The sequence below is a fragment of the Centipeda artemidis DSM 19719 genome, from assembly GCF_000426665.1.
GTDB classification, from domain to species: domain Bacteria; phylum Bacillota; class Negativicutes; order Selenomonadales; family Selenomonadaceae; genus Centipeda; species Centipeda artemidis.
The window spans coordinates 1-183,436 of sequence record NZ_AUFU01000003.1 but is presented as its reverse complement, the minus strand read 5'-3'; the positions used below and the strand labels follow the sequence as shown (position 1 = coordinate 183,436).

Annotated in this window: 188 protein-coding genes, 8 tRNA genes, 1 rRNA gene and 1 riboswitch; of the genes, 169 read left to right on the top strand and 28 right to left on the bottom strand. The window is 56.5% G+C overall.

Features of this window, described 5'->3' with window-relative positions; all coding sequences use genetic code 11:
- A partial coding sequence (locus K341_RS0104500; protein WP_026761994.1) for a transposase occupies positions 1 to 264 on the top strand: 264 nt, incomplete at its 5' end.
- Positions 265 to 583: 319 nt separating this feature from the next.
- On the opposite strand, the gene K341_RS13050 is transcribed toward K341_RS0104500, so the two are convergent.
- From K341_RS13050 to K341_RS12080, 3 genes are all read right to left on the bottom strand, one after another.
- Positions 584 to 1,006, bottom strand: a complete 423-nt coding sequence (locus K341_RS13050; RefSeq protein WP_081657280.1) for a type II toxin-antitoxin system PemK/MazF family toxin — start codon at positions 1,004 to 1,006, stop codon at positions 584 to 586.
- Positions 960 to 1,184 carry a hypothetical protein gene (locus K341_RS12600; protein ID WP_009438637.1) on the bottom strand — a complete coding sequence of 75 codons (225 nt, stop codon included), beginning with the start codon at positions 1,182 to 1,184 and terminating at the stop codon, positions 960 to 962. The genes K341_RS13050 and K341_RS12600 overlap by 47 nt, the downstream gene beginning before the upstream one ends.
- Positions 1,185 to 1,250: 66 nt before the next feature.
- A complete protein-coding gene (locus K341_RS12080) occupies positions 1,251 to 3,266 on the bottom strand; it encodes a MobA/MobL family protein (protein ID WP_009438910.1) in 2,016 nt (671 codons plus the stop codon).
- Positions 3,267 to 3,673: 407 nt separating this feature from the next.
- Here K341_RS12080 and K341_RS0104480 point away from each other — a divergent pair, with 407 nt between their 5' ends.
- The 14 genes from K341_RS0104480 (at position 3,674) to K341_RS0104415 (ending at position 18,527) form a co-directional block, all read left to right on the top strand.
- Positions 3,674 to 4,378 (top strand): VirB8 family type IV secretion system protein, encoded by a 705-nt coding sequence (locus K341_RS0104480; protein ID WP_026761993.1) that lies wholly within the window; start codon positions 3,674 to 3,676, stop codon positions 4,376 to 4,378.
- Between the two features lie 14 nt (positions 4,379 to 4,392).
- A complete protein-coding gene (locus tag K341_RS11600) occupies positions 4,393 to 5,178 on the top strand; it encodes a TrbG/VirB9 family P-type conjugative transfer protein (protein ID WP_009438794.1) in 786 nt (261 codons plus the stop codon).
- Positions 5,178 to 6,458 (top strand): TraB/TrbI/VirB10 family type IV secretion system protein, encoded by a 1,281-nt coding sequence (locus tag K341_RS12075; protein ID WP_051217774.1) that lies wholly within the window; start codon positions 5,178 to 5,180, stop codon positions 6,456 to 6,458. The genes K341_RS11600 and K341_RS12075 overlap by 1 nt, the downstream gene beginning before the upstream one ends.
- Positions 6,451 to 8,832 carry a type IV secretory system conjugative DNA transfer family protein gene (locus K341_RS0104465; protein ID WP_037349422.1) on the top strand — a complete coding sequence of 794 codons (2,382 nt, stop codon included), beginning with the start codon at positions 6,451 to 6,453 and terminating at the stop codon, positions 8,830 to 8,832. Before K341_RS12075 ends, K341_RS0104465 begins: the two co-directional genes overlap by 8 nt.
- Before the next feature lie 4 nt (positions 8,833 to 8,836).
- Positions 8,837 to 9,217: a hypothetical protein gene (locus K341_RS0104460; protein WP_009438821.1), complete on the top strand. Its 381-nt coding sequence runs from the start codon at positions 8,837 to 8,839 to the stop codon at positions 9,215 to 9,217.
- A complete protein-coding gene (locus K341_RS0104455; protein ID WP_009438776.1) occupies positions 9,201 to 10,166 on the top strand; it encodes an ATPase, T2SS/T4P/T4SS family in 966 nt (321 codons plus the stop codon). The genes K341_RS0104460 and K341_RS0104455 overlap by 17 nt, the downstream gene beginning before the upstream one ends.
- A gap of 85 nt (positions 10,167 to 10,251) precedes the next feature.
- A complete protein-coding gene (locus K341_RS12255; RefSeq protein WP_009438939.1) occupies positions 10,252 to 10,644 on the top strand; it encodes a TrbC/VirB2 family type IV secretion system protein in 393 nt (130 codons plus the stop codon).
- Between the two features lie 2 nt (positions 10,645 to 10,646).
- Positions 10,647 to 10,913 carry a VirB3 family type IV secretion system protein gene (locus K341_RS0104445; RefSeq protein WP_009438734.1) on the top strand — a complete coding sequence of 89 codons (267 nt, stop codon included), beginning with the start codon at positions 10,647 to 10,649 and terminating at the stop codon, positions 10,911 to 10,913.
- A gap of 14 nt (positions 10,914 to 10,927) precedes the next feature.
- Positions 10,928 to 13,420, top strand: a complete 2,493-nt coding sequence (locus K341_RS0104440) for a VirB4 family type IV secretion/conjugal transfer ATPase (RefSeq protein ID WP_009438820.1) — start codon at positions 10,928 to 10,930, stop codon at positions 13,418 to 13,420.
- 106 nt (positions 13,421 to 13,526) lie between these two features.
- Positions 13,527 to 14,318 carry a putative P-type conjugative transfer protein TrbJ gene (locus K341_RS0104435; protein WP_009438935.1) on the top strand — a complete coding sequence of 264 codons (792 nt, stop codon included), beginning with the start codon at positions 13,527 to 13,529 and terminating at the stop codon, positions 14,316 to 14,318.
- 4 nt (positions 14,319 to 14,322) lie between these two features.
- Entirely contained in the window at positions 14,323 to 15,450 is a 1,128-nt protein-coding gene (locus K341_RS0104430) for a type IV secretion system protein (RefSeq protein ID WP_026761991.1), read from the top strand.
- Positions 15,451 to 15,500: 50 nt separating this feature from the next.
- The gene (locus tag K341_RS0104425; protein ID WP_248676868.1) at positions 15,501 to 17,264 is read left to right on the top strand and encodes a transglycosylase SLT domain-containing protein; all 1,764 of its coding nucleotides are present in this window, start codon (positions 15,501 to 15,503) and stop codon (positions 17,262 to 17,264) included.
- Complete coding sequence (locus K341_RS0104420) at positions 17,254 to 17,781, top strand: S26 family signal peptidase (RefSeq protein ID WP_009438781.1); 528 nt, start codon at positions 17,254 to 17,256, stop codon at positions 17,779 to 17,781. Before K341_RS0104425 ends, K341_RS0104420 begins: the two co-directional genes overlap by 11 nt.
- Positions 17,778 to 18,527: a hypothetical protein gene (locus tag K341_RS0104415; RefSeq protein ID WP_009438660.1), complete on the top strand. Its 750-nt coding sequence runs from the start codon at positions 17,778 to 17,780 to the stop codon at positions 18,525 to 18,527. Before K341_RS0104420 ends, K341_RS0104415 begins: the two co-directional genes overlap by 4 nt.
- 52 nt (positions 18,528 to 18,579) lie before the next feature.
- On the opposite strand, the gene K341_RS0104410 is transcribed toward K341_RS0104415, so the two are convergent.
- A complete protein-coding gene (locus K341_RS0104410) occupies positions 18,580 to 19,056 on the bottom strand; it encodes a hypothetical protein (RefSeq protein ID WP_026761990.1) in 477 nt (158 codons plus the stop codon).
- Positions 19,044 to 19,631, bottom strand: a complete 588-nt coding sequence (locus K341_RS11585; RefSeq protein ID WP_009438696.1) for a helix-turn-helix transcriptional regulator — start codon at positions 19,629 to 19,631, stop codon at positions 19,044 to 19,046. Before K341_RS11585 ends, K341_RS0104410 begins: the two co-directional genes overlap by 13 nt.
- 60 nt (positions 19,632 to 19,691) lie before the next feature.
- On the opposite strand from K341_RS11585, the gene K341_RS0104400 reads away from it, so the two are divergent.
- The 26 genes from K341_RS0104400 (at position 19,692) to K341_RS0104275 (ending at position 46,849) form a co-directional block, all read left to right on the top strand.
- On the top strand, positions 19,692 to 21,830 hold the full coding sequence (locus K341_RS0104400) for a DNA topoisomerase 3 (RefSeq protein WP_037349427.1): 2,139 nt from the start codon (positions 19,692 to 19,694) through the stop codon (positions 21,828 to 21,830).
- Between the two features lie 24 nt (positions 21,831 to 21,854).
- Positions 21,855 to 22,364 (top strand): hypothetical protein, encoded by a 510-nt coding sequence (locus K341_RS0104395; protein ID WP_009438875.1) that lies wholly within the window; start codon positions 21,855 to 21,857, stop codon positions 22,362 to 22,364.
- Positions 22,365 to 22,410: 46 nt separating this feature from the next.
- On the top strand, positions 22,411 to 23,253 hold the full coding sequence (locus K341_RS0104390) for a Fic family protein (protein WP_009438802.1): 843 nt from the start codon (positions 22,411 to 22,413) through the stop codon (positions 23,251 to 23,253).
- A 152-nt stretch (positions 23,254 to 23,405) separates the two neighbouring features.
- Positions 23,406 to 23,891, top strand: coding sequence for a Cys-tRNA(Pro) deacylase (gene ybaK, locus K341_RS0104385; RefSeq protein ID WP_009350464.1), 486 nt, complete (start codon positions 23,406 to 23,408; stop codon positions 23,889 to 23,891).
- A gap of 71 nt (positions 23,892 to 23,962) precedes the next feature.
- The gene (gene thrC, locus K341_RS0104380) at positions 23,963 to 25,447 is read left to right on the top strand and encodes a threonine synthase (RefSeq protein ID WP_037349415.1); all 1,485 of its coding nucleotides are present in this window, start codon (positions 23,963 to 23,965) and stop codon (positions 25,445 to 25,447) included.
- 123 nt (positions 25,448 to 25,570) lie between these two features.
- The gene (gene pckA / locus K341_RS0104375; protein WP_026761987.1) at positions 25,571 to 27,190 is read left to right on the top strand and encodes a phosphoenolpyruvate carboxykinase (ATP); all 1,620 of its coding nucleotides are present in this window, start codon (positions 25,571 to 25,573) and stop codon (positions 27,188 to 27,190) included.
- Positions 27,147 to 29,351, top strand: coding sequence for an ATP-dependent DNA helicase RecG (recG, locus tag K341_RS0104370; RefSeq protein WP_428829697.1), 2,205 nt, complete (start codon positions 27,147 to 27,149; stop codon positions 29,349 to 29,351). The genes pckA and recG overlap by 44 nt, the downstream gene beginning before the upstream one ends.
- 62 nt (positions 29,352 to 29,413) lie before the next feature.
- The gene (locus K341_RS0104365) at positions 29,414 to 29,764 is read left to right on the top strand and encodes a hypothetical protein (protein WP_026761985.1); all 351 of its coding nucleotides are present in this window, start codon (positions 29,414 to 29,416) and stop codon (positions 29,762 to 29,764) included.
- Positions 29,765 to 29,915: 151 nt separating this feature from the next.
- Positions 29,916 to 29,992, top strand: a tRNA-Val gene (locus K341_RS0104360).
- A gap of 43 nt (positions 29,993 to 30,035) precedes the next feature.
- Positions 30,036 to 30,111, top strand: a tRNA-Val gene (locus K341_RS0104355).
- 161 nt (positions 30,112 to 30,272) lie between these two features.
- Positions 30,273 to 31,199: a phosphatidylglycerol lysyltransferase domain-containing protein gene (locus K341_RS0104350; protein ID WP_026761984.1), complete on the top strand. Its 927-nt coding sequence runs from the start codon at positions 30,273 to 30,275 to the stop codon at positions 31,197 to 31,199.
- Between the two features lie 123 nt (positions 31,200 to 31,322).
- Positions 31,323 to 32,990 carry a 2-isopropylmalate synthase gene (locus K341_RS0104345; RefSeq protein WP_006695422.1) on the top strand — a complete coding sequence of 556 codons (1,668 nt, stop codon included), beginning with the start codon at positions 31,323 to 31,325 and terminating at the stop codon, positions 32,988 to 32,990.
- A 3-nt stretch (positions 32,991 to 32,993) separates the two neighbouring features.
- Positions 32,994 to 34,820 (top strand): excinuclease ABC subunit UvrC, encoded by a 1,827-nt coding sequence (gene uvrC / locus K341_RS0104340; protein WP_026761983.1) that lies wholly within the window; start codon positions 32,994 to 32,996, stop codon positions 34,818 to 34,820.
- Positions 34,821 to 34,950: 130 nt separating this feature from the next.
- Entirely contained in the window at positions 34,951 to 35,955 is a 1,005-nt protein-coding gene (locus K341_RS0104335; protein WP_026761982.1) for an ABC transporter substrate-binding protein, read from the top strand.
- 187 nt (positions 35,956 to 36,142) lie between these two features.
- The gene (locus K341_RS0104330) at positions 36,143 to 37,846 is read left to right on the top strand and encodes a cache domain-containing sensor histidine kinase (RefSeq protein WP_026761981.1); all 1,704 of its coding nucleotides are present in this window, start codon (positions 36,143 to 36,145) and stop codon (positions 37,844 to 37,846) included.
- A complete protein-coding gene (locus K341_RS0104325; protein ID WP_026761980.1) occupies positions 37,839 to 38,606 on the top strand; it encodes a response regulator transcription factor in 768 nt (255 codons plus the stop codon). The genes K341_RS0104330 and K341_RS0104325 overlap by 8 nt, the downstream gene beginning before the upstream one ends.
- A 139-nt stretch (positions 38,607 to 38,745) precedes the next feature.
- Positions 38,746 to 38,907, top strand: a complete 162-nt coding sequence (locus K341_RS0104320; protein WP_009350476.1) for a rubredoxin — start codon at positions 38,746 to 38,748, stop codon at positions 38,905 to 38,907.
- Between the two features lie 202 nt (positions 38,908 to 39,109).
- A complete protein-coding gene (locus tag K341_RS0104315; protein WP_026761979.1) occupies positions 39,110 to 39,916 on the top strand; it encodes a Cof-type HAD-IIB family hydrolase in 807 nt (268 codons plus the stop codon).
- An 8-nt stretch (positions 39,917 to 39,924) separates the two neighbouring features.
- Positions 39,925 to 40,776, top strand: a complete 852-nt coding sequence (locus K341_RS0104310; protein ID WP_026761978.1) for a histidinol-phosphatase — start codon at positions 39,925 to 39,927, stop codon at positions 40,774 to 40,776.
- A gap of 29 nt (positions 40,777 to 40,805) precedes the next feature.
- On the top strand, positions 40,806 to 41,690 hold the full coding sequence (locus tag K341_RS0104305; protein WP_081657278.1) for a hypothetical protein: 885 nt from the start codon (positions 40,806 to 40,808) through the stop codon (positions 41,688 to 41,690).
- 38 nt (positions 41,691 to 41,728) lie between these two features.
- Positions 41,729 to 42,667 (top strand): homoserine O-acetyltransferase MetA, encoded by a 939-nt coding sequence (metA, locus tag K341_RS0104300; RefSeq protein WP_026761976.1) that lies wholly within the window; start codon positions 41,729 to 41,731, stop codon positions 42,665 to 42,667.
- Between the two features lie 92 nt (positions 42,668 to 42,759).
- Positions 42,760 to 43,404: a hypothetical protein gene (locus K341_RS0104295; RefSeq protein ID WP_026761975.1), complete on the top strand. Its 645-nt coding sequence runs from the start codon at positions 42,760 to 42,762 to the stop codon at positions 43,402 to 43,404.
- A 112-nt stretch (positions 43,405 to 43,516) separates the two neighbouring features.
- Entirely contained in the window at positions 43,517 to 44,434 is a 918-nt protein-coding gene (locus K341_RS0104290) for a hypothetical protein (protein WP_026761974.1), read from the top strand.
- A gap of 25 nt (positions 44,435 to 44,459) precedes the next feature.
- Positions 44,460 to 45,743: an NlpC/P60 family protein gene (locus K341_RS0104285; protein ID WP_248676867.1), complete on the top strand. Its 1,284-nt coding sequence runs from the start codon at positions 44,460 to 44,462 to the stop codon at positions 45,741 to 45,743.
- A 61-nt stretch (positions 45,744 to 45,804) separates the two neighbouring features.
- Positions 45,805 to 46,332: a YbjN domain-containing protein gene (locus K341_RS0104280; protein WP_081657277.1), complete on the top strand. Its 528-nt coding sequence runs from the start codon at positions 45,805 to 45,807 to the stop codon at positions 46,330 to 46,332.
- Positions 46,333 to 46,363: 31 nt separating this feature from the next.
- A complete protein-coding gene (locus K341_RS0104275; protein ID WP_009350485.1) occupies positions 46,364 to 46,849 on the top strand; it encodes a YbjN domain-containing protein in 486 nt (161 codons plus the stop codon).
- A 105-nt stretch (positions 46,850 to 46,954) separates the two neighbouring features.
- Here the strand turns inward: K341_RS0104275 and K341_RS0104270 are convergent, their stop codons facing one another.
- Positions 46,955 to 47,683 (bottom strand): flagellar brake protein, encoded by a 729-nt coding sequence (locus K341_RS0104270; RefSeq protein ID WP_026761971.1) that lies wholly within the window; start codon positions 47,681 to 47,683, stop codon positions 46,955 to 46,957.
- Between the two features lie 181 nt (positions 47,684 to 47,864).
- Here K341_RS0104270 and K341_RS0104265 point away from each other — a divergent pair, with 181 nt between their 5' ends.
- The 13 genes from K341_RS0104265 (at position 47,865) to K341_RS0104205 (ending at position 60,508) form a co-directional block, all read left to right on the top strand.
- Entirely contained in the window at positions 47,865 to 48,320 is a 456-nt protein-coding gene (locus K341_RS0104265) for a YaaR family protein (RefSeq protein ID WP_026761970.1), read from the top strand.
- On the top strand, positions 48,320 to 49,375 hold the full coding sequence (holB, locus tag K341_RS0104260; protein WP_026761969.1) for a DNA polymerase III subunit delta': 1,056 nt from the start codon (positions 48,320 to 48,322) through the stop codon (positions 49,373 to 49,375). Before K341_RS0104265 ends, holB begins: the two co-directional genes overlap by 1 nt.
- 32 nt (positions 49,376 to 49,407) lie before the next feature.
- A complete protein-coding gene (locus K341_RS0104255; RefSeq protein ID WP_026761968.1) occupies positions 49,408 to 50,472 on the top strand; it encodes a PSP1 domain-containing protein in 1,065 nt (354 codons plus the stop codon).
- 10 nt (positions 50,473 to 50,482) lie between these two features.
- Positions 50,483 to 51,208 carry a tRNA1(Val) (adenine(37)-N6)-methyltransferase gene (locus K341_RS0104250; RefSeq protein WP_081657276.1) on the top strand — a complete coding sequence of 242 codons (726 nt, stop codon included), beginning with the start codon at positions 50,483 to 50,485 and terminating at the stop codon, positions 51,206 to 51,208.
- Positions 51,209 to 51,436: 228 nt separating this feature from the next.
- Positions 51,437 to 52,123 carry a cell division ATP-binding protein FtsE gene (gene ftsE, locus K341_RS0104245; protein ID WP_009350492.1) on the top strand — a complete coding sequence of 229 codons (687 nt, stop codon included), beginning with the start codon at positions 51,437 to 51,439 and terminating at the stop codon, positions 52,121 to 52,123.
- Positions 52,113 to 53,000 (top strand): permease-like cell division protein FtsX, encoded by an 888-nt coding sequence (gene ftsX, locus K341_RS0104240; protein ID WP_009350493.1) that lies wholly within the window; start codon positions 52,113 to 52,115, stop codon positions 52,998 to 53,000. The genes ftsE and ftsX overlap by 11 nt, the downstream gene beginning before the upstream one ends.
- Positions 53,001 to 53,004: 4 nt before the next feature.
- A complete protein-coding gene (locus K341_RS0104235; RefSeq protein ID WP_026761966.1) occupies positions 53,005 to 54,117 on the top strand; it encodes a murein hydrolase activator EnvC family protein in 1,113 nt (370 codons plus the stop codon).
- 16 nt (positions 54,118 to 54,133) lie between these two features.
- Positions 54,134 to 55,279 (top strand): S41 family peptidase, encoded by a 1,146-nt coding sequence (locus K341_RS0104230; protein WP_026761965.1) that lies wholly within the window; start codon positions 54,134 to 54,136, stop codon positions 55,277 to 55,279.
- A gap of 91 nt (positions 55,280 to 55,370) precedes the next feature.
- Positions 55,371 to 56,777, top strand: coding sequence for a TolC family protein (locus K341_RS0104225; protein WP_026761964.1), 1,407 nt, complete (start codon positions 55,371 to 55,373; stop codon positions 56,775 to 56,777).
- Positions 56,774 to 57,886: an efflux RND transporter periplasmic adaptor subunit gene (locus K341_RS0104220; protein ID WP_026761963.1), complete on the top strand. Its 1,113-nt coding sequence runs from the start codon at positions 56,774 to 56,776 to the stop codon at positions 57,884 to 57,886. Before K341_RS0104225 ends, K341_RS0104220 begins: the two co-directional genes overlap by 4 nt.
- Positions 57,887 to 57,900: 14 nt before the next feature.
- On the top strand, positions 57,901 to 58,623 hold the full coding sequence (locus tag K341_RS0104215; protein WP_026761962.1) for an ABC transporter ATP-binding protein: 723 nt from the start codon (positions 57,901 to 57,903) through the stop codon (positions 58,621 to 58,623).
- The gene (locus K341_RS0104210; protein WP_026761961.1) at positions 58,613 to 59,830 is read left to right on the top strand and encodes an ABC transporter permease; all 1,218 of its coding nucleotides are present in this window, start codon (positions 58,613 to 58,615) and stop codon (positions 59,828 to 59,830) included. The genes K341_RS0104215 and K341_RS0104210 overlap by 11 nt, the downstream gene beginning before the upstream one ends.
- Positions 59,831 to 59,896: 66 nt before the next feature.
- Positions 59,897 to 60,508 (top strand): hypothetical protein, encoded by a 612-nt coding sequence (locus K341_RS0104205; RefSeq protein WP_026761960.1) that lies wholly within the window; start codon positions 59,897 to 59,899, stop codon positions 60,506 to 60,508.
- Between the two features lie 144 nt (positions 60,509 to 60,652).
- Here K341_RS0104205 and K341_RS0104200 read toward each other — a convergent pair whose 3' ends face one another.
- On the bottom strand, positions 60,653 to 60,997 hold the full coding sequence (locus tag K341_RS0104200) for a cupin domain-containing protein (protein ID WP_009438907.1): 345 nt from the start codon (positions 60,995 to 60,997) through the stop codon (positions 60,653 to 60,655).
- 121 nt (positions 60,998 to 61,118) lie between these two features.
- Here K341_RS0104200 and K341_RS0104195 point away from each other — a divergent pair, with 121 nt between their 5' ends.
- Both K341_RS0104195 and K341_RS0104190 read left to right on the top strand, forming a co-directional pair.
- Positions 61,119 to 61,874, top strand: a complete 756-nt coding sequence (locus K341_RS0104195; protein ID WP_026761959.1) for a YdcF family protein — start codon at positions 61,119 to 61,121, stop codon at positions 61,872 to 61,874.
- A complete protein-coding gene (locus tag K341_RS0104190; RefSeq protein WP_026761958.1) occupies positions 61,871 to 63,211 on the top strand; it encodes an MATE family efflux transporter in 1,341 nt (446 codons plus the stop codon). Before K341_RS0104195 ends, K341_RS0104190 begins: the two co-directional genes overlap by 4 nt.
- A 91-nt stretch (positions 63,212 to 63,302) precedes the next feature.
- Here K341_RS0104190 and K341_RS0104185 read toward each other — a convergent pair whose 3' ends face one another.
- From K341_RS0104185 to K341_RS0104175, 3 genes are read right to left on the bottom strand one after another with little or no spacing between them, the layout of a single operon-like run.
- Positions 63,303 to 64,088, bottom strand: a complete 786-nt coding sequence (locus tag K341_RS0104185) for an amino acid ABC transporter ATP-binding protein (protein ID WP_026761957.1) — start codon at positions 64,086 to 64,088, stop codon at positions 63,303 to 63,305.
- The gene (locus K341_RS0104180; protein ID WP_026761956.1) at positions 64,069 to 64,713 is read right to left on the bottom strand and encodes an amino acid ABC transporter permease; all 645 of its coding nucleotides are present in this window, start codon (positions 64,711 to 64,713) and stop codon (positions 64,069 to 64,071) included. Before K341_RS0104180 ends, K341_RS0104185 begins: the two co-directional genes overlap by 20 nt.
- A 59-nt stretch (positions 64,714 to 64,772) precedes the next feature.
- Positions 64,773 to 65,579, bottom strand: coding sequence for an amino acid ABC transporter substrate-binding protein (locus tag K341_RS0104175; protein ID WP_009438769.1), 807 nt, complete (start codon positions 65,577 to 65,579; stop codon positions 64,773 to 64,775).
- A 223-nt stretch (positions 65,580 to 65,802) separates the two neighbouring features.
- Between K341_RS0104175 and K341_RS0104170 the strand changes: the two genes are divergently transcribed.
- Positions 65,803 to 66,822, top strand: coding sequence for an HD-GYP domain-containing protein (locus tag K341_RS0104170; RefSeq protein WP_009350507.1), 1,020 nt, complete (start codon positions 65,803 to 65,805; stop codon positions 66,820 to 66,822).
- Positions 66,823 to 66,966: 144 nt separating this feature from the next.
- Here the strand turns inward: K341_RS0104170 and K341_RS0104160 are convergent, their stop codons facing one another.
- Positions 66,967 to 68,190, bottom strand: coding sequence for an EAL and HDOD domain-containing protein (locus K341_RS0104160; protein ID WP_026761955.1), 1,224 nt, complete (start codon positions 68,188 to 68,190; stop codon positions 66,967 to 66,969).
- Between the two features lie 242 nt (positions 68,191 to 68,432).
- Between K341_RS0104160 and ileS the strand changes: the two genes are divergently transcribed.
- The 30 genes from ileS (at position 68,433) to upp (ending at position 95,260) form a co-directional block, all read left to right on the top strand.
- Positions 68,433 to 71,552, top strand: a complete 3,120-nt coding sequence (ileS, locus tag K341_RS0104155; protein ID WP_026761954.1) for an isoleucine--tRNA ligase — start codon at positions 68,433 to 68,435, stop codon at positions 71,550 to 71,552.
- Between the two features lie 127 nt (positions 71,553 to 71,679).
- A complete protein-coding gene (locus tag K341_RS0104150) occupies positions 71,680 to 72,357 on the top strand; it encodes a metal-dependent hydrolase (RefSeq protein WP_026761953.1) in 678 nt (225 codons plus the stop codon).
- On the top strand, positions 72,354 to 73,322 hold the full coding sequence (gene miaA / locus K341_RS0104145) for a tRNA (adenosine(37)-N6)-dimethylallyltransferase MiaA (RefSeq protein ID WP_009350512.1): 969 nt from the start codon (positions 72,354 to 72,356) through the stop codon (positions 73,320 to 73,322). The genes K341_RS0104150 and miaA overlap by 4 nt, the downstream gene beginning before the upstream one ends.
- On the top strand, positions 73,319 to 73,546 hold the full coding sequence (hfq, locus tag K341_RS0104140) for an RNA chaperone Hfq (protein ID WP_009350513.1): 228 nt from the start codon (positions 73,319 to 73,321) through the stop codon (positions 73,544 to 73,546). Before miaA ends, hfq begins: the two co-directional genes overlap by 4 nt.
- 78 nt (positions 73,547 to 73,624) lie before the next feature.
- Positions 73,625 to 74,077: a dCTP deaminase/dUTPase family protein gene (locus K341_RS0104135; protein WP_026761952.1), complete on the top strand. Its 453-nt coding sequence runs from the start codon at positions 73,625 to 73,627 to the stop codon at positions 74,075 to 74,077.
- 99 nt (positions 74,078 to 74,176) lie between these two features.
- Positions 74,177 to 74,620: an RrF2 family transcriptional regulator gene (locus K341_RS0104130; RefSeq protein WP_009350515.1), complete on the top strand. Its 444-nt coding sequence runs from the start codon at positions 74,177 to 74,179 to the stop codon at positions 74,618 to 74,620.
- Complete coding sequence (locus tag K341_RS0104125) at positions 74,617 to 75,762, top strand: cysteine desulfurase family protein (protein ID WP_026761951.1); 1,146 nt, start codon at positions 74,617 to 74,619, stop codon at positions 75,760 to 75,762. Before K341_RS0104130 ends, K341_RS0104125 begins: the two co-directional genes overlap by 4 nt.
- A gap of 87 nt (positions 75,763 to 75,849) precedes the next feature.
- Positions 75,850 to 76,740, top strand: coding sequence for a helix-turn-helix domain-containing protein (locus tag K341_RS0104120; protein ID WP_026761950.1), 891 nt, complete (start codon positions 75,850 to 75,852; stop codon positions 76,738 to 76,740).
- A 27-nt stretch (positions 76,741 to 76,767) separates the two neighbouring features.
- Positions 76,768 to 77,238 carry a transcriptional regulator NrdR gene (nrdR, locus tag K341_RS0104115; protein WP_009350518.1) on the top strand — a complete coding sequence of 157 codons (471 nt, stop codon included), beginning with the start codon at positions 76,768 to 76,770 and terminating at the stop codon, positions 77,236 to 77,238.
- 24 nt (positions 77,239 to 77,262) lie between these two features.
- Entirely contained in the window at positions 77,263 to 79,011 is a 1,749-nt protein-coding gene (locus K341_RS0104110; protein ID WP_026761949.1) for a radical SAM protein, read from the top strand.
- Positions 79,008 to 79,823 (top strand): peptidoglycan editing factor PgeF, encoded by an 816-nt coding sequence (gene pgeF / locus K341_RS0104105; protein ID WP_009350520.1) that lies wholly within the window; start codon positions 79,008 to 79,010, stop codon positions 79,821 to 79,823. Before K341_RS0104110 ends, pgeF begins: the two co-directional genes overlap by 4 nt.
- Positions 79,820 to 80,533 (top strand): YggS family pyridoxal phosphate-dependent enzyme, encoded by a 714-nt coding sequence (locus K341_RS0104100; protein WP_026761948.1) that lies wholly within the window; start codon positions 79,820 to 79,822, stop codon positions 80,531 to 80,533. Before pgeF ends, K341_RS0104100 begins: the two co-directional genes overlap by 4 nt.
- A gap of 15 nt (positions 80,534 to 80,548) precedes the next feature.
- Positions 80,549 to 81,064, top strand: coding sequence for a cell division protein SepF (locus tag K341_RS0104095; protein ID WP_009658253.1), 516 nt, complete (start codon positions 80,549 to 80,551; stop codon positions 81,062 to 81,064).
- A gap of 5 nt (positions 81,065 to 81,069) precedes the next feature.
- Positions 81,070 to 81,882: a pyrroline-5-carboxylate reductase gene (gene proC / locus K341_RS0104090; RefSeq protein WP_026761947.1), complete on the top strand. Its 813-nt coding sequence runs from the start codon at positions 81,070 to 81,072 to the stop codon at positions 81,880 to 81,882.
- Entirely contained in the window at positions 81,882 to 82,676 is a 795-nt protein-coding gene (locus tag K341_RS0104085) for a YlmH family RNA-binding protein (protein WP_026761946.1), read from the top strand. The genes proC and K341_RS0104085 overlap by 1 nt, the downstream gene beginning before the upstream one ends.
- A gap of 20 nt (positions 82,677 to 82,696) precedes the next feature.
- Positions 82,697 to 83,236: a DivIVA domain-containing protein gene (locus K341_RS0104080; RefSeq protein WP_026761945.1), complete on the top strand. Its 540-nt coding sequence runs from the start codon at positions 82,697 to 82,699 to the stop codon at positions 83,234 to 83,236.
- A 17-nt stretch (positions 83,237 to 83,253) separates the two neighbouring features.
- Positions 83,254 to 83,712, top strand: coding sequence for a signal peptidase II (lspA, locus tag K341_RS0104075; protein ID WP_009658230.1), 459 nt, complete (start codon positions 83,254 to 83,256; stop codon positions 83,710 to 83,712).
- A complete protein-coding gene (locus tag K341_RS0104070) occupies positions 83,709 to 84,614 on the top strand; it encodes an RluA family pseudouridine synthase (protein WP_026761944.1) in 906 nt (301 codons plus the stop codon). Before lspA ends, K341_RS0104070 begins: the two co-directional genes overlap by 4 nt.
- A 10-nt stretch (positions 84,615 to 84,624) precedes the next feature.
- Positions 84,625 to 85,173 carry a bifunctional pyr operon transcriptional regulator/uracil phosphoribosyltransferase PyrR gene (pyrR, locus tag K341_RS0104065; protein WP_009350528.1) on the top strand — a complete coding sequence of 183 codons (549 nt, stop codon included), beginning with the start codon at positions 84,625 to 84,627 and terminating at the stop codon, positions 85,171 to 85,173.
- A gap of 252 nt (positions 85,174 to 85,425) precedes the next feature.
- The gene (gene sigH / locus K341_RS0104060; protein ID WP_009350529.1) at positions 85,426 to 86,226 is read left to right on the top strand and encodes an RNA polymerase sporulation sigma factor SigH; all 801 of its coding nucleotides are present in this window, start codon (positions 85,426 to 85,428) and stop codon (positions 86,224 to 86,226) included.
- A gap of 12 nt (positions 86,227 to 86,238) precedes the next feature.
- Positions 86,239 to 86,970: a vWA domain-containing protein gene (locus K341_RS0104055; protein ID WP_026761943.1), complete on the top strand. Its 732-nt coding sequence runs from the start codon at positions 86,239 to 86,241 to the stop codon at positions 86,968 to 86,970.
- A gap of 65 nt (positions 86,971 to 87,035) precedes the next feature.
- A riboswitch (cobalamin riboswitch) is annotated at positions 87,036 to 87,227 on the top strand.
- A gap of 123 nt (positions 87,228 to 87,350) precedes the next feature.
- Entirely contained in the window at positions 87,351 to 88,343 is a 993-nt protein-coding gene (locus tag K341_RS0104050) for a sirohydrochlorin cobaltochelatase (protein WP_026761942.1), read from the top strand.
- Positions 88,344 to 88,479: 136 nt separating this feature from the next.
- Positions 88,480 to 89,466 carry a Gfo/Idh/MocA family protein gene (locus K341_RS0104045; RefSeq protein WP_026761941.1) on the top strand — a complete coding sequence of 329 codons (987 nt, stop codon included), beginning with the start codon at positions 88,480 to 88,482 and terminating at the stop codon, positions 89,464 to 89,466.
- 6 nt (positions 89,467 to 89,472) lie between these two features.
- Positions 89,473 to 90,360, top strand: a complete 888-nt coding sequence (locus K341_RS0104040; protein WP_026761940.1) for an ABC transporter ATP-binding protein — start codon at positions 89,473 to 89,475, stop codon at positions 90,358 to 90,360.
- Entirely contained in the window at positions 90,360 to 91,097 is a 738-nt protein-coding gene (locus tag K341_RS0104035) for an ABC transporter permease (RefSeq protein WP_026761939.1), read from the top strand. Before K341_RS0104040 ends, K341_RS0104035 begins: the two co-directional genes overlap by 1 nt.
- Positions 91,098 to 91,116: 19 nt before the next feature.
- A complete protein-coding gene (locus K341_RS0104030) occupies positions 91,117 to 91,923 on the top strand; it encodes a metal ABC transporter ATP-binding protein (protein WP_026761938.1) in 807 nt (268 codons plus the stop codon).
- Entirely contained in the window at positions 91,914 to 92,756 is an 843-nt protein-coding gene (locus K341_RS0104025; RefSeq protein WP_026761937.1) for a metal ABC transporter permease, read from the top strand. The genes K341_RS0104030 and K341_RS0104025 overlap by 10 nt, the downstream gene beginning before the upstream one ends.
- A gap of 80 nt (positions 92,757 to 92,836) precedes the next feature.
- Complete coding sequence (rpiB, locus tag K341_RS0104020) at positions 92,837 to 93,286, top strand: ribose 5-phosphate isomerase B (protein WP_026761936.1); 450 nt, start codon at positions 92,837 to 92,839, stop codon at positions 93,284 to 93,286.
- A 12-nt stretch (positions 93,287 to 93,298) separates the two neighbouring features.
- On the top strand, positions 93,299 to 94,546 hold the full coding sequence (gene glyA, locus K341_RS0104015) for a serine hydroxymethyltransferase (protein WP_026761935.1): 1,248 nt from the start codon (positions 93,299 to 93,301) through the stop codon (positions 94,544 to 94,546).
- A gap of 57 nt (positions 94,547 to 94,603) precedes the next feature.
- Complete coding sequence (upp, locus tag K341_RS0104010) at positions 94,604 to 95,260, top strand: uracil phosphoribosyltransferase (RefSeq protein WP_009350540.1); 657 nt, start codon at positions 94,604 to 94,606, stop codon at positions 95,258 to 95,260.
- Positions 95,261 to 95,333: 73 nt separating this feature from the next.
- Here the strand turns inward: upp and K341_RS0104005 are convergent.
- Positions 95,334 to 95,422 (bottom strand) — tRNA-Ser (locus K341_RS0104005).
- Between the two features lie 66 nt (positions 95,423 to 95,488).
- Positions 95,489 to 96,847 carry a branched-chain amino acid transport system II carrier protein gene (gene brnQ, locus K341_RS0104000; protein ID WP_026761934.1) on the bottom strand — a complete coding sequence of 453 codons (1,359 nt, stop codon included), beginning with the start codon at positions 96,845 to 96,847 and terminating at the stop codon, positions 95,489 to 95,491.
- A 389-nt stretch (positions 96,848 to 97,236) separates the two neighbouring features.
- On the opposite strand from brnQ, the gene murI reads away from it, so the two are divergent.
- From murI to sdhB, 12 genes are all read left to right on the top strand, one after another.
- Entirely contained in the window at positions 97,237 to 98,025 is a 789-nt protein-coding gene (gene murI, locus K341_RS0103995) for a glutamate racemase (protein ID WP_026761933.1), read from the top strand.
- A gap of 15 nt (positions 98,026 to 98,040) precedes the next feature.
- Complete coding sequence (locus tag K341_RS0103990; protein WP_009438750.1) at positions 98,041 to 98,475, top strand: acyl-CoA thioesterase; 435 nt, start codon at positions 98,041 to 98,043, stop codon at positions 98,473 to 98,475.
- Positions 98,468 to 99,037: a hypothetical protein gene (locus K341_RS0103985; protein WP_026761932.1), complete on the top strand. Its 570-nt coding sequence runs from the start codon at positions 98,468 to 98,470 to the stop codon at positions 99,035 to 99,037. Before K341_RS0103990 ends, K341_RS0103985 begins: the two co-directional genes overlap by 8 nt.
- On the top strand, positions 99,030 to 99,692 hold the full coding sequence (locus tag K341_RS0103980) for a hypothetical protein (RefSeq protein ID WP_026761931.1): 663 nt from the start codon (positions 99,030 to 99,032) through the stop codon (positions 99,690 to 99,692). The genes K341_RS0103985 and K341_RS0103980 overlap by 8 nt, the downstream gene beginning before the upstream one ends.
- Before the next feature lie 116 nt (positions 99,693 to 99,808).
- Complete coding sequence (rph, locus tag K341_RS0103975; protein ID WP_026761930.1) at positions 99,809 to 100,555, top strand: ribonuclease PH; 747 nt, start codon at positions 99,809 to 99,811, stop codon at positions 100,553 to 100,555.
- Between the two features lie 2 nt (positions 100,556 to 100,557).
- Entirely contained in the window at positions 100,558 to 101,169 is a 612-nt protein-coding gene (rdgB, locus tag K341_RS0103970; RefSeq protein WP_026761929.1) for an RdgB/HAM1 family non-canonical purine NTP pyrophosphatase, read from the top strand.
- A 48-nt stretch (positions 101,170 to 101,217) separates the two neighbouring features.
- On the top strand, positions 101,218 to 101,700 hold the full coding sequence (locus K341_RS0103965; protein ID WP_026761928.1) for a metallophosphoesterase family protein: 483 nt from the start codon (positions 101,218 to 101,220) through the stop codon (positions 101,698 to 101,700).
- A gap of 305 nt (positions 101,701 to 102,005) precedes the next feature.
- On the top strand, positions 102,006 to 102,848 hold the full coding sequence (locus K341_RS0103960) for a fumarate hydratase (protein ID WP_009658211.1): 843 nt from the start codon (positions 102,006 to 102,008) through the stop codon (positions 102,846 to 102,848).
- A gap of 39 nt (positions 102,849 to 102,887) precedes the next feature.
- Positions 102,888 to 103,445 (top strand): Fe-S-containing hydro-lyase, encoded by a 558-nt coding sequence (locus K341_RS0103955; RefSeq protein WP_026761927.1) that lies wholly within the window; start codon positions 102,888 to 102,890, stop codon positions 103,443 to 103,445.
- 86 nt (positions 103,446 to 103,531) lie between these two features.
- Positions 103,532 to 104,164: a succinate dehydrogenase/fumarate reductase transmembrane subunit gene (locus K341_RS0103950; protein ID WP_026761926.1), complete on the top strand. Its 633-nt coding sequence runs from the start codon at positions 103,532 to 103,534 to the stop codon at positions 104,162 to 104,164.
- Positions 104,165 to 104,188: 24 nt separating this feature from the next.
- Positions 104,189 to 106,000, top strand: coding sequence for a succinate dehydrogenase flavoprotein subunit (gene sdhA / locus K341_RS0103945; protein ID WP_026761925.1), 1,812 nt, complete (start codon positions 104,189 to 104,191; stop codon positions 105,998 to 106,000).
- 15 nt (positions 106,001 to 106,015) lie between these two features.
- Positions 106,016 to 106,768: a succinate dehydrogenase iron-sulfur subunit gene (gene sdhB / locus K341_RS0103940; RefSeq protein WP_026761924.1), complete on the top strand. Its 753-nt coding sequence runs from the start codon at positions 106,016 to 106,018 to the stop codon at positions 106,766 to 106,768.
- Between the two features lie 143 nt (positions 106,769 to 106,911).
- On the opposite strand, the gene K341_RS0103935 is transcribed toward sdhB, so the two are convergent.
- Both K341_RS0103935 and trpD read right to left on the bottom strand, forming a co-directional pair.
- Positions 106,912 to 107,859, bottom strand: a complete 948-nt coding sequence (locus K341_RS0103935) for a bile acid:sodium symporter family protein (RefSeq protein WP_026761923.1) — start codon at positions 107,857 to 107,859, stop codon at positions 106,912 to 106,914.
- A 14-nt stretch (positions 107,860 to 107,873) separates the two neighbouring features.
- Complete coding sequence (trpD, locus tag K341_RS0103930) at positions 107,874 to 108,896, bottom strand: anthranilate phosphoribosyltransferase (protein ID WP_026761922.1); 1,023 nt, start codon at positions 108,894 to 108,896, stop codon at positions 107,874 to 107,876.
- Positions 108,897 to 109,116: 220 nt separating this feature from the next.
- Between trpD and K341_RS0103925 the strand changes: the two genes are divergently transcribed.
- The 17 genes from K341_RS0103925 to K341_RS0103845 all read left to right on the top strand — a co-directional run bounded on the left by K341_RS0103925 (position 109,117) and on the right by K341_RS0103845 (position 124,505).
- Complete coding sequence (locus tag K341_RS0103925; protein ID WP_026761921.1) at positions 109,117 to 109,806, top strand: MotA/TolQ/ExbB proton channel family protein; 690 nt, start codon at positions 109,117 to 109,119, stop codon at positions 109,804 to 109,806.
- Complete coding sequence (locus tag K341_RS0103920; protein WP_009350558.1) at positions 109,803 to 110,201, top strand: ExbD/TolR family protein; 399 nt, start codon at positions 109,803 to 109,805, stop codon at positions 110,199 to 110,201. The genes K341_RS0103925 and K341_RS0103920 overlap by 4 nt, the downstream gene beginning before the upstream one ends.
- 227 nt (positions 110,202 to 110,428) lie before the next feature.
- Positions 110,429 to 111,874: a DUF438 domain-containing protein gene (locus K341_RS0103915; protein WP_009752783.1), complete on the top strand. Its 1,446-nt coding sequence runs from the start codon at positions 110,429 to 110,431 to the stop codon at positions 111,872 to 111,874.
- 98 nt (positions 111,875 to 111,972) lie between these two features.
- Positions 111,973 to 112,353: a sigma factor-like helix-turn-helix DNA-binding protein gene (locus tag K341_RS0103910; protein WP_009350560.1), complete on the top strand. Its 381-nt coding sequence runs from the start codon at positions 111,973 to 111,975 to the stop codon at positions 112,351 to 112,353.
- Complete coding sequence (ffh, locus tag K341_RS0103905) at positions 112,350 to 113,726, top strand: signal recognition particle protein (RefSeq protein ID WP_026761920.1); 1,377 nt, start codon at positions 112,350 to 112,352, stop codon at positions 113,724 to 113,726. The genes K341_RS0103910 and ffh overlap by 4 nt, the downstream gene beginning before the upstream one ends.
- A gap of 22 nt (positions 113,727 to 113,748) precedes the next feature.
- Positions 113,749 to 114,024: a 30S ribosomal protein S16 gene (rpsP, locus tag K341_RS0103900; RefSeq protein WP_009350562.1), complete on the top strand. Its 276-nt coding sequence runs from the start codon at positions 113,749 to 113,751 to the stop codon at positions 114,022 to 114,024.
- 82 nt (positions 114,025 to 114,106) lie between these two features.
- A complete protein-coding gene (locus tag K341_RS0103895) occupies positions 114,107 to 114,334 on the top strand; it encodes a KH domain-containing protein (protein ID WP_026761919.1) in 228 nt (75 codons plus the stop codon).
- A 59-nt stretch (positions 114,335 to 114,393) separates the two neighbouring features.
- A complete protein-coding gene (locus tag K341_RS0103890; protein WP_009350564.1) occupies positions 114,394 to 114,804 on the top strand; it encodes a YlqD family protein in 411 nt (136 codons plus the stop codon).
- Positions 114,776 to 115,303 carry a ribosome maturation factor RimM gene (rimM, locus tag K341_RS0103885; RefSeq protein WP_026761918.1) on the top strand — a complete coding sequence of 176 codons (528 nt, stop codon included), beginning with the start codon at positions 114,776 to 114,778 and terminating at the stop codon, positions 115,301 to 115,303. Before K341_RS0103890 ends, rimM begins: the two co-directional genes overlap by 29 nt.
- A gap of 168 nt (positions 115,304 to 115,471) precedes the next feature.
- Complete coding sequence (locus K341_RS0103880; RefSeq protein WP_026761917.1) at positions 115,472 to 116,713, top strand: glycerate kinase type-2 family protein; 1,242 nt, start codon at positions 115,472 to 115,474, stop codon at positions 116,711 to 116,713.
- Between the two features lie 98 nt (positions 116,714 to 116,811).
- A complete protein-coding gene (gene tsaE / locus K341_RS0103875; protein WP_026761916.1) occupies positions 116,812 to 117,288 on the top strand; it encodes a tRNA (adenosine(37)-N6)-threonylcarbamoyltransferase complex ATPase subunit type 1 TsaE in 477 nt (158 codons plus the stop codon).
- Entirely contained in the window at positions 117,269 to 117,988 is a 720-nt protein-coding gene (gene tsaB, locus K341_RS0103870; RefSeq protein ID WP_026761915.1) for a tRNA (adenosine(37)-N6)-threonylcarbamoyltransferase complex dimerization subunit type 1 TsaB, read from the top strand. Before tsaE ends, tsaB begins: the two co-directional genes overlap by 20 nt.
- Positions 117,985 to 118,485, top strand: a complete 501-nt coding sequence (gene rimI / locus K341_RS0103865) for a ribosomal protein S18-alanine N-acetyltransferase (protein ID WP_009350570.1) — start codon at positions 117,985 to 117,987, stop codon at positions 118,483 to 118,485. The genes tsaB and rimI overlap by 4 nt, the downstream gene beginning before the upstream one ends.
- Entirely contained in the window at positions 118,485 to 120,149 is a 1,665-nt protein-coding gene (locus K341_RS0103860; RefSeq protein ID WP_009658251.1) for a WG repeat-containing protein, read from the top strand. The genes rimI and K341_RS0103860 overlap by 1 nt, the downstream gene beginning before the upstream one ends.
- A gap of 33 nt (positions 120,150 to 120,182) precedes the next feature.
- Positions 120,183 to 121,199 (top strand): tRNA (adenosine(37)-N6)-threonylcarbamoyltransferase complex transferase subunit TsaD, encoded by a 1,017-nt coding sequence (gene tsaD, locus K341_RS0103855; RefSeq protein WP_026761914.1) that lies wholly within the window; start codon positions 120,183 to 120,185, stop codon positions 121,197 to 121,199.
- A 253-nt stretch (positions 121,200 to 121,452) separates the two neighbouring features.
- Positions 121,453 to 123,351, top strand: a complete 1,899-nt coding sequence (locus K341_RS0103850; RefSeq protein ID WP_026761913.1) for a PTS mannitol transporter subunit IICBA — start codon at positions 121,453 to 121,455, stop codon at positions 123,349 to 123,351.
- 2 nt (positions 123,352 to 123,353) lie between these two features.
- Positions 123,354 to 124,505 carry a mannitol-1-phosphate 5-dehydrogenase gene (locus K341_RS0103845; protein ID WP_026761912.1) on the top strand — a complete coding sequence of 384 codons (1,152 nt, stop codon included), beginning with the start codon at positions 123,354 to 123,356 and terminating at the stop codon, positions 124,503 to 124,505.
- Positions 124,506 to 124,628: 123 nt separating this feature from the next.
- Here K341_RS0103845 and K341_RS0103840 read toward each other — a convergent pair whose 3' ends face one another.
- A complete protein-coding gene (locus K341_RS0103840; protein ID WP_009658235.1) occupies positions 124,629 to 124,973 on the bottom strand; it encodes a cupin domain-containing protein in 345 nt (114 codons plus the stop codon).
- 219 nt (positions 124,974 to 125,192) lie between these two features.
- Between K341_RS0103840 and K341_RS0103835 the strand changes: the two genes are divergently transcribed.
- The 24 genes from K341_RS0103835 to K341_RS0103720 all read left to right on the top strand — a co-directional run bounded on the left by K341_RS0103835 (position 125,193) and on the right by K341_RS0103720 (position 150,656).
- Positions 125,193 to 125,549: a hypothetical protein gene (locus tag K341_RS0103835; protein ID WP_009752875.1), complete on the top strand. Its 357-nt coding sequence runs from the start codon at positions 125,193 to 125,195 to the stop codon at positions 125,547 to 125,549.
- A 77-nt stretch (positions 125,550 to 125,626) separates the two neighbouring features.
- Positions 125,627 to 128,044: a replication restart helicase PriA gene (priA, locus tag K341_RS0103830; protein ID WP_026761911.1), complete on the top strand. Its 2,418-nt coding sequence runs from the start codon at positions 125,627 to 125,629 to the stop codon at positions 128,042 to 128,044.
- A gap of 67 nt (positions 128,045 to 128,111) precedes the next feature.
- Positions 128,112 to 128,981 (top strand): 4-(cytidine 5'-diphospho)-2-C-methyl-D-erythritol kinase, encoded by an 870-nt coding sequence (gene ispE / locus K341_RS0103825; RefSeq protein ID WP_009752805.1) that lies wholly within the window; start codon positions 128,112 to 128,114, stop codon positions 128,979 to 128,981.
- Between the two features lie 24 nt (positions 128,982 to 129,005).
- Complete coding sequence (locus tag K341_RS0103820; RefSeq protein WP_026761910.1) at positions 129,006 to 129,743, top strand: GntR family transcriptional regulator; 738 nt, start codon at positions 129,006 to 129,008, stop codon at positions 129,741 to 129,743.
- Positions 129,744 to 129,768: 25 nt separating this feature from the next.
- The gene (glmU, locus tag K341_RS0103815) at positions 129,769 to 131,133 is read left to right on the top strand and encodes a bifunctional UDP-N-acetylglucosamine diphosphorylase/glucosamine-1-phosphate N-acetyltransferase GlmU (RefSeq protein ID WP_026761909.1); all 1,365 of its coding nucleotides are present in this window, start codon (positions 129,769 to 129,771) and stop codon (positions 131,131 to 131,133) included.
- Positions 131,134 to 131,264: 131 nt separating this feature from the next.
- Positions 131,265 to 132,218 carry a ribose-phosphate diphosphokinase gene (locus K341_RS0103810; RefSeq protein WP_009350086.1) on the top strand — a complete coding sequence of 318 codons (954 nt, stop codon included), beginning with the start codon at positions 131,265 to 131,267 and terminating at the stop codon, positions 132,216 to 132,218.
- Positions 132,219 to 132,302: 84 nt separating this feature from the next.
- Positions 132,303 to 133,163, top strand: coding sequence for an NAD(P)/FAD-dependent oxidoreductase (locus K341_RS0103805; RefSeq protein WP_026761908.1), 861 nt, complete (start codon positions 132,303 to 132,305; stop codon positions 133,161 to 133,163).
- A 40-nt stretch (positions 133,164 to 133,203) separates the two neighbouring features.
- Positions 133,204 to 133,896, top strand: coding sequence for a Crp/Fnr family transcriptional regulator (locus K341_RS0103800; protein ID WP_026761907.1), 693 nt, complete (start codon positions 133,204 to 133,206; stop codon positions 133,894 to 133,896).
- 32 nt (positions 133,897 to 133,928) lie between these two features.
- Positions 133,929 to 134,624 (top strand): hypothetical protein, encoded by a 696-nt coding sequence (locus tag K341_RS0103795; RefSeq protein WP_026761906.1) that lies wholly within the window; start codon positions 133,929 to 133,931, stop codon positions 134,622 to 134,624.
- 60 nt (positions 134,625 to 134,684) lie between these two features.
- Positions 134,685 to 134,759 (top strand) — tRNA-Arg (locus K341_RS0103790).
- Between the two features lie 119 nt (positions 134,760 to 134,878).
- Positions 134,879 to 137,539, top strand: coding sequence for an acetate and sugar kinases/Hsc70/actin family protein (locus K341_RS0103785; protein WP_009658208.1), 2,661 nt, complete (start codon positions 134,879 to 134,881; stop codon positions 137,537 to 137,539).
- A 29-nt stretch (positions 137,540 to 137,568) separates the two neighbouring features.
- The gene (locus tag K341_RS0103780) at positions 137,569 to 137,862 is read left to right on the top strand and encodes a late competence development ComFB family protein (RefSeq protein WP_009658228.1); all 294 of its coding nucleotides are present in this window, start codon (positions 137,569 to 137,571) and stop codon (positions 137,860 to 137,862) included.
- 161 nt (positions 137,863 to 138,023) lie between these two features.
- Positions 138,024 to 138,746 carry a serine O-acetyltransferase gene (cysE, locus tag K341_RS0103775; protein WP_009658224.1) on the top strand — a complete coding sequence of 241 codons (723 nt, stop codon included), beginning with the start codon at positions 138,024 to 138,026 and terminating at the stop codon, positions 138,744 to 138,746.
- A 12-nt stretch (positions 138,747 to 138,758) separates the two neighbouring features.
- Positions 138,759 to 140,186: a cysteine--tRNA ligase gene (gene cysS / locus K341_RS0103770; protein ID WP_009658234.1), complete on the top strand. Its 1,428-nt coding sequence runs from the start codon at positions 138,759 to 138,761 to the stop codon at positions 140,184 to 140,186.
- A 7-nt stretch (positions 140,187 to 140,193) separates the two neighbouring features.
- Positions 140,194 to 140,691: a Mini-ribonuclease 3 gene (locus K341_RS0103765; RefSeq protein ID WP_009658220.1), complete on the top strand. Its 498-nt coding sequence runs from the start codon at positions 140,194 to 140,196 to the stop codon at positions 140,689 to 140,691.
- Entirely contained in the window at positions 140,681 to 141,319 is a 639-nt protein-coding gene (gene thyX / locus K341_RS0103760; RefSeq protein WP_009658275.1) for an FAD-dependent thymidylate synthase, read from the top strand. Before K341_RS0103765 ends, thyX begins: the two co-directional genes overlap by 11 nt.
- 49 nt (positions 141,320 to 141,368) lie before the next feature.
- Entirely contained in the window at positions 141,369 to 142,169 is an 801-nt protein-coding gene (gene rlmB, locus K341_RS0103755; RefSeq protein ID WP_026761905.1) for a 23S rRNA (guanosine(2251)-2'-O)-methyltransferase RlmB, read from the top strand.
- Positions 142,162 to 142,695 (top strand): NYN domain-containing protein, encoded by a 534-nt coding sequence (locus tag K341_RS0103750; RefSeq protein ID WP_009658226.1) that lies wholly within the window; start codon positions 142,162 to 142,164, stop codon positions 142,693 to 142,695. Before rlmB ends, K341_RS0103750 begins: the two co-directional genes overlap by 8 nt.
- Before the next feature lie 112 nt (positions 142,696 to 142,807).
- Positions 142,808 to 143,707 carry a LysR family transcriptional regulator gene (locus K341_RS0103745; protein WP_026761904.1) on the top strand — a complete coding sequence of 300 codons (900 nt, stop codon included), beginning with the start codon at positions 142,808 to 142,810 and terminating at the stop codon, positions 143,705 to 143,707.
- A 65-nt stretch (positions 143,708 to 143,772) separates the two neighbouring features.
- A complete protein-coding gene (locus K341_RS0103740; protein ID WP_071604396.1) occupies positions 143,773 to 145,404 on the top strand; it encodes a hypothetical protein in 1,632 nt (543 codons plus the stop codon).
- Positions 145,405 to 145,492: 88 nt separating this feature from the next.
- The gene (locus tag K341_RS0103735) at positions 145,493 to 147,706 is read left to right on the top strand and encodes a TonB-dependent receptor (RefSeq protein WP_026761902.1); all 2,214 of its coding nucleotides are present in this window, start codon (positions 145,493 to 145,495) and stop codon (positions 147,704 to 147,706) included.
- Between the two features lie 99 nt (positions 147,707 to 147,805).
- Complete coding sequence (locus tag K341_RS0103730; protein ID WP_026761901.1) at positions 147,806 to 148,870, top strand: ABC transporter substrate-binding protein; 1,065 nt, start codon at positions 147,806 to 147,808, stop codon at positions 148,868 to 148,870.
- 8 nt (positions 148,871 to 148,878) lie between these two features.
- Positions 148,879 to 149,892, top strand: a complete 1,014-nt coding sequence (locus tag K341_RS0103725; RefSeq protein WP_026761900.1) for a FecCD family ABC transporter permease — start codon at positions 148,879 to 148,881, stop codon at positions 149,890 to 149,892.
- Positions 149,889 to 150,656, top strand: a complete 768-nt coding sequence (locus tag K341_RS0103720; RefSeq protein WP_026761899.1) for an ABC transporter ATP-binding protein — start codon at positions 149,889 to 149,891, stop codon at positions 150,654 to 150,656. Before K341_RS0103725 ends, K341_RS0103720 begins: the two co-directional genes overlap by 4 nt.
- A gap of 41 nt (positions 150,657 to 150,697) precedes the next feature.
- Here K341_RS0103720 and K341_RS0103715 read toward each other — a convergent pair whose 3' ends face one another.
- Positions 150,698 to 152,380 (bottom strand): DUF4127 family protein, encoded by a 1,683-nt coding sequence (locus K341_RS0103715; protein WP_026761898.1) that lies wholly within the window; start codon positions 152,378 to 152,380, stop codon positions 150,698 to 150,700.
- A gap of 176 nt (positions 152,381 to 152,556) precedes the next feature.
- Here K341_RS0103715 and rsmD point away from each other — a divergent pair, with 176 nt between their 5' ends.
- From rsmD to K341_RS0103635, 18 genes are all read left to right on the top strand, one after another.
- Positions 152,557 to 153,114 carry a 16S rRNA (guanine(966)-N(2))-methyltransferase RsmD gene (rsmD, locus tag K341_RS0103710; RefSeq protein WP_026761897.1) on the top strand — a complete coding sequence of 186 codons (558 nt, stop codon included), beginning with the start codon at positions 152,557 to 152,559 and terminating at the stop codon, positions 153,112 to 153,114.
- A complete protein-coding gene (coaD, locus tag K341_RS0103705) occupies positions 153,111 to 153,593 on the top strand; it encodes a pantetheine-phosphate adenylyltransferase (RefSeq protein ID WP_026761896.1) in 483 nt (160 codons plus the stop codon). Before rsmD ends, coaD begins: the two co-directional genes overlap by 4 nt.
- A gap of 44 nt (positions 153,594 to 153,637) precedes the next feature.
- Positions 153,638 to 154,171: a hypothetical protein gene (locus K341_RS0103700; RefSeq protein ID WP_009372016.1), complete on the top strand. Its 534-nt coding sequence runs from the start codon at positions 153,638 to 153,640 to the stop codon at positions 154,169 to 154,171.
- 84 nt (positions 154,172 to 154,255) lie between these two features.
- A complete protein-coding gene (locus K341_RS0103695) occupies positions 154,256 to 154,756 on the top strand; it encodes a YceD family protein (protein ID WP_026761895.1) in 501 nt (166 codons plus the stop codon).
- A gap of 15 nt (positions 154,757 to 154,771) precedes the next feature.
- The gene (gene rpmF / locus K341_RS12250) at positions 154,772 to 154,951 is read left to right on the top strand and encodes a 50S ribosomal protein L32 (RefSeq protein ID WP_009658221.1); all 180 of its coding nucleotides are present in this window, start codon (positions 154,772 to 154,774) and stop codon (positions 154,949 to 154,951) included.
- 155 nt (positions 154,952 to 155,106) lie between these two features.
- Positions 155,107 to 155,661 (top strand): transcription factor FapR, encoded by a 555-nt coding sequence (gene fapR, locus K341_RS0103690; RefSeq protein WP_009372013.1) that lies wholly within the window; start codon positions 155,107 to 155,109, stop codon positions 155,659 to 155,661.
- Positions 155,662 to 155,693: 32 nt separating this feature from the next.
- Positions 155,694 to 156,704: a phosphate acyltransferase PlsX gene (plsX, locus tag K341_RS0103685; protein ID WP_026761894.1), complete on the top strand. Its 1,011-nt coding sequence runs from the start codon at positions 155,694 to 155,696 to the stop codon at positions 156,702 to 156,704.
- Positions 156,697 to 157,701 carry a beta-ketoacyl-ACP synthase III gene (locus K341_RS0103680; RefSeq protein WP_009372011.1) on the top strand — a complete coding sequence of 335 codons (1,005 nt, stop codon included), beginning with the start codon at positions 156,697 to 156,699 and terminating at the stop codon, positions 157,699 to 157,701. Before plsX ends, K341_RS0103680 begins: the two co-directional genes overlap by 8 nt.
- On the top strand, positions 157,701 to 158,648 hold the full coding sequence (fabK, locus tag K341_RS0103675; RefSeq protein ID WP_009372010.1) for an enoyl-[acyl-carrier-protein] reductase FabK: 948 nt from the start codon (positions 157,701 to 157,703) through the stop codon (positions 158,646 to 158,648). Before K341_RS0103680 ends, fabK begins: the two co-directional genes overlap by 1 nt.
- 10 nt (positions 158,649 to 158,658) lie before the next feature.
- The gene (fabD, locus tag K341_RS0103670; RefSeq protein ID WP_026761893.1) at positions 158,659 to 159,594 is read left to right on the top strand and encodes an ACP S-malonyltransferase; all 936 of its coding nucleotides are present in this window, start codon (positions 158,659 to 158,661) and stop codon (positions 159,592 to 159,594) included.
- Between the two features lie 45 nt (positions 159,595 to 159,639).
- Positions 159,640 to 160,383: a 3-oxoacyl-[acyl-carrier-protein] reductase gene (gene fabG / locus K341_RS0103665; RefSeq protein ID WP_009438964.1), complete on the top strand. Its 744-nt coding sequence runs from the start codon at positions 159,640 to 159,642 to the stop codon at positions 160,381 to 160,383.
- 37 nt (positions 160,384 to 160,420) lie between these two features.
- A complete protein-coding gene (locus K341_RS0103660; RefSeq protein WP_006689543.1) occupies positions 160,421 to 160,651 on the top strand; it encodes an acyl carrier protein in 231 nt (76 codons plus the stop codon).
- Positions 160,652 to 160,747: 96 nt separating this feature from the next.
- Complete coding sequence (locus tag K341_RS12710) at positions 160,748 to 160,924, top strand: hypothetical protein (RefSeq protein WP_162141743.1); 177 nt, start codon at positions 160,748 to 160,750, stop codon at positions 160,922 to 160,924.
- Positions 160,921 to 161,868, top strand: coding sequence for an NAD(P)H-dependent flavin oxidoreductase (locus tag K341_RS0103655; RefSeq protein WP_026761892.1), 948 nt, complete (start codon positions 160,921 to 160,923; stop codon positions 161,866 to 161,868). The genes K341_RS12710 and K341_RS0103655 overlap by 4 nt, the downstream gene beginning before the upstream one ends.
- 37 nt (positions 161,869 to 161,905) lie before the next feature.
- Positions 161,906 to 163,150: a beta-ketoacyl-ACP synthase II gene (gene fabF, locus K341_RS0103650; protein ID WP_009752838.1), complete on the top strand. Its 1,245-nt coding sequence runs from the start codon at positions 161,906 to 161,908 to the stop codon at positions 163,148 to 163,150.
- A gap of 4 nt (positions 163,151 to 163,154) precedes the next feature.
- Entirely contained in the window at positions 163,155 to 163,871 is a 717-nt protein-coding gene (gene rnc / locus K341_RS0103645) for a ribonuclease III (protein WP_026761891.1), read from the top strand.
- A gap of 182 nt (positions 163,872 to 164,053) precedes the next feature.
- On the top strand, positions 164,054 to 165,241 hold the full coding sequence (locus tag K341_RS0103640) for an efflux RND transporter periplasmic adaptor subunit (RefSeq protein ID WP_026761890.1): 1,188 nt from the start codon (positions 164,054 to 164,056) through the stop codon (positions 165,239 to 165,241).
- A 12-nt stretch (positions 165,242 to 165,253) separates the two neighbouring features.
- Entirely contained in the window at positions 165,254 to 168,445 is a 3,192-nt protein-coding gene (locus K341_RS0103635) for an efflux RND transporter permease subunit (protein ID WP_026761889.1), read from the top strand.
- 85 nt (positions 168,446 to 168,530) lie between these two features.
- Here K341_RS0103635 and K341_RS0103630 read toward each other — a convergent pair whose 3' ends face one another.
- Genes K341_RS0103630 through K341_RS0103620 form a run of 3 tightly spaced genes read right to left on the bottom strand, consistent with a single transcriptional unit; the run spans position 168,531 to position 170,124 of the window.
- Positions 168,531 to 168,863 (bottom strand): branched-chain amino acid transporter permease, encoded by a 333-nt coding sequence (locus K341_RS0103630; RefSeq protein ID WP_009372001.1) that lies wholly within the window; start codon positions 168,861 to 168,863, stop codon positions 168,531 to 168,533.
- On the bottom strand, positions 168,860 to 169,585 hold the full coding sequence (locus tag K341_RS0103625; protein WP_211221203.1) for an AzlC family ABC transporter permease: 726 nt from the start codon (positions 169,583 to 169,585) through the stop codon (positions 168,860 to 168,862). Before K341_RS0103625 ends, K341_RS0103630 begins: the two co-directional genes overlap by 4 nt.
- Positions 169,564 to 170,124, bottom strand: a complete 561-nt coding sequence (locus K341_RS0103620) for a DNA-3-methyladenine glycosylase I (RefSeq protein ID WP_026761887.1) — start codon at positions 170,122 to 170,124, stop codon at positions 169,564 to 169,566. Before K341_RS0103620 ends, K341_RS0103625 begins: the two co-directional genes overlap by 22 nt.
- A gap of 91 nt (positions 170,125 to 170,215) precedes the next feature.
- Here K341_RS0103620 and K341_RS12705 point away from each other — a divergent pair, with 91 nt between their 5' ends.
- Positions 170,216 to 170,371 (top strand): hypothetical protein, encoded by a 156-nt coding sequence (locus K341_RS12705; RefSeq protein ID WP_162141742.1) that lies wholly within the window; start codon positions 170,216 to 170,218, stop codon positions 170,369 to 170,371.
- Positions 170,372 to 170,456: 85 nt separating this feature from the next.
- Here K341_RS12705 and K341_RS0103615 read toward each other — a convergent pair whose 3' ends face one another.
- Positions 170,457 to 171,971: a Y-family DNA polymerase gene (locus K341_RS0103615; protein ID WP_026761886.1), complete on the bottom strand. Its 1,515-nt coding sequence runs from the start codon at positions 171,969 to 171,971 to the stop codon at positions 170,457 to 170,459.
- Between the two features lie 138 nt (positions 171,972 to 172,109).
- On the opposite strand from K341_RS0103615, the gene rfbB reads away from it, so the two are divergent.
- Together rfbB and K341_RS0103605 are read left to right on the top strand one after the other, a co-directional pair.
- Positions 172,110 to 173,120, top strand: a complete 1,011-nt coding sequence (rfbB, locus tag K341_RS0103610; RefSeq protein ID WP_026761885.1) for a dTDP-glucose 4,6-dehydratase — start codon at positions 172,110 to 172,112, stop codon at positions 173,118 to 173,120.
- Between the two features lie 82 nt (positions 173,121 to 173,202).
- A tRNA-Ala gene (locus K341_RS0103605) sits at positions 173,203 to 173,278 on the top strand.
- A gap of 103 nt (positions 173,279 to 173,381) precedes the next feature.
- Here the strand turns inward: K341_RS0103605 and K341_RS0103600 are convergent.
- The 5 genes from K341_RS0103600 to ilvA form a co-directional block, all read right to left on the bottom strand.
- Positions 173,382 to 173,458, bottom strand: a tRNA-Arg gene (locus K341_RS0103600).
- A gap of 2 nt (positions 173,459 to 173,460) precedes the next feature.
- Positions 173,461 to 173,537, bottom strand: a tRNA-Pro gene (locus K341_RS0103595).
- 66 nt (positions 173,538 to 173,603) lie between these two features.
- The gene (locus K341_RS0103590; protein ID WP_009349123.1) at positions 173,604 to 174,344 is read right to left on the bottom strand and encodes a C40 family peptidase; all 741 of its coding nucleotides are present in this window, start codon (positions 174,342 to 174,344) and stop codon (positions 173,604 to 173,606) included.
- 36 nt (positions 174,345 to 174,380) lie between these two features.
- The gene (locus tag K341_RS0103585; protein ID WP_009349122.1) at positions 174,381 to 174,695 is read right to left on the bottom strand and encodes an ArsR/SmtB family transcription factor; all 315 of its coding nucleotides are present in this window, start codon (positions 174,693 to 174,695) and stop codon (positions 174,381 to 174,383) included.
- Positions 174,696 to 174,715: 20 nt separating this feature from the next.
- A complete protein-coding gene (gene ilvA, locus K341_RS0103580) occupies positions 174,716 to 175,969 on the bottom strand; it encodes a threonine ammonia-lyase (RefSeq protein WP_037349392.1) in 1,254 nt (417 codons plus the stop codon).
- A gap of 147 nt (positions 175,970 to 176,116) precedes the next feature.
- On the opposite strand from ilvA, the gene K341_RS0103575 reads away from it, so the two are divergent.
- From K341_RS0103575 to K341_RS0103545, 7 genes are all read left to right on the top strand, one after another.
- Positions 176,117 to 176,563 (top strand): universal stress protein, encoded by a 447-nt coding sequence (locus tag K341_RS0103575; RefSeq protein ID WP_009658214.1) that lies wholly within the window; start codon positions 176,117 to 176,119, stop codon positions 176,561 to 176,563.
- A 49-nt stretch (positions 176,564 to 176,612) separates the two neighbouring features.
- Entirely contained in the window at positions 176,613 to 177,029 is a 417-nt protein-coding gene (locus K341_RS0103570; RefSeq protein WP_009349119.1) for a universal stress protein, read from the top strand.
- Positions 177,030 to 177,124: 95 nt separating this feature from the next.
- A complete protein-coding gene (locus tag K341_RS0103565) occupies positions 177,125 to 177,862 on the top strand; it encodes a tRNA threonylcarbamoyladenosine dehydratase (protein WP_026761883.1) in 738 nt (245 codons plus the stop codon).
- Complete coding sequence (locus K341_RS0103560) at positions 177,859 to 178,839, top strand: NAD(P)H-dependent glycerol-3-phosphate dehydrogenase (RefSeq protein WP_026761882.1); 981 nt, start codon at positions 177,859 to 177,861, stop codon at positions 178,837 to 178,839. Before K341_RS0103565 ends, K341_RS0103560 begins: the two co-directional genes overlap by 4 nt.
- 3 nt (positions 178,840 to 178,842) lie before the next feature.
- Entirely contained in the window at positions 178,843 to 179,244 is a 402-nt protein-coding gene (locus tag K341_RS0103555; protein WP_026761881.1) for a (deoxy)nucleoside triphosphate pyrophosphohydrolase, read from the top strand.
- 52 nt (positions 179,245 to 179,296) lie between these two features.
- Positions 179,297 to 179,383, top strand: a tRNA-Leu gene (locus K341_RS0103550).
- A 194-nt stretch (positions 179,384 to 179,577) separates the two neighbouring features.
- Positions 179,578 to 181,083, top strand: a complete 1,506-nt coding sequence (locus tag K341_RS0103545; RefSeq protein ID WP_026761880.1) for an IMP dehydrogenase — start codon at positions 179,578 to 179,580, stop codon at positions 181,081 to 181,083.
- A gap of 366 nt (positions 181,084 to 181,449) precedes the next feature.
- Here the strand turns inward: K341_RS0103545 and K341_RS0103540 are convergent, their stop codons facing one another.
- Positions 181,450 to 182,232: a tRNA 2-thiocytidine biosynthesis TtcA family protein gene (locus tag K341_RS0103540; protein WP_026761879.1), complete on the bottom strand. Its 783-nt coding sequence runs from the start codon at positions 182,230 to 182,232 to the stop codon at positions 181,450 to 181,452.
- Positions 182,233 to 182,250: 18 nt separating this feature from the next.
- Positions 182,251 to 182,976, bottom strand: a complete 726-nt coding sequence (locus K341_RS0103535) for a thiamine diphosphokinase (RefSeq protein WP_009438962.1) — start codon at positions 182,974 to 182,976, stop codon at positions 182,251 to 182,253.
- Between the two features lie 290 nt (positions 182,977 to 183,266).
- Here K341_RS0103535 and K341_RS0103530 point away from each other — a divergent pair.
- Positions 183,267 to 183,436: ribosomal RNA gene (locus tag K341_RS0103530) — 16S ribosomal RNA — on the top strand; the annotation flags it as partial.

The following is a 183,436-nucleotide window of genomic DNA, read 5'->3' as shown; positions in this document are numbered from 1 at the left end:
CAACTTTACCAATATGGCAGTGATGTCCGTCGTGTCATGTACACAACAAATGCGATAGAGAGCGTCAATGCAAGTTTTCGCAAAGTAACGAAACAGGGGGCATTTCAAAGCGAGACGGCTGTGTTCAAGGTGTTTTACTTACGGATCAAGGAGCTGTACAAGAAATGGAAGGGACACTCCATTCAGAACTGGGCGATTGTGATGAATCAACTCTGTATTGATGAGCGGGTCGGACAGATGATCCGAAAATATTCCGCTCTATAAGAAACTTACACACTTTACTTGACATACCCGGTATAATCGCTTTTGAGGTGCTACCACAGCGGTAGGCGGTCAATCTTGCCCCTAGAAAGGGGCAGTCTTTATGGAGCTATACGATTTTTTGTCGTTGGTTTTCCTTGTTACAATCTCGATTGTGGCGATAAAGAAATAAGAAGCCCCGCCTCCAGCTTCCGACGCTAGGCGGGGTTCTACTCTAACGGTGATCGGGGCTGACCGTCTGCCGGTAGTGCCTCTTTCTATGAACATTATACGACATTCACGAAAACCTGTCAAACGAAGGTGTCCATTATGGGCACCTTGTTTAACGGCTATTCCCTCGATCCTCTCGAGTGGAGTTCTTTTGCATTGTGATTTTTCTTTTATGTGGGATCGTCGGAGTGTTTTCTTTGCACTGTGATTGGTAAAAGCGGCTTACGGTTTGGGAAACGGCATTCCAGTCACGTTCGCTTAGCACACCGATCTTTTTAAGGCAATTATGTGCCGATAGATCAGTGAGTTTTGAAACACGAGCGACTGATGGACGTTGCAGATTTGCAGCTTTCCAGTCAAGTAGATCAATATCAAAGCTATCCGATAACCGGCATGCGTGGGAAGTCACTTTAATTCCTACGACAATGAAATTTGTGTTGTCGACTGCATAGATAATTATGGGACGATTTTTTGATTGCGCCGGATCGTCATCGAATGGAAACTTTGCGATCCACACTTCGCGTGGCAATGGCATCTTTCTTTTCTAGCTCCTCATATAATTTATCCCAGCAATCTTCCTCCGGATTACACCACTCATCGTCTCGAGAAATGACGGCATCTCCATTTTTGTTGTGTTTTGTGTTTCTTTTGGCCAACTCAAAGAGACTGGCACCGTGTTCTTTCATAAAGTTTTCGTACACCGCATCTTGCATGATGTTCTCCTCCTTGCTCTGATTCACTCAAGAATAGTATAGCGGAGCGCAATTAAAAAATCAACATTAGCGTCCCCAGTCTTGATACATTCTCTCCTCCGCACGGATCGCTTTATCCTTTAGTTCCTCCTCATTCCAACGCAGGACAATCTTGCCGTTCTTTTCGCGTTCATGGAGCATTTTCTTTGCAAGTGCAGATACTTTTTCATTGATATTTTTTGCCCGCTGTTTATGCGCGTCGTTTGTCTGCTTTGAACTCCCCGTGTTACGTCTGTTTTTTGTGCGATAGAGACGTACGCGTTCCGGTTTTCCGGCGGTGTCATATGCCGGTGTTGATGAAATAATGCGCTTTTTGTCTCTGTCATACATGACAAGATGTTTCTGCACGCTACCGCGCCGGATGTCATCGCCTATTTTGACTGCTTCCAGCGTCACAATGCGCCCCTCTTTCGGCATCCGGGAGAGGATCGCATAGGTGTCACCGTCAAATGCTTTCATCGGCAGTTTTCCGACCGGTGTTTCTCCATCAATACGAGAATGTCTTGTCAGGGCTTTTGGCAGCTTGTCTGCAAAGAGAACCCTGTCGCGTTCGATTGGGGCAAGCGCTTCTCGCATCGCGGCATAGCGTTCCGCTTCTTTGTGTGCGGCAGTATGTTTCCTGTGTAGCTGTGCAATGACGTTCTCAGGCGGCAGTGTGTCTTTGATTTTTTGGATATGTGCCTCCAGCTTTTGAGCAAATTCCGGTGTCTGCATCTCCTTCTTAAATGCCGCGATCTGCTTGCCAAGCACACCGCGCTGCATATTTAATTGATTGACATCACGCATCGTAGCAAGAGCCGCCGCATGATCCTTTCTTTCCTGTGCGGCACGTACCTTTTTATTGGCGGTCTCAAGCGCTTTTGTCGCAGCGGCATAATCACGCATGGCTTTCCGATAAGTGCCGTTAAATATTCGGTCAATCGCAGCGGCACGTATCTGCCCTTCATCCGCTGCTTTCCTGAGGCGGTTATACCGTGCAAGCTCTCGATCCGCGAGCTTCCGGTATACCGCTTCTTTTTTTGCACAGTAATTGGCAATATCCTCAACCGTGACCGCGTACGGTTCATCGAGGATATTTGCCGCTTCCTGTGCATCGCGTTCTTCCTTGTATTCGTTTTGGAGACGTGCGCGTTCGCTTTGTATCTCGCGCGCGATTTTACGCAGCATAACATCGTTGGCAAAAATCGCTATTTTTAACTCTTCTTCGGTCTCTTTGCTTCGATCCGAAACATCCCCCGAATCATCCGCGTTTGGAGCATCCGATATGCGATCCTCTTTCTCAATCGCCATCATAATCTTTTCCATCGTTTTTGGATTCTTGTACGCCTTGCCGAGATGCGGTGCGGGCGTGCGGTCGAGGAGTTGTGCTTCCTCTAGCTTTCCTTGTGCGATGAGATCTTCGCGCTGGACGTCAAGCGTGCGGTGGTCGATACGGCAATCAAGCCCTTTTTCCGCAAACTTTTCATTGACCAATGCCGCCCATTTTTCGCGCAGTTCAAGTGTCGTCTCTTTCTTTGCCCAGTAAGGATCTGTGAGATAGCCTTGTGTAGGTTCACCGTGCTCGTTTTCCGCATAATTCTTGAAGAATTTCTCAGGCGGCAGTGGACGATCTTTCTCAAATACCTTTTCACTGAACATCAAATGACAATGAATGTTTCTATGCGAAGTGTCAAATGCCGCCGCTTTATCGTGGATCGCATAGGAATAGACGTGCCGATCGGCAATCCCTGTTTGTTTTAGAAAACGCTCGATAAGTTCTTTGTTTTCCTCAAGTGTTAGCTCTTCTTGCAGTCCGATCTTAAATTCTCTGTAAGAACGACCGTTTTTGCGCCGGTGATTTTCAGCCTCCTGCCAAAAGTCCGCGCCGGTTTCTGCCCATTCCGGGAGATTCCCGGAGGATAGGTGGACAAGATCCTCGCGTCCGGACTTCTCTTTCTCGTATTTTCCCTCACGGGCGATGTAATCATAATGCAGTTTTGTGTTCAGTTTACTTCCGTCGGCGCGTTTGCCATGCGGGGCATTATCGAAATAGTAGATTGACATTTCCTGTATCCCTTAATTGCGGTGTTCCTCATCGGCGGGAGCGCCGATCTTACACACTTGCCGTTCGGTAAGTGTGTTTTCATCCGGTATATGTGGCGGCGAATGTACGCCATATATCGGATGAAACACGGCGGAGCCGTGTACGCCGTAGGCGTCCGATCCAACCGGAGGTTGGCGCATGGAAATCTCGTAGAGATTTCTGTAGATGCGCATTCCTGTTTTTGGTTTCCTTGATAGTATCATATTACCTGAAAAATGGCAATATAACCGTTTATATTTTTTGTAAAAAAACATTTATAACAAAAGAGAATATAATGGATATAGGAAAATAATATATCTAATTACGGGTAAATATATTTACATAAAACCTTGATTATGCTAAAATCTAAAAGGAGGTGATTATGTAAATGGAACAACAGGAAAGATTCATGCCGAAGGGGAAGGCAACCGATGTGTTTGACCGGGATGCGGCAAAACGTTTTCAAACGGACTTATATAACCTTGCGCTAGATAAGGACGTCGCAAAGAAGCGGAACCTGCTCTATCTCGTACTGCTTGCAATTTGTGTCCTCGTCACTCTGTTTGTAATAACGACAGCAAGCTATAAGACGTACGTTGTGCGTGTGGATAATGCGACCGGACAAATTGAAGCCGGCGGGGAACTCAAGGCGACGAACTATGAACCGCAGGAAGCGGAGATTAGAGCGTTTCTTGTGCAGTTTATCAAGGACACACGGACGATTCCGCTTGACCCTGTCCAGTATCGGGAAAATTGGGTACACGCGCAGCACTATCTCACAAAAGAAGCAGCGGAAAAATTCAACGCAATTTTGCAGCATGACGATCCAGCGGCGAAGTTCGGACACGTGACCATACAGCCGACGATCAAATCAATCCAAATGCAACCGGGATCTGCCGCCGTATACCAAGTGCGTTGGACGGAGGACGAATATTCCATCAGCGGTAATGCAAGCGGCGTAAAGTCGTCGTATACTGCACTGTTATCCGTTATGCTTGATCCGCCGACGAAGGAAGAAGAGCTGCTAATCAATCCGCTGGGACTGAAGATTAAAGATCTCAGCATTACCAAAGAGATGGAAGAACGGCGATGAACGGAGGCACACTGATGAACGTAAAGCGCATACTTTCGGCGGCACTCTTCATGACGTTTTTTAGCTGTGCCGGGGCGCCTGTTGTTGTTTCCGCTATGCATACAACGAATGAAGCATGGCAGGCAGAATCGCGCCTTGAATACATCTATAACTATGACGGCGTATATGAAGTATTCGCACGAAAAGGTTATGTTGTGGACGTTACACTAAAATCCGGCGAGACGGTCAGCGGCGTAGTTGCCGGAGATACCGCGCGTTGGATGGTCGAAACAGCGACGATTGGAACGACGCCGCATGTTTTTATCAAGCCGACGGAGGACGGGATAAAAACAAACTTCCTCATATACACAAACAGCCGAGTCTATCATTTGTCCGTCACGGAGCAAAATCAATATACGCCGATCATCCGATGGAGCTATCCGGAAGACGTGTATAAGCCAAAAGAGATTACTCCTGCCGAAGCGGCACATAACGAGATCTTTGCGGATACCGTTGACGGACAGCTTGTCTATAAGACACTGAACAGAGATTATCGGTTTAAGGGCAGCAAACGTGTGAACGAAGCGCTGTATCCGCTCGAAGTTTTCGACGACGGCGTACGGACGTATATTCGTCTCGGTGAAAATAACAAATACGATCTTCCCGTGCTGTACCGCGTTGAGGGCAAAAAGAAACTCACACTGATAAACTATCGGATTCGGCACGGGTACATCATTGCCGATCGCGTGTTTGACCACGCACGGCTCAAGTATTCCGCGAGCGAATACGTTGATATATTCCCAAAAGAGGCGGTGCAGTAATGCTAGATACAATCAAAAAGAAACTATTTCCGAAAAAATATGCCGATCCTATTGATGATACACAGCTAGAGCAGGATGAAGGCTATGAGTCGGGCGGGGTATCTTATGACGATTACGACCCCGCAGACGAGGCAAAAACCGTTAAGAAGCCGCTCATCCTTGCGGGCGCAGGTGCAGTCGCTCTTGCGGGTGTCATGGCAGTAGCAAGCAACGCTCTATTTAGTGGCGACCCACCGGAGCAGCAGGATACGCAGCAGGGAACGTCAAGTGTCGGTACCTCAGCACGGACACCGGCAGACGCGTTCCCGGCAAGATATACCGAAATTGGGCAAAAGGATCATGACCATTCGCACACGCACGGGACGGATGTGCGAGATGTCGATCCGAACCAAAACATGAATCCCAATATGAACCCAAATGTAGCGGCGCCGGTCTATGTGCCGACGACACCGCCCGGCGGCAGCAGTGGCGGTACACAAACGGGGGCAAACGGTGATAGCGCAGCATATGAACGCGCCGAAAAAGCGGCGGAAGAAGCGGCAAAACGACGCGCCCTTATCGACGGCAGCGCGCTTGCGTTTCAGATCGCAAAAGCTATGGCAGACAATGCACCGCCGCAGACGCAGCCGCTCGGCAATGCGCCCGCACCGGGAGCAAATACCGCAGCTAGAAATATCAGCTATGCACCGCAAGTACAGGATGCGCTCGGCGGGCATATCCTTAGTGCAGGATCGGTCATACAGGCGACCCTTCTCACAGGTGTTACAAGTAACGTGCCGAACGGAGACGTTGTAGCGCAAGTACGACAGAACATCTATGACAGCCTTACAGGACGCTTCCTGCTTATTCCGCAGGGCAGCAGACTCATCGGCAAAACGGCGGAGGCGGGAGGAAAAAGGATCGGCGTCATATTTCAGCGGATCATCCTTCCCTCGGGTGCCTCCCTTGAACTCCCCGATCAGCAGGCGATTGACGGCGTAGGGTATCCCGGACTTAGCGATAAATATGACGATCATCGCGGGTCGATTTATCGTGCGGGATTCATGTCCGCGCTGCTCGGTGCCGGACTGCAAAGTCTCACGGGGAACACATCGGGCAAAGACGAACGCAGCCCGGGGCAGGAAGCCGTATCGGGAGCGGTCGCCTCTATCTTGCAGACGATGCAGCAGCTCATCTCAAAAGACATCAATGCAGAGGCAACAATAGACATATCGCCGGGCTATCAGTTCAGCGTATTTATCAATCAAGACTTGTCGATTGGTGCATACAGCGATGAATAACTTCTTGCGTGTCTATGTTTTCCTCATGGCGATCGTCACCGGCATGTGGTTTGCGACACAAAAACTCGCCGCAATGCTCGAGTACAATCCGCGCCTTGGGCAGCCGTTCATGATGAACGGGCAGCCTTACTATATGCCGTGGAAATATCTCACATGGTATATAGAGTTCCGGGCAGAAATACCGCTCGCCTTTAAGGAGACGAACCTATACATCCTTGCGGCATTTCTCATCGGGCTTGTACTCATCGCGCTTACGCTGCCGAAGAAGAAAGACGATTCCCATGGATCGGCGCACTGGGGCGAATATGCTGATCTTGCAAAGATGGAACTCATCAGCGCCGGGGGCGTTGTCGTAGGACAACGGGACAGTTTACTTGCGCGTGCGTTGACAGCCCTCATGCGCGGCGTGGATACACTGCAAAAGGAAAAAGTCGCCTATGCGGAAATGGCGTTTGAACGGGAAAAAGAGCGCCGACGAGACGAACTTACGCAGCAAATCGTGCGGATCACGGAAACGCTGGACAAAAACATACCGCCGACAATACGAGCACGGCTTGAAAAACAGCGTGCAGATCTGCAAAAACAGATTGAAAAAACGGCGGTGAAGTACGATCCGGCAAACGATCCTATCAGTGTCTATCCCTTTGTGAAGCTCTATGAGAGGCTTGTAAAACTTCACGCAGGAATTTCTCATTTCTATCTCAGAGACAATTCCAACAAGCACCTCGCTGTCATCGCCCCGACGCGCAGCGGCAAGGGCGTCGGACTTATCATTCCGACGCTCCTAGGCGAATGGAAGGAAAGCGCCATTGTCAATGACATTAAATCTGAGAACTGGGGCGTCACGGCGGGATATAGGAAGCGTATGGGGCATGTCACAATTAAGCTCGAACCGACCGCGACGGACGGCAGTACGGCGCGCTGGAATCCGCTGGACGAGATCCCGATCGGCACACCGGAAGAGGTTTCCGCCGCACAAAACCTTGCCTATACACTTGCGGACTATGAGGGGAAAGGAAAGCTCGACCATTGGGGCAGTAATGCCGCCGTTGTCATCACAACGGTCATCCTGCATCTCAAATACGCGCACTTTGCCGACCCGGAGCATTATCCGCATCCGCCGACGCTCTATGATGTGGCAGCCTTCATGAAATCCAATACGGTCGGTGTTCTCGATGAAGAGGGGAATCCCGTCTATGAATGGGTAGACAGCGAAGGAAACGCCTATGACGAAGAGGTTGAGGGCGCGGAAAAGGTACAGAAACTCGAGGTAAAGGGCTTTGTCGATTCGCTTGAGAATATGATGGAATTTGAGCATGTGCCGCAGGGTGGCATCGTGATCCAAGAATGGGATCCCCGTACAAGCAGCTATACGGAGCGATCGTTTACCAAGGAGGATATGAGGAATCTCTATCCCATGGCATCCACACTTGATGAACAGCCGCATATCCACCCGATCATCTGTCAAAATTTCCGTGAGATCGCGGCAAAGCCGGACAATGAATGCGGCAGCATCATATCTACGGCGAACACCGCACTCAAGGAATACCTCGACCCGACGCTTGCAAAGAACACCTCTGTCAGCGACTTCTGTGTGGACGACCTCATGAATTACCGGAAGCCGGTATCCCTTTATCTTGTCACACCGCCGTCCGACCTCTTGCGTCTTGCCCCGATCTTCCGCTTATTCTTTGAAATGATGGTCAAGCATCATGCAAAGAAGATCGGAACCTATGAGGGCGGCAAGGCAAAGGCTCTCTATAAACACAAATGTCTCTTCTTGATGGATGAGTTCTCATCACTTGGCAATCTCAAATCCTTTGCCGCGACGCTTTCCTATATCGCCGGGTACGGGATGAAAGTATTTCTCATCAATCAAGGCTTGCCGCAGATTAACGACATCTACGGCAAAGACAATCAGATCCTTATGAACTGCCATTTGCAGATCTTCTACGCACCAAATGACAACGACACCGCAAAATATGCCGAATCCCTGCTTGGCAATAAGACGATCACCGTTGAGAGTGTTTCAGACAGCGGTATCTTTACGAGAAGGAGCTATTCAAAGTCACAGACCGGGCGCGCACTTATGACAGCCGATGAGATCAAACGCCTTGGCGATAAGGAGATCATTGTCGCCAGCGGCAGCCCGCCGATCCTCACTGATAAGGTGAAGTATTACGAGAGCGGGTACTATCTCAGCCGTCTCTATGACGCACCGGTTGCAAGCGATCTATTGAGATCACATCCATATCCGGAGCGGGACGCGCTTATTGCACGCAGCGCAGCGGAAAAAGCCGCAGCAAAAAGACCGCCGAGATTTCGCCCGCAGTGGCGTGAGCCGAAAAAGAAACAACAACCTCAAAAGGAGTGATGAGATGGCAACATTAAAGCAAATGCAGAAAAAATTTGCAACCCTCAGAAAGCGGCAGGAAGCCCTGCAAGCCGAAATGAAGCGGATGAAGCGCGGCATGGAGGCACAGCGTACCATAGACATTGGGCGCATCATCAAGCAGACAGGATTCCCCGTCGAGAATATGGCAATCCTCATAGGTGCGCTCCTCCATGCGAAAGAGCATATCGACGAGGGGGATCAAACGGCGATAGATAATTACATCGCCGCATATGCACGCTTTTCGGAAGCACATCCGGACGCCGGTTTTGAAGATCTTGTCGAGCCGTCAGCGGAAGAGCCGGAGGCACAGGTATCGGACGGCGAAGAACCCATCGTAGAGGAAACCGATGAACACCAACTTTGACGTCATGATCGGTACGGAGATCGTCGTGCTTATGCAACGGGACGACATCACGGAGATCTACATCAATGACGACGGCATGATTCGTTACATCTCTCACGACGAGGGCAAGGTCAAGACAGACATCTATCTGCCGCCGGTCAAGGCACAGGCAATCATCGAACTCGCCGCCGGTCAAGCGGGAAAAGTCGTGAATGAGGAAATTCCGTCTATTTCCGTTGAGATACAAGGTTATGGCGCACGTTTTCAAGGAGAGTTGCCGCCGATCGTTCGGCATCCGCAGTTCAATATCCGAAAAAAGGCAGTGAAGATATTCTCCCTGCAAGACTATGTAAACACAGGCTTCATGACGGAGAAATATAAAACCTACCTAGAAGAGAGCATCAAAGAACGTAAAAACATCTTGATTGCAGGAGGAACAGGTACCGGGAAGACCACCTTCCTGAACGCCATTCTCGCAGCGATTGCAGAGATCTCGCCGTTCCATCGCCTGATCTCTCTTGAGGATCTGCCGGAACTGCAATGCCCCGCAGACGACTATTCACCGATGTTTACGATGCAGGATACGGGCGAAAGCAAAGTGCGCTATAACATGACCCGTCTCCTTGCAGACTGTATGCGCCGATCCCCCGATCGCATAGTCGTCGGTGAGGTTCGGGACGGCGCCGCATATACCATGCTTAAGGCATGGAATACCGGACACCCGGGCGGAGCCTGCACCGTACATGCCGACGGCACGGAAGAAGGACTCACCCGTATCCTATCCCTCGCGCAGGAGGATCCGGACGCTGCCGGGGAGGTCAAAGAACTCATCGGTGAAGCCATCGATGTTGTTGTTGCGATTCAGCATGTTGAACTGCCGGACGGCAGAAAAACACGTATCGTCAGCGACATCATCGAGGTCGCATCCTACGATTCCGCAGCGCATCGGTATAGCATCAACCATGTTTGACAAGGTGTCCATAATGGACACCTTTCAGAAATAAGGGAAGGGTCCATACCGGACACCCGGGCAAATTAAGGGAGGAACTACCACAATGAAAACAATATGCAAGTCCATCATGAAGTATATTATGGTTGCTGCCGTCTTTATGCAGGTACAAGTGATGATGCACCCTGTATTTGCACAGTCTGTCTCTTCGTCCTTGAAGCACTCAGGACAAAAAGGGAGCGTTTCTATCGATTTTCCGTGGATGAAATTTTTTAATGCATTGGTAGATCAGCTTACAGGACCAATCCCTATGGCTCTTGGTGCTATGGGGATTGTCGGTGCGGCGATTGCCCTCATTGGTGGTCATGGCGGCGCAGGCACGCAGAAATTTATCGTTATCGTCTTTGCCATTTCCATTTGCCTATTTGCACCGGGATTTGTCAATGCTATTTATGATTCAGCCGGCGGTCTTACGATTATGGCGCTGGGGACGAGGTAATTATGGACGTAGAGAAAATGCCGGAAGGATATGAAATTCCAATTCATCGGTCGCTTGTCGCACCTTTGTATTGGATGGGCGTCCCGCGCAATCTGTTTATCGCGGAAATATTTTTAGCGATTCTCGGCGGCGTCATCTTTAAGACGTTCAGCGTGATGATCATCGCCGGGATCGCACATTATATCTTTCACATGTTAGGGCAGCAGGACGCGCAGTTCCACGAAGTCTTTTGGCAGTCGCGGCTGCACAAAGTTTTTTACTACCGATAGGAGAGGGGAAACGAATGCTTTTTCAAAAGAAAAGCAAGCCGTTCTCACAAGAGATCGGCGTCTTTCAGGAAAAACCACGGCTGCAATACCTGCTGCCGTGGGCATATATTGATCAAGACACCGGGATCGTACATGGCAAGGATCATTCCATGCTTGCCGTGTATGAATTTCGTGGTCCCGATATGGAGAGTGCTACACCGCTGGATCTCATACAGTACAACGCCGCGCTCAACAACGTGATCAAGAATTTGCCGACCGGTTATGTTCTATACTTCGAATCACAGCGCAGCCGGTCAAGGGATTATGACCAATCTGAGATTGACATCCCTATCATCCAAAAGATGGAAAATGACCGCAAAGAGTATTATGCGGGACAGAAACACTTTGAGACGCGCTACTATTTCACTGTGTTCGCGGAGCCGCCACAGCTTATCAAATCGCGTATCACAGACGCGTTCATCGCGGACGCGAAGAACAAAGGAAAGGGCGCGGAGATGCGCCTGTACGTGGAATGCGTCGAAAAATTCATTAGCAACGCCAACCTCATTGGCGATATGCTGAGAGCTTGGCTTCCGGATATCAAACCGCTCGGGGCAGAAGAGACAATCACTTATCTTCATTCGACCGTCTCGGATAAATATCATCCGGTGAAAATAAACCCGTCTTATTATGTCACGGACTACATCTGTGACGCCGACATCCTCGGCGGTCGTGAAATGCGGATCGGCGAAAAGCATATGAAGATCGTCACGATCCTCAACTTCCCGCCCATGTCTGAACCGGGCGTATTTGACGTATTTGACCGTATGGATCTCGAATATCGCTGGGTATCTCGATTCATTTGCATGAGTAAGCCGGATGCGGAAGAAGAGCTGAGGGGGTATCGTAAACGCTGGAATCAACAAATAAAGGGCTTTTGGACGCAAGTCCTCGAGGCGATCAACAAACAGAAAATACAGCAGACAAGCGAAGAAGCCGCCGCGCATGACCTTGATGAAACGGCAGCATACAACCGTGACGATGCCGGTGCGGCGCTGCAAGAACTCGGTCAAGACTATGTAAGCTACGGTTACTATACCATGACCATGATGGTACTTGACCGTGACGCGCAGCGATGCAGCGAGAAAGCCAACCGTGTCCTTGAGGGAATCAACTCTCTTGGATATACCGGTTACATCGAGACGGATAACGCGATGGAAGCATGGTGGGGATCGATCCCGGGCTGTTATCGCGCCAATATACGGCGTCCGATTGTCAGCAGCCTAAATTTTTGTCATATGGCCCCGGTCACGGCGACGTGGCCCGGAGACAAAAAGAATGACTTCCTCAAGGGGCCTGTACTGCTCTATACCGATACGGCAGGATATACGCCGTTCCGTTTGTCGCTCCATGTGGGTGACGTAGGGCATACGATGATATGCGGACCGTCAGGGTCGGGGAAATCCGTGCTGCTCAACACGATTGAGGCGCACTTTCTCAAATACAGAGACGCCAACGTCTTTGTATTTGACAAAGCAATGTCAAGCCGTGCCTTGACACTTGCCGTCGAAGGGAATTTCTACAATATCGCAAGCGAAGGAGAAGGAGAACTATCCTTTCAACCGTTGGCAGAAATTCATAATGAGGACGAAATCAAATGGGCGAAAGAATGGATCATCGCCTATTTGCAGCAGCGCAACGTCACAATCACCCCTGCAAAGGACAATTTTGTATGGAAAGCCCTTGTCTCACTCAAAGAGTTTCCCGTATCGCAGCGTACCATCTCGACCTTTTGCGAGCTAGTGCAGGATAAAGAGATCCGGCAAGCCCTCAAATCTCTCACGCAGGAGGGAAGTTATGGCAAACTGTTTGACAATAACAAAGACGTATCCGGCACGGGGCGTTGGCAAGTCTATGAAATGGAAACACTTATGGCGACACCTGCTATCGTCCCCGCAACCCTCGACTATCTCTTTCATCGCATCGAGGGCAAACTAAAGCATGCAAAAGGACCTTCTATTATCGTTCTTGACGAATGCTGGCTCTTCTTTGACAATCCCATATTCAAAGAAAAGCTCAGAGAATACTTCAAGGACATGAGAAAAAAGAATACCTCAATCATTTTCGCCACGCAGAACCTATCCGACCTTGCAAATAAGCCGGAACTCCTGCATGTCGTCATGGAGAATTGTCCGAACAGAATCTATCTGCCAAACAAACAAGCGGCAACAGTGCAGAGCAAAGAGCTGTATAAGTTGTTTAACTGCAACGAGCGGCAGGTAGAACTCATCGCCAATATGACGCCGAAGCAGGACTATTACTATTCGAGTGAAAAAGGCAACCGCATTTTTCGCCTTGCCTTGCGTCCCATTGAAATCCCGTTCGTTACGGCGACTTCCAAAACCGACCAACAGGCGATCAATGACATCCTCAACGCCGGTGATCGAGATCGCTTCATCGAGAAGTGGCTTGCCTATAAGAATGCAGTAGATGAATGGGAAGACTATAGGCGCAACTATATCGCGTGACCATAAAAAGGTGTCCATTATGAACACCTGAAGAAAGTTCAATAATATTCATAAATATCCTTGCGTTTCGGTGTCCATTATGGACACCTTGAGAGGAGAGGGAACCATGAAAAAAATAGCAGCAGCACTTCTCATTGCGGGCAGCATCGCCGCTGCCCCGCTCCCGGCATCCGCCGCGATCCCCGTCATCGATACGCAAAACATACAGCAACAGCTCAAAACCTACCTTGAGAGCATCAAGGTGGTCACAAACACCGCACAGCAGATCGCCCTGCAACTGCAAGAACTCAAAAGCCTACCGGGAAAACTGCTTGAAAAATATAAAGCGGAATTTCTCGCAAGCATTCAAAAGGCAAAAGAGCACGCACAGCCGACCGGCATTCTCTCAGAAGAAGGTATGTGGCAAAAAGTATGGGATGAAAAATTCCCTGTGATCAATGCCGACAGCGGACTCTCTCATACCTCAATGAGTGAACGCAACGTTGAAGTAACCATGCAGGCGCTGCAATCCTTGCAGAACAAAAAGGACATCGCAGCATACCATAATCTCATGAAAGATTTGCAGGACGCACAAAAGCGTCTGCAAGAACTGATCGATCTCAACCGCAGCCCTGAAGGAGCAAAGCAAGCGGCGCAGATCGCCAATGAAATTGCCCTCGAACAGGCAAATATTGATAGCATCAAACTTACAATACAGGCGATCTCATCACAAAATCAAATCATGGAAGCGCAGCGGAAAATCGTCAAAGAGCAAAATGAGCGCGCGCTAGGCGAAGCAATGGCAAAGGCAACCACGCAAACGATAGAGAGAATGCATCGGGAGGCAGCCAATATAAACCGCCCAACAATAAGAGAGTCTGATCCATTCAAACGCAATGGATTAGGTATGAATTGGTGACGATATGGAATTTGGAAATACAACGTTTCTCAATGACCTTTTAGTATTTTTTGAAGATCACTGCATGACAGGATATAAGGCACTCGCTCCTCATGCCATGGAGTTGGTTATGGTTTTTGCCGTAATCGACATATGTATTACGTGGACGCTGTATAGTGGAAAACTAAGCCTTGCTGAGATCACGGCGAAGGTCATGAAAATCGGGTTCTTCATGTTCTTTATATTGAACATGGACAAGATCAATCAGGCAATACTAGTATCCTTTCAATATGCAGGGATTATCGCTTCCGGAGGAACGATAGACACGGCTCCAATAACCCCATCAGAGATTATGGATAAAGGATTTGATGCTTGCAGTGCAATATTATCGTATATGATGGATCATAAGCTCAGTCTTTTAGGACCGGGACTATTGATGTATCTACTATATATTATAGTTACATTGGCAGCGTTCTTCTTTATGGCATTTCAAATTCTTATCACAAAGATCGAGTTCAACGTTTTTGCAACCTTGGCGGTCATTCTTCTGCCGTTCGGATCGCTCAAATATACACAGTTCCTCTTTCAGCGGGTCATATCCGCTGTGTTTTCCTATGGCGTAAAACTCATGGTCATGATCTTTATTCTTGGGTTGTTTAATACTCTTCTTGAAAGTGCCGGTGGCGGTATTCCCGGGTGGACACCGGAGGATGAACCGTCCTTTGGAGATACGTTGCGCTATGCGCTTTCCTACGCAACTATGGCGTTTCTTATGTGGCAGCTCCCAAATCTCGCGGCGGGATTTATGAATGGACAGCCCTCTCTTGAGGGGGGACAAGCCCTCGGGGGGCTAAAAGCAGGTGCGGCAATGGCAGCAAGTGTCGCTTCGGCACCCATGACGGCGGGGGCATCCGTTGCCGCAGCAGCCGGAGCAATCGGTGCGACGGCGCACATGGCGAAAGCCGCATCTGCAACGAGCGGGAAAAGCTTTGCACGAGAGTTCGTATCATCTGCCGCACGTCAATCCTTTGCAAACAGCAAGATAGGGCAAGCTCTCATCAAGGGGGCGACGAGATCAATGAATGCCGCAGAAGATGCAAAAAATATAGCATCCGGTGAAGTCTTTAGAACGCCACAAGGGAATCGGAATTAAAGATGAGATAGCCTATGAGAGAGAGAATATGCAGCATACTCCTTATCGTAATGGCACTCCTGATGCCGACCTCCCTTGCGGCGGCAATGCCGCCCTTTCCGGGCGGTGCGGTTACATCCCCTTTTGGACCGCGTGACACCGGCGGCGGAGCAAGCAAGTACCACAAAGGCATAGACATCGGCACAAACTCTAGGACACCGATACATGCACCATTTAACGGTTTTGTCGAGCACGGTGCCGGCAGCGGATATATCTATTGGGTGGAGATTCGCACACCGGAGGGAGGAACGCTTCTCTTTGGGGATTGTGCCGAAGAGACGCTGCACTGTGCGACCGGAAACGTGCAGGAAGGAACGATCATCGGATATACCGGCGGCGACGCCTATGACGGTCCGCTCGGCTATTCGAGCGGACCGCACTGCCATGTGGAGCATCGCGTGCATGGCGTGAACGGCTCTCAGATTGATCCCGTCCCGTATCTATTGGCGCTTGGCGTTGATCTGTCCGGCAATATCGTAGGTGCAGGCGGCGCCGATCATGTGGATATCCCTTGGGGCATAGAATCGATGCAAAAGCTCGGCGAGGGAATCAACGACGTCATGCAGGTATTCGTGAATGCCATTGGCGGCGCTTACAAAGGATTGCAGCAAGCAGGGCTTGCGCTCCTTTTCGTCCTATGCATTATTGACCTTACGCTGCCGATCATGACATCGGGATTGGAGTTTTCCCTGCCGCAGCTCACAGCAAAGTTTTTCAAATACGGATTCCTGTATTTCCTCCTGATCAACTGGTCAACCATCGTCAACGACTTCTTTTTGTCCATCGTATCGAGTATATCGGGAACATACATCGGTGATCCGTCCGTCATAGAGCAGAACATATCACAGCCGCAGCTTCTCCTCCAAAAGGCGATCTCACTGATGAATCCCGCGCTCAATAAAATTGCCTCATTCGGCACATTTGAGTTCACCTACAACATAGGCAGCATCGCCATCATATGGATCTCGTCCTTTCTCGTGATCGGCGTGTTCTTCATCCTTGCCTGTCACGTCATGCTCACCTACATTGAGTTTTATCTCGCCGCATTGCTCGCCGTGTTCACCGTGCCGTTTGCCTCGTTCGGATTTACAAAATTCATTGCAGAAGGCTCTCTTGGAGGGCTTGTATCAAGCACGATCAAACTCTCGCTCATGTCCATCATGATAGGACTCTGCTTTTTCTGCATCAAAGACGCCGAAGTCCCGAAAGATCTCTTTCAAACGGAACTAGAGGGACAGACAATCACCGGTACCGGGGGCATCCATGGACCGCCCGAATACGTCGCTATGGCAACGGCAGCGGCGCAGAAATACGGCGTCCCTGTGAATCTTTTTCTCGCTCAGATACAGCTCGAATCGAACTGGAATCCGAACGCCGTCAGCAGTGCCGGCGCACAGGGAATCGCACAGTTCATGCCGGGCACGGCGGCGGGGTGGGGGATCGATCCCTTTGATCCCGCACAGGCACTCGATGCAAGCGCGCATTATATGCGGAACATGTATGAAATGTTTGGGGACTGGAACAAAGCGCTTGCCGGTTACAACGGCGGACCATACAGCTTTGATCCTAATAAGCCGCTTCCGGCATGGGCAAACGAGTATATCAATCTCGTGTATCAAAATATGTCCGGCTCATACATCGCAAAGGCATCGATCACGGCGGAACAGGCGGCAACACATTTGCTTATGTGCATTGGTGTCGCGATACTTGCATGTCTCACCTTAAAGATACCAAAGGCGATTATGCAGTCGCTGGGAGGTCGGTATGAACTTTAAGGAACGCAGAAAAACAAAGCTCCTTGTCGCCGGCATCCTCAGCGTATTCGGCATCGTCGGAGCGCTGCACATCGCATTTGGTAAACTGTTTTACAGCAACGTATCGCCGTCCGCACCGCAGGGGCTTTATATCGCGACGCCGATACAAAGCCTCACGCGCGGAGATTATGTTGTTGTAAGGCTTCCGGAAGCCGTGGAAAGTCTGCACGTTAAAAAGGATTATCTACTGCTCAAGCGCGTGCAGGGATTCCCCGGGGAATCCTACACAATAGACGCGTCAGCGCTCAGAACGGCGCAGCGCAGCTATCCGATCTGCCGCAGCGATCTATTGCCACAGCAGGAGCAAGGCACCTATATAGTGCCGGAAGGAGAACTGCTTTTGCTCAACGATCCCGATGATTCCTTTGATTCGCGGTATCTCGGCAGTATCAAGCAAACACAGATCGACAAGAAAGTATTGCTGCTTCTGTCCTATGATAATCCTGTAGTCAATTCACTCAAGGAGGTGTTCAAATGACAAAAAAGATCGTTATTGCAGCGATCGTTGCCGGCATGGCGCTCAGCAGCCCAACGGCGCAGGCGTGGGGCGCGGTTATCCATCCCGGCTCCCATGTATTTGACGCAAAGCGCTTCTTTGACAGCGTAAAAGAAACGGCACAGATGGTCGAAACAGTCAAGAACGAAGTGCAGAAACTCAAGAATCAAATCATAGCAATGATGAGGATTGACCTCTATCCGCGTGAAATGGAAGATGCCGTAAAGAGTGCACTGAAATTCCCGGAAATCCGGACAATATTCAATCCAAAAGCGGATGATCCTCTGCACCGTCTCTACATCGATGCAATCACAGATTATGAACACGGCGGCGATCCGTTGAGTCTTATACGCAAGCGGGATATGGACGATAATTTAACCTATCGAAACATCGCAGCCGATACCGTACAGCGGCAGGAAGAGCGGCGCCGTCTTGCCGCTCAAATCGCATCCGCGTCGGACGACAGCCTATTAAGCGAACGGCAAAAGGCAAACCAACTTGCAGCGCTTAAAGCCATTGGCAGCATCGATGAAGCACAGCTCATCGGCACTGCCTATACAAACGCCGTCAAGGAACAAGAAACAGCATATATCAAGGAGAACATACAACGTGAAGACGCGCAGCGTATGACCGTTTATCCATACGATCCGTTTCATCCAACGGATTTTGATAAGCGCAACAACAAAAGCGAGAGCAAGGCGTTTGGATTTTTGAAATTCGGGCAATAGAAAAGCAGGGCGTATGCCCTGCTTTTTGGGGATGGAGCGGATATGTAAGCTGTTATTGCCCCATACCTAAACCGTTTCTTGTGTAAGGATCAGACCATACACGTTGCCGCTCTTTTAGCATATTTTTTGCTTTTTCTACCTCATTCTCTGCTTCCTTAACCCGTGACTTCCATTGATTTTTATATTGCTGATGATTTTCCTTAATGAGCTGAAAATCATTGTTCATCTCAACCTTTGCAGTCGCGTATTTCTCCATTTCGGCAATTTTATCATCCATCTTTTGGACGTATTCATCATGCTTCTTGAGTGTATCTTCATTGATCGCAAGCGTGGACTCTGTATATTTCCCATTCACTAATTTAGGGCGTTCACCTGTCAGCAGTTGGAGTGATGTGCATTCCTTATAGAGCGCTTGATATTCGTTTTTCGCCGTATTGTACTTTTCCTCTTCGTTGCAGCCCGCGACCAACAGACAGAGCAGAACGAGGAGCAGCAAGAACCCCTTTGATTTCATAATCATTCCCTCCATAAGAGCAGTTCCATCGCTTTTCGAACGGCGGTCAGCCGCTCGATCGGCAGGGGTGAGAGCAATTTATTGATTTTTTGCATCTCATGACTGCCGGCGACATGATCCAATACGGCGCGTGGAGAAAGGTCGTCTGCATCCCCATAGAGGATCCAGTTTAGATTAAAACCCATGCGCCCCAGTGCACAGAGCACCTCATAAGGCGGTGAAGTAAGATCCTGTTCCATCGAGGACATCGCAGACTGGCTAATACCGAGTTCTTTTGCAAAGCTCTCTTGAGACTGCTTAAAATACGTCCGCATGACGCGAATTCGACGCCCGACCGTATCATCGGCAGCTTTTGAGGCGTCGGCATCCTTTTTTGCACGTTCAAGAGCGGCGTGCCAGTCATCGTCGTTCTCGAGGTTACATACCTGCCGCAGGAGCGTCACCGTCTCCGGACGCGGCATATCTTTACCAGATTCAAAGCGGGATATTTGCCGCTGAGATAAACTCATCATACCCGCAAGTTGTGTTTGCGTCAAGCCTCGTTCTTTACGCAGCATTCGCAAGGCAAAGGGGAATACATCGATTTCCACATGTTCACCTCCTATACAACATATTATCATAATACAGGTAAAAAGAAAAGAGGAAACATCATGAAAACACTCTACATTGCAGAAAAACCGGACATCGGCAGAACGCTCGCCGCGTATTTATGGCATGGAGAGGGGAAGAAAGAGACGGGGTACATCCACAATGGAGACACTACCGTCACATGGGCAATAGGACATATTCTTGCGCCCGCAATGCCCGAAGCATACGGCGAAGAATATAAGGCATGGTCGAGCTATCCCATCATCCCCAAAAAGTGGATCGTCAAACCGCCCGCCGCCACGGCAAAGCAATTTGCAGTGGTCGAAAAACTCCTCAAAGAAGCGGACATCGTAATCCATGCGGGCGATCCAGACCGCGAGGGGCACCTCCTCATCGATGAGATCCTTGATTATTGCAAGTTTCAGGGGCAAGTCCGTCGTCTCCTCATCAACGCAAAAGATGACGAGAGTCTAAAGCGCTCCTGTGCCGACATACGCGATAACAAGGAATTTGAAGGACTATACCACGCCGGACTCGCGCGCGCCCGCGCCGACTGGCTGATCGGTATGAACCTCTCCCGTGCCTATACCGTGTGTGCGCGAAAATACGGCTATACGGGGATATTCCGCGTCGGACGCGTCAAGATACCGACACTTGCACTTGTCGTCAACCGCGAAAAAGAGATACAAGGCTTTAAGTCCAAGAAATACTATGAACTCATCGGCACATTCCGGAAAGACGGGATAGATTTTCGCGCGAAATATATGCCGTCCGACCTACTGCCCGCCGATCCGGAGGGGCGCATCCTCGACAAGAAACTCCTGCAAGCAATCAAACTCAAAATAGAGCACGGCGATGTTGTTGTTTCCGAAATCAAAACAAAAAAAATAACGCAGCATCCGCCGCTGCCGTACTCCCTTGACACACTGCAAATCACCGCAAACAAAACCTATGGACTCTCCCCAAAAGAAACCCTCGATACCGTACAATCCCTCTATGAAAAGAAATATGTGACGTATCCTCGATCCGACTGCAACTATATTCCCGTCTCCCAGCATGAAGATGGAGCGAAAATCATTGCAGCCTTGCAAAAACTCTCTCACCTTTCAAAAGCCGCGAATGCAGTGGAACCCAGAATCCGGAGCAAAGCCTTTAACGACGCAAAAATCACGGCGCATCACGCCATCATTCCGACCGGCGTACCGGCGGAAAATCTTGACGAAAAAGAGCAACAGATCTACGACCTCATCGCGCAGCGCTACCTTGTGCAGTTCGCCACCCCCTTTGTTTACGAACAGACAAACTTCACACTTAAAGCCGGCGATGAAAAACTTACCGGCAGCGGGCGAAAAATTATCGATGAGGGCTTTCGCGCTATCGAGAAAGACGAGGAAGAAAAGCCGGACGCAGAATCTAATATGAGCCTCCCGGCGCTCTCTGAGGGCGACAAGCCGGAACGGCGTGAACTTTCTATCCCAGAGAAGAAAACAACCCCGCCAAAACGTTTCACAGAGGGAACGCTGATCGCCGCAATGACCAACATTTGGCGATTCGTTGCAGCGGATAACCCGAATCGTGAAAAACTCAAAGAAACAAAAGGCATCGGAACCCCCGCGACACGGGACACCATCATCGCAGAACTCCTTGCCACGGAGATCAAAGGAAAGCCCATGATCCCATGTCTTGAGAAAAAGAAAAAAGAGCTTGTGCCAACAGAATTTGGCATCAAACTCATCGAGAACGTCGATCAGACGCTGACCGTCCCGGACACAACCGCAGAAATGGAATACGCACTCACAGAGATCGCCCAGAAGAAAAAGACCTTGGGCGCCTACATCGATGAAGTCATCGATGTTGTCAATGCCAATATCAAGTTTGCAGAAAGCCGGAAATTCCCTCTGTACGTCACAGAAGACGCACCTCTGTGTCCCATCTGCAAAAAAGGAGCACTCCTCAAGAAATATTCGCCGAAACTTGAAAAACACTTCTACATTTGCAGTGATGAAGCCTGCATAGCGGCAGACGGGCGGAAAATGTTCTACGAAGCCGATCAAAAAGGAAATCCGATCATCGAGCGGTGCCCCGAATGTGAAACCGTATTACGCCGTTTGAACGGCAAGAACGGCGCGTTTTGGCTGTGCGTGAAATGCAGCAAAACATACAACGACAAGGACGGACGTCCGGCGCTAAAGCGTGACTAGAGAATAAAGGAAAGAGATGATATAATGGACGATATTGAAGAATACGAAGCATCCTACGAAGCCGCAGAAGAGCCGGCGGAGGACGAAGCGACCGCGCCGGAGGAAAATGCCGCCGACGTATCCGGAGAATCATCCCCGGAGAACGACAAAGTGCTCGCAGAACTTCACGACATGCTGCATTATGCAACAACCGTTATCGAGACCATCAAAACGGAATCGGAAACGGCATATCGAGAGCGCACGCAGCTAGAAGCATGTCGCGCCGAACTAAAGACCGTCACCGCAGCGCTTGCGGAAGAGACCGCTGCCTTACAGCAGGTGAGAGCAGAACTTTGTCACAACATGGAGACAGACTGCAAAGCGCTCTTTGCAATCGCAGCGAAAAACTATGAACGGATGGGACTTGACGCGCAACAGTGGCAGAAAAAATACCTCAAAACACAAGTACCGCAGCTGAACGCAATCCAAATATCCGCATACCTCATACAAATACTGTTTATCATAGATATGTTTCTGCATTTTTACTATCGATAAACAGACAGCGTATAAATAGAATAAATAGCCCTGAAAGGTGAAAGATATGGAAACAACACTGGATCTTGATACGCTCGAAAAGAAAGCGGCAGAGTATCGTGCGATCGTCCCTCGTCTGAGTACCTTTGAGAGAGAAGATCACGAAGAGAACTTCATGGTAGAGTTTACCCATGATTCCACATCAATTGAAGGCAACACCTTGACACTAATCCAGACCAAAATGATTTTAACGGATCGGATCACTCCTGCCGAAATCTCCTTAAAAGAATTGGATGAAGTCCGTGGTCATGCGAGCGCATGGGAATTTGTCAAGGAATGCGTAAAAAACGGAACACCCCTTTCGGAGAATATCATTCGTGACATTCATGAGCACGTCGTACCCGTGCGCGGCGTTGGCGGGATGTATCGCAGTATCCCTGTGTATATCCGTGGCGCGCAGCATGTACCGCCGAACCCGGTGAAAATACGTGATGAGATGGGAAATTACGCATACAACATGGAGCAACGTGTGTTTCCGGATGAGATTGAAAAAGCGGCATGGCTGCACGCCGACCTTGTACGGATTCACCCGTTTCAAGATGGGAACGGACGGACGGCACGCCTTGTGATGAACTATCATCTCATGGCGAATGGCTACCCGCCGACCTCTATCAAGCTAAAAAACAGAGAGCGATATTTCGCAGCATTGGAAGAATATTCGCTGCACAGAGAACTAAAGCCGTTCAAAACATTGCTGTATCAAAACATGGATAAAGAACTAGACGCGTTCCTGTCCATGTATTCGATGCACAAACGCGAAAGAGATTTATCGAATACGCCGTCGGAGCGTCGTAAAAGAAGCCCCAATATGGTACGCCATATCTCGAAAAATGAAGACCGTGGACGTTAAATATGACCCCAAATTGACCCCCAAAAAACGAAAAAAGACGTAGAATAGGGAGAATGAGGAGAATGGAAAGAATAAACAGCCTTGAAATATAAGGGGAGAAATGTAATGATAAAAAAATACGATTGTGCTATAATTTAACGCGGTGAATAATCGTGGCAAAAAAGAAAATTCAAAAGACGAATGCCGCGCGCATCCTCGACCGGTGCGGCATCTCCTATGAACTGCTGACGTATCCGGTGGACGAGAGCGATCTCTCGGCGGTGCATGTGGCTGAGGTGACGGGCATCCCGCTCGAGCGGCTCTACAAGACGCTCGTTGTACGCGGAGATCGGACGGGGATCTTCATGGCGGTGGTTCCGGGCAGCGGCGAACTCGACCTCAAGGCGGCTGCCGCCGCCTCGGGCAATAAGCGCGCCGAGATGGTGCATCTCAAAGAGGTGTTTGACCTGACCGGCTATGTGCGCGGCGGATGTTCTCCGCTCGGCGCGAAAAAAGCCTATCCCGTCTATCTCGACGAGAGCGCGCTCGCGCACGAACGCATCTGCATCAGCGCGGGGCGGCGCGGCGAGCAGATCGAGCTCGCACCCGGCGATCTCGTCCGCGCAGCGGATGCTGTGACCGTCAAAATCGCGCGCTAGCGATATGCCTTTACGCATTACACTATTATAGCACAGATGAATGCCAACGCCTGAGCGAAAGGATGTATACAATGGATTATTTCAGCACACGCGGCGCGGCGGAGCGCGTTTCCTCTGCCGCGGCGATTCTCAGGGGGCTCGCCGCAGACGGCGGACTCTTTGTCCCCGCAGCGTTCCCACAGGTCAGTCTCGCGGACATCGAAGCGCTCGTGCCGCTCTCCTATGAGGAGCGCGCAGTTCGCATCCTGCGCCCCTTTCTCACGGATTATACGGAGGAAGAGCTGGCAGAATGTGTGCGGCGCGCCTATGGGCACACGTTTGACGATGCGCGCCGGACGCCCGTGCGTGCGGTCGGCGGTCTCTCGGTGCTCGAGCTTTGGCACGGACCGACGAGCGCGTTCAAGGATATGGCGCTCCAACTCCTGCCGCAGCTCATGAGCGCGGCGCGTGAGAAAATGGGCGCGCGCGATACGATCCTCATCCTCGTCGCGACCTCCGGCGATACAGGGAAGGCGGCACTCGAAGGATTTGTGGATGCACCCGGCATTCGGATGATGGTATTCTATCCGGACGGCGGCGTCAGCCCCGTGCAGCGTCTCCAAATGGTGACGCAGGAAGGAGGGAATGTTAAGGTGGTCGCCGTGCGCGGCAACTTTGACGATGCGCAGCGCGGCGTAAAGGAGATCTTCGGCGACGCCGCGGCGCAGAAGGAGCTGGCGGTGTCGCATACGCGCCTCTCCTCGGCGAACTCGATCAACTGGGGACGCCTTGTGCCGCAGATCGTCTACTACTTCAGCTCGTATGCCGATCTCCTTGCCGAGGGGCACATCCGTCTCGGCGAGGCGGTAAACTATACCGTGCCGACGGGAAATTTCGGCGACATTCTCGCCGGCTTTTACGCAAAGCGCATGGGGCTGCCCGTCGGGCGGCTCGTCTGCGCGTCGAACGCTAACAACGTGCTCACGGACTTTTTGCAGAGCGGCATCTACGATCGTCGGCGCGCATTTTATCAGACCATCTCGCCGTCGATGGATATTCTCGTCTCGAGCAATCTGGAGCGGCTGCTCTATCATCTGACGGAGGATACGGCGCAGGTTGCCGCGTGGATGCGGGAACTGACGGAGACGGGCAGTTACGACGCGAGCGTCCTCCTGCCCCAGCTGCGCAAACATTTTTGGGCGGCGTTTGCGGACGACACGGCGACGCGGGCGGAGATCCGCACTGTCTATGAGCAGACAAAGTACACGCTTGATCCGCATACTGCGGTCGCCTACCGTGCGGCACAGGACTATCGGCGCGAGACCGGGGATGAGCGCCCCATGGTCGTGCTCTCGACGGCGAGCCCGTATAAATTCGGCGTGAGCGTCCTCGCAGCGCTCGGGGCAGAGCCGGAAGACGATCCATTCAAGCAGATGGAACATCTGCATCAGCTCAGCGGCATGACGATCCCCCCAGGATTGGCAGGGCTGCGCGAGAAGCCCGTGCGTCATGCGGATGCGTGCGCGCGGGATGGAATGCGCGCGGTGGTGCTCGCATTCGCGAAAGAGACACACTGAAAACCGTTCTATCAATAAAAACTTTGTCTGCCAAAGAAGGATTTTTCGTGTATATGAAGAATTTTCTAACATGTACGAGTCATTATCTATTCCAATCTTTTTTGGAGAAAGAGGTAGAGTGTCATGGCAACGATTGATCTCACACAATATGGCATTACAGGCACGACCGAGGTTGTTCACAACGCGAGCTACGATCAGCTGTTCCGCGAGGAGCTGCGTCCCGATCTGGAGGGATATGAGCGCGGGCAGGTCACAGAGATGGGCGACGCGGTCAACGTGATGACGGGCATCTATACGGGGCGCTCTCCGAAGGATAAATACATTGTGGACGACGAAACGTCGCATGACACGGTTTGGTGGACGTCGCCCGAGTACAAGAACGACAACCACCGCGCGACGCAAAAGGCGTGGAACGCCGTACGTGAGATCGCGATCCGCGAGCTGTGCAACAAGCGTCTCTTCGTGGTCGATGCGTTCTGCGGCGCGAACAAGAATACGCGCATGGCGGTGCGCTTTATTATGGAAGTGCCTTGGCAGGCGCATTTCGTGACGAATATGTTCATCCGCCCGACGAAGGAGGAGCTGAAGGATTTCAAGCCGGACTTTGTGGTCTATAACGCGGCAAAGGCGCGCGTGATGCATTTCGGCGATCTCGGGCTGAACTCCGAGACGGCGGTCATGTTCAACCTGACGAGCCGGGAGCAGATCATTGTCAATACATGGTACGGCGGCGAGATGAAAAAGGGTATGTTCTCGATGATGAACTACTACCTCCCCTTGAAGGGCATCGCATCCATGCACTGCTCGGCGAACACGGATAAACAGGGCGAGAACACAACGCTGTTCTTCGGTCTCTCCGGCACGGGCAAGACGACGCTCTCGACCGACCACGAGCGTCTGCTCATCGGCGACGATGAGCACGGCTGGGACGACGAGGGCGTGTTCAACTACGAGGGCGGCTGCTACGCGAAGGTCATCAACCTCGATCCCGAGGCGGAGCCGGACATCTACGGCGCGATCAAGCGCAACGCGCTGCTCGAGAACGTCACGGTCGATCTCGCGGGGCATGTGGACTTTGCGGATAAATCCGTGACGGAGAACACGCGCGTTTCCTATCCCATCGAGCACATCGAGCACATCGTCAAGGGACATGTCGGCGATAAGTCCGCGGGGCCGCACGCAAAGCATGTCATCTTCCTCTCGGCGGATGCGTTCGGCGTGCTGCCGCCGGTCTCGATCCTGACGCCGGAGCAGACGAAGTATTACTTCCTCTCGGGCTTTACGTCAAAACTCGCGGGCACGGAACGCGGCATCACGGAGCCGACACCGACGTTCTCCGCGTGCTTTGGTCAGGCGTTCCTCGAACTGCATCCGACGAAATACGCGGGTGAGCTCGTCCGCAAGATGGAGGAGCATGGCTCGAAGGCGTTCCTCGTCAATACGGGGTGGAACGGCACGGGCAAGCGCATCTCGATTCAGGATACGCGCGGCATCATTCACGCGATCCAGAGCGGTGCGATCGACAGTGCGCCGACGAAGAAGATCCCGTATTTCGACTTCGAGGTGCCGACGGAGTTGCCGGGCGTCGACCCGAAGATCCTAGATCCGCGCGACACCTACGCGAGCCGCGTCGAGTGGGAGGAGAAGGCAAAGGATCTCGCCGAGCGCTTCATCAAGAATTTTAAGAAATACGAGGGCAATGAAGAGGGGAAAAGTCTCGTTGCGGCGGGGCCGAAACTCTAATTATCGCCGGTATCGGCAAAGGGGCTGCTGCACAGGCATACAACGCTTTTGTGCGGCAGTCCCTTTTTCGTCACACGATCGGAGGGGGGCGCGCATGAATTTAGAGGACAATGTAAATAAAGTGCGCGGCGTGGGCGTCCAAAAGGCGGCGGCGCTGCGGCGGCTCGGCATCGAGACGGTCTCCGACCTCCTGACCTACTATCCGCGCGCCTATGAGGATCAAAGCCGGATCACGCGCATCGCTGATCTGCGCCCCGGGACGCGCGCGACGGTCGTGGGCGTCATCCGGACGGTTGTGGAGCGTCCGACGCGGCGGCGGGGGTTTACGGTGCTGACAGCACTCATCGGCGACGGGACGGGCTATGCACAGGCAGTGTGGTTCAACCAACGCTTTCTAAAGAGCAAGCTGCGCGAAGGGCGACGCATTTTTCTCACGGGCAAGGCGGACTATGCCTATGGGGGCGGCGGGCAGCTCGCCCTCACGCAGATCACCGCGCTCGAATTTCTCGGCGCGGAGGAGTCTCCGGCGTCTAGGCTCGGCATCCTGCCGATCTACGCGGCGACCGAAGGACTCACGCAGAAACAGCTGCGGCAAATGATGGCATACGCGCTGCGCGAGACGGCGGAGAATCTGACGGAGACGCTGCCGGACGTCGTGCGCACGGAATACGGCCTCGTCGGGCGGGCGGACGCCTTTCGCCGGATTCATTTTCCAAAGCGCGCGGAGGAGCTGAGCGACGCACGCCGCCGTCTTGCCTTTGAAGAACTCTACCTCATCCAGTGCGGACTGCTCGCACTCAAAAAGCGCAGCGTGGAGTCGCAGCGCGGGATCGCCCACGGGGAAAACGGTGTGCGTGTTGCCGCAGTGCTGGAGGCTCTGCCGTTTACGCTGACGGAGGATCAGCAGACGGTGTGGACGGAGGTCGCACGCGATATGGAGTCGCCGCTGCCGATGCGCCGCCTTGTGCAGGGGGATGTGGGTTCTGGCAAGACGGCGATCGCCCTGCTCGCGCTCGTCAAGACGGTGGAGAGCGGCCGGCAGGGGGCGTTCATGGCGCCGACCGAGATCCTTGCGCGGCAGCATTATGATTACCTCCAAGAACTCTTGACGCCGCTCGGCATCCGCGTTGCGTTCCTCTCGGGGCGGCTCGCGAAGAAGGCGCGGACGGAGACGGACGCGGCCCTTGCGGCACATGAGGTCGATATTGTCGTCGGCACGCACGCGCTGATTGAGGATCATGTCGCCTTTGCCGCGCTCGGACTCGTCGTTACGGACGAGCAGCACCGCTTTGGCGTCGCGCAGCGATCCGCGCTTGAAAAAAAGAGCGAGGTGACGCCGGACGTCCTCGTCATGACGGCGACGCCGATCCCGCGCACGATGACGCTCACGGTCTACGGCGATCTCGACGTCTCGCGCATCGAGCATCTGCCGCCCGGACGCCGCGCAATCCGCACGTTCCTGCGCACGGACGCGGCGCGGGCAAAGATCTATGCGTTTGTGCGTAAGGAGATTGAGAGCGGGCGGCAGGCATACGTCGTCTGTCCGCGCATCGAAGCGAGCGAGGAGAGCGATCTGCCGTCGGCGGAGGAAGTTTACGACGAGCTTTCGCGCGGCGTGTTCCGCGGGATTCGCTGCGGGCTTCTGCACGGGCGGATGAAGGCGGCGGACAAGGACGCGGTCATGCGGGATTTTTACGAAGATCGGATCAAGCTCCTCGTATCGACGACCGTCATTGAGGTCGGCGTCAACGTGCCGAACGCGAGCATCCTCGTCGTCGAGCACGCGGAGCGGTTCGGGCTGGCACAGCTCCATCAGCTGCGCGGGCGCGTGGGGCGCGGCGCATACGCGTCGTACTGCATCCTCATCGCGGGGGAGAGCGCGGCGCAGGCGGAGCGGCTGAAAGTCATTGAGCAGACGAGCGACGGATTCCGTCTCGCCGAGGAGGATCTGCGCCTGCGCGGCCCCGGGCAGTTCTTTGGGGCGATGCAGCACGGACTCGGGGATCTGAAGATCGCCGACGTCCTCGCCGACATGGATCTCCTGCTGCTCGCGCGCAAGGCGGCGCTCCGCACACTCGACGATCCCGCCGCACTCGCCTTTGTCCTGCCCGCTATCCGCCGGCAGTACCGCGGACAATTCGATCATATTTGGCAAATATAGGCATTGTATTAGTGCGTTCAGATGGTGTAAGATAGAAATATCATCAAGGGGAGGAAAGCATCATGAGCAACAAGGAACAGGCTCCGGGCTGGCTGCAGGCAGAGGAAGCCATTCGTGCGGCGCTGCAAAGTCGGAAAAACGAATTGTTTGCGGCGTTCGAGCAGGGCTATATCGCGGATATGAAACACGCGTGGACCGACGGCTATGCGGCGGGCAGCGCCGCAGGAAAAGCGGAGGCCAAGCAGGAGGGGGTCTCCGAAGGTGAGTTCCGCGGGCGTAAGCAAGGCATCATTTATGCCGCACTCAATCTCCTGCGCGATGGGATGCCGCCCGACAAGGTTGCAAAGATTGCGGAGCTGCCGGAGCTCATCATCCGCAAGCTCGCATCCGACAATGGCATAGATGTTTCGTAGAAAAAGAAGACGCTGACGTGCGGAGGCAGACCTCTAGTATATGGTTATCGTAATCCGATACCAAAGGTGGAATTTTTCGCCGATTTGGGCTTGACAGGCTAATATACCATCTGTTATAATTCATCTCGTCGTTTGGCAATAAACGATACTCGGGGTTATAGCTCAGTTGGTTAGAGTGTCTCGTTGACATCGAGGAGGTCACAAGTTCGAATCTTGTTAACCCCACCATTTTGTTACATCTGTCCGCAAATTTGCGGATTTTTTATTCGTTGCTCACTTAGCTCAGTTGGTAGAGCATCTCCGTCACATGGAGGGGGTCGGGGGTTCGAATCCCTCAGTGAGCACCATCTAGGATATTCTAAGAAGGTTTTCTGCGGATGTGGGAGACCTTTTTTTGTTGCTGTGATGATAAAACTATGAGCCTGTCCTTCTGAAAAAATATACGGGACTTGACGGCTTTGCTATAATGGTAATCGTTAGGAGAACTTTTTCGAATGCCTGCGGGAGGGTGAGGGAAATCGAATTTCATGCGTTGACAAAGGAAGACAAGCCGCTGCTGGATCGATATTTTCGTGCGAATTACTATGAGAACTCGCATTTTAACTTTACAAATCTCTATATGTGGCGCGAACCGTTCCATGTTCATGTGGCGGAGGAGGATGATGTCCTCTATGTTGTGAGCGAGTGGAAAGCGCGCGTATCGGCGCTGCAGCCGTTCTGTGATCCCACACGCTACCCGGAGGCGACGAAGAAGCTGCTCGCGTACTTCGAGGAGATCGGGCAGCCATTTCACATCTACGATATGGAGCGCGGCTACGCGGACTTTCTCCGCAGCTGTGACTGCGCGAGCTTCGAAGTCGTCGCTGACCGCGACAACTATGACTATGTGTATCTGTCTGAAAAGCTCATCAGTCTCTCGGGGCGCAAGCTGCACTCGAAGAAGAATCATCTGAACGCGTTCCGCAAGGAACATCCCGAGGCGGAGTTCCGCCCCATCACGAACGAGATCGTGACGCAGTGCAAGCTGGAGCTGAACAGCTGGTACAAGCAGCATCGCCAGGAGGACGGTACAGTCGATCTGTTCATTGACTATGAGCGCACGGCGATTCTCGAGGTGCTGAATAATTTCGCAGATTTCGGCCTGAAAGGCGGAGCGATCCTCTTGGATGGACGCGTGGTTGCCTTTACGTTCGGCGAGCAGCTGAATACGGATACGGCAGTGATCCATGTGGAGAAGGCGGATCCAGAGGTGCGCGGCGCATATCCCGCGATCAATCAGGGATTCGTGGAGCACGCGTGGAGCCATCTTACCTATATCAACCGCGAGGAGGATATGGGGATCGAGGGACTGCGCAAGGCAAAGGAGTCTTATAAGCCCGAGAAGCTGATTGAGAAATTCAACGCAACCCTTGTGGGATTTGCAAACTGTTCGTGAATATGGTAAGATAGCACAACGCTAGGATAAGGTAGGCTCGTCCTTCGCCCCACATAAGCGGCGGAGGACTTTCTTGTTTACATTTATTCAGATGATGCAATGTTGTAATACGGGGGAACGATCATGAACCACACGAAATATGCCAAGGGATACTATATGCCGCCCGAGATCCGTCTGGACTGGCTGCGCAAAGATGCGCCGGAGAAGGCGCCGATATGGTGCTCGGTCGATCTGCGCGACGGCAATCAGGCGCTCATCATTCCAATGAGCCTCGATGAGAAGCTGGCGTTTTTCGATCTCCTCGTACGAGTGGGGTTCAAAGAAATCGAGGTCGGTTTTCCTGCCGCATCGGAAACGGAGTATGAATTCCTGCGCCGCCTCGTGGAGGATAATCTCATTCCAGACGATGTAACGGTGCAGGTGCTGACGCAGGCACGCGAGCATATCATTCGCAGGACATTCGATGCGCTGCGCGGTGTGAAGAATGCCATCGTACACGTCTATAACCCGACCTCTGCGGCGCAGCGTGAGCAGGTATTCGGCCGCTCCAAGGAGGAGATCCTGCAGATCGCCGTGGACGGCGCGCAGCTGCTCAAGCGGCTGACGGAGGAGGCAGGGGCAGACTACCGCTTCGAGTATTCGCCCGAGAGCTTCACGGGGACGGAGCCGGAGTATGCGCTTGAGGTCTGCAATGCCGTGCTCGATGTGTGGCAGCCGACGCCCGACCGCAAGGCCATCATTAATCTGCCCTCGACAGTGCAGATGTCAATGTCGCACGTCTACGGCATGCAGATTTCGTACGTCAACGAGCGCTTGAAGTATCGTGACAGCGTTGTCCTCTCCCTACACCCGCACAACGACCGCGGCTGTGGTGTAGCGGATGCGGAGCTGGGGCTGCTCGCCGGCGCGGACCGCGTCGAGGGTACGCTCTTCGGCAATGGAGAGCGTACAGGCAATGTCGACATCATCACGGTGGCTATGAATATGTTCGCCCTCGGCGTCGATCCGAACCTTGATTTTTCTGATCTGCCGCATCTCGTAGAGGTATATGAGAAGGTGACGCGCATGCAGGTCAATCCGCGCCAGCCGTATGCCGGCTCGCTCGTCTTTGCCGCATTCTCAGGCTCGCATCAGGATGCCATCGCCAAGGGGATGAAGCATTGGGACGAGAACAAGCCGAAGCATTGGTCGTTGCCGTATCTCTACATCGACCCGAAGGATGTTGGGCGCACCTACGATGGTGACGTGATCCGCATCAACAGCCAGTCGGGCAGGGGCGGCGTCAGCTATATCATGGAGCAGCAGTACGGCATCAGTATGCCGAAGAAGATGCGCGAGGATTTCAGTTACCGTGTGAAGTCCGTCTCCGACAACGGACACAGGGAACTCCTGCCGGATGAGATCTACAAGGTGTTCACAGATACCTATGTCAATGTCGGCTTTCCATTCGAACTTTCGGATTTCCATCTGAAAAAGCAGCCGGACGGCACGCGTACGGGCGATGTCCATCTCAAAGTGGACGGCGAGGAGCGTACCTATGAGGCGCGCGGCAACGGACGTCTTGATGCAATCTCAAATGCTCTGCAGGAAAACCTTGGCCTCCGCTATACGAACCTGACATACAGCGAACATGCATTGGAGATCGGACAGACCTCGCGCGCCATCTCGTACATCAGCATCACGGGCGAGGACGGCAAGGTCTACTGGGGCGCAGGTACGGACACGGACATCATCACCTCGTCTATCCTGGCCCTGTTCAGCGCAATCAACCGGATGAAAGCAGGACACTAACTTGTGACGGATACAATTGCAGAAAAACTGAAGCTGCTCCCGGACTCTCCGGGTGTCTATATTATGAAAGACGCCCGCGGGAAGATCATCTATGTGGGCAAAGCCATTGTTCTCAAGAACCGTGTGCGGCAGTATTTTCAGAGCAGCCGGAACCAGGCGCCGAAAGTGCGCGCGATGGTCTCGCACATTGCTGACTTTGAGACGATTATGACAGCGAATGAAGTCGAGTCATTGATTCTTGAGGCAAATCTGATCAAAAAACATCGGCCGCGCTATAATATCCGGCTGAAGGACGACAAGAGTTACCCCTATGTAAAAGTGACGGTGCAGGAGGAATTCCCGCGCGTTTTCATCACGCGGCGCGTTCTGCGCGATGGTGCGCGCTACTTCGGCCCCTATACAAATGTAACGGCGCTGCGGGACAGCTTGAAGCTCCTGAAGCGCCTTTTTCCTCTGCGTACGTGCCGTACGATGCCCGACCGGCCCTGTCTGGAGTACCACATCAAGCGCTGTCTCGCGCCCTGCGTGGGGAAGGTAACGGCGGAGGACTACCGTGCGATGATCCGCGCCGTCCTGCTCTTTCTCGAAGGGCGGACGGACGATGTGGAGCGCGAGCTGGAGCACCGCATGAACCTTGCAGCAGAAGCCTATCACTTCGAGACGGCGGCACGGCTGCGCGATCAGCTTGCTGCGGTGCGCAAGGCGGCGGAGCGGCAGAACATCGTGACGGGCGCGGGCGATCAAGATGCGATCGGCATGGCGCGCTCGGCAGCGGGTGTCTGCGTGCAGATCTTTTTCATCCGCGGCGGCAAGATGATCGGGCGCGAGCACTTCCTCCTGCGCGGGAGCGACGAGGAGCGCGACGAGGACGTTCTGCGCGCCTTTCTCGAGCAGTATTACAACGCCGCGACGTTCGTGCCGCGCGAGGTTCTCCTGCCGCTTGACATCGGCGCGGCGGAGCGCGCGGTCATCGAGCGCTGGCTCGCGGACAAAAAGGGCGGCGGCAGGGTCGCACTCCTCACGCCGCAGCGCGGCACAAAGCGTGACATCGTCGTCATGGCGACGGGGAACGCCCAGAAGTTCCTCGCCGACGAGGAGACGCGCCGCGCGCTTGCGGATGAGCAGAATATGGGGGCGGTTGAAGAACTCGGGCGCTATCTCGGGCTGAAAAAAGCTCCGTACCGCATGGAGTGCTTTGACATCTCGCACAACCAAGGGCAGGAGACCGTCGCCTCGATGGTCGTCTTTGAGGGCGGTATGCCGAAGAAATCGGATTATCGCCGCTTTAAGATCCGCAGCGCGGAAGGAAAGCCCGACGACTTCCTCTCCATGCGCGAGGTGACGACGCGCCGCTATGTCGGTCTGCCCGCCGAGGAACTGCCCGACCTCATCATCATCGACGGCGGCAAGGGGCAGCTCTCCTCCGCGCTCGAGATCATCCGCGGCGCGGCGGGGCACAGCGCCGTTCCCGTGGTCGGACTCGCGAAGCAGTTCGAGCTGATTTTTGTGGAAGGCGAATCGGAACCGGTCGAACTCCCGCGCCGCAGCGACGCGCTCTATCTCGTCCAGCGCATTCGAGACGAAGCACACCGATTTGCGATCACCTATCACCGCAGTCTGCGCGGCAAACGCAACCTCGTCTCCGTATTGGATCATATCGTCGGCGTCGGACCGAAGCGGAGGCAGGCGCTGCGCGAGCACTTTGGAACGATTGAAAAGATGAAGGCAGCAAGCGTGGACGAGCTCGTTTCCGTGCGCGGAATGAATCGTCCTGCGGCCGAAGCGGTCTATCATTTCTTCGAAGTACAGCGGAATCTGCGCGGAAAATGATAGAACGATAAATGATAGGATTCTCCCACTAAAATGACGATCTGAACCATTGTGAAGCAGTTCAGATTATTATAGAATAATCAAAAAGATTTGAATTGACGACACTCTTACATAAAGGAGGTGTCGTACGGTGAACATCTTTTCTCGCGTTTTGACTGCATGTGTCCTAATCATATTGGCAACAACACTGACAGATTGCGGCAGTTCCAAGCAGCAATTCGAGACGGATGATAATACCGTCGTTGTCTATAATTGTAATACGGAGGACTGGACGGCACCCATCGCAAAAGAATTTCAGGAAGAAACCGGAATCCGAGTGAAACTCGTCGCCGGCGGCTCGGGAGAGCTGATGGCGCGCGTACGCACAGAGAAGGAAGACCCGCGCGGCGACGTCCTATGGGGCGGGGCGGAGGATGCCTATGTGGCGCTCACGCCTTATTTAGAGCCGTATGACGCACCTGAAAAAACGGCAATCGACCCGCATTTTGTGCAGGCGGACAATATTTTTTACAGCGTGACGATGGATCCCTTCGTACTGGCATACAATACGGATCTGGTCAGCGAAGCGGACGCGCCGCAGGGCTGGCGGGATCTCCTCGATCCCAAATTTCGCGGACGCATCGCGCTCGCGGATCCGGTGAAAACGAGTTCCACCTATGCGCTGCTGTTTACCATGACCGACGTGCTCGGCGATGCGTCCGTAATCGGTCGGCTTGCCGAACACTTGGACGGCAAAGTTGCCGCAGGTTCCGCCGCACAGATGAAAGCGGTCGCCGACGGCGAATATGCCGTCACCGCGACCTTTGAAGCCGCGGTCATGCGCTACATTGACGCGGGCGCCCATGTGAAGATTGTCTATCCGCAAGAGGGGACACAGATCTCCTCGGGCGGCATTGCCGTCCTTCGGAACGCAAAACACATGGAAAATGCAAAAAAATTCCTTAATTTCGTCATGAGCAAAGAGGTTCATGAGCGCTTTGCGCAGTATGACCGCCGCTCGACGCGCGCCGATATACCGGCGCCCTCACATCTCCGCCCTCTCGCGGAGATCTCATTTACACGATTTGATACGCAGCGTGCCGTTTCCTTTCGGGACGAGTTCCTAAGCAAGTGGCGCGCGGCGATTATCAAATAAATCCCCATTTCCCCCATCCCCCCATTCCCATATTTTCCCCTTCCAAGACCGTCACATTTTGTGGCGGTTTTTCCAATTTCACGGCAATTTACACTTGACATTATCCTAGTTTATCTTTATTCTGTATGTTAAGACATTGAATGCGATTCTTTTCGTATTCGTTGCCCGTGTGCAGAAGGATAGAACTATGCGTGTTATAAAATCGCCCCGGTTCAGTTACCGGAAACAACTGCTCGTCTATCTGATGCTCGGCGGACTCCTGCCGCTCCTTCTTGCCTCGGCGATGATCCTCTACGCGGCGGGCGAGGTATATGAGAATATGCAGGCGAAGAGCGGACGCGCGGAGGTGCAGCGCATCTCGCGCGAGATCGATACGCTCGTGAGCAATTACGAACGCCTGATGAATCCGCTGCTCGTGGGTGGCGAGACCGTCGCCTTCCTGCGCGGGTCGCGGGAGAATGTGGAGGAGATCTACGGCAGTCTCTATGCGATCCTCGCTGGTCATGCGGGGGAAGCCGCCCTCTATCTGCTTTCCGCCGACGGACGGCAGGTCATTGCGACGGACGATGTGCCGCGTGCCTACGCTCTGCCGGAAAATCTCGGCTGGGGGCTTCTCGGTCAGGCGGCGCGGTCGCACGATTGGGTGGAATCGGCGGCGGATAAATATGCCGCCGACCGCAGCGAGGTGGTTTTTTCGCTCGCGCGTGCGATTCGCCGGGGAGACGAACTGCTCGGCTTTGCCGTCATCGACATCAAGCGGGAAGCACTCGTGCCGCTCATCCAGCGCGTACAGGAGGGGCGCGAAGGGCATATCATTTTAACGGATCGCTACCAATATGTCATGCTGAATATGCAGGACTACCGCAGCGAGGGCTTTTCGCCGCTGCGCTCCTTAAGCGAGGCGCAGGAGACGGCGAACTCCTCCGTGCGCGACTATATGCATACGTCGCAGGAGACCTCGTTTCAGATCTACCTGCGACAGTACAATGATCCTGCACCGCTCGACTATTTGCTCCGTCTCATCGTCATCGTGGACGCCGTTGCCCTCTGTATCACGGCGTATCTGTCCTACCGCCTGAGCCGCAGACTCTGGCAGCCGCTGCATACGCTCGCAACCGCAATGCGCCGCGTGCGGCATGAGGACGATTTCTCCGTGCAGGTCGACATCCGGCGCGGCGACGAGATCGGCGAGCTCGCGCTCACCTTTAACGGGCTCATCGAACATGTGCGGACGCTCCTTGCGGAGAACCGCGCGCGCGAGCGCACGCTGCGCATCGCGCAGGTCAAATCGCTGACGGAGATGATGCGTCCGCATTTTATCTACAATACTCTCAATCTCATTAAGTGGAGCGCAAAGCTCGGCGACAGCGAGGGAGCCGCCGACACCGCAGTGCAGCTTGGGAAACTCCTGCGCGCTTCCGTCAGTATGAAGGAGTTCGTCACGGTGGCGGACGAGCTCATGTTTCTGCGCACCTATCTAAAGATTCAGCAGCGGCGCTTTGAGGGACGTCTGAACGTCACGGTGCGCGTGGATTCCGAGATCTATAAATGCTATGTGCCGAAGCTCATTTTGCAGCCGCTCGTTGAGAACGCGATCCGGCACGGACTCGAAGGGCTTGAGCGCGGCGGCAGCATTACGATTGTCGGGGGGAGGACAGGAGGTTATTTGGTCTTTCGCGTCGCGGATAACGGGCAGGGAATCTCGCCCGATCGGTGCCGGGAGATCATGCGGCACAGGGATGACAATCATTTCGGCCTCTACAATGTGCACATGCGTGCCGCGCTCAACGGCGATGCGCACTGCGGCATTGAACTTCACAGCGAGGAAGGAGAGGGCACCGAAGTCGTGTTGACCTTGAAAGCATGGGAGGAGGCTCCCCATTATGATTAAGGTACTCATCATTGACGACGAGCCGCTGCAGCGGCAGGGCATTGTGCGCATGACGCCGTGGACGGACTTTGACGCAGAGGTCGTCGGCGATACCGGCAGCGGCATGGAGGGGATTCTCCTCGCGCGCCGCCTGCGCCCCGACGTCCTCATTGTGGATATCAAAATGCCGGGGATCTCGGGACTTGAGGTCATCGAGCAGCTGCGGGGGGAGATCGACGCGGAGTACATCATTCTCTCGGGCTATGGAGAGTTCGAGTTTGCGCAGCAGGCGATCGCGCTCGGCGTTTGCGCCTATCTGCTCAAACCGCTTGACGACGAGGAACTTGCCGCCGCCATGAAAGAGGGGGCGGAGCGCATCTATCGGCGCCGCGCCCGTGCGGAGGAGACGCAGGAGGAGAGGGACGGCCGGCCGACCATCCGTATCCCGCAGGAGGAACCCGTGCGTGGTTATCTGCTCCATGCCGTCCGTTACATGGAGGAGCATATGGAGCACTCCATCACGGTGCGCGAGGTCGCCGAGGAGCTCGGCATCAGCGTCAGCTATCTGCACAAACTCTTTGCGCGCTGCGGCACGTCCTTCAGCGCGTATCTCACGGAGTGCCGCCTGCACCGCGCGGGGGAAATGCTGCGCGAGAGCGACGAGAAGATCTACGTTATCGCCGCGGCGTGCGGCTATCAGGACACGCGTTATTTCAGCAAGATCTTTCAAAAACATACAGGTCTCAAACCGACGGAATACCGCAGCGAAAAAATTTCGTAAAAAATCTTCTTACCCTCTAGTCAAAACCGGAAAAATGTTGTAATATAATAATTGTTATTGGATAATAACTCTATATGAGTTTTATATCCCGTATCACATATTTACGACTGTGTATTATATTTATATAGGAGGGTTTTCAATGAAGACATGGGTTTGTACGGTTTGCGGCTGGATCTATGACGAGGCTGCCGGAGATCCCGACTACGATCTCGCCGCAGGTGTGGCGTTTGAAGATTTGCCTGAGGATTTTGTCTGCCCGCTCTGCGGCGTGGATAAGACACTGTTTGAGCAGCAGGAGTGAATTTCGGACGGTACACACAAAACGAGTCCCGCGTTTGCGGGGCTTTTTTATTGTGAGAGAATGGGTCGCTTTTGTATACCTCCTTGGTCTCACATCTATTGTTACACAACAAAACTCCTATGACTCTTAACACCTCTTAATTGATTGCAATCTAAATGTTTGTTATAATAGGCACATTGTATACAAGAAAAGGGGCGAGGCGATGATACGGCTGATCTTTTCGGATATGGACGGGACGCTGCTGGACGAGAACGGGCGGCTGCCGGAGGAGTTCGGCGATCTGTACCTGCGGCTGCGGGAGCGCGGCATCATCTTTGCGCCCGCCTCGGGGCGGCAGTATGCGTCGCTGCGCCGGACGTTTGCACCGTGGCAGGAGGAGATGATCTTCGTCGCGGAGAACGGGACGATGGTCGTTGACCGCGGCGGTCGGGAGCTCTTTGCGAGCTCCGTGGAGCGCACGCTTGCACTCAGCGTTTTGCAGACAGGGGTGGAAAACCCTGCGGCGTACTCTGTGTTATGCGGGAAAAAACATGGTTATGTGCTGAGAAAAGAAGCGGTGCCGTCCTTTTGTACGCATCTCAATCAATTCGTCACAAAGGCAGAGTTCGTCGAGTCTTTTGCAGCAGTGGATGATGAGCCCATCAAAATGTCCTTTTGCGACCTCACGGGAAACGCTGAGACGACGATCCTCCCACAGATGCTTGCCTACGAAGGGAGACTTCAAGTCTCGCTTTCGAGCCGTGAGTGGGTCGATCTCTACAATCGCGGCGTCAGTAAGGGCGCGGCGGCGCGGCACATCCAAGAGGCGCTCGGCATTGCTCCCGAAGAGTGCGCGGCGTTCGGCGACTATGAGAATGATCTCGAGCTGATGGACGCTGTGACGCACAGCTTTGCGATGGAGAACGCGCTGCCCTCTGTGAAAGAGCGTGCTCGTTATACCGCACCGAGCAACAGCGCGCACGGTGTGACGGCGATCTGTGAGCGCATTCTCGCGGGCGACTACGACTGAGGTGTGCCATGCGATTTGACTACCATATGCATCTCGAATACGGCTCCTACGACGAGGACTATGCGGAGGGATTCTTCCAAGCAGCGGCGGAGCGCAGCATCGCAGAGATCGGGTTCTCCGAGCACTCACATACCTTTCCCGAGTTCGAGCAGCTTTACTACGACGACCTTATCTTAGATGACAGCTTCGTCGGCAGCTTTCAGAAAAAATGGCTGCGGACGAATAAGTTCAAATATACACTTGACGAATATTTTTCCTTCATCGAGAAATTAAAGAAGAAACACAGGGTGCTCGCGGGCATCGAGGTCTGCAATTTTCAAAATCAAGAAGTGGTCGCAAAGATCCTTCGCGCCTATCCGTTCGATTATATCATCGGATCGGTGCATTTCCTTGGCGGGTGGGCGTATGATACGGGGGCTCTTGTCGAGGAGTGGCCGCGTCACGACCTTCGGGACATTTACGAACAGTATACGGTCGAAGTGGAGCATCTCGCGGCGGCGGGGCTCTACGATGCACTCGGGCATCCGTTCAACATCAGGCTTTACAAACATTTTCCGGACTTCGACGTGACGCCGTACCTCATGCGCGCAGCGGAGGCAATGCGCAGGGCTGATATGATTGTCGACCTGAACACGGGGACGTACTATCGTTATCCGGTGCAGGAATTTTCCCCGTATCCGGATTTTATGCGCGCGGCGCGGGCATATGATCTGCCCGTCATCACGACGTCGGATGCGCATCAGCCCGCCGACTGCGGGCGTTACAACGAGGAGGCCGTGCAGTATGCACGCTCCTTTGGCTATACCGATCAGATTCGTTTTACAGGCGCGCGCGGGAGGGAGCTTGTGCCGCTCGTATAGATTTTTCTGTGCAGAGAGGAGTTATGAACATGAGGACAAACTATTTGCTCGGGTTGCTCGCGGCAGTTTTCGTTCTTTTCATGCAGAGTCCCGCCGCGCTTGCCGCGGACAAAGATCCGTGGATATGGCTCAGTTCGAACGATAAATATTCGAAGTTTTACGCACCCGCCTCGGTACGCACCGTCGCGAGTGTGACGAAGAAACGCTCCAAGACTGCGGTCGCAACCGAGATCGAGGCGGAGATCAAGACCTCGTTCAGCTACGCGGGGGCAGAGGAGACGATCCGCAACTACAATATCGCGCATGTGATCAAGGATCCGGGTAAACTCTCTTACGCCGTCGCACGCGTGCGTGTCTACCCGCAGAACCGCATCCTGCAGTACATCAGCGAGACGTTCTACGATGCCGCGGGCAACGTCCTGTGGTCGAAAGGTGAGGGCAGGGAAAAGGAGATGAACTCCCAGCAGTTTGACGAGGAGTTCTACGCCGCCATCATCGACACCGTGTTCCGGCAGGGCGAGCTTGACCGGATGCGTGCGGACGACCGCTGGATCACACTCTGGTCGGACGAAAATGCTGCGGGGATCAAGACCCACGTGACGGCGGACATGTCGACCATGCGCCGCGAGAAGGACAACCTTATCTTTTGGGCATGGACAGAGGTGGAGGACAAACAGGGGAATATCATCGAGATCAAATTTGACAAGCGTGCGGTGAATCTGCCGCAGGGAACGGAGCGTATCATCAGCGGTCGTTTCTGGTCGCCCGGCGAAGGGTGGCAGGAGCTCGACGACGCCTATGAGGGAGCCTACCGCATGATTGCAAAGAGCACGCCCGAGGAGCGTGGACTCATGCGCCTGCGTGCATTTGCCGACGGGTACAGCACGTGGGTGAACCGCTATCGTATTGATTAACGCGCGCCCACAACACGGGAAAGGGAAACGATTGCAGTATGCCGATTAAGATACCGAATAATTTACCTGCGACAAACGTGCTTGAGGGCGAGAATATCTTCGTCATGAACGCCGCGCGTGCATACAGTCAGGACATCCGCCCTCTGCGGATCCTCATTCTGAACCTCATGCCCATCAAGGACGTGACGGAGACACAGCTTCTGCGGCTCCTTGGCAATACACCGCTGCAGGTTGAGGTCGACTTCATCTATACGGAGTCCTATATCCCTTCACACACCTCGCGCGACTATCTTACAGAGTTCTACGGCACATTCGCCGAGGTGCGGCATAAAAAATACGACGGGTTCATCATTACGGGGGCACCCGTCGAGCAGATGGAGTTCGAGCGCATCGCGTACTGGGACGAGGTAGCAGAAATCATGCAGTGGAGTCGCAAACATGCCTACTCCACCTTTCACATCTGCTGGGGAGCACAGGCGGGGCTGTACTATCATTATGGCATCCCGAAATACTGGATGGATAAAAAGATCTTCGGTGTCTACGAGCACCGGATCTGCGTGCAGCATGAGAGCCTCCTGCGCGGATTCGATGACGCCTTTTATGTGCCGCACTCGCGGCACACCGAGACGCGCAGAGAGGACATTGAACGCATCCCGGAGCTGACAATCCTCTCGGAGGGCGATGCGGGCGTCTACATCATCGCGAATCTGCGCCGCCGCCAGTTCTTCATCACCGGGCATGCCGAGTATGATCCGCTGACGCTGAAGGCAGAGTATGACCGCGATCTCGCAGCGGGTATGACTCCGGATATTCCGCTGAACTACTATCCGGACGATGACCCGAACCGGTTGCCCGTTGTGCGCTGGCGAAGCGTCGCGCATCTGCTCTTTGCGAACTGGCTGAACTACTACGTCTATCAGGGGACACCGTACGAACTCGACAGTCTCGACAACGCCGCGGACGACTGGAGCATTTGACTTTTTGCGGCGCAGTCGCGTGTGTTCAGTAAAAATTCAGCTTTTTCCCATATCATATAGAAAATGATAATGATTCGATAGGAGCGATTTGCGTGCAAAAAATATGGGGTGCGGCACTCGTTGCGGGCGCCGTTTTTCTCATGGGTGTCCGCCCCGCAGCAGCGGAGGAAATCCCCAAGAACATCTATCAGTGGGTGCAGTCCACCGCAAGGCAGGGATATTATTTCAACAAGGAGCAGATCCAGTACGCTGCGGACGCGCACGGCTATATTGATCTCACAAAGCTCGTCGTACCGACCCTGCGCATCTACGACAACATCCAGATACAGGATGTCGTCTCGAAGCGCCGCTGGCGGATGCTCCCGCTCTCAGGCTACGGCGACCTCACGGGTGCGGCGGAATACCTCCTCATCGACCTGCGTGCAGGCGTCGTTCATGTCACTGCACACGAGGATCTCGACAGCAATTGGGGGACGCTCTCCCGCGAGGAGAATACGAAGGAGTTCAAGCTCTCCTCTCTCTCGGATAAAGACGTCGAAAAAAAATTCTTTGATGTCATCATCGCGTATGCGGCAGAGCATCAGGAAGAGCTGATTCACCGCTCGCACGGGATTTTATCCGACGCAGATCGCGCGGCGCTCGCATCGAAAAAAGAAAAATCCGTTGCGAGTGACGAAAAGACCCGAGAAAAGCACGTGAAGAAGGAGAAAAAAGCCAAGAAAAATAAGAAAAAATAGCGGATAGAACGCTGCTCCGGGCTTTTTGGAGCGGCGTCTTTTTTTATAGCTTTTTCTGCAGAAACAAGGTATAATAACCGGAGGAAGAATACTGCGAAGGAAGGTAGACCGCATGACAGACAAGGAATGGATGCAGCTGGAACTGAGCCGAAAGGTGAAGGCGGAAGGCGGTAATATCAGTGTGGAACGCATGACGGAGATCGTCTCCGAGCTCAGTCGGCGTCTGCGCGAGAATCCAAATCTGCCACGCGAGGTGAACAGCATCACTGCCGACGAATTGATTGCCCGGGCGCGGAAAAAGACAGGCGAGGAACGCTACCGCATCGTCAAGCGCGTCCTGCGCATGGAGCCGAACAACATCACGGCGGCGTGCATGGAGGTCGAATACCTCGCCAAGAACGCGGACGACCGCGTGCATCTTTACGAGGATCTCGCGCGTGCAGCGACGGCACGGCTGAGGGCGGAGGGGCTCTTTGCTGAGAAAAATATCGGTAAATTCTGGTCTCTGACCGCGACTAAGCCCTATATGTTCCTCCGTCTCTCCTATCTCGATGCCCTGTGCGAGGCACGCAAGCTGCGCCTTGCGGCGAAGGAATGCGAAGAGATGATGCGGCTTTCGGAGCATGATGATCTGGGACGGCGCTATCGTCTCATGTTTATCTATGCAACGATTGAGGATGGAGACCCCGCGATTGAGCTCTATCAGCGCTATGAAGAGGGAGTCGCAATGATGTACCTCCCGCTCGCCATGCTCTTCTACCGTCTCGGTAAAATGAAGATGGCGCGCAGCTTCCTGAAGGAGCTCAGCGCAACAAATATTGATACCGCCGCATTCTTTGAACGCGGGCTCGCCGGCGACCTGCCGCGTCGTGCGCCGGGGCGTCATGCCGGATCCTTTGCTATCGGTACGATGGAGGAGTTTGGCGAGGCGGTTTCGGACAACGAATTCGCATTTGTCGGCATGAAGGCATTCTTCGCATGGGGGCTGAGTGAGCTGCGGCAGGAATCTCCTGAAGTGTCACATACGTAGAGGGCTTTTCCCGCGGCAATATGCGGTGCGACTGCTCATCGGTATGGGGATTGCGGGGATTTTGGTGTTTGGAGACACGGGATCAGCAAATGCTGCCCTGCCGATTGGGGGCGCCGCAGCAGATCCACTCTATTGGGAGCGTGCAGACGGCGATACGCCGCTGCTCTCCGCTGTGGAGATCGCTGCGCTGAATCAGCGCATTGCCGCATCGACGGACAGTCTGCACGATCTAACGGCAGTTCCGGAGACCCTCTCCGGCGCGCAGGTTCGCGCGTACATCGACGCCGCGGCACAGAATATTGGGGGTCCTGCACTGCCGGAGCTCTATGCGGGCAAGGAAATGCTTGATGCAGAGGAGTGGCGTGCCGTACGGGAAAATCGTTCCTATGATGCTGTTCCCGCTGTTGTACAGGTACGCTATGCCGTGGCGGCACAGCGTACCGGCGTCCGCCTCCTGCCAACCGCGGAAGGGTGGTACGGCGAACCCGGCGATGTGAATTATGATGCGCTGCAGGGAACGGTACTCGACCCCGGAGAGGCGGTGCTGATCCTACATACCTCGGCGGACGGCTCGCATGGATTCGTCATGACGCGGGACTATCTTGGCTGGGTGCGGATGGATCATCTCGCGCGCACCGATCGGCGTTCATGGCTCCGATTTGCCGACCCGGAGGAATATTTTACCGTCACGGCGGCGTCACTAGCCCTTCCCGCAGAGGACGGCACGCTGATCTATCAGCTTGGCGCGCGGATTCCCGCAGGACGCGGGACGGAGCGGGGACTGATTCCCGTGCGGGATACCGCGGGGCATCTCATCGTGCGGGATATACCTCTGCCGCATCAGGGGCTTTATCGCGGAGCACTTCCACCGACGCGCAATCACCTCATACAGCTCGCCTTTGCACCACTCGGCACCAAGTACGGCTGGGGCGGCCTGCAGGGGGGGATGGACTGCTCCTCCTATGTGCAGAACATCTACCGTGCGATGGGGATCTTCCTCCCACGCGACGCCGACGTGCAGGAGCACGCGCTCGGGCAGATCGCTATGACGGGGGGCGCGGAGCAGCGCCGGGCGCACCTGGGGGAGATGCCGCCGGGGACGCTGCTCTTTCGCCCGGGGCATGTCATGTTCTACCTTGGCATGGATCGTGCGGGCGAACCTCTGGTCATCCACGACATCAGCAGCTATTACGAAGACGGTACAAAGCGCTATATCAGGCGTGTTGTCGTCTCCGATCTGAACTTTTTGAACGCACACGGGACAGCGGCGCTCGATACGCTCACGCATATCGGGCAGGTACTGCCCTAAGTCACCGCTGCATATAGAACAGAACATAACTTCATCAGTTCCGCAGACTGGCGGGACAGATATGGAGGGGAAAATGGGACTCTTTGACGGATTTCGTGGGGGCGAGGAATCGCAGCTGATGAGCATTCATAATGCCATCAAGGCGGAACTCGACAGACACGAATGGAATTACGAGGAGAGCGAGGCGTCTGAAGAGGGGCAGACAGAAACCTACTTCTACATGCGCAACGAGCTTGAAAACGACGAGCCGGTGACCGTCGTGATTGCTATTCGCGAACACGCAGATGCCGACGGCTTTATCAAAATCAAAATCTACGACATAGGCTATTTGGCAGATGAGAGTGACCGTGCGGAACTTCTCAATAAGATCAACCAGTGGAATGCGGGCTATCGCTATGTGAAATTCTGTCTTGACCGTGACGAAGACGTCGTTGCCGATATCGATCTGCCGCTCGATCTTCATAAGGGACAATTTCGTCCCGAAAACGTCATGTCCATGATGGCACTCGGTATGCACATTGTGGAAAATATTTTTGATGATTTGATGGAACTTTGTGTGCGAGGGCACCGTCCCCGCACCCAGGAATAAAGCTGCGGAAGTTGAACGGAGGAAACAAAAGATGGATCTTTTTGACGGATTCAGCGGCACCGAGGACGGGCTGAAAAACAGCGCGTTCGAGGCGATCAAAGCGGAACTCGACAAACAGGAGATGAAATACGGCGAGGACGTTTCGGAAGACGGTGAAGATCACATCATCCGTATGCGTCAGCAGCTCGATAACGGCAGCGTCGTGAGCATCGCGATCGTTGTTACCGAAAACGGTGACACGAACGACTTCATCAAGATTAAATACTTTGGTCTCGTTCGCCTTGAGGAGAACTCCGACCGCACCGCATTTATCGAGAAACTCAACGAATGGAACAGTGCGTACCGCTATGTCAAATTTGCTGTCGACGACGAGCAGGATGTCGTCGTCGATATCGACCTGCCGCTCGATCTCCATACGGGTGTATTCCAAGCCGAGAACTTCATGGCAATGGTAGGCGTGGGGTTACAGGTGTTGGAGGAGGTTTATCCTGCACTCATGAAACTTCGCTGGGCTTAGGCGTGACGCGGGATTTTCGCGTTGCCGCGTGAATCATAAAAACAAATAGTAAAACAGGACGTCCGCACGAATTCAATCGTGCGGACGTCCTGTTTTATAACGTATTCAACTTTTTTTTGTATGGTCAATTTGAGGGACTTTGAGTCCCTTTTTGAGGTAGCTCTGTTGGAGCTGGTAGATGCTCTGCACGAGGCGTTCCTGTTCCCTGTTTGAGAGCGCGCCGTCAAACGACACACCTATGTGATACGTCATGCCGAGCGTGGTGTCGATCGGGGTAGCGCGGCGGATGCGCGCCTCTGTCTCGAGTGTGCCGATGTGCGGGAGATCCGGGACACGGACGGCGAGCATTTCGCCCTCCATGACGGGCTCGTCATTGACGAAGCAGAGCCCGCCGCCGCTGATGTCGATGAGATCGGCTTCGCGATAGTTCTTGAGGCTGGCGTGGTCGCCGGGGAGTTTGACCGCGATCTCCATCGGAATGGGGACGCGGACGAAATCACGAAGTTGAATGCGCTCGGCGCTCTCAGGGATATCGAGATACCAAATCGTATCCGGCAGCGGGGATGAAGAGCGGTAGCGGACGGCGAAGTGATAGACGCAGCCCGCACCCGTGAGGTGGCATGCGAATACGTATCCGGGGGTGGGGGCGTTGGCAAATTTCTCCGGTGTGATGTCGAGCCGGACGGTGAGTGCGCCTGCCGGATGTCCCGCCGCCTGTTCCTCCTCGCTCAGCTCGAGAGTGCCATAGTAGTCGATGCCGAGATCGGCGTCCACAATATGAATGGACGTGCCGTGTTTTAGAAGTGCGGCGAGCTTTTCGCCCTCGATTGCCATAGATTCAGTCCTTTCCATCTGCATGACGCAGTATCCGTTTTTACTGTAGTATAAGAATAGCAAAGTATATCCGTAAAGTCAATTTAGCGCTTTGACTTTGTGAGGCGTTCAGGATATAATAAAAATCGGTGAAATATATCATCACCTCAAATTTTCAGGAAAAAGGGATCGGGTGAACGCGATGGCGATGAAGATAGACAGCGGCATGTCCCGCAATGCGGCGCTCACGATGACACGTTCGGATACGGAGATGGGCGTGCGCGGCGCGGATACGGATTTTAGCATGGAGCTGGCGGATCAGGAGCAGTCGATGTCGCGTGAGGCGATGGATCGTCTGCTCGAGCAGATCGATGAACAGGGGGCGCGTCTATCGAAGACCCCGACGTTCGACGAGCTGCGCTCTTATCGCGCGCTTATTCAGAGTTTTATCGGTGAGGCGGTCGGCTCAATGTACGAGCTGCGGACACAGGCGGGGTGGGATCGTTTAGGGCGCCAAAAAGTCTATACGTCGGTGCGTAAAATCGATAAGAAGCTGGAGGAACTGACGGAAAAAATTCGCCTGGGACAGGCGAATCAGCTCGATATCATTGCGAGTCACGATGCGATCCGCGGAATGCTCGTGGATCTCTATATGTGATGGCGGCAAAATCGCGCAGGAAAGAGACGCCTGCGGAAGAACCGCCCGCACGGGAAATCTTCCCGCATGGCTGGGAGGATGTGCGCGGGCATACGGAGATAATCCGCCGTCTGCGCCGGCTCGTATCCGGGGGGAGGCTGCCCCACGCGCTGGTCTTTTCTGGGGCGGCGGGGGTCGGTAAGCGGCGCACGGCGCGCGTGCTCGCGCGGACACTGCTCTGCGCAGTGGGCGGTGATGCCCCCTGTGGTCACTGCGAAGCTTGTCGGACAATGGCGGCAGGGGTGCATCCCGATTATTTCGAGACCGTGCCGGAAGTGCGCGGCAAGAGTGCGGCGATGATCCGCACGGATGCGGTACGGGATATTCTCGTGGAGGCATCCGCCGCGCCGGTGTTGGCGGCGCGGCGCGTCATCCTCGTCGACGGGGCGGAGTGTATGAACGATCAGGCGGCGAACCGTTTGCTCAAGACACTCGAGGAACCGCTCGGAGAGATCCTGTTCATCCTTGTGACTAGTGCCTATGATGCGCTCCTGCCAACGATCCGCTCGCGTGCGGTGCGCGTTGCGTTTGGCACGCTCCCCGCGGCGGACATTGAGGCGGCGCTGGCAGAGCATGGCATGGGCACCGATGCCGCAGTGATCGCCGCACTCGCGGACGGTAGTCTTGGACGTGCCTATGACCTTGCCGCTGCAGGGCTCGGAGGGCGCGATGATGCGCTTGCGCTGCTCACGGCGCTGCCAACGCTCTGCGCAGAGGATATTTGGAAACATGCGGAAGCGTTTGGCGCACTCTCAGGAGAGGAGCGTGCGGCGCGGCTGGACTTTTTCCGCATGGGGCTGCGCGATCTGCTCGTACTCACGGAGGATGGGGCAGCACCGATCTTTCATGCGGATCGGCGCGACCGGCTCGCAGCTCTCCTGCCGCAGATGACGCGGCCGCGTCTCTTTGCGCTCCTGCACGCGGAGAGCGTTTTCAGCAGGCGGCTCGGGGCGAACGTGAATCCGTCCTTACAGGCGGAGGCTTTTTTACTACGGGCAAGAAATCAATTCATATGAATTGTTTCATATAGATCATCGAGGAGGAAGTTTTGCAAACGATTGTAGGTGTCCGCTTTAAGTCGGCGGGCAAGATATATTCTTTTGGACAGGGTGAACTTACCCTTGCGGAGGGGGATCACGTAGTCGTCGAGACATCGCGCGGAATGGAGTGCGGGCGTGTGGTGAGCGCCCCGCGTACGATGCCGGACACAGCGGTGCCGCCGAATCTGCGTACAGTGCACCGGCTGGCGGACGCATCTGATCTCGAGCGCGTCGAGGAGAATCATGCGAAAGAGCGTGAGGCACGTACGGTCTGCGAGGAGAAAATTCGCGAACTCGGCCTCAAGATGAAGCTTGTGGATGTCGAGCTGACCTTTGATCTGTCGAAGATGCTCTTTTACTTTACGGCGGACGGGCGTGTGGATTTTCGCCAGCTCGTGCGCGAGCTGGCGGGTGTGTTCCGCACACGCATTGAACTGCGCCAGATCGGCGTACGAGATGAGGCGAAGATGATGGGCGGGATGGGCTGCTGCGGGCGTCCGCTCTGCTGCTCGACCTTCCTGGGGGATTTCGTCCCGGTCTCGATTCGCATGGCAAAGGAGCAGAACCTGTCGCTCAATCCGGCGAAGATTTCGGGCATCTGTGGGCGTCTCATGTGCTGTCTGAAATACGAGAGCGAGGGCTATGGATGCGGCGGCTGTATGAAGGAAAAGAAGAAGGTGGAATACGTTCCCGCACAGAACGATCGTGTGGCTGCGGACGACGGCGAGGGGCGCGTGGTCGCGCTGAATGAGCAGCGACGTACGGCGACGATTCTCATGGATGATGGGAAAACGGTTGTTGCACCGTGGGATGATATCGAACCTGCAGATGTTCCGCAGTGCGGCTGTCCGCATCGGCAGGGACATGCGGGGTGTGCGCCGCGCGAACAGAGAGAGACGCGGGAACGCGGAACTGCACCGCGCAGTCGGGGCGAACGCAGTGAGCGCGCGGAGCGGGGAGAACGTTCTGCACAGGGCGATGCGCGGCGTGCGCGTTCCAACGGGAAACGTCCGCCGCGGCGGAAGGAGCGCGAGAACCATGCACCGCGGGTGCAGGAAAACGGCGGTGAATGACCCAGTATTAGTGCCGGGGGAACGCCTCGACGATCTTGCCTGCGGTGGGCGGCGCATCATTCAGCGAACGGATGAATTTTGTTTTTCGATGGATGCGGTGCTCCTCGCGCATTTCCCGCGCCTTACGGGGCGTGAGCGTGTCCTCGATCTCGGGACGGGGGCGGGCGTCATTCCGCTGCTTATCGTGGATGAGGTGCGGGAGATTCTCGCCGTTGAGCTGAATTCGGCGCAGGCGGCGCTCGCTGTACGGAATGCAGCGCTCAATGGTGTATCGGAGAAAATCACGGTGCGGGAGGGGGACTATCGCGATCCACCCGCACTTTTTGTGTTCGAATCGTTTGATCTGGTCTTCGCGAATCCGCCGTACTATCCTGTGGGCTGCGGTGCTGTGAGTACATGCGCGGGGCGTGCGGCGGCACGGCATGAGATCACGGCGACACTTGCGGATACAGTACGGGCGTCGGCATATGCGCTGCGGTTTGGCGGGCGGCTCGCGATGGTGCATATTCCTGAGCGGCTCGGCGAGATTATATGTGCGCTGCATAGGGAATGCTTTGCCGTCAAGCGGATGCGGCTCGTTCAGCCGCGCCCGGATAAAGCGCCGAATCTCGTCCTGCTCGAGGCGGTGAAGGGGGCGTCTCTCACGGGAATGCGGCATCTGCCGCCGCTCATCGTCCGCACTGCGGACGGCCGATATACGGATGAGATACGGCATATTTACGGCGGCAGCGTTTGAAAAACGCGTGCTGTTGGGTGATGTGCATAATTTGCGGGGGATGGCGCATCATGCCGGCGTAACTTGTGCGCAATGTTTTTGTGGGGATTCGTCCCCTCTTTTCTTTTGCTGTCAAATATGGCGTTTGAGGTTTTATCCTCCGCCCATTTGTGCTATAATGAGAGACGTTTTTAAGGAACCGGCGTCTCATCTGAAGATTTCCGATTGAGATAGGAGTAAGCTGTATTCATGATTCGAATGAAAAATGTCTCAAAGACATATGATAACGGCGTCGTTGCGCTCGATCATATCAATATCGAAATTGGCAAGGGCGAATTTATCTTCGTTGTCGGTGTCAGCGGTGCGGGCAAGTCGACATTCATCAAAATGCTGTTTCGCGAAGAGCTGCCGACGGAAGGTGAGCTCTTTGTCAACGGGCATGATGTTGTCCGGATGGATATGAAGGATGTGCCGTACCTTCGGCGAGGGCTCGGTGTCATCTTCCAAGACTACCGTCTGCTGTCGGATAAGACAGTCTATGAGAATGTGGCGTTCGCGATGCGCGTCATTGAGGCGCCGCGTCAGATGGTGCAGCGGCGTGTGAACGCGGTATTGGACGTGGTCGGTTTGCGCGATAAATATAAGAATTTCCCCTCGCAGCTCTCGGGCGGCGAGCAGCAGCGTGTCGCGATTGCGCGCGCGATCGTCAACGATCCTGCGATCCTCATTGCGGACGAGCCGACGGGCAATCTTGATCCCGAGACAAGCTGGGACATCATGGATATTTTCAAACGCATCAATGCGGCGGGGACGACGATCGTCATGGCGACACATGACAAGGGCATTGTCGATACGATGCAGCGGCGCGTGATCGCCATTGAAGGCGGTCATATCGTGCGTGACGAGATGCACGGGGGGTACGGCTATGAAGATTAGAACAGCCGAATACTATGTGCAGGAGGTGTTCCGCTCGCTGCGCCGCAACAACTGGATGACATTTGCGGCGGTCGGTACAGTTGCGGTTTCGCTCTTCATCCTCGGAGTGTTTCTCATCCTTGCCCTCAATATGAACCGTGCGGCGTCTCTGCTCGAGTCACAGGTGCAGATCAGCGTCTATATGACGGATGATCTGACCGAGGGCGAGGAAGTCGCACTTGGCGATCAAATCAAGGCGCTGCAGGGCATCGAGAGCGTGAAATATATCGGCCGCGAGGAAGCACGGGAGCGTCTCTCCGAGCGTCTCGGCGAGCAAAAATATCTGCTGGATGCCCTCGGCGACAAGAACCCTTTGCCGAACGCCTACGAGGTGACGGTGCGTCAGCCTGACATGGTGGAGACAGCGGCAAAGCAGATCGAGCGGATGGACGGTGTGGAGTCGGCAAAGTATGGACAAGATGTTGTGGAGCACCTCTTTGACATCACACGGCTCGTACGGCTCTTCGGCGTCATGCTCATCCTGCTGCTCGGCGGTGCGACGGTGTTCATTATCGCGAATACGATTCGTTTGACGGTTTTTGCACGGCGGCGCGAGATCGCTATCATGAAATACGTGGGCGCGACGGACGAGTTCATCCGCTGGCCGTTTGTCCTTGAGGGGATCGTGCTCGGGTGTATTGGCGGCATCATCTCCGCATTTGTTCTGCGCAGTTTCTACGCGGGCGTGACGAATAAGGTATATGATACGCTTGCGTTCTTCCCGCTCATTCCGCAGTCGCCGTTCATGACATATGTAAGTATCGTTATCGTGCTGCTCGGTATGGCGATCGGCGCGGCGGGCGCGTGGGTCTCGCTGAAACGCTTCCTGAAGGTGTGACGGCATGAACGATATGAGAAAAAGGCTCTGCGTCGCTGTTCTCGTCCTCGCTCTCGCATCCGGTACGGCTGCGGCAGAGACGCTTGAAGAACAGCGTGACAGCTACGACGCCCAGGTCGAAGATCTTGGGAAACAGAGCGAGGTGCTCGCGGGCAAACTCGACTCGCTCTCGGAGCAAAAACGCCTCCTCGACGAGGCAGCGGACGAGGCGATCGCGGAGCACAAGGCACGCAGAGCAGAGCTGAACGAGACGCTGGCGCGGCTCGAGGAGAACGAGGAAAAGCTCGCGGCAGCGGAGATCGAGTACGAGCGCAAGAGCACGGCGCTCGGAAAGCGCGTGCGCGATATCTACATCAACGGGCAGATCTCCTATGTGGATGTGCTCTTTGGCGCAAAGGACTTTGCCGATCTCTTGACGCGCATGGATCTCCTCAAGCGCGTCATCAAGCAGGACTACGACCTCGTCCACGAAGTACTCGAGCAGCGTGATGCGATGGTTGCGCTTAAGGAAGCTCTCGAAAAGGACAAGGCGGCGCAGGAGCCGCTCGAGAAAAAGGCACGCGAGGCGCGCCTTGCAATGGAAGATAAGGTCGCAGCGCAGCAGGCGCTCATCGACCAAATGAAATACGATAAGGAGACCATCGACCGCAAGCAGGACGAGGCGCGTGCGGCATCCGAGCGCATCACGCGGATGCTCCAGCGCAGCGGTCTGCGTAATCTTCCCGTGCAGGGAACGGGCGCGATGATATGGCCGCTCGTGGGCCCCATCACTTCGCCGTTTGGTTGGCGTACGCATCCCATCACAGGGGCACAGCGGTTCCACAGCGGTATCGACATCGGCGGCGACTATGGCGACCCGATCTATGCGGCGCAGGCGGGGACGGTCGAATACGCCGGGTGGATCTCCGGCTACGGCTACGCAGTCATCATCAATCACGGCGGCGGCATCTCGACGCTGTACGGGCATTGCCAGTCGCTCGAAGTGAGTACGGGGCAGAGTGTCGCGCAGGGCGAGCTGATCGCCGAGTGCGGCTCGACCGGAAACTCGACGGGACCGCACTGCCACTTTGAGGTGCGTGTCAGCGGTGAGCCAGTCAATCCCTTAGAATATCTTTGATTGAGCGAAAGAGTATATGAGCAGAAAGAAATTAGCCGGATTTGCCGTCGTATCGGCACTCGTTGGCAGCCTGCTGACCATCCTGGCGGCAGGCGGTCTCCTGCGTGCAGCGGGACTTTACAGTGACGATGTTCTGCGCCTTTTCGGCGTCATGGAGTTCATACGGGCGCGTTCCGTGAATGCACCCGATACGACCCATCTCATCGACGGTGCCATTAACGGCATGGTCGCTTCCCTTGATGATCCGCACTCGATCTACCTTCCGCCCGGTATGTTTAGGGCGCTGCGCGAGCAGACGGAGGGATCGTTCGGCGGCATTGGCGTGACGATGGGGTTTAAGGATAAACATGTCAGGATCATCTCCGTACTTGAGGGGACGCCCGGCGAAGCGGCAGGCCTGCGGACGGGTGATGAAATCCTCGCAGTGAACGGCACGCCGACAAGTGAGATGCAGAGCGAAGAGGTCGCTATGAACATCCGCGGCGAAGTCGGGACGACGGTCGTTTTGCGCATCCTGCGCGATGGTGTGGAGCAGGACTATACACTCACGCGCGCAACCATACAAGTGCCGTCCGTACGCGGAACGATGGTGGATGGGACAAGTATCGGCTACATCCGCATTGCCTCCTTCGCTGAGCATACGGGGAATGAGTTTGCCTCCGAGATGAATCGTCTCGCGGGGCTGGGCATGACATCGCTCATCCTCGATCTGCGCGAGAACCCGGGCGGACTGATTACGAGCTGCGTCGCCGTCGCTGAACAGATCGTGCCGGCAGGGACGATCGTCTCCGTCGTGGATCGCGACGGAAACGAGGAGGTCTACCGCTCGCATCTGACTGAGCGGAAATATCCGATCGTCGTTCTCATTGATGAGAACAGTGCGAGCGCATCCGAAATCCTTGCGGGTGCCCTCCAAGATGCGGGAGCGGCAACCATTGTGGGAACACAGTCTTATGGCAAAGGTTCTGTGCAGACGGTATTGCCCTTGATGCATGAAGACGGACTGAAACTTACGATTGCGAAATATGCAACTCCGAGCGGACGATTCATCGACGGCATCGGCATCACGCCGGACATTGTGGTGGAGCGCAGTCCACAGGATACGTCTGACGTACAGTTCGATGCCGCAAAACAGTGGCTTATTGAACATCCTGCCCTCTAATGAAAACATAACTCCACTCAAAGAAAAGGTTAGCGCCCCTGCGGTAGCATGGGCGCAATTATTTTACGTTGATTGACCGAGGAGGTTATTTATGTACGGTCAAAAGCGACGCATCCTTTGTCTGCCTTTACTTACCGCCTGCTTGTTTGCGGTACAGTCGGGGGCACAGGCACGCGATCTTTCGCTGGCGGATGCCGTCGATATGGCACTCGCCGCGAATACGGGACTGCGCATTACGCGACAGGGAGAGCATACGGCGGATGCCGCCTTGAAACAGGCGCGCGGCAGGAACGGTGTTTCCGTATCGGCGAGTGACAGTGTGCGCTGGAGCAAGACGAACGGCGAAACACAACAGTCCTCAAACGGTCTGAATCTCTCGGCAAGTCTCCCTCTTTACACCGGCGGCGCGAATCAGGCGAGTATTCAATCCGGAGAGATCGGCGCCGCAGCTGCACGGCTCACGACGGAGCGCGCACGGGAAGATCTGAAATACGAAGTCATCGCCGCATATTACAACGCCGTTGAGGCTCTCAAAAAGACCGAAGTACAGCGTGAAGCAGTTGGCAATTACGATGCACATCTGGGCAATGTCACGGCGCTCTACGAGGCAGGAGCACAGGCACGCATTGATGTCCTGCGTTCTTCGGTCGAGCTGTCGAATGCGCGGCAGGAGCTCATCAGCGCGGAAAATGCCTATGAGGTGAATCTTGCGACGCTTCGCAATCTCCTCAATATGGATCGCGGCGAGGAGCTGCGTCTTACGACAGACGTTTCCTACGTACCATTTGAGAAGACCGTGCAGGACTGTATTTCCTATGCCTACGGCAACCGGCGCGATCTGCAGGTGCAAAAGGATACCCTTGCGCAGCGGGAACTTGCCGTTGATATCGCAAAGGCAGGGAAGAAACCCACCGTGAACCTGACCGTTGGCTCCGGCATCACAACGCAGTTCCGACCGCACAATGATACGAACCGCGATGTTTCCGCATCCGTCGGGGTGAACTGGAATATCTTTGACAGCGGTGTGACGCGGGCACAGATCGATGCGGCAGAAGCGGAGCGGGATACGGCGTTGCTGAATGTCCGGCAGGCGGAGGAGACGATTGATCTGAACCTGCGGAAGGCATACCTGAACCTCCGTGAAGCGGAGAAGCGGTTTACGGCGACAGGGGATGCCGTGAAGCAGGCGGAGGAAGATTATTTCATCGCAAGCCGGCGTTACAGTGCAGGAGAAGGGATCCTCCTCGACGTGCTGGATGCGCAGCTTGCGCTGTCGAAGGCCAAGCAGAACGATATCAACGCACGCTATGACTATGCGCGCTATCGGGCGCAGGTGGAGAATCTGATGGGCGAACCGCTCACCGCGGCGGAACGCGCCGCGGCCGACGGGCTGCCCGAGGTCACACAGGCCGAGCGCGACAGTGCGGACGCCGCAAACCTTGCGACGAGCGCGGCGGTACAGATGACGGTTGCGAAGAATGAGGTGCCCGGCAAATGAAACGGAAGAAAATCATCGGTATCGGTGTGTTGATCGCGGCGGTCGTCGCTTTCGGCGGCTATTACTACTATTCGGCGGGCGAAGCGGAAAAATCCGCGCAGGCCGTTGAGACCGTTGCCGTCCGGCGCATGGATATCAAGTCGACCGTCGAGGCGACGGGGACGATACAGCCCGTCGATTCCGTTGAGGTCAGCTCCAAGATCACCGCGCGCATCAGCTCGGTGCTCGTGAAGGAGAACGATACAGTGACGGTGGGACAGACAGTCGCCACACTCGACGGCAAGGACTACGAGGCGAAGCGGGATCAGGCGCAGTATCGTGTGACGAATACGCGTGCAAAGTACAATCGTATGAACTATCTCGCGGGCATCGGGGCAAAATCCCAGCAGGATCTTGAAGACGCGCAGTACAACTACGAGACGGCGCAGTCGACTCTCGAAGAAGCGGTCTCCGATGCGAATGAAACGATTATCACCGCACCGATCTCGGGCGTTGTGGTCGGCGAGCCCAAGACGGCGGGGACTATGGCGGTGCAGGGCTCGGATAATCCTACCGTCATCATGCGTATTGCCGATCTTTCGCGCAAGCAAATCAAGGCAAAGGTTGATGAAACCGATATCGGCAATATCCGTGTTGGGCAGGATGCGACGTTTACGGTCGATGCGTTTACGGATCAAAAATTTACGGCACGTGTCTCGAAGATCTCCCAGACCGACGTTTCGAACAGCTGGGATACAAGCTCCTCGAGTTCATCGAGCTCCTCGTCATCGAGCGCGAGCGTTATCTATTACTATGTCACGCTCGACGTGGACGATCCGGACAGCATGCTTTTGCCGGCGATGACCGCACGTGTCGTGATCAATACGGCGGACAAAGCGGACGCGCTCGTCGTTCCGCTCGCCGCACTCAAGACGGATTCAAACGGTTCTTATGTCATGGTGATGAAGGATGACGGGACGCAGGAGCAGCGCTACGTCGAGACGGGCATCTACAGTGACGAGTACGTCGAGATCCTTTCGGGATTGGACGAAGGGGAACGCGTCGTCAATACCTACACGGCTAAGGCGACAAGCAGCGCGAAGCAGGACGGCGGGCCGCCGCCATTCTGATGCGGAGGGAGATCATGCAGACCAAAGAAACACACCCCGCGGCTATTCGTCTGCGCGGTATCCGTAAGGTCTACCGTATCGGCGGGGAGGAGCTCGCGGCGCTCGACGGCATCGACCTCGATATTCAGCGCGGTGAGTTTGCCGCGCTGATGGGACCCTCCGGCTCAGGGAAATCTACGCTCATGAATATTCTCGGCTGTCTTGACCGTCCGACTGAAGGATCTTACCGGCTCGACGGCGATGAGGTCGCGGGGCTCGACGACGATGCGCTCGCCGTTACGCGCAACAAAAAGATCGGCTTTGTTTTCCAAAACTTCAACTTGTTGCCGCGCATTACGGCGCTCGAGAATGTTGCGCTTCCGCTCGTCTACGCGGGGGTCGGGAAAAAGGAACGGCTTGCCCGCGCGCAGGAAGTGCTCGCATCCGTCGGCCTGGCCGACCGCGGCGGGCATCTGCCGAACGAACTCTCAGGCGGGCAGCGGCAGCGCGTCGCGATTGCGCGCGCCCTCGTCAACGAACCGCATATTATCATGGCGGACGAGCCGACGGGCAACCTTGATACCAAGTCCACGAAGGAGATCATGGACATTTTCGAAACAATGCATGAGAAGGGGCATACGATTATCCTCGTCACGCACGAGCCGGAAATCGCCGTGCGCGCGAGCCGCCAGCTCCTTGTCCGCGATGGGAAAATCACGCGCGATGAGGGAAAGGGGGTCGTGATGGATGTTGTTTAAGGAATGCTTTGCCATGGCGCTGAATGCGCTCCTTGCGAACAAGCTCCGCTCCCTCCTCACGATGCTCGGTATCATCATCGGTGTCGGCGCGGTCATTGCGATGGTCTCTATCGGCATGGGCGTCCGAACGAGCGTGACGAACTCCTTTGCCAGTCTCGGTACGAATATGCTCATCGTTATGCCGGGCTCCACCAATAAGGGCGGCATCCGCGGTGCAGCAGGCTCGCGCAAATCCCTCAAATACGACGACGCTAAGGCGATTGCAGCCAAAATCAAGGGCATTGACTATGTTTCGCCGACGGTAAACACCTCCTATCAAGTCATCAACGGCAACCTCAACTGGAATACGGAGGTGATGGGAGTCACGCCGGAGCTGATGCAAATTCGCTCGCTCAAGGTGGAAAACGGCTCTTTCATCACGGCGAGCGATCTCAGCAAACGCAGCCGCGTCGCCGTGATCGGCGCGACCGTCGCCGCGAATCTGTTCGGCGCGGAGAATCCGGTCGGTCAAAATATCCGCATCAATAATCAGCCGTTTAAGGTCATTGGCCTCATCGCTTCGAAGGGACAGTCGTCCATGGGGCAGGATCAGGACGATGTGATCTATATTCCGCTGACCACAGCGCAGGAGCGCATGCTTGCGATCACCCATGTGCAGTCGATCAATATTCAGGTGTCCGACCCGGCGCGCATGGATCAGGTACAGAGCGAGATCGAGACCTTGCTGCGGTCGCGGCATCATATACGTACCGGTACGGAGGACGACTTCACTGTGCGCAATATGACGAGCCTTATGGAGTCCTTTACAGAGAGCACAAATATGATCACGCTGCTGCTCGGCTCGATTGCGGGGATCTCTCTGCTCGTCGGCGGCATCGGCATCATGAACATCATGATGGTTTCTGTTACCGAGCGCACACGCGAGATCGGCATCCGCAAGGCGCTAGGGGCGACCTCGTCGAATGTCCTTATGCAGTTCATGATCGAGTCCATGGTCATCGGCATCGTGGGCGGCATGATCGGTATCGCCATGGGCGTATCACTTTCAGAGATCATCGGTAAATTCGGCGGATTTGAGACGACCTTAGCAGTGTTGCCGATCGTCGTTTCGTTTAGCTTTGCCGTCGGCATCGGGCTCTTTTTCGGCATCTACCCTGCACGCAAGGCGGCGCGGCTCGATCCCATCGATGCTCTGCGCTACGAGTAAGCGGGAGGATATAGTTTTCGTTTTGTGATGTGTCCCGTGCGGACATGCAAGAGAGGAGAATATCTTATGCGAAAAAAACGTTCTTTCAAGATTCTTTCCGGGATGCTCGTGGCAGCGGCAGTGCTCGTCGCCGTTCCCCTGAACGTCCCTGCAGCACAGGCGCGCTCCTATACGTCTGCGCAGGAGATGGACGGTATGCCCAACCCGATGGTCGAATATCCGTCCGTTGCAGAGGCGGCGCAGGCGGCGGGCTATTATCCCCTGTCACTGTCGGAACTCACGGGCTATCAGGCGGAGCATATCTACGTCATTGCGGGCGACCTCATCGATATCCGTTATGCACGCATCCGGAACGACAACGCAAAGTTGCTCGTGCGCACGGCGCCCGCCAATCTGATGCAGGATGACGATATCAGCGGCATCTATGGCGCAACGTGGAAGAAGGTGACCATGCGCGGTGTCCCCGTGTCGATTGCGGAGGTCAAAGATGAGAACGGGATGACGACCAACTACGCCGCACATTGGGCAGTTGGCGACTATCTCTTTGCGGTACAGTCCGAAGGGATTTCCTACACGGCGTTCATGCGCGCCTTGCTGGACGGGCCGGTCGATCTGTCGGTGAACTATTTTACGAAGATAGAGCATCGCTCCATGGATGACGATACGATTCCGTATTGAAAAACAGCGATGCAGTATACCGCCGTTCGTTGTTACAGGGAACAGCAGCACGACGCCGCTGCGAAGGCAGCGTCATTACGTTCAATTACAAATAAAAGAGCCGCATCTTTATCGGGTGCGGCTTCTTCGTTTGTGTACAAATATTTACTTATTGATGATCAGCGCCATAAAAACGAGATCCTCAGTATCCGATATGTTCTCGATAGCGTGTACCTCGCCGTCGCCGCAGAACGTCGTCGTCCCCGGGCCGATCTCGATTTCCTTTCCGTTGTCGTTATAGCGGGCACGTCCTGAGAGGATGTGGTACGTTTCCGTATTACCCTCATGCCGGTGGACGCCCATTGATGCATGCGGCGGGATGGTGACGCGCGCATACATTGCACATTTGCCGTCCAGCTCGGCAGGGGAGAGGATCTTTTCGATATGGATGGTGCCGCTCCCGCCAAAACGGTTCTCGGCATCGATGTGTTCATGCTGTGTAATCGCCATGTGCAGGTCTCTCCTTTTCTTTTTCCACAGAGTTTGATAAAATGGAAGAGGCATATTTACAAAAAGAATATACGCTCCCTATATCTTCTAAATATTCGCGATGGAGGTGCGTTTTCCTTTTATGATTTACGTTTTGAAATTTGGTGCGGCGTGGATTCTGCCGCCGGGCATCTTCATCCTTGCGCTCGCCGCGATTGTCGTGTATCTATGGCGGCGGCAGGTGAAAGCAGCCGCGGGGATTCTCGCCGCGATTGCCGCCGTATTTTATCTCCTCACGACGGGGGCGGTCGCCGATCTCTTCATGGGGAGTCTCGAGCGGACGTATCCGGTGCCGGAGCACCCGCAGGGCGACGTCATCATCATGCTTGGCGGCGGGGCGATCGGCGGCGTGCAGGATGTGGATGGGGAGGGGATGCTTGCGCCGAGTCCTGCGTCGCGTCTGCTCACCGCCGTGCGTCTGCATCGGCTTTATGGATTGCCGATTCTTCTCTCGGGCGGTCAAGTATTCAAGGACACAGGTACGGAGGCGGAGATCGCACGGCGCGTGCTCATCTCGCTCGGTGTGCCGGAGGAACAAATATACACGGAGTCCGAGAGCCTGACGACGGGACAGAACGCGCGGTATTCGGCTGAGATCCTGCACAGAGAAGGCTTTACGCACCCGATCCTCGTGACCTCGGCGTTTCATCTGCCGCGCGCCGTACTGAACTTTGAAAAATTGGGCATCGAGGTAACGCCATATCCGTCAGATTTTTGGGTGCCTGCACATCCGCACCTCAATCCGCTGAAATTTGTGCCGAGTGTCTCACCGTTCCAGACCAACATCACGTTCCTGCGGGAAGAACTGCGTACTTTTGTCACGAGGTATTTGGAATGACGAAGAATTTGACGAGCGGCGATCCGATGCGGCTGATTTTTTTCTTTTCGCTGCCGCTGGTTGCAGGGAATATGATGCAGCAGCTCTATTCGTTTGTCGACACGCTCATTGTTGGGCGATTCCTCGGCGTTTCCGCGCTCGCTGCGGTGGGATGCACAGGCAGCCTCATGTTCCTCGCGCTCGGATTCATCATGGGCTTTTGCGTCGGCATTACCATCTGCACGGGACAGCGGTTCGGTGCGGAGGATATGGACGGTGTCCGGCGCAGTACGGCGGCATGTATTATCCTTGGCATGGTGGCAACACTTCTCCTTACGGCGATTGTTTTGCCGCTTACGCGTCCGATGCTTGTGCTCATGGAGACGCCTGCGGAGATCATTGATGGGGCTCAGGATTTCATCACTGTCATCTTTGCGGGGCTTATCATCTTCCTTTTCCTCTATCTGCAAAACTGTCTCGTGCGTGCACTTGGGGACAGTAAAATCCCGACCGTGATGCTCGGTATCGCGCTGTTCCTCAATATCGTCCTTGAGCCGATCGCGATTCTCGTGTTGGGGTGGGGGATTCCCGGCGCGGCACTCGCGACTGTCATTTCACAGGGGCTTGGCGCACTGATTTTTTTCGCCTATATTCGGCGGCGCATCCCTGTGCTCCACGTGCGGCGGTCAGACTTTTGCCTTGACCGCGCGCTCCTGTGGGAGCATCTGCGTGTAGGACTACCGATGGGATTTCAGGGCACGGTCATTGCAATCGGTGCGGTGATTCTCCAAATTGCGCTGAATAATCTCGGCGCAGTTGCCGTTGCCGCGTATGCAGCGTCGCAGAAGATTGATGCCGTCGCCGTCATGCCGATGCTGTCTTTTGGCTATGCGATGGCGGCGTACACCGCACAAAACTACGGCGCGCAGAAGTATGACCGCATCCGTGCAGGCGTGCGCGCTTGTCTGAAATTATCAATGGGCTTTGCCGTACTCATTGGTGCATTGCTGATTGCGTTCGGCACACATATCCTTGCCCTCTTCATCGAAGGGGATGCGGCGGCATCAGATGTCATCGCCTACGGGCATATGTTCCTCATTGTCAACGGTTCTTGTTACCTGATACTTGCGCTTCTCCTCGTTTACCGCAATGTTCTGCAAGGGCTCGGGCAGAGCGTGATGCCGACCGTTGCCGGGGCAATGGAACTCCTCATGCGCGCAGGCGCTGCGATTTTCCTCTGCGCACAGTTCGGCTTCCTCGGCGCGTGCTTCGCAAATCCTCTCGCATGGATCGGCGCAGGGGTACCGGTTGTGATTGCGTATTATTGGACGCAGAAGACACTGCAGACGGCTGTATAAATTTAGTCTCACGAACAAGGACGGACACGGAAGAAATGCATCTTCGTATCCGTCCTTGTTGTATTTTTGTATATTGTCCAAATCCCGGGGGTTACAGCATATTTCGCAGAAACTCTTTCGTCCGCTCTTCTCTCGGGGCGGAGAAAAAGGCGTCCGGCGTGCCCTCTTCGATGACGCGGCCATGCTCCATGAAGATGACGTTCGTTGCGGCTTCGCGTGCAAATGCCATCTCGTGCGTGACGACGATCATCGTCATGCGTTCGGCGGCAAGTGCGCGCATGGTGCGGAGCACCTCGCCCGTCAGCTCCGGATCGAGCGCGGAGGTCGGCTCGTCAAAGAGCATGATGTCCGGCTGCATCGCGAGCGCGCGCGCGATGGCGACACGCTGCTGCTGTCCGCCCGAGAGCTGGCTCGGGTAGGCGTCCTCACGGTCAGAGAGACCGACTTTTTGGAGGAGTTCGCGCGCATAGGGAAGGATCTCGCTCTTTGCCATACCCTTGACGTGGCATGGGGCTTCGATGAGATTTTCGATGACGGTCATATGCGGAAAGAGATTGAACTGCTGGAACACCATACCCGTTGAAGAGAGAATACGGCGCGCTTCCTGCGGCTCTGCGTAGACCGCCTGCGCCGCGCCCTCTTTCGTCTCGCAGAGGATGCGCCCGCGGATGACGATATCGCCGCTGTCGACGGTCTCGAGCTTGTTGATGCAGCGGAGCAGGGTGGATTTCCCGGACCCCGAGGGGCCGATGATCGCGAGGACTTCGCCGCGCACGAGCGAGAGATCAATGCCGCGCAGCACCTCCGTTCCGCCGAATGTCTTTCGGATGCCGCGCATCGTGAGCATCGTTTCCGTATCAGCGGTCATATCTTCCATAGTGCGCCTCCAATTTTTTGAATCCCCAGGTGAGCGCGGCGGTCATCGCAAGGTAGAATGCCCCCGCAATGACGAGCGGCGTCATGTCGAACTCGCGCTGAACGATCGTGCGCGCAACGCGCAGCAGGTCGTTCATGGCAAGGATGTAGACCAGCGACGTGTCCTTGACGAGATTGATCGTCTCGTTGCTGACCGGCGGCAGCGTAATGCGCAGCACCTGCGGCAGAATGATCCGGCGCAGGGCGAGCGGATAGCTCATGCCAAGCACGCGCGCGGCTTCGTACTGTCCGCGCGGCACAGCCTGAATGCCCGCGCGGAAGATCTCCGCGAAGTATGCCGCGTAGTTCAGCACAAAGGCCAGAAATGCGGCGGAGAGATCCGACAGCTTGATGCCGATCATTGGCAGGGCAAAATAGACGAAGAGCAGCTGGAGCATCAGCGGCGTGCCGCGCATGACCCAGATGTAGAAGTCGATCAGTCGGCCGAGAATCCGGCTGCGCGAAAGACGCCCCAGGGCAACGAAGAAACCGAGCGGCAGCGAAAGCGCGAGCGTAACGCAGAAAATCTCGAGCGTGACCGTCGATCCCTCGAGCATGAGGAAGGCGGTATCCAGTATTTTATCCATCATATCTCCCGGCGTGAAAAAGGCTGCCGCAGGGAGCACGGCAGCCTCGTTCCGTACAGTTACTTAACCAAATTTGTTTGGAACCACTCTTCGGAGATCTTTGCGGCCGTGCCGTCCGCCTTCATCTCGTTCATGACCTTCTGCACTTCGTCGCGCAGCGCCGTATTGTCTTTTGCAAAGGCGATGCCGAGCTCGCCCTTGGGACCGATCGGAATGTTGCGCTCTTCGATTTTATCGGGGTGTTTGCTCATGTAGTAGCGCCCGACGATCCGGTCGCCGACCACCGCGTCCAGGCGACCGTTCTCAAGATCCATAAAGGTCGCGACGAAATCGGGATATTTCTTTACCTCTTTGACGTCCTTTTTATAGAAGTCGGTCGCGTCGATGTATTCCTCCGCCGTACTTGCGCTCTGCGTGCCGATTACCTTGCCGGCGAGGCTTTGCTCGTCGGTAATCGCAGTATCGCCTTTGCGGACGAAGATGACCTGTTGGCTGTCCATGTACGGATCGGAGAAGAGCATGTTTTCTTTACGCTTTTCTGTGATATCGAGTCCGTTCCATAGGATTTGGACGCGGCCGCTCTTGAGCTCGGCTTCCTTGCTCGACCAATCGATCGCCTTGAACTCAACCTCGCGCCCGAGCCGCTTTGCCGCCTCTTTTGCGAGGTCGACGTCGAAACCGACGATCTCGTTCTTCTCATCCTTAAAGCCCATCGGCGGGAAATTGTCGTCGAGACCCACAACAATTTTCCCCTTGTCCCCGTCCTTTGCAGGCGCGGCAGCTTTATCCCCGCCGCCGCAGCCCGTGAGCAGCAGTGCGGACATCATAGCCGCAGCTACGCCGGTTAAAATGTTTTTCCGGTTCATCTTTTCCACTCTCCTTTTGATTCTTTAACAAGATAAAGAGATAACGTAGTGCTATTATAAGCGAAACAGTAAAATTATGTCAAGTATTTATTTTGTACAGGCAGGTTTTTTTTAAGAAAGGTAGAAATAGTTTATAGATATCATATTTCGTATAAAATTGATCGCGTAAACCGGGGGAGGGCTTACCTTGCGTGCAATATCCGTGGACGATCTTGAAAATGGGATGATACTTGCGCGAACGATCGTCAATGCCAAGCGTGTGGTCGTCGTGTCGGAGAACACCGAACTCACGCAGGCGCATATCACGCGTCTCAAGTTTTTGAAAATTCCTGTCGTCTACATCAAGGACGAAAACGAGCTGAAAGAGGGGATCTCACCGATCTTTTCGCGCAGCAATCTGTTCGTTAAGCAATATGAAAATGTCGTCGGCACGGCAAAATCTATCTTTGAGCAGACAAAGAAGACGGGGGAGGTGCCGGTTGAGCAGACCAATGAGATGGTGCAGGAGGATCTTCTGCCGCTCTCGCGCCGCAGCGGAACGATCGACTATCTCAATCAGCTCAATCATCTTGCGAGCGACATCTACAACCACTCGCTGCGCGTGTCGATTCTCGCGGGTGTCTTTGCCAAGTGGATGCATCTTGACCGCGAGATGTCGAAGGACATCGTGATGGCAGGATTCCTGCACGATGTAGGCAAGTCGAAGTTCGATCAACGGCTGCTCGAGAAGAACATCGATACGCTCAAGGGCGAGGACTACGAGAGATACATTCAGCACACGGTGGACGGCGCGCAGATCCTCAACAAGATCGCAGGACTCACCGAGGGCGTGCGTCTGACGGCGCTCCAACATCATGAACGCATGGATGGCAGCGGATTTCCGTTCAATATCAAGGGGGACGATATCCACCTCTACGCGCGTATTGTTGCCGTTGCGGATCTTTACGATAATATCACAACCGAGCGCGAGGGATATCGGCGGCAGACACCGTTTGACGCGGTAGCAGTCATCGCGAGCCAGATGTATACGACACTCGATCCCGAGGTCTGCATGGCAGTGCTGACGAATATCAAGAACGCATTCCTCGGTTCGCGCGTACTCCTCAACAATCATCGTGAGGGAAAGATTGTCTCCTATCCACACGGCGTTGTGCCGAAACCGATCGTGGCAATCGGCGACGACGAGCTGATCGATCTCAATGAGAACCCGCGGATCGCGATTCTCGAGTACAATCCCAAATAAGACAGATCCTTTTTACAGAGCTTTCGGCGTGAAACGGCTCGTATACGCCGCAGGCTCTGTTTTTATTTTCCATTTTACGCGATCGTTTGATTCCATCAAAAAACGCCGCATGATGCGTTCATACGGCGTTTTGTTTTCGTTCGTTTAGCCTACCGACTGGAGCAGATTGTACCACTCGAGGGCGGAGTTATAATTCTGTTTGAGGCGTCCCAGTGAGAGATTTTCCTCTTTGCAGAGTGCAATGACCTGATCCCAGTCGCCTTGTTCATAGGCAACTGCGATATCCAGAATCTTGCGCAGATCGCTCTTTTCGCCGAGGAGCGCGGAAGTCAGCTCCTCACTGAGTGCAACCTCCTCAAGTACTTCTTCCATCGGCTGATTGAGCAGCGCGTCGATGAGCGAGAACATACCAAGCAGGAAGCCTGTGTCCGGCGTGACGTTCGGGTGTTTGAGCTCGCTTGCGATCAGTTCGCAGAACTTGGCGCGCAGCAGAGATATGGTAAAGAGTTCGGGCGGCTTGTCTTCGGAGAACGTTTGGAGGCTCACGAGTGTTACCCAGCGGCGAATGCCCTCTAGTCCGAGCAGGACGGTTGCCTGCCTGAGGTTTGAGACGTTGTGCGTGAGTCCCATGCCGACTGAGTTGATGTAGGTCAGCAGTTTATGTACGAGGTTTGTGTCCGAGGAGATGGCGTCCGTAATTGCCCCAAAGTCGAACTCACGGCGGTTGACCTCCTTGAGGAGCCGCATCTGTGAAAGCGCATTGCTTGAGAGCTTCTTTTGACGCAGGACAGTCGGCTTGCAGAAGAAATAGCCCTGAAAGAGCACATAGCCGAACTCAAGCGCCTGACGGAACTCGTCCTCCGTTTCGATCTTCTCGGCGAGCAGACGGACATGACCGGGGAGAATTTCGCGCAGCTTTTTCCGCTCCTCGGGATCCTCGGTGATGCGAAAGTCCACCTTAATGATATCCGCCATCTCGATAAGCGGCTCATAGCCGGGGAGCAGGACAAAATCGTCGAGGGCGATCTTGTAGCCTGCTGCCTTGAGTTCCTGTACCGCTTCAAGAATCTCCGCGCGGGGCTGTACCGTTTCGAGAATCTCCACCACGATGGTATCGGCGGGGAGGAGCTTCGGCGCCCGGTCGAGCAGATTTTTCTCCGTAAAATTGATGAAGCCCTTTTTTTCAGAGACGAGTTTTTTCATGCCGAATTCGAGCATCGCGTTCACCATCACGCTCTGCGTCGCGACATTGCCGTCGAGATTGGGGTCAAAGGCGTTTTTCAGACCGCTGCGGAATAAGATTTCATAGGCGTATACGCCCTTTTTCTTGTCTAAAATTGCCTGCCGCCCGATAAATAATTCATCCATAGATAGCCTCTTTCCTGTTGGAGACGAATCTACAACGTGATATGTCTCTATTGTGTCTCTATTACGGGATATTTGATGATCATTATAGCATAGTTTATACGAAAAACAAATCAAAAAAAGTTGACGGCATTAAAGATACTGTTTGCGTCGTTGTATGAAGGACAAGGATCGAAGCGCGGTATTCTTGAAAAATCCGGTCTCGTGTGCTAGAATGACGTGACTACGGTACGGGAGGGATTTTTTTGTATGATAAAGTAGATACAAATTTGGATTTTGCCGCGCGCGAGAAAGCCGTTGTGGATTTTTGGCGCGAAAATCATATTGCACAGCAGGCGGTGGATCAGCGCGAGGGTGCGGAGACGTTCACGTTTTACGACGGCCCGCCGACGGCGAACGGCCGCCCGCACATCGGGCATGTGCTGACGCGCGTAATCAAGGACATGCTGCCGCGCTATCAGTCGATGAAGGGCAAGAAGGTTCTGCGCAAGGCAGGCTGGGACACGCACGGGCTGCCCGTGGAGCTCGAGGTCGAGAAGGCGATCGGCATCAACGGCAAGGAACAGATCGAAGAATACGGCATCGAGCCGTTCGTCAAGAAATGCCGCGAATCTGTCTGGACGTATAAGGCGATGTGGGAGGAGTTCTCCGACGTCGTCGGTTTTTGGGCGGATATGGAGCACCCCTACATCACCTACGAGAACAATTACATCGAGTCTGTGTGGTGGGCGCTCAGCGAAATCTATAAAAAAGGACTTCTTTATCAGGGACACAAGATCGTTCCGTACTGCCCGCGCTGCGGCACGCCGCTCTCCTCGCACGAGGTGGCACAGGGATACAAAGATGTCACGGAGCGTTCGGCAATCGTCAAGTTCAAGGCTGCCGATGAGGATGCGTATTTCCTCGCATGGACGACGACACCGTGGACGCTGCCGTCGAATCTCGGGCTCTGCGTGAACCCCGAGGTGACCTATGTGAAGGTGCGTGTCTACGGCAAGGTCTACTACCTCGCCGAGGCGCTGATGGACAGCGTATTTGAAGGCTCGTGGGGCGACCGTGAGATCCTCGCGACGATGAAGGGCAAGGAGCTCGAGTACCGCAAGTACGTGCCGCTCTACGATTTTGTCTCCGCGGATGTACGCGATAAGGCATTCTTCGTCATCTGCGACGACTATGTGACGACCGAGGACGGCACGGGCATCGTCCATACGGCACCGGCATTCGGTGAGGACGATAACCGCGTGTGCAGCAAATACGGGATGCCGTTCGTGCAGTTCGTCAACGACAAGGGCGAGATGACGGCGGAGACAAAATGGGCGGGCGTCTTTGTGAAGGACGCCGATCCGCTGATCCTTGCCGATCTCGAGGAGAGCGGCAAGCTCTTTAAGGCGCCCGAGTTCACGCACAACTATCCGCATTGCTGGCGCTGTGGCACGCCGCTGCTCTATTACGCGCGCGCTTCGTGGTTCATCAAGATGACGGCGGTGCGCGATGCACTCGTGAAGAACAACAACACGGTCAACTGGATTCCGAAGTCGATCGGCGAGGGGCGCTTCGGCAACTGGATCGAGCATGTGCAGGACTGGGGCATCAGCCGCAACCGCTACTGGGGCACGCCGCTGAACATTTGGAAATGTGACTGCGGGTGCGAGCGCTCGGTCGGTTCGATCGCGGAACTCCGGAAACTTCAGCCGAACTGCCCGGAGGACATCGAGCTGCACCGTCCGTACATCGACGAGATCACCTTCCCGTGCGAAAAATGCGGCGCTGCGATGCACCGCGTCCCCGAGGTCATCGACTGTTGGTTCGATTCCGGCGCGATGCCCTTTGCACAGTGGCACTACCCGTTCGAGAACAAAGAAATCTTCGAGAAATATTTCCCCGCGGACTTTATCTCCGAGGCGGTCGATCAGACACGCGGGTGGTTCTACTCGCTGATCGCGATCGGGACGCTGCTCTTTGACGAGAGCCCGTATCGGAACGTCATCGTGCTCGGGCATGTGCAGGACGAGAACGGACAGAAGATGTCGAAATCCAAGGGCAACGCCGTGGAGCCGATGGATGCGCTGCGCCGTCACGGCGCGGACGCGATCCGCTGGTATTTCTACGAGAACAGTGCGCCGTGGCTGCCGAATCGGTTCTCCCACGAGGCGGTGCAGGAGGGCGCGCGCAAGTTCATGGGGACGCTGTGGAACACCTACGCGTTCTATGTGCTCTATGCGAACATCGACGAATTTGACCCGACACAGCATACGATCTCCTACGAAAAGCTCTGCGTGATGGATCGTTGGCTGCTCTCGCGCCTGAACACGATGGTGCGCGCGGTGGACGAATACCTCGGGAGCTATCGTGTGACCGAGGCGGCAAAGGCGCTCCAGTCCTTTGTCGAAGAGCTGTCGAACTGGTATGTCCGCCGCAGCCGCAGCCGCTTCTGGGCGAAGGGCATGGAGCAGGACAAGATCGACGCGTATATGACGCTCTACACGGCGCTCGTGACGACGGTGAAGGCGGCGGCGCCGATGATCCCGTTCCTCACGGAGAGCATCTACCGCAATCTCGTCTGCTCCGTGGACAAGACGGCGCCGATCTCCGTGCATCTGACGGATTTCCCACAGGTGAACGAGTCGTACATCGACACGGAGCTCGAGGACAATATGGAGATCGTGCTCGAGGTCGTCACACTCGGACGTGCGGCGCGCAATGCGGCGAACATCAAGAACCGTCAGCCCGTCGGCAATATGTTCGTGAAGGCGGAACACCGCCTGCCGGAGTTCTTCGTCGAGATCATCGAGGACGAGCTGAACGTAAAGGCGGTGACATTCCGCGACGATATGTCGGACTTCCTCGCGTACCATGTAAAGCCGAATTTCCACGTCCTAGGACCCAAGGTCGGCAAGCAGATGGGCGCGGTCAAGAAAGCGCTCGAGGAGAGTGACGGTGCGGCGGTCAAGGAAGCTCTCGCGGGCGGCGGCTCCTATACGCTCACGCTCGCGGACGGCGATGTGACGGTGACGAGCGAGGACGTCGAGGTGACGGTCGCACAGCAGGAGGGCTACAACTGCCAGAGCTATGGCGGCGTCACCGTCGCGCTCGAGACGACGCTCACGCCCGCGCTCATCGAAGAGGGCTTTGTGCGCGAGATCATCAGCAAGGTGCAGACGATGCGCAAGGAATGCGGGCTTGAGGTGACGGATCACATCAGACTCGATCTTTCGGGCAATGCGAATCTCGAAGAGACCGCACGGAAGGACGAGGCGTTTATCCGCGAGATTACGCTCGCAGATTCCATTTCCTACGATGCGCCCGCAGGCACGAGCAAAGAGTGGAACATCAATGGAGAGAAATTGACGCTTTCCATCAAATAAGGAAAAAGACATTGGGAAAGTCGCCTGAATGAAGGACATCACTTCATTCAGGCGGCTTTTTCATATTGACATTATACGGGCATATCGTATAATGATAAAAAAGTCTATGAAGAGGAGGATGAACGCGATGGTTTGTTTTCATTACTTTGGGCACGCGGCGTTTCTGTTGGATGACGGCACGCATAGGATCCTTGTTGACCCATTCCTGACCGGGAACCCGACGGCAAGCGTTTCGGCGAACGACGTGGACTGCGATTATATCCTGCTCACTCACGCGCACGGGGATCATCTCGGCGATGCGCCGTCGATCGCGGCGCGCACGGGCGCGGCGATCGTTGCGATCCCGGAGGTCATTGACGTCTGTCAGGCGCAGGCACTCGCCGAGCTGAAATCGTTCCCAATGAATCTTGGAGGCTCGATCACACTGCCGTTCGGCAAGGTGCGCATGACGGTCGCGCATCACAGCGCGGGTGTGCCCGGCGGCGTTGCGTGCGGCTTTGTTATCTACATCGGGGATAAGGTCGTTTACTACGCCGGCGATACGGCGCTGTTCAGCGACATGCAGCTCATCGGGCGCAAGGATACGATCGACTATGCGGTGCTGCCCATCGGCGACAACTATACGATGGGACTCGAGGACGCGGCACAGGCGGCGCAGTGGGTCAACGCGAGCCATGTGATCCCCATTCACTATAATACATGGCTGGTCATCGAGCAGGAAGTCCACCGCTACAAGGAGGTCACGGAGGCGATGACGCGCGCAGCAGTCTGCATCGTTGCCCCGGGCGAAACACTCGAGCTTTGAGCGCGGGAAAAAAGTCACCGCTCCTCGTTCTTCTAGGGCCTACGGCGGTGGGCAAGACGGAGCTCTCACTACATCTGGCAGAGCACCTCCGGACGGACATCATCTCGGGCGATTCGATGCTGCTCTACCGCGGCTTTGACATCGGCAGCGCAAAGCCGACGGCGGAGGAGCGCGCCTCTGTGGTGCATCATCTCGTCGATATACTGGAGGCGGAGGAATCGTTCAGTGTGACGGATTTCGTCGCGCATGCCCGGCGACTGATTCCCCTGCATGAGGCAGCAGGGAAAATACCCTTCATCGTTGGTGGGACAGGACTTTATATCAAGGCGCTGATCGAGGGCTACGATTTCAACGCGACGCCGGGGAGTCAGCGGTTTCGTGCACGAATGCATCGTCTCGCTGCGTGCAGGGGGAATGTGTTCGTCCACGCGCTGCTCGCGCGGCGCGACCCGGAGACTGCCGCGCGTCTGCATCCAAACAATGTGCGGCGCGTGATCCGTGCGCTCGAGACATTTTATTGCGGTGGTGAGCGCATCTCGCAGGACAGCGCGCACCGCAAAGGCGAAACGGTTTACGATGCCTTTGTTATTGGACTCGTACGGGAACGTGCACATCTTTATGAGCGTATCAACGCACGCGTCGACGCGATGTTCGCGGCGGGACTCGTCGACGAGGTGCGGCGGCTTCTTGCAAGCGGTGTGGGGCGAGATGCCCCCGCGATGAAGGGCATCGGCTACAAGGAGACGGCGGCGTATCTCGCGGGCGAGATGCGTCTGGAAGAGACGATCGAACAGATCAAGACGGCAACGCGGCACTTTGCAAAGCGCCAAATGACATGGTACCGCAAAATGTCTTATATCCGCCGATATGATGCGGATACGCATACGGCGGCGGAACTCACGTGTCAGATTCTCGCCGATATAGAGACATGGCGGGAGAGCAAAGAAAGGGGATTTTTAGCATGACGGCAAAAATCATCAATTTACAGGACGGCTTCCTCAATCAAGTGCGAAAGGACAGCGTCCCCGTTATCATCCATTTGGTCAACGGCTTTCAGATCAAGGGCGTAGTCAAGGGGTTTGACAACTTTATCGTCATGGTTGACAGCATGGGGAAACAGCAGATGATTTATAAACATGCAATCTCCACCATCACGCCGTCCGCAACTGTCAAGGTGCCGATCGAGTAGCCGAAAGAAGAAAGCACGATGCTGCCGCACCGAATGAGGCGATTCGGCGCGGCGGTTTTTCTTTAGAGAGGAAGCACAATGAGAACGCGAGGGTTTGAAGTTGTTACGCTCTATGAGAGCAGCGGCGTTCATCTTCCGGAGCGCAAGACGGGCGCGAGCACGGGCTATGACTTTGCCGCAGCGGAGTCGGTCGAGATTGCGCCGGGCGAGGGGAAGCTCGTGCCGACAGGAGTGAAGGCGTATATGCAGGAAAATGAGGTGCTGTTGGTCTATATCCGTTCGAGTGCGGCGTTTAAGAAGCACCTCATGCTGATGAACGGCGTCGGCGTGATTGATGCGGACTACTATGGAAACGCGGAGAACGAAGGACATATCCTCATTCCAATCTTTAACTACGGTGCGGAGGCGGTGCGTATCGCGGCGGGCGAGCGCATCGCGCAGGGGATTTTCACCACCTACCTGACGGTGGACGGGGATGCGGCGGGACACGGCGCAGCGCGGACGGGCGGTTTTGGCTCGACGGGCGCATAGAGTTTTGACAGGCGGCATCATCTCATTTATAATAGAAAAGATAAAATCACATAAATCGGTGGGGGGTGAACCGTGCGGTGAGCACCTCGGGAGTATTATATGAAACTATCGACAAAGGGGCGGTACAGCGTTACGGCGCTCTATGAACTTGCCCTGCATTATGGGGAGGGCGTTGTACCGATTAAGACAATTGCAAAATCGCAGGGGATATCGGAGAACTATCTCGAACAGCTTATGCTGCCGCTACGGCGTGCGGGACTTGTAGAGAGCGTACGCGGTGCGCAGGGCGGCTATACGCTCTCCCGTCCGCCCGCAGAGGTGACCATTGGAGAGATCATCACGGCGGTGGAGGGGCCTATCGCGCTCGTTGACTGCCTGCTCACCGATGTGGATGCAGGGGATCAGAGCTGCGTTCATGCGGGCGCATGCGCGACGCGCCAAATTTGGGAAGAAGTATGCGCAGCAATCAATTCCGTGCTGAATAATATTTCCCTTGCGCATCTCCTGCGCGGCGATCACGCGCATGTTGGGTGCAATCAATGAGTGAGCGGATCGTCTATCTTGACCATGCGGCAACGACGCCGATTGATCCGCGTGTTTACGAGGCGATGCAGCCCTATCTCTCAGGCGTTTACGGGAACCCGTCGAGCCTGCATACGTTTGGTCAGCTTGCGCGGCGTGGTATCGATCGTGCACGGGAAAAGACAGCGGCGCTCATTGGGGCTCTGCCCGAAGAGATTTTCTTCACGAGCGGCGGCACGGAGAGCGACAACTGGGCGATTCGGGGGCTCGCGGAGGCGGGGCGCACTGCGGGGAAGGGGGCGCACATCGTTACCTCGTCCATTGAACATCATGCGGTGCTCGAGAGTTGCCGTGCGATGGAGCACCGCGGGTTTTCCGTTACCTATCTGCCGGTAGACACGGCGGGGCGCATCGATCCTGCGGATGTCTCGGCGGCGCTCCGGCAGGATACGGTACTCGTTTCGATCATGACGGCGAATAACGAGGTTGGGAGCATTCAGCCCATTGCAGAGATCGGGACACTGCTCCGTACACACGGCATCCCGTTCCATACGGATGCAGTGCAGGCGGTCGGTCATATCCCTCTCGACGTGAATGTGCTCGGCGTTGATGCGCTCTCTCTCTCCGCGCATAAATTTTATGGCGCAAAAGGGGTCGGCGCACTGTATGTGCGGCGCGGCACGGCCATCGCACCGTTTTTCTACGGCGGCGCCCAGGAGCGCGACATGCGCGCGGGGACAGAAAACACGGCGGGGATTGTCGCCTGCGGCAGAGCGGCGGAGATCGCATGTACCGAGCAGACCGCGGAGGAGGAACGCCTGCACGCCTATACGGAGCTCCTGCGCGAACGCATCGGAAGGATTCGGTCCATCTCGTTTCATGGAGATCGGGACAATCGGCTTGCCGGCGTCCTGAACTTCGGCATTGCGGGGATCGCACAGGACACGCTGCTCATTCGTCTTGATCTTGCAGGATTTGCCGTCTCGGCGGGGAGCGCGTGCAGCGCGGGTGCAGCGCAGGTATCGCATGTGCTGCGCGCAATGGGGTGTTCGGAGGATGTGGCACGCACCTGTATCCGCGTGAGCCTTGGACGCCACACTACGCGCGAGGATGTCCTTAGTTTTGCAGAGACGCTTGCGGCGATTGCAGAAGAACTGCAGTGAAATATTTGTCTTTATAGGGTACTTCATGTATAATTAGTATCAACGACACGATAAACAGAGAGCAACATTGTTCCGGGAGGAGATCTCATGGTTGGCGACGTCCTGCGAAAAGAGCGCGAGAAACAAGGGATGACGATTGCGGACATCGAAAAGGGAACGAGTATCCGTGCGCTATACATCGAGTGTATCGAGCGGGGCAATATTGAAGGATTGCCCGGAATGGTCTATGCCAAGGGGTTTGTCCGCAACTATGCGAGTTTTCTGCGGCTCGATGCGGAGAAACTTATGCAGCAGTTTGCCGAGGAGCAGGGAACACCGATCGCACCGCCCCCACCCGCAGAGGAAAAGCCGCACCGCGTTACGCTCAGCAGTGTAGGCGACGAATCGCTTTCCAAAATATCGATCGGCGGCAACGGTTCGTCGTCCTATGCAGGGATCTTTGGGAAACTCGCTGTGGGAATCATCGTCCTCGCCGCCCTCGTCGGCGGAGGGGCGGCACTCGTCTCCTATATCAATACACCGGCGCGTGAGACGGCGCAGGTACCGTCCGAAAAAACTACTGTCGCCGCACCCGCGGCAGAGGCGGACGCGGCGGATGAGGCGCGCAGTGCCGCCGCACAGGACGTTCGTGTCAGCATACACCTCAGCGAGCGCTGCTGGACAGAGGTGCAGGTGGACGGAGAAACCGTCTATGAAGGGATCCTCGAAGAAGGAGTGACTGAGAACTGGCAGGGCAAGGACAGTATTGTCGTGCGTGCGGGGAATGCGGGGGCAGTCGAGGTAACGGCGAACGGAAAGAAGCTTGGCAAGTTCGGCGCTGTCGGCGAGGTTGTCGAACGCCGCTTCACAAAGACGACAAAGGATCTGAAAGATACCGTAAGTATGCCCGCACCGCGCCCGTCCGCCGAGGCGGAGAAAACTCCGCAGCCCGTACGTTCGCCGAAGGACGCATCCAAGGACACAAAGAATATGCGGTAATATCGTGCATGAGGAAAGGTGGATCCGATGAAATGTCCTTTTTGCAAGCAGCCGGACAGCAGGGTCGTTGACTCCCGCGCCGCCGATGACGGGACGACGATTCGCCGCCGTCGCGAATGCCCTGAATGCGGGCGGCGATTTACCACCTACGAGGCAGTCGAAAAAATGCCGCTCATGGTGGTAAAGCGAGACAATCGCCGCGAGCCGTTCAGCCGTGACAAGCTGATGACGGGCATCATTCGTTCCTGTGATAAGCGGGACATCTCGATGGAGCAGATTACGAATTTTGTTGCCGAGATCGAACGTGACATCCGCAATCGTACGGAGCCGGAAGTTCCGTCCGAGAAGCTCGGCGAGATTGTGATGGAGCGGCTGAAGGATTTTGACGAGGTGGCATATATCCGCTTTGCCTCCGTCTATCGTAAATTTGACGATATTACAAATTTTATTGAGGAACTTGAAACACTGCGCGCGCACAAGGGGAAGGAGAAAGAGTAACGACGTGAAAGGAAGAGGCAGGGCGTGGATCAGCGATTGAAAAACGGCATTATCGCACGGCTCGCGCAGGAGCACGGGTATGTGAGAAGGCCGCCGGGCGGACGCACGCGCTTTGCTCTTGTCTATCCGAACACCTATTTTGTCGGCATGTCGAACCTCGGGCTGCATATCATCTATGATCTCCTCAATCGCCGCGGCGATACCGCGTGCGAGCGCGTCTTCCTGCCTGACCGCACGGAACTCCCGCGTTATGAGCGCACGCAGACGCCGATGATGAGCGTGGAGACGCAGACACCGCTTTCCTGTTTCGCCGTCATCGGCTTTGCCGTTTCCTTTGAGCCGGACTATTTTCACGTCGTCAAAATGCTTTCGCTCAGCCGTGTCCAAATACGTGCGGCGGAACGCGGTGACCGGGATCCTCTCGTTATTGCGGGCGGCCCCTGTGCGACATTCAACCCCGAGCCCCTTGCCGCCGTGGTCGACGCCTTCATCATCGGCGAGGGGGAGGAGACCGTCGGCGCTCTGATGGACGCCTATCATGAGGGGATGTGCGCGAGAGAGGATCGGGCGGCGCTGCTGCGGCGGCTCGCACACGTTCCCGGTGTGTATGTGCCCGCGCTCTATACGCCGTCCTTTGCACCTGGCGGGCGGATGACGGCACTTCTTCCCGCGGACGGCGCGCCGCCGCGTATTCGGCGGCAGTGGGTACGCGATCTCGACGCTTATCCGGCGCATACGATCATCGTCACCGACGATACGGAGTTCAATTTTTACCTCATTGAAACAGCCCGCGGCTGCGGGCGGCATTGCCGTTTTTGCATGGCGGGGTATTGTTTCCGCCGTCCGCGCAGCCGATCGCTCCCCGTGATCGAGGCGCAGGTGCGGGACGCCCTTTCCTATGGGAAAAAAATCGGTCTCATGGGCGCGGCGATTTCGGACTACCCGGAGATCGACGCGCTCTGCCGTTCCATCCTCGGGACGGGGCTGTCGATGTCTGTCGCCTCATTCCGTGCGGATTCGGTGACGCGTGAGCTCGTGGAATCCCTTGCTGCGAGTGGTCTGCGGACGCTCACGCTGGCTCCTGAGGCGGGCAGTGCGCGGATGCGCGCGGTCATCAACAAGGGGATCGAGGAACATCACCTCTTTACGGCGATCGATCTCGGTGCAGCGGCGCACATCCCGAATTTCAAGCTCTACATCATGGTCGGGCTTCCCTTTGAAGAGGATGCCGACATTGAGGCAATCATCGACCTCGCCGCGCGCCTGCGCGACTATATGGACGAGAAGGGCTGTAGGGGGACGCTGACGCTCAGTGTGAACCCCTTCGTGCCGAAGCCGTTCACGCCGTTCCAGTGGATGCCGATGGCGGATAAGAAGCGTCTCGACGCCGTTATGAAGCGGATCGTCACGGCGCTGCGCCGCCGCCCCCGCATCATCGTGCATTTCGAGTCGCCCAAGGAAGCGCTCGTACAGGCGATCCTTGCGCGCGGAGACCGCCGGCTCTCGGAGCCGCTGATCCGTGCCGCCGAGGGGCGCGGCGCAAAGGATCTCGTGCCGGAGATGAAAGTGGAGGGGCTTTCGCCGGACTTTTATCTGAATCCTGCATGGGCGGAGGACGACATCCTCCCGTGGGAACATCTCGATATGGGGTTTACGAAACATTATCTCAGACAGGAATATGTGCGGGCGCAGACGCTGAAATCGACGCCCTGTTGTACCGACGGGTGTACGCGGTGCGGTGTCTGCACGGGTGTGGAAAGGAAAATATCATGAGTTTTGTATTGCAGCGGATCGGCGATAATTTATGGAACGGGCGGCTGGACATCTTTCCCGAGGACAAAGTGGTACACGGCTTTTCGGCACGGCAGGGCGGGGTGAGCGCGGCGCCGTATGATACTCTGAACATGGCACTGCATGTCGGTGACGATCCTGCGGCCGTGTGGGAGAACCGCGTACGCTATATGCGGGCGATGGGACTTGATGCGGAGCGCATCTGCTCGGTGCGGCAGGTGCACGGAACGGAGATTGTGCGCGTCATGCGCCGTGATGCGGGGCGCGGGGCGCATGACTATGCGGACGCGATGGCGGACGCCGACGCGCTTATCACGAATGACTGCGGCGTGCCGCTCATGCTCTGCTTTGCCGACTGTGTGCCCGTTCTGCTCTATGATCCTGTGCGGCATGCGGGTGCGGTGATCCATGCGGGGCGTGACGGCACACTGCATCATATTGCGGCAAAGACCGCTCATCGCATGACTGAGGAGTTCGGGACGAAGCCCCGGGATCTCCTCGCAGGGATTGGACCCTCGATCAGCGCCGCGTGCTATCCTGTCGGTGCGGCGGAGGCAGCAGAGTTTCGCGCATCGATGCCCGGTCATGAAGCGGAAATCCTCGCGGAGAAAGACGGCGAGATACACCTCGATCTGTGGGCGGCAAACCGGATCCAGCTTATCGGGGCGGGCATTCCGGAGGAACAGATCGACTGTGCCAATATATGTACGGCGTGTGAAGGAACTTGGTATTATTCCTACCGTGCTTCGGGCGGGACAACGGGAAGACTGGCGGCGGTGATGGAGCTGAAATGAGCGACGATATCATGATATGCGAGCGCCTGCGAGCCGTTCGCGCGGAGATCGCACAGGCGCGGGCACGGCGTACCCATGTGCCAGTCGAGGCTCCCGTAGAGCTGATTGCCGTCACGAAGAATCACCCTGTGGAAGCGATGCGTACCGCGATCGACAGTGGTGTGATGAACATCGGGGAGAATCGCATCCAAGAAGCGCTTGATAAGGCGGAGACACTTGAGCGTGAAGCGAAATGGCACCTCATCGGACATTTACAGACCAATAAGGCAAAACACGCCGTACGACAGTTTGATCTCATTCATTCGGTTGATTCCGAGCATCTCGCCTCAGAAATCGATAAGGCGGCGGAAAAATTCGGCAAGGTGCAGAACATTCTCGTACAGGTCAATCTTGCACGCGAGGCGTCGAAGTCCGGCGTCTACCGTGAGGATTTAGATCCGCTGCTTCGGGCAGTCTCAGGGCTTCCTCATCTGCGCTTGCAGGGATTTATGTGCATTGCGCCGAATTATGACAATGAGGAGAAGTGCCGTCCTCTGTTCAGGGAGATGTACGAACTGTTTCAAGAAGCAAAGGAAAAGGAACCCCCCAAGGCGGATATTCGCTACCTCTCGATGGGCATGACGCACGATTACACCGTTGCGGTCGAAGAGGGCGCGAATCTTGTGCGCGTCGGTACGGCGATCTTTGGCGCACGCCAATACAATACTTAGGAGTGTGACACAGCAGTGAGCATTATCAAGAAAATATCAAAAACCATAGGTATTACCGCCGAAGACGAGGCGGAGGAAACCGAGGGACAGGAAAAAGAGACGGAGAGGAAATCCTCCGGCGTGACGGACATCGGATCGCGTGCGCGGCGCCCGGAGACCGGTGCCAATCTTTCGGGCTTTCCCGATTTTTCATCATCGACGGGCGGTACGTCATCCGCCGCATCGATTGATAATGTGGTTGCGGCGTACCGTATGAACGTTGTCGTCATTGAGCCGCAGACGTTTGACGATGCACAGCAGGTAGCTGCAAACCTGCAAAAGAAAAAGCCTGTCGTGCTGAACTTCGAAAAGACGGAGAAGAGCGTTGCAAACCGCATCATCGATTTTATCAGCGGGACAACCTATGCACTCAACGGCGATATTAAGAAAATCAGCAACAATGTCATCCTCTGTGCGCCGAGCAACGTCAATGTCAGCTACTCTGAGGAAGAGCATCGGCTGACCGACGACATGTCGTGGCTGAATCGGTAAATATCATGTGTGACAACCTGCGCATTGGAATCATCGGCGGCGGGGCGATGGCGGAGGCAATCATCGCGGGAGTGACATCCTCCGGTGCGGTTGCCGCACCGCATATATTCGTTTCGGAGCATAAGGCGGTGCGCTGCGACATGCTTGCGCACACCTACGGCGTTCATGCAGAAGTCGGGGCAGAACATTTTCTGTCCCGTATTGACATGCTTATTCTCGCAGTGAAACCTGCGGCGGCAGCCGCTGCTGTGCGAGAGACTGCAGAGCATCTGCGCGTTGGGGCATGTGTGCTCTCCATTGTTGCAGGTCTGAAAATCGCTGTGCTTGAGGAAGCATACCCGGGACATCCCGTTGTGCGTGCGATGCCGAATACGCCGCTCGCAGCGGGTGCGGGGATGTCGGCATATGCGTGTGGATCTCTCGCAGGGGATCGTGCGCGCGAGCTTACCGCGCTGATTCTTGGTGCTGCGGGGCGGACAACGGAGGTGCATGAGGCGGATATGGATGCCGTGACCGGACTCTCCGGCAGCGGTCCCGCCTATGCGTTCCTCATGATGGAGGCTCTGATCGAGGGCGGGGTCGCCGCAGGGCTGCGCCGTGATACGGCGACGCTGCTGACGGCACAGACCGTTCTCGGGGCAGCGGAGATGGTTCTGCGCGGAAAAATGTCACCTGCCGACCTGCGCGCAGCGGTGACAAGTCCCGCGGGAACAACTGCGGCGGGGCTTCGGGAATTGGAGTGTGGGAGTGTGCGCGCTGCATTCATGGAAGCTGTTCTTGCCGCAGCGCAGCGCGCAAGAGAATTGGGGAGGAATTAATGGCTTCGGAACAGAGGGAACGCATTCTGCGCTTTTATCGCGGGGGTGAGGGGGAAGAAACGGCAATGCGCCTGCTTGACCTTGCGGAAAACGTGATGAAAACGCAAAAATTTCGCATCACTCCCTTTCTCGATCCCTACGGGCAGGAGATCGCAGAGACCGTTCGCGCGAGCTATGACGGACTGCGGCTCGATTTTGACGGCGGATACGCGGGAGCGGAGCGGCAGCGCGCGATGCTCCTGCACGAGGATTTTGCAGGGACACCGGGCGGCTATGAGATCGTCTGCGTCACTGCGGCGTGGAACGGGCAGTTCGCGCATTTAATGCATCGCGATGTGCTCGGCGCGCTGATGGGGCTCGGCATCGACCGCGGCGGCGTGGGGGATATTCTTCTCGCCGGGGATACGGCGAAGATCCTCTGCGATACGAAAATGGCGCAGTTTATCATGGAAGAGCTCACGATGATCGGCGCCGTGCGCGTCACGACCACCCTCGGCGACCTCGCGGATATCGCACCGCGCGAAGAGCGGACGAAGGAGATCCGCGCGACTGTCGCGTCCCTGCGTCTCGACGCCATCGCTGCGGCGGGCTTTGGCATCTCGCGCAGCCGTGCGGCGGATGACATCGCGGCGGACAAGGTGAAACTCAACTGGCAGAGCGCAGGCAGCGCCTCGAAGAACATCAAACAGGGCGATGTGCTCTCCATGCGCGGACGCGGCAGACTAGAGGTCACGGAGGTGCGCGGGCAGACCAAGAAGGGACGCATCTCCGTCGTTCTGCATCGTTATTTCTAAGGGAAGGGCAGGGACGCATCGTGCTGACACCGAAGGACATTCAGGCGAAAGAATTTGGGAAGAGCTTCCGCGGCTTTGATGAGGCGGAGGTCAACGACTTCCTCAATGAGATCATCAAGGACTATACGGCGCTGCTCGAGGATAACGAAACGCTCCGGGCGGAGCTTGCGCGCGCGCAGAAGAGCAACGAAGAGTTTCACCGCATCGAACGGGGGATGCGCGATACGCTTATGGCGGCGCAAAAGACGGCGGAGGAAGTGACTGCGAACGCGAAGGAAACTGCAGATCAAATCCTTGAGAGTGCCGCGAAGAAAGCGCAGAACCTCTGTCGGGAGGCGGAAATCCGTTCCAAGGCACAGCTTGAGGAAGCCGCCGATAAGGTACGAGGCATCGTCGGCGAATACGAACGTCTTGTGCAGGAAAAGCATGCCTTTCTGCGTCGTATGAAGAGCAGCGTGCAGGAAGAATTGAAGCGGATTGACGAGGAGATTGCCGGCATGCCGGATATGACGGATTCCACAGGAACGCCGCAGCCTGTGGAAGCTCCCTCCAAAGAATAGGAAGGAAAACAAAACGAATGAGCGGACGATCGAAAGCCGCATTTCTTTTTTTTATCATTATGCTTGCCGACCAACTTGTAAAATTCTATGTGGAGACAGCGATGCTGCCGGGAGAAAGCATCCCCGTTGCGGCGGGAATCTTTCACATTACCTACGTGCTGAACCCGGGGGCTGCGTTCGGCATCTTCGCGCACAGCCGATCGCTCTTCCTCGGCGTTGCGGCGGCATTTTTCGTCGTGTTTCTGGGGTTCTATCCACGGCTGCGGCGCAGTGGTACGCTCATTCACTATGGGAGTGTTGCTCTCGCGGCGGGGGCGGTGAGCAATATGATCGACCGTGTGCGTACTGGGCATGTCGTGGATTTCTTTGACTTCCGTGTGTGGCCTGTGTTCAACATTGCCGACATTGCCATTGTGATCGGTACCGCTGCCGTGCTGTGGGCATTATTTGTGCAGAATAAGGAGCTGCCGCGATGAACCGATATATTGCGGACTGCGCGGGAGAACGTCTGGATGTCTTTCTTGCGCGCCAAATGGAGAATTGCTCGCGCAGCTATGTGCAGCGCCTCATCACGGACGGCAATGTCCGTGTGGATGGCGCGCCGGTCAAACCGAATTATAAGCTGCGCAGCGGGGAGGAAATCTGCTGCACCGTGCCGCCCGCCGAGGAGGTTGTGATCGCAGCGGAGGATATCCCGCTCGATGTTCTCTATGAGGACGAGGACATTATCGTAATCAATAAGGAGCGCGGGATGGTCGTTCATCCCGCCGCGGGCAATCTCACGGGGACGCTTGTCAACGCGCTTCTCTTCCGCTGCCGCGATCTCTCCGGCATCAACGGAGAGCTGCGCCCCGGCATCGTGCACCGGCTCGACAAGGATACCTCCGGCGTCATGGTTGCCGCGAAGAACGATATGGCACATCATTTTCTCGCGCAGCAGATACGGAGCAAAGCCGCGCGGCGCGAATACCGCGCCCTCCTGCACGGAAACATCGCCGAACGCGCGGGCGTTATCACGGGCGATATCGGGCGGCACCCGACCGACCGCAAGCGCATGGCAATCGTCCGCAGCGGCGGTAAATCCGCGACCACGCATTTCGAAGTGCTCGAACGATTCGGTGACTATACGTTCGTCAGCTGCGTACTCGAGACGGGGCGGACGCATCAGATTCGCGTTCATATGACGAGCATCGGACATCCGCTCGTCGGCGATGCGAAGTACACGGCGATGAAAAATCCCTTTGGAATACATGGACAGGCGCTGCACTCACATATCCTCACCCTGGCGCATCCGCGCACGGGTGCGCAGATGAGGTTCACCGCGCCGCTTCCCGCCGATATGGAGGATATCCTGCACCGTCTGCGCGCAGGCAGATAAGGAGAGAAGCATGACCGCATTCAAAGAAAAAGCCGTTCTCATGGATGCTGACGGCATTCGTCGCGCCCTCCTGCGCATCTCTCATGAGATCGTCGAGAAGAACAAGGGGACGGAGCATCTTGTGCTCGTCGGCATCCGCACGCGCGGCGTCTTTATCGCGGAGCGTATCGCGACTGAGATTGCACGCATCGAGGGCATCGCTCCCCCGCGCGGCGTACTTGACATCACGCTCTACCGCGATGACCTTAACGAGCTTTCCTATCAGCCGCTTGTGCGCCCGACGGAGATGCCGCAGGGCATCACGGGCAAGACGGTTGTGCTCGTCGACGATGTACTCTATACCGGGCGCACAATCCGCGCCGCGATGAATGCACTCCTCGACATCGGACGTCCGAAGAGCATTCAACTCGCCGTCCTCATCGACCGGGGGCACCGCGAGCTGCCCATCCGTGCCGACTATGTCGGAAAAAATGTGCCGACGGCGGCGCACGAGGATGTTTCCGTTCAATTATATGACACCGATGCGGAGGAAAAAGTCGTCATTCGCGAATGCATATGAAGAACATCCGCATCACGGTATCTATATCATCCTGCAGCGTGTGGCGCAGCATGCCGGCGGGAGCGGCATCCATCCGCCGGATACGCTCAGAACAGGACATTTGCACCGAGGTTAATATCCTAGTGCAAGTGTCCTTTCTTTTTATCCCTTGACGGCAGTTTTACAATAGGGTTATAATCGAAATGGAAAGACGAATGAAATCTCATCGGCAACTTCCCAAGCAGACGGTATTGGGAGATACGGAGCAATCGTATGATTTTTTTTGGCGACCCACAAAAGTCAATGCTGGATGATGAACAGTCTGCACCGGACGAACTTGAGGCAGGCGAAATCGAAGAGGCGGACGAGCCGGAAAGCGAGATGCCCGAAAACAGCATCTACGAAGGCTATACGGATGAGGAATTACTTGTCCATATCCGTACGCACGAGGGCAACGAGGCACTTGATTACCTCGTCAATAAGTACCGGAACTTCGTGCGCTCAAAAGCACGTTCCTACTTCCTCATCGGTGCAGATCGTGAGGATATCGTGCAGGAGGGCATGATCGGCTTCTTTAAGGCGATTCGTGATTTCCGCGAGGATAAGCTCTCTTCGTTCCGCGCATTCGCCGAGCTGTGCGTCACGCGGCAGATCATTACGGCGATCAAGACGGCGACGCGGCAAAAACACATCCCGCTGAACTCCTATGTCTCGCTCAATAAGCCCATCTATGACGAGGACTCCGACCGCACGCTGCTCGACGTCCTTTCGGGCGCGCGCATCAGCGACCCGGAGGAGCTGGTCATCAGCCGCGAGGAGTTCGTCGATATTGAGAAAAAGATGGAGGAGATTCTGAGCGACCTCGAATGGCGCGTCCTCATGAGCTATCTCGACGGCAAATCCTATCAGGAGATCGCCGTCGATCTCCATCGTCAGGTGAAGTCCATCGATAACGCGCTTCAGCGCGTCAAGAGAAAACTCGAGAAGTATATGGAGTCGCGCGGCGAGGAACTGGACATCGGCACCGTTTACCGCGGACTGACGACGATCAACCGTACGGTGGGAGTACCCTGAGGAGGTCTTGTTATGTGGAAGAAAGCTCTGTTCGGCGTATGCGCCGTCCTTCTATGCGCACTGTTCATCACTGTGCCGCACGCATATGCTGCGGATCAGATTACCAGTGCGGAGAAGCCGAAGCGCATTGAGCTCGTGCTCGTCATTGATAAGAGCGGCTCCATGGGCGGACTCGAGTCCGATACCATCGGCGGCTTTAACAGTATGGTCGAAAAACAACGTGCACTCCACATTCCCGTCCGTGTGACGGCAGTCCTCTTCAACGACGAGGTGCAGACACTCTATGATCGAAAGGCGATTTGGCGTGTTCCGCCGCTGACCGACCATGACTATGTGACAGGCGGGACAACGGCGCTGCTCGACGCCGTTGGCACGACGATCCGACGCATGGAGCGGGCGGACGGCATCACTGCGCCGGGGACAAAGGTTGTCTTCGTCATCATCACCGACGGACTTGAGAATGCAAGCACAGAGTTCACCCGGGCAGCGGTCAAACGTATGATTTCCGATAAACAGGAAATGGACGGCTGGTCGTTCATCTATCTCGGCGCGAACATCGACGCCGCAGAGGAGGCGGGCGCCATCGGCGTCGATCGGGAGAATGCCGTGACGTACAGCAATACGCACACGGGTGTCCGTGCCAACTATGACGCCGTCAGCGCCTACGTCAAGGAAGCCGCCGAAGAATCCGGTGCAGAGCGAGGCGCATGGAAGCGGCATGTCGAGCAGGATGCGGCGAAATAAGGGCATATCCGATTGACAATAAGTAAAAAACAGTGTATTCTATCAAGTATAGTTATGAATCCATAATTAAATATCAAGAGACAGGTGCGGCGCCTGCGGGCGCACGCTTAATAGGGAAGCCGGAAGAGCCGGCGCGGTCCCGCCGCCGTGAGGGGAGCGAATCTGCATAATGTCACTGAGAGATGCCAAGATCTCTTGGGAAGGCGCAGAGGAGCGATGAACCGAGCCGGAAGAACTGCCTGTCTGACAGTCACCGTGTGCTTTGGCACAGACCCGCGAGCGATGGGAAGGGGACTCTCACGGATTCTTTGTATGGAATCGGAGGGCTTTCTCGTTATGGCGGGGGAAGCCTTTTTATATTTCTGTTGGGAGGAATTATGATGAAGAGTTGGAAGAAAATGCTGGTCGCTTCGCTTGCATGCTCCGCGATGTTTGGGGTTGCTTATACTCCGGCTGAGGCGGCGTATGAGCTGAACCCGGAGGTCAAGACAGCGACGCCTGCACTGATGGAGGCTGCGCAGATCGGCGTTCTGAAGTATGAAAACCCGCAGATGATGAATTACACGAACAAGGATGCCATCGTTGTGGCGAGCTTTGGTACGACGTTCAAAGACACGCGGGAGAAGACCATCGAGGCAACGGTGGACGCTATTCGGGCGGCTCATCCGGGCGTAAAGGTCGTCACGGCATTCACCTCCCATATCATCATTGACCGCATCGCGAAGAACGAGGGCAAGAAGTATCCGACCCCCGAAGAGGCGCTCGCACAGCTCAAAGCAGACGGCTACTCCCGTGTAGCTCTTGTCTCGCTCGACGTCATTCCGGGTATGGAGTATTCTTATCTGACGGCCGTATTCCATAACTACAAGGAACAGTTCAAGAAGATGACCTGCGGTACATCTCTCATGTACTGGCAGGGACAGGAAGACCAGTCTGATGACGTAACCGAAGCGATTAAGGCGCTCGCCACGCAGTTCCCTGACCGCGGCAAGCACGATGCACTGCTCATCATGGCACACGGAACGCCGCAGCCGTCGAATGCGTATTACTCCGTCATTCAGGCAAAGATTGATGAGATGCAGTATAATAACGTGTTTGTTTACACGGTAGAGGGCTGGCCCAGCCTTGAAACGGTTATTCCAAAGCTCAAGAAAGCCGGCATCAAGAACGTCACGCTCATGCCGATGATGATGGTTGCAGGCGATCATGCCAACAACGATATGGCGGGCGACGATAAGGATTCGCATAAGTCTGTTTTGGAAGCCGCAGGGTTTAAGGTATCCACCTATCTGCATGGTATTGGTGAGAACGCAGCGATCCGCGATCTCTATGTCCATCGTGCAAATGATGCGTGGGATGCGCTTGAAAAATAAGATAAGTATCTAAGTATATAGAGATAAAATCGGGCTGCTGCACAGTGCGTGCGGCGGCTCTTTTTTGCTGCGCTCTTCATTTTTCGCGCCCACCCTGCTATAATAAAGTATCTATCGTATACAAAGGAGTTTACGGATGAAACTTTCAATCGTCGGCACAGGGATGATCGCGCGCGAGGCTCTCGTCGCGCTGCGTGCCGTGCAGGGCATCGAGGTCGTGTGCATCTGCGCGCGTCCGCACAGCAGAGAAAAAGCTGCGGAGCTCGCGCGTGAGTTTGGTATCGCGCAGGTCATGACGGACTATGAAGAAATGCTCCGGTCACATATAGCGAATTTTGTCTATCTCGGCATCGTCAACAGCGCGCATTTTGACTATGCGCGGCGCGCCGTCGAGTCGGGCTGGCATGTGATCGTCGAGAAACCGTTCACGTCGACGCTCGCTGAGGCGGAAGAGCTGATCGCGCGCGCGCGTGCCGGGCGCCGCTTCGTTTTCGAGGCGGTTACGCCGCTGTTCCTGCCGAACTACGAGGGGCTCCTCAAGGCGCTGCCGCATCTCGGGCTTGTCCGTGCAGTACAGGCAAATTTCTCCCAGTATTCGAGCCGCTATGACCGCTATCTCGCGCGGGACGTCGCGCCCGCGTTCGATCCTGCATGTTCGGGCGGCGCACTCTATGATCTCAATGTATATAATTTGGAACTCATTATCTCTATGTTTGGTCGTCCGCAGAGCGCTGCCTATACTGCAAATATCGGCTTTAACGGCATCGATACCTCGGGGGTTATGACGCTGCGATATGACGGGTTTTTCGCGACGCTCACGGCGGCGAAGGACAGCGCGAGTCCGTCCTTTTTCATGGTACAGGGTGAGGCGGGGTGGCTGCGTGCCGACGGGACGCCGAACGAACTCGCCTCCTATACGGTATGCCTGCGCGGCGCCGCGCCTGAGACGCATACGCTGAACCGACACGCACACCGCATGACGCACGAGTTCGAGGCATTCCGCAGTATCTACGCGCGGGACGAATATGCACGCGTGGAGGAGGGACTGCGCACAACGCGCGAGGTCATGGCAGTGATGGAGAAGGCACGCCATTTGGCGGGCATCCAGTTCCGCGCGGACTAGTGCGTCATGAGCGATATGATGATCGAGATGGAGGATCTCGTTAAAAAATTTCCCCATACGAACGAAGCACAGGAAAAATCGTGGAAGACTGCCGTCGCAGGCGTCTCTCTCTCGGTCGGCGCGGGCGAGGTGTTCGGACTGCTAGGGCCAAACGGCGCGGGCAAGACGACCATCATCCGGATGCTCACGATGCAGACGCGCCCGACGAGCGGGCGCATTCGTATCGGCGGGCGAAATCCGGAGACGGACGCGCAGGCGATCAAGGAGCGCATCGGCGTTGTGCCGCAGCATGTGAATTTTGACCAGGAGCTGAGCGTCTGGCAGAACATGGAGCTGCACGCGCGTCTCCATCATATTGGGGCGGCGGAGCGGACAGCGCGCATCGAGCGTCTGCTTGCCGAGATGTCTCTGACGGAGGTACGCAACGACGGTGTGCGCCGTCTCTCGGGCGGCATGAGCCGCCGCCTGCTCATTGCGCGCGCGCTGATCCACGAGCCGCAGGTGCTCTTCCTCGACGAGCCGACGGTCGCGCTTGACCCGCAGATTCGCCGCCGCATTTGGGACTTTGTGCGCGAGCTCGCGCGGCGCGGGGTGACGGTATTCCTGACGACGCATTATATCGAGGAGGCGGAAGCGCTCTGCGACCGTGTCGCCATCATCAATAAGGGGCTGCTCGTCGACTTGCGGACGCCGCGCGATTTCTGCGCGCATCTCGGCGACTTTGCCGTGGAGTGGGACGAAGAGGGCGGGCGTGCCTATCGGTTCTTCCACACGCGCGAGGAGGCACGCGCGCATGTGCGTCTCCTCGAAGAGCGGATGCGGCGCGTGCTCCTGCGCCCGACAAATCTCGAGGACGTGTTCATCGAGCTGACGGGGCGAAAGGAGGGACTCTGATGTGCGGCGATATTTGGACTGTGTTCTGGCGGGACTGGATTGTCCTGCGGCGCCGCCTTGTGAAATATGTGCTGAGCCGGATGGTTTCGCCGTTCATGTTCCTCATCGCGTTCGGCTGGGGGCTGGGGCGAAGCATCGACGTCGGGAGCGGGTCGTACCTCGACTTCCTCGTGCCGGGGCTGCTCGCGATGAACTCCATGAACGTCAGTTTTAACGGCATCATCTCGGTGCACGCGGAGCGCATGTACCACCGGAGTCTTGAAGAATATTTAATTGCGCCGATTCGCCCCGATGCGTTTGTCATCGGCAAGGTTGCGGGGGCGGTGCTGCGCGGGATGATCTCCTCGGTTATCATCATCGCGCTCAGCTGTCTCTTCGGCGCACATTTTGCGATCACGCCGCTCTTTGTGCTCGTCCTCATCATGAACTGCATGATCTTCGCCGAGGTCGGCTTCCTCGCGGCGATGTATATCACGACCTATGAGGAAATGGGGCAGGTCAACCTCTACATCCTCATGCCGATGTCCTTTCTCTGCGGGACGTTCTTCTCGACGGGCGCGCTGCCGGACATCGTGCGGTGGCTTGTCGAGATCCTGCCGCTGACGCATACGAGTCATCTCCTGCGCTCGCTCGGCGGGACGGGCGAGTTCTCCGCGCTGTCGCTTGCGGTGGTCGCGGCATATGCGCTCTTTGGGCTGTGGCTCGGCACATGGAAATTTCGGCGTCTCACGGACTAAACTCTAGTAAGGAATACCCATGCAACGCTTTTTTCATCAGAGAGGTGCGGCGGCGGGCTGCGCGAATTTTTGCTGCACCAAAATCGAAGACTTCGGCGTCTCGTTCGGGATGTTTGAAGTCTTTTCGCATGTCAATCTGCACATCCACTGCGGCGAGCTGACGGCAGTCATCGGTCCCAACGGTGCGGGCAAGAGCACGCTCCTGCGCGCCGTCCTCGGCGAGGTGCCGCACACGGGGACGCTGCGTTTCGTCGACGCGGACGATCGGCGGGCGGGGAAACCCGTCATCGGCTATGTGCCGCAGTACCTGCGGTTCGACGTCAGCGCGCCGACGAGCGTCATGGATCTCTTCATGGCGTGCCTGACGCGGCGTCCCGTCTGGCTGTGCGGCGCGGGACGCTGCCGCGTGCGCGCGGAGAAGAGTCTCGCCCGCGTCCGGGCGGCGCACCTCATCGACCGGCGGCTCGGCGCGCTCTCGGGCGGAGAACTCCAGCGCGTGCTCCTCGCGCTCGCGCTCGATCCCATGCCGAACCTGCTCCTGCTCGACGAGCCGGTCTCGGGCGTCGATCGGAGCGGGCTGACACTCTTTTACGACATCGTTGCAGAGCTGCGCGCGCAGGAGGATCTTGCCATCCTCCTCATCTCGCATGATCTCGGCATGGTCGCGCGCCATGCTGACCGCGTCGTGCTGATGAACCGCGGGATTGCGGCGGCAGGGACGCCCGCGGAGGTCTTTGCCGACCCGCAGATGGAGCAGATCTTCGGCATTCTGCCGGATGTGCGGCATCTCTGCGCCGCGCGGGAGGAGGGAGCGGCATGGAACTGATCTATCATGCGATGGAGACGGCGCTCCCGTTCTCGTGGATTTCCTATACGTTCATGAAAAATGCGCTGCTCGCGGTGCTCCTCATGACGCCGCTCTTTGGGCTGCTCAGCACGATGGTCGTCTCGAGCCGCATGGCGTTCTTCTCGGACTCGCTCGGACATGGAGCGTTCACGGGCATCGCCGTCGGCACGATCGTCGGGCTCGTCTCGCCGCTCGCCGCGCTCGTGATTTTTTCCGCGGCGTTTGCGCTTCTCATCACCTACATCAAGCGGCGGACGGCGGCGTCGGCGGACACCGTCATCGGCGTCTTTTCCTCGAGTGCGATTGCGATCGGGCTGATGCTGATGAGCAGGGGCGGGGGATTTTCGAAATACTCGCCGTTTCTCATCGGGGATATATTGAGCATCACGCCCGCCGATCTCGCGGGGCTGCTCGTCGTGGATGTGCTCGTCGTCTGCGGCTGGGCGCTGCTCTTTAACCGACTGCTGCTCCTCTCGGTGAATCCGTCCTTTGCGCGCAGCAGGGGCGTCTCGGTCTTTACCGTCGAGGCAGCGTTCGCCGTCCTGCTCGCCGTCGTCGTTGCCGTCAGCATCCAGTGGGTCGGCATCCTCATCATCAACGCGCTCCTTGTTCTGCCGGGCGCGGCGGCGCGCAACCTCGCCCGAAACGTGAAGGAGTACCATATCCTCTCCGTCGCCGCCGCGCTCGTCTCGGGGCTCGCGGGATTGTTCTTTGCCTACACGCTCGGCATCGCGGCGGGCGCGTCCATCGTGGCGACGGCGTCGATCCTCTTTTTCCTCTCGCTCACCGTGCGTGCGCGGTATCGGCGGTGACGGGCGGCAAAACTCTGTTTTTTTTAAGAATTTTGTGCTAAAATACCAAGAAATAAGAGATCGAAAAGGAGGAAGTTCCTATGAACATCACGATCGGCAGCGATCATGGCGCAGTGGAGCTCAAAGACGAGGTTAAGATGGTGCTCCGTGAGTTCGACGGCGTACACGTAAAGGATGTAGGGACGTTCGGCAGGGACGCGGTGGACTACCCGGACATCGCGCTCGAGGTCTGCGCAGACGTTACGAGCGGGCGCGCCGACCGCGGCATCCTGCTCTGCGGCACGGGCGTCGGCATCTCGATCGCGGCGAATAAGATCGACGGCATCCGCGCCGCGCTCTGCGGCGATGTCTACACGGCGATGATGTCGCGGCGGCACAACGATGCGAACGTGCTCGTCCTCGGCGGGCGCGTGCTCGGCTTTGGCCCGGCGGGCGAGATTGTGCGCGCGTGGATGCGCACGGAGTTCGAGGGCGGGCGCCACATGCGGCGCATCGAGAAGATAATGGCACTGGAGAATAAGGAAGCGTAAGGAGAATTTTGCATGAGCATGATGGACAGTCTCGCACAGGCGGACGCGCAGGCATTTGAGGCAATCGAAAAGGAGCTGAACCGTCAGCGGACGAAGCTCGAGCTGATCGCCTCGGAGAACATCGTCAGCCGCGCGGTCATGGAGGCGCAGGGGAGCGTTCTCACGAACAAATATGCCGAGGGCTACCCCGGCAAGCGCTACTATGGCGGCTGCGAATACGTTGATATCGTGGAACAGCTTGCGATCGACCGCGCGAAGGAGCTGTTCGGCGCCGCGTGGGCGAACGTCCAGCCGCATTCTGGGGCACAGGCGAACATGGCGGTGTTCTTTGCACTTCTCTCGCCGGGCGATACGATTCTCGGCATGAACCTCACGGACGGTGGGCATCTGACACATGGCAGCCCCGTCAACATCTCCGGCTCGTATTTCAAGGTCATCCCCTACGGCGTCGATAAGGAAACCGAGCGCATCGACTATACGGCGCTCGAACGTCTCGCCGAAGAGCACCGTCCGAAGATGATCATCGCGGGCGCGTCCGCCTACGCGCGCATCATCGACTTTGAGCGCATCGGTGCGATTGCAAAGAAGGTCGGCGCGTATTTCATGGTCGACATGGCGCACATCGCGGGACTTGTTGCCGCAGGAGAGCATCCGAGCCCTGTCCCCCATGCGGACATCGTGACCACGACCACACACAAGACGCTGCGCGGACCTCGCGGCGGCATGATCCTCGGGCGCGATGAGGCGCTCGGCGCGAAGATCAATAAGGCGGTATTCCCCGGCATTCAGGGAGGTCCCCTGATGCACGTCATCGCGGCAAAGGCAGTCGCGCTCGGCGAAGCTCTGCAGCCCTCGTTCAAGGAATACGGCGCACAGGTCGTAAAGAACGCCGCCGCACTCGCGGACGAACTCATGCAGCGTAGTTACCGCATCGTCTCGGGCGGCACGGATACACACGTCATGCTCGTCGATCTTACGAGCAAGGACATCACGGGCAAGGAAGCGCAGAATCTCCTCGATGAGGTCAATATCACGGCGAACCGCAATACCATTCCGTTTGAGCCGCGCAGTCCGTTCGTCACGAGCGGCATCCGTCTCGGCTCGCCCGCGCTCACCACGCGCGGATTCAAAGAGGAAGATATGCGCGAAGTGGCGCGCATCATTGCACATGTGCTGGATGCGCCGGCAGACGAGAGCCGCCGCACCGAAGCGCGCGCGCGCGTCGACGTCCTTTGCAAAAAATACCCGCTGTATGAATAAAATGCCGGTTTTGACGTATGAATTTTGACGCACAAGAGAAGAAAGGAAGTCCCACCTATGGCTGAATCGTTCCGCCCGTCTGAGATACCAAGTCTGCACATTGTCGATCATCCGCTGATTCGGCACAAGCTGACCATCATGCGGATGAAGGAGACGGGGACGAAGGAGTTCCGCGAACTCCTCTCCGAGATCGCGATGCTCATGGCGTATGAGATCACGCGCGACTTCCCGCTGCGTGACGTCGAGATCGAGACGCCCGTCGCGCCCTGCCGGGCGCAGGTGCTTGAGGGGAAGAAGCTCGGTGTTGTTCCCATTCTGCGCGCAGGTCTTGGGATGCTCGACGGCATTCTCTCGCTCGTGCCCGCCGCGCGCGTTGGGCATATCGGGCTCTATCGCGACCCTGAGACTCTTGCGCCTGTCGAATACTATGCAAAACTCCCGACCGGCATCGAGGATCGCACGCTCATCGTTCCCGACCCCATGCTCGCCACGGGCGGCAGCGCCTCAGCGGCACTGACACTGCTCAAGGAAAAAGGCGCGAAGAACATCATCCTCATGTGTCTTGTCTCCGCCCCCGAGGGTATTCGCCGCGTCGCCGCCGACCATCCCGATGTCCCCATCTATGTCGCTGCCGTCGACGACCGGCTCAACGACCACGGCTACATTGTTCCCGGACTCGGTGACGCCGGTGACCGTATTTTTGGTACTCTGTAAAGTGTTCATATAACAAAAACGGGGCTGATGTACGATGTCCATTCGTACATCAGCCCCGTTTTTCGTCTTCATATGGCGGAGAGGGTGGGATTCGAACCCACGGTGCGTTGCCGCATCACCGGTTTTCAAGACCGGCTCCTTAAACCGCTCGGACACCTCTCCGGGGGAAACGGTCTTTATTTTAGCAAAGAGGGGCGATTCCTGTCAATAGGCGCGCACCGGGGAAAATTATTTCGCAGGCGGCAATCCGCTTTTGCGCAATGAGAGAAGGTAACCGAACAATGTACCGACGACGGCGGGGAGCGCCCATCCCATGCCGAGCGCGGCAAAGGGGAGCATGTCGCCCGTAGCGCGGAGCGCGGCACAGGCAGGTATGATTTCCTGCACGCCCGGAGGCAGCGCACGCAGGAGGTCAAACACGGCGGCGATGCCCGTGCCGATCATGCCGCAGACGAATACGCTGCGCCGGTAGCCGATTTGTGATTCGAGCAGGCACAGGACGATGAGCATCATCGAGATCGGATAGAGGAAGTAAAGCGCGGGCAGCGAGTAGCCGATGATGCGGCTGAGCCCCACATTTGCGACGGCGCAGGAGAACAGGCAGAATAAGATTACATAGACGCGGTAGGAGCATGCACGTGGGAAGAGCTGTGCGAACGCGGTACTGCACGCGGTGATGAGTCCGATGGAGGTCTTGAGGCAGGCGAATGTGATCGTGATGCCGAGTAGGATGCTGCCGAACGAGCCAAAATAATGGAGTGCGATGTGATGGAGCACGTCGCCGCCGTTCGCATCGATGCCGTAAACGCTGCGGCTCTGCGCGCCGACGTAGGTGAGCGCGGCATAGATGACGACCATGAGGAGCGCGGCAAGCGAGCCGGAAACGATTGTCCCGTAGGAAATATCGCGCGGTTCAGAAAGTCCGAGCAGGCGAATCGAGCGGATGAGGATGTTGCCGTAGGCGAGGACGCCGAGCACGTCCATCGTGTTGTAGCCCTCAAGCAGTCCCTTGAAGAAGCTGTGCGATTCGTAAGCAACGGTCGGCATGAGCGCCGTCGCATCGCCCATTGGAGCGAGCACGGCGGCGCAGATGAGGATGCCGAGGAAAAATAAAAAGAGCGGTGTGAGCACCTTGCCCACCCATGTCAGAATGCCGGACGGGCGGAAGGAGAAGTAGAGCGTAACGGCGAAAAAGCTCAGGGAAAAGATGAGGAGTGCGGCACTTTGCTCCTCCGGGGAGACGAAGGGGACGATGCCCACCTGAAAGGAGACGGTAGCAGTACGCGGGATCGCAAAGAGAGGCCCAATCGCGAGGTAGAGCGCGCAGGTAAAGAAGTAGGCGAAGCCATTACCGACCTTCCTGCCCATGGCAAAGAGGTCTTCGCTCTCCGATAGTCCCATCGCGGCGACGGCGAGGAGCGGCAGACCGACGCCCGTGATGCAGAACCCGACGAGTGCGGGGAGCATCTCGCGCGCCGCCGCCTGTCCCATCGCGGCGGGGAAGATCAGATTGCCTGCGCCGAAGAGCAGCCCGAACAGCATAGAGGCGACAAACATATACTCTTTTTTGCGCAGACGGTGTTTCATAAAACTCCTGCTTCATGACGGTGAAAGACTTGACGAATCCGAATGAAAAGCCTATAATAAACATAGAAAAGGCACTGTCGGCAGACGGCTTTGCCCCATACGAAGTGGATTTAACCGCCTATAGTTGGAAGCTGAGGGCGGTTACTTTCTTGTTAAGAGCAGCACAAGCACGATAAAAAGCAACAGTGTTACATTTGTCTCGTTCATGGCGCTCACCCCCCTTCTTGGTTCATGGGGGCAAGAGTAAACCGCCTGCCGCTGTGACAGTATTTTGCGAGTATTATATCAGTTAGAAGACACGTTTGCAATGTGTCTTTTTTATTGACTGAATGCGCGGACTTGCTATAATATACTCTGTATCATGCGGTGCAGGAAGGAGTTGTGAGCGTATGCGAATCGCCCTGTTCGACTCGGGGCTGGGAGGACTGACGGTACTCGGACACGCGCGCCGGGCACTGCCGGACGAGGAGTTCCTGTTCTTTGCAGACCGCGACCATGTGCCCTATGGGACAAAGACGGTCGACGAGGTGCGCGGCTTCGTGCGTGACGCCTTCCGCTTCCTCGTGGAGGAGGAGCGCGTGGAGGCGGTCGTCATCGCGTGCAACACGGCGACGTCTGTCTCTGCGGACGAAATGCGCCGCCGCTACGACATTCCCATCATCGGGATGGAGCCCGCCGTGAAAAAGGCGCTCGATGCCGACCGAACGCGCCGCGTGCTCGTGACGGGAACGCCCATCACCGTGCGCGGGGAAAAGCTGCATCGCCTGATCGATACCTACGATGCAAATCATCTCGTCGATCTGCTCCCACTCCCGCGTCTCGTGGAGTTCGCGGAACATCAGGAGTTCGTCTCGCCGCGTGTGGAAGAATATCTGCGCACGGCGTTTGCCCCGTTCGACCTTGCGCAGTACTCGGCGATCGTACTCGGTTGTACGCATTTTAATTTTTTTAAGGATACAATGCGGTCGCTCATGCCGGAGACGATGACCTTTGCCGACGGCAACGACGGCACGGTGGAGGAACTGGCGCGCCGCGCGGGACTCACAACGCAGCCGGAGGGGGAGCGCACGGCGCACTGCACGTTCTTTCGCTCCGGACGGCGCGTTGCGGGGGCACAGGAGCTTGCGCGCATCGAGAGCTTTATCAGCCGTGCCGAGCGCATGGAACTGATCAACTGACGGAAAGGAGCATTCATGCCGATCACGGTAGAACATCGGGTGAATTTTTACGATACGGACGCGATGGAGGTCGTGCATCACGCGAACTATATCCGCTGGTTCGAGATTGGGCGGGTCGCGTACCTGCGGCGCATCGGCATCACGCTCGGCGCACTGATGGACGCGGGCTATGTCTTTCCCATCATCAAGGTGGGGGCAGAGTTTCACGCGCCCGGGCATTTTGACGACACGCTCCGCATTGAGACGACGGCGACCGCGCTGACCAAGGCGAAGATGGCGTTCACCTACCGCATCCTCAATGAAGCGGGGGAGCTCCTCGTCACAGGCATGTCGGAGAACGTCTTTACGAAACGGGATACGGGGCATATCACGCGCCTGCCGAAGGAGTTTTACGAGCCGCTCGAGGCGGCGATGCGCGCGGAGAAAGAAGGGCGGAATATCGATGCCTGAACTAAATCTTATATTAGACTGTATTGTTCTCGTTATATTGCTTCCTCTGCTGCTGAGAGAGAGCGTATTTGCCTATTTCGGCAGGGAAGAAATCGTTCTGCAACTTGACGAAATGACGGACTTTTCCGTTGCGGAGCGAACGCCGGAGCGACTTGTCATTGCGGCGACGCTTCCCGTTGTCAATGAGGGGAAACAATGCGGAACGATCATGGACGCGATCCTGCGCGTACAGCTCCCCTATGAGCAGTATGACGGCGCGCTCGTGCGCGGCAAGGTGGAGCTCGAGGGCGCGCCGCGCGCGGATGATTATTTCGAAGCCGTGCTGATTCAGAAGAAGGAGCGCATCAATCTCGTACTGAAGCTTTCCATCGAGCCGCGCGGCGGGCGTACGCTTGAAGATGCGATTGCGCACCTCGTCGATTTTCGCGCCGATCTCATCTATCAGGAGACGGGGCGGATGCCCGTGCATTACGAGAAAGCGATCATCATGATGGGGGCGGACGAGATCGCCGCACTTGCGGGTGTGGAGCTTCAGCAGGAAGGAGGTGCGCAGCATGGCTGAGTTAAATATTATCCCTGTGCCGACGCGCATCCTGACCGAGGAGGACGACATCGCCGAGGCGATCGCATTCTACGCCGGGGCAGAGGTCACGGGAGACGATCTCGTCTGCTGCGCCGAGAGTGTCGTCGCCATTACGCAGGATCGCTATGTATTCCCGGAGGAACTTGAAATTTCCGGTATGGCGGAGTTCTGCTGCCGCTTCATTCCCGACTATGGGAGTCTGGCGAGTCCGCACGGGATGCAGGCGCTCATGGACGTCGAGGGAAAATGGCGTGTGACGGCGGCGCTCTTTGCAGGATTCCTCGCAAAGCTCGTCGGGGAAAACGGCATGTTCTACAAATGGGGCGGCAAAGAAGCCGCGATGATCGACGACGTGACGGGGACGATGCCGCCGTTCGACAAGGCGATTGTCTACGGTCCCGCCGAACCCGACCGCGTGGCGCAGGAGATCACGGAGCGCGTCGGCGCGTTCGGAGCGATGGTCGCTGACGTCAACGATCTGAAGCGCTCGCGCGTCGTGGGCGTCTCGGCGGGCATCGACGGTGCACTTGCGGCGCAGCTTCTGCTCGATAATCCGTTCGGCAACGCTTCGCAAAAGACGCCGATCTGCATCATAAAGAACTACAGACAGTATCAGGAGGGAGAAAGGGCGTAAACGCCGCGCCCGTCCCCATGGCAGCGGAACGCAGGGAGTATGTGCGGCGGCGCAGACTTCGGCGTTTCGCTTTTTTGATGAACGAACGATATGAATGACGAGAGGGGATTTATTTCATGCCGAGAAGAGATCTGAGACGCCACGATCAGCTGCGTCCCGTACGCATCGAGCGCGGCTATCAGCGGTATCCGGCCGGCTCTGCGCTCATCGAGATGGGGCATACCCGCGTCGTCTGCTCCGCGAGTGTGGAGGAGCGCGTGCCGTTCTTTTTGAAAGGCAGCGGGACGGGCTGGGTCACGGCGGAGTATGCGATGCTCCCGGGCGCGGGAACGGAGCGCACGGCGCGCGAAGCGATGCGCGGACGTCAGACGGGGCGCACGCAGGAGATTCAGAGGCTCATCGGGCGCGCGCTGCGCGCGGTGGTGGATACGCGCGCGCTCGGCGAGCGGACGATTCACATCGACTGCGACGTCGTGCAGGCGGATGGCGGCACGCGTACGGCGTCGATTACAGGCGCGTTTGTTGCGCTCGTCGAGGCGTGTGCGACGTTCTATACGAAGCGCGGCGTTTTCCCTGTGCGCGACTACACGGCGGCGGTCAGTGTCGGCATCGGCGCGGAGAATACGCCGCTGCTTGATATTTGCTACGAAGAGGATGCTCAGGCGATGGTTGATATGAATCTCGTGATGACGGGCGCGGGCAGCTTCATCGAGGTGCAGGGGACGGGCGAAGGGCGCGCGTTCTCGCGCGCGGAGATGAACGCGCTCTTCGATCTCGGCGAGCGCGGCATACGAGAGCTCATCGACGTGCAGAAAAGGGCGCTCGGCGAGACGCTTTCATGGCTGCCGGGGCGGGAGGGTTGAGGATGGAAACGATCCTGATTGCAACGTCGAATGCGGGGAAAGTCCGTGAGATGGAGAAGGCGTTCGAAGGGCTCCCCGTGCGGCTCGTGCCGCTCTCTCGGCTGCACGAGGTGCTGCCGGACGCGCCGGAGGTTGGAGAACCGGTCGAAGACGGCGCGACATTCCTAGAGAACGCGCGCATCAAGGCGCGTTACTATCGTGAAAAGACGGGGCTCTCCGCGCTCGCGGACGACTCGGGGCTCGCCGTGGATGCGCTCGACGGCGCGCCGGGCGTCTATTCGGCACGCTATGCGGGCGTGCATGGCGACGACGCGGCGAACAATGCGAAACTCGTCTCGGAGCTCGCTGCGCGCGGCAATGAAAATGCGGCGGCGTCCTATCGTTGCGCGCTCGTGCTGGCTCTTGCGGACGGACGGGAGCTGACGGCGGAGGGCGTTTGCCGCGGCTTTATCCGTCCCGTGCCGCGCGGGACGGGCGGATTTGGCTATGATCCGCATTTTTATCTCCCGGACGGTAAGGCGATGGCGGAGCTAAGCCTTGCGGAAAAACACGCGGTGAGTCATCGCGGGGCGGCGCTGCGTGAGATGAAGGAGCTGGTTGCCGGGATTTTGTGATGTGCTTGTGAATATCATGTGTGAGGATGTGGAAAGGGGCGGAGGAATATGAGGATCGGACTGGTCAGCGACAGTCACGGGAATGTGCGCGTCTTTGAGGATATGCTTGCCGTGCCGGGCGCGGCGGAAGCGGAGCTTTGGCTGCACGCGGGGGATCATGCGGCGGACGCGGAGACGCTGCGGTTGCTGACGGAAAAACCCGTCGTATGTGTTCTTGGCAACTGCGACTATGATGAGGACGGCGCGTATCATGAGACCTCCGTCGATGTTGCGGGACACCGCGTCTTTCTCGCACACGGGCACCTGTTCCGCGTGGAGTACGGGACGGAGCGCCTTGCCGCCGCGGCGCGCGAGGCGGGCGCGGATATTGCTGTCTACGGGCATACGCACATTGCGTATATGGAGCGCGGCGACGTCACCGTGCTCAATCCCGGCAGCATTGCGCGCCCGCGCGACGAACGGCGCGGTTCCTTCATGCTGATGGATTTGAAAGAAGGCGCTGCGCCCCGGGTGAATCTCATTCGCATCTGATAAAAATTTTTTTAGTGCTTTTTCATATGAAACACATATCACAAAATATAAAACTTCAATATATAATATAAAATGCATAGCAATCAATAAAAATATTTTTATTGATTGCTATTTTTATGGCAAATAACACTAAAAATGAATAGTGAAATTCATGATTGCTTTCGCGTGCGCGGCCTTGGGAGAAAATGAATGAGATTCAGTATTTTCAAGGCTTGGCGCGGATTTTCAAAGTCTTGAAAGCCTGAAAAAAATATGTTATAGTCTAACTAACCTGTGTATAAGTTATATTTATAGGAGGGATTATTTTGCGAGAGCTAAACGCAAAAGCAATCACGGAGAACGTCGCCGAGATGTGTATGGAAGCGGCGTATTACCTCCCAAATGATGTGTACGAGGGGCTTAAGAAAGGAAGAGAGACGGAGGAGTCGCCCGTCGGCAAGGTCGTTCTCGACCAGATCATCAGCAACGCGGAGATCGCGCGCGCAGAGGATCGTCCGTACTGTCAGGATACGGGCATGACCATCGTGTTTGCAGAGGTCGGGCAGGATCTCCACATCACGGACGGCCTCTTGGAAGACGCGATCAACGAGGGGATCGCGAAGGGCTACACCGACGGATACCTGCGCAAATCCGTTGTTGCCGAACCGCTGTTCAACCGAAAGAATACGCAGAACAATACGCCGGGCATCATCTATACGAAGATCGTCCCGGGGGACAAGATCGACATCACGATCGCGCCGAAGGGCTTTGGATCGGAGAATAAGTCCGGCGTGAAGATGCTCGTGCCCGCAGACGGCGTCGAGGGCGTCAAGAAGGCTGTCATGGACATCATCCGCCACGCGGGACCGAACCCCTGCCCGCCGATGGTCGTCGGCATCGGCATCGGCGGCACGATGGATCAGGCGGCACTGCTCTCGAAGAAGGCGCTGACGCGCTCCATCGACGAGCGTCACCCGATGCCCGAGTATGCGCGGCTCGAGAACGAGCTGCTCGAGGAGATCAACAAGACGGGCATCGGACCCCAGCTTGGCGGGACGACGACGGCGCTTGCCGTCAATATCGAATGGGGCGCAACGCACATCGCGGGTCTCCCCGTTGCGGTCACGATCTGCTGCCATGCCCTGCGCCATGCGCATCGCGTGTTGTAATCGCCTTTTGTCTGTGTATTTTTGAGGGAGGAACGCGCTATGTCGGAAAGTATTCGCATTACCACGCCGTTTACCGAGGAGATGTCGCGCAAACTGAAGGCGGGCGACAGCGTGCTCATCACGGGCACGATCATCAGCGCCCGCGACGCGGCGCACAAGGCGATGACCGAAGCGCTCGCGAAGGGCGAGCCGCTGCCGGTCGACTGGCACGATCAGATCGTCTACTATCTGGGACCCACGCCCGCAAAGCCCGGCGATCCGATCGGCTCGTGCGGCCCAACGACCTCCGGGCGCATGGACGCCTACACGCCGACGATGCTCGAGCAGGGCATCAAGGGCATGGTGGGCAAAGGCTCCCGTTCGAAGGAAGTCGTCGAATCGATGAAGAAGAACGGCGTCACCTACTTTGCCGCCGTCGGCGGCGCGGCGGCGTTGATTGCAAAATCCGTGAAGAAGTACGAGGTGGTCGGCTACCCCGAACTCGGCCCCGAGGCGGTGGCAAAGCTGACGGTCGAGGATTTCCCCTGCATCGTTGTCATTGACTCCGAGGGCAACGATTTCTACGAGATCGGGCAGAAACCCTACCGCAAGGAATAGGGGCTGCAAGATCCGCATCATGTTGACGGTGATGGTTTGGCGCATGACAAATCATTTGGGTCTATATTATATTTAGGAGGTATGAAATGTTCCACACAACCTTTTACATGCGGCGGCTGCATTCATTGGTCGGTCTCGTCGTCGTCGGCGTGTTCCTCTTCGAGCACGTCTTTACGAATTCGACGGTGCTCGGCGGCGCAAAGGCGTTCAATGATTCGCTGGCGATGATGGAGCTGATTCCAAAGCCGATTTTCTACGGACTCGAGATCTTTGCCATCGCCGTACCGCTTCTGTTCCATGCAATCTACGGTATTTACATTGCGGCACAGGCGAAGAACAACCCGAGCAACTACGGCTATGTCCGCAACTGGCAGTTTGCTCTGCAGCGCTATACCGCGTGGATTCTCATCCCATTCCTCATTTGGCATGTCGGCTACATGCGCATCTGGGAGAAGGGCATGATGGGGACGCACATCAATTATGACCTCCTCTACACCTACTTCGTGACGGGCGACTACGCCATCCTCCACACAGTGCTCTACACGCTCGGCATGATCGCCGCGATCTTCCATTTCTGCAACGGCATCTCGACGTTCTGCATGACGTGGGGCATCGCCAAAGGTCCGCGCGCGCAGGCGGTCATCAACACGATGGCGATGGGGCTCTGCACGCTGATGAGCCTTGTCACGCTCGCCTTCATGGGCAGCTATTTCATGTAAAAACCGCAGCAAAGGAGAGTAATAATGGCTAAAGTACCTGAAAATAAGGTTATTATCGTCGGCGGCGGCCTTGCGGGATTGCTGGCGGCGATGAAGGTCTGCGAAGGCGGCGGCACGGTCGATCTCTTTTCCTACTGCCCGGTGAAGCGTTCGCACTCGCTCTGCGCGCAGGGCGGCATGAATGCCTGCATGGATACGAAGGGCGAGCACGACAGCATCTATGAACACTTCGACGATACGGTCTACGGCGGCGATTTCCTCGCGGATCAGCTCGCCGTCAAGGGCATGGTCGAAGCGGCGCCGCGTCTCGTGAAGATGTTCGACCGCATGGGCGTCCCCTTTACACGTACCTCCGAGGGCGTGCTCGATCTTCGCAATTTCGGCGGACAGAAGAACAAGCGCACCGTGTTTGCCGGCTCGACGACCGGTCAGCAGCTCCTCTACGCACTCGACGAGCAGGTGCGGCACTGGGAGGTCAAGGGCAAGGTCAAAAAATACGAGTTCTGGGAATACATCCGCGCAATTAAGAACAAGGACGGCATCGTCCGCGGCATCGTCGCGCAGAATATGAACTCGAACGAGATTCGTTCGTTCCCGGCGGACGTCGTCATGCTCGCAACGGGCGGCCCCGGTCAGGTGTTCGGCCGCTGCACGGCGTCTACGATCTGCAACGGTTCTGCGGTTTCCTCCGCGTATCAGCAGGGCGCGCACATCGGCAATCCCGAGTTCATTCAGATCCATCCGACGGCGATTCCGGGCTCGGACAAGAACCGTCTCATGTCCGAGGCGTGCCGCGGTGAGGGCGGGCGCATTTGGACGTATAAGGACGGCAAACCGTGGTACTTCCTCGAGGAGATGTACCCCGCATACGGCAACCTCGTGCCGCGCGACGTCGCTTCGCGCGCGATCTTCAAGGTCTGCGTCCATATGGGACTCGGCGTCAACAACGACCGCCGCGTCTACCTCGACCTCTCGCATATCCCCGCAGACTACCTTGAACACAAGCTCGGCGGCATTCTCGAGATGTACTCCGAGTTCGTCGGGCAGGATCCGCGCAAAGTGCCGATGGAGATTTTCCCGTCCGTGCACTATTCCATGGGCGGAATCTGGGTCGACCGCAACCACCACACAAACATCCCCGGGCTTATGGCGGCGGGCGAGTGCGATCATCAGTACCACGGTGCGAACCGTCTCGGCGCGAACTCTCTTCTCTCCGCGACGTATTCGGGACATATTGCGGGCCCTGAGGCGCTGCGCTGGGCGCGCAGCGGTGCGGGCGGAGCGCCTCTGACCGAGGAGGAGATGGAGGCGGCGCGCCTGGAAGCCGTCGCCGAGTTTGACAAGATCCGTGCGATGGACGGTCCCGAGAACGCACACAAACTCCATCAGGAGATGGGCGAGATCATGTACGACTATGTGTCCATCGAGCGCGACAACAAGGGACTTGACATCTGTCTTGAAAAGCTCAAGGGCATCCTCAAGCGCTGGGACGACATCGGCGTGACGGATCGCGGCACATGGGCGAATCAGGAAGTCATGTTCGTCCGCCAGCTCCGCAACATGATCCTGTACGCGATGGCGGTCACAAAGGCGGCGCGCTGCCGCGATGAGAGCCGCGGCGCACACGCGAAGATCCTCCTCGACGACAAGGGCGAGCGCATGACGGACGCCGACGGCGAGCTGATGTTCTACGGACGTGACGACGAGCGTTTCATGAAGACCACGATCGTGGACTACGATCCGCAGACCGAAGAGCCGATCGTCAGCTATATGGATTTCGAGCATTCGCTCATCAAGGCGCGCGCCCGCAACTATGCCGTTGCGAAGAAGGAGTAAGGGAGGACGGAAGCCATGGCAGAACAGAGAAAAGTACGTTTTATTGTCGAGCGGCAGGACGGTCCTACCGAAAAGCCTTATACACAGGAATTTGAAGTCGCGTACCGCGTCGGTCTCAACGTCGTTGCGGCGCTGATGGAGATTCAGAAGAATCCCGTGACGGTTGACGGCAAGCGTGTGCCGCCCCCCGTATGGGAGTGCAACTGTCTCGAAAAGGTCTGCGGCGCGTGCATGATGGTCATCAACGGCAAGGCACAGCAGGCGTGCTGTGCGCTCGTGGACAATCTTACGGAGCCGATTCGTCTCCAGCCCGCGCGCACGTTCCCGGTCATCCGCGATCTGCTCATCGACCGCACGGTCATGTTCGAGAGTCTCAAGCGCATCCACGGATGGATCGAGGTGGACGGCTCGTGGGACAACCGCGAGGCGCCGATTCAGAACCCGTACACGGCGGAGACCTGCTACGAGCTGTCGCACTGCATGACCTGCGGCTGCTGTCTCGAAGCGTGCCCGAACGTCGGCCCGCAGTCCGACTTTATCGGCCCCGCACCGACAGCACAGACGCTGCTCTTTAATATGCACCCGCTCGGGAAGTTCGACGCGCCGAAGCGTCTGAACGTCCTTATGGAGAAGGGCGGCATCACGAGCTGCGGCAACAGCCAGAATTGTGAGCGCGTCTGCCCGAAGGGCATCAAGCTCACACAGCATCTCGCACAGCTCAACCGCGAGGTCAACAAGCAGGCGCTGCGCAACATGTTCAACCATTAAAACAAAGCCGGTTCAGACAACAAGAGACTGCCGCGTGGAGGAAATAACCTTCACGCAGCAGTCTCTTTTTTGTATCAAGAAAAGGACTGTAACGAAAGTACGAAAAACGCTGTTTCGTTACAGCCCTATATTTATTTTAGCAATTATATTTTTTCGCGTGGAGATTTCTTCATTCTTGAGGAAAGATAATTCGCGGCGAGTGAGCCGGAGATGTTGTGCCATACGCTGAAGAGCGCGCCGGGGATCGCGGCTGCCGCGCCGAAGTGCAGGAGGGCGAGGGAGGCGGCGAGTCCGGAGTTCTGCATACCGACCTCAATGGAGACCGCCTTGACCTTTGCCATGTCCATATGCAGGAGCTTTGCAACGCTAAAGCCAAGCGCATAGCCGAGCAGGTTGTGGCACATGACGACGACCATGATAAGCGCGCCCGTCTCCATGATGCGCGCCGCATTTGCCGAGACGACAGCTCCGACGATGAGGACGATGGCGACGACGGAGATGAGCGGGAGCACCTTGATCGCCTTTTGTACCGGACGCTCAAAGAAGTGATTGATGAGAAGTCCGAGAACGATCGGGGCGATGACGACTTGCGCAATGGAGATCATCATTTTCCCGGCGGGAATGTCAATCCATTGCCCGGCGAGCCAAAGTGTGAGGAGCGGTGTCATGATCGGCGCGAGAACCGTCGATGCCATCGTCATGGAGACGGAGAGTGCGACGTCTCCGCGTGCGAGATATGTCATGACGTTGGACGAGGTGCCGCCGGGACAGGTGCCGACGAGGATCACGCCTGCGGCGAGCTCAGGCGGCAGGGAAAAAGCATGTGCGAGTATCCACGCCAAGAGAGGCATGATGCCGAACTGAGCGACAGTGCCGATAAGCACGTCTTTTGGACGCTCCAATACGAGCCGAAAATCCTCGAAACGGAGCGTCATGCCCATGCCGAACATAACAATGCCCAGGAGAATGGTGATATACGGCACCGTCCATAGGAATGTCCACGGCTGAAAAAGGGCAACGGCGGCGATGGCGATGACAAATACCGCCATAAAACGGGAAACAAAATTGCTGATTTGCTCCAAAAGCTGCATAGATGAAAGACCCCTTATGAATTAGAAAGGCGGATAAAGTCCTCGAGTTTGCACACGGCACTGCCGTTTTCAATCGTTTGCCGCGCGGCTGCGATTCCCTCAGCGATCGAGGGCGCGGCGCCGTAGATGTAGACGGCTGCCCCCGCGTTGAGCAGGCAGACGTTCGCACGTGCGTCCGTGATCTCTCCTGCGAGAATGCCGCGCGTCACGGCGGCGTTATCCTCAGGAGAGCCGCCGCGGATGGCGGATTTATCCGCAAGGGGAATGCCAAAGTCTTCGGGGGTGATCTCGTAGGCACTTTCACGACCGTTCACAATCTCGCGGATCTTCGTCGGTGCGCCGATGGAGATCTCGTCCATGCCGTCCGTGCCGTGCACGATGAGTGCACGCTTCACACCGAGTGTCGGCAGGACGCGGGCGAGCGGGCGGAGCAGGTGCTCGCCGTAGACGCCGAGGAGCATACACTCAGGATGCGACGGGTTCGTCAGGGGACCTAGGATGTTGAACACTGTGCGGATGCCGAGCTCGCGGCGGATCGCACCGACGTATTTCATTGACTGATGATAGCGTTGGGCAAAGAGAAATGCCATGCCGACGGTATCAAGCTCCTCACGCACCTTTTCAGGAGACTGATCGAGGGCGACGCCGAGCGCCTCAAGACAGTCTGCCGTCCCGCATTTCGACGAGGCGGCGCGGTTGCCGTGCTTGCAGACCTTTAGTCCCGCCGCTGCTGCGATGAAGGAGGCGGTCGTCGAGACATTAATGCTGCCCGAGTGATCGCCGCCTGTTCCCACGATGTCGATGACTTCCATGCCGTCATGTGGCACGCGTTCCGCATGGCTGCGCATCGCCGCAGCTGAGCCTGCGATCTCGTCGATCGTCTCCATGCCGCTGCTTTTGGTCGAGAGTGCAGCGAGATATGCGGCGTTCTCCACAGCGGACGTTTCTCCCGACATGATCTCGTTCATTACGGCATAGGCTTCGTCGTAGTAAAGATCCTTCTTATCCACGATCTTTTGAATGGCTTCTTTTATCATTGCGGTGTGCCCCCCTTGAAAGTATCATCATTAAATACAGGTCAGTATTATAGCATAAAATGTCCGGAGTTTCCATTTTGTTGTGAAATGCATTGGATGTATATATGCAATGAAATCCGTTTTCATTGACGGAAATGCAAAATTATAGTAAGATAGTGACGCAATCGGGGGTGGCACAGATGCCATCATGGAGGAACGGCGGAAAGGAAAAGTGGCATTTATGGATTATATTTCACAGGGGATACATTTTTTTCATCAGGGAGGTACGGTCATGTACTTCCTGCTGGCGGCGTCGATCTTTGTCGTATTTATCGCCATTGAGCGCGCGCTTTATTTCGCCGGGGCGGATGCGGGGCGGAGCTTTGCCCACGCGTTTATGCTCCATATTGCGAATGGGCAGTTCAAAGAAGCCGTGCAGCTGACAGAGGTAAAGCGCGGCTCTATTTCGGATATTCTGTTCAGCGCAATTTCAAAGAACAGCAAGAATTCGCGCAAGATGAATTCCTACATGGAGGTGCAGTCCGGCATTGCGCTGTCCAAATTCCGCAATCGTCTCTATTATCTGAGCGTCGTCGTTACCATGGCGCCGCTGCTCGGTCTGCTGGGCACGATCAGCGGGATGATCTCGACGTTCAGCGTGTTCAACCTCGACGCGGGTGACCCGACCGCCATCACAGGCGGCGTCGGTGAGGCTCTGATCGCCACGGCAATGGGGTTGTGCGTTGCCATCATCGCACTGGCTGTGCATGCATACTTCTCACAGCGCATTGAGAACATCGTTACGGACATGGAGATGTGTTTCTCCGTTGCCGAGAACAACCGCATTGAGCTTGCACGCGCCGCGGGAGTAAAGGGCGTTCTCGAGACCTCCATTCACGCGGACGGACAGGCGGAAGGTGATGAGGCATGAGACTGCGCGACAGAAGGGCATTTAATAAGCCCGAGGTCATGATCATCCCCATGATCGACATCATGTTTTTCCTGCTCGTGTTCTTCATCATGAGCACGCTCTACATGGTGAACCTCAAGACCGTGGACGTCAACCTGCCGAAGGCGCAGACCGCGCAGACGCAGCTGAACGTCACCTATCTTGTCACCGTGCGCAAGGACGGCACGCTCTGGCTCGAGGATAAACAGATCGATGAGGCGACGCTCCTGCGCCGCGCGCATACGGAGAGCCAAAAGAATCCAAAGTTCGCCGTTGTCGTGCGTGCGGACGGGGATATGAATTACAGCGGTGTCATGGAGCTGCTGGATAAATTCCGCAAGGAAGGCATCACGCGCTTCGGGCTTGCGGCAGAATAACGAAACCGACAATAAGGCTGCGGCATCCGCATTTTGTGCAGATGCCGCGGCTATTTTATATTTAGCGCCTAAAATGTAGGGGGGAGATTATGGCAAGCAAATCCCCGTGAATTTCATTTTATTGAACTAATTTCCTGTAGCAAAGGTTACAGTCTTTTTCGGAACGCTGCGCTATAATGTGCACATAGTTTAGATTCATAACAAGAGATAATATAAGGAGTTTGACGATGGAAAAGGTCTTGGATCTGAAAAAGACGGTCGCCGATTTGGTCGGAGAGTATCCCGAGGTTCGGCAGATCATGGCGGATGTTGGGTTCCGCGAGATTACGAGCGATGTGGCGCTCAATGTGATGGGGCGCATCATGACGATCCCGCGCGGTGCGGCGGTCAAGGGCGTCGACCTCAATAAGGTCATTGCGACGTTTGAGGAACACGGTTTTACGGTGATCGGCGACGATCGGCAGACACGGCAGGGACGCCTGCGCGGATTCATCGAGCGGCTCTCGGGCGGCGAGGACTTGGAATCCGTACGTAAGGATTTCGTCGAGGAGTTCAGCCATGTCGAGGCACACGAGATCATGGATGCGGAGCAGACGCTTATCAAGGAGGGGATGCCGATCACCGAAGTGCAGCGTCTCTGCGATGTGCATTCCGCGCTGTTCCACGGAACGCCGTCCGCACCGCCTCCGGGGGCGCTCTCGCACGATGAGATTCATGCGCAGGCGGCTTCCGTCGACCCCCACGACATTGATGCGCTGCCCGAAGGGCATCCGCTCTCGATCCTGCGTGAGGAGAACACGGCGCTCGGCGCATTGCTCGATGCGATCGAGGCGGAGCTGGACAGCGCGAAGCGCACCGACGTGATGCTCGAGCATGTACTTGCCCTCGGCGATGTGCGGATGCACTATATCAAGAAGGAAGAGCTCCTGATGCCGATCCTCTACGACTACGGCGTCACGGGTCCCTCGCAGGTCATGTGGGGCATCGACGACGAGATGAAGCGCGAGCTCAGCATGATCACAAAGGCGCTCAAGGAGGATTCGGAGAATTTGCCGATGTATGAGGCACGCCTGCGCGCCCTCACGCAGCGAATCCGCGAGATGATTTTCAAGGAGGAGAAGATTCTTTTCCCACTCAGCCTCCGTTATTTTACGGAGATTGAGTGGTATCGGATGTACCATGACCTGCCGGATATGGGCGTCTCGTTCGGCGTCGCCATCCCCCCATGGCAGCAGGCGCAGCCGTGGCTCGATCAGGAGGCGGCGCGGCTTGCGGATGGCGCAGCCGACGGCAAGCTCCAGTTCCCGACGGGCGAGCTGTCGATGGAACAGCTCAATGCAATTTTCAAAATGCTGCCCGTGGACATCACATTCATCGACGCGAACGATACGGTACGCTTCTTTACCAACGAGGGACAGGTATTTACGCGTCCCATGTCGGCGCTCGGGCGCGATGTGATGAACTGCCATCCGCCCGAGATCATCCCCGTGGTGCGCAACCTCATCGCGGACTTCAAGGCGAAGAAGCGCACGCAGATGATCGTGCACCGATATATCCGCGAGCGTCCCATCCGCGTCCACTATCAGGCGCTCTACGACGCGGCAGGAGACTACATGGGGACAGTGGAGTTCGTGACGGATCACGCTGAGCCGCTGGAGAAATTCCGCCGCTAAGCAAAAAATAAACCCTGTCAAGAAAAATGCTTGACAGGGTTTTTGTTTGCCGTTATACTGCGAAGAGTGTTTTAGGAAACGTATGGCGTTTCGTCGGAATGGGGGATGACTTGGAGCGGCTTTACGATCTCGCGCAGCTGTACGATCTATACGGCGCACTGCTGACGGGGAAACAGCGGGAATGTCTGCACCTGCACATCGCCGAGGACTTCTCACTCGCGGAGATCGGCGAGACGCTCGGCATCACGCGGCAGGCGGCACATGAGAGCATCCGCCGCGCTGAGCATGCGCTTGCCGAGATGGAGGAGCGGCTCGGACTGCGCGCGCGCCGCGCAGCAGAGGAGCGCGAACTCGCGGGCATCTACGAGGAGTTGTGTGCGCTCAAGGAGCCGATCGCAACTGCGGATGTGCAGCATATCATAGCGCCGCTGCGGCGCTATGTAGAGACTAGTGCGGAACAGGAGGAGGTGAGTTTATGATATTTGAGAATCTATCCGACCGCCTGCAGGGCATCTTTAAGAAAATGCGCGGACACGGCAAACTGACCGAGGACGACGTGAACGATGCGATGCGCGAGGTGCGCATGGCGCTGCTCGAAGCGGACGTCAATTTCAAGGTCGTTAAGGATTTTGTGAAGCGCGTCAAGGAACGCGCCGTTGGGCAGGAAGTGCTCGACACGCTCACGGCAGCGCAGGCGGTCATCAAGATCGTCGACGAGGAGCTCACGGAGCTCATGGGCGGGACGGAGAGCCGGCTCAATATCAGCCCAAACCCGCCGACGGTCATCATGCTCGTCGGTCTCCAAGGCTCGGGTAAGACGACCTCGGCGGGCAAGCTCGCCCTCATGCTGAAAAAACAGGGCAAACGTCCGCTCCTCGTGGCGGACGATATCTATCGCCCCGCCGCCATCAAGCAGCTCGAGGTCATCGGCGAGAAGGTCGGTGCTCCCGTGTTTTCGCAGGGGCAAGAGGATGCCGTTGCCATCGCGCGCGCTTCGATCGCGTACTCGGCAGCGCACGCAAATGACGTAGTCATCATTGATACGGCGGGACGTCTGCAGATCGACGAGACACTGATGCAGGAGCTGCGCGACATCAAGGCGGCCGTGCAGCCGCATGAAATCCTGCTCGTCGTTGACGCGATGACAGGGCAGGAGGCAGTGAACGTCGCGGAGGCGTTTGACGCTTCGCTCGGGCTCGACGGCATCGTCATGACGAAGCTCGACGGCGATGCGCGCGGCGGTGCAGCGCTTTCCATCAAGGCGGTAACCGGGTGTCCCGTTAAATTCGTCGGTATGGGCGAAAAGCTCGACCCGCTTGAGGTGTTTCACCCTGACCGCATGGCGTCGCGCATTCTCGGCATGGGCGATGTGCTCTCCCTCGTGGAGAAGGCGCAGGAAAATTTCGACCTCGAGAACGCGAAGAAGATGGAGGAGAAGCTCCGCAAGAACGACTTCACACTCGATGACTTCCTTGAGCAGATGCAGCAGATCAAAAAGCTCGGTTCGCTGAATAACATCCTCGGCATGATTCCGGGGATGGGCGGTCTGAAGAAAAAGCTCGGCGATCAAGAGCTCGATCTTGACGGCAAGGAAATGCGCCGTCTCGAGGCAATCATCCGCGCGATGACCCCGAAGGAACGCGCGGACATTACGATCATCAACGGCAGCCGCCGCAAGCGCATCGCTGCGGGCAGCGGTACGCGCGTGCAGGACGTCAATAAGCTCCTCAAGCAGTTCGGCGAAATGCGCAAGATGATGAAGAAGATGAACCAAATGAAGGGCAAGGGGAAAATGCCAAAGATGCCGTCACTCGGCGGCATGGGGCTTCCCAAAATGCCGTTCTTTAGGTAACACAACGAAAGGTGGTGAGAATATGGCAGTCAAGATTCGTTTGAACCGCATGGGTGCGAAGAAGAATCCCTTCTACCGCATCGTTGTCGCCGACTCGCGCGCACCGCGCGACGGTCGATTCATCGAAATCCTTGGGAATTACGATCCGTCGAAACAGCCCGCCGTCGTCAACATTGACGAGGAGAAGGCGATCGACTGGATGCAGAAGGGCGCACAGCCGACCGATACGGTCAGGAACATCCTGAGCAAGAACGGTACAATGGCAAAATTTGCCGAGGCAAAGCGCAAGAAGGACTAAGGAGCGCAGCGTCCGGGGAACGGGGTTCTTTCATATCGAAGGAATCCCTCAGTCCGGCGCGCGGTGAGGAGAGACGACCGGCGTGAAAGAGATAGTCGAGGTTATTGCCAAATCCTTGGTGGATCATTCGGAAGCTGTCGTCGTTGACGAGACGCAGGATGATCAAGAGATCATATTGAAACTTCATGTGGCGGAGGATGACATGGGTAAGGTCATCGGTAAGCAGGGGCGCATCGCAAAGGCGCTGCGCAGCGTTGTCAAAGCCGCCGCAACGAAGGAGAATAAACGGGCGACGGTCGAGATCGGCTGAACCCATTGAAACGGCGTGCGTCTTAGACGGTCGCCGTTTTTGTATAAGGAGAGATCAACATGGATTCTATTTCGCTGAAAGTGCCTGTCACGGTCAAGGCAAAACTGACGGAGAAGCTGCGCACGAAGATGCGAAAGGAGATGGAGGAAGGCGTCAGCCGTGCAGAACTCGAACTCCAGCAGATCGGCATTCAGGAAAAACGTGTCATGCAGGAGGCGGAGCAGGGGGAGCTGACACCGCAGGCGATCGACCACATCAACATGATCCGACAGGAACGCCAGTCCCGCATGGAGTATGTGGAACAGACGCGCGCGCATCTTGAGGAGCTCGAGAAATTCGCCGAGGGCGCGGAGATCATTCAGGGCACGCTTGAGCATCAGGTCGAGGTGCATATCGGCGACGATATGCGCGAGATCATGAACGTTGAGATTTTGGTCGAAGATGACAAAATTATCGCCATCCGCTCCTGAGGGGCGCATTGTCATCGGGCGCGTCGGTGCGCCGCACGGCATCGCCGGCGATGTGCGCGTCATCCCGCTGACGGACTTCCCCGAACGATTCGCCCGACTGCGCGAGGTCGTGGTGGGGGACGAGCTCCTGCACATCGTGCGCATGAAAGAGCAGGGGAAGAACTTCCTCATGCAGTTCCGCGAGTATCCCGTCCGCGAGGAGGCACAGCGGCTCACGGGACGGCTGCTCACCGTCGCGCGCACGGATGCCGCACCGCTCGAGGAGGGGGAGTATTACGTCTTTGATATCGTGGGGCTGTCCGTCTATGATGAAGCGGGTACGCTCCTCGGCAGCGTCGAGAACGTCATCCGCACGGGCAGCAACGACGTCTATGCCGTGCGTGCGGAGGACGGACGCGAGCTCCTGATCCCTGCGCTGCACAGCGTCGTGCGCAATATCGACATCGCGGGCGGGCGCATGGATGTGTGCCTGCCGGACGAGGCGGACGACCGGCGCTGATCTTCTCGTGTCTTGCGGCATGAGCCGCTGCAAAATTTACATCGGAAGAGATGCGAGAAAGACGCGTCGAAGAACCGCCTTGCTGCAGGGATGTTTTATGGGCTGCCTGAGGTCACGGCGGTTTTTTATGAGGAATTGATGTGAGAATTTTCTGGAAAGGAGTTTCACATGACGCTTGAACACAGTGCGCTCCGGCGCGATGCGGATGCGATTGTTGCGGCGTCTCTGCGCGCCGTGCTCCCGGATGCCGCCGTTCGAAAGGCGCTCGCGGGACATGAGTTTGCAAAGGGGAAGCTCGTTCTCGTCGCGGTTGGCAAAGCCGCGTGGCAGATGGCAAAGACGGCGGCGGAGATGTTGGGGGATCGTATTCATGACGGCATCGTAATTACGAAGTACGACCATGTACGCGCGCCGATTCCCGGACTTGTCTGCTTTGAGGCGGGACATCCCGTTCCCGATGCGAACTCCTTTGCCGCGACGGCGCAGGCACTGGAGATGACGACAGATCTCTGCGCAGACGATACGGTGCTCTTCCTCCTCTCGGGCGGGGGGAGCGCGCTCTTTGAGCAGCCGATCATTCCCGACGCGGAGCTTGCGGCGATGACGGAAAAATTGCTTGCCTCGGGCGCGGACATCGTGGAGATCAATACGATCCGCAAGCGCATGAGTGCGGTCAAGGGCGGGCGATTTGGCGCACACTGCGCGCCGGCGCAGGTTCTGAGCATCGTGCTGAGCGACATCATCGGCGATCCGCTCGATATGATCGCATCGGGCCCCGCATATCCCGACAGCACGAGCACGGAGCAGGCGAAGGCGATTGTCAAAAAATACCGATTGGAACTATCGGATGCCGCCATGGCGCTCTTGGATGAGCCGTTGCCGCAGAAACTGCCAAATGTGGAAACGCACATTACGGGCAGCGTGCGCGAGCTCTGCGCGGCGGCGGCGGCGGAGTGCCGGAGACTCGGATATGATCCGCATATCCTCACGGATGAACTCGCTATCGAAGCGCGCGAAGCGGGACGGTTCCTCAGCGCCATCGCAAAGACGCATCGGGGAGACGGCGCGCGCGCCTATATCGCGGGCGGGGAGACGGTCGTGCACCTTACGGGACACGGCAAGGGGGGGCGTAATCAGGAGCTGACGCTTGCCGCCGCCGCAGGGTTCGCCGGGATGGAGAATGTCGCGCTCTTTAGCTTTGGCAGCGACGGGACGGACGGACCGACGGATGCGGCGGGCGGCTATGTCGACGGGCATACGTCGAAGGCGCTCGCGGCACGCGGTATCAGCATCGATGAGATCCTTGCGGACAACGACGCATACCGCGCGCTGCAAGCCGTCGACGGGCTGATTATGACGGGGCCCACGGGGACGAATGTGAACGATGTTGCGGTACTCCTCATCCGCTAGAGTCTGTGTGCTTTTTCTTTTGCGCAAATTCCGCGCGCGTGTTATAATATATCAGAACTTTATTTCGGTTTTCACATGTATTCATGAGGGGTTGAACTATGCTCACCTGTATCACGCAATCTCCAGAGGAGACTGCGCATTTAGCGGGAACGATCGGTAAAATTATCCGTGAGGGGACGGTGATCTGCCTCGACGGGGAACTTGGCGTCGGCAAGACTCTCTTCGTACGCGCACTTGCGCGCACGCTAGGCGTGGAGAGCGACGTCACGAGTCCGACGTTCAACCTGATGAATATTTACGAAGCGGCATGTCCCATCGTGCATTTTGACCTCTATCGGCTGAATACTGAAGAGGAGCTTGAGGACATTGGGTTTTACGAGTACGCGGAGGTACAGGAGGGCATCGTGCTCATCGAGTGGGCGGAGAAATTCCCGGATGCGATGCCCGCCGACCGCCTGACGGTACGGATCGATGCCGTCTCGGCGGAGGGGCGGCAATTCACATTCGACGCTGTGGGGGAAAAGAGCACGGCGCTCTTAAAGGAGCTGGACGGACTTGTCAATCATAGCCGTTGATACCGCTTCGCAGGTCTCGAGCGTCGCAGTGATCTCAGAGGAGCTCGTCGCCGCGGAGATCAGTATGCAGGGGGCGCTGACCCACTCAGATACTCTGATGCCGCACATCGAGACGGCACTGCGGATGGCGCGCGTGAAAAAAGATGAGCTCGCGGGCGTTGCCGTCAGCATCGGTCCCGGCTCTTTCACCGGGCTGCGCATCGGGCTTGCCGCCGCGAAGATGATGTCCTATGCACTTCGGATTCCCATGGTCGGCGTGCCGACGCTCGAGGCGCTCGCTTATCACTGCATGTGGGAGGGCGTGCGCCTCGTTCCTATGATGGATGCGCAAAAGGGTAACGTCTACACAGAGGAATTTGCGTGGACATGGGAGAGCGGCAAACCTGTTCTCCATAGCGTGTGTCCCCTGCGCATCCTGCCGCGCGACGCGCTCGTCGCGTCTCTTGCGGGGACGGAGAAGACCGTGCTCCTGATGGGGGACGCGATGCAAAAGGCAGCGGATGAGCCGCTCCCCGCGGGCGTGCGGCTTGCGCCGATACACATGCGGATGCCGCGCGCCGCCTGTGTGGGGCTCGCAGGCCTCGCACGCCTTGCGCGCGATGCGGCGGACGATGCGATGACGCTCGAGCCGCTCTATCTGCGTCGGAGCGAAGCGGAGGTGCTCTGGGAGAAACGTCACGGTGCGGAGCAGGCGGTATGATCACGTTTCGTGCGCTCACAGCGGAGGATGCCAAGGGCGTCGCACGCGTGGAGCGGGAGAGCTTCCCCACGCCGTGGTCGCGCGAGGATTTTTGGCGTGAGGCGTCGAATAAATTTGCCTGCTATATCGTGGCGTGCGAGGACGATCACATCATCGGCTTTGCAGGCTGCTGGATCTCCTTCGAGGAGGCACAGGTGACCAATATCGCGCTCACGGAGACGCGGCGCGGGCGCGGGCTCGGATGCCGCCTGATGGAAGCGATGATGCGTGCCGCCGCAGCGCGCGGAGCGGAGCGCATGACGCTCGAGGTGCGCCCCTCGAATGCCGCCGCCCTGCATCTCTATGAACGCCTTGGATTTTCCGCTGTCGGCGTGCGAAAGAAATACTACCAAGATAATGATGAGGACGCGATCCTCATGTGGCATACAAAGTTAAAGGAAATGTGCGGCGGCGCCGCGTCCGGCGCGCCGGAATCCGTCGCTCAAGGAGAAGAATGATGAAGCAATGGGGAAGACGGCTTTTTGTCGGCGCTCTCTTATCGACGATGTTTTTGCTGCCGGGGAACGACGCCGAGGCCGGTATTTTTGGGAATATCATCCACGCCATGATAGTCGCGGGCGAGGAGGAGGAAAAATCCGAGATCATAGACGGTCTGGTCATCGTCCATACGGGAAAGAAGCGCGCCGTCCTCGATACGGCGGGGAACGTTGTCGTGCCGCCGATTTACGATAAGATTCGCTTTGACAGCGCGGGCTTTATCCATGTGACGGATAAAAAACAATGCGGCGTTCTGCGCGCGGACGGTACGGTCGCGGTTCCGGTCGCGTACGAGCGGGTCGGCGACGCGAAGGAAGGGCGCTTTATCGTCTATGATAAGAAGAACGATCGCTACGGCGCCTACGACGCGGACGGGCATATCGTCGTTCCCATTGAGCAGCGCGAACTGTACTCCTATTGCGAAGGCCTTGCGAGCGTGTGTCGGTCGGATAAAACGTGGACGTTTGTTGATCTCGACGGACGTTTTCTGCCCGGGCATTATCGGGCGACGGGGCATTTTTCGGAGGGGCTGGCGGCGGTAAAGGACGATACGAACCGCTACGGCTATATCAATCGGGAGGGAACGACGGTCATTCCCTGCGTCTATGCGGAGGCGCGTCCGTTCTCGGACGGCACGGCCGTCGTTCGGGACGATACGAGACGTTACGGTTATATCGATAAGACGGGTGCACAGGTCGTTCCCTGCGCGTATGCGGATGCGAGAGATTTTTCCGGCGGCTACGCGGCTGTGCTGAAGAACCACGGCGCCATTGTGCGTCCCGATTGGGGATTCGTCGACCGGACGGGCGCGGAGGTTATCAAGCCGCATTTTTACTATGTGGATCACGATTTTACGGAGGACGGACGGGCGATTGTGAGCGACGATCGCTTCGCGTACTTTATCGATGCGACGGGAACGATTCTGTGGCCGTCGACCTATGACCGCATGGAACCTTATAAGGACGGGCTGGCCGCGGTATATAACCGCGTCGGAACTTATAGCTTCAACGCGATTTCGACCATGTTGGTCGGCAGCAAGTGGGATAAGATCTACGACGATAAAATCTATACGAGCATCGGCAACGATGTCTTAAAGCGAGGCTATGTCGATGCCGCGGGAAAAGAAATCATTTCGACGAAGAACGACTATGTGAGTCCTTTTGATAAGAACGGCCTTTCCTATGTCATGACAAAGGGAAAGTGGGGCGTCATGGACAGGACGGGTGCCTATGTGATCGAACCGCGGTATGAAAGAATCTATCCGCTGACCGAAGGGCTTTTCGCGGTGCGCCTCAACGATCGATGGGGCTTTATCGACCGCGCGGGTGCCGCTATTATTCCGCCGGCATACGATCAGGTCGTGAGCTTCGGCGAGGGTGCGGCGAGTGTATGCAAGGATGGAACGTGGCATGTGATCGACAAAGACGGCAAAGATATTTTGACACTGCCCGACGGCGTGACGGATCTCGGCCCCTTTGCCGCGGGACTGATGCCGGTGCGGGTCGGAAAACTGTGGGGCTATATGGATCATGCCGGCGCGTTTGTCGTCGCGCCCGCGTACGACGCCGCGGATATTTTCCGAACGAAAGAGAGAGAGCTGCTTCCGGCGGATGAGGATGAATAAAAGAAAAACGGACGCGGGGAAGGGAGGGCGGTCATGCGCGAAAAAATTACCCTCGGCATCGAGACAAGCTGCGACGAGACCTCGGCGGCGGTGCTGCGCGGGACGCGGGAGCTGCTCTCCTGCGTGACTGCGACGCAGATACCGATTCATCGGAAATACGGCGGCGTTGTGCCGGAGATTGCCTCGCGCAACCACATCCTGAGCATCCTGCCCGTCGTGGATCGAGCGGTCAAAGAGGCGGGCATAGAACTTTCGGATATCAATCAAGTCGCCGTCACCTATGGTCCCGGGCTCGTCGGCGCGCTTCTCGTCGGCGTATCAGCGGCGAAATCGCTTGCATTTTCCCTCGGTGTGCCGCTCATCGGGGTCAATCATCTTGAGGGGCATATCTTTGCAAATTTCCTTGAGACGAAGGATCTCACGCCGCCCTTTATGGCGCTCGTCGTCTCGGGCGGGCATACGGCGCTCGTCGACGTTGCGGACTACGATAGCTTCCGTCAGATGGGAAAGACGCGTGACGATGCGGCGGGCGAGGCGTTTGACAAGGTCGCGCGCGTGATGGGGTTGCCGTATCCCGGGGGGCCTGAGATCGATAAACTCGCTCGGGAAGGAAATGCCGCCGCGATCGATTTTCCGCGCGCCCTCGCACAGGAGGGGAACTATGAGTTCAGCTTCAGCGGACTGAAATCCGCCGTCCTGAACTATATCAACAGCGAGAAAATGAAAGGGCATGAGCTGCATCGGGCGGACATCGCCGCGTCGTTCCAGTCCGCCGTCGTGGAGGTGCTCGTGCACAAGGCGTTCGAGGCGATCCGGGAAGCGGGGCGCGATACGCTCGTCCTCGCAGGCGGCGTCGCGGCGAACGCCGCGCTCGAGAACCGTCTGCGCGAGACCGCGGTGGAGCGCGGCATTCGCTACCTCTATCCCTCGCCGCGTCTCTGTACGGACAACGCCGCGATGATCGCCTGCCGCGGCGCCTATCAAGCGGCGGCGGTGCATTACGATAACCTATATTTGAATGCCGTGCCGGGACTGGATTTTGGGGTATAATAAAAATGAATCATGTCGATGTGCAATATATGTTGCGCATTGACTTTTTTCTTTTATATATAGAATTATTTTATACTTGAATGAGGGATCTCTATATTGTGCGAATGAAAAAGATTCGCTATAATGAGATTTATAGTATATCGTGCACTATGTGGGAATGGGGCGCATATGTACCGTTTGGTTTGGGGGAGTTCTTCCTAGAAAGTTTTGGGACGGCTCTTACCATATTTTTATTATATAGAGGGGGATTTTTATGAGTCAACAGGGCGGAGGGGCGCAGGAGGCCATGCAGAAATTTGGCCGCTTCCTGTCCGGAATGGTGATGCCGAATATCGGCGCATTTATCGCGTGGGGCTTCCTCACCGCATTATTTATTCCAACCGGGTGGATGCCGAACGAGACGCTCGCACAGGTCGGCGGCCCCATGAGCAAATGGCTGATACCGCTGCTCATCGGATTCACGGGCGGATTCGCCGTTAACGGACACCGCGGCGGCGTGATGGGGGCGATTGCGACCTCGGGCGTGATCGCAGGTTCCGACATCCCGATGTTCCTCGGGGCGATGATCATGGGTCCTTTGGGCGGCGCAGTCATCAAGAAATTTGACAACGCCATCCGCGACAGCATCCCGGGCGGCTTTGAGATGCTCGTCAATAACTTCTCACTCGGCATCCTCGGCGGCATTCTCGCGATCCTCGCGTTTGAGGTCGTGGGGCCGATCGTCAGTGCGGCGAACGATGTCCTGCGCTCCGGCGTTGAAGGTATCGTTGCGGCGGGCTTATTGCCGCTGGCATCCATCATCATCGAGCCGGCAAAGGTACTCTTCCTCAATAATGCGTTGAACCACGGTGTCCTAAGCCCGCTTGGTATTCAGCAGGCGCAGGAGTTCGGCAAGTCCACATTCTTCCTGCTTGAGGCAAATCCGGGACCGGGTTTAGGGATTCTGCTTGCTTACTGGCTCTTCGGTAAGGGCATGGCAAAGTCGTCGGCGCCGGGTGCGATGATCATCCACTTCCTCGGCGGTATTCACGAAATCTATTTCCCGTACATACTCATGAAGCCGATCCTCATCATCGCGGCGATCGCGGGCGGAATGTCCGGTGTCTTTACGCTTGTGATGCTGAACGGTGGGCTTATTGCGCCCTCGTCACCCGGTTCGATCTTTGCGATTATTGCCATGACGCCGAACAGTACGGCGCTGTTTGCAAACATGTCGGCGGTTGCCGTTGCGACGGCAGTATCGTGCGCGGTGGCTTCCGTCTTTATCAAGATGTCCAAGGATGTGGACGACGACTCTCTTGAGAATGCGCGTGAGAGCATGACGGATATGAAGAACCGCGGCAAAGATCTCCCGGCTGAGAAGAAAGTCTCGGGCAAGGATCTGAAGGTCATCGTCTACGCCTGCGACGCGGGTATGGGCTCCTCGGCACTCGGCGCGGCGGCGCTGCGCAAGAAGCTCAAGAAGGACGGATACACTGACATTTCGGTGACAAACTGTGCGATCGGTGCGATTCCGCAGGAAGCGCAGCTCGTTATCTCACATGAAAAACTCGCCGAGCGCGCACTTGCGGATTCGCCGCAGGCGGAGCACATCTGGGTACGCGACTTCACGCAGAACAACGTCTACGACATCGTCACCGAGCGGCTGAAGGCCGCTGCGGTCGATACCTCCGCGCCGACGAGCGAAGCCGACGCGTCCGCAGAGCCGAAAATCGGCGTGGGCGTCCTGCTGAAAGAGAACGTCAAGGTCGGTCTCCCCTCGGTCAGCCGAGAAGAGGCGGTCACCGCGGCGGGAAAACTGCTTGTGGCGGGCGGCTACGTTGACGAGGGGTATGTGCAGGGGATGCTCAACCGCGAGAAGGAGCTTTCGACCTTCATCGGCAAGGGGATTGCAATCCCGCACGGGGAGAACGCCGTCAAGGATACCATTAAAAAGACGGGCATCGTCGTCCTCCAGTACCCCGAAGGGGTGAAGTTCGGCGATGAGACCGCGCATCTCGTCATCGGCATCGCAGGCATGGGCAACGATCATCTCGCGATCCTCGCGAACATCGCGACCATGGTCGGCGACTACAGCGACGAGCAGCTTGCGGCGCTATTTGCGACCAAGAGCGCGGATGAACTCTATGCCGTTTTTATGCAGGAGGACTGAGGATGAAACAGGCCATTCATTTCGGCGGCGGCAATATCGGCCGCGGCTTCATCGGCGAGCTCCTCGTCCGCTCGGGCTACGAGGTCACGTTCGTCGATGTGGCGGAGGCGCTCGTCGACGAGATCAACGCGCGCCGCGCTTACGACATTGAGATTGTCGGCGATACGCCGAAAAAAATCCATGTGGAGCATGTGCGGGCGATCAACAGCAATACGAACCTTGAGGAGCTGCTCGATGCGTTTGTCACGGCAGATATCGTGACGACGGCGATCGGGCCGAACATCCTCAAATTCATCGCGCCGAACATTGCAAAGGGGCTTGCGCGCCGTCTCGCGAAGAACGATGCACCGCTCAACATCATCGCGTGTGAGAACATGGTCGGCGGCTCGACCGTGCTCAAAAATTTTGTATATGAACATCTCCCGGACGATGTGAAGGAGAAAGCAAGTCGCTGCATCGGATTCCCCGATGCGGCGGTTGACCGCATCGTTCCGATCCAGCACAACGAGGATCCGCTCCTCGTCAAGGTCGAGCCCTTTGCCGAGTGGGATGTCGACCGCAAGGGGGCGGTCGGCACGCCGCCTGGCATCGAGGGGCTGATGTGGGTGGACAACCTCACCGCTTACATCGAGCGCAAGCTCTTCTCGGTCAACACGGGGCACGCTTCCATCGCCTACATGGCGTATCTCAAGGGGATCGAGGACATCGCCGCCGCGATGCGCGACGAGGAGATCGTCTCCTTTGTTCGACGCGTGTGGGGGGAGACGAGCGAACTACTTATCGAGAAATACGGCTTTGACCGTGAAAAACACGCCGCATATATCAGAACGGCAGAGGAACGGTTCAAAAATCCGCATCTCTCCGATGCCGTGACGCGCGTCGCCCGCGGCCCGAAGCGCAAGCTCGGCGTAGCGGATCGACTTGTCTCTCCCGCCGTGCAGCTGATGGGACTGGGGAAGAAACCCGAAGCACTCGCGACGGTGATTGCCGCCGCGCTTCACTTCGACTACGCGGACGACCCGGAAGCGGTCGAGGTGCAGAACTATGTGAAAGAACACGGCTTTGACGCCGCGCTCACGCATTTCACAGAGATTCCTGCGGACACGGAGCTGTTTAAGCTCATCGTTGAGAAAAATGCGGAGTTGAATCGTTAGCACCGATTTATACTCCATCCACAACATAATAAAAGACGACCGAAGAATATTCCTGCGGTCGTCTTTTATTATGGACAAAGCAATCCAATGTAGTATTTTATACAGCAGATGGCTTATATATCATCAGGCTTCGGGGAAAGCTACGACAAGAAGCATCTTGAAGCCGCTGTCCTTTGATGCGTAGACGGAGTGCGGATGCCGTGCGGGCATAACGATACTTTCTCCCTCTTTAATGTTGTAGACGGTGTCGTCGATCGTGATGACGCCCTCGCCCTCAAGAGCTGTGACGAGTGCGTCACCCTTCGATTCGTGTGTGCTGACGCCTTCGCCCTTGGCAAAAGCGAAGAGTGTGATTCCGAGCCCTTTATTCTGAACAAGTGTCTTGCTGATAACCTGTCCGTCCGCGTAGGCGACCTGTTCCTTGAGCAAGAGCGTCTGTGTATGCGCAATGTTGTTTAGAATTGCCATGATTGTTCCTCCTCTGTAAATCGTCTTGTAAATTGTGACTTTAGCATACACCGCATGGGAACGTGTGACTGTGATTCAAACCACAATTCCGAGAAAATTACTCGGAATTACGGATGTGCAAATCTTTTTTCTTATTGTCAAACGGCGTACATTGCCCTATAATACGGATAGATTATTTTTATAACTCAGACATATTACTTGGAGAAGGAGGTCGACGATATGGCTTTGGATCGCGACGGCGTCATCAAGCAGGTGGAGAAACTCAGCGAAGCGCCCTCTGTCTATGAGGGGCTGAAGGAAAAGGCGCAAGCCTTTCTAAGGGCTGTGGATACGCCGGGGGAGAAGCCCGCGTATGCAGCTTTGATTGATGAAATCAAGAGCGACGTTCTCACGATCGATCAGCTCATCGGATTCACGGATTCCCCGGAGGGAATTGCCGCGTTCGGCGAGAAAAAAGCGAGCGGGCTGACGATTGCGGCAAAAAAGGCAAAGTCGCAAGGCGAGACGACTTGTATTTGTCCCGCGTGTCAGGCGGGGAAAGTCATTCTCGAGAATAGGACGGCAATTGCCTCATAAAGAAAAACGACGTTAGGGAAAGGAGCTGCTGCACGAATGATTCGTGTAACAGCTTTTTTATGTGAGAAGAGGAATGCATGACGGTAGCTGATGTCTATATCAATATCCCTGTGAAAAGCATCGCCCGTGCGTTCACCTATCTCCTTCCGCCGGAGCTTTCGCAGGTCGGCGCTGGTTGGCGCGTATTCGTACCGTTCGGCAAGGTGCGTGTGGAGGGCTTCGTCGTTGCGGTGCGCCCTTACGACGCGGCGCGGGACGCTGCGCACCGGCTGCGTGCCGTGCTCGCGGCGGTGGATGAGGAGGCGTGGTTTTCACCCGCTCTTCTTGCGGCAGCGAGGGAACTGGCGGATTTTTATCTCTGCTCTCTAGCGGAGATGATGCGGCTTTTCATGCCCGGGAAGAGCGGACTGCGGATTTTTCCCGTCTACGAGGCGGAGGCGGCGAACGAAGGGCATCCGGTGCTTGCCGACTCCTGTGCGCGCACCGTCTATGACTTCCTCCTGCGGAAGGGCGGGCGGCGCATCGCGGAGCTCCGCCGTGCACTGCCGGATGTTCCGGCGGAGGAAACGGTAGAAAAACTCCTCCGCTATCGGATTATAAGCAAGGAATACCATGCGGATCGCCGAGATCGGGCGCGCTATGAAAAATACTATAGTGCCGCCGAAGCACTCACAGAAGAACATTTCGCTGCGCTTACGCGCAAACCGGCACAGGCGCGCGCGCTGCGCCTCTTTGCGGATACGGCAGAGCCTTCGGCGGCGGTGCTGAAGGAGGCGGGCGTTACACGCGCGACTATCAAACACCTGCTCGCGGCAAATCTCATCGTGGAGCATCGGCGGCGTAAGGCACGCGACAGCTACGGTACGCAGGCGGAGACGGCGCAGAGAGAGGTGCCGCTGACGGCGGCGCAGGCGCATGCGGCAGATGCCCTGCGGGAGGGCGTCGCAGCAGGCATCTACCGCGGCTATCTGCTGCACGGAGTTACAGGCAGCGGTAAGACGCGTGTCTACATTGAAATGGCGCGTGCCATACGCGCACGCGGGCGGCAGGTCGTCGTCCTCGTGCCGGAGATCGCGCTCACAGGGCAGCTCATCACGGCATTTCAAGAGATATTCGCCGGCGACATCGTTGTCATGCACAGCCGACTGTCACTCGCGGAGCGCAACGATGCGATCTTTCGTGTGCGGTGCGGCGAGGCGGGCATCATCATCGGTGCGCGATCGGCGCTCTTCGTACCTGCCGACAATATCGGCTGTATTATCCTCGACGAGGAGCAGGATATGTCGTATAAGCAGGACGAGTCGCCGCGCTATCATGCACGTACGGTCGCGGAGATCCTTGCACGGCGCTTTGAAGCAATCCTTCTGCTTGGCAGTGCGACGCCCGCACTTGAGACTTATGCCCGCGCGCACACGGGCGAGCTGACCCTGCTCACGATGCCGGAGCGCATCGGAAGGCAACCGCTGCCGCGCGTGCGTACCGTCGATATGCGCGAGGAACTGCGGCGCGGGCGGCGCACGATCATTTCGGAGACGCTGCGCGCGCTCCTCACAGAGACCCTCGCGCGCGGCGAGCAGGCGATCATCATGCTCAACCGCCGCGGCTATTCGACCTTTGTTATGTGCCGCGCGTGTGGAAAGGTCATCACCTGTAAGGACTGCGGACTGCCGCTTGTCTACCATCGGAACGGCGTCTTGCTTTGCCATCACTGTGACGAACGTGCCGCCGTTCCGGAGACATGCCCTTCTTGTGGCAGCCGCTATATCAAATACTTTGGATCAGGCACGGAAAAACTCGAGGAGGAACTTCGGCAGCTTCTGCCGACGGCGCGTGTCCTGCGCATGGATCGCGATACGACGGGGCGAAAGTTTGCACACGATGAAATCCTGGAGCAGTTCCGCAACAGGGGATATGATATTCTTCTCGGCACGCAGATGGTGGCGAAGGGACATGATCTGCCCGGCGTTCAATCCGTCGGTATCATCAGCGCAGATGCGAGTCTCAATTTACCGGATTTCCGTGCATCGGAACGGTGTTTCATGCTCATTACGCAGACGGCGGGGCGCGCAGGGCGTCACGGCACGCAGGGCGAAGTCGTTGTGCAGACGTACAACCCGGAGCACTATGCGGTACAGTGTGCCATGCGGCAGGATTATATCTCTTTTTATGAGAAGGAGATTGAACTGCGGCGCGAACTCTTTTATCCTCCGTTCAGCAGCATCGTGAAGCTGCTTTTTCATGCCGTACGGCGCGAGGAGGCGTGGAGGATGGCGGAGTCGTTTGTCGCCGCCTATAGAAACTATTTTTGTGACGGACAGGGGCGTGCCGTTATAGGACCGTCGCCTGCGCTCATCGAAAAAGAACGGAATGAGTATCGGTTTGTCGTATTGATAAAGACGGACGCGCTCGCGCCTGTACGGGAATTTTTATATGAACAAGATGTTCATTTGAATAATAATATCGCGATTGATATTGACCCTGCCGTAATTTTTTGAAAAAGCCATTGTAAATAATTATAAATCATGGTAATCTTGAAACAGATAGGACAATGGGGGAAGCCGAATGGTGACGATTTTCGGATATGCGAAGATCAATTTGACGCTCGACATCTTGGGACTCCGGGATGACGGCTATCATGAGATTGCGACAGTCATGCAGTCATTGGCACTCAAGGATACACTGACATTGCGGCGCAGAGAGGAGGGCATCGGTCTTAGTGTAGATGTGCCGGGACTAGAGTCGGACGAGCGCAACCTAGCGTATCGTGCCGCAGCGCTTCTCATAGAGGCGTGCGGTGTGCGCGGCGGAGTGGACATCGATATTGTAAAGCGTATTCCCGTGGCGGCAGGGCTCGCCGGCGGGAGTGCGGATGCGGCTGCCACACTGCGCGGGATGAACGCATTGTATGATCTCGGACTTACGGATGAGGAACTTTGCGGTTTTGGCGCACGGATCGGATCGGATATCCCCTTTTCCATCATGGGCGGCACTGTGTTTGCCACAGGGCGGGGAGAGGTGATGCGGCGGCTCGCGGATTTTCCGGAAACGACAGTTTTGCTCGCAAAACCTCCGGTTGCGGTTTCGACGCCGTGGGCGTACCGTTCTTATGACGCACATCCGCCGGAACAGCATCCTGATAATGCAGCTTTTTTAGAGGCGCTTGCACGCGGCGATGCGGCATCCTGCGCCAAACTTGCCGTCAACGTGCTCGAGCCGGTGACGGAAGCGGCACATCCCGTGATCGCGGCGTACCGTGCGCGGATGCGCCGAGGAGGCGCCGTCTGCGCGATGATGTCGGGCAGCGGACCTACAGTATTCGGGCTCTTTGCCGATGCGGATGCCGCTGTGCGTACCTTTGAGACGTTCCGCGCTGAGACGGACGCCGAGGTACATTTGACACGGACGGCAGGACGCCGGAACGAAATGGTATGAGCAATCTGCATTGAAGGGATCTTTATGAACGGAAAACTATCACCTGTTGTCGTCAACAGCTACCAGCCGCTGCGCGATATTGTCTGCGAGGTGCTGCGGGATGCCATTCGCAGCGGAGTCTTGAAACCCGGCGAATGGCTGAAGGAAAATGATCTCGCAAACGAACTTCTGGTCAGCCGCACCCCCGTGCGCGAGGCGATTCGCAAGCTTGAGCAGGAGGGGTATGTCGTCACTGTTCCGCGGCGCGGTGCCTATGTAGCAAGCGTATCTATCCGCGACATCAACGAGATTTTTGAGATTCGCGCGGCGCTTGAGGCGTTGGCGTGCGAGCTTGCAGCAGAGCGCATCACCGAGGAGGAGCAGGAGCGTCTGGAGCGTCTGCTGGTCGCTATCGGACGCGCCATCGAAGAGCATGACATGGATCGGATCGTACAGACGGATATCGAGTTTCACGAACTCCTCTATCAAGCTGCGCGCAATCAGCGTCTCCTGCTCATCATCGGCAATCTGCGCGAACAGCTCACGCGGTTTCGTACGATTTCCATGTCGTACCCCGGACGCCTCAAGGCGACGCTTGAAGAGCATCGTGCCATTGTGGATGCTATCGGTTCCGGAGATGCCCGGCTTGCCCGTAAAGTTGGGGCAAAGCATATGGAGCATTCGGAACAGACGCTTCTCTATGCAATCGAAGAGCAGGAAAAAAAGACGGGTACATCGCTGATTAAGCGCAAAAGCAAGAAAAGCAAAGGGGATCCCGAATAGGTATCCTTCAAGATTGGAGGCATATATGTTGGACTTTATTACGGTCATACTGGCGGCGGGCAAGGGCACGCGCATGAAGTCAAAGCTGCCGAAGGTACTGCATCGTGCGGCGGGAAAATCCATGCTTCAGCATGTCATTGATGCGGCATATGCAGCCGGTGCGCGGCGCAATATTGTCATCACAGGATTTGGCGGCGAGACCGTGCGAAAGGCCATTGGCGACAGCGTTGAGTATGTGGAGCAGCAGCAGCAGCTCGGGACGGGACACGCCGTCTTGCAGGCGAAGGATCTCCTGGCGGGCGAACATGGGACGATCATGGTGCTCTGTGGTGACACACCGCTGCTCACAGCAGAGCTGCTTGCACGCTTCCATGAAGAACACGTGCAGGCGGGGGCAAAGGCGACGGTGCTTACGGCAATCATGCCGAATGCCAAGGGATACGGGCGCATCGTCCGCCGCGAAAACGGCGAGGTGCTGAAAATCGTCGAGCACAAGGACGCTGCGCCCGAAGAGCTTGAGATCCACGAGGTCAACGCAGGCATTTACTGCTTTGATGCCGACGCGCTCTTTTCTGCGCTTGCCAAGGTGACGAACAACAACGCGCAGGGCGAATACTATCTGCCGGATGTGCTCAGCATCCTCCGTGATGCGGGAGAAAAGATCTGGGCGGTCGTTGCCGATAACTACGAGTGCACGCTCGGGATCAATTCTCGCAGCCAGCTTGCCGTGGCGGAGCGGATTCTGCGCAAGCGCAAGGTTGAGGAGTTGATGGCGGACGGGGTGACGATCATTGATCCCAAGACAACCTTTGTCGATGCGGATGTACGCGTCGGCATGGATACAATTATTTATCCCTTCACGCTTCTTGAGGGGGATACGGTGATCGGCGAGGACTGCTGCATCGGACCGCATGTGCGCTTCCAAAACGTCGTCGTTGGGGACGGAGTGAAGGCGCATTATGCTTATGCGCATGATGCGGAGATCGACAGCCGGGCGGATCTTGGGCAATTCACTCATATTCGCCCCAATACGCATATCGGCGAGAATGTCAAGATCGGGAACTTTGTCGAGGTTAAAAACTCTGAAATCGGTGCAGGGGCGAAACTTCCACATCTTTCCTACATCGGTGACTGCGACATGGGGACAGACGTTAATATGGGATGCGGGACGATCACGGTCAACTATGACGGTAAGTCGAAATTCCGCACGGTGATCGGCGACCGCGCCTTCGTCGGCTGCAATTCCAACCTTGTCGCGCCCGTGACGCTTGGAAACGACGCCTATGTTGCAGCCGGCTCCACCATCACGCGCGACGTACCTGCAGGGACGCTTGCAGTGGCGCGTGCACGTCAGAAAGAGATCGAGGGCTGGAAAGACAAGAGAAAATAAGAGCCTCGATCAGTTTTGTGATTCCCGTGAAAAAGCAAGATGAATACACTTCCAAAAGTATTCGGTGCGTGTTATACTGTATGCGGTGTATATAAGAGAGTGCGCATGCAGATTTTAGGAGGAACAGAAAGATGAGTTTTGAAACCGACAACGTTTGCATCCTGACGGGAAATGCGAATCCGAAACTGGCGGCAGATATTGCCGAACGGATTGGCGTTCCGCTCTGTGAGGCTTTCGTCGGGCATTTCAATAATGGCGAGACACAGGTGATGATCGAAGAGAGCATCAGGGGCAAGGATATTTTCATTATTCAGTCCACGAGCTTTCCGGTCAACGACAACCTGATGGAACTCCTCATCTTAACCGACGCGTGCAAGCGCGCTTCCGCACACAGCATCACGGCGGTCGTTCCGTATTACGCATATGCGCGTCAAGATCGCAAGACGCGCGGACGCGAACCTATCTCGGCAAAACTCGTCGCGAACCTCATGACAACTGCGGGCGTGACTCGCGTTGTGACGGTTGATCTCCATGCGGGGCAGATCCAGGGATTTTTCGATATCCCGGTGGATCATTTGGCGGCGGCACCCGTCCTTGCGGGTTATTTCCGCGAGCAGGACTATGAAGACCTGATCGTCGTCTCGCCGGATCTCGGCGGGGTGACGCGTGCGCGCATCATGGCGGATTTTCTTCATGCGCCGATTGCCATCATCGAGAAGCGGCGCCCCGAGCCGGGACGCGCGGAGGTTATGAATCTCATCGGTGCGGTGGAGGGAAAGACGGCACTCCTCATCGACGATATCGTGGACACAGCAGGGTCTCTCTGCGAGGGGGCAAAGGCGCTCAAGGAGCGCGGAGCAAAGCGCGTGCTTGCCGCCTGTTCCCATGCGATTCTCAGCGATCCCGCGGTCGAACGCATCGAAGCGTCTCCGCTGGAAAAACTCGTTATTACGGACTCCATTCCGGTACCGCCGGAGAAGCAGTCCGAAAAACTCGTCACGCTTTCCCTCGCACAGTCGCTTGCAGACGTTATCGTGCGCGTTCAAAGTCATCGATCGGTGAGCCTGCTGTTTAATCATCATTGACCGAGCAAGTTCCCCGTGGAGAGAAAAAGAGGTGTCGTCTCAGGGGACGCCTCTTTTTCATCTAGGTTTTTGTAGGAGAAAACGATGCATGTGCTCATCATAGGAGCGGGACCCGCGGGCGTCTCGGCAGCTCTCTATGCGCGCCGCGGCGGTGCCGATGTCACCGTCATTGCAAAGGAGGTCGGTGCGCTGGGGACGGCGGAGACGATCGAGAACTACTATGGGATCGAGGAACCCGTCTCCGGGCGAGAGCTTGCACGGCGCGGCATCGAGGGAGCTCGCCGTCTCGGAGTCACGTTCGTGACGGACGAAGTGCTGGGGATCACGGGAGACGGTACGTCATTCGCCGTCGAGGGGAAAAGCGAACTCTACACGGGCGATGCCGTTGTCCTTGCAACGGGCGCGACACGCAAGACGCTCTCGATTCCCGGCATCCGCGAGTTTACAGGGCGAGGCGTCAGTTCCTGCGCCGTCTGCGACGCATTCTTCTATCGTGGAAAGACGACCTCTGTCATTGGTGCCGGGGAATACGCGCTGCACGAGGTACAAGTCCTTTTACCTCACGCGGCGCAGGTGCAGCTCCTCACAAACGGGGGAGAGCCGCCCGCCGGTATTCCGCCGGAGGTTACGGTCTATACGGAGCGCATTGCCCGCATTGAGGGAGATCGGCGTGTTGCGCGCGTTGTATTTGCGGACGGGACGGCGGCGGATACCGTGGGCGTATTCCTTGCGATCGGTACAGCGGGGACGGCGGAGCTTGCACGTAAGCTCGGAGTGCTCGTGGAAGACGGCAAAATTGTCGTCAATGCGCAGATGGAGACGAACGTCCCCGGGGTGTATGCGGCAGGCGACTGTACGGGCGGGTTGCTGCAGATTGTCAAAGCCGCTTACGAGGGAGCGCAGGCGGGACTTTCCACCGTACGCTGTATGCACAAGAAGAAATAAGCCGGGATTTGCAGAGATATGGAAAAAGGGGAGGATGGATATGTCGGCGCGAGTAAGGGATGGCTGCCAATTTAGAGAATACATCCAAGCGTTTCCTCTGTGGAATACGCTGACAGAAGAGGAGAAGGAACTCCTTGCCGCACATACGCAGTACGTTCACTATCCAAAAGGAGCGATGGTACATCGCGGCGGATTGGCACGGGTGGCGACCATGCACATTATGTCCGGCAGTCTGCGTGTCTATCTCCTTTCAGAGGAGGGGCGCGAACTCACCCTGTATTTTGTCCGAAAAGGTGATATTACCATTGTCTCCAGTACCTGCGTACTTGAAACGCTGACGGGAGACGTCTATATTGATGCCAATGAGGATACGGAAGTGTTTGTGTCCGATACGGCAGTGGTGCGCCGTATTTTTGAGGCGAATACCGTTGCGCATCTCAGAGCCTATGAGACGGCAGTAACACGGCTTTCCGAGACGCTGTGGAAATTTCAGCAGATGCTCTTTACCTCAGCGGATCGGCGTCTCGCCAAGTTCCTGATCGAAGAATCAGAACGTACGGAGCGCGATGAGGTAAACTTTACCCATGAACAGACGGCGCACTATCTGGGCACTGCGCGTGAGGTCGTCAGCCGACTTATTCGGGAATACGGGCATGAGGGATTGGTTCAGGCGTCGCGCGGGCGGATTCGGATCCTCGACCGAGCTGCGCTCCAAAAGCGTGCGGGCGCTTAAAAATTCCCGTCATTGATTTTGCGGAGGTCTCTATGCTGCATTATGTTCCGGCAGTCATTGCCTTGTTGCTGCTTGTCATTCTGTTTCGCTACCTGCCGGGACGTGTCTTTTTCATCTTTGCTTTCTTAACCGCCATTATGGGAGGCGTGCTGTTTCACACCCAGACGGAAAAGCGTGAAGAGCCGCCGCTTACACAGGAACGTCTTGCCGCGATGAACCGCGATCAGGAGCTCTTCGTGCCGTGGTGGAACGATTATCAGAAGGGAATCGGGGAGCTGGATCGCTGCTGGACGCGCTACCATCAGATCCTTGCTGATGCAAAGAATGGGGAGAGCGACATCAGGGCGACCTATGCGCGTCTCTCCGAGCTTGAACGCGATATGCAGGATCTGCGCGCGCGTATGGACAAGAATGTGCCGCCCGTGACACTTTCGGACGAGATCTATAATCCTGTCGCGAGCATCGTTGTCAAGACGGACGCGTATGTGGCAGCGGAGCAGAAAGCGGTCACGCTGACACGCGCTGCAGTCGATCCTGCGGCAATGCAGGAGAAAAAGCCTGCGGAGCAGGCACGACTGCTCGAACTCGTCATGCTGCGCGAGTCGCCTGTCGCGCTCTTTATTGAGGATGAGATCGGTGCGGTGCGTAAGTATCTTGCGCCTGTTTCTGCCGCGCATCGCGATGAGCGTGTGGAACCGGATGAAACCACGAAAAAGACAAACGATTAGAAAAATATCTCGACAAGCTCCTTTTTTTACGTTATAATACGGCTTGTGCCATACGGCAGCGCGCTCGTAGTCCAGTGGATAGGACGTTAGCCTCCGGAGCTGAAAGCGTGGGTTCGACTCCCGCCGAGCGCACCACTTTTGAATTATTGCCCTGCAAATTTGACGCAGGGCTTTTTTTGTCTGAAAAAGGATTTTAACAGAATGCGAAGAATATTACAGCAAGGGATTTTTTATTTTCGCTAGGAGATGAATGAATGACGCGGAGAGAGGTGCAGGGAGCAACGCTGCGGCCAATGCTCATGCGGACGCTGTATTTGAAAAAGAATACCTTTCGGCAGTTTTTCTACGAGAGTTCGCTCCGCTTCGGTGCGCAGATCGGACGTGATATTGCTGCGCTTAAAGACGAGACGGCATCTATTGTCAATAAGAAGTATATGTTTTCATTCGGAACGGACAGGAGCGGCGCGCAAAGCTTCCTCAAATGGATTGCGGATGAGTTCAACGCAGAGGACGTGTCCCATGAGCAGGAAGAGCGCCTGCGCCGGCTTGTGGCGGAGTATCCGAAGATCCGTGCATACATCCGTGTCGATGCAGATCAGCTCGTTTTTGATCATGAACGATTTGCCGAGGATGTGGTCGCCGGACGCTTCAAAGAGACGATCTTCGGACTGACCTTTGATATTCAAAGTATTATTGAGACGGCGATCAACACCGGATCCGTGGCGCTTGATTTTTCCATTGAGCCATTCAAGAAAGAACTCCTGCTGTGCGACCATGTGCGGGCGAACATCCAGCCCTATCCGGAACGCCTTCTCACCGATATGAGTCTTGGACATTGGGAGCTGTATGAGGAACTGACGGACGACGGACGTGAGGACAGCGTATGTCTGCGCCTGCCGCCGACGGATTTCCTCGTGGCGCGTCCGCCGCAGCTCGACGTGATCATGAACGGAACGTGCGCCATTGACTTCGGCACACGCAGTACGGTTGTCGTCTGCCGCGACCGCGATGCGCGTCTCCTGCGCATCGGCAAGGGAGATTATTCCCATGAGCCGACCATTCAAGACTATGAAAATCCGACGGCAATCGAGTTGATTGATATCGAGAAGTTCAAGATGCTCTACCGTGCGCGCGAAGGGCGTCCCTATACGGAGTGGGCGCAGGTTACTGCGTCGCATCAGGCGGCGGATGCGATCTTCGAGCGTCAGTCTACAGAGGGGATCTCGGTCTACTACTCCGTATTCAGCGAGTTGAAACGCTGGACGCGCGATACGGCGAACTCACCGATCCTCAAAGACCGGCACGGTTACATCCAAGAGGTAAAGCCCTATGCCGAGACACTGCCGCTCGATGCGGGCGGATTTGACCCCATTGAGATCTATGCATATTACCTTGGACTTTACATCAATAATATGCACCGCAGCATCTATCTCGACTATATTCTCTCGTTCCCGGTAGGCTATGAGAAGGACGTGCGCGAGCATATCCGCATGAGTTTTGAGCGTGGACTGAAGAAGACGCTGCCCAAAGCGCTGCTCGACGATACGGAGATGATGCGCCGCTTCCGTGTCTACGACGGGGCAAGCGAACCTGCCGCCTACGCTGTCAGCGCACTCGAGGCGTACGGGCTCGAGCCGAAGAATCCGGGCGAAGAAGTTGCCTACGGTGTTTTTGATTTCGGCGGCGGCACGACAGATTTTGACTTTGGGGTGGAGTATGTGCCGGAGAACCGGCGGCGCAAGTTCATCATCGAGCAGTTCGGCTTTGGCAGCGATATGTATCTCGGCGGCGAGAATATTCTCGAACTGCTTGCCTACGAGGTGTTCAAGGATAACCTTGCAGAGATGCGCAAGCACAAGATTACGTTTGCGCTGCCGCCCGAATGCGAGACGTTCGCAGGGGCGGAGGCGCTCGTACGCGAGACGCGAGACGCGGCATCACATCTCAACAACAAGATCCTCGCCGAGCGGCTGCGTCCGTTCTGGGAGCGCGGCGCCGGCTATGACGAATTTGCGACAGGCGACGGCTTCAAGACGACGCTCACGCTCTTTTCCTCGGAAAAGACCGGGAACGCGGGCAACCGTGCGCAGGTGCATATCGACATCGACGTGCGCAAGCTCGAGCGCACGCTTGAGGATCGGATTCGGCGCGGGGTGGAAAACTTTTTCCAAGCGATGGCAACGGCGTTCAAGGGGCGCACTGTGCGGCAGGTGCACATTTTCCTCGCAGGCAATTCCTGCAAGGCGCCGATGGTACGCAAGCTTTTCGAGGAGTACATTACGAGCCGGATGGAGAGTACCATGCGCGTACCGCAGACGGGCAAGAGCGATGCGAAAGGAAAACAGAGCGCGGATGCGGGAAAATCCGCCGTGCCGCGCAAGGACGATCCGTTCCTGCTCTATCTCCCGCTCGGTATGGAGGATGAGGAGGCCGGAAAAGGAAAGAAGCTGAACGGTGATTTCGACCGCATGCGCACGGGCAAGACCGGCGTTGCGTTCGGGCTCCTGCGCTGCCGCAAAGGCGGTAAGGATATCAAGATCATCAATAAGAATGTGGACGCGCACGACGAGCTTCTGTTTCCGTATTTCCTCGGGAGCCTCAGCGAGCGCGGCTGCTTCCGCGTGGATATCGACGCACGTGTCGACTACGGTACATGGTCGTACTTTACTTATGCAGATGAGGACGAGTTCGAGCTTTACTACACACAGGAACCCCGCGCGCTGCAGGGACATATGAAGGCATCCGAGGTGCGCATGGTGCGATGTATCATCGACGACGACGATGTGAGCGACGACGATGAGGTCGGTGTCTATATCCGTAAAAAATCACCGAATACCATTGAGTACACAGTCGCCTCGGAGAAAGCGCTCGGGGTAAAGAATTATAAAGGGAAAATATACACGGTCCGACTTTAATTGCTTTATGTGCCGGGAGGAGCAGCGTGATGCATCATTTGCCGTTCAAAAACTATATGGAGGACGCCGTCAATCATATGCTGAATCGGCTGGCGCCGCAATATCCGCACATTTGTATGTGCGAGCGCTGCCGTACGGATATGATGATGATCGCGCTGAACAATCTCCCGCCGCGGTATGTCTCGACGCATAAGGCGGACGTTCTGCGGCGCGTTGAGAGCATGGAGATGTCGTACGATGTGGAGGTGCTGACGGAGACCGTGCGCGCGATGCAGATCGTACACGGACAGCCGCATCATAACCGCAACGAGGAAGGGATCTGACCTTATCATAGGAATAGGAACACCCGCTGATAAAAATTTGTCAAGCGGGTGTTTTTTTGGTAGAATAAGAACGACTGCAAAGAAAATCTGTGCGTCGGCGTCCAAGCGGGTGCGGACGCATTTCTTTTGCGGGCTGTTTGTTACCGGGAGAGGATGCTGCTATGTTCGCGAGGATTCGCCGCGATATTCGCGTTATCTTTGAGCGCGACCCTGCCGCGCAGAGTACGCTTGAGGTCGTACTCTGCTATTCGGGGCTGCACGCGATCTGGGCACATCGCCTTGCGCACGCGCTCTATCTGCGCGGCTGGGTGCTCGTACCGCGTTTGATTTCAAATGTCGCTCGCTTTTTGACGGGGATCGAGATTCATCCCGGTGCGACGATCGGCGAGGGTCTTTTCATCGACCACGGCACAGGCATCGTCATCGGCGAGACGGCGGAGATCGGCAGGAACGTCACGCTCTATCAGGGCGTAACGCTAGGCGGCACGGGCAAAGAAAAGGGAAAGCGCCACCCGACGATCGGCAACAATGTCGTCGTCGCCTCAGGCGCTAAGGTGCTGGGCTCGTTTACCGTCGGAGACCATGCGAAGATCGGTGCGGGTTCGGTCGTACTCAGACCCGTGCCCGCCCATGCGACGGTCGTCGGCATCCCGGGACGCATCGTCATGATGAAGGGGCACCGTGTCCGTACGGAGGAAGAGCTCCTTCGCGCACGTGCGCTGTCGGCGGAAGAAGGGGAGAGTGTCGAGGAGATCGCCGCAGAGCTGGACGTCGACCTCGACCACGATATCCTACCCGATCCGATCGCAGAGGGCATCGAGCTGATGCGGCAGGAAATCGAGATCCTCAAAGAACGCCTACATGCCCTTGAGGAAAGATCATAGAGGAGTCCTATCATGCTTACTGTGTATAATACAATGACGCGAAAGAAAGAGGAATTTCATCCGCTGAAGGAGGGCGAAGTCAGCATCTACTGCTGCGGTGTGACGCCGTACAATGATCCGCACATCGGCAATGCGCGCCCCTTTGTCACGTGGGACGTCATTCGCCGCTATCTCGCGCGCAAGGGCTATCGCGTGCGCTACATTCAAAACTTCACCGATGTGGACGATAAGATCATCAATGCTGCGAATCGCGAGGGCGTGACGTGGAAGGAGATCTCGGATCGCTATATCGCAGCGTATTTCACGGCGATGGATGCACTGAACGTGCATCGTGCCGACGTGTTCCCGCGCGTTTCAGAGACGATGGAGGACATCATTCGCATGGTTGGGACTCTGATCGCACGCGGCTATGCCTACGCGACGAGCGAGGGCGACGTTTACTACAGCGTGGAGAAATTCGCGCATTACGGAAGACTGAGCGGGCGCAGCCTCGACGATATGGAGGCGGGCGCGCGGGTCGAGATCAACGAGACGAAGCGTCACCCGATGGACTTTGCCCTGTGGAAAGCGGCAAAGCCGGGCGAACCCGCATGGGACAGCCCGTGGGGGAAGGGACGCCCCGGATGGCACATCGAATGCTCCGCGATGTCGGTGAAGTACCTCGGCGAGGCATTTGACTTTCACGGGGGCGGCAGCGACCTCATCTTCCCGCATCATGAGAACGAGATCGCGCAGGCGGAGCCGTGCATCGACGGACATGAGAAATTTGCACGCTATTGGCTGCACAATGGGTTCATTACGATTGACAACGAAAAGATGTCGAAGTCAAAGAACAACTTCTTTACAGTGAAGGACATCCTCAAGGAGTTCCCGGGAGAAGTGATTCGCTTCTTCATCCTCCAGACACATTACCGCAGCCCGCTTGATTTCAGCGACGAGCGCCTGCGCGAGGCACAGGCGGCGCTCGCGCGCCTTGCCCATACGAAAGAGGTGGTCGACGAGCTCTCGGGACGCGAGGGAACGGCGGATACAGCCGCCGCGCTTGCGGCGCAGGCAAAAGATTTCCTCGAGGCATTCGACGCGGCGATGGACGACGACTTTAACACGGCACTCGCCCTCAGTCAGATGTTCGGGTTGTCCAAGGAAATTAACCGATACCGACAGGAGCTCGAGCACGGCACGGCGTTCGATGCGGCACATTTCGCGGAGGCGGCGGACGCCTACCGTACGATGGCGGAGATCATCGGCATCTTTGAGCAGGAGCCGGCTGCGGCAACCGACGGTCTTGCGGACGGTCTCATGGAGATCATCATCGCTCTCAGGCAAGACGCGCGTGTACAGAAGAACTGGGCGCTTGCCGACCGCATCCGCGACGAACTCAAAGAGCGTGGCGTTGTTCTCGAGGACACCCCGACCGGTGTGCGCTGGAAGAGAGCATGACCGCAGTATGAAATTTGAACGCTTTCAAGAGCTTGTGCATATGATGTTCGCGCCGGATGCTGAGGGGAATATCATCACACGCTACGAGACGGTTGATGCGCGGGAGGTGCATCCGCTCGTGCTCGCCTACGTGGGGGACGCGTATTTTCATCTCTATGTGCGGATGCGGCTGCTTGCCTACGAGCAGGCAAAGGTGCAGATCCTCGATACGTTTAGCGCGCAGATCGTCTCGGCAGTCTGGCAGGCGAAGGCATACCGCGGCATCGAGTCGATGCTCTCGGAGGAGGAGCGGACAATTTACCGCCGGGCGCGCAATACGAAGAGCCATGCGCCGCGCAGCGCGACGGTTGCAGAGTACCACACGAGCACCGGTTTTGAGGCGCTGCTCGGATCGTTCTATATGCGCGGAGAGACGGCACGGCTCGAAGAGATCGCGGAAGCAGCGTTTCAAATCATCGCTAAAGAGATGATGGAACAGATAAGGAACAATCACAATGGAAATTAAACTCATTTCAAAGACGCCAAACTACCTCAGAACCTGCTGGACAGCAGCGCGCACCTGCTACAGTGCGGACTCCCCTATCGAGCTCATCGTACAGGAAAAGACGGACGAAGAGATGCTGCGCCTCATCGACCGCATTATGAAGAGCAAGCACCTGAGCGTCATCGAGCACTGCGCCATGACATTTGCAGTGAAGAACGTCTCGCGCACACTCCTCGCGCAGTACAGCCGCCACCGCATCGGGGTGTCGCTGAGCGTGCAGAGCCAACGCTATGTTTCCGAGCAGTCCGAGAAGCAGCCGGGCGGTCTCTTTGGTCATGTCGTTCCACATACCGTGATGGAAAACGGGGAAGCGCATACACGTTATATGGAGTGCATGAAGGCGATCCAATCGGCGTATGACGATCTGCTCTCGCTCGGCGTTGCTAAACAGGATGCGCGGTTTGTTCTGCCGGGCGGCGCGTGCACGAATTTCGTTACGACGCTCAATCTGCGCTCCTTCATGGACGTCTATGAAAAACGTGTCACGACGCCGGGGGCGCAGTGGGAGATCAAAGAAATGATGCTCCGTATGCGCGATCTCATCGTCGCAGAGGAACCATGGCTCGAAACATATATCCCGCGTGCATAAGCGCCGTGCGGCTGAGAATACATATAGGAACGCTGAGAGGAGCGCGGGCATGAAACAGGAAAACCGGCACATTGAGGAGCATTCGGTCGATCCTCCTGCGGGAATCCTCGCGGGGCGTCATGCGATCACCGAGGCGATCAAGGCGGGGCGCGGAATCAACCGCATTCTCATCGCGGACGGACTGCATGGCAGCGGCGTGCGGGAGCTGCGCGATCTTGCCCGCGCGCATGACATTACGGTCGACATCGTATCGCGCGCAAAGCTTGATGCGGCGGCGCAGGGGGCACGGCACGGTGGGATGCTTGCCTACGCCGCACCCGTCTCCTATGTGCCGGTCGAAGAGATCATCTCTGCGGTACGGGCGCGTGGAGAAGAGCCGTTGCTGCTGCTCCTCGACGGCATCGAAGATCCGCACAACCTCGGCGCCTTGCTGCGGACGGCGGACGCGGCGGGGGTACATGGTATTCTCCTCCCGCGCCGGCACAGTGTCCCGCTCACCGAGACGGTGGCACGCGTCTCCGCAGGTGCGCTCGAATACGTCCCCGTCGCGCACATCGGCAACGTCGCGCAGACCATGCGCGCACTGAAGGAAGAGGGCTTTTGGATCGCGGGGGCGGATATGGCGGGAAGCGATACCTATGACAAGGCGAACCTGACGGGTGCGCTCGTTCTCGTCATCGGCAGCGAGGGACGCGGTATGAGCCGCCTCACGCGCGAGCTCTGCGACTTTACCGTGCGCCTGCCCATGCGCGGGAAGATCAACTCGCTTAATGCGTCCGTCGCAGGGGCGATCCTCATGTACGAGGCGATGCGCCAGCGCACAGCGAAAGACGCGGTGCCGCATGGCTAGGATAAGGGAATGCGAATACTATATCGTCGACGGCTACAATGTCATCAACGCGTGGCCGGAGCTGATCCGGCTGCGCGGCAACCTCGACGAGGCGCGCGACGTGCTCGTTCGCATTCTCGCCGAATACGGTGCATTTGAAAACTACGAAATGACGATTGTCTTTGATGCACTCTTTACTGAAGATGAAGAGCGCGTCATCGAGCTCGGACGACGCCTGCGCGTGATTTACACCGGCGCGGGCGAGACGGCGGACAGCTGCATCGAGCGCCTCGCCTATCGTGCGGTACGCGATGGGCGTGAAGTTCACGTCGTCACCTCCGACGGCGCCGAGCAGAGCGTTATCCTCGGCGCGGGCGCTTACCGCATCCCCTCGCCCGAACTGCGCCGCGCCGTCAAAAAAGCAAAGAAACTGATGAAGGCGGAATACATCGGCACGCATACGCAGCCCGCAGGACGCATCGAGGTGCATGAGCGGCTGGACACCGATACCGTCGCGCGTCTCGAGGAACTGCGCAGAAAGAAATAAACCCGCAGGGAAAGCCGTCACGCTAGAGATAGAAAATACATATGAAAAGATGAGTTGCAGCCTTTTCCATCCGAATCTGCCGTATATTGCGCGTATATTATGAGGAAAACGCATGGAACTCAAAATCCTGACGACATTTAAGACCATTATCCGCACGGGCAGTTTTTCAAAGGCAGCTCGGCGGCTCAACTATACCCCGTCCACGATCACCTTTCACGTTGCGCAGCTCGAGGAGGCTGCGGGCGTGCGGATCTTTGAAAAGAGCGGCCGCCGCATGATTTTAACGCAGGCGGGGGAGGCTCTTGTTCCGTATGTGGACGAGGTGCTCGAAGCCGCGCACAAGATCCAAAATTTTCAATACGACATTTCGGATTATCGCGGGGCGCTTACCATCGGCGCGCCCGAATCCATGCTCTGTTTTCGCCTGCCCGCACTCCTCAAGCGCCTGCACAGACAGGCGCCCCACGTGGATCTGCGCCTGCGTTCGCTGACGAGCCGCGATGTCGTGACGGCGCTGCACGAGGATACCGTCGACATCGGGTTTGTCTACAGCGTGCATGAGAAAGACCGGGAACAACTCGATTTTCGGGCATTTGAGAGCAGCACGGCGCATTTTTACGCGTCGCCGTCGGTTGCCATGCGCTGCCCCGATATGAAGACGAGCGGACAAACCGTCGCGGACATCACGCGCGTTTCGACGCCGATGCCGGGAGAGATTCGCGCCCTGCTCGACGATTATCTGAGCAAAAAAGAGATCACATTTGACAATACCATCGAGCTGCGCAGCACGCAGACCATCATCAACCTTATCGAAAACGACATGGGCGTCGCGCTCCTGCCGGATTTCGTCGTGCAGGATCGCGTAACGCGCAAGGCGCTTGCCGTCGTTCCGTCGGAAAAGATACACGTCCGATCCTTTTGCGGCACACGAAAAAATAAATGGCACAGCCCCGCGATGACACTCTTTTTCGACGTTTTGTCGGAGTATAAGGACACGGCGGACAGTTGCTAGCGGTTGACCGGAGGTCTCGGCGCAGCGATGCGCCGGGGTGCTTTTTTTATTGAGGAGAGATGCGTATGGAACAGATAGCTGCCGAGGAAATCACGTCGTTTGATACGAGTATGGATCTTCTGTGCCGGCGCCGCGATCTCGTTCTCGTCATCCCGGGAGCGCTGATCTGTCTGCGCAGCCTCTATCAAAGAGCCGCGCTGCGCGGCGTGCTTTCGCAGCTGCGTTATGTTATCCTGCGCGAGGAGGACTATGTCGTCGGTACGATGGAGGAAAAGCTGCGGGATGTGGTGCGCGCGGCGGGAAATCTCCCCGGTGTGCGTGTGATCGTCATCTATCTCTCCTGCCTCGATATCCTCGTGCGGCTTGACTTCGCGGATATAGAGGCGCGCCTTTCGGCGGAGACGGGATGCGTCGTGCGCTGTTTTTTCCGCGGACCTCTTGCCAAGGCGGACGCCATGCCGCACGAGACGGCGGAGGATATACTGCGCAGCCTGCCGCCGGAGGAGACGTGCATCGAGGCGGATATATCTCTGCCGCCGCCCATGAGCGATATTGCGGGCGCAGCGGATTTCCTGCGCGCAGCGGATACGGCGAATGTGCTTGTCACACCGTCGGGCTGCCGCAGCCCCATCGCGCGTATGGATATGACGCGGGAACGGCGGGACGTCTATGCCGCGCTTCCCGCGGCGGAGGACTATATCTTCGGCATGGAAGAGACGATACGCACGCAGGTGGAAGAACTTGCGGAGGGCGCCGCATTCCAAAAGCTGAACCTTCTCGGCTCACCCGTGCCTGCATTCATGGGGATGCAGGAGGAATTTATCTTAGAAAATTTGTCGTCCTGCGGCTGCAAGGGGAAGTTTTTCCCGACGAGCGGCTTTCAGGATGCCGTCACGGGGATTGCGGCGGCGTCTCTGTCCTTGGTATGGGAGGCTGCGGCAGATTGGGGGACGACATCATCCTGTGTGTATGTGCTCGGTTGGAGCGAGATGCTTGTCGGTGCGTGCGCACAGTTTGCAGCGGCGGAAGATTTTTTTGCAAAGCGCGGATATAGGATGCATATAGCGGGGCGAGATGTTCTTTCGGAACGCCCCGTGCTTGCTTGGTGCGTATCAGCTGCGGGACTGCCTGCGGCAGACTGGCTGCATGACACTTACGATATTCCTGTGCTGCAAACGCTGCCGCTCGGTGCGCAGGGCAAAGCGGCATGGGAGCGGACGGCGGCAAAGATGCTCGGCAGGACGTACCGGGCGAATGCGGCGCAGGAGACCGCAGGGAGTAAATCATATGGGCGGAACAGCGAACGTATTCTCCTCATCGGCGATCCGATTGCCTCGCGTGCCATCGTGTGCGTCCTGCGCGCTTACGGGTATTGTGACATTCGGTGCGCGGCGTACGCGTGGACGGATGAGACGGCGGAACTCTATCGCCGTGCGGCAGGGCGTGAGGAAATATTGTGCTTTCAAACCCGTGAAGAATTAGAGCCGCTGTGGAATGCGGCTGATATCGTGGTCGCTGATCCTGCATTCTGTATCGTGTTCGGCGAGAAACGCCTGTTGCCGCTACCGACCGGGTACCTCTCCGGCAGAGATGCTGTGTGCGCGGACGGGGGCGTCTTGGGTGCGGCGTTCCGGAGGGCGCTCGCCGCATTTCTTGGCATACAGGGAGGGGGGGATACTTCAAAAAAACTGAAATAATGATTTTAATCTTTTCGATTGTTCTAATCAAGTGATTATGATAAAGTATGAAACAATTCTAGTTGACGACATCAAAGGGGATTAGAACATGACAAAGAAAAAAATTGCATCTCTTCTTACGCTATGGCTTGCGGGCAGCGGAATCGCAAGTGCGGAACAGCCTGAGATACAGAGCGATAGGATGCAGGCGGAAGTCGATACCTATGAACTGCCCGCAGTTACGGTGACGGGGACGCGTGCACTTGCCGATACGGACGGACGGCTCGTTTTGCCGGGCGGATTTCAGGCGCAGGAGACACATTTCGGACTCCTCGGCGACCGGGATGTGATGCAGGTGCCCTATACGGCGCAGAGCCTCACGACGAAGAATTTTGACACGTTTGTTGCGCCTGCGGGCGACATCAATCAGGCACTCGCCAATGTGCCGTCGCTGCGCGTGGGTACTTCGCTCATTAAGACGGATTTTTCCGCGCGCGGGATGCTTGCAAACGGTTCGGCGATGTACCTCAACAATGTGCCCGGCTTCTTCATCATGGCAGCGGGTCCCGTGACGAATACGATTGGACGTGCCGATGTGATGGTCGGGCCTGCAGCGACGCTGTCCGGCTCGGTGCAGTCGTACAATGGTCCGGACGGGGGTCAGCCGGTCTCCGTGTATCTCTATACGAAACGCCCGGAGAAGGGCGACTTCACGCGCTACCGGCAGACGATGGGCGGCTACGGCCACTACGGCAGCTATATCGATGTGAACCGCAGCGGTCTCGGTGACGGTACGTTCGGCGTGCGTGTCTACGGCGAGCACAGCGAGGGGAACTTCTCCGTCAGCGGTGCGGGACGGAGAAAGAGCAACCTCTTTGTCGATGTGAGCCGCGAGACACCGAAGACCACGACGAATCTTTTCGGCGGCTATTACAAGGATCATCTGCGCGGGACGGAGCGGCGCTTCCAGATTCAGCGCACGGCGCGGCAGGTGCCGAATGCGCCCGATGCGAGCCGCAGCTACGATGATCCGAACCTCATGCACAGCGACTGGGACGGCTATCAGATCACGCTCAACCACGAGCAGAAGATCAATCCGCATACGAAGTGGTTCCTGAACGCGGGTACGAACGACATGACGAACCGCCGCTTCATCTACTGGACTCAGGTTACGATCGATGGGGACGGCAACCTGCGCGACAACCGCGTCTGGTCGCAGTATTTCTATCTCAAGAGCCGCTACGGACAGATCGGGGTAAACCATAAATTCCGCACGGGCGCAGCGGAGCATGACGTGACGCTCGCCGTGGACCGCTCGTGGCGCGTCCAGTACAACAATACGCGGCGCGATGGGGCGGGGGCGCAGGTGTCGGGCAATATCTACTCCGGCATCATCTATCGGCCCTCGATCTACAGCTACGACATCTCCGACAGCCTTGGCCAGAAGTTCCAGTATCAGGAGATGGATACGAGCATCAACCTGATGGACAATGTAAAGATCGGGAAGTGGAATCTGCTCGCGGCCGTCACGCGCCGCCACGGAAACTACCGCGGCGCAGCTGCAGGCAGCGAGACAAAGGATACGCAGTATGCGCCCACGTTCGGCGTGACCTATGCGCCGACGGACCGCCTCTCGGTCTACGGCGCGTATGCAAAAGCCACGACACGCGGGCAGGTGGTCGGCAGCGGCTATGTCAACGAGGGGGCGATTCTCCCCGCAGTAAAGGTCACGCAGAAGGAAGTCGGCGTAAAGTACAAGTTCGGCAGCATGTATGCCGCGCTCGCCTATTTCGACGTGAACCAGCCGAACTATGTCGATGTCGCGAATCCTGCCGTTCCGGGGACGAAGTTCCGCCGCCTCAACGGCGAGAACCGCTACCGCGGCGTCGATCTCAGCGTCACGGGCGCAGCCGCGCCGAAGTGGAACGTATTCGGCGGGATTCAGTACCTCCATGCGCGCCAGCAGCGGACGCAGGGCGGCGTAAACGACGGCCTGCCGACGGACAGCTCGGCGCCGTGGAGCGCCGTTGCGGGGGTTGAGTATATGCCGAATGCGGACTGGACCATCACGGGGCGTCTGAACTACGTCTCGCGCGGCACGATCATCGGCACCGGCCGCCGCGAACTCTCTGTGCCGTCCTCGGCGGTATTTGATCTCTTTGCAAACTACCGGACGAAGATCGGGACGACGCCGGTCTCCGTGCAGGCATCCGTCTACAACGTATTCAACCGCAGCTACTGGATTCTGCAGCCGGGACAGGGGAGCAAGCTGCTGCTCTCGATGCCGCGGACGTTTATGCTCTCCGCGACGTTTGATCTCTGACGGCGCAGCACAGAAGATACAGACGGGACCGTTTCTGAGGCGAATATGCCTGCGGGGTGCGGTCCCGTATTCTAATTTATTCGGATTCGGAGGATGATCATGAAACATCGTTTGCCAATTGGTTTTCTTGCAGCGCTGATGCTCCTCTGCGCTGTGCTCGCGGGATGCGGGCAGCAGCAGACACCCGCGCCCAAGGCGGAGCGGGTCGTGACGGATACGACCGGGCGTGAGGTACATTTGCCGGGAGAGGTCAAGAGCCTGGCCGTCGTACCGATCCCGTGGGCATCCGTTGTCTTTGCGGTGGACGGCTCGGGGGATCGCATTGCGGGCATGCACCCGTCGGCGAAGGCGTCGTATGAGAAGTCCATGCTCAAGGTGCTTGCGCCGGGGATGGCGAATGCCGCAACAGACTTCGTCGGGCAGGATTTCTCCCTCCACATGGAGGAGCTTGGCAAGCTGAACCCGAGCGCCATCATCGTCTGGAACTATCAGGAGGATGAGATCGCGCAGCTCGAGAAGCTGAAGGTTCCAACGATTGCGCTGAAATACGGCACAATGGAGGACGTCCAGCAGGGCATCCGCGTCCTCGGGCAGGTGCTCGGCAAGGAGCAGCGCGCCGAGGATCTGGTGGGGTTTCAGCAGGACACGATGGCGTATTTCGACGGGAAAAAAGCGGCGCTTGCAGGCAAGGCGAAGCCGAAGGTGCTCTACCTGCGCGATCGTGATCTGAAGGTTGCAGCGGGCGGAAGCGTCAACACGATGATGATCGAGACGGCGGGCGGCACGAACCCTGCAAAGGACGTGCAGGTGCAGTGGACGCCCGTCACGATGGAGCAGATTGCCGCGTGGGATCCTGATGTCATCATCCTCAGCAATTTTGATCCGATTCAGCCAGCCGATCTCTTCGAGGATAAACTGGAGGGGCAGAACTGGAAGAACATCAAGGCGGTGCGCGAGGGACGTGTCTACAAGGCGCCGAATGGCCTCTATCGCTGGGATGCGCCCTGCGTCGAGACGCCGCTGATGATCAAGTGGGTCGCGCAGAAACTGCATCCGGATGTGTTCGGCGACTACCGTCTGACGGACGATCTGCGCAGCTTCTATGAGAAATTCTTCTCATACACGCTGACGGATGCCGACCTCAAGATGATTCTGCACGAGTGAGCTGCCCTATGAAACAAAGCAATGCAGCTCTCTGGACGATCATGACGGTACTGCTCATCGCCGTATTCTTTCTTTCGCTTGCGGCGGGGCGCTTTGCGATCGAGCCGGGGGCCGTCTTTGACATTCTCGTGCGTGCGGCCGGAGGCAATGCAGGGACGGATATGGCATCGACCGTTGTACTGGAACTGCGCCTGCCGCGTACGCTCCTCGCCATGCTCGTCGGTGCGGGGCTTTCGCTCTCGGGTGCGGTATATCAGGGGATCTTCCGCAATCCGCTCGTCAGTCCCGATGTGCTCGGCGTCAGCAGCGGCGCGGGTTTCGGTGCGGTGCTCGGCATCCTGCTCTGGGGGACGGGCATGGGGACGTCGGTCATCGCCTTCGCCTGCGGCATGGCGAGTGTCGGGCTTGCGTACTACTTCTCGCGCAGCCGCGGGGCTGTCTCGATGATGTCGCTCGTGCTTTCGGGCATCATCATCTCGTCGATTTTCTCTGCGCTCATCTCGCTGGTGAAATACTCGGCCGACCCCTACGACAAGCTGCCCGCCATCACCTACTGGCTCATGGGCAGTCTTGGGAAGGCGGACTTTGATAAACTCCAGATCATCGGACTGCCCATGATTGCCGCAGGCGCGCTCCTGATCGCGATCCGCTGGCGCATCAACATCCTCTCGCTCGGCGAGGAGGAGGCACGCAGCCTCGGGGTGAATCCCGCGCGCATCCGCAACATTGCCATCGTCGCGGCGACGGTTCTCACGGCGCTCTCCGTGACCAGCTGCGGCATCGTCGGCTGGGTCGGACTCGTCATTCCGCATATGTGCCGCCGGATGGTCGGCGTCGATCATCAGCGGCTGCTGCCGGCAACCTGCTTCGTGGGCGCGATCTTTCTTGCACTCGTCGACATCTGTGCGCGCAGCCTGCTCGCAGCGGAGCTGCCGATCGGCATCCTCACCGCACTGCTCGGCGCACCCTTCTTTGCCGTACTCCTCAAGCGTACGCGGGAAAAAATGGGGGATTGGTCATGATCGAGGTGAAGGACGCCGCATTTTCTTACGACGGCAAAACAGAACTCTTTTCCGGGCTGAACTTCTCCCTCGCCGCAGGCGAGATACTGACGATTCTCGGACGCAACGGCATCGGCAAGACCACATTCCTCCGCTGTCTGCTCGGCATCCTGCCGTGGACGCGCGGCGGCTGTTTGGTGGCCGGGGAACCTCCCGTACCCGACGCCGTCAGCGACAAGATCGGGTATGTGCCGCAGAGTCATGCCCCCGCGTTTCCCTATACCGTCTTTGAGATGGTCATGATGGGGCGGGCGCGGCGCATCGGACTCTTTCGGACGCCGAGCGAGGAGGATCGCCGCCGCGTGACGGAACTGCTTGCGCTGGTCGGCGCCTCGGCACTCGCGGATCGGCGTGCGACCGAACTCAGCGGCGGCCAGCTGCAGATGGTCTACATCGGGCGCGCGCTTGCGACCGAACCGAAGATCATGATCCTTGATGAGCCGGAAGCGCATCTCGACTTCCACAATCAGCTCATCGTACTGCGCCTGCTCAAAAAACTGGCAAGCGAGCGGAACATGACGATTGTTATGAATACGCACTCCCCCGAGAATGCGCTGAAAATATCAGATAAAAGCCTCATGATGCGCCGCGGCGCATATGTATTCGGCGAGACGCAGACCATCCTCACGGAGGAAAATCTGCGCCGCTTTTTTGACATCGACTGCCGTGTGCTTGAGGCGCAGGTCGACGGTGAGACGCAGCGCGGGCTGCTGACATTACTGTAGTAGAAAAGTGGAGCTGCTGCGTTCGTGCAGCGGCTCCACTTTTATCTCGCGATCGTCATCTCCGGTGCGGTATGCATTCGGATCTCGAAGGTGCGCGGCCACGGGAAGTACGCCGCGGCATTTGAGCGGTGTAATTGGAACGTCGTATTTCCGACGCGGAACGGGGCGCGGAATGCGGCGGTCGATTCGTAAGCGGCGATGCGGCGCGTGAGATCACGGGCGAGCAGATCGTTCGCCCAGCGCGCATTTTTCTCTAGGTCGAGATCGGCGGTGTTCGTAAAACCTGCAGTATGCAGTGTCCCATTGATGCGGTCGATGCCCTCCTTGAGATAAAATTCGTCCTCCGCGATGCGCCCTGTGAGGAAGGTGACGTTGGCATAGGTTGCCGCTTCACGTTCTTCCTGCATCTGTGCCTGTGCGAGCGCGCAGTGATAGAGTACTGCCTCCGAGAGCGCCGTACCGATGGCATTGCTCGCCGTGTTCCAGCCCGCATAGGCGCTGAGAGCGTTTACGGGGACATTATGCTCAACGAGAATGGGGAGCAGTGTCTCCTCAGCGCTGAACCTGCGGGAGAGGTCGACAAGCGCGATATGCTTTCTTGCTGCAAGCTGCCCTTTGATGTATGCGGCGGCGGGAGCTCGCGTGCCGAGCGTATCCGCGCTGCGGTCGCCCGCGGAGATGAAGAGCGTGATGTCCGCAGCGCCTGAGTCGTCCGCCGCGCATCCGAGCAGGGCGATCTTTTCGCGCGCCGTTTCGTCATTGGAGACTGCCATGAAGGGGAATACGGCATTCGCCATGGGCGGCGCAGCATAGCGGAGGGCGATGCGCGGCGCATCCGTACCACGCTCGCGCATCTCGTCGACGGCGAGCCGCGCGAGCATGGTGAGTGCGATTTCGTCGGCACCATGCACAATGACGGCACGGTCGGCGGGAATATGTTTCGCAGAAAGCAGGGCGCTCAGTTTCTGCTTTTTTAGATTGCCCACGGAATACGGTTCGCCGTCATCCTGACCGAGCACGAGCCGCGCGAGCACCCCCTCCTCCGTAAGCTCAATGAGCATGGCGGCAAGCGCCGTGCTCTCTTCGAAGTGGGCGAGATATTTTTCTAATTCGTCGTTGGTAAAGTCCTCATGCAGACGCGATAATTCGTCGGCATCTACGGGAACTCCTTCGCCCATGCGCCCGAGGAGGCGCGCGTAGGAGAGGAGAGCGCGGCGCGCGCGCAGCCCGTCGATGCTGTCCTGCGCCGCGGCGCGCGGGAGGATATAAAAGGCGTGGAGGGGGACATCAGGATGTGCGCCGTGCAGAGCGCGCAGATATGAGGCAAGTCCCTCGATATCCTCCCTGGAAATATGAGCCTCACGTGCGGCGATGAGCCCCCCCGAGAGGAGTTGGTCGACGGAGAGTATGACGGCGGAGGAATCCTCTATGTGTGCGGCGAGCCATGCGCGCATATCAGCCGTGCTGCCGGGCTGTGTGTAGTAGTCCATGATTTCAGACGGAGGGAGGAGAATCTCGCGGCTGACTATTTTTCCGCCGTTCACAACGAAATCCGTACACGGGGGGCGTGAGTCGAGCGGTACGAGGAGAATAGGGCGATCGCCCTCCTGCACAGAGAGGACGGGGGGATAGAGAATGCCCTCCGGGCGGGAGTGCAGAATGTATCGGAAGAAGAGAACGGCGCAGACGAGGGCAAAAATAATTACAATCCATTCTTTACGCAAAATTTCTGCCTCCTCTCTTCATTGCCGCACAGTATAGCACAGCGCGCACAGGCTGAAAAGATGCATGTGCATCAATTTTTCATCACAGGGTAACGAGTGCGGCGCAACAGGTTGAAATAAGGATAGGAAATGTGGTAAAATAACAAGACCTATGGTAGGATACCGGGAGGGATACAATGCGGATCATTACCGGCAGTGCGCGCGGATGCCGTTTGAAAGCCCCGCCGGGAGAGGCAACGCGCCCGACTGCGGATCGCACGCGCGAGGCGCTGTTCAGTATGCTGGGAAGCCGTGTCATGGATGCGCAGGTACTCGATCTCTTTGCGGGGACGGGGGCGCTCGCCCTTGAAGCACTCTCGCGCGGCGCGGCGCATGCCGTGATGATCGACCGCGCAACACATGATGTCCTCGTGGAGAATGCCAGGCGGACGAAGCTCGCGCAGCGTGTTGAGCTCCGCCGCGGCGATGTCTATGGACATGCTGCAGAGCTTGCACGTGCAGGCCGCACCTTTGATCTCATTTTTGCCGATCCTCCGTATGCGAAGGGTGATGCGCTCTGCGTGCTTAGGGCAGTGGATTCCGGCGTCCTGCTTGCCGCAGACGGACTTTTTGTTCTTGAGCAGGGGGCAGGAGAGGAATGTGCAGAGCATGTGGGTGCGCTCTCACTCATACGGGAGCGGCGTTACGGCGCGGCGCGCATCTGTTTTTATGAACGTCGGGAGGCTGCAATATGAGGCGGGCGGTATTTGCCGGAAGCTTTGATCCCGTAACAACAGGGCATATTGATATTATCGAGCGTTCAGCAGCGATGTTTGACGAGCTCATCGTCTGCATTTTTCACAATATCCAAAAGGAAGGCTGCTTCCCTGTAAACGAACGCATTCGATTTTTGCGCGAGGCGACGTCACATGTGCCAAATGTCCGCGTGGATGTTTCCTCGGGACTTCTCACAGACTACATGCAGCAGGAAAATGCGCGCGTTGTGGTGCGCGGGCTGCGCTCGGTCAAGGACTTTGAGTATGAGGAGAACCATGCGGCGATGATTCGCCACCTCATGCCGGAGAGTGATACCATCTTTTTACTGACCCGCCCGGATCTGACCTTTGTCAGTTCCTCGGGCGTTCGGGAACTTATCCGTTTCCGCGGTCCGGTGCAGGGGATTGTGCCGCCGTCAGTCGAGCGGGCAGTTTTGAAGCTATATGGAAAAAAATAAGCAGTGATTCACGCGCCGCAGCGCACTGGTAAAGGAGTTTATTTATGGCAGTAACGGACACGCTCAAAAAACTGGAAGATTTGGTAGCGGATGCTTCGCACTTTCCCTTTACGGATAAGGCGCTCGTCAATGACGATGAGATCGTGCATCTGGTGGAAGAACTGCGCACGGATCTTCCAAAAGAGCTGAACAATGCGGCGCAGATCGTAGCGGAGAAGGACAGCATCCTCGGCACGGCGCAGGAAGAGGCGAAGAATATTGTCGAATCCGCGCAGGCGCGTGCAAATCAGATCCTAGAGGAGAGCGAGATCGTCATCCAGGCGAAGGAGCGGGCGCGTGCCATTGTACAGCAAACGCAGGAACAGGCGCGCGAACTGATGGAGCAGACGCAGGCAAGTGCAGCACGACTGCAGAGTGATGCAGACGCTTATGCAAATCAGGTGTTCGAGCAGCTGATCGCACACGTTGGCAGCACATTTAAGGGGGTGCAACAGGCGGAAGCGGGGCTGAATCAGGCGATGAACGTGCTGCGTACGGCAAAAGCACAGATGAATGCGCCGCAGGGAGAACAGCAGTAATTTTAACAATCGGAGTGCGGAACTATAAAAAACGCTCCTTGACAATGCAGAAAAGCATCGCTATAATGTGAAAGGTCATGCGTCATGATGAAAATAGACGTTGCCGCACCCGCTTTTGCGCTCGGTGAAAGCCGCGCATTTGCGTTCACGGCATCCCCTGTCTCGCTCGATATGGGGGCAGACGCACCTCAGTTCCGCGGTGATATTTGCGTTGCGGGAACGGTGATGAACACGGGACGGACGTTCCGTGTGGCGGGGCACATTACGGCGTCGAAGGAGTTCGTTTGTGACCGCTGTCTCACCGAAGGCGTGCGGGACATTGCGCATGATTTTTCTGAAGACTATGCGAAGACTACGGGAGAAGCGGACGGGGAGAATGTGGTTGAGGGCGACGAGATCGTCATCGACGACCTCGTGCGTGATACCCTCCTTGTGGCTGAGCCGCTGCGTGAGCTGTGTAAGTCTGACTGCAAAGGGCTTTGTCTGGTCTGCGGACAGAACCTGAACGAGGGGGCGTGCGGCTGCAATACGTTCGTACCCGATCCTCGACTGGCGGCTTTAGAGAGTCTGCTGAAGAACGACTAAGGAGGTGTATCCAAAGTGGCAGTACCAAAGAGAAAAACATCGAAAGCACGCCGCGATCGTCGCCGTGCAAACTGGAAGCTCGAGGCACCGAACTATGTCGCGTGCCCGCAGTGTCATGAACCGAAGCTCCCGCATCATGTGTGCCTGGAGTGCGGCTATTATGACGGAAAACCTGTGGCCGAGGCTGCTGAATGAGACCACACGAAGCTGCTGTAAGAAGCCTATGCGCTTTTTGCGGCGGCTTTTTATTTTTTGCCCGATACCTCTTGCTTTTCTTTTTAGTACCTAGTATAATGCTTTTATACTGATAGCATCAGGTGCTAAATTTATGAGAGAGGAGGGGCTGCGTTTTGACAGAAAAAAAACGACGCCGACAGGAGATACTGGTCAGTGCGGTGCACAAAGAACCTTTTTTAACGGATGAAGCGCTTGCCAAAAAACTGGCCGTCAGCGTGCAGACGGTGCGCCTGGATCGGACGGAGCTCGGGATACCGGAGCTCCGTGCACGCGTGCGTACGCTCGCCGAGCACGCACGCGAGAAGGTTCGCGCCATCCCCCACACTGAGGTTGTCGGCGACCTCCTCTCGCTCGATCTGGGGCGCTGCGGAACGTCGGCGCTCAAGGTGACGGACGACCTGCTCTTTGCAGATTTGGATGTCGCGCGCGGAACGGCGCTCTTCTCGCAGGCAAATTCACTCGCTCTTGCAATCATCGACGCCCCCGTCGCTATGACGGGTGTCGCAAATGTGAAATATAAAGTTCCGATTCGGAAGGGCGATACGGTGATTGCGCGTGCGGAGATTGTTAAAGTACGCGGAAACAAGACCTTTGTGTGGGTCAAGACGTACCGCGAAGACAAAGAAGTATTTCGTGCAAAATTTATTGTGGTATCATTGGAAAAATAACGCGGGATTCTCATAGGAGAAGGGAGTGCAGGATGCGGATAGCGGTCGATGCGATGGGCGGAGATTTTGCCCCGAAGGAAATCGTTCGGGGGGCGCTGGAGGCAGCAAAGAAATACGACTGTGAGATTCTTCTCGTCGGCGATGAGGAGAAGATCCGCACCGAGCTGCATGGAGAGAATATCGACGCGCTGCACATTTCCATCGTCCATGCCGCCGAGGTGATCGGAATGAACGAACACCCAGCGGAGGCTGTGCGTGCTAAGAAAGACGCTTCCGTCGTTGTCGCGACGCACCTGGTAAAGGACGGGACGTGCGACGCTGTATTCTCGGCAGGCTCGACAGGGGCGGCGGTTGCGGCGGCACAGCTCATCCTGCGGCGGATCAAAGGTGTCGGCCGCCCCGCCATCGCGACGCCAATGCCAACGCCGGACGGCGTCACGCTCATGCTCGACTCCGGTGCGAATGTGGATTCGAAGCCCGAGCATATCGTACAGAGCGCCGTCATGGGCTCCTTTTACGCACAGTACGTATTCGGCGTGCGCCGGCCCCGCATCGGTCTTCTCAATATCGGTGAGGAGGCGACGAAGGGGAACGAACAGGCGAAAGAAACCTATGAACTGCTTGCCGCTGAACGGAATATTCACTTCTGCGGCAACGCCGAGGGGCGAGATGTACCGAAAGGCAGCTTTGATGTTGTCGTTTGTGATGGATTTGTTGGCAATGTTGTGCTAAAATTTGCAGAGGGGCTTGCAAAGACGATTTTGGGTCTTATCAAGGAAGAAGTGCGCAGCGGCGGCCTCATGGCAAAGCTCGGCGCACTGCTCCTCGTGCCGACCCTGCGGCGTCTCGGCAAACGCCTTGACGTCCGGGAATACGGCGGGGCGCCGCTGCTCGGCGTAGATGGCTGCTGCGTCATCGGGCATGGCTCGTCCGATGCAAAATCCGTTGCGAGCGCGATCGGTGCAACCGTAGACTATGTCAACGGAAAGGTGCTCGATCAGATACGCGAGGCTCTCGCGAAGGAGGAGCGTTCGAATGCATAAGATCAGCGCGGGCATCATCGGGACGGGGTATTATCTCCCGGAGAAGGTGCTGACAAACTTTGACCTTGAAAAGATGGTGCAGACCAATGATGCATGGATTGTTGAGCGCACAGGGATTCATGAGCGCCGCATCGCAGCGGATGATGAGCCTGTCTCGGCGCTCGCACAGCGTGCAGCAGAGATGGCGCTTGCCGATGCCGGGATTACGGGCGCAGATCTTGACCTCATCATCATGGCGACGCTCACCTCCGACCGCATCATTCCGGCGACGGCTTGTATCCTGCAGGATCGTCTCGGCGCGGTGCATGCGGCGGCGTTTGATCTCTCGGCGGCATGCTCCGGGTTTGTCTACGCATCTTCCATTGCGGCACAGTTCATTGAGAGCGGCATTTACCGCCATGTGCTTGTCATTGGCGGTGAGACACTCTCGCGCGTCATCGACTGGCAGGATCGCAATACCTGCATCCTGTTCGGTGACGGCGCAGGCGCAGCAGTCTTTGGCCCCGTGGAGGACGGCTACGGCGTGCGCGCCTTTGACCTCGGCAGTGACGGCTCGGGCGGCGACACGCTCGATATTCCGTCGAGCGGCAGCCTGTGCCCCGTGACGCCTGAGACCATCGAACAGCGTCTCACCTATGTCCACATGGACGGCAAGGCGGTTTTCCGCTTTGCGACCAAGGTCATGGGAAAAACTGTTGAAACATCCCTTGCACGGGCGGGGATGCAGCGCGAGGAACTCGATTTCCTCGTACCGCACCAAGCGAATATCCGTATTATCCAATCGGCGGCGAAGCGTCTTCATATGCCGATGGACAAAGTTATTATAAATATTCATCGTTACGGCAATATGTCTGCCGCATCCATCCCTGTCGCCCTCGCGGAGGCGGCGCACGCTAAGCGCTTCAAAAAGGGAGATCATATAGCCCTCGCAGGTTTCGGTGCGGGACTTACATGGGCATCGTGTATTATGAAGTGGGCGAAGGAGGAAAACAATTAATGTTTGAAAACAATCCGGTTTGCCGGATGCTTGGTATCAAGTATCCAATCTTCCAAGGCGGTATGGCGTGGATCGGCACAGCTGAGCTTGCCTCTGCCGTCTCAAATGCCGGAGGGCTTGGCCTCATTGGGGCGGGACACATGCCGCCTGATGCGCTGCGGAGTGAGATCCACAAGGTCAAGGATCGGACGAAGAACCCCTTTGGCGTCAACGTCATGCTCATGAGTCCCTTTGTGAAGGAAGTCATGCAGGTCGTGCTTGAGGAGCGTGTGCCCGTCATTACGACGGGGGCAGGCAACCCTGGCGAATATGTTCCGGCGCTCAAGGAGATCGGCTCGAAGGTGATCCCCGTGGTCGCCTCTGTCGCCCTTGCACGCCGCCTCGTGCGTACCGGCGTGGATGCCGTGATCGCGGAGGGAACGGAGTCCGGCGGACATATCGGCGAGATCACGACCATGGCGCTCTTGCCGCAGGTCGTGGATGCCGTGGATGTACCCGTCATCGGTGCGGGCGGCATCGCCGATTCCCGCGGTATGGCGGCGGCATTTGCGCTCGGCGCACAGGCAATTCAGATGGGCTCGCGCTTTGTGATGAGCGAAGAGTGTATTGCGCATCCGAATTACAAGAAAGCCGTCCTGAAGGCAAAGGATCGTTCGACTGTCGTCACCGGACGCTCGCTCGGGCATCCCGCGCGCGTTTTGCAGAACAAACTCTCGCGTAAATATGAGGAAATGGAAGCGGCGGGCGCCTCGCACGAGGAACTCGAGCAGCTCGGTGTAGGAAGTCTGCGCCGCGCAACCCACGATGGAGACGTGGACAACGGCTCCGTCATGATCGGCGAGATCTCGGGGATGCTCTCTGACATCAAGCCGGTCAAGCAGATCATCGAGGACATTGTCGGCGGTCTGCCGGATGCCTTTGATCGGGCGTGTGCCGTCTATCGGTGAGGAGATCGCTATGGGAAAACTAGCATTTATTTTTCCGGGGCAGGGCGCGCAGGTCGTCGGTATGGGAAAGGATCTGTTCGACCGCTACGATCTTGCGAAACAGCGCTTTGTCGAAGCAGATGCAGCGCTCGGCTATTCCATCAGTACACTCTGCTTTGAAGGTCCTGCGGAAAAACTTCAGCTCACGGAGCATACGCAGCCGGCGATCTTGACCGTCGAGGTCATCGCCGCAGAGCTGCTGCGCGAAGCGGGAGTGACACCCGAAGTGGCGGGTGGACACAGCCTCGGCGAATATGGCGCGCTCGTTCTCGCGGGCGTGATGTCGTTTCAGGATGCCGTCTTGCTTGTGCATAAGCGCGGCGCCTATATGCAGGAAGCCGTTCCTGTCGGCGAGGGTGCAATGGCTGCGGTTATCGGGCTCGATGACGAGCGTATCGTCGCCGTATGTGCCGAGGCGAGCAGCGCCGGCGCAGTACAGGCGGTCAACTTTAACTGCCCGGGGCAGACGGTTATCGCGGGTACTGTGAGGGGCGTTGAACGGGCAGTAGAGCTGCTCAAGGAACAGGGGGCGAAGAAGGCGGTCATTCTTCCGGTCTCTGCACCGTTCCATTCGACACTCATGGCGCCGGCGGCGCAAAAACTTGCGGCAGAGCTGGACAAAGTAGAGATCCGCGACGCGGCATTCCCGGTCGTCTCGAACTATACGGGCAAACTCCAGCAGAGCGCAGCGGAGATCAAGAAAAATCTAATCGCGCAGGCGGATCACCCCGTGCGCTGGATTGCCTGTGTTGAGACTATGAAGGAGTTCGGCGCGGACACCTACGTTGAGTGCGGCCCCGGCAAGACTCTTGCGGGATTCAACAAGCGCATCGACAAATCGCTTGTCAGCATGAACGTCGAGAATGTCGATTCTCTGCAAAAAACACTTGACACACTAAAGAAGTAATGATTAAATGAGTTCGGTCGAAAGGAATCAAGAAGGAGGACATTCATGATTCTTGGTGGGAAAGTCGCCCTCATAACGGGCGCATCCCGCGGCATCGGGCGTGCCATTGCAATCCGCCTCGCGGCGGAGGGCGCAAAGATTGCCGTCAACTATGCGGGCAACACCGCAGCTGCCGAGGAGGTCAAAGCCGCTATTGAGCAAAGCGGCGGTACGGCGATGCTCATCCAAACGGATGTGTCGGATGCTGTCGCTGCGGCGGAGATGGTCGCACGGGTTCATGAGGAATTCGGCGGTCTTGATATCCTCGTCAACAACGCGGGAATCACACGTGACACCTTGCTCCTTCGCATGAAGGATGAGGACTTTGACACTGTGATCAATACCAACCTTAAGGGCGTGTATGCCTGCACAAAAGCCGCGGCCAAGCTGATGACGAAGCAGCGCAGCGGACGCATCGTGAACCTTACCTCCGTTGTCGGCGAGATCGGCAACGTTGGTCAGACGAATTATGCGGCCGCAAAAGCGGGTGTCATCGGGTTCACGAAGGCGGCGGCGAAGGAACTCGCCCCGCGCGGCGTGACGGTCAACGCGGTCGCGCCGGGATTCATCGACACAGACATGACAGCAGTCCTCAAGGACAATATTCGTGAAAAGATCGTCGAGGGAATTCCCCTCGGTGCGCTCGGAAAACCTGAGCATGTCGCCGATGCCGTTCTCTTCCTCGTAAGTGACGCGGCATCTTATATTACTGGCCAAACGCTGAATGTAGACGGCGGCATGGTTATGTAGCATATAATCAATTCATTTGAAGGAGGTGAGATACTGCATGGCAACGTTTGACAAGGTTCGCGACATCGTCGTGGAACAGCTTGGCTCGGAGGCTGACGAAGTCACCCTTGAGTCCACCTTCATTGACGATCTTGGCGCAGACTCGCTCGACATCGTTGAGCTCATCATGGCGTTCGAAGAAGAATTTAACGTAGAGATCCCGGATGAGGCAGCTGAAAAGATTAAAACTGTTCAGGATGTCGTCAACTACATCGATCAGAACAAATAAGAAGCCTTTCGGGCGGACGGTATCCGCCCACAAAACGGTCTTTTAGGGAAATCCCGTGACAGCTCAGGCGCACGGGATTTTTCTCAAAAGGCATCTATGAATTCGCATAACACCGGGACAGTACTGTCCCGCTATGATACATTTATCCCCGCCCGGCGGAACCGGACGAATATGACGGAAGGGGAGATTGAACTTCTTGCGGAGAGAACGAAGCCGCCGTGTGCGGCACGCCGCTGTGTGGCGTATTCTCACGCGATTGGAGGGCTTATATGAGACTACCCGAGGTGAGGATTGGCAGCAAAGTTGCCACCGTCCCCATCATTCAGGGCGGTATGGCGATTCGCATCACAACGGCGCGGCTCGCCGCCGCTGTTGCAAACGAAGGCGGCATCGGACTCATCGCGGCTTCCGGTATGAAACACAAGGAACTGCGGTATGAAATCCGGCTTGCGCGCTCACTTTCCCCACATGGTATTATCGGCATCAACGAAATGGTCGCGGCAAGCGACTTTTCCGAGGCCGTTCAAATTGCGATCGAAGAGGGCATTGACCTCGTCGTCGCGGGTGCGGGATTTTCCCGCGATATGTTCCAGCTTGGCAAGGAATCCGGCACACCAATTGTGCCGATCGTATCTACGCCAAAACTGGCAAAGATTGCCGAAAAGCTCGGTGCGGCGGCAGTTGTCGTTGAAGGGAAGGAGGCAGGGGGACATCTTGGAACGGATCAATCCGTCCGCAGCATTATCTCCGATGTCCGCGCCGCGGTGAAGATTCCCGTCTTTGCGGCAGGCGGCATCCTGACGGGACAGGATATCGCAGATCTGCATAAACAGGGCGCCGACGGCGTACAGCTCGGCTCTCGTTTTGCCGCCTGCGTGGAGTCCAACGCGGCACCGTCGCTCAAAAGATACTATTTGAAATCGAAAAAAGATGACATCGTGATTATTCACAGCCCCGTGGGGTTGCCGGGGCGCGCCGTTCGCACACCGTTTTCGGCGCGGATCATGGAGGGACCCGTACCGCCGACGGTCTGCGATCGGTGTCTTAAGCACTGCGATCATCACTTCTGCATTATCCGTGCGCTCTCGCGTGCACAGCAGGGGGATCTCGAGACAGGGCTCGTGTTTACAGGCGAATACATGCCGCGCATCGACCGGATTTTGAGTGTTCATGAGATATTTGAAGAGCTGAAACAACAGCTCGAGGCAGCGAACTAGAGTGTCCGAGGATGCTCCGGGAAAGGAGTCGATTGGTTTGAAGAAGAGAATTGTCGTTACGGGGGTTGGTCCCATTACGCCGATCGGCATTGGAAAGGACGCCTTTTGGGACGCCTTGCTTGCGGGGAAAAACGGTATTGATAAGATCACTCGTTTTGATGCGACGCGCTACGCCGCGCAGATTGCAGGCGAAGTCAAGGACTTTAGTATCGACGGTTATATCGATAAGAAAGAGGCAAAGCGCATGGATCGCTATGCCCAGTTCGCCGTTGTGTCCGCAGGCATGGCGATCGCGGATGCGGGGCTTGACCTCAATGCAGAGGATCATGACCGCATCGGCGCCTATGTCGGTGCGGGCATCGGCGGCATCGAGACCATGCATAGTACCTATGAGCGGCTTTTCGACAAAGGTCCCGAGCGCGTCAGCCCCTTCTTCATTCCGATGATGATTGCCAATATGGCGGCAGGACAGGTTGCCATCAACTACGGTCTGCACGGGCCTGTCTCTTGTGTCGTGACGGCATGCGCGACGGGGGCGAACTGCATCGGCGATGCGTTCCGTGTGATGCAGCGCGGGGAAGCGGACATTATGATCGCGGGCGGTACGGAGGCATCGATTTCCGAGGCCGCCAGTGCGGGCTTTGCGGCGATGAAGGCGCTCTGTACCGATCATAACGACGATCCTGCACATGCATCCCGCCCGTTTGATAAAAACCGCTCGGGCTTCGTCATGGGCGAGGGTGCGGGGCTGGTCGTGCTCGAGACCCTCGAACATGCCGAGGCACGCGGCGCGCATATCTATGCGGAGCTTGTCGGCTATGGTTCAAACTCGGATGGCTACCATATTACAAGTCCGGCACCGCAGGGCGAATATCAGGCGAAATGTATGCGTCTTGCCCTCTCGGATGCAGAGATGCAGCCCGAGGATATCGACTATATTAATGCGCACGGTACCTCGACGCATATGAACGATCTCTGCGAAACCGAGGCGATTAAAACGGTGTGGGGCACAGCGGCAAAGGATGTTTCCGTATCCTCCGTTAAATCCATGACCGGACATCTGCTCGGTGCTGCGGGCAGCGTAGAGCTGATCGCAACCGTACTCGCCGTTGAAAACGACATGCTGCCGCCGACAATTAATTACGAGACGCCGGACGAGGGGCTGGATCTTGACTATGTGCCGAACGTCGCACGTGCAAAGACGGTTCGTGCCGCGATTTCGAATTCCTTTGGTTTCGGCGGACATAATGCATGTCTCGTCGTTAAAAAATTTGAGAAGTAGCGCAATGGCGGAAGGACTATCGCCCGCACGGCGTGCAGAGCTGGAACGGCTTGCCGTGCATATGGGCGTTGCGTTTTCCAATATCGCCCTGCTCGACGAGGCGCTGACCCATCCGTCCTATGCAAACGAGTCGCGTGACTCTATACCGCATAATGAGCGCCTGGAGTTTTTAGGCGATGCTGTGCTGGAGCTTGCCTCCAGCACATATTTATATAAGCACTTTCCACAATGCAGCGAGGGGGAGCTGACCAAGATGCGCGCAAGCCTTGTGCAGAGCGATACGCTTGCGCGGCTTGCGCGTCGGCTGCATCTGGGGAGGCATCTGCGTCTCGGGCATGGAGAGCTGCGCGGCGGCGGTGCCGATCGGCAGAACAACCTTGAAAATGTATTCGAGGCAGTCATTGGCGCCGTTTATCTTGACCGCGGATGGGAATCTGCACGAGATTATGTATGCACGCAGCTTGTACCGGAGATTGGAAATGTGCAGCCCGCACAGGTGCGGTGCGACTATAAAACTACCTTGCAGGAGCACGTGCAGAAGGATCGGCACATGTCGGTTGCCTACGAGCTTGTCGGAGAGAGCGGGCCGGATCATGACAAACGGTTTACGACCCGTGTTTTGGTCGGCGGAGAAACACTCGGCGAGGGAACGGGCCCAAGCAAGAAAAAGGCTGAGCAGCAGGCGGCTGCGCACGCGCTTTCGAAGCTCGGACAGAGCTAAAATTTCAGTTAAACTTATCGGTGTGTGGGATTTCATTCCTTGACTTTTCCAACATGATTCGATAATATAAAGTTGCTATGGCAGGGAGTCCCGTGCGGATACCTGCCGTTTCTTCATAGAGAGCATATTTAGCGGAGAAGAAACATTGTCCGAGGGAATGGGACAAAGAGGAGGTTTTTTATTTGTTTGGCATCAAGAAGAGCGTATTTGCACTTATTTCTGTGCTCGTATGCAGCATACTCATGGCAGGGTGCGGCGGCGGGCAGCAGAGCGGTACGCGTGCGACCCAGGTCAAGGCGATGAATGTCCTGCAGCAGGATACGCCGCTCACGCATGTGTACGCAGGACAGATTGTCGGAACAGACGAGGTGAATATCCAGTCGCGTGTTTCCGGCAACATCGTGGAGAAATATGTGCAGGGCGGACAACTTGTCACGGCGGGGCAGCCTCTCTACCGCATTGACGACCGCCAGTACCGCAGCGCGGTGCTTCAGGCGCAGGCGACGCTCGCGCAGTCCGAGGCGACACTTAACAACGCGCGTATGGATCTCTCTCGATACGAGCAGCTCTATGCCGATGCCGCGATCTCCGAACAGACGTTGACGACCCAGCGCGCGCAGGTGAGCGCCTACGAGGCGGCGGCAGCCGCGAATGCCGCACTTCTGCGCCAGGCACAGGAAAACCTCGACGATACGACCGTCTATGCTCCTATGACGGGGCAGCTTTCTGTGAACGATGTGGGCGTCGGCACCTTTGTCTCGGCAGGGACGACAACGCTCGTCTCCATGGGGACATCGGATCCCATCTATGCGCAGTTCAGTCTCTCTGAGAACGAATACCTGAACTTCGTGGAACAGGCGGCGCAGCAGAGCGGTATCGGCGGCGTCATCGTACAGCTGACCCTTTCGAACGGATCGAAATATCCGCTCACCGGACACATCGCAACGGCAGATCGCGCGCTCGCTGCAAATACGGGAACACTGACGCTCAAGGCGCTCTTTGACAACCCCGACGGACTCCTCCTTCCGGGCATGTTTGCCCGCGTCAGCCTCATCGGCGATACCATTCCAAACGCACTGCTCGTCCCGGAGCGTGCAGTGCAGCAGCTCCTCGGCAAATCCTTCGTCATGGTCGTCGGCGACGGAAATAAGGCCGCCGCACGCACGGTGACACTTGGTGATAAGGTCGGCAGCTACTATGTCATCAAGGACGGTATAGATGCCTCCGATATTGTTGTTGTCGAGGGACTTACGACACTCCAGGAAGGCGGCGATCTTGCCGTAACCATGGTGACGCCGGACGAGATGGGCTTCTCCATCGACGGGGATGATTCCGACTTTAACACGCGTGCCCTCACGCCCGCGGAGTAAGGAGGAAACCCTTTGGCAAAATTTTTCATTCATCGTCCGATCTTTGCGATTGTCATCGCGTTGATGATCGTCATTGTCGGAACGATTGCAGGATTTTCTCTGCCGATCGCGCAGTACCCGCAGATCTCGCCGCCGACGGTCGCGGTCTCTGCGTCTTATACGGGGGCAAGCGCAGCCGTTGTCAACGAAACCGTTGCGCAGGTCATCGAGGAACAGGTCAACGGAACGCAGGGCATGGATTATATGGACTCCACGTCCGACGATACTGGACGCTATAGTCTCTCCGTGACCTTTGAGGTCGGCACGGACGGCGACATGGACGCCGTGAAGGTGCAGAACAACGCGGCGGGAGCAAACGCCAGTCTCCCGTCCTCCGTGCAGTCCGCAGGCGTGACCACGCGCAAATCCTCGGGGCAGATGGCGTACTTCGTCTCGCTGTACTCCGAGGATGGCAGCTATGACCGCGCGTTTATGAAGAACTATGCGACGCTCTACTTCCTCGACGCCATCAAGCGCGTCAACGGTGTCGGCGAGGTTCAGGTCTTTGGTGCGGATTACGCCATGCGCGTCTGGCTGAATCCGGATCGCCTCGCAGAGCTAGGACTCACCGTCGCGGACATCACGGCGGCGATCAACGAGCAGAACGTGCAGGCGCCCGCGGGCACGGTCGGCGGAATGCCGACGGTCAACGGTCAGGAAAAGCAGTTCACGGGCAAGGTACAGGGACGACTCACGACGCCCGAGGAGTTTGGCAACGTTATCATCGCCTCGGGCAAGGACGGCTCCTTCGTTCGTCTGAAGGACGTCGCGCGAATCGAGACAGGACAGCGGCAGAACAATATTGTCGCAAAATTTAACGGCTATCCTGCCGTCGGTTTCGGCATTCAGCTCACCTCCGATGCGAACGCAATGACGACCATCGCCGAGGTGCGCAAGATTTTGGATGATGCCGAGGCGAATTTCCCGCCCGGACTCAAGATGAAGTCTATCTTTGACAGTACGGACTACATCAACGCCTCCATTAGCGAAGTTGTGCATACCTTTGTCGAGGCGTTGCTCCTCGTCGTTCTTGTCATCTTCGTGTTCCTGCAAAGCTGGCGCGCGACGGTGATCCCTCTGCTCGCGGTTCCGGTGTCTCTTATCGGAACGTTCGGCGCGTTTGTGCTGCTCGATTTCTCTATCAACACACTGACACTGTTTGCGATGGTTCTTGCGATCGGTCTCGTCGTCGATGACGCGATCGTCGTCATTGAGAACGTCGAGCATCATATGGAAAGCGGACTCTCGCCGATTGACGCCACCGAGCGCGCGATGGCGGAGGTGCAGGGACCTGTCGTCGCGATCGCGTTCGTCCTCGCGGCGGTCTTTGTCCCCGTTGCATTCCTCGGCGGCATGATGGGCGTCCTGTATAAACAGTTTGCACTCACCATCGCCATCTCGATGGCGCTTTCCGCGTTCGTTGCACTCACACTCACACCCGCGCTCTGCGCGCTCATGCTGAAGCCGAAGAAGGAAAATGCGAAAAAGGGATTCCTCGATCGCTTCTTCGATGGATTCAACAATTGGTTCAACCGTGCCCGCAAAGGCTATATCGGCATCGTCACAAACTCGATCCGCAAATCGAGGATTGCCATTGTGTTCCTGCTGATCGTCTGCGGCGTGACTGCGCTCATCTATAAGAATCTCCCGTCCACCTTTGTTCCCGAAGAAGATCAGGGCTATATGATGATTGCGATTCAGCTCCCCTCGGGAACCTCCACGAACCAAACGCAAAAAGTTGTGGACAAGATCCAGCAGGCGGCGCAGCGCGAGATTGATGGGCAGAGCGCTGTCATGTCCATCAACGGATTTGACATCCTCGCGGGCGGCGCGAACTCCAACGGCGCCGTCATCTTTGTCGGCATGAAGGATTGGTCGCAGCGTCCGGCCTTTGCACAGTCTGTCACGGCAGCGGTATATAAGATGTTCCGCGTCGGCGCGATGGAAGCGCCCGAAGCGCTCGTCATCGCCATCAATCCGCCGGCGCTTCCGGGACTCGGCAACGTTGGCGGTTGGTCGCTCGAACTTCAGGATATGACCGGTCATACAGATCTCGAACTCAACGATCTCGTGAACGGGATTCTCGCCGAGGCGAATACGCGTCCTGAGCTACAGGGCGTGCGTACGACGTTTAAGATCAACGCGCCGAGTTATCGGTACGAGATCGACCGTGAGAAGGTCAAAAATCTTGGCGTCGAGCTCACCGATGTATTCACCGCACTCCAAGTCAACTTCGGCGGCTATGAAGTCAACGACTTCAACCAATTTGGACGCACCTACAAGGTTGTTCTTCAGTCCGACGTCACCTATCGCACGGAGGCGGAGGCGGCAAAGTTCGTCTTTGTCCGCAACTCCTCAGGCGGCATGGTTCCACTCGACACGCTCCTAAAGCCCACACTCACAACGGGACCGACCCAGATCAGCAGATTTAACGGTGCGCGCTCGATCACCATTCAGGGGAGCGCGGGGCAGGGCTATAGCTCCGGTCAGGCGATGAACGCCATCACCGAGATCGTGCAGAAACACGCCCCCTCGGGCTACAACATCGAATGGTCGGGGCAGAGCCGCGAAGAGCGGAAATCTGCGGATTCCACCATGCAGGTGCTCGCGCTTGCCCTCGTATTCGTATTTCTCGCGCTCGCAGCGCTCTATGAGAGCTGGAGCGTACCGTTCGCTGTCCTGCTCACCGTACCGACCGGCATCTTTGGGGCGCTCTTCTCTGAGTACGCGCTCGCGTTCATCTTCGGTATGATCGGGATACCCGCCGCGGGCTTCCAGAACAGCGTTTATATGCAGATCGGTGTCATCATGGTCATTGGTCTTGCGGCAAAGAATGCAATCCTGATTGTTGAATTTGCAAAGGTTCGTGTGGATCGCGGCATGGATCCACTGAAAGCTGCAATTCAAGCGGCGGGGCTGCGGCTTCGCCCGATCCTTATGACGTCATTTGCGTTCATCATTGGCTGTCTGCCGCTTGCCGTCGCATCCGGCGCAGGCGCTGCTGCGCGTAACGGTATGGGCGTCGCCGTCGTCGGCGGTATGCTCTTCGCAACCGCCCTCGGCATCTTCCTCATTCCGGCCTTCTATGTCGTTGTCGATCGTATCGCGCGAATGCTTGGCGGCAGAAAGAAACCAAAGATAAAGACTGCAGATGAGTACATGTAAAAACTGAATCAAACGACGATCCGTTGGAAAAAGGACGCTTGCACGGTTTGCGCAGGCGTCCTTTTCACGTATGAATCGTATGAGATCAGTGGGGGAATATCAGCTGAACCAGGAGCATATAAACGATTGTTCCTCCCGCCATGGAGATCAGCATTTGCCGCAGGCGGATGTGGAGAATCGCGGTGACGGCAATACCGATGAGCTCGGGGAGACCGTGGTCGGCGCGGAGGAATGAGGTGTCTTTGAGACAGTAGACGACGAGCATCCCGAAGACGGCGGCGGGCAGCACATTCCCGAGATAGCGCACGAGCGGCGGTGCAGGCTTATTGCCGGTGAGAAAGAGGAAGGGAAGCGCGCGCGTCAGAACACTAGCGAGAATACAGAGCGCAATCGTAATGCATTGCTCGAAAAAGGTCATTTCGCCGCCCTCCTCTCAAGATAGGGGCGCGCGATCAGGCAGACCGTTAGGATGACCGCCATCGTGGGGATCATAAAAGCATCCCTGCCAAATACCGTAAGACAGATACCCGCCGCAGCAAGCCCCAAAACACCGGTATAATGCTGTGTGTCATTCATCCACTGCTCAATGAAAATGACCACGAACATCGCGGTCATTACAAAATTGATGCCTGTCGTATCAAACGGCAGACTGCCGCCGATGAGACCGCCGAAGACCGCGCCCGCTACCCAGTAAACGTGATTGAGCAGCGTGACGAAGAACATAAACCAGCCCGCATCGACGTTATGCGGGATCTTTGCCGTATAATTGACCGCAAAGGATTCGTCGCACATACCGAAGATGAGATAGGGCTTCTTCCATCCTGTACCGCCGTATTTTTCAAACATGGAGAGCCCGTAAAATATATGGCGCGCTTGTACCATGAGCGCGAGGAGGAACGTCTGCATCGGGGCAAAGGGACTGAGGAGGAGCGCCACGGCAATGAACTCGAGCGAGCCGCCGAAAATCAGCGCGCTCATAAAGAGAGGATACCAAAACGAAAATCCCGACGCATTCATATAGACGCCGTACGCGACGCCGACAAACCAAAATCCGGCGAAGATGGGAACGGTATAGGGGAACGCGGCACGCAGGGCAGAAAGCCGCGTACTCTTATCGTTCACGTTTTGCTCCAATCGCATTCGTCCGTATGCGCGGCGAGCACGCCGATCGCTTGGAGCGTCGAATAGATGCAGGTCGAGCCGACGAATTTCATCCCGCGTTTTTTGAGATCCTTTGAGATCGTGTCAGAGAGGGGAGAAGTTGTCCGCAGAATACAGCTCTCGCGGATGGATTTGCCGTCCGTAAAGCCCCAAATATAGCGGTCAAAACTGCCGAACTCCGCCGCGATCGCAAGGAAGGTGCGGCTGTTTACGATGCTCGCCTCGATCTTGCGGCGATTGCGGACAATGCCCGCATCCTGCAACAAGGTGTTGACCTTCGCCGCATCAAACGCCGCGACTCGTTCGGGGACGAATCCCTCGTACGCGCGGCGAAAATTCTCCCGCTTGCTTAGAATTGTCGCCCATGAGAGCCCCGCTTGGAACGTCTCGAGAATCAGCAGCTCATAGAGCGCACGGTCGTCGTGGAGCGGAACGCCCCACTCCTCATCGTGATATTTTATATAGATAGGATCGTTTAACCTCACCCAAGGGCACCGCTGCTTACACCCGACCGTCATTGTCCCGCCTCCTTCGATAAGAAAAAGCCGGTGCTCGTCGGGGCTCCGGCTCGTCGATGTTATGCTTATATTCTAGAGAAAATTGTATTTGTTGTCAACAGGGTTCATCCGATTCCTGAGGATCATCAAAGGCGGCATCACTGCGCGCGGCTGTATGTTTTGCCGCAGCATGGAGACCTGTCAGCGCGGAAAACGGGGCAAACTGTCCGGCACGATCCCTGAGGGACATGGGGGGATGTCGCTTTGAGACATGGTGCGGTAATCGTATGATGTCCGCATAGTCTGAAATGCTGCATACGGGTCGTTGCATCTATATACTCCTTTTTACTTCGTTATGCTTTATGTCCGCCGATTTGGCTGTTGCGCAGCCGTGCGGTAGCGTCTTCAAGGAGATTCGCGCCGCGCAGAATCGCATTCTTTCCATAGTTCTTTTTGATAGCGACAATGGCTTCCTGTAGAGCATGATTTTTCGCGTGAGATTTTTTCTCCGCTTCTGTGAGTGCCGCCTGCGCGGTTTCTTCTGCGGAAAACAGGTCAATCTGCTCGGTCGGCGGAATCTCGTCCGCACGTATGAGATGTTGTGCGGAGATGCTAAGGCGGCGGATGAGGAGCGCGGGATTTACAATCTCGTCGTAGAGGGAGGTGAGCGCCTTCGTTATGGTATGCGTAGAAACACTTCGTTCGATGAGCGCGCTGCCGTGTGCCGGCCACGGAACACGGCGACCGTAGCGGTCGAGACGGATACGTCCCCGGTATGCGGTGCTGATTTCGGGACGTGTCAGACACTCGATGTCATAGCCGACGGTCAGTTCAAGGCGGTCGGTGGTCAGCTTCTTCTCCGTGAGCTCAAGGGACAGCGCATCTGCCATTTCCCAGACAATCAGGCGTGCTTTATCCGCACTGTAAGGATTTTGAAGAACTTGTCCCATATGAGTGCTGCGAGATTTCGGGCGATAGTTTTTGATGTCCTCCATGCGGACAGGTTCATGTCCCCAGGCATGGTCGATGAGAAGTTCGGCTTGAATGCCGAAGAGCCGGTAGAGCAGGTCTTCGTTAAGCGGTTCCCGCGGATTGCCGAGAGAACAGCGTGCGATGTCGCCCATGGTATAGAGACCGTGAGCTTCAAGCTTCTTGGCCGTTCCTCTGCCGATGCGCCAAAAATCAGTGAGCGGCGTATGTGCCCAAAGGCGGCGGCGGTACTCCAATGCGTCGAGTTCTGCGATGCGTACGCCGTCCGCATCGGGCGGAATATGCTTCGCTACAATATCCATGGCAATTTTGGCAAGATAGAGATTTGTGCCGATGCCCGCCGTGGCGGTGATGCCGGTTTCACGGAGCACATCACGGATGAGACGAATGGTAAACGCATGTGCCGATGTGCCCTCTGTGTCCAGATAACTCGTTGCGTCGATGAATACTTCGTCGATGGAATAGATATGAATGTCGGCAGGGGCGATGCGCCGGAGATAAATCTCATAGATGCGCATACTGTAATCCATATAGAGCGCCATGCGCGGCGGCGCAATATGGTAGGCCACCGCGAGGGACGGATGATTTGCGAGCTCATTTGCGTCTGTGCTTTCACCTGTGAGTTTCCGGTGGGGAGCGCGGATACGCCGTCTCCGGTTGACTTGTTCGATTTGGCGGATGACCTCAAAGAGCCGCGGACGTCCTCCGATGCCGTGTGCCTTGAGTGCGGGGGAGACGGCGAGACAGATGGTTTTGCTCGTACGGCTTTCATCCGCGACAACGAGATTGGTCGTTAGGGGATTGAGTCCGCGCTCAATACACTCGACGGAAGCGTAGAATGATTTGAGATCGATCGCGATATAGGTATGTTGCTGCACATTGGGCTCCTCCTTTTTGTATAGTATAGCACGTGCGTTTGTAAAATGTAAATCATTTTGATCCGAAGTACTGAAAAAGGGAAAAAGGACTTGTTGTCGAATATTTTTCATAGAATAAACGCCAAAGGAGCAAATCTCATGAATCTCATCGTCACGGGCGGCGCCGGATTTATCGGTGCGAATTTTATCTACTACGAGCTGCGTACGCATCCGGAGGATCGCATTGTCTGTTATGATGTGCTGACCTATGCGGGGAATATTGCGACACTCGACGAGGCGAAGCGGTCGCCGAACTTCACCTTTGTGCGTGGCGATATTGCCGACCGTGCGGCGGTGTATGCGCTGTTTGAACGCGAGAAGCCCGACGTTGTGATTAATTTTGCCGCCGAGTCGCATGTGGATCGCTCCATAGAGAATCCTGAGATATTTTTGCAGACAAATATCATCGGCACGAGCATCCTGCTCGACGCGTGCCGCAAATACGGCATCGAACGCTATCATCAGGTTTCGACGGACGAGGTCTACGGTGACCTGCCGCTCGACCGTCCTGACCTCTTCTTTACCGAGGAGACACCCCTGCACACATCGAGCCCGTATTCCTCCTCAAAGGCGGGCGCGGATCTCCTCGTGCAGGCATATGCGCGCACCTACGGCATACCCGTATCGATCTCTCGCTGCTCGAACAACTACGGTGCATTCCAGTTCCCGGAGAAACTGATCCCGCTCATGATCATCCGCGCGCTGCGCGGGGAGAAGCTGCCCGTCTACGGCGACGGTCTCAATGTGCGCGATTGGCTCCATGTGGACGATCACTGCGCGGCGATCGATGCCATCGTACGCCGGGGGAACGCAGGGGAGATCTACAACGTCGGCGGTCATAACGAGCGGTCGAATATCGACGTCGTTCGTACTATTCTTCGCTTACTTGGCAAAGGGGAGGAGCTCATCTCCTATGTCGAGGATCGCAAGGGGCATGATCGCCGCTATGCCATTGATCCCGCGAAGATCGGGCGCGATCTCGGCTGGCAGCCGGAGACCTCGTTCGAGGATGGCATCCGCAGCACGATTCGCTGGTATGAGGAACATCAGGAATGGTGGGAAGACATCGTGAGCGGATCGTACCGGCTGCGCAACGAGGTTGCGAGATAAGACGGGGCTCTTTGTACCGAAAATTCAGTATTGACATTGTGTAGGCTTTTCGCTATACTACCATTTGTCAGCGCTTAGGCGCGGGGGCATAGCTCAGCTGGGAGAGCGCTTGCATGGCATGCAAGAGGTCAGGGGTTCGATCCCCCTTGTCTCCACCATATCGGATGCTAGAGGATGTGAGAGAAATCTCGCATCTTTTTTGTTTGCTTTTGGTAAAATAAAAACCGCATCGCTTCTCAAAGCGATACGGATTCATATCAATGGTGCATCCGGGGGGATTCGAACCCTCGACCCACGGCTTAGAAGGCCGTTGCTCTATCCAACTGAGCTACGGACGCGCTGGTCGGGATGACAGGATTCGAACCTGCGACATCTTGCTCCCAAAGCAAGCGCGCTGCCAAACTGCGCTACATCCCGATACCGCACTATTATAATGAGCGATACGGGAAAAGTCAATACAGAGAGCCGACTTGAAGAGGCGTCCTATTTCACAATATGCTTGCCGCCGAGGAAGCGCGGTTTCCAGTAGTCGTTCGAAAGAGTGTCGATGCGGACACCTTTGCTCGTGGAGGCGTGGATAAATTCGCCCTTGCCGAGATAGATGCCGCAGTGGGAAGCACCTTTTTCATACGTTTCGAAAAAGACGAGGTCACCGGGGACGAGCTCCTTTGCACTCTTTGTCCTAAGCCCCAGTTTATACTGCTCATCCGCTGTACGGGGGATGGCGATGCCCTGCTTTTGAAAGACGTACTGGAGGTAGCCGGAGCAGTCGAATCCCTTTGGTGTTGCGCCGCCGAATACATAGGGCGTCCCCATATATGCCTTCGCCGTTTTAATGATGCTCGAGACTTTGCTCGCGGGGAGGATGGGCTTGCCGTTCGGTGCAAGAGGCAGGGTATCCTGCTTTGCCGGCGGCGGAACGTCGACGCCCCACGGGCGCGTGGCAGGTGCATCCTTGAGTGCACGCCATGTTGCGTTGTTGACGACGCCCGTGATTTTTATTTTGCTGTCACGTTGGAATTCGGCAACAGCGCGTTCGGTATCTTTATCAAAGACGCCGTTGGCATTTTTGATCTTATAGCCTGCGTTTTGGAGCGCTTGCTGGAGGACGAGTACTTCGTGTCCGTGCGAGCCTTCCCGGAGCGTCGGCGACGCGGATGCCGTGCCGGCTGCGAGTGAGAATGCAATGCCGGTGCCGATGAGGAGTTTTGCGAGGCGTTTCATGACGGTTCTTCCTTTCCGTATCAATGCGGAAGTTTGTTATCCGTGCCGGACGTGTTCGAGTCCTTGACTCAGGAAGCTGAGCACATGCTCGTCGTCTACGGAGTAGAGAACTTCCTTGCCGTCGCGGCGGAACTTGACGAGGCGTGCGTTGCGCAGGACGCGCAGCTGATGTGAGATCGCGGATTGTCCCATGCCGAGACCGTCGGCGATGTCATAGACGCGCAGTTCCTGCTCTGCAGCGAGCAATGAGATGATTTTGATGCGTGTGGGATCGCCGAGCGTCTTAAAGAGGTCGGCGAGATGCTGTGCGGTGTCTTGGTCAATGCATTTCAGAGGGGCGGCAGAAGTCATTCTTCCGGAGTCCTTTCTTATCAATAAATCTTGTTAATCTCAAATCCATTCTCTGCGAGGGCGCGAATGATGTGGTCGATGTGTTCCTGACCGTGCGCCTCGACAGTGACGGTGAGCTGCACTTTTTTGAAGCTGTCCGTGACCATGCTCTGATCGTGGTCGAGACGAATGACATTCGCGTCCAAATCGGTGAGGATCTGTGCGACGTTGAGCAGCTGACCGGGCTTGTCCGGGAGCTGCACGGCGAAGCGGAAGACGCGTCCGCGCGAGATGAGTGCCTTGGAGATGAGTGCGGAAATCGTTGAGATGTCTATGTTGCCGCCGCTGACGAGAACGGCGATCTTCTTGCCGCGTATGTTGAGTTTTGGCAGTGCGGCGAGGGGGAGTACGCCAGCGCCTTCGGCGATGAGTTTGTGCTTCTCAATGAGGGAGAGCAGGGCACTCATGATCTCCATCTCGGAGACGGTGATGATCTCATCAAGATAACGGCGACAGAACTCGAATGTGAGCGTGCCCGCCGTCTTGACAGCGCAGCCGTCGGCAACGGTATCGGCGGAGGGGAGCGTGATGAGCTTTCCTCCGGAGAGCGCCGCCTTCATGCAGGCGGCGTTTTCCGGCTCGACGCCGATGATCTTCACATGCGGGTTGACGAGCTTTGTTCCAAGGGCTACGCCTGAGACAAGACCGCCGCCGCCGATAGGGACAAGAATTGCATCCACGTCCTTGAGTGCGTCGATGATCTCGAGTGCGATCGTGCCTTGACCAACAATGACATCGCGGTCGTTGAACGGGTGGATGTAGACGAAACCTTTCTCCTTTTGGAGCGATAGACTGTGCGCGTAGGCGTCGTCAAAGCCATTGCCGTGCAGAATAACCGTCGCACCTAGTGCGCGGGTCGCCTCGACCTTTAGAATCGGTGTCGTGGCAGGCATACAGATGACGGCGGCAACACCGAGTTTTTGTGCGGCATAGGCGACTCCCTGCGCATGATTGCCCGCCGAGGCGGTGATGACGCCGCGACTCCGCTCCTCCTCGGTGAGCATGCTGATGCGGTTGTAAGCGCCGCGCAGTTTGAATGCACCGGTGATTTGGAGGTTTTCGAGTTTGAGATAGGCGGCGTTGCCGGAGAGATCGGAGAAGTACTCGCTGTATATGAGCGGGGTCTTTCGCACAATGCCCTCGAGCTGTTTTGCGGCGGCATAGATGCTCGCAATCCCTGTCGATGAAACGATGACCTCTTGTTCCGGTTGTGTTTGATCGTCTCCCATGTGCATGCTGCCTCCATATTACCTGCTCTTTATTTAGGTCAGTCTATCATTTTCGCCGTGGAACGTCAAATATTTTTGCACAAAAGCAGTCAGAATAAAGAAGGATTTCGACGCATTTTCAAGAATAAATACTATAACAGGAAGGGGGACGTGATGGACGCTTGTTTGCTGTATGCACGGATTCTCGTTCCTGTCGACGGCTCGGAGGGAGCGCTTCGCGCAGCGCAAAGCGCAGGGGAAATTGCCCGCGTGACGGGCAGCACGATAGACTTCCTCTACGTCACGCCCTTTGACGAGCGCACGGACGACGGTGCGGCATCATGGCTCCCGGAGACGGTGACTGCTTCTGCATCGGCACGTGCGCAGGAGATTTTCTCCGCAGCGGCGGCGGTTTTGCCCGCAGGTGTCGCGTATAGCAGCTTCCTGCGTGTCGGGAGTACTGTTGAAGAGATTCTGCGCTTTGCCGATGAGGAGAAGAGCGCACTGATTGCCATCGGCGGGAGAAAAACTTCGCGCGTGAGCGGTATTCTGCTCGGGAGCGTTTCGCAGGCAGTGCTCGAACGTGCGCATACGCGTATCTTAGTGGCGGGGCGGGCGTGAGTTTTGCGATAGAGTGGTTTAGGTTCTTTGAGGAAAAGGAGGAACTGCCATGATGAAGAATATTTTGGTGCCGGTGGACGGTTCGGAAGGCGCTGACCGCGCCATTGAAAAGGCGGTCATGCTGGCAAAGCTCTGCAATGCGAAGGTAAACTTCCTCTACGTTGCAAATATTAATCAGCTCGCCATCAACGCGGTGCTCTCGGATGCGATTTTGGACTCCGTAACGAAAGCGGGGAATGTGATTCTCGAGCGCGCGATGGAGATGGTGCCGGAGGGCGTCGAGAAGGAGTCGTTCTCGGATACCGGTTCGCCGGCGGTCGTTGTCCTCGACTTTGCGGAGTCGAACAACATCGACCTCATCGTCATGGGCAGCCGCGGGCTTGGTGTTGTCAAGGGTGTACTCCTCGGCAGCGTCAGTCAGTACGTTGTAGAACAGGCAAAATGCCCTGTGCTCGTGGTTAAGTAAATTTTGTAAATTTCTGTGGGGCTGCTGCGGCGTATGTTCGCGGCAGCTCCCTTTGTCGTGTATGCCGGGATTTTAGGAGAGAAAGGCAGAGGTCTATGGATGTGCGCAGCCGCTTTATGCGGACTGAGATGTTGCTCGGCGTGGCCGGTATGGCGCGGCTTGCCGGCGCCTCCATCGCTGTGTTTGGTATTGGCGGCGTCGGTTCGTTTACCGCCGAGGCTCTTGCCCGTGCGGGTGTTGGGCATTTGACACTCGTTGACAACGACTGCGTCGATGTGACGAATATCAACCGGCAGATCCACGCATGTACGGATACCATTGGGATGCCGAAGGTCGAAGCAATGACGGTGCGCATTCACGGTATCACCCCGCACTGCAAGGTGACAGGGATACAGGCGTTTTATCTGCCGGAGAATGCGGATGATTTTTTTGCGCAGCGTTATGATTATGTCGTGGATGCGGTGGATACGGTGTCGGCAAAGATTGATCTGGCGCGCCGGTGCTGCGCACGCGGTATACCGATCATCTCGAGCATGGGGGCGGCGAACAAACTCGATCCGACACTGTTCGAGGTATTGGACATCTACGAGACGAAGGTGGATCCGCTCGCACGTGTGATGCGGAAAAAACTTAAGGAGTATAACGTGCCGCATCTCAAGGTCGTCTGCTCGCGCGAACGTCCGCAGCATCCGACCGGCGGAAAAGAGCCCCCTGCTCCCGGCAGGAACAGTGTGCCGGGGAGCGTCTCTTTTGTTCCGCCGGTCGTGGGGATGATTATGGCGGGCGAAGTCATTCGTGATCTGTTGGGGATTCATGTGGAGGTATCGGCATGAAGATTTCTGTACTTGGATGCGGGCGTTGGGGCTCCTTTCATGCGTGGTATGCACATCGGATCGGACATGAGGTCATGCTGTGGGGACGGGAAGGCTCGCCGCATCTCGCGCAGCTCTATGCGTCGCGGCGGAACGAGTTCCTGACGATGCCCGAGGCGGTGCGGCTCACGGATGATCTTGCGGCGGCGCTTCGATTTGCGGATACAGTGATCATCTCGATTCATGCACAGGCGCTGCGCAGCTTCCTGCGTGATCTCAATGCTGCGGGAATGACCGGTCTGCTCACAGGAAAGCAGGTGATCCTCTGCATGAAGGGGATCGAGATCGGCACAGGAAAGCGGCTGACAACAGTGGTGCATGAGGAGCTTGGCGATACGGTGCGTCCCCTCGTATGGGTGGGCCCCGGGCATGTGCAGGATTTTGTACGCGAGATTCCAAACTGTATGGTGATTGCGGGGGAGGAACGCGAGGAGCTGCGCGCGCTTGTTGAAGAACTTTCAAGCCCCTTGATTCGTTTCTATTATGGAGAGGATCTGCTCGGCACGGAGGTTGGTGCGGCGGCAAAGAACGTCATTGGTCTTGCCGCAGGGATGCTGGACGGGTTGTCTTATGGCAGCCTCAAGGGCGCGCTCATGGCGCGCGGCACGCGAGAGCTCTATCGGCTCGTGCAGGCGATGGGCGGCGACGGTGAGACCATCTACGGACTTTCGCATCTCGGCGACTATGAGGCAACGCTGTTTTCGCCGCACAGCAACAACCGCCGCTATGGCGAAGCGGTGGTACGCGGCACGGCGGATGAGTTTCATAAGATTGCCGAGGGGGTCTATACGTCGGAGGCTCTCATGGCGCTCTCGCAGAAATACGGCGTTGATTTGCCCATCTCCGAGACCGTCTATGAGATTGTCGTACGCGGTGCCGATCCGCGGGAGCAGCTGACACGGCTGTTCCTCCGCGCGACCAAGGGGGAGAAGGATTAGGATATGAGCGAAATACGAAAACATATCGATGTCGTTGCCGGCGCGATCCTGCGCGAAGGAAAGGTATACGGCGCCTGCCGCAGTTACGGTGACTACGCGGGGACGTGGGAGTTCACGGGCGGCAAGGTGGAGCCGGGCGAGACAGACGAAGCGGCGCTTATCAGAGAGATTCGTGAGGAACTCGGCATTGAGGTTACTGTGGAGGAGCTGCTGGGCACACTGGATCACGACTATCCGGAGTTCCACATGAATATGCGCCTCTATATCTGCCGCTATGTATCCGGCGAGCCGGAGCTGCGGGTACACTCGGAGGGACGATGGCTTGGGCTGCAGGATCTTTATACGGTGCGATGGTTTGAAGCGGATGCGGAACTCATCCGCCGGCTTGAAGCATATCTGCGTTGACAATGCTCCCTTTGCAATGCTATAATACACAGCGAGCCGACAGGCTCCACGCGCCGAAGTGGCGGAATTGGCAGACGCAGCAGACTCAAAATCTGCCGTTGGCAACAACGTGCCGGTTCGACCCCGGCCTTCGGCACCACAGCAAATATCCCTACGGGGTAATCTCCCTAAGAGCAGCGCAGAGCTCTTAGGGATTTTTTTACAGCAAGTCAAAACACTTGAAACTATACCTATATCACGGGTAATATTCGGCCGCGACGGGTTGACACATACGTCGGAAACGTGTATATTTGACAGAAAAATTTGATGAAGAAACAGAAAGGAAGGGTCAAGTTGGCACATTATTACACGGAGCCATCCCACACATTTGGAGAGTATTTGCTCATTCCGGGATACTCCTCGGCAGAATGCTTTCCAGCGAATGTTTCTCTGCGCACGCCGCTCGTCAAATTTCACCGAGATGAAGAGCCGGCGCTTTCAATGAATATTCCGCTCACATCTGCAATCATGCAGGCAGTTTCGAACGATACGATGGCAATTGCGCTTGCTAAACAGGGCGGTATTTCATTCATTTATGGATCGCAGAGTATCGCAGAGGAAGCGGCGATGGTTTCCCGTGTAAAAAATTATAAATCCGGGTTTGTCAGCAGTGATTCGAATATCAGTCCGGAGACGACGCTCGGCGGCGTGCTCGATTTGCTCGCAAAGACAGGGCATTCGACGATGGCAGTAACCGAGGACGGTTCTGCCAACGGGAAACTTGTCGGAATTGTGACGAGCCGCGATTATCGCGTATCGCGCATGTCGCTCGATACGAAAGTCGCTACATTTATGACGCCGTTCGAAAAACTCGTTTGGGCGGATGCAGATTCCACGACGCTGACACATGCGAACGATCTCATTTGGGATCATAAGCTCAATATGCTCCCGCTCGTAGATAAAAATCAACGTCTTCGCTATATGGTGTTCCGCAAAGACTATACGGATAATAAGGAAAACGATCTCGAGCTGACGGACGACAACAAGAGCTATATTGTCGGTGCGGGCATCAATACGCGCGATTATGCCGAACGCGTGCCTGCACTTATAGCGGCGGGCGTGGACGTCCTCTGCATCGATTCCTCCGAGGGCTTTTCCGAGTGGCAGCGGCTCACGATACAGCATATTCGTGAGGAATTTGGCGATGCGGTAAAGGTTGGTGCGGGCAACGTTGTAGACGGGGAGGGATTCCGCTTCCTTGCAAATGCAGGCGCAGACTTTATCAAGGTCGGTATCGGCGGCGGTTCTATCTGCATCACGCGCGAGACAAAGGGCATCGGGCGCGGGCAGGCGACGGCGCTCATTGACGTTTGTGCGGAGCGCGATAAATATTATAAGGAAACGGGCGTCTACATTCCCATCTGTTCCGACGGCGGCATTGTTTACGATTATCATATGACGCTCGCGCTCGCGATGGGGGCAGATTTCCTGATGCTCGGGCGCTACTTCTCCCGGTTCGACGAGAGTCCGACAGATCGCGTCATGGTGAACGGTACCTATTATAAGGAATATTGGGGCGAAGGGTCGAACCGTGCGCGCAACTGGCAGCGCTATGACCTCGGCGGCAGTAAAAAACTTTCCTTTGAAGAGGGCGTGGATTCGTATGTGCCTTATGCAGGACCTCTAAAGGAAAACGTCGAGACAACGCTTTCGAAGATTCGCTCAACCATGTGCAACTGCGGTGCACTCTCCTTGCCGGAGTTCCGTGACAAGGCAAAGTTGACGCTTGTCTCCTCGACCAGTATTGTCGAGGGCGGGGCGCATGATGTGATATTGCGCGACAAGCTCGGTCGCGACTAAGAAGGCGTGACACGCGATTTTGGCGCATCGCTGTGTCACTGCGAAAAATCCTGCGGTCGACGTAGGTTTCATCTACGCCTTCCCTTGTATTTTTCTTGTTCCTTGCGCTGCATCCAAACTTCCGCGTCACTCAGGTTGCGGTATAAGGCGCGATCTTGGCGCACAGCGGTGTCATGTCGTCGAATGCTTCGCTAGGAGTAGCTTTTGACTACGCCGTCGCTCGCATTCTCCTCATTCCTTGCTATGCATCAAATCTAGCGCGTCACTTGGGTTACGGTAAAACGCGCGATTTTGGCGCATAGCTGTGTTGCTGCGAAAAATCCGGTATTCGACGTAACTTATATTTACATCGAATACCGGATTTTTCTATGCCTTTTGCATAAATGCACGGTAGGTTTTCTCCATTTCCTTGCGTGTCTTGGTCGCCGGCCATAGTTCGCCGAGCGCGCCCTCGCGCATTCCGGCAGAGAGGTGATCGTAGAGCAACGGATTTTCCATGCCGAGTCTCGCGATGAGCTCCTTCACTGTTTGACGCGTCGTATTGCCGTTATGCGGGCAGGGGGACGGCAGCGGTGTGAACCCATGATATCGTATCGCGTCGATGAGTTCCTGCTCGCGGAAATAGACGAGCGGGCGAATGACCGTCAGATTTGTCCGCTCCAGATAGGTCTTTGGACGGAATGTGTTGAGCTGTCCCGAATAGAATAGGCTCATCAAAAATGTCTCCACTGCGTCGTCATGATGGTGCGCGTATGCCACCTTGTTCATATTATGCTTAGCAGCGTAGCGGTTCACGGCACCACGTCGGAAGAATGCACAGGTGAAACAGGGGCTTTTATCGTCCTGTGCCGCTATCGTTCCCGCAATGTCCACATCTACAACCTCATAGGAGACGTCAAGGCTTTTGCAGAACGCGGCGATGGCATCCGTATCGAACGGCTCGTCGAACTGCGGGTTTACCGTAAATGCCGCGATGGAGAAATCTTTTTTTAACCGCTCGCGCAGAATAGCGAGCGCATAGGTTAGGAAGATGCTGTCCTTGCCGCCCGAAACACCAATGAGAATGCGGTCGCCGTTCTCGATGAGTTCGAACTCGACCACCGCGCGCATGAGTTTGCTGAAATAAGACTGCGGTATATTGATATTCATGAATCCTAAAACTCCCACCTATTCCTGCCAGCAGAGATAGACGCCGAGAATGCCGCGCTCTAAATGAATGGAGAAGCGCCGTGCCGTATTCTTCGGAGAAATGATATTGCTAATGGTTGTTGATGCACGTGCGGAGATCACTGTGCCTGTTAGCTCCCAATGCAGCCCCTGTGTCGTTACCCCCGCACATTCCTCCGTAAAGGGGAGTAAGGAAATGGCGCGTGGCATCTCGTCACATGCGATAGAAATCGATTCACCGCCGTGTAAATAGAGGAGCGCTTCCTTTTCATCAATCAAAATGCACGGAACGGGCGCGTGCGCGCAGATCGCAGCAGTACTGAAAAGATGATCCAAACGACCGCCAAACGCCGCCGTCAAAATGATCAGTGGGCGCGTGAAATGCTGTGCCGCAATTCGGAGAGAAAGAGCCGTATCCGAATCGTCTTTTTCCACAGGGAAGCGATATACCTCTGCTCCGTGCTCGACCGCCCAAGCCCATGCTTCTGGAGAAGCGCTGTCTCCGTCACCAATCAGTAGGGAGGGGGACTTTGAGACTGCACGACACAGATTGACACCTTTGTCAATTGCCAAAATATGAGATGTAATGCCGGACTTTTCCATTGCGGATAGAAGATCTGTGAACCATGTCGGAGAGGGAGCACGTCCGCCCCCTATACAAATCAGTAGTTCTGCAGCAGCACAGGGAAGAGTGACATGTATTCCGGAAAGAGAAAGCGTATGCATAGACGCTGCTCCTTTCTATGTATTATGAATTATAGCATAAGATTTTTGACATAAACAATGAAAATTATCAAAAAGGGGCTTGACGCAAAAAAAGACCTATGTTATATTATATAAACCGCGCCGATATGAGGAAATAATCTGAAAACGGCACGAGATGTACCCTGAAAACTACACAATGCAGAGAGGTTAGAGATAATCTAACCGAAGCCAGATGCAACATCGTTGATAATTAGGTCAACGAAAACAATTCTTTTACAGAATGACATTAATGAGTCGAGTGAGACTCTTCTTTTACGGAGAGTTTGATCCTGGCTCAGGACGAACGCTGGCGGCGTGCTTAACACATGCAAGTCGAACGGAGCGAATGAAAGCTTGCTTTTATGAGCTTAGTGGCAAACGGGTGAGTAACACGTAGACAACCTGCCGATCAGATGGGGACAACATTCCGAAAGGAATGCTA

Coding starts and splice junctions, on each gene's coding strand:
- K341_RS13050 (WP_081657280.1), bottom strand. CDS start 1,006: ATGCCATTGCCACGCGAAGTGTGGATCGCAAAGTTTCCATTCGATGAC.
- K341_RS12600 (WP_009438637.1), bottom strand. CDS start 1,184: ATGCAAGATGCGGTGTACGAAAACTTTATGAAAGAACACGGTGCCAGT.
- K341_RS12080 (WP_009438910.1), bottom strand. CDS start 3,266: ATGTCAATCTACTATTTCGATAATGCCCCGCATGGCAAACGCGCCGAC.
- K341_RS0104480 (WP_026761993.1), top strand. CDS start 3,674: ATGGAACAACAGGAAAGATTCATGCCGAAGGGGAAGGCAACCGATGTG.
- K341_RS11600 (WP_009438794.1), top strand. CDS start 4,393: ATGAACGTAAAGCGCATACTTTCGGCGGCACTCTTCATGACGTTTTTT.
- K341_RS12075 (WP_051217774.1), top strand. CDS start 5,178: ATGCTAGATACAATCAAAAAGAAACTATTTCCGAAAAAATATGCCGAT.
- K341_RS0104465 (WP_037349422.1), top strand. CDS start 6,451: ATGAATAACTTCTTGCGTGTCTATGTTTTCCTCATGGCGATCGTCACC.
- K341_RS0104460 (WP_009438821.1), top strand. CDS start 8,837: ATGGCAACATTAAAGCAAATGCAGAAAAAATTTGCAACCCTCAGAAAG.
- K341_RS0104455 (WP_009438776.1), top strand. CDS start 9,201: ATGAACACCAACTTTGACGTCATGATCGGTACGGAGATCGTCGTGCTT.
- K341_RS12255 (WP_009438939.1), top strand. CDS start 10,252: ATGAAAACAATATGCAAGTCCATCATGAAGTATATTATGGTTGCTGCC.
- K341_RS0104445 (WP_009438734.1), top strand. CDS start 10,647: ATGGACGTAGAGAAAATGCCGGAAGGATATGAAATTCCAATTCATCGG.
- K341_RS0104440 (WP_009438820.1), top strand. CDS start 10,928: ATGCTTTTTCAAAAGAAAAGCAAGCCGTTCTCACAAGAGATCGGCGTC.
- K341_RS0104435 (WP_009438935.1), top strand. CDS start 13,527: ATGAAAAAAATAGCAGCAGCACTTCTCATTGCGGGCAGCATCGCCGCT.
- K341_RS0104430 (WP_026761991.1), top strand. CDS start 14,323: ATGGAATTTGGAAATACAACGTTTCTCAATGACCTTTTAGTATTTTTT.
- K341_RS0104425 (WP_248676868.1), top strand. CDS start 15,501: ATGGCACTCCTGATGCCGACCTCCCTTGCGGCGGCAATGCCGCCCTTT.
- K341_RS0104420 (WP_009438781.1), top strand. CDS start 17,254: ATGAACTTTAAGGAACGCAGAAAAACAAAGCTCCTTGTCGCCGGCATC.
- K341_RS0104415 (WP_009438660.1), top strand. CDS start 17,778: ATGACAAAAAAGATCGTTATTGCAGCGATCGTTGCCGGCATGGCGCTC.
- K341_RS0104410 (WP_026761990.1), bottom strand. CDS start 19,056: ATGGAGGGAATGATTATGAAATCAAAGGGGTTCTTGCTGCTCCTCGTT.
- K341_RS0104400 (WP_037349427.1), top strand. CDS start 19,692: ATGAAAACACTCTACATTGCAGAAAAACCGGACATCGGCAGAACGCTC.
- K341_RS0104395 (WP_009438875.1), top strand. CDS start 21,855: ATGGACGATATTGAAGAATACGAAGCATCCTACGAAGCCGCAGAAGAG.
- K341_RS0104390 (WP_009438802.1), top strand. CDS start 22,411: ATGGAAACAACACTGGATCTTGATACGCTCGAAAAGAAAGCGGCAGAG.
- thrC (WP_037349415.1), top strand. CDS start 23,963: ATGGATTATTTCAGCACACGCGGCGCGGCGGAGCGCGTTTCCTCTGCC.
- pckA (WP_026761987.1), top strand. CDS start 25,571: ATGGCAACGATTGATCTCACACAATATGGCATTACAGGCACGACCGAG.
- recG (WP_428829697.1), top strand. CDS start 27,147: ATGAAGAGGGGAAAAGTCTCGTTGCGGCGGGGCCGAAACTCTAATTAT.
- K341_RS0104365 (WP_026761985.1), top strand. CDS start 29,414: ATGAGCAACAAGGAACAGGCTCCGGGCTGGCTGCAGGCAGAGGAAGCC.
- K341_RS0104345 (WP_006695422.1), top strand. CDS start 31,323: ATGAACCACACGAAATATGCCAAGGGATACTATATGCCGCCCGAGATC.
- K341_RS0104330 (WP_026761981.1), top strand. CDS start 36,143: ATGCGTGTTATAAAATCGCCCCGGTTCAGTTACCGGAAACAACTGCTC.
- K341_RS0104325 (WP_026761980.1), top strand. CDS start 37,839: ATGATTAAGGTACTCATCATTGACGACGAGCCGCTGCAGCGGCAGGGC.
- K341_RS0104320 (WP_009350476.1), top strand. CDS start 38,746: ATGAAGACATGGGTTTGTACGGTTTGCGGCTGGATCTATGACGAGGCT.
- K341_RS0104315 (WP_026761979.1), top strand. CDS start 39,110: ATGATACGGCTGATCTTTTCGGATATGGACGGGACGCTGCTGGACGAG.
- K341_RS0104310 (WP_026761978.1), top strand. CDS start 39,925: ATGCGATTTGACTACCATATGCATCTCGAATACGGCTCCTACGACGAG.
- K341_RS0104305 (WP_081657278.1), top strand. CDS start 40,806: ATGAGGACAAACTATTTGCTCGGGTTGCTCGCGGCAGTTTTCGTTCTT.
- metA (WP_026761976.1), top strand. CDS start 41,729: ATGCCGATTAAGATACCGAATAATTTACCTGCGACAAACGTGCTTGAG.
- K341_RS0104290 (WP_026761974.1), top strand. CDS start 43,517: ATGACAGACAAGGAATGGATGCAGCTGGAACTGAGCCGAAAGGTGAAG.
- K341_RS0104280 (WP_081657277.1), top strand. CDS start 45,805: ATGGAGGGGAAAATGGGACTCTTTGACGGATTTCGTGGGGGCGAGGAA.
- K341_RS0104275 (WP_009350485.1), top strand. CDS start 46,364: ATGGATCTTTTTGACGGATTCAGCGGCACCGAGGACGGGCTGAAAAAC.
- K341_RS0104270 (WP_026761971.1), bottom strand. CDS start 47,683: ATGGCAATCGAGGGCGAAAAGCTCGCCGCACTTCTAAAACACGGCACG.
- K341_RS0104265 (WP_026761970.1), top strand. CDS start 47,865: ATGGCGATGAAGATAGACAGCGGCATGTCCCGCAATGCGGCGCTCACG.
- holB (WP_026761969.1), top strand. CDS start 48,320: ATGGCGGCAAAATCGCGCAGGAAAGAGACGCCTGCGGAAGAACCGCCC.
- ftsE (WP_009350492.1), top strand. CDS start 51,437: ATGATTCGAATGAAAAATGTCTCAAAGACATATGATAACGGCGTCGTT.
- ftsX (WP_009350493.1), top strand. CDS start 52,113: ATGAAGATTAGAACAGCCGAATACTATGTGCAGGAGGTGTTCCGCTCG.
- K341_RS0104235 (WP_026761966.1), top strand. CDS start 53,005: ATGAACGATATGAGAAAAAGGCTCTGCGTCGCTGTTCTCGTCCTCGCT.
- K341_RS0104230 (WP_026761965.1), top strand. CDS start 54,134: ATGAGCAGAAAGAAATTAGCCGGATTTGCCGTCGTATCGGCACTCGTT.
- K341_RS0104225 (WP_026761964.1), top strand. CDS start 55,371: ATGTACGGTCAAAAGCGACGCATCCTTTGTCTGCCTTTACTTACCGCC.
- K341_RS0104220 (WP_026761963.1), top strand. CDS start 56,774: ATGAAACGGAAGAAAATCATCGGTATCGGTGTGTTGATCGCGGCGGTC.
- K341_RS0104215 (WP_026761962.1), top strand. CDS start 57,901: ATGCAGACCAAAGAAACACACCCCGCGGCTATTCGTCTGCGCGGTATC.
- K341_RS0104210 (WP_026761961.1), top strand. CDS start 58,613: ATGTTGTTTAAGGAATGCTTTGCCATGGCGCTGAATGCGCTCCTTGCG.
- K341_RS0104205 (WP_026761960.1), top strand. CDS start 59,897: ATGCGAAAAAAACGTTCTTTCAAGATTCTTTCCGGGATGCTCGTGGCA.
- K341_RS0104200 (WP_009438907.1), bottom strand. CDS start 60,997: ATGGCGATTACACAGCATGAACACATCGATGCCGAGAACCGTTTTGGC.
- K341_RS0104195 (WP_026761959.1), top strand. CDS start 61,119: ATGATTTACGTTTTGAAATTTGGTGCGGCGTGGATTCTGCCGCCGGGC.
- K341_RS0104190 (WP_026761958.1), top strand. CDS start 61,871: ATGACGAAGAATTTGACGAGCGGCGATCCGATGCGGCTGATTTTTTTC.
- K341_RS0104185 (WP_026761957.1), bottom strand. CDS start 64,088: ATGGAAGATATGACCGCTGATACGGAAACGATGCTCACGATGCGCGGC.
- K341_RS0104180 (WP_026761956.1), bottom strand. CDS start 64,713: ATGGATAAAATACTGGATACCGCCTTCCTCATGCTCGAGGGATCGACG.
- K341_RS0104175 (WP_009438769.1), bottom strand. CDS start 65,579: ATGAACCGGAAAAACATTTTAACCGGCGTAGCTGCGGCTATGATGTCC.
- K341_RS0104170 (WP_009350507.1), top strand. CDS start 65,803: ATGATACTTGCGCGAACGATCGTCAATGCCAAGCGTGTGGTCGTCGTG.
- K341_RS0104160 (WP_026761955.1), bottom strand. CDS start 68,190: ATGGATGAATTATTTATCGGGCGGCAGGCAATTTTAGACAAGAAAAAG.
- K341_RS0104150 (WP_026761953.1), top strand. CDS start 71,680: ATGGTTTGTTTTCATTACTTTGGGCACGCGGCGTTTCTGTTGGATGAC.
- hfq (WP_009350513.1), top strand. CDS start 73,319: ATGACGGCAAAAATCATCAATTTACAGGACGGCTTCCTCAATCAAGTG.
- K341_RS0104135 (WP_026761952.1), top strand. CDS start 73,625: ATGAGAACGCGAGGGTTTGAAGTTGTTACGCTCTATGAGAGCAGCGGC.
- K341_RS0104130 (WP_009350515.1), top strand. CDS start 74,177: ATGAAACTATCGACAAAGGGGCGGTACAGCGTTACGGCGCTCTATGAA.
- K341_RS0104125 (WP_026761951.1), top strand. CDS start 74,617: ATGAGTGAGCGGATCGTCTATCTTGACCATGCGGCAACGACGCCGATT.
- K341_RS0104120 (WP_026761950.1), top strand. CDS start 75,850: ATGGTTGGCGACGTCCTGCGAAAAGAGCGCGAGAAACAAGGGATGACG.
- nrdR (WP_009350518.1), top strand. CDS start 76,768: ATGAAATGTCCTTTTTGCAAGCAGCCGGACAGCAGGGTCGTTGACTCC.
- pgeF (WP_009350520.1), top strand. CDS start 79,008: ATGAGTTTTGTATTGCAGCGGATCGGCGATAATTTATGGAACGGGCGG.
- K341_RS0104100 (WP_026761948.1), top strand. CDS start 79,820: ATGAGCGACGATATCATGATATGCGAGCGCCTGCGAGCCGTTCGCGCG.
- proC (WP_026761947.1), top strand. CDS start 81,070: ATGTGTGACAACCTGCGCATTGGAATCATCGGCGGCGGGGCGATGGCG.
- K341_RS0104085 (WP_026761946.1), top strand. CDS start 81,882: ATGGCTTCGGAACAGAGGGAACGCATTCTGCGCTTTTATCGCGGGGGT.
- lspA (WP_009658230.1), top strand. CDS start 83,254: ATGAGCGGACGATCGAAAGCCGCATTTCTTTTTTTTATCATTATGCTT.
- K341_RS0104070 (WP_026761944.1), top strand. CDS start 83,709: ATGAACCGATATATTGCGGACTGCGCGGGAGAACGTCTGGATGTCTTT.
- pyrR (WP_009350528.1), top strand. CDS start 84,625: ATGACCGCATTCAAAGAAAAAGCCGTTCTCATGGATGCTGACGGCATT.
- sigH (WP_009350529.1), top strand. CDS start 85,426: ATGATTTTTTTTGGCGACCCACAAAAGTCAATGCTGGATGATGAACAG.
- K341_RS0104055 (WP_026761943.1), top strand. CDS start 86,239: ATGTGGAAGAAAGCTCTGTTCGGCGTATGCGCCGTCCTTCTATGCGCA.
- K341_RS0104050 (WP_026761942.1), top strand. CDS start 87,351: ATGAAGAGTTGGAAGAAAATGCTGGTCGCTTCGCTTGCATGCTCCGCG.
- K341_RS0104045 (WP_026761941.1), top strand. CDS start 88,480: ATGAAACTTTCAATCGTCGGCACAGGGATGATCGCGCGCGAGGCTCTC.
- K341_RS0104040 (WP_026761940.1), top strand. CDS start 89,473: ATGAGCGATATGATGATCGAGATGGAGGATCTCGTTAAAAAATTTCCC.
- K341_RS0104035 (WP_026761939.1), top strand. CDS start 90,360: ATGTGCGGCGATATTTGGACTGTGTTCTGGCGGGACTGGATTGTCCTG.
- K341_RS0104030 (WP_026761938.1), top strand. CDS start 91,117: ATGCAACGCTTTTTTCATCAGAGAGGTGCGGCGGCGGGCTGCGCGAAT.
- K341_RS0104025 (WP_026761937.1), top strand. CDS start 91,914: ATGGAACTGATCTATCATGCGATGGAGACGGCGCTCCCGTTCTCGTGG.
- rpiB (WP_026761936.1), top strand. CDS start 92,837: ATGAACATCACGATCGGCAGCGATCATGGCGCAGTGGAGCTCAAAGAC.
- glyA (WP_026761935.1), top strand. CDS start 93,299: ATGAGCATGATGGACAGTCTCGCACAGGCGGACGCGCAGGCATTTGAG.
- upp (WP_009350540.1), top strand. CDS start 94,604: ATGGCTGAATCGTTCCGCCCGTCTGAGATACCAAGTCTGCACATTGTC.
- brnQ (WP_026761934.1), bottom strand. CDS start 96,847: ATGAAACACCGTCTGCGCAAAAAAGAGTATATGTTTGTCGCCTCTATG.
- murI (WP_026761933.1), top strand. CDS start 97,237: ATGCGAATCGCCCTGTTCGACTCGGGGCTGGGAGGACTGACGGTACTC.
- K341_RS0103990 (WP_009438750.1), top strand. CDS start 98,041: ATGCCGATCACGGTAGAACATCGGGTGAATTTTTACGATACGGACGCG.
- K341_RS0103985 (WP_026761932.1), top strand. CDS start 98,468: ATGCCTGAACTAAATCTTATATTAGACTGTATTGTTCTCGTTATATTG.
- K341_RS0103980 (WP_026761931.1), top strand. CDS start 99,030: ATGGCTGAGTTAAATATTATCCCTGTGCCGACGCGCATCCTGACCGAG.
- rph (WP_026761930.1), top strand. CDS start 99,809: ATGCCGAGAAGAGATCTGAGACGCCACGATCAGCTGCGTCCCGTACGC.
- rdgB (WP_026761929.1), top strand. CDS start 100,558: ATGGAAACGATCCTGATTGCAACGTCGAATGCGGGGAAAGTCCGTGAG.
- K341_RS0103965 (WP_026761928.1), top strand. CDS start 101,218: ATGAGGATCGGACTGGTCAGCGACAGTCACGGGAATGTGCGCGTCTTT.
- K341_RS0103955 (WP_026761927.1), top strand. CDS start 102,888: ATGTCGGAAAGTATTCGCATTACCACGCCGTTTACCGAGGAGATGTCG.
- K341_RS0103950 (WP_026761926.1), top strand. CDS start 103,532: ATGTTCCACACAACCTTTTACATGCGGCGGCTGCATTCATTGGTCGGT.
- sdhA (WP_026761925.1), top strand. CDS start 104,189: ATGGCTAAAGTACCTGAAAATAAGGTTATTATCGTCGGCGGCGGCCTT.
- sdhB (WP_026761924.1), top strand. CDS start 106,016: ATGGCAGAACAGAGAAAAGTACGTTTTATTGTCGAGCGGCAGGACGGT.
- K341_RS0103935 (WP_026761923.1), bottom strand. CDS start 107,859: ATGCAGCTTTTGGAGCAAATCAGCAATTTTGTTTCCCGTTTTATGGCG.
- trpD (WP_026761922.1), bottom strand. CDS start 108,896: ATGATAAAAGAAGCCATTCAAAAGATCGTGGATAAGAAGGATCTTTAC.
- K341_RS0103925 (WP_026761921.1), top strand. CDS start 109,117: ATGGATTATATTTCACAGGGGATACATTTTTTTCATCAGGGAGGTACG.
- K341_RS0103920 (WP_009350558.1), top strand. CDS start 109,803: ATGAGACTGCGCGACAGAAGGGCATTTAATAAGCCCGAGGTCATGATC.
- K341_RS0103915 (WP_009752783.1), top strand. CDS start 110,429: ATGGAAAAGGTCTTGGATCTGAAAAAGACGGTCGCCGATTTGGTCGGA.
- K341_RS0103910 (WP_009350560.1), top strand. CDS start 111,973: ATGGGGGATGACTTGGAGCGGCTTTACGATCTCGCGCAGCTGTACGAT.
- ffh (WP_026761920.1), top strand. CDS start 112,350: ATGATATTTGAGAATCTATCCGACCGCCTGCAGGGCATCTTTAAGAAA.
- rpsP (WP_009350562.1), top strand. CDS start 113,749: ATGGCAGTCAAGATTCGTTTGAACCGCATGGGTGCGAAGAAGAATCCC.
- K341_RS0103890 (WP_009350564.1), top strand. CDS start 114,394: ATGGATTCTATTTCGCTGAAAGTGCCTGTCACGGTCAAGGCAAAACTG.
- rimM (WP_026761918.1), top strand. CDS start 114,776: ATGACAAAATTATCGCCATCCGCTCCTGAGGGGCGCATTGTCATCGGG.
- K341_RS0103880 (WP_026761917.1), top strand. CDS start 115,472: ATGACGCTTGAACACAGTGCGCTCCGGCGCGATGCGGATGCGATTGTT.
- tsaE (WP_026761916.1), top strand. CDS start 116,812: ATGCTCACCTGTATCACGCAATCTCCAGAGGAGACTGCGCATTTAGCG.
- rimI (WP_009350570.1), top strand. CDS start 117,985: ATGATCACGTTTCGTGCGCTCACAGCGGAGGATGCCAAGGGCGTCGCA.
- K341_RS0103860 (WP_009658251.1), top strand. CDS start 118,485: ATGAAGCAATGGGGAAGACGGCTTTTTGTCGGCGCTCTCTTATCGACG.
- tsaD (WP_026761914.1), top strand. CDS start 120,183: ATGCGCGAAAAAATTACCCTCGGCATCGAGACAAGCTGCGACGAGACC.
- K341_RS0103850 (WP_026761913.1), top strand. CDS start 121,453: ATGAGTCAACAGGGCGGAGGGGCGCAGGAGGCCATGCAGAAATTTGGC.
- K341_RS0103845 (WP_026761912.1), top strand. CDS start 123,354: ATGAAACAGGCCATTCATTTCGGCGGCGGCAATATCGGCCGCGGCTTC.
- K341_RS0103840 (WP_009658235.1), bottom strand. CDS start 124,973: ATGGCAATTCTAAACAACATTGCGCATACACAGACGCTCTTGCTCAAG.
- K341_RS0103835 (WP_009752875.1), top strand. CDS start 125,193: ATGGCTTTGGATCGCGACGGCGTCATCAAGCAGGTGGAGAAACTCAGC.
- priA (WP_026761911.1), top strand. CDS start 125,627: ATGACGGTAGCTGATGTCTATATCAATATCCCTGTGAAAAGCATCGCC.
- ispE (WP_009752805.1), top strand. CDS start 128,112: ATGGTGACGATTTTCGGATATGCGAAGATCAATTTGACGCTCGACATC.
- K341_RS0103820 (WP_026761910.1), top strand. CDS start 129,006: ATGAACGGAAAACTATCACCTGTTGTCGTCAACAGCTACCAGCCGCTG.
- glmU (WP_026761909.1), top strand. CDS start 129,769: ATGTTGGACTTTATTACGGTCATACTGGCGGCGGGCAAGGGCACGCGC.
- K341_RS0103810 (WP_009350086.1), top strand. CDS start 131,265: ATGAGTTTTGAAACCGACAACGTTTGCATCCTGACGGGAAATGCGAAT.
- K341_RS0103805 (WP_026761908.1), top strand. CDS start 132,303: ATGCATGTGCTCATCATAGGAGCGGGACCCGCGGGCGTCTCGGCAGCT.
- K341_RS0103800 (WP_026761907.1), top strand. CDS start 133,204: ATGTCGGCGCGAGTAAGGGATGGCTGCCAATTTAGAGAATACATCCAA.
- K341_RS0103795 (WP_026761906.1), top strand. CDS start 133,929: ATGCTGCATTATGTTCCGGCAGTCATTGCCTTGTTGCTGCTTGTCATT.
- K341_RS0103785 (WP_009658208.1), top strand. CDS start 134,879: ATGACGCGGAGAGAGGTGCAGGGAGCAACGCTGCGGCCAATGCTCATG.
- K341_RS0103780 (WP_009658228.1), top strand. CDS start 137,569: ATGCATCATTTGCCGTTCAAAAACTATATGGAGGACGCCGTCAATCAT.
- cysE (WP_009658224.1), top strand. CDS start 138,024: ATGTTCGCGAGGATTCGCCGCGATATTCGCGTTATCTTTGAGCGCGAC.
- cysS (WP_009658234.1), top strand. CDS start 138,759: ATGCTTACTGTGTATAATACAATGACGCGAAAGAAAGAGGAATTTCAT.
- K341_RS0103765 (WP_009658220.1), top strand. CDS start 140,194: ATGAAATTTGAACGCTTTCAAGAGCTTGTGCATATGATGTTCGCGCCG.
- thyX (WP_009658275.1), top strand. CDS start 140,681: ATGGAAATTAAACTCATTTCAAAGACGCCAAACTACCTCAGAACCTGC.
- rlmB (WP_026761905.1), top strand. CDS start 141,369: ATGAAACAGGAAAACCGGCACATTGAGGAGCATTCGGTCGATCCTCCT.
- K341_RS0103750 (WP_009658226.1), top strand. CDS start 142,162: ATGGCTAGGATAAGGGAATGCGAATACTATATCGTCGACGGCTACAAT.
- K341_RS0103745 (WP_026761904.1), top strand. CDS start 142,808: ATGGAACTCAAAATCCTGACGACATTTAAGACCATTATCCGCACGGGC.
- K341_RS0103740 (WP_071604396.1), top strand. CDS start 143,773: ATGGAACAGATAGCTGCCGAGGAAATCACGTCGTTTGATACGAGTATG.
- K341_RS0103735 (WP_026761902.1), top strand. CDS start 145,493: ATGACAAAGAAAAAAATTGCATCTCTTCTTACGCTATGGCTTGCGGGC.
- K341_RS0103730 (WP_026761901.1), top strand. CDS start 147,806: ATGAAACATCGTTTGCCAATTGGTTTTCTTGCAGCGCTGATGCTCCTC.
- K341_RS0103725 (WP_026761900.1), top strand. CDS start 148,879: ATGAAACAAAGCAATGCAGCTCTCTGGACGATCATGACGGTACTGCTC.
- K341_RS0103720 (WP_026761899.1), top strand. CDS start 149,889: ATGATCGAGGTGAAGGACGCCGCATTTTCTTACGACGGCAAAACAGAA.
- rsmD (WP_026761897.1), top strand. CDS start 152,557: ATGCGGATCATTACCGGCAGTGCGCGCGGATGCCGTTTGAAAGCCCCG.
- coaD (WP_026761896.1), top strand. CDS start 153,111: ATGAGGCGGGCGGTATTTGCCGGAAGCTTTGATCCCGTAACAACAGGG.
- K341_RS0103700 (WP_009372016.1), top strand. CDS start 153,638: ATGGCAGTAACGGACACGCTCAAAAAACTGGAAGATTTGGTAGCGGAT.
- K341_RS0103695 (WP_026761895.1), top strand. CDS start 154,256: ATGATGAAAATAGACGTTGCCGCACCCGCTTTTGCGCTCGGTGAAAGC.
- plsX (WP_026761894.1), top strand. CDS start 155,694: ATGCGGATAGCGGTCGATGCGATGGGCGGAGATTTTGCCCCGAAGGAA.
- K341_RS0103680 (WP_009372011.1), top strand. CDS start 156,697: ATGCATAAGATCAGCGCGGGCATCATCGGGACGGGGTATTATCTCCCG.
- fabK (WP_009372010.1), top strand. CDS start 157,701: ATGTTTGAAAACAATCCGGTTTGCCGGATGCTTGGTATCAAGTATCCA.
- fabD (WP_026761893.1), top strand. CDS start 158,659: ATGGGAAAACTAGCATTTATTTTTCCGGGGCAGGGCGCGCAGGTCGTC.
- fabG (WP_009438964.1), top strand. CDS start 159,640: ATGATTCTTGGTGGGAAAGTCGCCCTCATAACGGGCGCATCCCGCGGC.
- K341_RS0103660 (WP_006689543.1), top strand. CDS start 160,421: ATGGCAACGTTTGACAAGGTTCGCGACATCGTCGTGGAACAGCTTGGC.
- K341_RS12710 (WP_162141743.1), top strand. CDS start 160,748: ATGAATTCGCATAACACCGGGACAGTACTGTCCCGCTATGATACATTT.
- K341_RS0103655 (WP_026761892.1), top strand. CDS start 160,921: ATGAGACTACCCGAGGTGAGGATTGGCAGCAAAGTTGCCACCGTCCCC.
- rnc (WP_026761891.1), top strand. CDS start 163,155: ATGGCGGAAGGACTATCGCCCGCACGGCGTGCAGAGCTGGAACGGCTT.
- K341_RS0103630 (WP_009372001.1), bottom strand. CDS start 168,863: ATGACCTTTTTCGAGCAATGCATTACGATTGCGCTCTGTATTCTCGCT.
- K341_RS0103625 (WP_211221203.1), bottom strand. CDS start 169,585: ATGCGATTGGAGCAAAACGTGAACGATAAGAGTACGCGGCTTTCTGCC.
- K341_RS0103620 (WP_026761887.1), bottom strand. CDS start 170,124: ATGACGGTCGGGTGTAAGCAGCGGTGCCCTTGGGTGAGGTTAAACGAT.
- rfbB (WP_026761885.1), top strand. CDS start 172,110: ATGAATCTCATCGTCACGGGCGGCGCCGGATTTATCGGTGCGAATTTT.
- K341_RS0103590 (WP_009349123.1), bottom strand. CDS start 174,344: ATGAAACGCCTCGCAAAACTCCTCATCGGCACCGGCATTGCATTCTCA.
- K341_RS0103585 (WP_009349122.1), bottom strand. CDS start 174,695: ATGACTTCTGCCGCCCCTCTGAAATGCATTGACCAAGACACCGCACAG.
- ilvA (WP_037349392.1), bottom strand. CDS start 175,969: ATGCACATGGGAGACGATCAAACACAACCGGAACAAGAGGTCATCGTT.
- K341_RS0103575 (WP_009658214.1), top strand. CDS start 176,117: ATGGACGCTTGTTTGCTGTATGCACGGATTCTCGTTCCTGTCGACGGC.
- K341_RS0103570 (WP_009349119.1), top strand. CDS start 176,613: ATGATGAAGAATATTTTGGTGCCGGTGGACGGTTCGGAAGGCGCTGAC.
- K341_RS0103565 (WP_026761883.1), top strand. CDS start 177,125: ATGGATGTGCGCAGCCGCTTTATGCGGACTGAGATGTTGCTCGGCGTG.
- K341_RS0103560 (WP_026761882.1), top strand. CDS start 177,859: ATGAAGATTTCTGTACTTGGATGCGGGCGTTGGGGCTCCTTTCATGCG.
- K341_RS0103555 (WP_026761881.1), top strand. CDS start 178,843: ATGAGCGAAATACGAAAACATATCGATGTCGTTGCCGGCGCGATCCTG.
- K341_RS0103540 (WP_026761879.1), bottom strand. CDS start 182,232: ATGAATATCAATATACCGCAGTCTTATTTCAGCAAACTCATGCGCGCG.
- K341_RS0103535 (WP_009438962.1), bottom strand. CDS start 182,976: ATGCATACGCTTTCTCTTTCCGGAATACATGTCACTCTTCCCTGTGCT.